This window comes from Clostridia bacterium (assembly GCA_026414765.1).
Lineage (GTDB): Bacteria > Bacillota > Clostridia > Acetivibrionales > DSM-27016 > SKW86.
On record JAOAIJ010000016.1, the window covers coordinates 57672 to 288357 of the forward strand.

The window sequence follows — 230686 nt, forward strand, 5'->3', positions numbered from 1 at the left end:
GATGTCTTAATATTTATGGGATAGAATATATTTACTAGGAAGCCTCCTATTTATATATCAAGCCGGACAGGAATGCTGTTCCGGCTTTTGTGATTTATTCCAAGTGTTTTTTTCGGCGTGCAGATACTTAATGCAGTATGTTAGACAAATTATATATAATCGATTATGACAAAACCGCATGAGGAGGGGAGTTTTTTTGTAGCAGGCTTCTGACTAAAGTTAACATAAGCTTTACCATTCTTATGTTTTTAGGTTATAATGTAGCTTAGGTACATTATTTTTGATATACAGGGTGGATTAAAGATTACCTGCATCAGGTATTATGAAAGGATAAATAATGAAGAATGAGATAATATCAATCGGTCCAATCACTGTTTATGGGTATGGGCTAATGATTGCGATCGGTATAATAGCAGCATATGTAGTAGCAGAGTACAGAGCTAGAAAAGCAAACCTGAACCATAAAAGGATTTTTGGATTAACCATTTGGTGCTTGGTCGGGGGACTTATCGGTGCAAAATTTCTGTATTTAATAACTCAGATTGAAGAGATTGTATCTAACCCCAAAATCATATTTGCATTATCAGACGGCTTTGTAGTATATGGAGGCATTATAGGAGGAATTTTAGCGGGATTTCTGTTTTGCAAAAAAGAAAAACTTAATTTTCTGCAATACTTTGACCTGGCTATGCCTTCTGTTGCATTAGCGCAAGGATTTGGCCGGATTGGCTGTTTTCTTGCAGGCTGCTGTTATGGAATGAGAACAACCGGCATTATGGGAATTGAATTTCACGAGTCCGCTTATGCTCCGAATGGAGTTCGATTGATTCCCACTCAGCTGATTTCAAGTGGATTGGACTTTCTTCATTTTTTCATATTGATTTTTTTTGCAAAAAGGATAAAAGCACATGGACAGGTGGCAGGCCTTTACTTGATTTTTTATAGTGTAGGGAGATTTATTCTTGAGTTTTTCAGGGGAGATTTGATTCGTGGAAGTGTTGGAAGCTTATCCACTTCGCAATTTATTTCCATTTTCTTGTTTGTTATCGGATGCAGCATAGTACTTGTGAGGGCATATGGTACAAAGAATGTAAGTGAATAAACATATTACTTTTAATACTACGGTATCCTTCCGTCAATGATTCCGAGATTCTTACCTAAGGCATATTTTTTACTATAGTCAATAACACTAATCAATAGAAACTAATTTCTCACCGGACACTTTTGCCATTTGCAATACTTCCGGCTTATTCCTGATGTCACCCTTTCCAGCTATGCCTCCCGCAGTTATAGTGCATTCAACTATAAAAATTCCAGAAAACTAAAGAGTATGTCCATAAGTTCGTAAAAAAACATATTTACTAAAATTTCTACAAAATGTTACAATATATGCATATACTGTATGAGAATATCAACTGATTTAGTTTAACGGAAAAAGGGAGGGGTGATCAAATGGATGAAAAGCAGTTCATTGAGCTAGTAAAGGATGGGGCAATAAAAGCTTTTAATAAATATAAGGTATTACCATCACTCACACTGGCACAGGCTATATTAGAGAGTAACTATGGACAATCTGGTCTCTCAAAAAGATGTTTCAATCTCTTCGGAATAAAGTGGAAGGAAGGATGCGGGTACGATTTTGAAGAGTTTGATACCAAAGAGTGTTACAGGGGTGAATGGACAACTGTAAAAGCAAGGTTCCGGAAGTATAAATCTTATGATGAAAGTATAGAAGATCATGCAGTTTTCTTAACAAAAACGAGGTACAAGCCAGTATTAATAGCAAAGGATTATAAGGAAGCAGCAATACAGGTGCAAAAATGTGGTTATGCTACAGACCCTAAATACTCTGACAAGCTAATAAGCTTAATCGAAAAATATAGCTTGAACCAGTATGATAAAGTAGGTCTTTCTCTTGAAGAAGCGATTGATATATGGTCTGGAAAAGAAATAGCTGCTGGAAGGAAGGTAATAGGAAATCCCGGTGATATGAAACATGAATTTGAGGTCAAGAAGCTTACTCCATCAAGGTTTGAGGCCTTACTTATGAAGTCGGCTACTTATGTCAAAGGCAATGTCACAGATTTGTCCAGTGCGGTTGATGCATGGAACACCTTGGGGGTCATAGGCAATCCTTCTGATATGAAGAAGGAATTTAGGGAAGGTGTATTATCAGTAAGCCGTATGAAGTCGTTTTTAGTAAAATCCGCAGCATATGTCAGTAAATGAGATGTATAAAGAGCGGGAGCAAATTCGGGAGTATAATGCGTAAGGCTTGTGGGTCTGGCGGTTTGTCATAACAATGGCAACCGCCATTTTTGCTTTACTAATATATTTTCTTGACACGAACGCGTGTTCGTAATATTATATTTGTATACCATAAATTGGAGTGATTTTATGATAAATCATATTCTGAAAGCTTCGCTGGATAGAAACCTTACAATATCCATCGTATATCAAAAAGGTAGTGAGCTTACACAAAGAGATATAAAAGTAATAGGGATAGATGAAAAGAGTATCAAAGCCTTTTGTTTCTTAAGAAACCAGCTAAGGGTATTTAGTAAGGAAAACATACTTTCAGCAAGTCTTAAAATCAGAAATATTGAGCGAGTAGCAAAATAGTAGCACATACTATTTTGTTCAGATCAAAATGGCTCCTGATAATAAGGCGGGGCAAAGACATTTTTGATTATTAATAAACTTTATAGTCTACCTTATTTGACCATATAGTGTTAGTAGAAATAACAATTTTTGAAATTGCAGTATATGTACCAGGCATGATTTGTTTGCTTAAAACAGCTTTCCCGGTACTGTCTACAGGTGCAGAACCGAGAAAAACTACTTGAGTAGGAGAAGTTGGGGTAGGACCTGGGACAATATTATAAAATTCAACCTTCAGAGCTGTACTCGGTGATGGTGGTATAAAGCTTAATTGAGCTGTATAAATCATTATAGGTGGATAGATATGAAGAAGTGATTGTTGTACTGAGAGTTTCAACGTCGGCAATTCAGTCTCTGAATCAGATGCAAAAGCGGCACTGTTCAAGCTCAGGATAAGTACTAATGAAAGAATAAAACATATTAACCTTTTCTTAGACATAAAAATACCTCCAACATTAAAAAATTTTGAAATATCTCACCCCGCCAAATATTAAAACTACTACATCTACCCAATTATAAGCATAAGTGTAAAATTAAGTAAATAGGCAAAGGAAATTTTCCATATTCCTATGAATACTTGTCACTGCAATCACGCTACTTACACATAATACATACCAGTATTTACTTGATGCTCCAAATTTTCATTGCGGACTTATTCCGGGAAATAAGTAATAACCTGACGGGTGCTAAATAACATAATATTAGTACAAGTCTTCCTGGGGGACAATATGCTTAAGAAAATACTTAAGATTGCTTATGGGGTCATAGTATTTGGATTATTGTTGATTACTTTTTCTGCATATATAGAACTGGAGTTTCCTAAAACTCAATATGACTTTGGGATTTTAGGAAATATCATAGTCCGGAGTATTTTGAAGGATTTTGGTATAGGCTTAGTTATGTCCGGGCTAGTAAATATAGTAATTGATAAAGGGGGGTTTTCTGAAGATTATGCAAAAAAAGTAGCAGAAGTAATGACCAAGGATGAGTTCATTAACCATTTAAGTCAGGACCGGATGGAAGAAATGCTTCATAAATTACAGACCAGAGTTATATTTAACGGTAAAATACAGGATAACAACAATTATTATTACCTGGTACAGAAAGAAATGATCAACCTTTTGAGAAGATACTATTATGATGAATGCTTTGTAAGGGTTGAGTGTTATATAGAAGGAAATACCATACGTAAAGTAATGAATAAAAGAATGGTAATAATGAACCCTCAGATAGGGGATAAAAATACAATGCACGTCAGTATCCCTTTTCATACAGATATGAGAGAAATAGAAGGTCGCAAAGACAAGGAGCTTTTTAAAATAAATTTTTTCAGAATAGATTCAGACGACTACACAAATGCTGCCAGGGCCAGGTTAAAACACAAAAGGATCAAGGAAAAAAATACAGAGGGTTATAATGTAAGGTTTTATGGAGTATATGACATAAACTGCGAAACAAGGCGCATAGTCGAAATGGAAACACAGACAATAGTACCATTGACTGATAATATTTTCAGCAATAGACTCTCTCAGCCATGCAGAAGCTATGATATAGCATTTCACCTTCATAGTGCCGAATACAAAATTGACGGAGTAAGCTTTTGCTTTATGGAAAGCCATAAAAATAAGGTTGTTGACTATCAATGTGAACAGTCAATAGAAATCCGGTTTACGGACTGGATGCTGCCGGGCAATGGAGTTGTATTTATAATTAATCCCAAAACAGATGATGATAATGGATTATTCAGGCAAGCATAGTATAGATGGAATACCAGAATTGGCACATATGTATAAAACATAGAAGACGAACAGAATTTTCAACTAATAAAAAGTAATTATTTGGTTATAATTTGTACGTAAGAAACATATGCAGCCAGGCACAGATGATGAATAAAAAATATATACTAAAGACAGGAGTTGATTTTTATGAGTAGCGAGAAAACTGTCTGCTGAAAACAATTATGTATTTGAAAGAGGGCTGACAAGCTCTCTTTCATGCTATTATGCATATATCCTCAAATATTGGTATCTAAATATCAAAGTAAACATGAGAGTTTCAAAAACTATTGAACCGCACTTCAGGAACCAGGGCGGTTTTTTTATTGCCTGGGAAAGTTTTATGCCAAGCATATTATTATGACTAAAAAGATGTTGACTCTCCAGTTACTGGACGGTTTACTCTGATTACACAACATAATACAAGCTGTATAAACAAATACAAATACTATCCGAGGATCTGTAAATTATCCAGGAAAAGTGAATAAAAAGGAGAGATTTTATGAAGCTGCTTAAATTACCTCATGGAACTAGTGACTATCTATGCCCGATAAATGGCATATGTGATATGCTTGAGTGGAAAACTTCAAAAAGAATACCTGACTCACTTTTGTTCTATATCAGTGAAATAGGATTTTCCTATGTAAAGCAGAAAAATGCACCGGTACCTCGCATGACATTTTGGACTATGGGATTGGGAAAACGCCAGTATGGCTTCTTAGAAGATATTATGGGATTTAAAATGCATTATTCCGAGGGGATTGGGTTTAAAAATACTTTAAAAAAGGTAAAGAGCTTTATAGAAGCTGAAACGCCTGTTATTCTTTTCGGTCTTGATATGTTTCACCTGCCATACTTGGAGAAGTATTATCAAAAGATTCATATCCCCGGACATATCATACTTATGGTAGGATACAGTGATGAAGAACAGGTTGCTTTTGTCTATGACAATTCAAGGCCTGAATTACAGTCAGTACCTTACAGTGATTTATCTGCGGCATGGGAAGAGGATAGTCCTGGACAGTATAAATGCAATACATTTTTTGCAATACAGTTTGGTGAACAGGTGCCTGACATCCGGGATATAATCAATAAAGGATGGGAAAAAAGGGCGAGGGCAGTATTAGAGCCTCCGGTAAGTTTTCTTGGGATACCGGGAATCAGGAAATTGTCGAATGAGTTGCTAAGCTGGGAAGAAGAGCTGCCAGAAGACAGGTATAAACAAGCATTAACGCATTTTGTAACTTTTTCCGGGAGTGTCGTACCGTCTTTACCGCGAAAACTATCATCATATGATACAGGTATTGCCGACAGGCATCAGGGGGCAAGAGACCGCCTGGCTGAAGTGCTATGTGAGTTTTGTGATGAATACGGCAATGGATCTTGGAAAAAAGCTGCGGCGTATTTCGAAAAGAGCGGAAATCTGATTGGGAAGGTAAGTGAAATAATTACTGACTGCATTATAGATAATAATAACAGTTTGAAGGGAGTTCCAGAATTGCTTAAGCAGGTGGCAGATTATGAAGAGGAAGCGTATAATATCCTTACTAAATAATTAATTCAGTTAAGCCTTGGGTATTGAGGGAGTTTGTATGCTATAATTATCCCATAATGTAACACTGGGGTGAGCTAATGCAATATCAGATAGGTGATTTCTCAAAAATATCAAGACTAAGCATAAAGACTCTCAGATATTACCACGAAATAGGACTGCTAAGCCCGACTCATATTGATCAGCATTCAGGTTACAGATACTATGACGAGGGCTGCCTTGAAAAAGCAAGAGTTATCAATATGCTCAAAAACCTTGAATTTTCTTTGGAAAGTATAAAAGAAATCCTGTCTTGCTGCTCCGAGGATTCAAATATTTTGCCTTATATGGAACAAAAGCTTTGTGAGATAAAACAGAAAATCATTCATTATACCGAAATGGAAGAGAAGATAAATTCTTTCATCAAGCTTGAAAGTAAGGTTCATACCTATACAAGCAGTAATATTGTAATCAAGGAAGTACCGGAGATATGCTTTACTTCTGTTAGGTATAAAGGCAGATATAATGATATAAATCAATACATTAATTACTTATTTAAGACTTATGGAAATATTACCGCCGGGAGCCCGTTTTCTCTATATTACGATAATGATTCAGTAGACAACGAGGCAGATATTGAGGTGTGTATGCCTGTATCCGCCGGATTCCCTGACTCAGGTATAGTCAGGAAAATTTTGGAGGGCGGTAAAGTTATTTCCGTAATCCATAAGGGTAGTTATGAAAGTATTTATAAAACATATAAGGAGGTTGTGGACTATGTAAATACCAATAGGTATAGGATAATCTATCCTATCCGGGAAATTTATCTGAAAGGGTCCGGAATAATCCTGAAAAGTGATCCAAGTAAATTCATTACTGAAATACAGTGTCTTTTCACTGAAAAATAGATAGCAAAGGAAGAACCTCTTCAGGAAACGCTTTAAATCATGTGCCGGTAGCGTCCTTATTACTACCGCCCGGCTGACGGCTTAAAAAGGACTTTAGCTCTTCAAAAGACACGGGCTTGCATATATGAAACCCTTGAGCAAAACGGCACTGCTGCTTTTGCGCCAATTCATACTGTTCCGAAGTCTCTATGCCTTCAGCGCAGCTATCGAGTCTTAAATCTGTGATCAGTCCCAGTATAGTGCTAAAAATTGCTGTACTTATTTCACTTTGGGGGGTATCTTTTATAAACATCCGGTCAATTTTTATAATGTCCAGCGGCAAAGTTTTAACCAGTGAAAGAGACGAATTACCAACACCGAAATCATCCAAAGCTATGCGTACACCTAAATCCATCAATTCACTCAGGTGTTGGATAGTCAGCTTCACTTCCTCAATCGCCGCACGCTCCGTAATCTCTACGCACAATAAATGTGGGGGCAGGCCTGTTTCTAACAGTGTAGATTTTATGTTTTCAACAAAACTGTTTTCGGCAAGATGTGATGCTGATATGTTTACGGATATAACAAGGGGTGGAAAACCTTCGTCAAGAAGATGTTTAGTATCCATACAAGCCTGACGGCATACCCATTCACTAATCGGAATGATAAGTCCCATTTCTTCAGCCAGCGGGATAAAATCGTTTGGAGAGACTTTGCCAAAAACCGGAGAAAACCAGCGTATTAACGCCTCCATACCAACAATAGCTCCTGTAGACAGATCGATTTGCGGCTGATAGTGGAGCTCAAATTCATTAGCTTTCAATGCACCGCGCAGACAGCCTTCCATAGTTAACTTCTGCAGAGAGTTAAAGCTCATATCATGGCGGTATATGTGAAAACGGTTTTTTCCGTTCTCCTTTGCCTGATACAGAGCAATATCGGCATGCTTCATGAGAACCCCGCGGTCCCTGCCATGCTCCGGGTAATAGCTGATACCTATACTTGCCGTTACATGTATAGTATGACCCTCGATGTCCAGAGGGACGTTGAAGGCGTCCAATATTTGCCGTGCAACCTTTTGGGCATAGGGAAGGCCTTCCAGATCTGTACACACAATGATGAATTCGTCTCCACCCAAACGGGCTACGATATCTTTAGGTCCCACTGATGATTGCAGTAGAAAGGACAGCTTACACAGAAGCTGGTCACCTATAGCATGACCCAGACTGTCATTAATCGTTTTAAACCGGTCGACATCCAGCATGATGACTGCGAAAGGCCTGTCAGCCTGTGCCACTTCCTCGGTAATCCGGTCATAAATATAACGCCTGTTTGGCAATCCTGTCAATGCATCATGGAAGGCAATAAAATGAACTTTTTCCTCGGACCTCTTCCGTTCGGTAATATCTACAATAGAACCAATCATCCGTACCGGCTCACCCTCCTGGTTACGGACTGCTTCACCTGCAGCACTTATCCAGATGAATTCGCCTTCCTTTTTCTGCATACGAAATTCTATTTGGAAAGGTGAACAGTTCTGGTAATGCCCGGCAAGTGCGGCTTGAAAACCGGATAAATCATCTGGGTGTATACGGAGGATGAAATCATCGATATGCATCATTAATCCTTCATTATCGAGAATGTGATTTATTTTACGGTTCCATTCCATCATATCAGTGGAAAGATCCCAGTCAAAAATGCCATCATTGGTCGTAGAAGATACAATTTCAAGGCGGTTTTCCCTTTGGCGGACTTCTTCATATAAGGCTTCCCGTTCCAGTGCATATTCCAGCAAATTCAGACTGTGAGCAATTGAGTCTATTAGCGAGCATCTTTTCTGAAATTTGTCGAACATGTTGCTTAATAGAAGAATAAAGCCCAGCTCCCGCGCTTCTGTCCTGATCGTGTGAACAGTCAGCGTCTCATCATTATCTATGTTTGCATGGAGAGAGGAAGGTGGAAAGGCTTCTTCAGTAAATTGCTGACCTACCTGCAGCATCGGACCGGATTTGGTACTGTAGATACTTTCAATTCTGAGATGCCTATCTTTGGTCCATAGTGCTAAGCAGCCCCAGGTATAGGTAGTGTAGGAGAGCCAGGACAAATCCTTGATTTTTTCTACGTTTGACTTGATTAGTTGCCCTCCCAGATGATGATTTCTCTTGATAACATTGGATAAATAGCTGACCAGATCCAACTCATTATTATACAAAACTTCAATGCTTTCTTGTGTGGGGTTGGGTTCACACCCACAGGAATGCCTATATACCAGTCCCATCCGGTTTTGTATAACCTGACCTGGTTCATAGGGGCCTTCCATTTGCTTTATGAGCATTTCACACATCTCTTTTCCCCTAGTCACCAGGGGCTGTTCTACGGAAGACAGTGCCAGGCACTTTGCTTCATCGATATTATCAAAGCTGAATAAAGCGATATTCTCAGGAACATGTATGCCAAGAGATTTTAAGGATTCGATAATACCTGTCGCAATCAAATCGGCACTGATTACAATACTTGTAAATCCAAAGCCTCGTTGCTGCATAACCCGTACGACTTCGATACCATGGTTTTTATCCTCTAAATCGGGAACATTGAAAACCAGGTCGGGGTCATATGAAATCCCATGATTTTGGAGAGCTCTCAAGTATCCTTTGTACCGCAGCATACTCTCCTCGTTGTTGAGACAGTGAATAAAGGCAATCTTCATATGACCATGCTGGATCATATGGCTAGTCGCGTCATAACCACCCTGTTCGTTATCTACTATGAATGTTGTGCAATTTTTGAAGTTGCCGGTATAAGGTGTGCAAATTACCGGTTTTCCCATTGCTTCCATACGCTCAATATATTCCGGGTCTTTGACTGCATTCAGAAGGACAATCCATCCATCAACATATTCAATTCCCAAATGCCGGTGATAAATAACATTAGTTTGAGAAGTATCCTGAGTCTGGAAATAAATCGTATTGATATTATTCTCGCAAGCAGCCTGATGAATTCCTTGGAGGATGCCGTTGAAGTAAAAACCATCCATATGAGGGGTCAATATACCTATTATTTTTTTTGCCATAGTATATACTCCTCCTGATAAATGTACTATGGAGTATTCGACATTGTTTACCGTAAATCCTGCTAGAATACGCTATGTAAAAGTTTACAAGCTGTTTTTATCTTCCCATATGCAGAATCAGGACTATGGGTGTAAAGACGGAGAAAAGATAACATTTCGTTGCATAAAAAAGGAATATAGTATAAAATTGGATATTATGTGGTATATATGAATGCTTTTCTTATCAGTACCAGGATTAAAAATATTCTCAAAATAGTTTGTGAATGTTAATTTCTAAAGCCCTTAATTTCTGTAGTAATTATTTTGCATAACTGACAAGTTGATAAAAAGGCTTTTACTTGAGTGAGGCATGTATCAGTATTTCTTTGTGTTGCTTTCAGTACTGCTAATGTATAAAAAGTAATAGACCGGCAGCTGAGGATCATCATTTTTATTAACGAAACGAGGAGGCAAATATGAACAAAAGAGTAATAAAGATTCTTATGCCAGCACTGCTTATCATTTCAGTCCTTGTGTTTTTTAGCCCATTAAAAGCCCAAACAACCGGCACGGAATTAACCGAAGGGTTTGAAACCGGCAATCTTGACTCCTGGAACCGCTGCTTTTCCACAGCAACCGGTTATAGTGCGCAAATCGTAAACAATATAAGGAATTCCGGCAACAATTCTTTAAGAATGGAACTGAGAAGGGATGATCCCATTATTCAAGGTTCAAAACGTTCAGAAGTATCATTGCCGGAGGAAACGCCGCTGGAGGAAAACTGGTATGTAGTGCACATATATTTGCCTGATGGTGCCGAAGACTATGAAAATGACCCGGACTCACCCGAAATAATTCTACAGTGGCATAACTATCCGGATACAAACGAACAGTGGACATCACCGCCTTTGGCATTGCTGACGAGAAATAATCACTACTATATTGAAAGGCTCTGGGATGAGGGGGTCTATTCAACTACTTCACTAATGAAAAATAAGGGCAATTACGATTTGGTTGACCTGGGCAGTTATGCAAATGATAAGGGCAGATGGGTAGAATGGGCATTTCATGTGAAATGGGGATGGCTGGACAGCCAGAATCCGTTTATAAAAATATATAAAGACAAAAAGCAGGTATTTTCCCGGGTAGGGCCAAACACAACAAATGACTCCAAAGGCAACTATATGAAAATGGGTATTTATAAATGGGAATGGAATAATCCCGCAAACAGGTCTGTAGTACAAAAAAGGGTAGTATACTATGATGATATATATATAGGAGACAACTACAGCATCAATTCAGGGGGCGTCTATGATGCAAGACTTGAAGATGCTAAAGGTATGGTGAATAATGGCAAATGCATACTGAGAATTGAGGAAGCACCAGTCAATCATAGGTATAAATACTTCAAGAATGCAGATGGGGGCAGGGTAGCTCTTCTGCCTGTAGGAATGGATTTGTCCGGTTGGACAGACATTGCAGAAAATCAAATGATACAAATAAATTCTTACCAGCATTTGGGTCTGGCGGAAGTGGATGAGAATAATAGACTCGTTGAGTTTAATGATATTACCGCAGTAATGATAGAAGAACGCGTGCAGCCGGGTCTTGTTCCGGAACTGGTTAATGGACTTTCCTTCTTGCTGCCTGTGGATCTAAACAATAACTACGGAAATACACAGGTTGTATTGGGCAGCCCTTCAGTTGCAGGAAATACCTTCAGATACAAAATAACAGAAAACGGCAATGGGGTTCCTCCTCCAAGAATCGGGGAAGATTTATCCGGATGGACGGCTGTGCCTGACAGCAGACTCATAACAGTTCCCAATAATATGTTTATTGGTGTGGCTGAGGTTAACGCAAGCAGTCAGGCAGTACAATTCAGCACTTCAAAAGCTGTATCCTACGAGCCTGGTATTTATACTGAGGATGATAGCGGATTGATAGATATCACTGCCGTACAGTATCATTACAAGGTTGATAAAAACAACCACAGCTGGATATACGCAAGTGATACTGCTGCAACTCCAACTAAATACTATATGCAGGCCTTGCCGGATAATGGGCTTTTTTGTGATACAGGATATATAAACGGCAGTCCAAGCGTTAACTATAAGATCAACTTTACTACTGCCGGAACCTACTATGTATACATAAAACTTAAAGGGTCAGGGCTTTCAAGTGATTCGCTCCATATAGGCCTGGACGGGAATGAAGTATATGATGGCTATAAAATTCCAGCCCCTTCGCAGGACAGCTTTAAGTGGCAGCAGCAAAACGGGTATGCGCAGAGGATAAAAGTGGATGTGGGCAGCACGGGGCAGCATACACTTAATGTATACCTAAGAGAGGACGGTACAAAACTTGAGAGGATAGTGCTTACAAAAAACATAAGTTATGTGCCGGCTAACTGATGCGGTAGCAATTTTGGCATATAGCGAAATTTTGTATGGATTAAAGCGTAATAAAGGGGTAAGTAAGATACCTGTCCCTCCTAAATACAAAAAAACACTTGAAAAACAAGTGTTTAAGGTATATAATTATGTATTATTTTGGACGAATAGGCATAAATACCTATAATAATTATACCAACATAAGCGTTATTTTGTCAAGGCTTTTTAAAAATTTTGATAGGAGTGTGGAAATATGAACAACTACCGTCAAAACCTTCAGGAGGAAACTGAATATCTGGAAAAAACTATAAGCTTTATAAAAACTGAAATCAGCAGACAGTCAGAATTGCTTTCCGGCAGAAAAGAATATCTCAGGGAAGCGGGCAGGGATATGTGGGAAAACAGTGTTCATTTTACCAAAGACTTTGAAAAGCTTACGGAAGTTATCCAGCGCCTTAACGAGGTGAGCAATCAGACGGCAACTTTCAGAAATACGGTAAAGCAGCTGGATAGGTACGGAAAAATGTTGAAAGAGCCTTACTTCGGCAGGTTTGATTTTGTTGAGGAGGGTTCAGGCGATGCAGAGAAAATATATATAGGCCTGCATAGCGCTATAGACTCCAGAACTCACGAAATACTGATTTATGACTGGCGTGCCCCCGTCTCCGGAGTATTCTACAGACATGAGCTGGGGAAGGCTCAATACAACGCCCCTTTCGGGATTGTCTCCGGTGAGGTACTCCTAAAAAGGCAATTTAAAATACAAAATTCCGGGCTAAAATACTTTTTTGATTGCAGTATAAAAATAGATGATGAAGTATTGCAAAATGTTCTGTCCCAAAATTCATCAGCAAAAATGAGGAATATAGTTGAGACCATTCAGAGAGAGCAGGATGCCGTCATAAGGGATACAGACAATGAATTGCTTATCGTGCAGGGGGTAGCGGGAAGCGGCAAGACATCAGTGGCTTTACACAGAATAGCCTATTTGCTGTATCATGGTATGAACTCCAAAATAAGCAATCAAAACATTATTATCATTTCACCCAATGCGGTTTTCAGCAGGTATGTCTCTGATGTATTACCCGAGCTGGGTGAAGAAAATGTAAACCAGGTTACTTTTGACGAGCTTGTACATGACAGCTTGGGCTCTAAATACAAGATAGAGACCAGAGCCGGGCAGCTTGAAGAGCTGATCACCACTTCATGTATAAATGAGGTAAACATAAAACAAAGATGTATTGAGTTTAAGGGTTCAATGGTATTTTTAGAAATACTCGAGAGGGTTATAAGGTGTTATGAGCGGCGTATATTAACCTTTGACGATGTTTTTTATGCAGGAAGGATAATAGAAACCCGTCAAAGATTAAAGAACATTTTTCTGGATAATAAGATAAACATGCCTATGGCTAAAAGATTGAAGAGAATGGAATCCGTTATATTGGATAAGATACACCCGCTGCAAAGGGAAAGGATAAAAAAGATTGAAGCCTTGGTCCAGAAGTCAGATGGACACGATTTTGATATAAAGCCGTACAGCAGACTGGTTTCTATAAAAGAAACAAAAATGTTGCTGAACAGAATGAGGAGGTTTACTGAAATAGATTATTATCACACTTACAGTATGCTCTTCAGCGATATGGAACTTTTTATGAAGCTTTCAACGGGTTTGGAATTACCCCAGGGGATGGATGAGGTAATTGAATATACGAGAAAGGCCCTGGAAAATGGTTTTATTACTTTTGAAGATAGCGCAGCCATGTTTTTATTAAAGCTGAAACTGGAGGGATCCGAATCTTTCTCTGGTATAAGACATGCAGTCATTGATGAGGCACAGGATTATACTCCGGTTCAATACGCAGTTTTTAAGATGCTGTTTAAAGATGCCCGTTTTACTGTCCTGGGAGATGTAAACCAATCGATAGAGAAGAAAGGGAGCATATCCTTATATGACATTATATCCGGATTGTTCAGTAAAAAACGCTGGGTAAAAATTTTTCTAAACAAATGCTACAGGTCTTCCTTTGAGATAAGCAGTTTTTCGCAAAGGCTGTTATGTACCATGCAGGATATAGTTCCCTTCGAAAGGCATGAAAATGAACCGCTGGTGAGTTGCAAAGAAACTATTGAAGATATTTGCAGGAGCATTATTGATGACACAAATACCCTTATATATGAAGGCTATGAGTCCATAGCAGTTATATGCAAGACTTCAGGAGAAGCAGAAATAGTTTATAAAAGTTTGAAGGATATAGTTGGCCTGAAGCTTATTACATCAAGTGATGACGAGATATCAAAAGGGGTAGTCGTCATTCCTGCATATATGGCTAAAGGATTGGAGTTTGATACTGTTATTGTATTTAATGCATCTCACGGTAACTATAATACGGAGTTGGACAGAAGACTTTTGTACATTGCATGTACCAGGGCGCTGCACAGGCTGATACTGTATTATGCGGAAGAGAAAAGCAAGTTTATCGGCACGGCCTGCAAGTAGCTTTTTATTGTGATCGGAATTGTTTGATTTTCGCAGCTTTTCCATAACTTCAAAATGAGTATATTGCCCACATTTGAGTATAAAGAAAGGACTTCGCCGGACTTTGGACAATGAAGTCCTTTTTTGCTGACCTGGTATTTTGTTGTAATTAGCCGCTTTAGGAGGATAAAGAGGCGGAAGTAAAGAATATATTGAATGACAAGTCTGCTTATGTTTTTCCATAAAATATACGAACCCCTTCTTTTTACTGTATATAGAAATCACATAAACTCGACCCGATACCGGCTGCTGAGGATGGACCTAAACCAAGATAATTAGAATTGAGGCAGCTGTATGAGAAAAATAATACACCTAAATTACGACTGGAAGTATCTTGCTGATTTCCGTGAAGAGTTTATCGATACGGGTTTTGATGATTCCGGATTTGAAACGGTGATGCTTCCCCATGCCAATATTGAAACCCCGTACAATAATTTTAGTGACAAACTGTTACAGTTTAAAAGCTGCTATCGCAGAAGACTGAAAATTGGTGAAAAGGATCAGGGGAAAAGGGTCATACTCCACTTCGAGGGGGTAATGGCCTATGCCCTAGTGTACCTTAACGGCCAGATTATATGTGAACACAAAGGAGGGTATACCCCCTTCAAATGTGATATTACCGGACAAATAAATTATGGCGGAGACAACCTGCTCGTTGTCATGGTTGATTCTACAGAGCGCCCTGATATACCTCCTTTCGGGCATGTAGTAGATTACCTGACCTATGGAGGTATGTACCGTGAAGTGTGGATAGAGCTTGTAAGTGAAATATATATTGAAAACATGTTTGTGAAGACACGGGACGTGCTGGCTGAAAGCAAAAAGCTGGATATAGGCTTGTATATGAAAAACCATACCGGACAGAGCCATAAGCTGAATTTGCAATTCAGTTTGCTTAAGGATGACAGGGAAGTTCTGGCTTTTGGCTGTGAGAAACAGCTCACTGAAGGGAATGTCGCAGTACTGGATGTCATGCAGGCTGTCAGGGAAGTTTTATTATGGGATAATATCTGTCCCAACCTGTATGACCTTATAGCAGAAATCAAAATGAACAATAGAATTGTTGATCGGTTTACAGTTAGATTTGGATTCAGAGAAGCACGGTTCAGAAGTGACGGTTTTTATCTTAATGGAAGAAGAATGAAGCTGAGAGGGCTAAACCGCCATCAGGCTTTTCCATATGTAGGCTATGCCATGCCTAAGAGTGCACAGTATAAAGATGCTGAGATTTTGAAAAATGAATTGGGAGTAAATGTAGTAAGGTTGTCACACTATCCGCAGTCAAAACACTTTCTGGACAGGTGTGATGAGCTTGGGCTGCTTGTTTTTGAAGAGATTCCCGGCTGGCAGCATATCGGGGATGCAGAGTGGCAGGACGTGGCAGTAAAAAATGTTGAAGAGATGATAAAAAGGGATTGGAACAGGCCCAGCATAATACTTTGGGGTGTACGTATAAACGAATCACAGGACAACGATGAATTCTATAAGAAAACAAATAATATTGCCAAAGCCCTGGATGACACCCGTCAAACCGGCGGTGTCAGGAACTTTGCAGGAAGCCACCTGTTTGAGGATGTCTATACCTATAATGATTTTATTCATCGTGGCGGCGACAAAGCATTGTGTGTACCCAGGGCTGTAACCAAGAAAAAGGTACCTTATCTGGTAACTGAGCATAACGGGCATATGTTTCCTACAAAGAAGTTTGATAACGAGGCAGGAAGAGTAGAGCATTGCCTCAGACATTTAAAAGTATTGGAAAGCATGTACAGTGCTCCGGATATATCCGGAGCTATAGGCTGGTGCATGTTTGACTATAATACTCATAAAGACTTCGGAAGCGGTGACGGTATATGCTATCATGGTGTTACGGACATGTTCAGGATTCCGAAGGAGGCTGCAGCAGTCTATGCTTCACAGCAGGATGGCAGGCCTGTACTGGAAGTAGCTTCTTCCATGGATATAGGGGAAAGGGAAGCCGGTAAACTGGATACTGTATATGTATTTACAAACTGCGACTATCTGAAGCTATACAAAAACGGTGTATATATAGGCACGTATTATCCAGCAAGGGAGGTTTTCGCCCATGTACCTCATCCCCCTGTCATAATAACTGACTTTATCGGTGATTTGATTGAGAAAAATGAAGCTATGACGCCAAAGGATGCGGGGCATGCTAAAAAAATCCTCTATGCGATCATGAAGTATGGCGATAAAGAACTGCCGTTAAGATATAAGATACGTATGTTAAGGCTTATGTTGAAGTATAGGATGTCCCTCCAGAAAGCGGTTTCAACTTTCGCACCTTATGTCACCAACTGGGGATGTGAATCGCTGGAATATGAATTTGAAGGATATATAGACCATAAGGCTGTAATAAAAGTGAAGAAAGGACCGTTCAGCTCCGGTGACTTGCTCGTAGTTCCGGATAAAGACGGACTTTTTGAAGATGAGACTTATGATGTATGCCGTGTAGTTATAAAGCATACGGATGAATCCGGTAACACATTGACTTATTCGAATGAGGCAGTTTCTTTGGAAATAGAAGGAGAGGGAGAAATTATCGGGCCGAAAAACATAGCTCTCATCGGTGGATCCAGAGCTTTTTGGGTGAAATCCACAGGCAAGAAGGGAAATGTGAAAGTTACTATACGCTCTGATAGGTTTGAGCCTAAAATAGTGGAGTTTAAAGTAGAGAAAAAATAAAAGACCGGCCAAGATAGTTTATGATTTTACAATAAACTGATATAATCCAGGTAAGAAGCAATAAAAATGGGGGGAAGTATATGCAGTATTTGCGTAAACAGATTGCTAAAGCGGCAAACATAAATGTAGAGACCTTGAGGTATTACGAAAGAAATGGTCTGATAACTGTACCTGAAAGAAATGAAAAGGGCTACAGGCTTTATGATGACAACACTCTGAAAAAGCTTGCGTTCATAAAAACTGCAAAATCCTGCGGACTAACCCTGGGGGAGATAAAGGATGTTTTCTCATACCTTGAGGCAAAAAGTATGGATTACAGCTATATAAAAGGGTTTGTTACCAATAAACTGGAAGAGATAGAACGGAAGATGGAAGAACTGGACGGTATGAGAAAAATATTAACCAGAATAAGAATCAATATAGACAATCAGGATGAGTGTCCGGTAAAGAGTATGTTTAAGGATTGCTGAGCAGATTTGTTCTCAGGGCTGAATACCTGCGATATGTTTCGTCCGTAAAATTTGGGGTATGAGTAGTAATGGAACGGTTGCTGTTACTGCCCCACATGCTAGGCAATTATGTTGTTATATATAGTAAATGAAAATGGATACTACGACAAATGAGCACCAATGTAATTACATAAAAAATATTCTATGGGAGGTATGAGTGATGAAATAAAAATTCTTATTACAACGCTGATGTGCCTGGTTAAGTAAATATAATTATCCTCTTGACTTTGTATTATACTACAAGATTTATAATGTATATATTAATTTCTGTGTCTTTAGGGGGATAATTATGAAAAAACTTATTGATTTTATTAGTAAACCGGCTGCTTATGCTGTTCTGGCAGCTCTTGTAATCTTTCTGGTGATAATCCCTGATTTTACTCAGGCTCCAATTGGTCCAAATGCTTTTAAAGAACATGCCGGCGGAAATCCTCTGATAGACATGCAGCTAAACTATTCAACGGAAGAGGTATACAAGCTGATAGAGGCTTATGGAGAAGACGGACGGAATTATTACATTAAAATGATCTTTGCTCTGGATTTTATTATTCCTTTGGGCTTTATGATGTTCATACTGGCTACAATGAATCTTATCTTAAGGAAGGCCAAGCTTGAGAATTACATGAACAGGCTTGCTGTTATTCCTTTTGCCGGGTGTATATCCGATTATATGGAAAATATCTGTACTACTGCTATGGTTATGAAATATCCGTTAAGATTAAACGGCATAGCGGCCGTATCCAATATTTTCTCCCTATCCAAGATGCTGTTCTGTACAGCAGGTGTTTTGGCAGTTTTTGCTGCAATGGTTTATTTATTCTTCAATAAATATAGAAAGAAAATAGCATAAGTAAAGGGGAACCGCATGGGCTCCCTTTACAATCATGTTTATTTGACTTAAACCAGTTCCAGTGCAATTTCCATCATCTGTGTGAAGGAGTTTTGGCGCTCCTCTGCGGTAGTAGCATCATGCGTAACAAGTGAATCTGATACTGTTAATATACATAAAGCGTTGGCTCCTGCTCTGGCTGCATTCATATATAAAGCGGCAGCTTCCATCTCTACTGCCATTACGCCCATCTTAGCCCACTTTTTCCAGGATTCCGGATCATCATTGTAAAATATATCGGAGGATAGGATATTGCCCACTTTGACAGGTATACCTTTTATATCTGCGGCATTAACGGCTTTTTTTAGCAGTTCCCAGGACGCAGATGGAGCATATGTCCCCGGCAGATTATACTGCGAAGCAAAGTTTGAGTTTGTAGATGCAGCCATTCCTATTACTATATCCCGTACATTTATATCCTCCTGGAGGGATCCGCAGGAGCCTATACGTATAAGATTTTTTACACCATAGAAATGAATGAGCTCGTATGAATAAATTCCTATTGAAGGCATGCCCATGCCGGTACCCTTCACGGAAATCTTTTTTCCTTTATATAAACCGGTATAGCCGTACATGTTTCTTACCGTATTAAACTGAACCGGGTTTTCAAGATAGTTTTCTGCAATGAACTTAGCGCGCAAAGGGTCTCCCGGTAATAAAACTGTTTCTGCAATTACCCCTTTTTCACTCACATTAATATGTGGGGTTGGAATCATATTATCACTCTCCCTATATAATTGAATACTATTTTTATTATAGCAGAAAAAGTCTTTTACTATAATATCACGAATATGAACCAAAAGGTATTAATGTACTTTAAGGCTTTCGGATGTCTTACAGTACATGCCTGTGGGTAGGCATGCTTTATTTATAAATTTACACTAGGTAATTTAAGAAAGCTTTATATTATAGACTAAAATTCATAGCATAACGAAATAAATTCTGGAAAGAAAAAAACCCTATTTTAGGGTTTTTTTCTTTCCAGAATTAAGTTAAGGGGCTGGGTCCTATCTGTGTCGTAAACTCATATCTATGCTTATGGTTGTCATCTACTGTTGTATGGCCTTGCACGTAGTGTATATGCTTTTCCGGAGTTACATCAATGTCTGGGCACGTAGATCCCAGTACCTCATGGAAATGATCATCGTAAAAATCCGTTCTTGTACAGAATTTGTGTATATGATGCCCATTACCAATAGGTATGGCTTCTCCCGTAATGCCTGCGATGCGGTGGTTATGCCGTTCATGTCCTGTTTCAGCCAGTTTTGTACTTGCAACAAATTCATGTACATGAGACTGGATATTGCTGCAATTTCCACTGTAATTAAGAGGGTATCTTTTTATTGTATTCAATGCGTCCTTATATTTCATTTATGATCTCCCCTTTGTTATTACTGATTTATTATAAATGGAGTATTTACACTGTTTATACTATAGAGTATGATGGCTGATGGAAATTGTTGCATTTATGTAAACATTTGGGGATAAAGAATACAGCAGGTTTACACTTAGGTATAACACCTGCCGTATCCAGCCTGCTATAGCCATTTAAGCTGGCCTCTTGTATTAATCCCCCCTATGCCTTTACTACCTGAGATTGTAAGCCTTACAACCTCTCTGGGAGTTACAATGCTTCTTGAGTCGGTAAGAGCTATTTTCTCTGACACTATAGCAGGATCCAGAGCATTTATCAGTATTCTTCCGGGAGAGCTGGCAAAATTTGCACCGGCTTTCATTATACCTTCAAAGTATGATTGGCAGGCGCCTGCAAAAATACTTAGTTTGTCGAAGTCAGGCTGGTATTTTCTTGCTTCGGCTACCGACTGAACAAAGTATTTTGAATTTCTATACCTTTCTACCGAATCACGGCTTTCTCCGCTTTTCTTAAAACCATCATGTCCTGTCACTACGAGAATATCCGGATGGTGTTGTTCAAGCATTCTCCTTACAATACCCGGTTGCTGGCTTTCGCTTGCCAGTATGCCTACAGGCTCCAGTCTTACCTCTTTGTAATGCTTTATGCACATATCCAGGAATTCACTGCTTGAATCGATATGAAGTATCTTTCCGGGTCTGGATCTGAGCCGGTTCAGGGATATAGCACTTCTTAAAGTACTTCTTCCGTGTCCCTGCCTCTTAACAATGTGCATATAGCGGTTCATATGGGAAAGTGCACTTTTACTGTCAGACTTTATCAGATCATCACTATATGCATCAGCTTCTATTCTGTAGTATAGCCCCTTAAGAAGAAAAACGGCTTTGCTGCGGTTAAGCGCATCAATGTCTGTTATTGTGAAATGAATATCACCCCCGTAGGATTTTCTCGCGACTAAATCTCCGATTTGAAATTCATACATTTTTATCACCCCCGAAAAATGAGACAAATCAATTTGCCCAATAAGTTCTTAGCTTGGCTGAAAGTGAATTAGAGACAGTATTTTGGGAGATAATCATATAAGCACCGTTAAAATGCACAGCATATTTTTATAACAGATACGGGTTACCAACTTTTAAATTCTAAAGCAAGCAAAGCCGGGTTCGTTCTGATATTACATAATATGCATAGGGGTGTATTTGGGGAAGCAATTGCAGGGAATGTAAAAACTTTTTTTATTATGGAAACCGATTCCACTTATTAAAAAGTTTTTTTAGTACAGGCTAATTATTGAAAAGAGATACTAAAATGGGTGTGTATGCCTGTCTTTATCATATACATTTAAAACGGGAGATGATTGGTTTAATGCAGCTATACTACAATACAGTAATTGGAATAGGCATCATTATCATTTTCATAATTCTGTTATTTCTGTTGGTATATAGGAGTAGGGAAAAAAGAATAGTAAAAATTCATGATGCATCACTTACCTGTGAGGAACTGGAACAGCATGCAAAAGAGATTGCTTTTGAGCATATTGTATCCCCAAAAGCAGGTATTGCTAACTGGCCCCTTCCAAGAATGAATGAAAATTACAGTTTCATTATGGAAGTATACAAGGAATTAAACGAGGGTGTTCAGAAAAAGCGTACTATTCCACCTGCAGCAGAATGGCTGCTTGATAATTTTTATATTATAGAGGAGCAGGTAAAGGGTATCCGGAGGGATTTGACAAGAGAGGACTATGCGCGTCTCCCGGCTCTGAAATGCGGAGCTTTCAGAGGATATGCCAGGATATATGCCGTAGCAATGGAGCTGGTTGCGCATACCAATGGTCAGATTGATGAAAGAATCCTGCTGAACTATATAAAGGCTTACCAGTCCCATAGCATTCTCACCGACAGGGAAATATGGGCGCTGCCTGCCATGATAAGGATTGCTCTTATCGAAAACATACGCTATATTTGTGAAAAGCTCAGGGATACACAGGAGCAATGGCAAAAAGCGGATGAGTTAATGGATATTCTGCTGGATGAATCCTCCGTTAAGGAGGAAAACTCACAACCCAATGGAGAGGGATTAATCAAAACTATAGGAAACAGATTTGAGAGTCTCCGGGAGGTTAATCCGTCATTTATAGAGCACCTCACATACCGGCTGCGAAGAGCAGGCCGAAGCTATGCCAGGGCTTTGAGATATATTGATGAAAACCTTGAAAGGCATGGAACAGGTATTGATACACTGACACAAAAAGAGCATAACTCACAAGCGGTAAGCACTGTTTCGATTGGAAACTGCATAATAAGCCTGAAATTCATATCAAACCTGGACTGGGTTGAAATATTTGAATCTACAAGTTTTGTTGACCAAATACTGAACAGGGATCCAGATGGTACCTATCCTTTAATGGATTTGCCGTCACGTAATATCTACAGGAAAAAAGTAGAGGAACTTGCCTTGCTTTATAATGTTTCTGAAATGCATGTAGCAAAGGAGGCTGTGGAGCTGGCAGGAAATATTTGTACTGTCGCACGAGAGGGTGAGGAAGATACTTATGGAGATGCGCTGCCGAGTGTGCGTTCCTGCCATGTAGGCTATTATCTCATCGGCAGAGGAATAACGGAACTGGAAAAGCGTATGGGATATAAGCCTGCAGCATCAAAAAAAGCCATAGATATACTAAAAAGAAGACCAAAGGCTCTTTATATGGGGTCTATAGTTTGTATTACAATACTGATTACCTTGATTCTTGCTTTATACATATATAGAGCAGCCGAGCCGAACAGTCTGCTGTTGGCTGTAATTGCAGGCATAGCTGCACTTGTGCCTTCCTCGGAAATAGCAGTGACTATGGTAAACTGGCTGGTATGCAGTATTATTAAGCCTGTAGCTTTTCCAAGACTTGAGCTTAAAGACGGTATACCCGGAGAATATGCAACAGTAATAGTAATACCGGCGTTATTGCCGGATGAGAAAAGAGTTGCGGAGCTTTTGGAAAACCTCGAGACTCACTATCTTGCAAATAAAGAGAAAAATCTATACTTCGCTCTGGCAGGTGATTTTAAGGATTCTTCCGTAAAAGAGATGCCTGGTGACGAGCAGATTATTAAAGCAGGTGTGGAAGGAGTAAAAGAGCTAAACCGGAAATACAGCAATGGCAGGGAGAATGTATTTTTCTTCTTCCACAGAGAGCGCAAACTGAACAAGAAAGAGAATAAATGGATGGGGTGGGAGCGAAAAAGGGGAGCATTGGTAGAACTCAACTCATTGCTGCTTGGTTCTGAAAAAACAAGTTATAGTTATGTCTCAAGTGCAGACCTTACGGGTAAACCCATAAAGTATATCATTACTCTGGATGCAGATACTATACTACCTATTGATGGAGCTAAAAAAATGATAGGTACTATGGCTCATCCCTTGAACAGGCCGGTCATACACAGGCAAAAAAACATTGTAGTAGACGGATATGGACTTATTCAACCGCGCATTGGTTTTGAGGTTGAAAGTGCTAACAAGTCCCTGTTTTCACGCATATATACGGGACAGGAAGGGATAGATCCTTATGCCTGTGCTATTTCTGACATATATCAGGATTTGTTTGGGGAAGGCATATTTACGGGTAAAGGGATATATGACTTGCGAGTTTTCCATAGGGTATTGGAAAATGCACTGCCTGACAATTCTGTATTAAGCCATGATCTCCTGGAAGGTTCCTATGTCAGGACAGGACTGGTGACAGATATAGAACTTATTGATTCTTATCCTTCGAGATACAATTCATATGCTGCAAGAATGCACAGGTGGGTGAGAGGAGACTGGCAGTTGATACCCTGGATTGGGAGCAGGATTATTGACAGGAATGGTAACAGGATTGCCAACCCGCTTTCTGCAGTTTCCCGGTGGAAAATTGCAGATAATCTCAGAAGGAGTCTTGTTGCACCGTCCATGATACTGGCTACTGTATTGGGATTCAGCATTATGCCGGGAACAGGGCTTTTTTGGCTGTTTTTTCTGGTGCTTACACTTATATTTCCTCTTGTAACATCAGTTATAGATACATTATTGTCTAAACCCTTCGGCACTTATAGGGTGAAAAGGCATGTACCGGTCATCTCAGGCTTAAAAGCCACGATTTTGCAAATAGCACTTGTGTTTGTTTTTCTGCCTTATCAGGCTTATCTTATGGTGAATGCCATATTCATTACTTTGGTAAGAGTTATATTTACAAGGAAAAATATGCTTGAGTGGGTAACTGCGGCTGATGTGGAAAGAGGACAGAAAAATTCGCTGTACAGCTACATTTATAAAATGCGCAGTGTATTGGTGATTGCATTGGCAACAGGGATTCTGAGCTTTTCGTTTAAGCCTGTTTCGCTTGTATTCAGCCTGCCTCTTGTTTTGATATGGATTGCTTCGCCTTATGTTGCGTATCTGGTAAGTAAGAATGAAGCAAAGAAGGCAGTAAATCTTTCCCAAGAGGATGTGCTTGAGCTGAGGAGGATAGCCAGAAAAACCTGGAGGTATTTTGAGGAGTTTATGAATTCAAGAAACCACTACCTTCCGCCTGACAACTATCAGGAGGATCCACCAAACGGAGTGGCGTATAGGACATCTCCTACAAATATAGGACTGGGCCTTCTGGCAGCACTTATAGCAAGGGATATGGGATATATAGGGACATATGAGATGACGGGGATAATTTCTAACACGGTAACTACCATGGAGAAGATGGAAAAGTGGAACGGGCATTTGTATAACTGGTATGACACCAGAACTCTGCATCCTTTAAGACCCAGATATATTTCTACCGTAGACAGCGGAAATATGGTATGCTACCTTATTACACTCGTGCAGGGGCTGGAAGGGTACCTTAAGACTCCCCTTATAGATCCCAGGTTTATTGACGGTATCAAAGATACTGTAAGCTTGTATAATTCTGAAAGCAGTAAGAATAAAATTGACGTTTCGTTTCTGGATAACCTGAAAAGTGGGGGAGGAATAGATTCCTCCATGTGGGGAGAAACACTTGAACAGCTATCGAAAGCGCTTGAACAGCCTGAGAGTAATGTAATACATATGCATGAAAGAGGACTCAGACGCTCAAAGTGGAAAACAAAAACCGACCACATGATAAATGCATTCAAGAGAGAATTATCTGAACTGATGCCTTGGTATGAGTTTTTAATTAATATGCCCCAGGATGAAAGATTATTGGAAGGTATTGTTAACCGGCTGCTATCGGATATTCCCCTGGGTGAACTTCCGGATGCATATGCGAATGTGGTTGAAAATGTTGAAAATGCTATAGTTGATATGAGGTCAGGAGGGGCAGGAAGCAGCGATAAAAGCATAGTCTGGCTTTATGGATTAAAAGATGCTGTGGTAAAAGCAAAAGTGAATACAGAAAAGTTCATACAAAGATACAGGGAACTAATAGGAAGAATAAAAGCGTTATCTGACGGAACAGAATTCTTGCCTCTATATGTAGAGAAGAAGCAGTTGTTTTCTATCGGATATAATATTGAAGAAAACAGGCTTACCAATTCCTTTTATGACTTACTGGCTTCAGAGGCAAGACAGACCAGCTATATAGCTATTGCAAGAGGGGAAGTATCCCCTAAACATTGGTTTAAGATGGGCAGGGCTCTGACTGTGGTAGATCATTATAAAGGTCTTGTGTCATGGACAGGGACAATGTTTGAATACCTTATGCCTCCACAGATAATGAAAACTTTTAAGAACACTCTTTTAGATGAGACATACTCATTTGTTATCAGAAGCCAGAAAAAATACGGTAAGCAGAAGAAAGTTCCGTGGGGAGTATCGGAGTCTGGCTTTTACTCACTGGATATAAATCTGGACTATCAGTATAAAGCTATAGGAGTGCCCTGGCTTGGTCTTAAAAGAGGACTTATAGAGGATACGGTTGTAGCCCCTTATGCTACATTTCTTGCGCTGCCTCTGGACCCTGCGGGCGCGATGGAAAATATAAAGAGGCTCAAAGCGGAGGGGTTGGATGGGCCATACGGATATTATGAAGCTGTAGATTATACGCCTGAGAGGCTTCCTTTTGGCGAAAAGCGTGCTATTGTAAAGAGCTTTATGGTACACCATGAAGGTATGAGCCTGCTTGGACTAAATAATTTCTTGAACGACGGCATCATGCAGAAGCGTTTTCATTCTGACCCTTTGATAAAAGCTGCACAACTGCTTTTACAGGAAAAAGTACCGACAAATATTGTCTTTACAAAGGAAAATAAGGAGAAGGTAATACTATATAAAGATGTGGTGTTCAAGGAAAAAGGTGCAGTCAGAAAATTCAATGCACCTGATAATGTGCTGCCGAGAGTGCATATCCTGTCCAACGGAAATTACTCTGTTGCAATCACGGACAAGGGTACGGGCTACAGCAGAAGTAAAACTGCATCTGTCACCAGATGGAGGGAAGACAGTACTCTCGATAACTATGGAACTTTCTTCTATATCCGTAACCTTGACACCGGCAGAGAATGGACAGCTGCTTACAGTCCCTATAATATACAGCCCGATAGCTACGAGGTAGTATTTACATCGGATAAGGTAAAATTCAAGAGAAAAGACGGGGATATCGAGACTCACACCGAGATAGTCGTTACCTCCGGAGACAATGCCGAAATAAGGAGAGTCTCACTGAAAAACTCAGGAGAAACTCCATGTATACTGGAGGTGACAAGTTATCTTGAATTAGTAATCGCTCCTCATAGTGCAGATGTAGCTCATCCTGCATTCAGCAACCTTTTTGTACGTACAGAGTTCCTGCATGACAGCAAAAGTATATTGGCTAACAGAAGACCAAGATCTGAAGCTGATAAAAGCTTATGGGCCTTGCATACTGCTGTTGTGGAGGGAGATACCGTAGGCGACGTCGAGTTTGAAACAGACAGGATGCAGTTTATTGGGAGAGGACATACCGTGGCAAATCCTGTATCCATGGAAAGAAACAGGCCTGTATCAAATAGCACAGGTCCTGTCCTCGACCCTGTTATGAGCTTAAGGTACAGGGTAAAGGTTGAGCCGGGGCAGGTGGCAAGGATATCCTATATCACAGCAATCAGTGAAAACCGTGATATCATTTTGGAATTGATAGAAAAGTATTCTATTCCCGAAGCTGTAGATGAAGCATTCCGCCTGGCGATGACCAGGAGTCAGGTAGAAACCAGATATCTCAATATAAAGGCTTCGGAAATCGAATTATACCAGGATATGATATCCCATATATTGTTTATCAGTCCTCAGAAAAGAAATATAGAGGAATACCTGATGCAAAGCATAAGGGGGCAATCTGCTCTTTGGCCTTATGGGATATCGGGCGATATACCAATAATGCTTGTTGTGCTGAAAGAAACAGATGAAATAGATATTATTTATGAAGCATTAAAAGCACATGAGTATTGGCGTTTGAAGGATTTAAGGGTAGATATGGTAATTCTGAATGAGGAGGAGAACAGCTATACGCACCCTCTGCACTCACTGCTTGCTGATGTCATATCTTCGAGCCATGCCCGGGATATAGTGAATAAACCCGGGGGTGTATTCATGTTGAATATCAATAATGTTCCGCAGGAAGACATTACCCTGCTTCATGCAGTTGCCAGAATTATTTTAAGAGGCAACTATGGCTCTCTTGCACAGCAGGTAAAAGTGAATACAGACAATCGGCTGCCTGAACTTAAAAACTTTTGCAAAATAGCGGCAAAGTATCCTGAACCGGTTCAGGAAGACTTTCATCTGCAATTCTTTAATGGCATCGGAGGCTTTAAGGAAGATGGGAAAGAGTATGTCATAAGGTTGGAAAAAGGGCAGAACACACCGCTTCCATGGATTAATGTAATTGCTAATCCACACTTCGGATTCATTGTATCTGAAGCAGGTTCCAGCTATACATGGAGCGAAAACAGCCGTGAAAACAAGCTTACTCCGTGGTCTAACGATCCTGTAAGCGATATACCAGGAGAAGTACTGTATATAGGAGACAGTGAAACAGGCGAGGTGTGGAATATTACTCCGCTGCCGGTAAGAGAGGCCGAACCTTATACAATAACTCATGGCTTTGGTTACTCTGTTTTCGAGCATACAAGCCATGGGATAGAACAAAAAATGACCCAATTTTTGCCGATAGATGGAATGACCAAAATAAACATGATAAATCTAAAAAATATTTCTGATGATCCGAGGGAGCTTACACTGACATATTACATCAGGCCTGTACTGGGTGTAAGCGATCAGGCAACAGCAATGCACATAAAAACAAGCTTAAGTGAGTCAGGGACACTATTGGTTGAAAATCCATATAATGAAGAATTTGCAGGGAGAGTTATTTTTATAGATACATCCGAAAAGGAGAGGTCGGTAACAGGAGACAGAAAGGAATTCTTTGGACTGGGCAAGCTGACTTATCCTGAAGCACTAAAGAGGCAGAAGCTTTCCGGCAGAGTGGGAAAAGGGTATGATCCTTGTGCTGCTATGCAAATCAGCATAACTTTGAGCAGGAGTGAAGAAAAAAAGATAATATTTTTACTGGGGGCAGCAAAAGACAAGCGGGAAATCGATATGACAGTCAATAAATACAAAGATATAAAGGAAGCCGGAAAGGCACTGGATGAGGCGAGAAAGTTCTGGCAGCATAAGCTGGAGGCGGTAAGCGTAAATACTCCTGACCAATCTATGAACTTTATGCTCAACGGATGGCTGATGTACCAGACAGTATGCTGCAGAATGTGGGCCAGATCCGCATTTTACCAGTCTGGTGGTGCATATGGATTCAGAGATCAGCTTCAGGATTCCTTGTCTGTTGCACACATATGGCCTGAATTGACACAGAACCAAATACTTCTGCATTCAAAACACCAGTTCATTGAAGGGGACGTCCAGCATTGGTGGCATGAGCCTGAGGGGAAAGGGACACGTACAAGGTTTTCCGATGACCTTTTATGGCTTCCGTATGTCACTGCTGAGTATGTAAGAATCAGTGAGGACTGGGATATACTTGATAAACGCGCCTCCTTTTTAGAGGATGAACAGCTAAAGGAGTTTGAAGATGAAAGGTATACTAAACCCCGCATATCCTCCGAAGAAGGCAACATATACGAGCATTGCATACGCTCCATAGAGAGATCTTTGAGGTTTGGCGGGCATGGCCTTCCACTGATGGGTTCAGGAGACTGGAACGACGGAATGAGTACTGTAGGCAACAAGGGGAAAGGGGAGAGTGTATGGCTGGGATGGTTCCTATACAGTACACTTGTCAAATTTGAGCCGATTTGCAGAAAGATGGGAGATGAGAAGAGAGCAGAGAGATATTCTGAAATATCTAAAACAATAATTGAGGCGATTGAGCGGAATGCATGGGATGGAAGCTGGTATAGAAGAGCTTATTTTGACAGCGGTATTCCCTTGGGATCAGTTCAGAACAGTGAGTGCAAAATTGATTCTATCTCCCAGTCCTGGGCGGTAATTTCCGGGGGAGCAAACAGCAGCAGGATGAAAGAGGCCATGGATTCTTTGGATAAATACCTCGTACAAAGGGATGACGGGCTGATAAAGCTTCTGACTCCACCTTTTGATGAAGGTGATCTTGAGCCGGGGTATATTAAAAGTTATGTCCCGGGTGTCAGGGAAAACGGAGGACAGTATACACATGCAGCTGCATGGGTTATCATTGCTCTCGCAAAGCTGGGGAACGGTGATAAGGCATGGGAGCTTTTCGACCTGATAAACCCTATCAACCATACACGTACTCATATGGAATACACGACATACAAGGTTGAGCCCTATGTAATGGCAGCCGATGTTTATGCAGTTCCGCCTCATGTAGGCAGAGGAGGCTGGACTTGGTATACCGGTTCTTCAGGATGGATGTACAGAGCCGGAATGGAATATATTCTCGGGTTCCATAAAAACGGAGACAAGCTCGTGATAGATCCGTGCATCCCTAAGAGATGGAGTGAATATTCCATCAAATTCAGATATATGGACACATTTTATGATATCAGTATACATAACCCTAATGGAGTAAACAGCGGTGTTGCAAATATCAGTCTGGACGGAACAGTGTCAGGGGATAAAGCAATCAGACTTGTTAATGACGGTAAAAATCATCAGGTGGAGGTAGTCTTGGGGTAGCAGCTGGCTGAATGCACGGAGATAAAAGTTTCCATAGAGCAAAATCACTGCAGGGATAAAATTCTATAAATAACCAGATTAACGGAATTATGAAAAATTAAGGAATTTCATAAGCGGGAAACACCCTGCAGATGAAATTGTCTCCCTTAAGATTTAGCTATGTGAGTATTTTTTGTTTTTTTATATAGATTAATGGTTATGGGGATATGTCCTGCTGCCAGAACGAGTGCAGCAATAAACAGCGGAAGAGAATCCAGCACTTTTGATGCAAAAACAAATGCTAATATCGGACTAATAGCAAGTGGGTCCGGTATTCCCCACAAAGGAGCAAACAAAACCGAAAATTCCCTTTTCACTATAAAGAAGCGGGCCCATCCTGTGTAATACACAAATAAGCATAATACCATCAAAACAAAGAAAATGGTATTTATTTTGCTGCTCAGATCAAACTTGTAGAATAAAGGAGTTAAGAACACTCCTATCTGGCCGAGCCTTTCCAAAATGACAAAAGGTTTACTTTCTTTTGGCAGATTTTTTGGAATGTTTACGGGAGGCAATACAAGCGATAGAAGATTAGGTATCGCAATAGCTATAGGCACCAGTATTCCCAGGTGTATCGGCATTACTCTGTCACCTCCCCTGTAAAACCTGTGCAGATTGCCTTTCTGGCCTTGAGGTTTTTGACTCTTTTAGCTGAAATCGCTTGTTTAGGACAGTTGGATATACATCTCATGCAGAATTCGCAATGTCTGAGATAAACGGGATTCTTTTCCTCTTTTATGTTATTAACCGGACAATGCTTGATACAAGTACCACAGTTAGTACATTTTTGGATATCTGCCCCAAAAGAATATGGAATCCGCATAAAGATCCACGGAATTGAGAAATTTCTAGTCAGCAGCGAGACAAATCCTGAGCCTGTATTGATTGGCAGCCATTTTGAGGTGCCGTTAACTATTGACTCGGCATAGTCTCTTATTTTTTTTCTTGCAGAGGATAAACGCTTATTGTCTTCAGTTCTATTAAAATCAGTTACAGTTGTATTGTTTGGCATACTGATTTCACAACAGCCTACCGGAATATAGCCTTTTCTTTTCAGTGTATAGTACAGGGGTTTTGCCATACCGGAAGAGTTATTAAAGGTGCCTAGCATGAAAGCTTGTGTTTTACTGGTTTTAGGCAGTGATTTTATGAACTTCCATATAAAAGGCAGTGTGGATTGGGAATTAATCGGAAATGCCAGTCCGAGCATACTGTCATTATCAAAAACAGGTATGGTAGAGCATGTCAAAGGTATCAACTTTACATCGAAGGAATGCTGTTCAAATACTTTTCGCATTTCATCAACAAGTAAGAGTGTATTGCCTGTACCCGAGAAATAATATATGACTATGGAATTACTCATGAAATCACGACCTTTCTTTATGATTATTCAGAAGTTTTACTGCTTCATCAGCCCAGCTTACATATGCCTTATATACATGCTTTCCGAACAATACGGTAAGAAGATAATAGAAATGATCTTCCTCTTGGGAAGGAGCATTGATTAAAGATGCTTCAAAATTATCCATATGTGCAAGATTCTTTTCATATTTTTTTCGGAATTCGTCTATTTTTCTTATACTTTCGTCTATTGGAAGAAGCTTTCCGAAAAAAAGCTTCAGTAGTATTTCATATTTGACATATTCCTTTTCAGCAGGTGCAGTCAGCCACTTTACAAGCTTATTTCTTCCATCCTGGGTTATTGAATAGATAATTCGCTCGTTTCCATGTATACCTGCTTCACTCTTTTTAGAAACAAAGCCTTCATTCACTAAAACCTTAAGGGTGGGATAAATTTGCCCGAAGCCCGCACTCCAGAAATACGATATGTTAGAGTCAATTCTCTTTTTGATATCATATCCGGTCATATCCTCATGCATTAAAAGTCCAAGAATTATGTAAGATATGGTATTATCCTTAGCCATTTCCATGTCCGCCTTTTGTTATTTTTCAATATAGTAATTTTTTAACATATATCAAGTTGATACATGTTATTATATCAACTTGATATAGCAATGTCAATATTTAAGTACCAGTATTTACATATGGAAATATAACGTTAGGTCTGGTAAGATGGTTGACATAAAATAGCCGAATCTAATAGACAAACTATTACTACCATATAAGGACTCTCTGGTACCAGGCAGCTAAGGGGTAATGCATCAGTGGTTCTTCCGGAGCGGGTATGGTATAGGTAAGGTTTGGTCTTAAGTACGGGGGATGCAGTAATTGGGGTGAATCGTAATAACGTAGGGTTCCTCGACCCGAATCCGTCAACTAACCTCGGAGGCACAAAGGAGGAAATAATATGTTAAATTTTAAAAGGGCAAGGACCTTTTCTAAGGGAAAGGTGGGAGCTTTTCTGGCTGCTGTGGTTATATCGCTGATGGTGCCTGCTTTTGTACATGCTGCCGATTATAGGGTAGCAAGTGGAGATTCACTTTACACCATAGGTAATCTCTTTAAAACAACTTCATCAAACATAATGCAGAGGAGCGGACTTTCAAGTGACAGGATATATCCCGGGCAGGTACTGAATGTACCTGCAGCCGAGTATACTGTTAAGACCGGAGACACCCTTTATCTTATAGCTCAGAAGTATGGCATCTCGCTATACTCATTGAAAAAGGCGAATAACGAGTGGGATGACTATATTTATCCGGGGCAAAAGCTTATCCTGCCGGGTATAGCTCCAAGTCAGAGTATTACAACAGTACCTCAGACAACTGCTAAAGCTGTTATACCATATACAGCAAGTGATCTGGATCTTTTGGCAAGGCTTGTAACGGCAGAAGCTGAAAGTGAGCCATACATTGCAAAAGTCGGAGTTGCTGCAGTAGTTATTAACAGGGTTGTGGGTGATGGGTTTGCCGATACTATCAGAGATGTAATTTACGAGAAAAGTGCAGGGTATTATCAGTTTACACCTGTTGTGAATGGATGGATAAACAAACCCGCATCGGAAAGTGCAAAAAAAGCGGCATATGAGGCATTGCACGGCAGTGATCCTACAAACGGAGCGATGTTTTATTTTGATGACAGCACCACAAACAGATGGCTGTGGTCAAAAACCATAGCTCTGAGGTCAGGAAAGATGGTTTTTGTATATTAATAATTTTATATATTAATAAATAATGTAAAAGAGGCTTCACGTTTTCGTGAAGCCTCTTTTACATTATTTGGCCTTATACTGCTGCAGGAAGCTCTATTATAAACCTGGTTCCGACACCTTCCTGGCTTTCTGCTTTTATTACACCATTATGCTTTTGAATTATGTTGTAAGATATTGAAAGGCCGAGTCCTGTACCTACGCCAACACCCTTGGTTGTAAAGCCTGGATCAAATATTTTTTTCAAATTCTTCTCAGATATCCCTATACCATTGTCTTCAAAGGTGATATAAGCCATGTTGTTCTTATGTTCGGTCTTTATCGTAATACGGCCGGGACGTCCTGCATCCTCAATAGCGTGGATAGCATTAACCAACAAATTAAGGAATACCTGGTTTAGCTGCCTTGGAAAGCATTTAAGCAGCGGTAGTGAACCATATTCCTTTACTAAATCTACCTTGTTCAGAAGTTGGTTGCGTACAAGTGCAAGGGTGCTTTCGATACCCTCATGGACATTGGCCTCCTTAAATTCCGCTTCATCAAGACGGGCGAAGTTTCTGAGGTTTTTTACAATATCAATGATTCTTTCAAGAGCATCATTGTTTATGGAACTCATAGGTGCAACACTTTCTTTAAAAACAACTATACTCTCCTTATCATCAGGGTTTATGGTTCCTAGAAGCATATTTTCCAGCTGAATGTTTGACTTTATAGTTGCCAGTGGAGTATTTATTTCATGAGCGACTCCTGCAACAAGGTTGCCCAATGAAGCCATTTTTTCCGACTGTATAAGCTGGAGCTGCGCCCTTTTTAATGCATTCATGGTCTCCGTGAGCTCCTCGTTCATGGCTGTAAGTTCTTCATTGGCATTTTCCAGCTGCTCTGTTCGGTCAAGTACTTTTCTTTCCAGTGTTACAGTCCAATCAGCGATTATATCCCTGGATTCTTTTATTTCTTCCCATGCAATCTGTAATTCCTTGTTTTTTGCTTCGATTTGATTATTGTATTGTCTGATCTGGGAGTTGAAGTTTTCTATACGCCTGTAAAGGATTACTATGAGCAGGAGTATGAAAATAAACATCGCCCATGGAGTAACGTGGATACTTGATGGAAACGGCAAGTCAACATAGTACATATTGGCCACATCAATAATTCCGCATAAGGAAAGTACGGAGAAAGCAATAAGGTAGATTTTTGCTTCAGTAGCACACCGGGAAGCTGCCTTGGTAACGGTAACAATTATGTAGATTATCGCCATTACAAGTAAAGCATGAAATATTCTGATTGTTATATAGGATGAAATGATATCTGTAATATCCAGCACAAAGGATAGAAAGGTGAGTATAGCCATAGATCTTCTTATTAATGCGTTAACCAATGATTTCTTTTCTGCAAATACTGCCTCGACAAAACCTAAAAAGCCTATAGGCATTAACTGTATTGTGACAGTTCCGGCAAGAAAAGTAAAATACTTGCTTTCAATAAAAACTGTAACAATGTTGTTTTCAAAAAATACCCAGGTACCTATCATAATGGATGAAAGACCCAGATAAATAAATGCTGATTCTCTCTCATTCTTTGTTATGAAAAATAATACGAGTATAAGGCCCATAAATACAAAGAGGCTTGCAAGAACTATATAGTGAGTTTCATTGTGTGTAACATTAATGATTTCATTTGCTATATAAGAGCTGATATCATTTCCTCTACCTACCCTCAAATCTGATATTAACTTACCATTGTGCATAAACACTGATTTGAAGTGAATACTAACTGTCCTGATCTGAGGGTTTTCCGGGACATTAATAACGTGGTATGCAAAGCCTGAGGGCTTTCCTGATCCGGCGCCGGTTCCGTCATAGCTATATAGCTTTATTGAACCCGAATAGACCTCAAAGGCGGAGGAAAAGGTTCTTAGAGCAATAGAGCGGTTAACTGCAGTGCTGTCCGGTAGTTTAGCAAAAGCGGCTATTTCCTTGTAAGTTGATCTGGCAGGAAAGGAGCTGCTTATGTTATATTCCTCAGGGAAATGTTTCTCATCACCGGAATTCAGATTGATAATAAGCTTATGTATTTCATCCGGGGTCTGTAATTGAAAATATCGGATATCGCCGGTTAGGTCTGTAGTTTCAGTTCCCCTTTGGGCGGAATATACAACCTGAGGGGAGAGAACTGCAATAGCAAGTATTAAAAGTATTGCTGAGAGAAATGCTTTGACTGCTTTCCTTTTTCTGATACAAACAAGCTGTACTAGCTTCATATATTCACCTGCCCGGTAATTATTGTTCTTATATGATTTATGGAACTTTAGCAATGTGTTGGAAAGCTCATATCACATGAAAAAGTTACCATAATATATGAATAATATTATACAACCTTTTTCGACATAATTCCACATTAATAATATCATTAGTTTTTATGGCACAGAAAAGGAGGGGCTGGTATAATTTTCTTAGGGATAAATTAACTGACTAAATATCCGTAGTATATTTTTCGAAAGTGAGGCAGGATAAAATGAATCCGGGAGATGTAGGACTGACCGTACTGTAAGAGAAAAAGCTTAACTATATACTATACTTTAATATCAAAATCAAAAGGGATGGCTTCTCCTATAAGTTCATTAAAGGTTCTGCAGACTTGTTTATCTGCTGAAAGTATTATTTGACTGGGAGTTATGCTAAATACGGTGGCATAGCCGATAAACCTGTCGTTCTTTGTTAATGCTATTAAATCGCTTTCCTTCAGACCGGTATAACCGGGATTGTTTGGGACGCTTATAAGCATAAGTATCTCCCCTTATATGCCTTATAATATATTTTATGTTATTATTTGATATTATGTTCAGAAATTCGAAAATTATACAGTTAAGTTTATTTTAAGAAAAAGACGGATTATTTTCTCTGGACAATTAACGCTTAATCCGGCATCAAAAAAGGCAAACATAAAGAAGAGCATCAGCACCAACACAACCGCTAAATAGCAGAATGAGGTGTTTAAAGCTTGATCTTGACTATTTAGTAATACCAATGGATTCTTCGAAAGACTCTCTTAATATAGAGCATTTATTTGACGAAGGGATGCTTCCCTGTGCGTTAAGATTACAGGTTTCAAATTCAGGTAATAATATTGAAGAGCTAAATAAAGTGCACTCCCAAATTTGAATACACCCGATATTTGGAAATGCACTTTTGTATTCTATAGTATATATCTGTTTCAAAACTCGGTTATGTCTGCTACTCCGCCCTGCTTGAAGTCTTTGCCGGATACAAGTCTGATTACCTTATCTGCTACGTAATCAGGAGACAGGAGTTTCCCTTCCTTTTTAAAATTGATAAATCTCTCCAGTTGTATAAAATCCTCTTCTTTTGTTGAGCGGATTTCTTTCTGCATTTCAGTATCAATAATACCTGGGGAGAAGGAAATAATTCTAACCGGATACTCCTTATCCTGCTGTTCCAAGCCCACACACTGAGTAAAAAGATCCAGGCCTGCCTTGGCACTGCAGTAGCAACCCCATCCGAAAAATGGTTTTTTTCCGGCTCCGGAGGATATGTTTATTACTCTTTTATCTATATTCATATTACGGGAAAAATCAATAAACAGAGAGGTCAATATCATAGGAGATAACAGATTGACACTCAGGTTGTTTGCTATTTCACCGCTTGAGATAGTACCGACAGGCTTTATGGGAGTGACGGTTCCGGCATTGTTAATAAGGCATAGTGATTCAGCGGCGGATTTATCTATTTTTTCAAATATGGCATTTGACAGCCAGTCCAGTTCACCGACATTTTTCAAATCATATTCGAAGTAATCAAGGGGTACTAGGCAAGCTTTTGCCTTTGACAGTAATTTTTCGTTCTTCTTTCTGGATATGCAAAAAATATGATTGTTATCTCTAAGCAGCTTTTCTGCCAGTGATTCGCCCAGTCCCCTTGAGGTTCCTGTAATAATGATATAGTTCATATTCCCTCCATATAAAAAGTCTATATTTATTGCTGACCTAATCCAGCTTTACCTAACTTAGTAACAAAGGCGGCGATAGCAAGCAGTATGACCGCGGAAGCTGATATAATAATGATTGCTGGCAGCGAAGTATTCAGACCCAATATAGCCGAAAGTTTTTTACAAGGCTCTCTAATACAGATTCTTTCATAGATTTATACTACCAAAAACAGGTTTATTTTACAAACCCAATCTCTGACTTGATAAAAAAGAAGTACCGGAGTAAATTCATGTGAAAAATCAACTTTGTAATAGAGAAGGTAGCCATTTGGCTACCTTCTGCTAGTGGACATAAAAACTATAGTTTCTGCCTGAATTATTATCCCAGTTATTTGCATTATCCTTGAAAGCGACATTTACCTGAGCGCCTTCCTCTACAGGGATAGACAATTCAAAAATCTGCTGGTTGGTACTATTCATTGGGTAAGTCCTTGTTTCTTTCCAATTATTATTATCACCAAAACCGACTACTGCATATAGATCCTGCGCGCCGCTTCTTGCAAGTAATCCATTGTATGTCAGCTTGACCTTATCGCCCAGTGTCAGGAAAGAGACGCCTTTTGTATAGTTGTCATACAGTATCTCATCAGCAAATTCTGTTGTAAACTCAATGTTTCCACACACGGCACCAGACTTTTCATTTTTTTTGGCTTTTAATAAATTTAGTTTACCCATAATATTACCTCCCAATAAACTATATTTTTTAAACCGATTATAGTTTGTACCAACTATAAAAAAATATCTTGAAATATTAATGATAAAAATGAAAAAACTGTAATGCTGATTACTTTATTGACAATTTTTGATATAATTCTTGTATTCATAGTTTGTCGATAAATGAAATATTTTGATATTTCATTTGATCATGGCTGGATAAGCTTTTATATTATTTGAAGAAAGTCTAGTGCAGTTTGATTTTTTTCAGGAAATGATAAATATTCAATATAAACTGACCTTTGTGATATCTAATACAACGCCTTAACTTAATCAGATAGGGGTGGTATATATGACATTCATTAATAGAATCAGGAACTTGTTCAGCAATACACTCGTTACTTTATTTATTTGTATTATGGTGATTGTTGCCATACACACCTACACTTCTGTAGTGCTGGTCGCTAATGTAGAAGATTCTTTGATTGAAATAGCAAAGCAGGGAGCGGTAACTATAGAAAAAGATTTGGAGCGGCAGTTAGACGTTCTTAAAACAACTGCAAGAATCGACTTAATAAAAGATACGGAAACTCCTATTGATAAAAAGCTGGACGCTCTGAATTCGTATATTAAGGATGGTGAACTGCTAAGGATAAGTATCGCTGACGTAGACGGCAACGCTAAAACAACTGATTATAAGGAGCTTTTTGTAGGGGACAGGGATTATTTCAGAAGATCCATTAATGGAGAAAGTGTGATATCTGCTCCTATAAGGAGCAGGGTGGATGGTAATCTGATCGTGGTTTTTTCCGTGCCTATACGTAATGGAGATACTGTTTCAGGAGTTCTGTATGCTACATACCGTATAGAAGAACTCAGCAAAATGACCGAAGACATCAATCTGGGAAGTGAGGGTTATTCTTTTATTATTAATGGAGAAGGGACTACTATTGCCCATAAGGACAGGGAACAGGTTTCTAGCATGGACAATAAAATAAAAAAGATAGATAGGGAGCCTGAACTGATAAATATTGTGGATGTTGAGAGAGAAATGATCCGTGGTAAAGAAGGTGCAGAAGAATACATCTATAAGGGCGTAAAGAGGTTAATTGGCTATGCTCCTATAAAAGGGACGGACTGGTCAATTGCTGTAACAGCTACAAAAAGCCAGATGTTCAGGAGGATAGATCAGGTGTTGGTCTTCCTTATCATATCTCTAATAATCATATCATCCAGTATAATTGTAATGAATCTACATAACAGACAGTTAAGCAAAAATCTTAAAAAAGAGAAAGCTATATTGATAAATGCGATAAAAACTGCCAACATAATAATTGTAAGATTTGACCGGAATGGAATTATTACAGATTTTAACAGATATGCAGAGGAAAAGACCGGCTATAAAAAAGATGATGTGATTAAGAAACTGAACATCTTTTCATTGCTATCTGAAAAAGACAAGAACAAAATAAAAAGTATGATTGAGAATTTTAGAATCAGAGGTAAGACTGATTATTTTGAGATGTCTGTTAAAGCCAATGCAGGAGGATTGGTTTATGTTTTGTGGAATTTCAGTGGTGTATTCGTAGGAAACGATGAAGTTGAAATCATGGGAATAGACATAACTGAACGTGTAATGATTGAAAGGAAGCTTATAGCAAGTAATGAAGAGATTTCTGCAACTAACGAGAAACTATCTGCTTCGCAGGAGGAACTGAAGGAGAAGTTTGATGAACTGAAAAAATACCAAAAAAACCTGCATCATCTTGCTTACTACGATTCACTTACTGATCTCCCGAACAGGACGCTGCTGAATGAAAAGCTGTCTGCTATCATCAGTGAAAAGAGAGATAGAAAATTTGCATTATTCTTTATAGATTCAGACAATTTTAAACTGGTCAATGATACATTAGGTCACGAGACAGGGGATCGGTTAATTGTGCAGATAGGCAGGAGACTGAGCCTTTTGGTTCACAGAGAGGATATGGTCTTCAGGCTGGGTGGAGATGAATTCATCTTCTTAATGTCTGATTTTGAGGATATAAATATGGTCGGAGAATATGCTGACAGAATAATGGAAATTTTCATTGAGGCTTTTGAGGTGAAAGGCAGTATTTTAAATATATCTGCGAGTATGGGAATTTCCATTTACCCGTACCATGGTACAACATCGGATGAGCTGCTAAAAAATGCAGATATAGCAATGTACAAAGCAAAAGAGTCGGGGAAGAGTAAATTTGTGATATTTGATAAATCAATGGATGATGAAATAGCAGAGAGAATGAATCTTGAAAAGCACTTGCATAAAGCACTTAAAAACAACGAGTTTATTCTTTATTATCAGCCTCAGGTAGATATCAAGACAGGGGAAATATCGGGTTTTGAAGCGCTTGTACGCTGGAACAGTCCAGATATCGGAATTGTGCCTCCTTTTAAGTTTATCACTATTGCAGAGGATAGCAGATTGATAATACCTTTAGGCGAAGTCATTCTCCGCAATGCCTGCTTATTTATAAGAAAAGTACAGGATTTTGGCTGGGGTGGATATACGATTTCTGTAAATATCTCTATAATCCAGCTGATGCAGGAAAACTTTGTAGATATAGTTTTGAAAACCATAGAAGAAACAGGGATAAATCCTGAAACTCTGGAACTGGAAATCACGGAATCTGTTCTTATGGAATCCTTTGAAATAATAAATAAAAAGCTGGAGGTCTTGAATCAGAAGGGAGTAAAAATAGCTCTGGACGACTTTGGCAAAGGGTACTCGTCTTTAAGCTATCTGGAGCAATTGTCAATCTCAACTCTTAAAATTGACAAGTCGTTTATTGACAGTATTTCCGGTTCAAAAAAAGGTGAAACCTTAGTAGGAGCCATAGTATCTATCGGACATAATATGGGATTGAATGTTGTTGCTGAAGGCGTAGAAACACAGGAACAGCTGGAGTATCTTATTGTTAATGGTTGTGACAGATTCCAGGGTTATCTTTTTAGTAAACCTTTACCCGAAAATGAAGTAATTAAAATTCTCAATATGGGAAGTACTATCATATAGGCAGCTTATAAGTAGTATTAGCCTGCGTACAGTTATGGAAAGGGGAGACTTGAGTATTGGGCATTGCAAAAAGGCTTTTTGGGAAAACCCCCGAAGGGGTCGAAGCGGATATTTTTACCCTTAATAATACAAAAGGCTTGATAGTAGAGATCACAAACTATGGGGGTATAATAGTATCACTTATTACACCTGACAGAAGCGGTAAAAAGGAAGATATTACTCTTGGCTATGACAGCTTGGAGGGTTATTTGAAAGATAGCTCTTATTTCGGAGCGATAATAGGAAGGAATGCAAACAGGGTTGAAAATGCGGAATTCAGTTTAAATGGTATACAGTACTATCTGGCAAAAAACGATGGAAATAATCATTTGCATGGTGGATTCAAGGGTTTTGATAAAGTGGTTTGGAATGCTGATATTGTCAGATATGAAGAAAGCGAATCCCTAAGGCTGGCTTATAAGAGTAAGGACATGGAGGAGAATTACCCCGGTAATCTTAATGTAGAAGTGATATATTCCCTGACAGAGGATAGCGCTCTAAAAATTGATTATTACGCTGTAGCAGACAAGGATACGGTGGTGAATCTTACAAACCATGCTTACTTTAATCTGGCGGGACATTCGGCGGGTGATGTTTCAAAGCATTTGCTGATGATTAAGGCAGACAGATTCACACCTGTAAACAGAGAAGGCATTCCTACCGGAGAAATAAGGGAAGTAAAAAACACCCCTATGGATTTCACTGCATTAACCCCGATAGGACCGGGACTTTCAAGTAAGTGTGAGCAGATAGTTAACGGTAAGGGATATGATCATAACTGGGTACTGAATGTAAGCAGCGGGCATCCTGAAAAAGCCTCGGAACTATATGAGCCTGAAAGCGGGAGGGTACTGGAGATATATACAACAAAACCCGGAATACAATTCTATTCCGGTAATTTTCTGGACGGTTCCATTGTCGGAAAGGGAGGAACCGTGTACAGCAGGAGGAGCGGGTTGTGTCTTGAAACCCAGTACTTTCCTAACGCTATGAAACATAAACATTTTCCTTCTCCAATACTAAAAGCAGGAGAAGAATATAGGCACACAACTATTTATAAGTTCCTGACCAGATAGAAGCAGCTACGAGCGGTAAGGAGCGATAAAAGGTATTACTTCAAAATCATATCTCCGGCAGATACCTCCGGATGATGGTATCTTTGCCTGCCAAGAGTATCTCTACCCATTTCTATTGCTTTTTCTGGACACCAGTGTAGACAAGCGAGGCAGTTTTCACATTCGTTTCCCCACCTTTGTTTTCCGTCATTGCTTGTTGTTATATTCTTTACCGGGCATATCCTGGCACATAAGCCGCATTTTGTGCAATTGCCCGTGACGCGGAATTTTTGCGGAGTTTTATATATCATCGTAACTACGGTGTTATGTATAAACCCCTTTATATGGCAGATAGCTTTATCAGTGCCCTCAATAGCAGTATTTTTGCAGCGGTTATTAATTAAGCCGGAAATATCAGACACTTTGATTTCCGAATTCTTAAGTCTTTCATTTTGTATCTCCGGTGGGTTTGTATTATCAACAATCATATATGCGTTTCCGGGCATATCTACTGTAAACCCTGCTGAGAGTACCTGTGATTTTTTGCTTAGCAACCTTTTTACAGTATACAGGCAGTGCCCGGGTTCTGCATTACAGGTAGCTACAGAAAAGATATAAGGTTGTTTCGTAAAATCAAGCTTATTTATAAAGCGTTTGACAATACCTGGGACTGATTGGAAATATGTAGGGAAAACAATTCCTAAAACATCCGTTTCGATTTTTACTGTTTGCTCGTTTTCATAGCCGGATATGGGAAGTATGCTTACAGTACCTTCAAGAGATTCCGCCAGTTGCCGCGAAATAGCAAGAGAATTTCCGGTTCCTGAAAAATAATAAATTTCTGTTTTCATATTAATACCATCCTTTCTGTAAATCTAAAAAATAGCATAGCTAAAATATGTGGTCAGGCCTACATTTTTATCTCTGCTATTCTTTCCCCCGGCGAAAGATTACAAGTGTACTATAACATATGTACCATAGTACAATGTCAAGAGGGGGTGAAATATTTTATTCTAAAAAAATCATTCTCAAATATATGATATCCGGTCGGAATACATGTAAATGGTTTTACTACGGACAATTTTGTGGTAAAATCAGTGTAATATATAGCCAAAAAGCAGGGAGGATTAATAATGACAGTTCAGAAGCCATTGGCAGAGGAGACTAATTTCGACACCAATCCACCGATAGAATTAAGTAAATATGATGAAGCAATAAGGCAGTTTTGCGCAGCATACGATCCGTTGTTTGATATGACGTATTCTTTCTTGAAATCAATGACAAAAGAGAATTCAGAACTGCTTATTGTTGGTTCCGGTACGGGTATGGAAATAGTCACATTTGGTTTGAAAAATCCTAAGTGGAAGTTTACCGGTGTAGACCCGTCAGCAGAAATGTTGTCTATAGCCGAGAAAAAAATAAGGGACTCAAAGCTTGAAAATTCTGTAGATCTTTTTAACGGCTATACCCATGAGCTGGCAGAGGGCGCAAAATATGATGCAGCAACCTGTATACTTGTTATGCATTTTTTAAATGATGATGGTGCAAAACTGGAGCTGCTTGAGAGCATCGGTTCACGTCTCAAGAGCGGTGCACCATTTATTCTGGTAGATGGATTCGGAGTCAAAGGGAGTGAGGAATTCAACCGGACCATAGCAGCCTGGAAGATGTTTGCCATTTCAGTAGGGGTAGACTCCGAGGCAGTGGAAGATGGATTTAAGAATCAAATTTTGAAACGTATACAATTTGTTTCAGAAGATAGAATAAAGGAGCTGCTCAGAGAAGCAGGTTTTCATAGTATATCAAGGTATTATACCAGCTTTCTTTATGGCGGATGGGTGGCGGAAAAAATATAAAAATATAATTTTAAAAAACTATAGACAAATATATTAGCATATGCTACTATAATATTACAACTTAAACGTTTAAGCTCCTAATCAAATCTATGTATGAAAGAATGTTTAAAATGAAAAAAGTTACAATGAAGGATATAGCCAGAGAGGCAGATGTGTCAATTACGACAGTCTCTTATGTGTTGAATGATGTAAAGGGACAGACTATACCTGAGGAAACTAAAAACAAAATCCTTGAAATTTCTAAGAAATTAAACTATATACCGAATCTGACAGCACGTTCACTTATTAAAAAAGAATCTAAACTTATTGGAATACTGGTAGCAACAGATTACTCCAGCAGCAGGCCGTGGAGAGATCAGTACTACGCACAGCTGATAAACTGTATTGAAAAAAGGCTGGCTAATGAGGGGTATCATGTTATAATTTCTAACCTGGACGTAGAAAGGCCTAAGCTCGACATAATATTGGAAAGACAGCTGGAAGGGGTATTCCTGCTTAATGTAAAGGAAGAAAGCTTTTTTAAGATATCTACGAGGTTTAATGTTCCGATAATAATTGTTGACAGCTATATAGAAGATTTGCTTTTCCATAAAGTAGTACCTGATTTTAGTAATGCTATCAAAAGAGCTGCAGAACTTATCGGAAATGAACAGAGGTATCTGATAACAGACAGTTTTAACGACACAAAAGTAATGAATGTTATCAAGCAGACAGCCGGTGTGAAAGAAGAGGATATATGCATAGCCGGCAAAGATAATCTTGATGAATTTTTGAAATCAAGAAAAGGTCACAAGGGTATTATAGTAAATGAATTGCAGTGTATGAATGTATACCGTCACATAAATCCTGAGGATGTAGCTGTTGTATGTACATGCGGGTTTTCGTGGCTGCTGCCTGAAAATGCAAAGCGCGTTGTGTTCGATATTGACGAGGAGTCAGAAATTGCCGTAGAAATAATGTTGGATTACCTTAACGGAAAATATTACAATGAAATAGATAAATACACAGTAATTAAAGCAGGCTAGTACTGCTTTAAAATATAGCAACTTAAACGATAAAGTGAAAGGGGATCAAAATGATGTTAAAGAAAACCATTGCATTAGTTGTAAGTGCAGCCCTGTTATTTTCCTTTGCAGGCTGCGGTAAAACAAATGACAATCCGGCGCAAAGCAGCAGCACACAAAACGCAAAAACAGAAAGTACAGCAGAAACTAAGAAAGAAGTGACATTGAAGGTATGGCACAACTATCTGCCTGAAGTACAGAAGGCACTGTCTGATACATATGCGGAGTTCCAGCAGGAAACAGGTATAAAGGTTGAGTTTGTAAAGCTTGAAGACTTTGATAATAAGGTAGAGAAAGCAGCGCAGACAGGTGAACTTCCAGACCTCATAATCAAAGCAAATGACTCAACTGGTAAATTATCTGTAATGGGAGCAATTACACCTATTGATGACATCGTTGACGCAACAGCTATGAGTGGATTGATGCCAAATGCAGTAGAGGGCTTTAAATATCAGGATAAACTTTATGGTGTACCAGCAGTAATGGAGTGCGTAACCCTTATATATAATAAAGACTTAATAAGCGAAGCACCTGCTACAACTGATGATTTGATAAATAAAGTAAAAGAGATTACAAAAGACGGAAAATACGGTTTTCTTATTCCTCCAAAAGATCCTTTCTTTAACTCAGCGTTTTTCTATGGAGCAGGAGGCGGATACCTTGATAAGGACGGTAACGCAGTACTTAACTCCCCAGAAAACCTTGAAGCTGCTAAGATTTTAGTAGAACTTTCTAAATACTATCCTAAGGATTTGGATCATCAGTTGGTTTCACAGCTGTTCAGAGATGGAAAAGCTGCTATGATGATAAGTGGACCATGGGATATTCCAAAAATCAAAGAAGCTAAAATCAACTATGGAATGGCAAAGATACCTGGCGTTACAAAAACCGGAAAATCAACACCTTTCATGGCTATACAGGGAATGTATATGACAACAAAGTGTAAAGATAAAGATGCGGCAGCAAAAGTATTGAATTTCTTTGCTGGAAGCAAGGTATCAAAAGCAATGGCAAAAGCAGGGGGCTACTTGCCGGCTAACACAGAAGCAAGATCAGATAGTGAAATAACTGGAAATACTGATGTAGCAGCATTTATGAGCCAGTCTGAAGTAGGAATATCAATGCCTAACGTTCCTGAAATGGGAGCTATGTGGACACCGCTAGATGGTACACTACAGGAAATCGTAGTTTTAAAACAGGATCCTGCAAAAGTACTTGAAAAATATCAGAAAAAAGCAGAAGAAGCTATCAAGAATATGAAATAAACTTTCTTATTGACACAGGAAGGGGGATGGTCCCCCTTTCCCCCTTCTTGTACATATAATTCGGTCTTTTAAATGTAGTTAATATTATAAGAATAAGCCTCTTTATTCTCATTAAAAGAGAGGGGAATAGTAATGAAAATAGCAAAAAAACATACACCTTTTATCCTTACCATACCTTCACTCACAATAGTACTTATGGTTGTAGTTTTCCCGATAGCCTATTGTGTGTATATTTCCTTTACAAATATGAATATGTATCATTGGAATAAGTTTAATGTTATTGGAATCGACAATTATATCAGGACACTAAAGGGTATTGATGTAGAATTCTACAGGGTACTGCTGAGAACAATAATATGGACGGTAAGCAATCTTGCATTGACAGTTGCTATAGGCCTTTCATTGGCTCTTCTCCTTAATATGAAGGAGATTAAGTATAAGGGCATAATAAGGACTATACTCATACTTCCATGGGCAGTCCCTTCATATATAACTTCACTGATGTGGAAAGGTATGTTTAACCATGATTTCGGTATAATAAACGCAGCTTTAGAAGGTATTGGGATTGGCAGGATTGAATGGTTAACCTCACCTACAAACGCTATGATTGCCTGCATAATCGTAAATATTTGGCTGTCTTTTCCGTTTATGATGGTTGTTTGCCTAGGTGCGCTTCAGAGTATCGACCCTACATACTATGAAGCTGCTGAAATGGATGGTGCAAGTGGAATACAAAAATTTACGACCATAACACTAAGACTAATACAGCCCGCCCTGATTCCGGCAATTATACTTACAACCTTTGTAACCTTCAAGCAATTCGACATTATTTACCTTATGACAAGAGGGCTAGCCGGGAAACTGGATGTAGTAATGACCTATGGTTATAATATTGCCTTTGATTCAAAGAATTATTCATTGAGTTCGGCATTTTCAGTAATTGTATTTTTCCTTCTCCTTGGCCTGACAATAGTAAACATGAAAGTAACAAAAGCAGATAGGGGGATGAATTAATGGATGAGATGCGTGCCAGCACGTTCAGAAAGCTCAACAGACGTACAGTTACCACACTAAAATGTACAATTGCGTATATATTATTGGGAGCGGCTATGGTTTTCTCACTGCTGCCGATAATATGGACTTTACTTACATCAGTAAACGGTTCAAATTCGCTGTTAGGAAGCTCCATATCCAATTTGCTCCCGAAGGTTTTTTCATTGAAAAATTATGAGGAAATTCTGTTTGGGGATGGAAGTAACTTTATCACATGGTTTAAAAACAGTATGCTCGTATCGGGAGGAACTGTATTTTTCAGTCTTACTATTGGAATAACTGCGGCTTATGCGTATTCCAGGTATGATTTCATATCCAAAAGATTTACGATGAAAATGTTCATATTGTTGAATGCATTTCCAAATATAATGGCGTTGGTCGCTTACTACAAAATATTGTCTGTTTTATCTCTGGCCAACAGTCTGATTGGATTGATTATAATATACTCCGGTGGACAGCTTGTATTTACTATCTGGAACCTGAAAAGTTATTTTGATACTATTCCATATGAAATTGAAGAATCCGCTTATATTGACGGGGCATCATTATTTACGATACTGACTAAAATAATTCTTCAGTTGGCAAAGCCGGCAATTGTTGTTACAGCACTATTCAGCTTTATAGCGGGCTGGAATGAGTATGTTATTGCGGTAACTTTCAATACAAGTACCGATAGCTTTACTTTACCTGTAGGGCTATATTCTCTGCAAAGTGCAGGTGACTACTCCCAGGATTGGCCTTTGTTTGCAGCAGGTTCCCTAGTTGTCGCTGCACCGGTTATGATTATTTTCCTTGCATTACAAAGATCACTTGTATCAGGACTTACTCTCGGTAGTTCTAAATGATACACTTTAGGAGGCATTAATGATTAAAGAAGCGATATATCATAAAAGTGACAGTACATATGCATATCCTTTGGACAGGCAAACGCTTGTATTAAGGATCAGAACTAAGAGGGATGACATCGATTCTGTAATATTATATTATGGCAACAGATATGATCCCAATGAAATTATTAATATTTATGATGTTGAAATGACAAAAAAATATAGCGATGAATTGTTTGATTACTACGAAACTATTATTACACCTGATTATAACAGAATATGTTACTACTTTAAGTTAATTAAGGGAGAAGAAGAGATTATACTGTCACAGGACAGGTTTATGAAAATACCGCCTGATTATAGAAACAAATATTACCTATTTCCTTGTATATGTAAAGGAGATCTGTATAAAAAAGGCGACTGGTGGAAGGATACCATACTCTATCAGATATTTGTAGACAGATTCTATAAAGATGGTATAGATAAAAACTGGTATAAGATACCTAAGAGTAAAGACGTATTCGGCGGCACACTGGAAGGCATAGTAAAAAAGCTTGATTATTTGACTGAATTAGGTATTAACTGTATATACCTGACACCAATTTTTGAATCTGATTCAAATCATAAATATGATACTGTAGATTACTATAAAATTGACAGAAACTTTGGGGACGAACAGGCGTTCAAAAGGTTTATTGATGAATGCCATGCAAAAAATATAAAAGTGATACTTGATGCTGTATTCAATCATACAAGCGATAATTTCTTTGCATTTAAGGATTATGTAAAAAATGGTTCTGATTCAAAGTATAAGGATTGGTATTGTATTAGGGAAGACGGGGACTATGAAACATTTGCAGATGTAAAGAAGATGCCTAAGCTGAACACTACAAATCCCGAAGTAATTAAGTATTTCTTGGCTGTGGCAAGATATTGGATTGAAGAGTATGGCATCGATGGCTGGAGACTGGATGTTGCTAATGAAATCGACCATAAATTCTGGAGACTGTTCAGAGAAGAAGTAAAAAGGGTAAAAGAAGATGCCATCATCATCGGGGAAGCATGGGATGGCGGTGAAAGCTTCGCTGAAGGAGACCAATTTGATTCTGTTATGAATTACCCGTTTTTGTATATTGCAGATGAGTATTTTGCAAAAGATAAGATAAGTACCTTTGAATTTGATGGGCTCGCAAACGGGTATCTGGCAAAATATAAGGGATATATAGCAAATAATCTTATAAACCTTTTAGACAGTCATGACACAAGCAGGTTCCTGCGCGAATGTGGTGATGATATAGAGAGACTGAAACTTGCTGTATTCTTCCAAATGACATATCCGGGGCTGCCAATGATTTTCTACGGAGATGAAGCAGGGGTAACGGGATGTAACGATCCTGACTGCAGACGTACAATTAACTTCGAAAAAATGGACTTTGAGTTGTTTAAATACTATAAAAAGCTTATTGAAGTAAGAAAAGAATACGAATTATTAAGAAGCGGCGACTACAAAACAGTATATGTTGATACGGATATATATGCTTACAGCAGATATGACGGGAATAGTGAGATAGTATGTCTTTTCAACAAAGGGAAGAAAAACAGCGATATAGCATTAAAAATTGTGGGAAAGAAAGCAATTGACATCTTTAATGATAAGGAATATGATATAGATTCTAAAGGGTTGAGAGTATCTCTTAAGCCATATGGAAAACATATATTCTTTATCAGGAAATAATCAGTAGTGTATATTACTCGGTTAATCAGCTAATAAAAGCTGATTAACCGAGATGATATAAAATAGCGTATTATGTGTATTGCCATATTTTATTGTGGCGGTACATATGATATATTAATTTACCGTACTTTTTTATATGTATCTGAACACCTGTTCAGTAACCGAAGGATTTATACCACATTCTTTTGCAAGCCTAAGGATAGTAGCACCTAATATCTCCCCTTCGGTTTTCTCCTTTTTTTTCTCCAAATCTCTTTGGAAAGAAGTTTTAGTATCAAAAGGAATATTAATAGCTAATTCAAGGGATTGTTCTATAACTGACTCCTTTATGACTATGCCTTTTGCTTTAGCAATCTGTACTATTTCTTCCATTATTCCCTTTACAAGACCTCTTAATTTCGTATCAGCCATAACCTCGCCAATTGTCTTTCCTGAGTATCCGGTTACAAGAGCAAAAGAAGCTATAAATACGTATTTGCTCCAAATTGCCGGGAAGACATCATCAAGCCAGGTATAGTCAATTCCAACCAGAGTAAAAAGATTTAGTATACTGGCCTGGTCATAATGTGCATTCTGAGGATCTCTTCCGAATACAATCAATGTCTTCTCACCTTTAAGAGAAATAACTCCCGGACCCTCAACAGCAGAACTTATATAAGTACATCCGGGAAGAACGATTCCTTTATGAAGAGAACTTCTAATTCTTTCATATATATCAACACCGTTTAACAACGGGATAACAACAGTATCCTCTTTAATCCTGACGGAAATATTTTTGATAGCCTCTTCAAGGTCATATCCTTTTACACATAAGATAATTATGTCCATATAGGGCAGTTCATCTAGCTTTTCCGCTGCTCGTGCCGGTTTGCAGATCAGGGTTCCATGAGGATAAAGATGCAGGGTTAAGCCTTTTTTGCTAATTTCCTGAAGGTGACTTCCTCTTGCGATAAAGTAGACCTCATGGTTAGTATCCCGCAATTCTTTAAGTCTGTATGCAATTATTCCACCGAAATAACCTCCTACGCCACCGACTCCGTATATACATATTCTTTTTAGTGCCGGATTGCCTATACTCATGTTGAATTCTCCTTATACTCAAAAACTAGCCGGGTTTGTCGGGCTTGGTAACTGCCTCAAGATATACCAGATATTCGTAAGCAGCTTCATCTGTTTCTTTGCAGAAATCTCTTGAGGGTTTTAGATTTCTGCATACATCCGGTCTTTCCGGCTTCCCGAATAGTTTACATTTATTATCCTGAGTAAGTTGTATACACCTTGTTCCTGCGGGTTTTCCACCCTGCATCCCGGGAATAGGGGATGATATGGATAGAGCAATACAACAGGCCCCACATCCAACTCTACATTCCATTGGCAACCTCCATGTTCTTAATTCAATATATATTTTATGTTATTTATCTTTAATAAAAAACCTTTACAACTAAAATCATATAACATTTATTTACATTTGTCCATTAGCTTGATGGTTATTAAGAAGTTTGATCTATACTCCAATATCCTGTGCTTGACGCTTGCATTGCAGTATATGGTATACTTGTATTACCACCTTTCTGAGGCTATACTGAGGGTTGTAATTAATAGATGAGGTTTGTATGGAGGGAATATGAGGACGAAAGCAGTTGTAGTTGTTTTAGTATTCATAATAATGTTTGCTGCCGGAATTTATATAAATAACAACTTTTTATTTAGCCCTTTGACGTTTAAAAGAGACAGTATTACATATTTACCATATAACTGGTATGCAAAGCCTATGGCATACTCATATATGAATTATGATAATGAAAAAATCAAGGGTGATAATATAAATAATGAAGAGGAAATTAAGCTAATATATAAGGAATTAAAGAAAAGCAGACTATTAGGCCCCATACAGCATATAGATATCTTTAAGTCTCAATTAGAGGGACGGATACAGGGCGGGTTATACATCAATTCATCATATTCGGATGGATGCACAGTTACGGACTTAAAGTGGTTTGGCTCAAATTCTGACATATGTGAAATTTCGGGCTCATTAAAGCTTAACGGAAATGATACGACAACAAATTTATACATAAAAATGACACCGGAACTTAAAGAATTCCTGAATAGCAAACTATCCGGGAAGTTATAAAAGGCTTCACCCATTATATGTATAGTGTTTTGATTATTGCTACCAGGTTTATGTTTTTATTTGAGTGTTATGACATTTATTTGAGGCCGTGCAAAAAACCTTACAGGATAATATCCGACATTTCCGATACCGTTTGATACCAGTACTTTAGTATATCCGGTTTCCACCAAACCGGTTCTGTATTTTTGACCATACTGTGACGGAGTAAAAGGACCCCATAGTCCAAATAAAGTAATCTGACCACCATGAGTATGTCCGCTTAATACCAGATCGACTTTTTTGCTCTTGATTTTTTCTGCATAATCAGGATTGTGTGAAAGCAGCAGGACAAAATCACTTTCCTTCACATCGTCTATAGTATTCCCGATTATCTGACGGTCTTCCCAGTAATCACCGACTCCACCTATTTTTATCCGTTTGCCGCCTCTGTATATCCACTCAGATGAGTTGTCCAGTGGCTTTATTCCCGTACTTTCCATACTTGTCCTTGTAAGCGCTGCACTTTCCCAATGGTCGTGATTACCCATAACTCCATATTTTCCAATCACTGCTTTAAGCTTTCCAAGTTCCTCAAAGCAAGGCTCAATATAGGAAGGGCTTTTATTCACATAGTCTCCGCCAAGAAGAATAATATCGGGGTTCAATCCGTTTATACGTTCTACAAGTGATCGGACTCTCTTTCTGGAATATACCTTGGAGTGATGAATATCCGATACAAAGACTATTTTAAGCCCTTTAAAAGAGGCGGGAATATCGGGATTTACAAGGTCCATCCTTTTTGTTTGTATTAAGTATGGCTCTACAAAGGCATATAAAAAAAACACAAATCCTGTAAGGATAAGAACTATCGATATTTTCTTCAAACGTATCCTGAGCATATGTCACCTTTTCCTATATTTAAAACGTGTTCCAGAATTGCAACGATTATTATGCTGATGATGACCAGCAGAAAAGAAAGGATAATAGGTATTGTATACTGTTTCCTGTCTATAGTCTATTTTTCGTACAGCTCAATAGGCAGGTTATCCGGGTCGCAGAAAAATGTAAACCTTTTTCCTGTCAGCCCGTCTAGTCTGACTGGCTCTACGGCTATATTCTTCTCATTCAATTCTTTTATAGCTTCTTCAATATCATCAACCTCAAAGGCAAGATGCCTCAAACCACATGCTTCAGGATAGCTCGGTCTTTGCGGCGGATTTTCGAATGAAAACAATTCGATCTGGTAATTATCATTCACTGCCAGATCCAGCTTGTATGAAGTGCGTTCCCTTCTATAGTCTTCTCTGACTATTTCAAGGCCAAGGATATTCACATAAAAATCTTTAGATTTCTTATAGTCCGAGCAGATAACAGCAATATGGTGTACTCTGTTCAGTTTCATTTGATTTCTCCTGGTAATCATAAGTTAAAATTTAACAATATATTTTCCTATCACGTGATCAATAGGGATAGGACCTATATGTCTGCTATCCTGACTGTGATTTCTATTATCGCCCATTACAAATATAGCCCCTTCAGGTACAACAATTTTTTCATCGGATGAGTATTCCATTGGCTCTTTTATATAAGGTTCATCGAGAACCTTTCCGTTTCTGACAACTTTTCCATTCTGGAACTCCAGAGTATCGCCCGCTTTTCCTATGACCCTCTTAACCCAATATATTTCGTCTCTTACATTAAAGAGCTTGTAGCTTATCAGGTTATACTTAAAGCTGTCTGTAAAATCATCCTTCAGAGAACGGGCCCGATCTACCCGGCTGTCAATGACAACAATATCTTCATAATCAGGTACGGACTTAAAAGTGTGGGACAGCTTATTTAAAAGCACTTTATCTCTTTCGTGGAGAGTTGATTCCATAGAACTGCCTTGTACCTGTGTAGGTTGAAATATAAAAATATTTATTATCAATGCAATAACGATTGCTGCTGCTATGTGGCATGTCCAGCTAATAATTTCCCGTAATATATTATGTATTTTAGTATTGGTATTTTCATTAGGTTTTGTAGTTTCATTACTCATAATACTACCTCCTGCCTTGTTTTTCAGTATAAACAGACGTCTTTACTATAACATCGGTTCCATTATGTATTTATTTTTATTCCTTTAATTCAATAAGAGTTATTTAGCCTAAAAAATCATTGTTCTTCTCTAATGGACATTCTTATATATCATTCCCCCAATACCAATAATTAATATATGAACTTACTTTGCCTTATTCTTCTAATAGTAATTTTATTCCAATTGTCTTTATTATACCATAGTCTGAAATAAGCTGCAATTAAAGTATAGAAATGCATAATACCGCTCCCGCATGGAATCGGAAGCTGCTGTAAAAATGCAGTTTTTGGATAATCACATCAAAAAGGAACAATGTATGACCGGACATTGTTCCCATGGTTTTTCGGTTCTATGATATTAGTGCTGAACTATACTATACTTTCAAGCCTATACCTTCATCAAGCCCCAGCATTATGTTCATATTTTGTATGGCTGCCCCTGATGCTCCCTTACCCAGGTTATCCAGCCTGGATACAAGCAGTATCTGGTTATTATGCCCGAATACGAAAATATCTATCATGTTAGTATCATTGCAAGCTTCTGTATTTAAAAATCCGTTTTCAAGGTATTGATCAGCTTCATACGGCAATACCCTTACAAAGCGCTCGGACGAATAATATTCAGCCAATAGATCCCTTACGTCCGCAGGGGACACTTTCTTGCTTAAAAGCCTTGGTACTAAAGGAACTGATACAGTCATACCCTTATAATAACTTGATACAATGGGTGTAAAAAGTGGGGGATATGCCAGCCCTGTATGCTTCTGCATTTCCGGCAGATGTTTGTGGTCAAGCTTTAATGCATAGTGTTTTGGGCTGTTTAAAGATTTATCCTCCGGGTCTGGATTCCCATACTTTTCTATAAGTTTCTTGCCCCCACCGCTATAGCCTGAGAGAGCTGCACATGATACAGGATAATCTTTTGGTAGGATACCCTGTTGTACCAGCGGATTAACGGCCATAATAAAACCTGTTGCATAGCAGCCTGGATTTGAAACTTTTTTAGATTTTCTTATTATATCTCTCTGTTTTTTATTTAGCTCAGGTAATCCATAAGTCCAGGCATCATCAGTTCTGAAAGCTGTACTTGCATCAATGAGCCTGGTATTTTTACTTGTGACCAGAGAAGCCGATTCTATAGAAGCTGAATTGGGCAGGCAAAGAAAGGCTATATCTGCTTCATTCAGGTATTTTCTACGTTCCTCGGGGTCTTTGCGCTTATCTGGGTCTATTTTAAGTATTTCCAGATCTTCTCTTTCAGACAAATAATCAAATATTTTCAGGCCTGTAGTACCTTCCTGGCCATCTACAAATATCTTGTATTTCATTAGCGCCACTCCTTGTGAATATAACTTATTGTATAATTATACATATCTAAGAATAATTATGCAATACTGGTTACTGGTTTTTTTTGAAATAATCATTTGATTACCAGAAAACACTGTGTTTTTTAGCTATATAGAGATTATATCATTGTTTGGGAAATATTCAATTTACCCGAAGAAAATACACCATATTACCGAAGATTAACTACTTTAAAGTTACTGCGCCGATGATTATAATTATTGTTGTACACTTAACTTTTTTTCATACTTTTACTTCTTCAATTTTTGAAGGTGCTGCGACCCGATACCAATGGTTGCAGTTTTTTTATAATCCGGCAAAGCTAGATTTAATCATAAATTCAGGTGATTTACCTAAGGCAGGATAAATATAATATGATTAGGGCGATACTGTTTATTAAGGCATGTATTTCGCTCTCTAAAATGTGGGGAATATATTATTTTCGGAGAGGTGAATTTTGTGGATGTCGACAGCTTTGCAAAAAGAATATGGGATTATCATCATATGAACCAAAGCCTGGAAAAAGCTGATTGTATAGTAGTGCTGGGAAGTCATGATACTAGGGTTGCTGAAAGAGGTGCGAGGTTGTATCTTGAGGGATGGGCACCATATATTTTGTTTTCCGGGTATCTGGGAACGTTAACTTCAGGCATATGGAAGCATGCGGAAGCAGAAGTATTCGCTGAGATTGCCATGAAAATGGGAGTACCGGGAGAAAAGATAATTATAGAGAATAAGTCTACAAATACAGGAGAAAATGTTGCTTTTTCAAAGAATGCTATTTCAAGCAGGGGGATTACGGCTAACAGAGTTATAGCTGTCCATAAGCCTTATATGGAACGAAGAACCTATGCAACATTCAAAAAAACATGGCCTGAGGTAAACTTGGTTGTGACATCACCTGTATTAAGCTTTGATGAATATATGGAGACAGGAATAATGGGAAAAGAAGATGTTATAAATATTATGGTAGGGGATTTACAGAGGATAATATTATACCCACAGAAAGGCTACCAGGCATATGAGGAAATACCGGCGGATGTCGTGGAGGCATATTACTGTCTGGTAAGGATGGGGTATACAAAAAGACTGATAAAAAACTAAAAAAGCATTCTTAAGGGGTACTATCTTTTTATGCTCTTCTGATAATTCATAAAACTGGCTATGCTCCTTGAGGATAAAAGAAAATATCCTGCCAGTCCATAAAGCATTACATAAAATATGGAATAGAATAACTCGGATACACTTGGATAAACAAAAAAGATACGGACTATGCAAAGTATTGAATTTAGCAGAAGCAGTATACCTGTAAACCACTTTGCCCAATTATGTCCTCTGTAAATAAAGAACATAAGAAGGATACTGAAGAAAAAACGTAACATTTTTGAGGCAGGAGTCAGTGTGTTATCGGTAACATAGTAAAACAATGTATCAATCAAAAGAATAAATATAATAAGAAGCAAGGTTTTTCGGCCCGCCTGGGTATAGCTGCTCATGTGAACACTCCTGTCTAATAGAGTCTGAAAGCAGTAATGATCCTCTGCCCTATTTATATCTACTAAACTTATTAGTTGAGTATTACTAACTATTGTAAAATAAATCTTGTTGCATATGCAAGTTTTCGGAAATATGACAAAGGTATAAAAAAGGGACTGTCCAAAAACAGTCCCGGGTAACGCGGTCTCAGATTATTGCTTTTGCTGCCCTGGGATATATATCGTTAAAAGAAAATTCGTTTATTCCCTTATTTAGCGGAAGTGTTTTTATATACCTTAATGCCGCCAGTGCTTCGAGCGAAATAAGATTATCAATACATTTAGGGCAGAAGTGCATAGGCGCACTGGTTAAGAGTATAATTTTTCCATTATGCCTTTCGCGTACAGGTTGATATTCTAGCCTTGTTTTGGTTCCGCAGTGCATGCATCGTATAGATTGTGTCATATATATTTCTCCCTCACTTGCTATTTATAGAGTACAAAAGTAGATAGAAAAATTTCTGCATTAAAATTGATTATACCACAAAAAAGCTACTGATTCTATATTTCCGCGCTAAAGAACTATTCTTTAGGCTTGTTTTACTCATGGTATATGAGTTGCTGAATTCTACCGCCTACGCTTATCCGCTTCAGCGGCATTTTAATGCGGCTCTTGCCTGGGTATGTTATACTTTATGTATAAAAGAGTTATTTGGAGTATTTATTATGGATAGAATCATATTTCTGGTAGATATGAATGCTTTTTTTATTGGCTGCGAAATGGCAAGGAACCCCAGCTTAAAGGGAAAACCTGCAGCTGTTGCAGGGGACCCTAAAAACAGGCACGGCATTATCCTTGCGGCAAATTATGAAGCCAGAAAATTCGGCATTAAAACCACTATGGTTATACATGAGGCTAAAAAGCTTTATCCGGAATTGATTCTAGTTGCTCCGGACAGACATCTTTATGAGAAGAATTCAAAAGCTGTAATGAGCATTTTGTCGAGATATTCACCTGTTATTCAACAAAACAGTATAGACGAAGCATGGATGGATCTTACCGGCTGCGAAGCTTTGTTTGGAAGGCCTGTGGAAATTGCAGAAAGGATTATGAAGGATATCGGAAGAGAACTGGATTTGTGGTGTTCTATAGGAATATCCGAGAATAAATTTTTAGCAAAAATGGCTTCGGAGATGAAAAAGCCCTTAGGCATTACAGAGCTGTGGAAAAGCGAAATTGAAATGAAATTGTGGCCTTTGCCTGTCAGGGAAATGTACGGTATAGGCGGGCAGACAGCAAGAAAGCTAAGTAGCATAGCTATTTTCACTATAGGCGATGTGGCAAAGACAGATATGAAGCTTCTGTCAAAAATGTTCGGCAAGTACGGAGAAGAGATTCACAGGCTTGCAAATGGTATTGATACAGCTCCGGTAGAGGAAAGCCCCGTACATGACAGTAAGACAATAAGCCGTTCAACTACCTTGCCACAGGATATCCTTGATATAGAATATGCAAAGACCGTATTGATGCGTTTGTCAGAGGAAGTGGGAATGGAGGCAAGAAGACACGGCAGCAAAGGAAAAACAGTCTCAATATCTATAAAGTATGGGGATTTTCAATCGATTTCCAGGCAAAAATCTATTACTCCGACCTATTTGACAAGGGATATTTACAATACAGGGGTGAAGCTTCTGGAAGAAAACTGGAATGCATACCGTGCAGTAAGGCTTTTAGGGATAGGGCTGGGGAATTTTAGCGATAATGATAATACACAATTATCATTTTTTGATTTTGATAAATCAGAGCTAAATAATGGCAAAGAGGAAAAGCTTGAAAAAGCTATGGACAGGATCAGGGAAAAGTATGGGATTGATAAGGTAAAGAGAGCAAAAGGCATCTGTCCTTAGGACTTAATTGGCTGTAGAGGAGATAGTGATGATATCACTATCTCTTTGTTTGTTAATATGAAGGAAGCTATGACCTGAATGCCGTATACATGGAGTATGCAGAGGGGATTTCCTTACCGGTTAATGTACTAAAAATTAAATTTATTTGCTTATGAAGGAATTTGTAACAAAAAAAGGAATTTGTTTAAATATATAGAATATATAGAGTTAGCTTGTTTGGATAAACCAGTCTTATTTTGTAGCGGATTTTTTATACTCTTTTCATCATATCTTTTTACACCTTTCTTAACTAAAAAACTTTAACATATTAAGTGTTTAGTATAAAAGTAATTGTTCGAACTTTTTTTATAAATTATTGTGGTTTACCGTCCAAGCACTTATATAGGTATAAACACCTACATTAGTCCACTTAATCGGGAGGAAACGCAATGCAGCATGAATATGTTCTATGGATGGTTTTTTCATTAATACTTATAATATTTTGTGTCTCACTTTTAGCAATACTTTGCATAAATATTTACAAAAGAGAAAAGAGACAATGCTTTCTATTGGGAGCGATCGGATCAGGTTTTTATGTTATAAGGAGTATAATTATACTCTTAATGGCTATTTACAAATACAACCTATATTTATTTATCTTTGAGAATATCTCATTTGTTATGGCAAGCATAATGATATTATGGGCTATGTATAAATTTATTAATATGAAACTGTCTTTGTACTGGCTTTTATTAATTTCAGGTGCACTAGTGCTTTTTTTCTATTTGGTCGGGCAAGGCAGCTATTCTTCACAAACAATTATTTTCCCGGTATATGTTTTTCAGGGTGTTGCATATCTTCGTATAGGTATGGGACTAAGAGAATCAGAAGAGTTGGAAGGTATAGGCAGGTATATTATAGTAAGCGCATCATTTTTATGGGCTTTATATCTTATATGTTTTCCGGTTACTTCAGTCATGTGGTCGGCACCCCTGCATTTCTTCCTGTATGTACTGATAAGCTTTTCGTTTGTATTGGGTGTATTTCTGATTTTTATTGATAAGATGAAAGAGAGTTTATATATAAGTGAAAAGAGAAGCCAACTTCTCATCGAAAGCTTTCCTTACGGGGTGTTTGTCACAAAGCTGGATGATACGATATGCTTTGTCAACAGTGCCGGTCTAACGCTTTTGGGGGTAAATACAGCGGGGCTGGTTTTGGGCAAAAGTGTAAAAAGTTTTTTGTTTCCTGACTACTTCAAGGATGGGATGCGGCTGATAGAAGACTTAAGAAAAAGCAGTAATTGCATACCGCTTCAAAAAACTTCTCTTACAAGAATAGATGGAAGTACAATTAATGTTGAGACTCTGTCCATTCCTTTTGTTTATGATAATGAAATATCTGTATTGACTGTAGCCAGGGATATAAATAAAGAAAAGCAGGTAGACCTGCTTCAAAAAAAATGTGATGAACAATACAAGATGCTGAACGAAACACTTGAGATAGACAAACTTAAAACTGATTTTTTTGCAAACCTCTCACATGAGTTAAGGACTCCTTTAAATATTATATTCAGCACCCTGCAATTATTTGAATTATATGAGAGGAATAGCAATAGGGCTGCTGTAGAAAAAAATCACAAAAAGATGATAGACGTAATAAAACAGAATTGTTACAGATTATTAAGACTTGTAAATAATCTGATCGATTCCACAAAAATCGACTCAGGCTTCCTTGAGATGCAGCTGCAGAGCTGTAATATAGTAGGTATCATAGAAGATATCACGCTATCTGCTGCTGAATATATAAAAGCAAAAGGGATTAAGCTGGTGTTTGATACGGATGTAGAAGAAAAGGTGATAGAATGTGACCCTGATAAGATAGAAAGAGTCATGCTAAATCTTTTATCTAATGCCATAAAGTATACAGGGCCTGGAGGGGCAATTACCGTTACCGTTCAGGACAATGAAAAAGCTGTTGTTGTTGCTGTTAAGGACACAGGAATAGGAATTCCTGAGGATAAGAGAGGAGTTATATTTGAAAGGTTCAGGCAGGCAGACAGCTCCCTTACAAGGGAGATACAGGGAAGCGGTATAGGCCTGTCCCTGGTAAAATCCATCGTTGAAATGCATAATGGTTCTGTATGGGTAGATAGCGAATTGGGAAAGGGAAGTACGTTTATAGTAGAGTTACCTGTGGGCAACGGATGTAGCAATGATAGCATGTTATCCCGCAAATACACTGAAGAAAACAGGTACAGTGAATATGTTGAAAGAATGAATATAGAATTTTCAGATATTTACTCAAGAGAGAAGGTTTATGATTGATTTTAGGCAGGTAATGACTTCTAAAAATTGCAAGAGTAATTTAGCCTCTTGTACAGATTAATTTACAATTTTTTTACAATGTGTATATCCCTGTGTTACAAGCTGCTGATATGATCTTAACATGATATATGGAATCAAACATTTTTATACAGGGTGATATTATGAAGAGGAGAATAACTCCAAGTGTAGTAATAATTCCTTTGCTGGCTTCAGTCATATTTCTGGGGTTTATTACTTTCTGTAATACGGTCTTTATTAAGGTAAATTTAGTTCCCAAGCCGGTAAAACGCATTATCAACTGGTTTGTGGAACCGCCTGTAACCATAGAGAGGTTAGTGTTGAATAGCGATAAGGACAGGGATGGAATAAATGACCTTGAGGATATCGTAAAGGGAGCCAGAAAGGAAGTTCAAAACAAACCGAAATACAAAAGTGTGTACTACAAAGGGGGTTATCCTCCACAGCATGAGGGTGTATGTACGGATGTGATTTGGAGGGCACTCGAGAATGCCGGATATGATCTGAAAAACCTGATTGATAAGGATATACGGGAAAATACAGGGGATTACCCCAGAGTCAATGGAAAGCCCGATCCTAATATTGATTTCAGAAGGGTAAAAAATCTTGAGGTATTCTTTGAAAAGTATGCATCAGGTCTAACTGTGGAAATCAGGCCCAGGGATATAGACAACCTGAAACAGTGGCAGGGTGGGGATATAGTAGTTTTCCGCAGCCCGGAGCATATCGGGATTGTTTCTGATAAGAGAAGGAGGGACGGAGTACCTTATGTTTTGCATAATGGGGGTCCGTATGCATCTGAGAGCGATATACTTTTATCGGCAGAGGATAAGATAACTGGACATTTCAGGTTTCCGGGAAAGTAAACCAGCTATTGAAATTGCCAAATCAAAGCTGAACTAAAATTTTGGCAGGAAGATTCTATTTACCGGGTGCAATATATATGGTATTTTATTGATGTAGGGAAAATTTGGACATAGGAGAGGTTTTATGAAAAAGATTATTATTTCGGTATTTTTAGTTATTTCCATGTTGTTCGCAAGTATTTGCGGCGTTTATGCAGCTCCCGCAGCAAGCACTCAGATAACTACAGTGCTAGTAGACGGTAATGTTACAATAATGAACCCAATGCCGCAAATCATCAGTAACGAAGTGTATTTCCCGGTGGGAAGCGCGTTGACTGTTATGGGTGTCAAAGCCGGCAGCAAGAGTGTAAAGATAGGGAAGGCAAATGCAGATATTACTGTTACTAAAGCGGATAAGAAGCTTTATGCAAAGCTCAACAGCAAGTCAGCAACAGTAAATGGTAAAACAGTTAAGCTGAAAGCACCTATGATAGTTCAAAAAAATGTTTTATATATACCGGGAGAGCTTATAGGAAAATTTATTGGGAAAAAGGTAATATTCTCAAATAAACTTAAAACTGTTTCTGTAGCAGGTGAAAACGAACTCAAAAAGGTTAAGGCACTATTGGATGAAGTAGAAGCAACAATGAACAAGGTTAATGATTATAAGTTTAAATTAACCATGACCATGGATATGTTTATGGATATGGGCACTGCAAAAACCAGCATGAGTGCCGATGGCAAAGTTGATGTCGCTAACAAGAACTCATATACGTCAACTAAAATAACAACAGAGGCTATGGGACAAAGCATGGATATGGACACAGAAGCATATACAATTAATGGTGTTACATATGCAAAGAACCCGTTAACTGAAGAATGGGAGAGTTCTACACAAGAAGATATGGGTTTGAGTTTTATGTCCGGGCTTTTTGGAGAATCCTCCGAAGCGGCAACTGATGCGGCATATGTGGATGTAATTAATTCCAGCTGTAAGATAACTACTGATAAAAGCGGTAAGATAACAAAAATCAGCAGTAGTTTTCTTGGGAAAATTATTTCAGAAGGATCTTTGAAAGATGTATTTGATGGTGGAAAACCAAGCAGTATAGACGCTACATTTGAAATTGACAATGCAACAAAAACTATTACGGGTATGACGATGAATTTTTCGGGTAGTATTAATACTCAAGGTGTAAAAATGAAGTTTAATGCTAAATTTACTATGAGCATATTTGATTACAATAAAGGCGTAACTATAGAGATTCCTGACGAACTAAAAGATTGATAATATTTAAAAAAGCCTGTCAAACCTATTAAGATTTGACAGGCTTTTTTATGTCTATAGGACAAAGTAAGTTCTACATAGAATTAAACTGCCTTCTGGGGATAATCATCCATGCAATCAGGTAAGCAAGTATTCCGGTACCTGCAAATAACACAAGAACAACCCATAGAAGTCTTAGAAATGTAGCATCTATATTGAAATACTCTCCAAGGCCGCCGCAGATGCCACCGATCTTTTTATTTGTATCAGAAAGATATAATTTTTTTTCCATATTACAAACACCTCTTTATTTTATTGTTTTCATAATATAGTACGGGCAATAAAAAGATTTGTCTGACTATAACCAATTATTTTCTTTTTTCTCAAGGAGGTTGCCGTTCTATATCCTGGGGCAACAAAAATTGCTAAATTTCCTCGATAAAAATAAAATTAACCCCAAAATATGCTGAACATCATACGAATAATATGATTAACTGACATAAATTCCAACCTGTATATCCGTTTCGAAACTTCTATTTTAGTACTTGCAAAATATGCTGAATTCAAAGGATGGTGTTTTATATGTCAGATTTGAAAAACTGCAGAAAATGCGGAAAGGTTTTCAGTTCAACCGATGGAAGCATACTTTGCAGAAGCTGCTCCAGGGAAGAAGATGAGGTGTTCAAGCCTCTGAGGGAATATATACACCACAATCCGGGAACTACTGTTTATGAGCTGTCAAACAAATTCAATGTAAGTATAAAAAGAATAGAAAACTATATACGGATGGGAAGGCTGGAGGTAGTATAACTTGCTATCATGGAGCTTCATATGCCATCCCCTATACCAACGTTGTTTTATGGAATTATTATATTTATCTTTACTTAATATTTCAACCATATACTCTTCATTTTGAACACCCTCCTCTACAATAACAGCTATGCACAAACTGCTAAAAATTTAGTGCTGAAATCAGATTTTATGATACAATACTATTAATAAGTCCTTTCTTTACAGTGTTCTGATTTTTCTGTTATTAAGCTTGACTGAGTGGTATATATCACTAGGCTGTTCTAACCAACAAACAGTAACTGCCGTTGCAATTAGCCGTAAAAATTTAAGGAGGAACGTATTATGTTCAGATGGAGAGATGAATTTAAAACAAATGTGGAAGAGATAGACAAACAGCATAAGAAATTGTTTGAAATAGGGGGAAGGTTGTATGATTTGGTCTCTTTGGGCAATCAGTACGACCACTATGATGAGATTATGTCAATCCTGGATGAACTGAGGAAATATACCGAGTATCACTTTTCATATGAAGAAAAGCTGATGCAGGATCAGGGTTATGATAAACTTGACATACACAAAATAGAGCATGACTTTTTCATAAAGAAAATAATGAAGCTTGAAAATCTTAATATTGATGAAAATCAGGAGGAATCCCTGATGAAGATAATTACTTTTGTAGCAGACTGGATATCCTCACATATAATAAAAACTGATATTCAGTACAAGGGATTCTTCAACTCAAAAGGTGTATTTTAAGCAAAGCAGCCATACTAAACCTCATAAGACTATCTAAAAAGCTTCTCAAACAGATAAATCAGAATAAACCGGCTTTGACAGGGCACACATTATCAGTGTGTCTTTCAATTTTGGTATGTTTTGCTTTTCATCGGCCAGATGTATCAGATTGTAACGGGCACTCCATTTTTATGGTAAATAAAACTATTCCCAAAAACATCAGGATAAATATATAATATTAATTACCTGTTTGTAGATATGCCATTGCGTGGGGTCGTAGCAACATGTAATCGGTAGTACAAAAAATTTGAGGCGGTATGAGAAAGTGGGAGGTTAAAATGTCTGAGGAAATAAATATTACTATTAAGAATCTTATAGTACATATTCTTGATAATAACTTGCACATGCCTGTAATATCGGATCAGGAACATCCTGAGGATGAGGAAATCGACGAGTTTGTCAAAAAACATATATTGAAAATTCTGAAGGATGAAAACCTGAAAACAGCCAGGTTTATCGGTGAGAATAATAAAATGAGGGAGCTTTCTGAAAGTATAGCGATGAACAATTCCCAATTCAAACCTGTGACTGATGAGATAGCCGTCGAACTGTTCGGAATAATGCAAAAACACGTAGACATACCTTCAGCAGATTTGCTGTGTACATTTTTCGAACTGGATGCAGCTCCACATCTGGCAGTGCTTAAGTTCAATTATAAGCCTTCATATATCCATTATGTTCAAACACTTCAGGCGGGAAGAGTAAACTCTATTGTCAAGCAAAAGACCTCCCTGCCTACTGAAGGACAAAAAGTAGAGGAGTGTGCAATAATCAATCTGTTTAGCCTGGATATAAAGCTGATTGAAAAGAAATATGAAATAAACGGAGAGAAGGAATTTTACTTTTCTACACTTTTTTTGAACTGTACAAGCGATCTGTCTTCAAAGGAAAAGGTAAAACTTTTCAAAAAAGCTACAGAAAGCTTTAATAAGCAGTACTTTGAAGAGGATTTCTCGAAAACCATAGAAATAAGGCAGGCAGTGACGGAAAGCCTTGATCAGAATGCTGTAGTGGATGTAGTGGAGGTTGCAGAAAATGTTTTCAGACAGAATCCGGAATTAAAACAAACCTATGTAGAATATGTAGAAAAAGCGGGTTTGAGGGATAAGACTTTTGAGGTCAGTGAATCCGTTGCAGACAAATCTTTCAGGAGACAAAGGATAAAGACAGATACGGGGATTGAGATAAACCTTCCTATAGAATATTATAAAGACAATGATAAACTGGAATTCATCAACAATGTAGATGGGACAATATCCATTGTAATAAAAAATGTAGCAAGAATTATGGACGCTTAGACTAAAGGGTTCATGGAGGCAATTCCGCTGCTTAACTCAATAAAGCGGAAGAAGTGTCTCCATGAGTCTGTTATGTTCTGAATCTATAGCCGGCACCCCATACGGTTTCAATGTACTGCGGGTTAGAGGGGGTGGATTCTATCTTTTCTCTTATCCTTGCTACGTGGACAGTAATAGTTGATGCATCTCCCAGAGCATCCAGACCCCATATTTTTTCAAACAGCTCCTCCCTGTCAAAAACCCTGTTGGGGTTTTGTACAAGGAAAAGCAGAAGTTCAAACTCTTTCTGTGCGAGGTTTACTTCCTTTCCATTTACAAAAACCCTTCTCGAATCCTTTTGTATTTCCAGACCTCTTACGGTAAGGCTGCTGCCCTTGATGTCATTACCGCCATATTTGCTTTTCAATCTCTCATACTTCTGGATATGCGCATTTACTCTGGCAACCAATTCGCCGGGAACAAAGGGTTTAGTAATATAGTCATCAGCTCCGAGTCCCAAGCCCTTTATTTTATCTATCTCATCCTTTTTTGCGGACACAAGCAGTATAGGGATGTCCTTGGAATCCCTGACCCTCTTTAATATCTCCAGACCATCAATCTCAGGAAGCATTATATCCAGTATTATCAGATCATATTCTTCATTTTCTATGCTTGCCAGGCCTGCAACACCATCACTGCATATGTTTACTGCAAAACCGTTGATTTCAAGGTAATCTCTCTGAAGTTCAGCTATTCCCTGATCATCCTCAACAATCAATACTTTTTTCATATAGGTGTCTGAGCCTCCCTTTACTTATGTTTTTAAGCGATATCATTATGCTCGTACCTTCTTTCTCCTGACTGGTAGCCCATATTCTACCATTGTGGCCTTCGATTATCTGCTTTGCAATAGCAAGCCCCAGCCCGCTTCCCTTTATTTTGCTCCTTGATGAATCTGTCCTGTAGAATCTGTCAAATATATGAATAAGGTGCTCTTTATTTATTCCCGGGCCATTGTCCCGTATCTCAATTATTATATTAGAGCTGGACTCCCGAAGGATAATCCGGATTTCTCCATCTGTCCTGTTCATATACTTCCTTGCGTTGTCAATTACATTGTCAATGACTCTTCTTACCTTTTCACGGTCGATAAGTACATATGCAGCGGGTGTAACTTTGCTTTCAAATATGAGGTTTATATTTGCTTTTTCCAGCTCCGGTCCGCATTCTAACACACAATCCCGAAAAAATCTGGAGATATCTGTTTCCTCAAAGTTAAAGGGTATTTGACTCAGATCAAGTCTGGAATACAGGAGCAGATCGTCTATCATTGAGTCTACCTGGGAAGCTTTGGAATATATGGTTTTTAGATATTTTTCAATCTTTTCGGGAGTGTTGGCAACCCCGTCAATTATACCATTCACATAACCTTTTATAGATGTTATGGGGGTTTTCAAATCATGGGAAATGCTTGAGACAAGCATTTTTCTGTTATCATCATATTTCATTTGAGTGTGTACCGATTCTTTGAGTTTTAGCCTCATCTGCTCAAATGATTTGCATAAATCCCTGATCTCTTCATCCCCATCTTCTATAATCTCATAGTTCAGGTTGCCGCAGCTTATTTCTCCGGCTGCTGTCTTTAATTTTTTCAGAGGCTTGGAAATACTTTTTGATAACATAAGTGACAATAATATATTTGTTATTACAAATGAAGTAAGAAAAACGATTACTGTGAACACTAACAGGTTATCAAACGCTATACCCTCTTTTTTAAGTTCAGCGAGAAAAATGGCACTGCCTTGATTGCCATCCTCGAAAGCAAGGGGTACGATTTTAATTATATAGGAAATACCGTTTAAGTCGATTGAATCACTGAACAAACCGCTTTTTACCAGGGAAAGACATTTTTCTATATCAATTTTGCTGAATTCCCTTGTAGAGAACACTATCTTACCTTCTTTTAGTGTGACAATATCTGCGCCTGCACCGGTAAGCCTTGAAGCAAGGAATTGCTGAAAATCCTTTTCTGTAAGCATATCACATTTCCGCTGGACCAGTAGGCTATCTGCCTTGAACAGCTCATATCTTCGCTCGGCAAGATGTTTTACACTGCCGTAACCGATTTTGATATCCAGCAAATTTGAGCTCACAAATATATAAACAGACGCTGCGGCTATTGTTATTAATACCGGAAGAATGAATACAGTGGCATTTGATATGACTAAACGGTTTTTTAATATCATATATTCACCTATTATAAGTCTCTCTTATCAAAAAGGTAAAATCCTGCTGTAAAAGACATTATAGCATATCCAAGCATTATAAGAAACAGTCTGAACACCTTAAAGACAGGGATGTCATTTGCTATCCAGAGGTTGTACCAGCCCAGCATCGAGGTGGCAAACAGGCTTGAGTACTGGGAGAATACATAACCTAAAGCTTTAAATACTATAAACATCAGTATGGACAGGAAAAAGACAGCAGAACCGCTTTTGAAAATATTTGCAAAAACTGTAATTGTCAAAGCCAGCGTCATAACAGGCAATGCAGTAACCGTATATGAGAGGATTATCCTTAAAATCCCTCCGGGTGTCAGTGAATTTGTATTAAAAAGCAATCCTGCAACAGTAGATAAAAGCATTACTACAAAGAGGTTTGCCAGGACGAAGAAAGTAATGGCAGCTATCTTGGATGAAAATACCTTGAACCTTGTAACGGGTCGTGTAATAATGACCTTCATGCTGTTTTGTGAAAACTCTCCGGTAAAAATATCTATTGTAACAAGAGCAGTAAAAAGAGGCAGTATTGTATTCACAAAGAGGGAAAGTACAAGGATGGGAAACTGAGTACTGCCTGCCGCCCTTAGCCCCAAACCGTTTCTTACTCCTATTACTGCAAGCTGTCCAAGGACAATTACTACAAGAGAGATTATGACTATTACTACGGCCTTTTTCTTTTTATACATTTTTTCTATTTCGTTGACAAATGATGCCTTAAATGCTTCCATTCCTTTCTACCTCGCTTATAAAATAGTTTTCCAAGGATGCATGATTCTTTAGAATATTCTCTGTGTAGTCCACACTCAGGATTTTTCCGTCTATTACTATTCCGATCCTGTTACAGGTAAGTTCTACATCATGTATCAAATGGCTGGAAATGAAGAAGGTTGTATTATTTTCCTCCGAAAGCTTCTTTATCAGCTTTCTCATTTCTATCATACCCTCCACATCAAGGCCGTTTAAAGGCTCATCAAGTATGACAAGCTCTGGTCTGGACAAGATTGCAGCAGCAATCCCCAGTCTTTGCTTCATACCGAGCGAAAAGTTTTTTGCTTTTTCCGACTTGTATTTTAAGAGACCTGTTATTTCCAGTACTTCATCAATCCTCTTGTTATCTACATTGCTATAATATCTTGAAAACTGCTTCAGGTTTTCATACGCGGTCAGGTAGCTGTAGGATTCTACGGTCTCAATTATGCATCCCACCTTCTGCATCGCTTTTTCAAAAGAATCATTTATGCTGTGTCCGAATATCTTTACATCTCCGCTGTCTGCCTCCATCAGTCCTGTCATTATCTTCATGGCTGTAGTTTTGCCTGCTCCGTTTGGACCAAGAAAACCAAAAACGTCTCCTCTATAAATCTCAAGGCTGACATTCCTTATTCCTCTATTATTTTTGTACACCTTGTTTAAATCAATTATTTCAAGAACCTTCTCCATATACCCTCCAAAATCAACATTTATGAATACAACCGTTACCCCTTTTCCCAATTGGTGAAAAGGGGTAACGGTACATCAGTACTGTACTATAGTCTGATTAATCAAATACCCTTGAGAAGCCATAATTGAAACGGTCAGGAGCACTGCCTCCAAGGTTTATTTGTGATCCGTTTGAATCAAAGTATATTTCTGAAAGGTTGTAGCCTTTTTCTTTATAAGTAAATTGCGCACTATAAGGATTTTGTATTTCGGCCGTAAAGTCGAAGGACACAGCTCTGCCGGCATATTGCTCCTTGTACTCGTCCTTGTAAACTTCATAGTATTTTCCTGTTATGCTTTTGCCATCTATACCGGATATTACTACAAATCTTTCGCCAAGCTTGACAAAGGCGTTTTCCTTTTCAACTACTATATCATTTTTGTATGTTCCGATGAATTTCTTTGATATAGTCTTTTCATCAAATGGTGTTTGAGTACTTTTTTCTACTTTCTTACCGTTTAAATCAGGTTTTTCCACTAAAGTTGAATTTATATCGGATAACTTGAGCAGGATTTCTACTGTCAAATCATGTGAGACTGCCTGCTCATCCTTACCTGATAAAGTTCCTGTTGCAAGTATACTTTCAATAACGCCCTCTTCACTCAGAGCTACTTTTGTATTAAGGTTTTTTATAAAAATGTCATCCTTCAACTGAGGAATAGGAGGTTCATTGTTGCGCATATTTCTACTTGATGCCTCTTGCTTAAAACCAAATGATATTACTGCGTTGATAAGAGCGGGAATCTGAGTTTCACTCAGAGAAGCTGAAAGTTCTTTGCTTCCATCCGTTTTGTCATTAATTATTATATAGTCTTTGAGGTTGCCTATAAGTGCATCAGCGATTTTTTCAATATCTTTTGCTCTGTCATTTTCAAATGGATTTTCGAATATAGGGTGTTCATTTTTCTTTGTAAATTCACTGATATAGTAAGTATCGCTTTCATTGTTATACCATAGTGAGCAGTACTGATCCCTGTAGAATAATGTATTAGCTTTTGAACCGCCTGCCATTTCAGTAGTTCCGGTATCCAGGGATCTTTTGTTTACATTATCATATTTTGATAAACTATTGACTGAGGCTAGGATTTTATCATTATCTTTTATAGTAGTATAACCTTCCAAAGTAAAGTTCTGATAGCTTTTACTGCAGTTCTGGAATGTATTCTTCACTGCATCTTTGAATTCGTCATACCCCGTTCTGGCAGCTATATCGGCAAACACGGTTGTGCCGAACAACGCAACACCGACACAGAAGCTTAAGGCCATAACCAGTTTTTTGTTCTTTTTCATTATAACTACTCTCCTTATAAATAAATTGGAAGTACTCCCTACAATATAATTTTAAAACATACATATTGAATTAATCTAACATAAATATTAACAATGTATTAACAAAAATAAAAGCCTCCATACAAAAGTTTGTATGAAAGCTTTTTTCCAAATCCTAATACATATATTTATTCTGAGACAGTATCCTTTACCGGTATTTTTACAAAGAAGGTTGTTCCTTTGTCTTCTTTTGTTTCAAACCACATATCACCCATGAAGCTTGATTTTATTACCGAGTAAGATATATAAAGGCCGAAACCTGTGCCATTTTTACCTTTATCGGTTATCATTTCCTTAAAGAGCTTTTGTTGGATTTTTTTTGATATTCCTTTTCCGTAGTCTTTTACACTGAAAATAACGCATTCTCCTTCTTGGACGGCTTTTAGTTCAATAGTGCCTCCGTTCCCGTTGTAAGCATGTATTGCGTTTACTATCAGATTATATATTACTTGCAGTAGTGAATTTAGCTGGCCGGTTATTTTTATATTGGTTGCGGCTTCTGTTTTCAGCCTGCAATTATTACGGTTTACCTCATGCTCTGAAAGAACCTTGATATTTTCAAACAGTTCAGGTACTGTAAAGGCTCCGCTAAAATCTGTATTGAGGACTACTGCCTGATTCTTTAAAGTATCTATTATTTTGTTTACATACTCCAGTGTCGGGGTTAATCCCTCTACGCAACTGCGCATTTCAGATGCCATTTCGCGATGGTCCTGGCTGGTATAGCTCTGGTCATCTATTGCTCGTGAATATTCGTGAACGAGTCCCAAAAGTTCATCTTTTACTAGTGACACTGTCATAACAGGTGTTTTTAGATTATGGGCAATTCCTCCTATCAAAACCCGCATTGCCGATAACTTCGTAGTTTCCATAAGGTGGGCGTTTATCATTTCCTTTTTCGCGGCTTGAGAAGATTTCATTGCTAATACAACAGATTGGGCAAACATCAGCGTCGCAAGCCCCACAGGCGACAGAACTATCGTATATATTATTTGGACGGAGCGCAGTACGTCATTCAGAATAAGCAGCAGGAAAATTGTTGTGCCCAGCAGAAGTATTGATGCGCCTTCACGCTTGTGGAGGTGTGCCAGAATGAGAATATATATTGTGTATACCCCTTGAGCAACACCAGCAAACAGGTAAAAATTGATGAAAGCTACAGGGGTTGCAGCTCCGATACAAAGCATTAGCAGAGCGGAAGCCAGGTTGAAAATTTGAAAAAGCCTAATAGCCTTTTTGGGAAATTCTTTTGGGAAAAGAGTATAGAAAAATGTCACAACAGCTGTAGCAGCCACCCCATAAAGCGTATAATTTATTTTGAATAAAACAATTTCGCTTATAATACCTGTTTGCAGCAGTACGGCTTCTCCTGTTGTAATTATCCTTATTTCCATTATTAAGCATGTTATTGCAAGCAATAATGCGGATATTTCCTTCCTATGAAAAATATAAACGATGAAGTGATAGAATCCCATTATGAAGATTAATCCTAATAGGAACATATCCAGAATTAATTGATTATCTTCTGCCTCTAGGATCTTTTTCTCATCTCCCAAATACATTGATGCAGTAAATCCGCCATTTTTATCTGAGAAGTTTGACACCTGCATAACTATCTCAAGTATGTTGCTGTCATTATAAAAGACAAAAGTTAACGGAGCAGACAGGTCCTTGCTGCCGGCAGAATCTTTTGATACTTCTCCACGTGAGGCAAGCATTTTTCCGTTAATCCATAGCTTATAAGCGCTTAAAACCCTTGGGAGTCTCATAGCCAATAGGCTATTCTCATTCTTTGTCTTAATAACAAGTTTATAGGTAGCACAACCAAAGGATGGATAATTGGATTTGTTCCAATATCCCGGAATATTCAGGAATTGTTTTTGACCGGAAAGTAGGGAATCAGAGTCAATATCGGCAGGCTCCAAAAGCTTGTTCCAGTAAAACTCCCATTCTCCGTCAAGCTTGACAGGGGCACTTTCTTTGAAGTCCAATCCGCTTAAGTCAATAAATCCTTTTGATATTTTTGGGGAGTCATAATAAGAATATGAACAAGATATACTGATGAAAACTAAGAAAACTAAAAAAATAACTATAAATGCATAATATTTTTTCATAAATAATCATGCTCCTTTTTCGTGTTGTAATATACTTAACAAGTTGTAGTTTTATGTATGATCCGGGATTTGCAAGTTGCATGCTATACGTAGTATTTCAGCCGGGTGGTCAGCTATAAAATCCGGATTTCCGCCAGATAAAAGCTCCCTTGAGTCATAACCCCATGTTACCGCTATTATTGGGACTCCTGATTTTTTGCAGGATATTATGTCCCTTATTTCATCTCCAACATAAAAAGTCTCTTCTTTTTCCAATCTGTATTTTTTCATAAAACTGTTTATTGCGTAATGTTTCCCAAAAACGTTTTTGGCAGAATAAATGTTTTCAAACATATCCATGTCATTTTTTTTAAGAAATTCTCTTATGGTACCTGCTGCATTTGATGAAATGATTCCAAGCCTGAAACCTTTTGCTTTGAGTGCATATAGTAAATCTACAATTCCATCGGCAGTATGAAGTGAGTGTATATGTTTTCTGTACTTATTCAATACTTCAAAAAGGAGGGAGGGTATTTTGTGAATAGGAATGTCAAGAAGCTTGATTCTTTCTGATATAGGAAGGTTAATTAAGTATTCGATATCCGATGATGACAGCTTTTTGTAATTATTCTCGTAGGCTAATTCATTGTATAAATGGATAACTAAATCTTTTGAGTTGACAATAGTACCATCAAAATCAAATATTAAGTTTTTTATCATTATATAAACTCCTGCGCGACACCTTAATCTGATAATAGAGAATCAAAAGATATATTAAAATATTTCACCAGCATTCTCAATTTTTCGAAATCAGGCCGGGCAGTTCCTGTTTCATATGCACCTATGGTACCTTTAGCCACACCCAGGTATTGGGCTACATCATCCCGCGTTTTCCCGTTAAGCTCTCTTAAATAACGCAGCCGCTCCTCAAAAGTTAAACCATTTTTTATATTATTTTTTATTATGCTTTTTGCACCGATTTCTATTTTCATCAGTAAATCCTTCAAATCGGCACTTTTTTCAGAATATGAATCAATATCATAATTGCCAAGAGCGATTTCGTAGGGCATATTGGTTACAAAGCCTGTCAGCAAAATAGTGTATACCTTTGAAAACTGCCTTATTTTATTTACTACATCTATTCCTGTACAACCAATTAAGAAATAATCCACAATAAATAAATCAATTTTCTGATTGCTGATTATGTTGACCGCTTCGCTAGGATTATCAGTAGTAATGCAGCTATATCCTACGGCCTCGATTTTTTTCTTTAAAGCATCGAGAATGGTACGGTCATCATCCAGCAGCAAAATATGTATACTATTCTTTGTTTTTATGTCTATATTTGTTTCTATAAAGTACTTTTTTCTCATTTTTGTATACCTATTATACCATATATTAGCATAAAATCTATAAATTAATAGTAACACGCATGTAAATGTAAAGTCAATACAGTAATGTAAATTGACACCAATGAGTTTAGGTGCTATTATATACATGTAAAAATTAACAAAAGTCTATTTAAAATAGATTAGTTGCTATATATAGTAGATGGTGGCACGATAAAGGTTAATAAAATGTATGTGGAAATATTTCAAACCTTTGGAAATAGGTTGTAGATTTATGGAGGATACCCCATGACTGACGAAACACTATTTGAGCTTCAACGTAAAGTCGGAAGGGCAGAAACAATAAAACGACAGATTAATGATTTAAAGATGATTCTGGAGAGGGGCGACCAAGTCAAGATCTGGGGTTTATGCCTTTATTATGATGAGGAATGTAATGACAGCCAATACATGGATCTTCCGAATGAGGGCATAAAAGAATTCGTTGATAAATTTGTAAAAAAGCAAATTGCAATTCTTGAAAAGGAATTCAAAACACTTTAAAATGAGCGTCAGGATAATTAAATCTATATACTTATTTATTTATAAATGTTTTTATGATATAATATGACCGTGGTCATAAAATGGACCGGGTCTAGAAAAGGGGGGTGTTGCATTGTCTCTGTTTGAACAGCAAAGAGTGCATATAGGCAAATTTATACTTGATACGGCAGTTAAGATGTTTAGAGAAAAAGGTTATGAAAATACAACTATTGATTCTATTACTAAAGAAGTTGGTATTGCAAAAGGAACTTTTTATAATTTTTATTCATCGAAACAGCAGATACTTATGAAATGGGCAAAAAAAAGATTTAGCCAGCTGGACATGAGTATTGCATTTCACAAGGATAGAAGTATGGAAGATAATCTGTTTGCTCTTGCTGAATTTTTGGCAAATGCCATAAAAGACGAAGAAAAGCTTTTTAGCTACTTTATAAAAGAAGTAGCCAAAGATTATGTATATTATGCTAATAGTAAGGATTTTGACTTTATAGGTATATTTTCAAATGTCGTAGGTAGTTCAAAGGATTATGATGAAATAGTGAAGACAAATGTAAAAGTAAAAATAGACGTCTTGAATAGTTCCATGTTCATGGGTATTGTAAACTGGTTTAACTCCAAAAGCCATATAGATGGATTGGAAGGATATTTAAAAGAGATTATACGGGTATGCCTGTATGGAATAAAGAATGGGGGAGTATGAGGCAAATGAAGCTTTTATCCATAATTACATTGATTCTGGTTATTATTACAATAGGCTGCGGTTTTGCAATCCATTTTGGAGGTCAATCCTTCAGGGATGGTATTAAGGGACATATGGTGCTCGGTATTTTGACTCTGATTTCAACGCTGGTTTTATGCATTTATGTATTGGTTTGCAAATAGTAGGATTTAGAGGTATGTTATGACAAAAAAAACTGGGATTACTTCAATAGTATGTCTTGTTTTTACAATTTTATGGATTATATTAATGATTGCATTTATTGCAGGAGCACGGGAATTGAAAACATTGGAGGATGCTGTGTACCTGGCTTCAAGCAGGGGTACCCTGTATTACCTATCCTTTATAAATGCAGTATGTGTTACTGTGGCGGCTACTGTTTTCTTTGCATACCTATACCAGGATATTAAGAAGCATTATAGCGGGGCTGCTCTTGCGGGCATGGCTTTTATACCTGTATACTGTGCAATAAATCTTTTTGTATACTCTTCTCAGATTACTATAGTGCCTATACTGGCATCACATGCGGATTCGCAATACTCTGATATTTATAAGGTTATTCTGGGACAGTTTGTGCAGGGTTGGCCCGGGTCGACTGTATGGGTGCTCAATCAGCTCGGATATGCAGTACTTGGAATTCCTTCAATAGTCTTTGGGGTTTTGCTTATAAAACATATTGCTGGAGCAAAACCGGGCGGAGTACTTCTTTCGCTTAATGGTGCTGCATGTATTGCCGGAGTGGCTGGTATAGTATTTAAGAATACGTTGCTTATGATGGGGTCGGTAGTTGGGGGAGTGCTTTTTCTTTTTGCTCTGATTGCGATCGCTGTAGCTGCATTTAGACAGAGAGTGACCGGGGAGGGGCTGTCTGTGGATTTTTCTACGAGGCTGGAATAAGAACGGGCGAGAGAAATGATAATTTTAAGAAAACTTTAAGAAATAATTAAGTCCTATTTAAACTAAGCTGGATATAATTACATAATGTATTAGACAATAGTTTGAAATAGGAGTTGATAGCCAAATGAAGCATGCAATAGAAGTTAAGGATCTTTCTAAAAGCTATAAAGGTATCAGAGCTGTTGATAATTTAAGCCTATGTGTGCCGGAGGGGAAAATATATGGTTTTCTGGGGAAAAACGGTGCAGGAAAAACGACAACCATAAGGATGATTATGGGGCTTATAAGACCTGATGGAGGAGAAATAACCGTTTTTGGCAGAAATGCCAGAGAAGACAGGATATGGGCCTCCAGAAACATCGGCGGCATTGTGGAAACACCGGGTTTTTATGAGAATCTCACAGCCAGAGACAATCTGGAGATAACAACTCAGCTGTACGGGGTTGATAAAAAGCGTATAGAAGAAGTTCTAAAAATCGTTGAACTGACGGATGTGGGCAATAAAAAGGCAAAAAATTTCTCATTGGGAATGAAGCAAAGGCTTGGTATAGCAAATGCTCTCATACATTCACCCAAAATACTCATACTTGATGAACCAACAAATGGTCTGGATCCGGCTGGAATAAAGGATACCAGAGATTTTTTGCGGAATCTGTCGGAAAAGAATGGAATAACAATATTGATATCCAGCCATATACTAAGTGAAATACAGCTTCTGGCTGATTATGTCGGTATTATCGATAAGGGAAGGCTGATAGAAGAATCCGATGTGCAGTCAATAAAATCTGCGGACCAAAGCTGCCTGATGGTAGAGGTTGATGATATGCGGGAAGCAGAGATAATTCTGAAAAATATGAAGATGAGCTACAAAATAGAGGCTGAGGGTTTCAAAGTATTCTGCAGTAAGGAACTGAATCACATGATTAATAAAAACCTTGTAGCAAGGGATATTAAGGTGTTCAACCTGTCATCAGTATCCCAGAGCTTGGAAGAAAGATTCCTGTCCATTACTTCGGAGATAGGTGCTTAAAGGAGGAATATAAATGTTTAGTCTTATAAGATGCGAGTTCAAGAAATTCAAAAATACTTATATAAATTCATTATCAATGCTGGGAATGCTGGCACCATTAGGCCTGGTAGTATTGATGTTTCTGATTAACAAGGAAAACTATGTTAAATCCGGAGCGTATACCTGGGATAATTTCAATGGATACTTCAGAGTGCTGTTTGCTTTCATGGTAGGGCCGATAATAACATCTTTTGTAGCAGTGTTTGCGGTGTTTTATGAATATCAGCAGAAAACAATGAAAAATGTTGTTGCTTCACCGCATAACCGTATAAAGATAATGCTTTCGAAAATTATATACGTATATGTTCTTATATTGATACAATATGCAATAGTTGCCGTTATTAATATCCTTTGCGGATATATCATGGGATTTGAAATGAAACCCGAAATGATGTGGAACAAGAGTATAGAAATAATGATGGCAGGATTGGCAACAGTATTGCTTGTTCCGTTTATGATGTTTATAACACTGCTTTTTAAGAGCTTTATACCTGCTATGGTTATGACTGTCTGCGGAACCATAGGTAATGTAATAACCTTGAACTGGGAGCACTCATACCTTTCACCATGGTCTATCCCCGCCGATATTGTGATGATACAGTCTTCGAAGGATTTTCCGATGAAAATCGAATATCCCCTTGCGAGCATGGGTATATACCTGACTCTGTTTATGGTTCTTACGATCGTTTATTTTCACAGAGCGGACCAGAATGGGTAAGTACGTTACGGCTTGAAATTAACCTCTTGTGCTAGTTGATTTTTTATATAAAGTTTCATCAATATGCTCTAAATCACTACACAAGCAATTCTAACCAACTGTCACAACAAGTTAGTTTAATATTTTGTGAGGTAAATTCAATGAAATATATAGGGAATAGTTCCTCGAATATTATCAGGGGAATAAAAGAAAGTACAGCATTGGTTCTGGTATTGATAGTTCTTTTTTCCCTATTTGTCTTGTTAATATTGCTTCTGCTTCCGGTGATGGTACTGGAATCGGTGCAGAGGAAGAAAAGGCGGCTGGGATGGTAGGATTCTCTTATCAAAAGGCTATGGATTTTTTGAAAGATTAAAAAGGTCAACGGATGATGGAGCATGCGGGAACATGAGCAGATTTGCAGGTGCTTAAGGAAGACGGAAAGGGGAAAGTTTCTTACATGGCACTTGCGAAAGAATAAGGCAGTATGACAGTTATATTAGCAAGGCTGATCTTTATCTGGCTCTATAGTTACTGGATTTTTTTAGGATTTAGGTATTGGGGATATAGATAGATTGTCTATATCCAGGAGGATTAAGATGGAATATAAAAACGAGATATATAAATATTTGGCATGTATCATGTTTCTGCTTTTATTACTCATAAGTTTGTTTCTTCCCCAAGGTGCTAAAGCACTTGAAAATGAAGCAGCTTTTCAGAGGATATTTTACAGTAGTCATGCTTAATTTTCGAAAATGGTGTATAATTTAAAGGTATCTTATCCAGGAGGACTGAATTCATGGCGGGAGAAAAAGTTTTGGTAGTGGATGACGAACAGGAAATCCGTGAGCTGATAGCAAAGTACCTTTCCAGAGAAGGTATGCAGATTCACCAGGCGGAGTGTGGACTAAAGGCTTTAGATGCAATATCCCAAAAAGATTTTGATCTTGTTGTTCTGGATATAATGATGGGTGATATGGATGGTTTTGAGGTGCTGAGGGAAATCCGGAAGCATAAGTCTTATCTGCCTGTTTTATTTCTGAGTGCAAGGCAGGAGGACCATGACAAAATACTTGGCTTCGGATTGGGAGCAGACGACTATGTCACTAAACCCTTCAGCCCTGCAGAGCTTACTGCCAGAATAAAGGCTCACATAAGGCGGAGCAGAGTTTTCAGGACTTCTGTTGAAGAAGAGGAAACCCTTGTAAAAGGTGAATTGACTCTTGATGTCAAATCATATTTACTATCAAAAAATGGACAGCATATAGACCTTTCTGCAAGAGAATTGAAACTGCTCAAATTCTTAATGGAAAATCCGGGCAGGGTTTTTACCAAGGCTCAAATATACAGAAATGTATGGGATGATGATTTTTATGATGACAACTCAGTAATGGTATACATAAGTCATCTAAGGGACAAGATCGAAGATGATCCCAAAGCTCCGTTGTATATTCAGACTGTACGGGGGATTGGCTATAAGTTCGGGGTGCAGTAGGGGGTTGCTTCTATGAAGCTGAGGTCAAAAATCATTGTTGTATTTATAATTTCCATTATCATATCTGTAATTGTCTTCATATTTGTTACTGCATACTTGCTAAGTCATGGCTTGTGGAGCGGTTTTACCCAATATGATATGAATAAGGCCGTCAGAGAGGTAGAAAAAGAGATCATTTCTGCAGACTCTATAGACAAGTCAAAGGTTAGTCCGATATTCAAACAAAAAGAAAAGAAGTATGAGGGAATGATATTTGAGCTTCTTTCCAAGGATATGGAAATAATATATTCTACCAATGGAATAGAGCGGAAGTTTACGACGGGAAGATTATTGGAAGCATTGTCCTATCATGGCTCCTGGGATCAAAAGGAATGGTTGGCTGCCAGGGAAGTGACGCTTATGGGAGGGCAAAAAGGGGTTATACTTGTTTTAGTGCCACAGGATGAGTTTATGACCATGATTCTGGCAGTAAACGGAGTAAGGGGTGCAGGCGTGATGGGAATTATATTCCTGGTGGGTCTGGGTATTACTCTGGTTGTATCAAGTGTTTTTGCAGTACTTTTTACTATACGGATTTCCAGAAGGTTTTCGCAGCTTTATAACGGTATTAACAGCTTTGAGTTGGGAAATCTGGACGTATCTATCCCTGATAACTCAAGGGATGAACTGGGGAAGCTTGCAAGGAATTTTAACAATATGTCCGGGAAACTGAAAAAACAATTTGATCAGGATAAAGCCTTTCAGGAGGAAAGAAGGAAGCTTGTCTCAAACATATCCCATGACCTCAGAACCCCTCTGACATCCATAATAGGTTATTCGGAGTCTCTGGAAAACGGTGTTTATGAGAATGAGGAGGAGCGCAATAAATATATAGGAATCATTCGTAGAAGGGCTTTATACATGGAAAAGCTTTTGGGAGAACTTTTAGAGTTCTCCAGAATGGAGTCGGGTAACTTTGAGCTTGACAGAAGTAAAAATGATCTGGCGGAGCTTTGCCGGGAGCTGCTGATAGAGTATATGCCCATACTGCAGGATAAAGATATAGAGCTTAATGCGGATATTCCCGATTATCCCGTACCGGCGGAATTTGACCGGGATAGGATTTCCAGGGTTTTGAGGAATCTAATGGACAATGCTGTAAAATACGGTTGTGAGGGCAGATATATAAGCTTATCGGTAAGAGATACTGAAAAGACTGTACAAGTTGAGATTGAAGACAGAGGAAACGGAATCGAAAGAGAGCATGTAGAAAGGATATTTGACCGTTTTTACAGGGCGGATAAAAGCCGGAATACCAGGGATGGAGGAATGGGTCTGGGACTTGCTATCGCTGATGAGATAGTCAGAAGGCACGAGGGCAGGATAGAGGTTAAAAGCGAAATCGGACAAGGGACAAAGTTTACTGTATTTTTACCTAAATGATTCTTGCATATAAAGAAGGCTGTGGGTGTTGTCACCCACAGCCTTTACAGTTATTTTGCTAGGCCCAAAAAAGACTCTGCGATCTTTATTGCATTTTCCTTTGTGAGTTCATATTTCTGGTATGCATAGGAATTTATCGAATAATGCAAGTCAATTGTGTTCCACGAAATAGCATGAAGCTTTATTACTCCTTTGGGCTTCTGTGTCAAATCGGCAGTTTTTATACCGTCAACAACCTTCGTAGGATAATCGGGGAATGCAAATTCCTGCCATATGCCTGTGTACTCTCCGATTTTTACGCTAGAGCCATTATTTGAAGAAGTATGGGTATCTGTGAGTTTGTCTATGCTTGTAAATATAGTATTACCAGTATCAGATACATAGGTAGCAAAAACACTGAGCCTGGGGTCATAGTCCTTAAGTTTCTCAAATTCGCTGCTGTCATTTATAGCTTTCAACATACTTGCCTGAAGACTTTGTGCAGTGATATAGTCCATCTCTTTGCCTAAAGACAGTGTAAGAGCTTTATCTTTTAGTGCAAATTCCCCATACAATTTTTGGGGGAAGCTTACTTTGTAGCCCAGCAACTTTGATAGTGCTTCATCACTCAGGCTTGTTGTGGATGAAACCGATGAAACCATTTCTGATTCGGAAGCATCTTTTTCAACTACCTTGTAGTCGTCTCCCGTTCCCTCTACTACAAATATTGTTTTTATGGCATCGATAGTATCCAGTGCTATTGCTCTTACAGTTGGAGAGAATATCGCTGAAACGCCTAGGATAACTGCAAGACTGAGAGAGAAGGCTAATACAGTTCTTGTTATGTTTTTTGCGTAGCCGGGTATCGGTCTACCCTTTTTACCCTTAATATTCTCTTCGATCCGCAGGTACATATCATCAGGTGCTTCAATCTTCACAAGCTCTGTTGAGAGTACCTGTTTTATATTATCATCCAGCTGATCATTATTAATCATTATTCATACACTCCTTTCCACTATGTGCAAAATCGAAAAGCTCTTCATGGGTTTGTTTTGTCAAACTCTTTTTTATCTGCAGCCTTGCCTGGAAGAGTCTGGATTTAACAGTTCCCTGAAAGCAGCCCATTATTTTTGAGATGTCTTTTATTGTCATATCATTGTAGTAGTAAAGGACAACCGCAGTTCTAACAGGAACGCTTAAGCTCCCTAGGGCATTCCTGATAATCAGGTTTCTTTCCCTAACTTCTACGGTTTCTTCTACGGATTCCTGAAAAGTGGGTATATCTGTATCTTCAAATATATTTTCGACAGGTAAGATTTTTTTAGATTTATTTACCATCCTCCAGCCTGTGCGCACCAATATGATGTAAAACCACCTGTAAAAGGTTTCTGGAGTACGTAGCGATTTCAGCTTCATATATGCTTCAGTAAAAGCTTCCTGCACTATATCCTCAGCAGTGGTTTTATTGCCTGAAATATAGTATGCTGTCCTCATTGCGCGACCAATATATAATCTGTACAGTTCATTAAAAGCTTCCATATCTCCCAGCTGGCATTTGCGTATTATGTTTATTTCCTCCACGTTTTCTTCCCCTTTCGTATTTGGAGCTCCCTTGTAATATATGTGGAAATAGTCTTCAATCCGGTTCACTTTTTATTAGACTTTTTTACTTCTTTACAAAATACATGGTTAAAGCATTCAATACTGTATATTTAATAGATTTGATCATTAAAATTTATTTTATAATACTACCTGTGTGTGCGAGGGTATCTATGTGGTTATTATACAATATTGTATTAATCCGTGTTTAAGTATTTCAACATAATTATAAGCTTTTTGATAGGAAGTAAACTTTCGGCCTCAAATATTTTATTTTTCTTGACAACCAAATATACCGAGTGGTATATTTGGTGCATGGATAAAGCGGAGAGAACTAAGAAATACATAATTGAAAAAGCATCGCCTATTTTTAACAGGAGGGGCTACCATGGAACTTCCCTGTCGGATTTAACGGAGGCGACAAAACTCACAAAAGGTAGTATTTACGGCAATTTTGACAATAAAGATGACCTGGCTATAAATTGCTTTTTATTTAATGTTGACAAAATTACTGATGAAATCAAGAGTAAAATTGCAGCAATAAAGAACCCTATTGAAAAGTTATATGTTTTTCCGAATGTATATAGGAGGATTTATAAATCCATTTTGGATAATGGTGGTTGTCCTATTGCAAACACTCTTATTGAGGCTGATGATACTCATCCGCTTCTAAATAATCTTGCAATTGATGTAATTCATGGACTGGAATGCAATATAGCTTCTATTATTGAGGAAGGTAAGGCTTCCGGGGAAATTATTGAAACTGTAAAATCTCAAAAGACTGCCCAAGTTATAATAACCCTATTTGAAGGGGGTATCATTTTGGCAAAGGCTACAGGTAAAGACAGCTTTATAATTGGGGCGATAGAACAGGTTGAGAGTATTATCGGGTCGTTAGAAAGATAGCTTTTTTTGGACAAAAATATACCGATCGGTATTTTTGTAAATATTAACTTGAAAGGAGAATAATGATGCCAATCGCGACAATCAAAACAATTAGAGGTGCTCTATCAGAAGAACAGAAACTGGAGCTGCATAAAAAATTCGCTGATTTAATGGTTGAAATTGAAGGAAAAGGGAATGAGGAGTTAAGAAAATACGTTATTTTGGCCATTGAGGAGGAGGAGCCTATTAATATGGGAATCGGGGGTTCTACGGCAACATTGGAGTTTGTAAAAAGACTGACTCAGTTTTAGGTAAGTGGGCATGTTCTATGTAAAAGCTATATCCGGTACCGGATATAGCTTTTACATTTATATAAGATATACAAGATGGATAGAGTATTTTTGCCTGCAATATCTATTTTTTATTTATACTTGACTATCTGTTTTACATAATATACCATTGTGTTATAGCTGTAGTATTCATTATCGGCTTTCAATAATAGAGGTGCAATATAAAAATGCCTACTAAAAAATCTTGATTCAAGTACAAAAGCTGCCGGTATCGGAAGGGCTGATGATGAAGGGAGAAGATATGAGTATTATGAATATCATCGGAGTATTAAATAAAGAACATGAATGTGTCAGTAAATCTTACTTGTCCTTACGACGTTGGATAGGTATATTGGGAATATTACTGCCTTTGATTAATATATTAGGGGGATGGTTTATTTCCCGCATACCTGTCCAAAGTACTATAAGTTCGTATTATTACACCAATATGAGAGATTTCTTTGTTGGTATATTATGTGTGGTATCTTTATTTTTAATTACTTATGACGGGTATAACAGGTTTGATCAACTTATCACCAGTGTTGCAGGGGTTTTTGGACTGGGGGTCGCTATAATTCCATGCAGGAGCGAACAGTTTCCAATGCCGGAAGTGGGATTATTGCGGCTAAGTATGCCTCTGTCCGATACACTGCACCTTATATGCGCTGTGGCGTTTTTTACCTTATTGGCAATAATCTCGATATTCCTTTTTACTATGACAGGCCAGGAAAAACAGATAACAAAACAAAAACGCTGGAGAAATATTATATATGTCATATGTGGTGTTACAATGTTACTCTCGCTGCTTGGTGCAGTGCTTTGTTTGCAGTTCATGCCCAAGGAAATGATAGACAAATATAGAGTGATATTAGTGTTTGAAACATTGGCTTTATTCTCGTTTGGGATATCATGGCTGATTAAAGGGGAAACCCTCATAAAAGATAGAGTATAGCAATATTCAGAAGTGAAGATCCGGATAGTATCTATATGTGAAAAAAATTACATAAACATGGAATACTTTAACACATAAAATAAGAACTGTCCGGAATGAACAGTTCTTATTTATTAGAAAAAAGTATCAAACACTGGAGGATAATTATTCTTTAATACTTGGAACATCTATATTTATGTCAACATCACCTTCGTAATCAATGCCCTTAAGCCCAAAACCGAACAGTTTGAAGAAATCCTCACGGTAACCCTTTATATCTGAAGTAGCTTCAAGGTTTTCTGTAGTCACTTCATTCCATGCCTTCATTACCAGGTTTTGGACATCGTCCCTCATTTCCCAGTCATCTATGCGGATACGGCCCTTTTCATCCAATCCCAGTTTGCCGGAGTAAAGGCTGTCTGCAAAAAGACGGTACATTTGCTCAATGCAGCCTTCATGGATATTCATATTTTTCATTACTTTAAAAAGAAGTGATATATATAGCGGTACAACAGGAATAGCGGAACTTGCCTGTGTCACCAAAGCCTTATTCACAGACACATAAGCTTTTCCCCCTATAGTCTTTAGCTGGTTGTCTATATTCTGTACTGAAAACTCAAGATGGTCTTTTGCTCTTCCTATAGTTCCATCCCTATATATGGAATGAGTAATCTCAGGTCCTATGTAGGAATATGCGACAGTAACAACATTATCTGCAAGGACATCTGCGCTTCTGAGAGCTTTTATCCACATCTCCCAGTCTTCTCCGCCCATTACCGCTACAGTTTGCCTGATTTCTTCTTCATTTGCCGGTCCTACCGTAATGTCAGTGACTTCACCGCTGTGGAAGTTTACAGTTTTGTTTGTATATGCTTTCCCTATGGGCTTAATAACGGAATTCAAAGTTTCTCCCGTATCAGGGTGAATGCGTCTCGGAGACGCAAGACTGTAAACGATAAGATCAACTTTCCCAAGATCTTTCTTAATTAATTCAATTGTTTTTTCTTTTATTTCATTTGAAAAAGCATCGCCATTTATACTCTTTGCGTATATTCCACTTTCCTGTGCAGCTTTTTCAAAGGCTGCCGAGTTATACCAGCCTGCGCTTGCTGTACGAGCCTCGGAAGCAGCTTTTTCAAAAAAGACACCTATGGTGGCAGCTCCTGAGCCAAATGCAGAAACAATACGTGATGCAAGGCCATAACCTGTTGATGCGCCGATTACCAGTACTTTCTTAGGACCGTTTATGCCGGGCTGTCCTTTTACGTATTTTATTTGTTCAAGCACATGGCTTGCACAGCCTGTGGGATGCGCAGTCGTACATATAAAACCTCTGACCTTTGGATTTACTATCATTCTAAACACTCCTCCAACTGATTAAGTATAGACTATTTATTTACATGTCAGGCTAAGTAAATTTTATTCCCAGAAGCAGACGTTGCGAGTATTAAGATGCTGTGTAATTCAGTTGGGATCAAATCAAACTCACTTCGTTCAGACTTTGATTTGACTTCTCCTCACCCGGATTAACAGGCTCTAAACTCTCTACGAACATGTCTAGCCAGAAAATTTACTAAGCTGGATTTACAGGTTAAGTTTATACGTTCTATTTTTATATTGTGAATTATATCATAAAATATTTATTATTACCAGCTCATAATACTTGTTGACAGATTTACTGAATATGGTAAAATTAAATAGTTCGAAAAAAATCGAACTGAGGAGTGGGAAAATGGGCAGAATTATAAATGACAAAGCTTTAGATGTTTTCGTTGCTCTGTCGGATAAAACCAGACTGAATATTGTGAGAGAGCTTTTAAACGGTGAAAAGCCTTGTTCTGAATTGATTCTTAAGTTCAATCTGAGTAAATCCACCTTTTCGCACCATGCAAAGATACTTTCCAGAAGCGGGCTGGTGAGTTTCAGACGGAAGGGCAAGTTTTTGTTTTTTTCGCTGGACGGCTGTTTCATAAACTACTCACTCCGGTTATTAATGCAGGGTGATGAGCTGAAGACAGGGGAAAATACACTCGATTGAGCGTTATCTATATCAAAATATGAAAGGAATGATTAAGATGGGTTTACTTTCAAACAGGAATATATTGATAATGGGTGTAAGAAACAAGTGGAGTATTGCCTGGGGAATTGCAAAAGCTGTATATGCGGAAGGCGCAAATCTGATTTTTACATATCTCGGCGAAAGAGAGAAGGAGAGTATGGAAGACCTGGTTTCCTCACTTGGAAATCCTGCTGTGCTAAAGTGTGATATTACCTCCGATGAGGAAATAGATAATCTCTTTAAGGAAATAGAGGCCAAGTATGGGATTTTGCACGGCCTTGTCCATTCTATTGCATATGCCAGAACCGAGGACATCCAGAATGGTTTGATAAACACTTCTAGGGACGGGTTTGCTCTTGCCAATGATATAAGTGCCTATTCCCTCACTGCAGTGAGCAGAAGAGCAAAGGACTTGATGGTTGAAGGGGGAAGTATTGTCACACTTACATACATGGGAGCAGAAAAAGTTTTCTCGGGATATAATGTAATGGGAGTGGCAAAGGCTGCACTTGAAGCCAGTGTAATGTATCTGGCCTCAGACGTAGGGCCTCACGGAATAAGAGTAAATGCCATATCTGCCGGACCGATAAAAACAATGTCGGCAAAAGGGGTTAAAGATTTCAGTAGTATACTTGATGCTTCAGATCAAAAGGCTCCTTTGAGAAGGAGAATAGATCATGATGATGTGGGCGGACCTGTGGTATTTCTCCTGAGTGATATGTCAAGAGGTATAACAGGAGAAGTGATACATGTGGATTGCGGACTAAACATAATGGGAATATAAAAAGTGTCATGCAAAATAAAGTGTTGTATAAAGACAAAATAATTGAATATACCATAATATTAAGTAATCGGAAGTCTGTAGGAATATCTGTCAGTGTAAAAAACGGCGTGAGGGTATCGGCTCCACACTGGGTTGGCAGAAAGCAGATTGAAGATATAGTAAACCAAAAAGCGGAGTGGATTGCAAGGAAGCTTGAAGAGCTTTCGGAAAGGCAACCTGCCAGCATCAGAAAAGAGCTGGCAGATGATACTGATCTGCTATACCTGGGAAGGATTCTTTATCTCAAACTCGTCGAAGATAGAAACATAAAAAAATCCTCCCTCAGAACTGCCGGGGATATGATTATAATTACGCTGCCCAACGGGCTGGGAAAAGAAGAATATGGGGAGCGGATAAGGAAGATTGTCGTAGAGTGGTACAGGGAACGTGCAATGGAAGTACTGAATGAACGTGTCCAGATTTTTTCTCCCGCAATGGGCGTAAGAGCTTCAGAGATAAAGATAAAACAGCAAAAGACAAGATGGGGCAGCTGCAGCAGCCGTGGGAATATAAATTTTAACTGGAAGCTCGTTATGTTTCCGCTGGATATAATTGACTATGTGGTGGTACATGAATTAGCGCACCTGAAGGTTTTAAACCATTCAAAGAAATTCTGGGAGGTTGTCGGTTCAGTAATGCCTGACTACAAAACCAGAGAAAAGCAGCTAAGGGAATATGCCCGAAAACTTGATTCGATTGAATAAAAAAATTGTATTTACCCATAATATGAGCATACAATTAGACTGTATATATATAAAGGAGGCGCCATTATGGGTGAAGAGCAGATACTTGTAAAAATAAACAGGTTGCTGCAGGAAGTAGGACATAATGAAGAAGTAAAAAGCTTATCCGGTCTCAAAGCGTTTTTAAATGATACAAGCAATAAAAGATTGCCGGTATATGACCAGGTAGAAGAACTGTACGATATACTTATGGTGGGACAGGGGATGTGGTAGAAGATTCATATATACATAGACAATAATGTACAAATTAAAAGGGCCTAAGGCTCTTTTTCTGTTTATGACAGATCGGATGACTTTTGTCATATGAGATTTGTGACGTTTAGTACTAAAATGAATCACCAGTAGAGCTTATAATAAAGCCATGATACAAAAACAAATAACAAATTTAAATATTCAGGAGGTAATATTATGAACGGAAATAACTATCATGGTTTGGTAATTCACTTTGTGAGCGGCGAGAAGATAAAGCTGGATAGGGGATATGATGTAGAAAAGATTATTAGCTGGTTTATGGAAGGTACTGAAGAGTTTATCGTGCTTGATAAATACGATTATGAAAAACTTAAGTCCAATGAATATCCGCAGAAATACTTCTTAAAGAAGTCGTCAATTACATTCATAGAACAGACATATTAAGAAAAAGAAAAGCTGAGTTAAGGGGCTTGTCAGGGATGCGTAAGCATTATAGGCAAGTCCCTTGTTGTATGTAAAAACCTTTTGATTTGTACTAATCTTGTAAAACACTGTTTATTTTTGGGCAGTTGGTTGGAATGCTAAAAGAACTACCAGAGCTAAAATCAAAAGAAGAAAATATACACTGCATAAAGCTATTGAAGTTATAGATAGCCATTTTTTTCTGTTTTTACGTGTCAGATCAATTATTGACAATACGAGAGAAGTAATGACTGACACTATGAGAAAAAGTGGAGCAACCGCTGCGAGTACCACTGCAGATTTGCGAAGAATAAGTGAAAGAAAAATTATAAAATAACCAGAAGCTATAATAATAAAAGAAGTCAGGGAAAGTTTTGAAACTCTAGGATTTTCTTTTGGTGTATTAGTATTTGTATTTTCCATATTGCCTCCCCAATATATTTAGTATGTTTTCAGTATTAGAGCAACACAAATTCTTTTATAGGTAGTCATAACTAAAACATTTGTTTATCAAATATTTTATGCGGATTGCTATGTAATGTCAATAATTGTAGCTGCAAAGAAGGTAGTGAATGTCCCAAACATGTTTATGACATGACAGTATAGAATAGTTAATATTATAGTATCAATAATCATAAAACCGCACGGGAAGCCTCAGTAGCTTTTTCAAGGGAAAAACTCTCCATTTGCCTTAAAAGTTTTTAGGTGAGGGTAAGCGGCTTTTTTGTTTTCTGGACAAGTCCGGGTTTCCCTAAGTGTATAGGAAGGATGCAAACGCTTGTGAAAGCAGCAGAATCACCTTTGCTATTTCATAATATACGACATAAATGGACATAATTTTACATATTATCTATAAATAATGTAAAAATTGACAAATTAAAAATTTGGTATTATAATGGACATATGTCCATACAGAATATAGAAATTATAAAAAATACTGACAGAGGAGTGCGAAAATGGCGGGGATTAATCTGGTAATAGCAGACAATGATGAAGCATACCTTGATAGCTTTGTAAGCTATATGATCAGGTATTATCCTCACAGGTTTACGGTAAATACCTTCTCAGGAATAAAAGATCTCAGGGGGTATCTTGAAGAAGTTTCAGATAAAGTGGACATATTGTTGATAAGTGAAGATTTGGAGCATGATTCTGTGGACAAAAGCAAAATCGGGTGTTTCATTATACTAACTAAAGGAAAAGCTGCCAGAGGCGAGGGAGAACAGTACTGCATCAATAAATATCAGTATGGAGACAGGCTCGCAGCTTGTATTCTGGGCGTTTATTCGGAAAAAACAGGTGGTAAGTTTAACGGAGAAAGCAAGAATAAAAATACACGGGTTGTTTCCGTGTTTTCACCCCAGGGGGGATCAGGGAAGACAAGTATTGCTTTAAGTGCTTGCATTCAATGCGCCAGAAAGGGAAGTATGGTATTCTACCTGAACCTGGAAGAATTCAATTCTACTTCAGCTTTTTTGAACTGCAAAAGTGATTTGAATTTTTCAAATGTTATCTATTACCTTAAGGAAAGAAGCAGAAATCTGGCACTGAAGATTGAGGCTTCAAAATGTGTGGACCCTGTGTGGGGATTTCACTATTTTGCACCCTCTGATAATGATGTGGAAATAAATGAGATTTCATTTGAAGATGTAAACGAATTGATTGACCAGATAAAATCTCTTGGGATATATGATTTCATATTCATTGACATGTCAAGCAGCTTTAATGCCAGAAATACAGGGCTGCTGGGCATCAGTGACAGAATACTTCTTGTGTTTGGCATGGAAATGTCCTCAGAGAGTAAAATTGCCAGGTTTGTGGACAGCCTGGATATATTTGTTCAAAAAGGACAGGAAGATATAAGGGGAAAGTGCGGTGTGATTTTAAACCGGTGCAGACAGTCCGTCCAGAGTTATTCAGACTATGAAAGTATATTTGATAATGCCAATCCGGTAAAAATACCTGAGATTAAAGATTTTAACTGGTCTGAAATACCATACCTTACAAATATGGATAACGGCAATGGAGAAAATATCGGCAGGCTGATACAAGGGTACGATCTGGCAGTGCAGAGCAAATGTATATAGGGAGGTTTTCGATGGATACGAATCAAAGGGAAGACTTTATAAGAGGAATAAAAAAGGCAGTAAGCAATAGCATTGACTTGAAAAAGGATATTACGGATGAGCAGATCAGGGATGCAATTACAACCTTTGTATTTGAGCGTTCTAAAAAATCATATCTTACGATCAGGGAAAAGCGGGAGCTGGTAGAAACTATTTTTAACTCGATGAGAAGGCTTGATATACTCCAGCCTCTTATAGAAGATAAATCAATAACTGAAATAATGATAAACGGTACAGCCCCTATTTTTATTGAAAGAGACGGAAAAAGCTCCAAACTGGATGTCTGTTTTGAGGATACGGAAAAGCTTGAGGATGTGATACAATCCGTTGTTTCAAAGGTGAATAGGGCTGTAAACGAATCTTCGCCTATTGTTGACGCCCGCCTGAAAGACGGTTCAAGAGTAAACATAGTACTCCCGCCTATAGCACTGAACGGGCCTATCATGACTATAAGAAAATTTCCTGAAAAGCCTCTGACTATAGAAAAGCTTGTCAGATACGAAGCACTTACGGAGGAAGCAGCAGAACTTCTCGGACATCTGGTGCGTGCGAGATATAATATCTTCATTTCCGGTGGAACAGGGTCTGGTAAAACTACTTTTCTAAATGCGTTATCCAACTACATACCGGCTGATGAGAGAATAGTTACAATAGAAGATTCGGCAGAGCTTCAGATAAAATGCGTAGAAAATATTGTTAGGCTGGAAACCCGTAACTCAAATACCGAAGGCAAAGGGGAAATCACCATCAGGGATCTTATCAAGACATCGTTAAGAATGAGACCTGATAGGATCATCGTTGGAGAGGTACGAGGCCCGGAAGCACTGGATATGCTCCAGGCCATGAACACGGGACATGACGGTTCACTTTCCACAGGCCATGCAAACTCGTCGTCAGATATGCTAAGCAGGCTGGAAACTATGGTCTTAAGCGGCAGTTCGATGCCTCTTGAGGCCATACGCAAGCAAATAGTTTCTGCCATAGACATTATCATACACCTGTCAAGGTTGAGGGATAAGTCCCGAAGGGTGATGGAAATATCAGAAGTCACCGGATACAAGGATGGAGAGATACAGCTTAACCCCCTTTATGTGTTTGAGGAGGAGGGCGACACCTGGGATGGCAAGGTTGTCGGGAAGCTTAAGAGGACAGGAAATGAGATGTTGAATAAGACTAAATTCAGGATGGCAGGGGTGCCGGATATAGTGTGAACAGATTAAGGGGGAGAATGGGTTTGGAGGGTGAAGTTCGGGAAGAATGGCAGAATGGCAGCGTAAAAAATGAGAAGCTTACAGATTATGATATATATATAATGCCTTTCAGAGATAAAGTTCTGTATACATTGCTTGCAGCAGTAGTAATATTTTTCATTACGCTTATCTTTTATCACAACATATCTCTTTCTATGCTCTTTTGTCCCATGTCTTTGATTTATCCCCGTTTAAGAACAAAAGAAATAATTTCTAAGAGAAAGTGTGAGCTTAATTTACAATTCAAAGATATGTTATATGCAATTTCATCCTCGCTGTCTGCGGGCAAATCTGTAGAATCGGCATTTAAAGATGCTTTGAGGGACTTAGAGATTATATATCCCGGCAGCGATACCAGCATAATAACAGAGGTAGACTGCATAGTAAAAAAAATCGGGATGAATGAAACTGTAGAATCGGCTTTGGGTGGTTTTGCCGCGAGGTCACATTTAGAGGATGTAAAGAACTTTGCAGATGTGTTTTACACCTGTAAAAGGACTGGTGGGAATATAATTGAAGTTATAAAAAACACTTCAAACCTAATAACCGACAAAATAGAGACAAAACAGGAAATAGACATAATGCTTGCACAGCGGAGGTTTGAGCATAAGGTACTTAATATTCTTCCTGTTTTCATGATACTTTTATTGTCAACAAGTGCTGCTGACTATATGAGACCGGTTTTTAGCGATATTGCAGGAAGAATAGCAATGACTTTTTCAATTATGCTTCTTGCTATGGCATATTTCATTTCTAAAAAAATAATGGATATAAGAGTTTAGCAGGAGGATAAAGATTTGCTTTTGGTATTTTTATTGCTTACCGGGGTGGTGTTTTCATTGTATTTTGTTACAAGAACTAAATATGAAGATATTATGAGAACTGTAGACGAGAAAGAGTATGCTATGAAACGTTTTTTCCCCATATCGTTGTATATACTTGAGCTGGTAGATTACAAATATTCCTTTAAATACGACCGGATTATTACGGGGAAGGTGTCAGAGCTATATGGGAACAGGTATTCTCATATCTTTCTGAAAATTCACTGGGCAAATAAAGTATCCTTTATGATTATAGCTTTACTATTTGCATTTTTGCTTGGAGCGTGTACGGAACCGGATTTATCAATGGCTGTTTTTGGAGTAATCATAATTTGTGCAGCTTTTATTATTCCTGACAGAGAGCTTAGTGAAAAGGTGAAAAAAAGGAGGATTTCAATCCAGCTTGATTTTCCTGATTTTATCAACAAGCTTATACTTCTGGTAAATGCAGGAATGACTGTTTCGAGAGCTTGGGAAAAAATAGTCGCTGATAATACAAAGGACGGACATATATACAAGGAACTGGAAACGGCATTATTTGATATTAGAGCGGGTAAATCTGAAATACAGGCCTATGAGGACTTTGCCAGAAGGTGCAGGGTCCCTCAGGTGACCAAATTTGTTTCTGTAGTCATACAGAATATCAGGAAAGGAAATTCAGAGCTGATTCCAATCCTGAGACTTCAGGCAAATGATTGCTGGGAGATGAGAAAAAACACTGCTAAGAAGTTGGGGGAGGAGGCATCTACAAAAATGCTGATACCCATGATGATAATGTTTATTGCCATTTTAATAATAGTAGCAGTACCGGCAATACTGGCAATGAGAGGAATATAAGGTAAAAAGGGAGGCAGCGATATGATGGGGTTGGTAAAAAAATTCTTAAAGGAAGAGGATGGTCTGGGTACGGTTGAAATTGTAGTTATAATTGCGGTTCTTATAGGATTGGCTCTTATATTCAGAAAAGCAATATTTTCATTTGTAAACCAGATACTGGCTAAGATTTTTGGCTCTGCAGGCGATGTTGTTAACACACCAGCTAGCACCGACATGCCCTCAATGACTATAAAATAGTTGGGTAAGAGGGTAGTAAATATGATTTGAAGGCAGACTTAAAGCTCAGATTTAGGGTAGGCTGCTTAAAAAGATAATGTCTAAAGCAGTCCAAATATTAGGGGAAAATATGCTTATACTTGACGGAAGCAAACATAATAATAAGGGCAGTTCTACAATTGAAACAGCTCTGGTCATATGGGTAATCATCATTGTCCTTGCATCGCTTATATATTCGTTTCTTATTATCAATCAAAAGATGCTGCTTACCAAAACTGCAGGGTACATTTCCCAGCAAGGGGCGGCTATATGGGATGACAGCAGGAAAGATATCTATACCGGAGCTATACATGGGAAAGGTAATGCACGGAATATGGCAGACCTCTACTATCACATTCTGGATGACTCCTTACTGACAGGGAGGAAAATCAGGAGAAAATTAGATATGCTGAAGAAAACTAAGCACACGGGCGGATATAGTAGAGGCAGTTCGCAGGATCAAAAGCTTTTCAGGATAGAGGAAGCATTAGTAAAGGAGCTATCTAAAGGGCTTCTTAGACCTTCAGCCACATATTATTCAATTGATTTCAGCAACATGGCCATACAGCGCAAGATAACTGTTAATCTCTCTCAAGAGGTAAGAATTCCATTCGGGAGACTAAAGGAAGTATTCAACGGTAAGGAATTTATAACGCTTACGGGTGAAGGGACAGCGGTCATAGCGGAGCCTGAAGAGTATATAAGAAATATTGATCTTATCATCGAATACACCGATAAGAGCGGTGTGTTGACAAATATCTCCGAAAAAATCGGTATGCTTAAAAGCAAGATTAAAAATAACAGTAGATAAGGGGTGGCTGATGAGTTGGAATAAAAGCCGGAAGGGAGGAATAGCTGTATTTCAGTGTATCATACTGACAGGGCTTTTACTATTTGCAGGTATCATGATTGATATTGCCAGAATAATGCTGGCTGAGAAGGAAGTCCAAAGTGCAGTCAATGCAGCAGCAAGGTCTGTATTGGCAAATTATGATGAAAATCTTGCCGGTGATTATGGCTTGTTTGCCCTGAATACAGTTTCAAAAGCAGACACTGCCAATGAAGAATTTTTTAGATATCTTTCTGCCAATCTTCAGGTTTCTGCAAAGGGCTTTAACCTCATAAGGTACAAATTAGATAAAGGCAAAACTTCAGCCTGTGGTTACAGGAGTATAATAAGCAACAGTGATAATGCTTTTAAAGAGCAGATATTGGAATATGTGAAGTACAGAGTACCCTTAATGGTAACAGAAAATATAATTGATAAAATTTCTGCTTCAGGGATATTCAGTAAAAAGGATTTTGCGGTAAAAGCGAAAAATGCCAGAGAGAAGAGTACGAATGTCAAAGCAAATATAGAAAGGCTTAATGACAGCATTAAAGAACTAAATGGCACTATATCTTATGTAATGAATAATTCTGTAAACAGCTCAAATGTAAAGGAGTATACTGACAGGCTTAATGCACTGAAGAAATACTGTACTGAGGCTGTGGGCGGCGCGGGCGTACTGGATGAAAGCATATTTGCATACAGGAAAGCTGCGGATGAGGCTTGCAAGTATGCTGAATCAGCAAATAATGATGAAGCGCTACAGGGGGAGGCTGCGATAAAAACATGTGACAAGGAGTTTGGAGATGCTGATGGAGCAATAAGTAAAACTTTAAAAGAGGCTTCAGTACTGCTTGCAGAAGTCAGTACATATCAGATGCTGGCAGAGCCTCTTCTTAAGAATATTAGTACACTGTCTTTGGAAATAAGTATATTAAATGAACGGAATGGGTTTTTAAATGCTTCAAAGGAAAAAGGTAAGAAGGGTAGAGGTGAAACTGAAGAAATTTATAAAGCTATTGAACAGAATAATGACAGGATTAGAATGCTTGAATCTGAGATGGAAACATACTTGCAGGATATAAATAAGCTGAAAGGCAGTCTTCCCCTTAGGGAGCTGAACGAAATAAAGGTGCGGGAGGCCTCAGACGTGCCGGAAGAAAGGCCTGAGCGTGATCATGAGAATGCCAGCGGCAAGTTATCTGCTTTGAGTGACAAGTTTAGTAAGCTTCTTGGATATAAAAGCATAAAGGATGAGTGGCTTATTACTGGTAGTGAATTTGAGCAGGCAAAGCAGAAGGAAATAATTGATCCTAAAACATTTGACAATAGGCAAATTCTTACGGATGAAAAGCACCTTAAGGAGGCTGAAACTGCTGGGGAAGATGCATTTGCTTTGATAGATAGAATCAGGACGGCAGTTGAAGCAGGGGTAGAAAAGCTATATATAGTCGAATATATTATGGACAAATTTACATACCATTCATCACTTACAGAAAGAGACCATTACTTCCGGAAGGGGGAGGTAGAATATATTTTGTGGGGAGGAAAAAGTCAGAATGCAAATATAGCACAAACAATAAGAGCAGTAGGCATAATGAGATATGCAATAAACTCTGTAGATTATTTTGCTACAAGCAAGGTACCCCACCCGGTCTTAAGATTGGTCTATGCTGCCGGAAGAGGACTGGTGCAATCCTTTATTGACTGCTATGAACTCTACGGAGGAAAAAGCATCAGTATATGCCCTACACTGAAAAAGTCTGAACTCAAGGTTGACTATGCAGAGCATTTAAGAATTTTTCTTCTACTGCAATCTGCTGTTAGTGAGAATACACAATTAAATAATATCCGCCAGCTTATACAGGTGAACAGCAAATGCCCCGATTATGAATCCAGGCTCCGGAACCCTGGTTTCATGCTTTCAGACTACAACACTGCTTTGAGAGCGAAGGTTTCAGTAGAAATCAATCTATGGTTTCTCCCCCTGCTCAAACCTGAAATGCTTGGATTTTCTGGTTTTAAAGGATCGAAGTATGTCATAAGCAAAGAGATACATGTGGATTACTAAAAGAAGGAGGATGTATGAAAGGCCGTACTAATAAAATAAATGGAGCAGTTACTGTTGAAGCGTGTCTGACATTTCCTTTTTTTCTGTTCTTTCTTCTCACCCTTATTTTTGTCATAAAGCTCGCTTGTATAGATATTGTGCTTAGTCATGCAGCTAATGAAACAGTAAAGCAAATTGCATGTGCAGCCTATCCTGTAAAGTTTTTAAACCAGCTCGAAGACGAAGCCTTTTTGGGAAACTCAGGATACGCTATTCCGGACTTCAGTGATGAGATACAAAGAGCAGGAAGGTATCTGGCGGAAGGTTCGGAGGAAGATACTCTGGCCATGGTGGTTTCAGGCGGAAACATCCGGGGAAGAACATTGGATTCAGTGTTGGACAAAGCTGTCGTCATGCTAAAAGACAGTGTTAAGGAATATGTTACCGGGAAAGCAGGAAGCAGTTATTATGAGATTAAGACCAAAGCGAAATATGCTGCAGCAAAGATACTGATTGATAAATTTGTAAAGGGGACATATGTCCATGGGGATAAAGTTGAATATGCCTTTGTGCAACTGCCGCAGAGTTTAGTGGAGTATAGCATGAGAAATAAGGATGTTTCATACTTGAAAGCCTGCAAGGACATGGGTTTTTTACCGGCCCAAGATGATGCCGTTATTGCACTCAGATATAAAGTAAGAGTTCCAGTTCCGTTTTTTGATGGCAGAGAGATAGTATTAAGTCATGTATGTGTAGAAAAAGCATGGGTAAAAGGGAGTAACGGGATATATTCCTCTGTTCGCCCCGATGGAAAGGAAGGCGGCAAGGAAGATCCAGAAGAAGGGTCTCTTGTAGAAGACAGTTATAGAAGGCTGGGAGATGAAACCGTGTATATTACGAGCACGGGAGAAAAGTATCATAAGGCTGACTGCCCATGTCTGAGATCAAGCAGGAGGCTCATAAAGCTTTCTGATGCGGAAAGAAAGGGGTATGGGAAGTGCAGGGTATGCAGTAATAAGGGGAAGTGGAATTTTTATTAACGGCGGGGGAGAGCAGAATGCCAGATGTGACTCAAAATAAATACAACTATACATATGAGAGGAATGCTACAGCCAGCTATCTTGTGGCAGAGATTGGTAAAAGTGAAGAGGTACAGGAATACCAGGTTGAAATGATTGCAAATAATCCAACCTCCGGTATTTTGCCTCTCTATATAAGAAGGAAGGATCAGAGGGTTAAACTTTACTATAATATTACATCTAAAGTACCTCTGACATGGATTCTTAAGAGAAAAAAGCTAAATAAGAATGAATTTATGGGAATCTTGTGTGGGGTTATTAAGCCTATTATGGAGGCCTGCAATTATTTCCTTAAGGAAAGCAGTTTTATTCTGGATGAAAACTATATATTTGTCAGTCCGGATTTGTCGGGAATTTCTCTGGTGTACCTTCCGATGCCTCTAGCAGGAGATTTCCAGAATAATTTTAAAGATTTTGTTTTAAGGTTTATAACGTCTTTGGCTGATGTAGAAGATAGCCCATCCGATAATTACCTGCAGTGCATACTGGTAGCAGTAAAACAGGAAAATTTCAATATAGCAGGGTTTGACAGGTTTTTAAAGGACATGTGCCTTACTCAATCTCCAAAGACTGAAGGGGATGTTGCAAAACAAGAATCCTGTGAGAAAAATAGCAGCGACTTCCTTATGCCCCCTGTAAATAATCCTAAAATGGATTTGAAGGAGAAGGGAAAAAAGAAGATGAGAAATACCATCAGAGCCTGGCGGGTTCTTGCCCTGATTTTATCACAAGTTGCTGTTGTAGCGGTGCTCATAGGCTTATTCACATCGGGAGTTTTGGAGTCTATCAGTAAGGAGGATGCTACTTCGATTATTTCAGGACTGGCTCTGATAGTAGGAGCGGCGGATTTCCTGATAATAAGAGCAATTTTATCAGGGGTGAATAGTGGACAAAAAGCAGGTGAAAGCAGCGGCGGAGAATATGACACAGCTGTAAAAAAACAATCAAACAGGTTGAAGGTAAACGATTTTGAAAGTAAAAATAAGAACAGTATAGAAAATGAAGTGCCTTTTTTACATAACAAGAAAGACTTGAATGGCAGGATAATAAACGAAAATAGGGATAACCCCGTATCTGATGGCAAGCTGACAATACCGAGAAAGAACAGCTATGAAACGGAGTTTCTTTCAAAGCACGAGGAGGTTTATCCTTACCTGCAGGGGACTGACAGCAGTACAGCAGAGAAGATACGCCTGACAAAGCAGCAGTTTATTATCGGAAGACTAGAAGGACAGGTGGATTACGTGTGCAGCAATAATGCAGTGGGGAAGATGCATGCCGAAATCCTTCAAAGGGATGGAAGCTGCTACATCAAAGACCTGAATTCAAAAAACGGAACCTTTGTAAATAATGAGAGGATTGAAAGCAATAAGGAATATGTGCTTGAAAATAATGACAAGGTTTCTCTAGCAAACTGCGATTTCATATTTATTATACCGTAGATGCTTGATTTATGATAACCATGGCTTTTCACAACGGGGTCTGTGTTAAGAAAATGTGCGTATAAGGCATGAGAAGCAGGAGGACTTTTATGAGGATAAAAATGTGTAAGGCGGCAGTAACTATATTGATTTTTGTTACAGTACTGTATACAGCTATAAGTACTTTTGCAGCAGCAGAAACAAGTACGGCAGCTTTGCGGATGAGGCCCCTCGCTGATAAGCTTTCGGCTGTTACGAAAAATGATATTGATGAGGGCTTAAAAAAGTATAGTGATATAGGCATGCATTGGGGCAGATTCTGCATCGGAAAGCTTACGGTGCTTGATATTATTGGCGGCGGGGGACGGGACAGGTTCAACCCGGATGGAGAAATGAGTACAGCAGCATTCCTAAAAACAGTGGTCCTTTCATTGGGATACAAGATTCCTGCAGTAACAGGCCTGAAGTGGGCAGATCCTTACATAGAACAGGCAAGGAAGGATAAGCTGATAGATGTCGGTGAGTTTAAGGACTACACTAAGGCAATAACAAGAGAGCAGGCTTCAAAGATAATATACAGGGCAGCAATGCTATTCCAGCCTGACGTCAGTGAGCCGGGATATATGGGAGTGATGCGGTGCAGAATAAAGGATTATGCAAAAATTGGGGATAAATACAAGGACTTTTTTGTGAAGTCATACGTACTCGGATATTTTGTATTGGGTTCTAAGTCTGTTTGCAATCCACAGGACACGCTTACCAGAGCCCAGGCTTGTACTATAGTGATAAGGCTTCTTGATACAAGGGCAAGAGCTGCTTTTGCTGTGAAAGAAAATGAATATTACATTGGTACCGACGGAAAGAAATATTATCCTATATGGTCACTTGACCCGGTAAATGCAATAAATGTGGTGGAAAAAAATCTGAAAAAGAGTACAGGGTTTGTACAGAAGGGTGCAAGCGGGTTGGATGGGGCTTCATGGATATTTTATGAGAGCGAGGATGAGGCAGAAGCAAACCCAGTACACGGAATGGATTTTGATATAGGTTTGCATAATGATGAATCAACAATAAACATGAATAGATTATGTGAAGTAACACTATTTGATAAGAAGGCTACTAAAGAAAAACATTTGGCGCTTATCTATGAATTATTAAAGTATTTCTTTGAGTATGAATTTCCGAAGGCAAAAACAGAGCTGGACAATATTTTTTCTAAAGACGGATGCCGTATTGATAGAGAAGTAAAGATAAATGAGAGATATTTGTGCATGCATGGCACTAAGAATATATCCATATCCATCACATGCAAAGGTGGATTGAACTCAGAGCAGTATCTCAAAAAATACCCTAACTAGCTGCAGCAGGGGGCAGATATTATGAGGAAAACAGGCAAACTGACTGCGGTTATTCAGGCAGCAGTTCTTCTTATGGTTGCAATACCGCTAAATGTGCAGGAGGTTCACGCTGCTTTATATACTACATATGAAGGGGGTGTTTCTATATCGGGTACTTTTAAAGATGCTAATGGAATGGCCAGCCCTATAGTATATAATGCAAAGGACCCCGGCTGTGACGGCAGTGATAAAGTATGGATCAGGCTGGTGCAAGCCAATGTGTTGCCCATATTTGTCACCAGCCCGGTTGTCATAAAGAATATTGGCGGTATAGATAAAAAATACGGTTTCAATTTTAAGCTTTGGAACGACAAGCATATAGCGGTATATGGGCAGGCAGCCGATGTAGGCATCAATCCCAGGATACCTGCTCAAAACGGCTACAAGGATTGGAAGACGGAGGAGGATGATGATACTTGCGGCACATACTACCTGTACGATGGCGAGCGAGGCGAATACAGGTACCACGGCTATGATCATGCAGGGAACAAATACAGTAATACCAGCTTTCCCTTAGACTCAGCCCAGTCAAATATGAATTCATATAAGTGGCTATATAAGTCTTGGGAATTTCCTCACAATAAAGGTGAAGTTAGTGATTGGAATAGATATGTACTAAAAAACTATGATGAATATTTGAGGAAGGGACAGCCTGGTACGGAAGCTGCAACAAAGGTAGCACAATGGATCAACAAAATGTATAAGGATGAGTATGATACAGAAAATAAGACGGCCGAGACCAAGCTTGATTTTGCAAAGGCTGAAGCTCCCAGAGACGTACGGGATACTGCTGCCTCATACAGCGGAGTACAGGCTTATAACTATGCAAATGTAATGTCTGCGCCGACACTGACCTACCCGGGAGAAGCGAAGCTGTGGGTTAAGAGTGCAAAGAGCGGAAAGTATTATTACAGGACTACCTTTATCGAAGAAATCAACAGCAAAATAAAACAAACACCCACAGTTGACATAAAGATTATTAAAGGAAGCTTCACAGGCTTGAAAATAGACAGGAATATATCTAAAAAATCAGTTGAAGAGCAGGCAGATTACACTAAATACCTGAACAGTTCAAGGGAAATAACTATAAGGCTTTCAGGCCGTTACCCGGATAAGGATTACTACAAATCTCCGGTATTAAGTACTGCCTACTACACAAGGAAGGACATGCTGGAGGGGCGTGAAGCCTGGCTGCTGCAGCTTAGCGATGATACAGGGATAACAACATCTACAGTAATAAATAAGTTGAAAAAGGCTAAAACTGCAAACTATGCCGGTCCTGACGGCAGCTCCAGTGCTGCGGCTGATATTACACTAACCGCAAAAGTGTCGGAAATAATAAATGCTGTTGAGGAGGGTAAATCTACAGTCCCGGTACACTATAAGGCCACAGCAAGGTTTCATAACAGGCTTGCCGGGCCGGATACAGGGGTTTCAGTGGAAGCACGGTCTGCAGAAGGAACCTTTAATATTCCCGTCGGTGCATCTGATACTAAAGACGGAAGCATAACTGTTGAGTACATATGTAACGGCATTTCCATAGCGGACCCTGAAATTCACTCAAATCTCTCTTTCAATACATATTCCTTCCCGGCAAAAAAAGTAGATGGTTATGACCTTGCTCCCGGTGAGCCGGTGGTAAAATCCGCTGTTATCACACAGGACGTTCCTAGCCGGGTTGTCAGGTTCAATTATGTTCAGAAGGCTTCCGTTGACAGTGAGGGAGACATTTTCTGGGAGGCTCCGCTGCCTGAATATATAGAACCGGATATAGGCCTCCCAGAGCCTGCATTTGATATTGTAGATTACCACCCGGCAGACAATACCAGGTTTATAGATGCGGCAGGCAATCCTGTGGATATAGTGAGCAAACAGGTTTTTGTCGATGACAAACCTGTAAGCTATGATACTTTTTTCGGCGGAACATATACCTTTGGTGAATCGGGCTATGACAGACTGGCAAACATTGTAATACGCTATACTGCCGCTGATGGCTCGGTATCTGCGGTATCCCGGTGGATACGCGTTTTGAATACGAAACCGAGGGTGCAATTTGTATTTAGCGGCAGTTACAAGCAAAACAGAAAAATGACTGCCACCAATACATCATCCTGTGCCAATACACCTGAAGCTGCTGCCGCCTATCCCATTACACAATACAAGTGGTTTGTAGAAGCAACAGGAACAGATGAAGGTGACGGAACTGCTGCAGATGTCAAATCAGGCAAGGCCACTGATATACTGCGGGAGCTCACCTTCAAAAAGCCCGGGATGTACAGGGTGACACTGACAGGGATCAATTCCCTTGGAAGGGTCTCTGACCCTTACGTATTTGATTTTGAGATTCAACCGGATATAAGGCCTTCAGTGATCTGCGAGCTGGATAATGTATCTGTTGCCAGGGGTGAAACTATCAGGGCCTATTACTTTGAAGCTGTCAGTACAGATGGTGATGCTATTGAGTCCACGGATGTATCTTTATACTATGATGCAGATGACGATGATGAGCCGGAGACATTGATAAATAACTGGAAAAATGTAAAAAACGGGGAGTTTCCGCAGTATACCCCTGATAAATTAGGTAAATACAGGTGGAAGATAATTTCAAGTGAAAAAATGCTGGGAGATATTGCACAAGAGCATATAACCAGCGATGATGCTGCTGCCGTTGAGAAAACGAGGGATTTCTGGGTAGACAATTATGTCCCTCAGACAGGGATTTATTCGGATATACCTGTTGTTCGCCCGGCTGTGGATGTGTTCATAATGACTGATGCCAGCCTGGCTCAGGAAAAGATTGATTTCGTAAAGAATAGCAGGATGGATCTTAATAACTATTTAAGAGCTCATAATATTCTGCCTGTTTTGGAGCAGTGGGATATGAAGACCTATACGTATTCACAACCTGCAGATACAGTAAGCAATACCGGCTGTACATACCCTGCGGAAACTTCATACTATACAAGTAACGGGTATTCGGGTATGCTGACGCGAACATCGGTAAGTGACAACGGCTCCAACCAGGATTTTGGCAGCTGGCAGAGCAGGGTCGAGTCTAAAACGGCAAGCGGAGAAAGATACAGAACCTGCACACTGACATGGAACTCGGACGGCTATAAGACAGAGTCAGGCACCGCTGACGTAGGCTCTACCCTGAGCTATTCCGATAGTGAAGGCTTTAGTGGTATCCTATCACGCACGACAACATCTAAAGTGACTTCTCCGACTTCTTCATGGACTACCACGGAAACAACATACAAAACAGTTTGGGTAACGGAACCATATACGGTGTATAAACAAGTCAGTGTGTGGGAGCCAAATCCACGCCCGGGCAGGTACGTAACTAAGCTCCAGCCTTTTACCGAGTATAGAACAGTACAAAAGACAGTGACTTCTACAAGAACTATTACATGGTGGAGCTATAGCAACTACTATACCGCATTTTTTTCTGGAAATGTATTAAGAACGGTAAATTACTGGGTTTCCGATTGGCGCTGGGTTTCTGATTTTAGAGGGTTTTACAGCGGGACTATTTATAAGGCTGTAAGGGAACCGTACGTAGATCCGTTCAGGCCAACTTCCGAAAAGTATGTTATTTACGTAAGTGATGGAAGCATATCACAGCTGAATGACTTAAGAATGGTATTGTATAAAACAGGTGCAAAATTGATTCTTTTGACCGCAGGCTCGGCAAAAACGCAGATCACCGCAGATAAATTCATATTGAATGACAGGCCGATATCCGAAGGTATATCAGGCGCTTTAGACTATATTATACAGAGCAGCCCGGCTATAGAAGAGAAGTATGTTCTGGCGGGGACTGAAAGGTTTGAGGTCAATACGGATGATTATGACGAAGAAGGAGATGTTATTATTTCCAGACAGTTTCAGTATGTGCACGATAAGGATTACTTTGATAATGGTCTGAGACAGGAGTCTGGCACAAATACACAGTTTCAGCGGGATGACGGCTGGACAGGCATAAAGGCGGACAGGTTCAGCTCTCCGGGGAAATACACTATATATCGCCGTATTCAGGATCAACCGTCAACCGATCCGGATTTTTCTGAATATAGCTATTACTCCGGAACTCCCATGATGGTCATATATGCTCATAGAAAGCCTATAGCAAATGCTGTTCTGGACTGGGATTTTGATTCTGTAAAAAATACTTATAAGACTACCTGGCTTGATCGCTCATTTGATCCGGATCACCAGTACAACAGACAGGACAAGGGTATAGTGGAAAGAAAGATCATGTTCAGAAGGGCAGGGGATGAGTGGTCTTATGTTATTCCTAAAGAGCTTTCTCCTGCTGAGTATGAATTGAAATATTATGTAAGAGATCCGGAGGGAGCATGGTCTGACCCATTCACTATTAATTTTACTTTGAATCCGGCTCCACCTATGCAGTTCGATGCTGCTTTAAGGGCATATGACAGGAAATTTACTCTCTCAAGTATCCCAGCTTCCGAGTATTTGGAACTATACAATATCTGGACAAGATTTCCTTATGGCGTATACCTTACGGTGGGACTATACAGAGGAACAGACCCTGTAGGCCCATTGCAGACTGTCGGTTATGATCCTGAAACGGGGACTAAGGATGGTAACGATATTAACTGGAAGAATATAAAATACAGAATACCGGCATCACTGGCAGACGGAGACTATACTTTCAAAGTTACGGCTGTAGGGGAATACAGCCAGACAGCCTCAAAAAACTTTAACATAACTGTATATACACCTGTGTGGGAGGATTACTCGCAAGGTTCGCTAAGGTATATAGAAAAATGCACGGATGGTATCCCTGGATCTATAATGTTAAGTGAAGACACAGAGCTTTCGGAAGACAACAATATTCAATTCACTACGAGCAAATATGTCCGGAAAGTAAAAATACAGATAGGCTCAAGCAGCTTCTTTATTTTCAGGGACAGCGGATTTGGTATAAGCTCTGATGAAACCAAAGCCGGGCCGGTTTTGGAGGTAAACAGCCGGTCAAATATATACAGGGTAAAGGATGCAATGCTGGTAGATAATGAGTACAATACGGCCTGGAGTTTCTGTTTTGCAACGATGAAAGGCTATTCATTTGTGCCGGACGAGAAAAGCAGTATGGTACTGACGGCATATGACACCTCGGATAACTGGAGCACTACAAGCAATAAGCATAATACCAACCCCCGTATGAAAGACTTTACTGCCATGAATATGAAGTTGGAAAACCTGAGGATAACGGGAATCGCGGATTATGCCTGGAAGGGTTATTTCCAGGATGCCGATGGGATCGATACTGCACTAAAGAGAAACGGTATAGGCATAGTGGATATGCCTGTATACCGTAATAAGGCTGATAAGGGAATAAAGCTGGGGTACAAGGTGAATTTTGAGCTGGACACGGTAGGTTTGAACAGCAGTGGAGATGTTATTAAGATAGATGTAAAGTACTATGTTCTGAGTAAGGACGGTACCAGGATTTATCCTGCAAGTATTTTTGTGGAAAAGCCATACGGTGGATACGAGAGCTTAGCTAAAAGCAGGTATAAAGATACTGCCCTGAATATTGTACTAAACTCCGGGAGCAGGCATGCATATAAAGCAGACCCTTTAAAAGCCGCATATAATACATGGAGCTTCAGCTTGTTTTTACCGCCTGATATTAAGGTAACGAGGCAGGGGCAGGAGCTTGATATATATGATGACAATTCTTTGAAAACAAAACTGCTCGTAGTGCTTGATATAAAAGCGTTGAAGGGAGGAGAAACCGGTACGGAGTACAGCTATACAAACAGGGAAGCAGCCTGGTGCACAGGAGATGGAAGCATATATGGTACAAACAGGCCCTTTACCCTTCCGGATACAGGCAGCAAAGCCGGAGAAGTATTCTGGTATGACTTGGGCAGTACAGCTCTGGATGATATAGAGCTGTACAGAAGGTGGTAGGGGAGCCCATAGGCAGGGCTTCGCCGGCAGAATACGCGGTAGATTAATCTTTTAGTTTTTTTAGTAGCCAAGCCATATTTTGCCCTAGTATTTTCATTGTTTTTATTCCTTCTTCATCTGTTTCTACTTCACCTATTTTATTTCCGACCCCCAAATTCCAATAATTTGATCCCGGAATTATCATTTCATTAACAAGGAAATACTCATTTAAAGAGTTAAAAACATTAATTGCTCCGCACCTGCGGGCAGATACTACAGCAGCACCCACTTTCCTTCTTAGCAAATCTCCATTCACCTTTGTAACCAGGCCGGTTCGTTCCATAAATGCCTTCATTCCCGATGATAGATTTGCAATATATGTCGGTGAGCCTAGGAGAATTCCATCTGCTTCTACCATTTTTTCAATACATTCATTAATAATGTCTTTATTATTCACACACTGTCTGTTTTTTGATTTTGCACAGCCCATACATCCTGTACAACCCAAAATACTTGTACCTCCAAGCTGAATTAGCTCACATTCAATTCCTTCATTTCTAAGTTCCCCAAATACTAAATCGATTAATATTGCCGTATTGCCATCTTTGCGTTGACTTCCATTTATAGCTACTACTTTCATAATGCAAACCTCCTATTTTTTATATTGTTCATTCAATAATTCTTTTTGCAACTTCCGCGGCAGTTTTTTTACTACTGTTAAGTAGGAATGGTCTATCATTCCTTTCAATTCATCATCAGGAACTACATTATTAAGATAAATCGTATTAAAATATGGCTGTTGTATCCGGGGACAATGATAACCTCTAACAACAGTATTCGGATATAAATTACGATAATCTTGCAAGCCCAATTGTGGCACCGCAGATTGCTGCAACAATAATATCGGTTTTTAAGCATTTTTCAGCTATTGATAAAACTGAATCATGGATGTGCTCTGTCCATGTGTCTCCTCATGGCATAACAAGAGCTGCTGCATCATCGATATTGAATTCTTCAATCGCGATATCCGGTATGACCCGCAATCCACCCATTGTAACAATTGTATCTTTTGTATTACCTATGCTTACGATTTTCAATGGCTCCTGCCACTTTTTAAAATACCTTCCGGATTGAACCTCTGCATTTAGATAGCCTACTTCCCAGTCAGCCATAGTATCAAAGACATAAAGATATACTCTGGTTTTCACTTGTTACCCTTCTTTCACGTGAGATAAGCATTGCGGAACTGATATGCACGTATAAACATATTCTACCATCAATATTTGTAAAATCAAAGCAAGTCGGATAATAATTTTATACGCACAAAAAAAGTACATTTGGCGGATTTATCCACCAAGTATACTTAGTAAGAAGTATGCAGACTAGGCTTAGTTTGTTTTATTTTACAAATGGCATGACTTACTTACCCTTATAAGTCATTTGTTTATTAGTGAATTAAAGAGCTCCGCCTGTTCAATCTGCAAGTTGTGCCCTGCTCTATCCAATATATTCAAAGCATCTTTCTAGCCGACGGAGGAATCCTGTTTTCCTACCAATATGAGACAGGCTTGTCGAATCTTTTACTTATATTATCTACATTAAAAGAAAATTCTTAGCCTTTGCCTTTAAATCTTTCTAAAAACTTAAACTGCATAAAAAATGATGCACTTTAAGTAATATGCATCACTTTTTACTTAGTATATGGTGTCAGCTTTTCAGTAAAGCTTTCAAGCCTTACCGGTCATGTTAGATTGAAACTCTTCCAAAGTGATAACATGCGCTATCTCATACACTTCAGAATACGGCTTTAATTTGTGTAAAATATCGTCAAGCTGGTCTTTGCTTTCGACATCAAAAATTGAATATCCCAATCCGGGGGTAGTACTTGAGCAATAAATGGTTGAATATTTTGCAGGGCTTGGTATTTCACCTTTCATAGACTTCTCAAGCATGTCGGACATCTTGTCCATAGCAAGTTGTATTTTTACATAAAACAGCATATTTCATCCTCCTTAGTAGATATTTTCATGTTTAGTATCATAGTGTATATGGTTTTAGGATGAATCCAGTCCGGCTTCAATAAACTCAATCAACAACATACTTTGCTCAGCATCTTTCTTTGCGGACATAAAAAAACCCCCTTCCTTGTATCTTTCTTATATTTAGATACAGGAACAGGGGATTTATTTCACTTTTTTATCATAAAAAATTTTATAAGTATGTTTGTGGAGCTCTTTCTGAATTGATTGCAGCATAGTATCTGAATATTGTTTATCTTCCAGGCTTCTGTAAAGTAGGGCTATTTTCTTCAGACTATTGATTTCACTCTCTATTGCCGGAATAACTTTATCTGACCCGGATATAAAACTTTTATCAGGCATTTTCTTAATCCAGCCCTGTTTTAGTGAAAACTCTATAAGGTTTTCACAATGACATGGATTACGGGTGTCATAAAGAGAACAGTTTTTGCACAGGAAACTCCTTATATTCTGCTTTGCGCGGTGAACCAGCAATCTTGTTGCCGGTTCTGTTTTGCTGATAATTACCGCAACATCCTTAACCTTTATTTCCAGCAATACATTTAGTATAAAAGCTATTCTCTGGTAAAATGACAAGCATCTCAACAAGCCAAGGAGGCAGCCCTCCTTGACCTGACTGATGTAATATTGCTTTTCAAAAATTGTGAAACTATCTGGATTTTCTATAGATTGTGCTACCTTGAGAAGTTCATCCAAAGAAGAAAATGAGCTTTTTTTTCTTTTCTCAAGCAGCCGGAGACAAAGGTTTTTTGTTATTGCATACAGCCAGGTGTAGATACTGCTTTCTCCATTAAACCCACTTATATTTGTATACGCCTGGACAAAAGTTTTTTGCATTATATCTTCTGCATCTTCCTTATTTCCACACATTCTGAAAGCAAGGTTGTATATCTTTTTATAATAATGTTCAAATAATAAAGTAAAGCCTTCATTATCCATGTTTTTAAGTTTATCAACCAGCTGCTTTTCAAAAGAATTCAATATTACATCCATCCTTTCAATAAAGCTTGGAATAAGGTCAAACTTATCAACAAATCTAACTACACAAATACTATATCAGCTAATGCCGGTTATTCTTTCATTTTCTTCCTGAAAATAATAACTGCAATAAAATACAGAACTATCGTATATCCTATCACCCACAAAAGATGTGGCAAAATAGAACCGTAATCCCCGGCTATGGCTGCTTTCACAGAATCTACGGCATGTGCAAAAGGGAGTGTATAGCAAACTGTTTTAAAAATACCGCCTATCATTTTCAAATCAAACCATGTTCCGCTCAACCACTGTGCAAGATTGATTATCACCGAGCTGATGCCGCCTACCTGCTTATAAGAAAGAAGGCTTCCCATTATTAATCCGAAGCTGATAAAAAGTGCACCAACAGGGATAAGCACGATGATAGCAAGTACTATATTTATGTTTACAGGCAACCCAAAGAAAAATGCTGTAATAAAGCATACTGCACTTTGGAATAAAGCTACGGGTAGAAGCGGAAGAGAATAACCGATGATATAGTCGGCTCCGGACAAGGGTGATGCAAATACCCTCATTAAAAATGAGCTGCTTCTATCGCTTGCGATGAGAACCCCAAGGAAGAGGGAAATAAAGGATAAGCCGAAGACTGCCATTCCCGGGGCAAAGCTCTGGATTGGAAACAACTCGGCAGGCATTCCCTGAATGCTCTTTTTAAGTAAAGCTATCAACAAAATCAGAATAACAGGAAACCCGATACCGAAAACCAGATTTAAAGGGTCTCTTAAAATCTCTTTGCGATTACGTGTGGCAAAAGCTAAAAAGCGCATCAGGATACCTCCTTTTCTGTAAGCATAAGAAATGCATCTTCAAGAGTATTACTGCCAGTTTTCGCTTTTAACTCTTCAACCGTACCGAGGGCTTGCAGCTTCCCGCCGTGCATTATGCCGATTCTGTCCGAAAGGGCTTCTGCTTCTTCAAGATAGTGAGTAGTCAACACGATGGTTATTTTCCCTTTAAGTTCTTTCAATACATTCCAAAGCTCCCGCCTTGCACGTACATCAAGTCCAAGAGTAGGTTCATCAAGGAAAATAATCTCGGGATCGGATATGAGAGCCATTGCAATGCTCAACCGGCGCTGCATCCCTCCAGACAAGGTTTTTGCCTTGTCTTTTGCCCGATCTGACAGACCAAATCTTGTTATCATATCGTCTGCTTTTACACGGGCTTGATGCTTGCTGCTTCCGTAAATTTCAGCTATCAGTTCAAGATTTTCCCTGACGGAAAGTTTTGGTGCAACTGCTGTTTCCTGTGGCGAAACATTCAACTTCTGTTTTACTGCCGCAGGATGCTTAGTAATGCTATCACCCAAAAGCACAGCATCACCGCTTGTTGGGGTAAGCAGGCAGCACAGCATCTTTATTGTTGTTGTTTTTCCGGCACCATTTTGCCCGAGCAGCGCAAAAAATTCGCCCTTTGCTATAGATAAATTAAGCGAATGTACAGCAATCCGATTTTTAAAAGTCTTTGTTAAGTTTGCAATTTCAATTGCGTTCATTATTCCTCCTCCTCGCTTTTGTTTTGTGCATTTAAAACATCGTTTACAAAATCCATAAATACATTATTTTTTACGATTGCAATTCCTTGTGATTCATCGCCAAAAACAAGAAGTGTATCACCGGGCTTTATATCAAATATATCCCGGGCCGCTTTAGGAATAACGATTTGGCCTTTTTCACCAACTTTTACAGTTCCGAAAATATGTTTTCCTTTAGGTGCTGACACAGAATAAGACCTCCTTAAAGTAAGAAAAGTATGACTTGTACAACTAATCATACCGCAAAATTTGGTAAACATCAATAGGATGCATAACAAAAAGAGAGAATACAAATTTGTAATCCCTCTCTAAGAGCAAAATATATACTTGTAAAATTTGCGGAATCCCGGATAACATTACATAATACTTTACATACAGGCTTTTGATAATAAAGATTCATGGACGCCTTATCTCTTTACTGAAGAAGCCATCCTTCTACTGTATTGTATTCCCTACGGTTTCTTGATACTTCTGTTAACCATTCGTCTATCTCGTTTTTATAAAAATACTTTTTATTGTTTATTGTAAAGTAAGGAAACATTTTTCCAACAAAGCTTCCTGACTTTTTCAGCATGCTATCTTCTGTTTTTATTATTCCTTGAATCTCTTCTTCTGTAATATTCATATACTCAGCTGCCTGTGACACGTTTAAAACCTTTCTGTCAGCTGAATTTACAACCGGGTTTTGTAACTTATCGGGTTTTTTAGCACCTGCAATAAAATAGCCGTTAATAATAATTGATACTCCGATAAATAAAACTGCTATTACTGCTACGATATTCTTTTTCAACATGATATTTTACTCCTTTTTAGTATGTTGATTATAAAACAAGTGTGTAGAAAACATTTATTCCAATGTTATATTATGTAAATTCATAAGTCAAGAGGGCAACAGGAGAGATATATTTCTGTATGACCTTTTACGATACCTTCTCACTTTGTACGCTCCGATTAAAAAGGATATACCTTGGAGTCTTAGCCTTATACCTTACATACTTATCACCAAAAGCTGATTTCAAATGTTTTTCTTCTTGCAGAATAAGCATGTGTATGGCTAACACATTTACTACTGTTACCGTTAAAACCAGAAAACTAGGGTAGGTTAGTGTTAATCCTAAAAACATTACATCAAAGCCTACAAAGGCGGGGTTTCTGCTGTATTTATATATTCCTGCGGTAACAAGTTTTGATTCTGTCTTCTTATCAATGCCTACCCGCCAAGATGTTTTCATTGAAACCATAGCTGTTATAAATATGGAAACTCCTATGAACAAAACAGTAATTCCGGCATATCTGACGGATTTCATCTCTATAGCTAAGCCGATAAAATTCTCGGCTTTTATAGTCATTATTGAAAGTGTAAACCAAAGCAATCCCCAGACGAAGGTTGTTATCTTCACAAAAAGCTCTACATTAGTGATAGTCTTACCTTTGACACCTTTGGCAAGCACATTTGCTTTTATGCCGTTTTTCTTATAAAGAATGAACAATTTCAGCAAAAATGAAACTAAAAAAACTAAAAATAATGATAGAGATAGAATACTTATTATTTTCATTATATTTCCCCTTATTACATATTAATATATGAGCAAGTATTCATATAATATATGTATTATATTACCTATGATACAGAAAGTCAAGACTTCCTTAAATAATATTATGATGTTGTATAATTAAGATATAGCAGTGATGAGAGAGTATACAAGTTATTTTGAATAGAGTATTTGCATTTTGAGAGGGATTCATAAATGTAGTGTGTCAATTCTCTAAACACGATACTGCATAAAAATGGAAGATATGATATAATGTGTAAAAATGTAATTGAGTGCATTTTTTAGTGTATTGGGGGAATGGTATATGCTCTTAGGCATAAAAATTGAATATTATGTAGTATGCTTTATTGGCACAATAGTTTTGTATTCAAAACTTCTTACTGAGAACCAGAAAGTTTTAAGGATACTGATACATTTCAATAGAGATTGGGAAGGTAACACGGTTGTGAATATAGCTGATGCAATATTGTTTTGTTTGCTGGGTGCGTTTGTCGGGACCTGGCTATGTCAGCCAACCAATCTGGCACAAAGTATATCTGCCGGATTAGGGTGGACTGGCGCAATTAATGTAACAACCAGTTCTTATAATAAAAATGGAAAGGGTGCGTAATTTATGGGGATTGGTATGGAGCTTGAAAATGATTTAAACAGACTAAAAAAACTACTGGATGATAATGAAATAGAAAAAAGCCCGGAAATACAAAAAGAAATAAAAGAGGTTATTGAGAGACTGAATAAAATAATCAGTGAAGAAAACAAAAGTAATAAAGCGATAAGTAAGATTGTTACAGCTTCCCTGGGGACAGCAATAGGGGCATCAGTAATACCCACAGCGGCAGCTGCATTTGCGCCTGTGCTCGCTCCTGTTGGTGTGGTAGTAGCCGGAATTGCAGGAGCAACTTCGTTGTTTGGGCTGAGTGCAAAGATTATAAATAGTAAAAAAATTGAAAATGAAAAAAAGCAAATCAATGATAAGACACAAAAAATAATTAATAATGTCTAATCTCCTTTGAATAAAGTCATACTAAAATCCCACGAAAAAATGATTAATATAATGCACGAAATAAATAAAGGTCTAGGAAATAATAACCAATGTATATTGTAGTTTTACTATACTATGAAACTTAGCTTTAACCGTTATTATGTACAACTTCCCAAAACCAATCCGGGAGAACATATCATTTTTGCCCGGATATATCACTTACTGATGCAAATGGATGAGGGTATCTTCCGTTTTTTTCAGTATAGGATTTCATATATATCTTGGATTTGATCTGAACCGCTTGCTTCGGACAATAATTCAGACATGTATAGCACAGGTAGCATTTAATATTCTTCCGCCAAAGAGGCTCACCAGCTCGCATTTCAATCTTTCCCGACAGGCAGACTTTTTCGCAAATACCGCAGCCCGTACATTTGGAGTCTGCATAGTAATATCTGTTTGTACGGGTTATATCGGCCCAGAAGATACCTAAAAGCACAATGCGCTCCAATAAGAAGTTAACGGGCTTAATAAAAGGAAAATCGATATAATCCGAGTCCTTCTTCAGATACTTTTCTCTGTTAGTAATGATTCCGGAGACAAAATCCAGCTTATTCCGGATTTCCGACTCCATCCTTGATATGCTTTCACTGTTTGGAACATCATAATCCTCAAATTTTGGGTCATTGCTGAGCATTGTAAGTGTAAAGCCTGAATCTAAGCATTTTCCTTTTCTCTTCAGTATTTTGTTTACTGAATTAAGAGCAAGGCACTTGGTGCCGGCACGTGTTACGAGTGAAAATACATAGCTGGCTGAATTTAGATCAAGCTTCTTTAAGAAAATCCTTACCGGTATGGGAATAGTCATACCGTGAAGAGGGAAAATAAAGCCTGCAGTTTCTCCATTTACTTTAATGGTATCCTGTTTTAGAAGGCTTACGATAGGAATAAGCTTTGCTTCCGGAAGCCTTTTTTGAAGCTCTTTTGCCACAAGCAGAGAATTGCCTGTTCCTGAAAAATAATAGATTTCTGTTTTGCTCATAACGAGTATTCTCCTATAATTTAGTTACCCTGACAATAGGTATATATTATGGGACGTAAATAGTCAGTTAATAAGTAAAGTATACTATATTTATCAAATAATGTAATCAAAAATCAGGTTACCGTTTCTGGCGTCTGTTCTTAAAGTCATTTTTCCTGATTGTCTTAAAGATTTTTACATCCGACAGCAGGTATAGAAATAACATAACCTGTGAAATAGGCGGGTAATCCGGGCAATAATTCATAATACCGTTATCAAGCTACCAATAATAGTCGATATATATTATAATTAATAAATAAAATTGTAAAAGGACATAGGTAAGTGCTATGGATGGCAATATACTGATCCTGGATTATTCTGAGTTTGAGAGGGAAAAAATAAAGTTTCTGTTAAAGCTTATAGGCAGCTTTAATATCATTGAAATACCTTCTATAAATCAATACTATACACTGATGGATAGTATTGACGACATATCCCTGATTATAATGGATTTAGCATTTCCCGACGAAGCACAGGGTTTTGAAATCCTTGGTTTGCTGAGAAAGTCATGTAAAGATATTCCTGTAATCATAGCTACCAGGTCCGAAAAGCTTGAATACAGGGATCAAGCCGCAAAAATAGGTGTTTATGACTATATTATAAAGCCATATAATTCAAGCCGCATGGAAAATTCTATACGCAGCGTGATAAAGGTAGAAAACAGATTTTATTATGACACTAAAGGGATTGATGAGATAATAATGTCCTTTGACTACTACATAGAAAAGCAATTCCATATGGCTGACGCGATAAAACAGCCTCTCTCAATAATTTTTATTAGTTCCCTTGAAGAAGGGACTGGCAGCTCCTCCAATGATAGTTCATTTCCTGAAAGAAAAGAGAGGGCCTGCTCGACTGCTGTAAACACTGTAAGGCCCATGCTCAGTGCTACAGATACAATGGTACTGAACAAAAATGGTGATATATTGGTAGTATTGCCTTTGACAGACTTGGCATATGCGAAGCTGTGTAAGGAGAAGGTAGTTGAGAATATCACTGCGGATTTGGAAAAGGTAGGGGAGAGGTATGCAGATTATTTCCGAACCATCCAGGTGACGTACCCTGATGAGGGTAAGGATTTTCAAACACTAATGAAATGCGCTTTTAGCAAAATTGCAGATAAGGAATTGTACAGCAAAGCCGCTATTATAACTCAGGGAACAAGGAGTTATGCAAACAAACTATACAGCAAATATTCAAGATGGTTTTAACTATACAAAAACCACTCTTAATGAAGTGGTTTTTGTATAGTTCAGCGTAGATATATTCATAAAAGGTAATTTTTCTAAAAATAAATCATATATGATCCATAGGCAGATCAAAACTCTGCTTGTCAGTACTTAAGACCATGCTTGTCTCAATTTTGTTGACACCCGGGAATGTCAGGAGAGTATCGATAAGGAAATCACGGCAGGAGGCAATATCCGGTGATATTATTTTTAGCAGGTAATCCCAGGAACCTGTAATGTTGTAACACTCCAAAATCTGCGGTGTCTCCTTAACCTTCTTAAGAAAAGCATTTGAGGTATTTCTATTATGCGGAGACAAATTCACATAAGTGAATGCCATAACTTCCAATCCAACTCTTTTCTCATCAAGAATAACGGCATATTGTTTTATCACACCCAATTCACGAAGACGTTTTGTACGGCTTAGGCATGCGGAAGGGGATAATCCGATTTTCTTTGATAAGTCTATGTTGGTTATTAAGGGATCACTCTGCAGGATTTTTATTATGTCCTTATCACAGCTATCAAATTCCATAGGCATGATTGTATGCTCCTTTGTGAAAAATGATATAAGATATCCGGATAACAGAGCCGGTATAGCTATTAATCATCTAAAGCCTGCCTGATATCCTCTATAATATCATCTACATGCTCAATACCAACAGAGAAACGTATCAAATCTGGCTCAATACCAGCTGAAATCAGCTGCTCATCCGACAACTGCCTGTGAGTTGAGCTGGCAGGGTGTAGGACTGCTGTCCTTGCATCTGCTACATGGACAACTATAGCAGCAAGCTTAAGCTTATCCATAAACCTTACAGCAGCTTCACGGCCTCCCTTTACTCTAAAGGACAGTACACCGCTGCACCCGTTTGGAAGATACTTTTTGGCCAGCTCATTATACTTGTCGCTTCTTAATGCCGGATAGCTTACGGAAAGCACTTTGCTGTTTTTTGAAAGGAATTCTGCAACTTTATTTGCGTTTTCGCAGTGTCTTTCCATTCTTAGGTGCAAGGTCTCAAGGCCTATATTTGTTAGAAAGGCATTCATGGGACTCATACAGTTTCCGAAGTCTCTCATGTATTGAAGCCTTGCTTTGGCTATGTAGGCAGCATTTCCAAAAGATGCCGTGTATACGATGCCGTGATAAGATGGGTCTGGCTGCGTAAGCGAAGGGTATTTTCCGTTATTCCAGTCAAAATTGCCGGAATCGACGACTACACCACCGACGCTTGTTGCATGGCCATCCATATATTTGGTAGTTGAGTGTGTAACTATATCTGCCCCATGTTCGATCGGCCTTAGCAAAATCGGTGTCGCAAAGGTGTTATCCACTATCAGCGGTACACCGTTTTTACGGGCAATTCGTGCAAACTTTTCTATGTCGAGAACACTGATTTTTGGGTTTGCTATGGTTTCTCCGAATAGCGTTTTTGTATTTGGCTTGAAAGCTTTCTGAATTTCATCTTCTGAGCTGTCCTGATCCACGAAAGTCACTTCAATACCCATTCTTTTCAGCGTCACCGCAAACAGGTTATATGTTCCTCCATATATAGTGCTGGAGGATATGATATGATCTCCGCTTTCACATATGTTCATAATGGCAACCAGGGAGGCAGACTGCCCTGATGATGTGCATAGAGCACCTACGCCGCCTTCGAGAGCGGCGATTTTATTCTCTACGCACTCGAGGGTCGGGTTGCTTATCCGGGTATACATATGCCCAGCAGCTTCCTGATCAAACAGCCTGGCAACATGCTCGGTAGAGTCGTACTTATACGTAGTACTCTGATATATAGGAAGGACGCGTGTATCACCGTTACCAGGTTTATAGCCTTCCTGCAGACATTTGGTTTCAATTCTCCATGAACTCATTCCATACACTCCTTTATATTATTGGTTTGACGTTAGAAAAAAATATTTGTTTGTATAGTTTTAATAACAAAAAATATAATTTGGGATATTATTAATAATACAATATAATATTCTGTGAAGTCAAGGAAAAAGTGAACATATGTCTAAAGAGGCATTTGGCCTTATAGATACTGGTGGACTTAACACTGAGTAGACAAATAAATATATTATATTGAAAAATTATTCCTATATTAGTCTACAGCAAAAAACCGAACGTCTGAAGTAAACGTCCGGTTTTGATATCTCTATTTTATTGGTCTTCCTACTTTCAGTCTTGCCAGAGCCCTCGCCAGTGCAGCTTGCGAACGTATATATTCAGCACGGCTCAGTTCCCTGCGAAGCCGTTCTTCTGCTCTTTCCTTTGCAGCCTTGGCTCTGGTTACGTCTATTTCATCAGGCCATTCAGCTGTATCAGTGAGGATAACGGTTTTATCCTGCTTTATTTCCATAAAACCTTCGGTTATAGCTGCATCAAGCCATTCGCCGTTTTGTTTTATCCTTAACGGACCTATTGCTACAGCAACTACCATAGGTGTGTGTCCAGCAAGAATACCTATTTCTCCGTCAGGAGTTTTCAGAACTACCATTTCTACCTGACCGGAAAAAAATTTTCTGTCAGGAGTTACTATTTCCAAGTCAAATGTGGATGCCATAAATACACCCCCTACATATCCTTGGCTGCTTCATATACTTCATCGATGGTACCTTTCATATAGAAAGCAACTTCAGGGATATCATCCATCTTACCATCAATAATTTCCTTGAATCCGCGGATAGTTTCTTTAATAGGAACATACTTTCCTGAGTAGCCAGTGAATTGCTCGGCTACGAAGAAAGGCTGCGACAGGTATCTTTCGATCTTCCTTGCTCTGAATACGGTAAGCTTGTCATCTTCCGACAGTTCATCCATACCAAGGATTGCGATGATATCCTGGAGTTCTTTATATCTCTGTAATACTTCCTGTACGCGTCTTGCTACATTATAATGATCTTCACCTACGATACGCGGGTCAAGAATTCTTGATGTAGAATCAAGAGGGTCAACAGCAGGGTAGATACCCTTTTCAACTATCTGCCTTGAAAGAACCGTAGTAGCATCAAGATGGGCAAAAGTCGTAGCCGGCGCTGGATCTGTAAGGTCATCGGCAGGAACATATACAGCTTGAACGGATGTAATTGAACCTTTTCTCGTAGATGTAATTCTTTCCTGCAATTCGCCAACATCTGTTGCGAGTGTAGGCTGGTAACCAACGGCTGACGGAACCCTGCCAAGCAAGGCTGAAACTTCGGAGCCTGCTTGTACAAATCTGAATATATTATCTATAAACAAAAGAACATCCTGTCCCAGTGTATCCCTGAAGTACTCCGCCATAGTCAACCCCGTAAGGCCGACTCTCATTCTTGATCCTGGTGGTTCGTTCATTTGGCCGAATACCATTGCAGTCTTCTCGATAACTCCTGATTCAGTCATTTCATGGAGCAGGTCATTACCTTCCCTAGTTCTTTCACCCACACCGGTGAAGACTGAATAACCGCCGTGCTCGGTTGCTATATTTCTTATAAGCTCCTGTATAAGAACAGTTTTTCCAACACCGGCTCCACCAAATAAACCGATTTTACCGCCTTTTGCATATGGGGCAAGGAGGTCTATTACCTTTATACCGGTTTCAAAGATTTCCGTTGCAGGCTTTTGATCCTCAAAGCCGGGTGCAGGTCTGTGTATCGGGAGAAATTCAGTTGCAGGTACATCACCCTTTTTATCGACTGGTTCACCCAGTACATTAAAAACTCTACCAAGAACTTCCTTACCAACAGGTACCTTGATAGCGTCTCCGGTGTCTATTGCTTCCATACCTCTTACCAGGCCGTCTGTTGATGACATGGCAACACATCTGACTGTATCATTGCCAAGGTGCTGCATGACTTCGGCAGTGATATTGGCACCGTTATTATTAATCCTTATAGCATTATAAATTTTTGGAAGTGAACCGCTTTCGAATTTAACGTCGATAACAGGTCCAATTATTGATACTATGCTTCCAGCTTTACCGGACATTATATCCACCTCATTCCGTATCTGATTGACTATGGGCAATTGACAAATGGAGTTTTAGTCAAATATCAATTCCAAAGTCGGTTTGTTAATGACTATAAACTAGCTTGTTACATATATTACAGTTGACCTTTATTTACTCTGATAACTTTTTGTTGCTCATTGCAAGTTGCTAAACGTTCGCCAATCTATTCAAGTGCGGCTGCTCCGCCTACTATTTCGGATATTTCCTGAGTTATTGCAGCCTGTCTTGCTCTATTGTAATAAAGATTAAGCCTCTGAAGCATTTCGTCTGCATTTGAAGTTGCATTGTCCATGGCAGACATTCTGGCACTCTGTTCACTGGTGAAAGCCTCAACAAGTGCACCATACACTATGCCTTTTACATACTTTGGTACGAGTACATCAAAAACTGCTTTCGGGGAAGGCTCATAACTTAAAATTTCATCAATTTTCACATCAGCTTCTGATTCTTCTATCCCAATATCCTTCCTTAAAGACTCCAGTTCCAGAGGAAGCAATTTCATAATAGTAGGCTCAAGCTTTATAGAGGAAACCATTTTAGTATATACCAGATATACTTCATCCACTTCTCCCTTGCTGAACATCTGGAGAAGGTTTTCGGATATTTCCCTCGATCTGTATACTGTAGGATCTTGAACTGAATAGTCGAAATCCGGGTCTACATTATAGTTATTCCTGGTGAAGTAGCCCCTGCCCATATGGCCTGCTACCAATAGCAATGATCCGGCATTTTCTTTGACTTGTTCTACAGTCAGCTTGATAATGTTATGATTATAGCCTCCGGCAAGACCTTTATCTCCTGTAATGACCAGATAGCCCTTCTTTTTACCTTCCTTCTCATTTCTCACATCAAAGAATATGTTGTTTATGTTTCCGCTGTGCTGAAGTATATCTGCCATGGTTGCTTTGACCTTGTCAAAGAAAGGCAGGGTTTGTTCAAGCTGTTGTCTCGCTTTCTTAAGCTTGGCAGCGGATATTAGCTTCATGGCCTTTGTAATTTGCCTTGTTTCTTTTATACTCTTTATCCTAAGCTTAATCTCACGCATGTTTGCCATGATATCACCAACTATCTTAAAAAGTCTTTTATGAACTCTTCTACAGCCTTCTTTAGAGCCTCTTCAGTTTCAGATTTCAGCTCTCCGGTTTCAACAATAGCTTTTGGTATCTCCGGATATCTGTCCCGGATAAATCTTACAAGGTCTGTATTAAACTTTCTTACTTCTTTTATGGGTATTTCCATAAGGTATTTGCTTGTTGCAGTATAAAGTACTATTACCTGGTCTTCTACCGGCATTGAACGGTATTGGGGCTGCTTTAATGTTTCTACAACCCTTTCACCCTGTGCAAGTTTGTCACGGGTAGCTTTGTCCAGATCGGAACCGAACTGTGCAAAAACAGCAAGCTCTCTGTATTGAGCAAGGTTCATTCTGAGTGGGCCTGCAACTTTTTTCATGGCCTTTATCTGTGCAGCTCCACCAACCCTGGAAACGGATAAACCAACGTTTACAGCTGGCCTCTGGCCTGCAAAGAATAATTCGGACTCAAGGTAAATCTGTCCATCAGTAATCGATATAACATTTGTCGGGATATATGCAGAAACATCACCGGCAAGTGTTTCGATTATCGGTAAAGCAGTGATTGAGCCGCCGCCCAGTTCGTCGCTTAATTTAGCAGCTCTTTCAAGGAGCCTTGAATGGAGGTAGAATACGTCACCCGGATAAGCTTCTCTTCCCGGTGGGCGCCTCAAGAGCAAGGACATTGCCCTGTAAGCAACAGCGTGTTTTGAAAGATCATCGTATATTATAAGAACGTCCTTGTGGTCTGTGTACATGAATTCTTCAGCCATTGCCACACCGGCGTAAGGAGCGATATACTGTACCGGAGCCATTTCACTGGCTGTTGATGATACTACTATTGTATATTCCATTGCGCCAAACTGTTCAAGAGTATTAACTATACCTGCAACAGTTGAAGCTTTTTGACCTATGGCAACATATATACATATTACATCCTTACCCTTTTGGTTGATGATTGTATCAATAGCTATGGCAGTTTTACCCGTCTGCCTGTCACCTATTATCAATTCCCTTTGACCTCTACCGATAGGGGTCATGGCATCTATAGCCATAATTCCTGTTTGAAGTGGTTTATTAACGGATTTTCTGTCAATAACACCGGGAGCTGTATAATCTATAGGTCTATATCTGTCTGTCTGTATTTCACCTTTACCGTCAAGGGGCAGTCCCAGCGGGTTTACAACCCTGCCTATAAGAGCTTTCCCAACAGGTACTTCGACAGTCTTACCTGTACGTTTTACAGAAGTGCCTTCTCTTATTTCCTCTGCATCACCCAGTATAACGCAACCGACATTGTCTTCCTCAAGGTTAAGCGCCATACCTTTTACGCCACCTTCAAATTCGAGCAACTCACCGTACATACAGCCTTCAAGGCCATAAATTCTGGCGATACCATCACCTGACATGAGAACATATCCTACATCTTCGGTTTTTGTCTTTACTCCATAATTTTCAATTTGCTGTTTTATTATTGAGCTTATTTCTTCAGGCTTCAAATTCATATTAACCTCCATTTCCCCAATGTGCCAAATGAATTGTCCCACTGGGCACACAAAAAGTGTTGAAACACTTTTTTATGGGGTTAAATTTAATTTAATGCGCTATCAGAGCATAGCTTTCCAGACTAAGGTCTTTCAAACTATCACGTCTGTAAACCAGTTGACAGTCGACAATGGACAAATCTACAGTAGAAATATACGATTAACTGTATGTGCCACAGTCGTTGTTGCCAGCTAATTAGTATTTATATTTATTAAACTTTATGTCTTCTACAATTTACTACCCAATTAATGAAGCAAACCTACGAATATTGCTTCTGTCAGCCTTCCACTATCAGTTGCTTCAGACCTTCAAGCCTTCCTTTAACAGAACCGTCTATTAGCTTATCTCCGATCTTGACCTTTATACCGCCTATTAACGATTTGTCAACGACCAGTTCTGCTTTTACGGCTGTAGAATTATGAAGCCTGCGGTATTTTTCCTTTATGGAACCGATTTGCACTTCTTCTAGCGGAACAGCTGAGACAATGGTCATATACAGAATATTCTTCATTTTGTCGGCAAGCTCTGAGTATTCTTTATTAATCCCATTTAGTAAGTTTATACGGCCTTTGTCCAGAAGCAGCAGAAGGAAATTCACCATTTCCGGTTTTAATTTGCCATCGAAAAGCTTCTTGACCGTGTCCTTTTTTATTTCGTTCTTTACTTCGGGATTCAGGAAAAAGCACTTAAAATCTGATTGGTTATTGAAAATATCTACAACATATTGAAGCTCTTTCTGAAACACATCTGAGTTTCCGCCTGTCAAAGCTACATCTATCAGAGCTTTTGCATACCTTTTTTCTACAATTGGCATTATGCAACACCTGCCTCATCAATAAACTTGTTGACGAGAACCTTGTTGCTTTCAGTATCCATATTGGCTTCTATAACCTTTGAGGCTGCTGCAAGCGCAAGGGAAGCCACTTCACTTCTTACATCCTTCAGCATCTGGATTCTTTCACGTTCTATCTCTTCTCTAGCTTTCAGCATAGTGCCCTCAGCATCTTTTTTTGCTGCCTGAAGAATTTCTTCATATTCCTTATTGGCTCTGGAACGGGCTTCGTTTAATATCTTATCCGCCTCGTCTTTAGCTGTCCTCAACTGATCTTCATACTTCTTCTTCAATTCTGCTGCATCTGCCTTGGCCTTTTCAGCATTATCAATGGAATCCCTGATCATTTTTGTCCTGTTTTCCATATGCTGAGTTACAGGCTTGAACAGTGTTCGTTTTAGAAGAAAGTAAAGAATCAGCAAATTTAAGGCAACTATCAAAAATTTTATTTTATCCAAGCTTTCAAACATCTATATTCATCCTTTCAAAAATGACATCAAACAGCCATTCAGGTAATTTTCCAGGAGATGTAATTAATTTTACTAAAATATGCATTTGCAACCAGGGGGAAGTATGCTTCCCCTGATTGCGGAAGACCTGTTAACCTATTTTTCCGATTAAGATCAAAGAGATAACAAAACCATATATTGCGGTTGCTTCTGCAAGTGCTGATGCTACAAGAGTAACTGTCATAATTTTTCCTGAAGCTTCGGGGTTTCTTGAAACTCCCTCAGCGGCCTTGGAAGCTGCAATACCTATTCCTATACCTGCTCCTAAACCCGTAAAAACCGCTAGACCGGCACCAATTGCTACTAATCCACCTATTGGCATTAAATTCACCTCCTTATTCGACTGCCTCAGTAATATAAATTGAAGTTAAGAAAACAAATATATAAGCTTGTAAAGCACCATCAAACAAATCAAAATACAGACTGAAAAGTGCTGGCACTACAGGGGATACAAACCCATAAAGAAGCTCCATGACGATATATGCTGCCAGAATGTTTCCAAAAAGCCTTAAAGACAAGGACAGTGTCCTTGTACCATAGTCCAGGACATTAAATGGTATCATTATAGGGGAAGGCTTTGCAAGTGACTTTATCCAACCCAAAAAACCCTTATACCTAATTGCTGAGAAAAATACCAGCAATATGGACATCATTCCCATGGCAGCAGTTACGTTCAGGTCTTTTGTTGGAGGGGCAATTACATAATGCGGAAGATGTTCAAAGAACTTTATTCCGGTGAGATGGTAAAGCTCTTCGCCGGTAGGAAGAACGCTGAATATCGATACAATATTTGATACTACAAGGAAAAGCAGGATGGTTCCCAGATAGGGGGCAAAGGGTCTCCAGAAGTGACCCATGTTATCTTTAAGGAAATTGTTAACAAATTCCACCAGTGATTCTATTGCATTCTGCTTTCCTTCAGGAATAGTTTTCAGCTTTCTAGTAAAAACATAAGCTAAAATGACAAGAACAGCCATTATTATCCACATTGTAATAATACTATCTGAAATCGGTATTTTTATTCCAAAAACATTGAAAGAAAAGATATCGTTTGACTCCATCACATGATTTAAATCTTCCATAATGAACACCTTCTTATTCGAAATTGTTATGTGTTATGCCAAAGCCCTCAGTCAGTGCGTTGATGAACAAAACAGAAGGAACAAGCAAAATACCCGCTGTAGTGCCTATAAAAAGGTAAAAGTTAAACAATATAGATACTACCAATAAAGCAACGGTAGCCAGTTGATTCAATATGTATTTCAAAATACTGCGCATTATTACGGTATTTTTATCGTGGTGTCCCAAAAAACGCATATACATAGTAGCGGTGGAACTGAATTTGAATACACTGAAGAGACTACCCAGTATCAACCCCAATAGTATAAACCATTTATGGTGTAAAAATACCAAGTCTACTATGACTAAAACAAAAAAAAGCACTAAAACCCGTCTTACTATAAATTTTTCAATCTTGCTGTTTAACAATTTGCTTTTCCTTTTATTGTTATTAAAAATGTTAAAGTATTTGTCGTTAGTTGCCGATAAATTGAATATGCAAAAAGGCTTTAAAATACTTTTTAATTAATATTAAAACACATTTAAAGCCCCAAACGACAAAATATTAAGCAGTGCGAAAATAAATTTTATAAAGATAATATCACAGTAAGGGGTTTAAATCAATACCCAGATTGACTTATTTTTAACAAATTCCAATTGAATTGTTTCATACCTTTGTGTTATTGTTATATACATATTCAAAGGTTTGAATTGCTTGATTTCTGATAAGTATGCATATTTATTGGTTTACTGATGAGTTGCATAATGGTATCGTCTGTACACTGAGGTAATCTTTATTTTTTTGTAGGGTAAAGTGATTAAAACAAAAGACTAAGAACTTGTTAGGAGTGGACCGTATGGATTTAGGTGCAATAATTGGGTTGGTAATGGCGTTTATGGGTCTAATACTTGGATTCTTGATTGAAGCCAAATTTCAGTTTGGAAACCTTGCAGGGCTTATTTCTACACCAGCAGCCGCAATAGTTTTTCTAGGTACTATAGGAGCTGTAATGCTGAGTTTTCCGATGTCGGAGTTAAAAAAAATACCCGGGGCAATGAAAACCATATTTACTATAAAAAATTATAACGAGATTGACATAATAAATCAGCTTGCAGAACTGTCAGAGAAAGCGAGAAAGGATGGACTCCTCAGTCTTGAGCAGGATGCCCAAAACAATGAAAATGAGCTCATAAAAAAAGGTTTGGCGCTGGTTGTTGACGGTATAGAAACTGAGGTAATCAAGGACATACTTGAGCGAGAAACCGAGCTCAGAGGGCACATACATGAATCTGCTGCAAAGATATTTGAAGCTGCGGGAGGCTTCTCACCTACCATGGGAGTTTTAGGGACAGTTGCAGGTATGGTTAATATACTTGGACACATGGGCGGGGACACTACAGAGCTTGGACACATGATAGCAACAGCATTCGTTGCAACTTTATACGGGGTTTTATTTGCCAACGCGGTATATTTGCCTTTTGCGTCAAGGATAAAATCAAAAGCTGAACGTGAAGCTATGATAAATGATCTGATCATAGAGGGGCTTTTATCCATACAGGCCGGAGAAAATCCAAGAATTATCAAAGAGAAGCTTAATCTTTCCCTTCTTGAAAAACTGCATGGACACGGGGGAACAAAGCAGGAAGCTCAAGCTGAAGCGGAGGGATAAATATTGGGTAAACCAAAAGAGAAAATTATTAAAGATAACGCTGAGCGTTGGCTGCTGACATATGCCGATCTTATGAATCTTTTGTTGATATTTTTTATCATATTGTATGCAATAAGCCAGGTAGACCAGCAGAAATATGAACAGCTGGCGCAATCTTTAAGTAACGCTTTCGGGACGAATACAGGCAGTACGGTCAGACCTGTAAATCCAGGTGGGGGAAACTCCTTTGTACCTATGCCTTCAAACAAGCCATCCTCTGTTATTTCCTCAAACATGGAGGAGGAGCAGATGGATGCTGTAAAGGAAAAGGTTACTAAGCTTGCTAAAGACGGAGGATTGGAAGGCAAGATAGATGTCAAGATGGAAGAGAGGGGAATAGTAATATCGATTACTGCCCAACTTCTGTTCAAACCTGGAAGTGCAGACATAGAAGCTGGGTCGAAGCCTACTATTCAGGAAATAGGTATAATCCTCAAGAATATCAGTGGAAACAATATTAGGGTAGAGGGGCATACAGACTCAGATCCCCTATCCAATAATTCCAAATACATAGACAATCTGGAGCTTTCAACAGCTCGTGCAAATAATGTATTGAGGCTTTTAGTTAAGAATGCAGGAATAAATGCGGGCAATATATCTTCAGCCGGTTATGGAGAGCAAAGGCCGGTGGTGCCGAATACAAATGCTGCAAACAAGGCTAAAAACAGAAGGGTAAATATAGTAATACTTAAAAATGTCTTTGACAAAACGGAGCCTGGAAAACTTGGGGAGCAGGATGCAAATAAAGAAGCCCAAAATGGCACAGAACAGTCCGAAGCCGGACATGAAGGCAATGAGGGACATGGGCAGGAAAGTGAAAGTGCTCATTAATAAAAGAGGTCTTCATAATAAAAAAACAAGGCTGGAAACTTCCAGCCTTGTTTTTTTATTATGAAGAAACCCTGTATAATTTTGTCTCGAACTTTATAATTATTACCGTGTATTGGCTATACCCTGAACTTCTGTGGCTTTTCACTGCTGTAACCGAACTCGTATAATAACGCTTTAACAATCCTTTCAGATGCATGGCCGTCCCCATACGGATTAACAGCCCTAGCCATTTTGTTATATTCTTCGGTACTTTCAAGCAATTCCTCGGCGAGTTGAATTATTTTACTTTCTTCAGTACCTGCAAGCTTTACCGTTCCTGCGTTTATGGCTTCAGGCCTTTCAGTTTCATTTCTCAAGACCAGAACAGGCTTTCCGAGGGATGGAGCCTCTTCCTGCAGGCCACCGGAATCTGTCATAATGATGTATGATCTGTCCATCAGGTTGTGCATATCCTGGACATCCAGCGGGTTAACCAGATGTACTCTGCTGTGCCCTCCCAAAATATCTCTTGCAACCTCCTGTACGGCAGGATTAAGATGTACGGGATAGACTACCTGTATGTCAGTGTATTTGTCTGCTATATACTTAAGAGCACGGCAAATATTTTTAAGAGGTTCGCCGAGATTTTCTCTTCTATGTGCAGTGACTGTTATTACTCTGCTGCAATTGTAATCAATTTTTTGCAGATTTTCATTTTCAAAAACATAATCTTTTTTTACTGTTGTTTTAAGAGCATCTATTACGGTATTTCCGGTTGTATAGATTTTATCATCCTGTACTCCTTCGTTTAGAAGGTTTGTCTTATTTGTTGCTGTTGGGGCAAAGTGTATATCTGATAGGGCAGCTGTAAGTTTCCTGTTCATTTCTTCAGGGAAAGGGAAATACTTATCAAATGTCCTTAGGCCCGCTTCCACATGTCCTACAGAAATATGGCTATAAAAGGCTGCCAGACTGCCTACAAACGTAGTGGTTGTATCTCCGTGTACCAGCACGATGTCAGGTTTGACCTGCTCAAATACCTGGCTTAACCCTTCCAGGGACCTTACTGTTATATCAATTAAGGTTTGTCTGTTTTGCATTATATTCAGATCATGATGAGGAGTTATTTCAAACATGTTTAAGACCTGGTCAAGCATTTGTCTGTGCTGGGCAGTAACACAGACAATGGATTCTATCTGATCGGATTTCTCCAGTTCCTTTACAAGAGGTGCCATTTTGACTGCTTCAGGCCTTGTGCCGAAAACTGTCATTACTTTCAGTTTGTTCATTATTATGCTCCTTAATCAAAGTAAGTTTTATAGCAGTTCGGAAGATATATCCTCTCTTTGCGGTTTGCTGTCTTTACCTTCATCTATATCCGGATTATCCGGATTTGAACTAGTATCCATTAAAGCCCTGCCATTAATTTCTTTATTAATTTCAGTTTCATCCTCGTTACTCAGCTCACTCATATATCTCGCTCCGCCTATAACAAAAATAGATACTGCTATGACTAATATAATTGCACTCAGAGCACCCTTGTCCGCAAGGACAATAGCACATAGACCCAGTGCGGCACTTACGGTATACATGACGACAACTGATTGTTTATGGGTAAGTCCCATATCTATCAGACGATGGTGCAAATGCCCCCTGTCAGCCTCCATAATGGGCTTTCCTTGTAATAATCTGCGTATGATCGCAAAGGCAGTATCAAATAGGGGAAGACCCAGAACCAATAGGGGTATAGCTATAGCAATGGCGGCATACTGCTTTAGAGTACCTTGTATGGATATGACTCCTAAAGTAAAACCAAGAAAGTTAGAGCCCGTATCACCCATGAATATTTTTGCCGGATTAAAGTTGTAAGGAAGGAATCCCATGGCCGACCCTGCTAGAGCAGCAGTGATCAATGCCATATCCCATCTCTCGGTTATTACTGACACAAAAAACAGCGAGAGTGACGCTATGGAAGATACTCCCGCAGCAAGTCCGTCCAGACCGTCTATGAGATTTACTGCATTAGTTATGCCTACAATCCACAGAATAGTTATGGCATAAGATACGATCGGATTTAGCTCAGACATACCTGATGCAGCAAATGGGTTTGTCAAACGTGGTATACTTGTACCGGTGAAAACTACAGTAAAAGCTGCTGCAAGCTGAAATATAAGCTTATACCTGGCCCTTATCTGCTTGATGTCATCTACTATTCCAATAGAGGTAATAATCAGAATTCCGGCCAGGAAGCCTATAAATTGAACGTTAGGCTTAAAAGCGCTGGCAGTATTTATGTATGAACTAAAGGAATTGTATAATACTGCTATAAGGAAACCTGATATGATAGCCAATCCACCAAGTCTGGCAATTGGTTTTTTATGCATCCTTCTATTATCTCTGGGTATATCTATAGCACCAGCTTTAAATGCTATCTTCCGTGCGATAGGAGTAGCTGAAAAAGCTACAATAAAGGACAATATAAAGGATATGATATATTCATAAAACACAAAAGCACACCTTCTTTAAGTGAAAATCATTACAGGGCATTTTACTTTATGGTGTTGTGGATTGACTTATTATGATTTTCACATGATAGTTATTTATTAACTCTTTTTATTGTTATAGCTTAACAACTCTTATGCCGGCTTCTTTCAAAAGCTCCATAGAAAGGTCATCAGGATAATCACCCCTGAAAACCACTTTCTTAATACCCGCATTTATGGCCATTTTTGCACAGAGGACGCATGGCTGGTGAGTTACGTATAAAGTTCCGTCCTTTACACTGGTCCCGGAGTACGCAGCCTGTACGATCGCATTCTGTTCGGCATGTATAGCTCTGCAAAGCTCATGTCTTTGACCTGAAGGGATTTTCAGCTCATCTCTCAGGCAACCGATCTCAGAGCAATGCTTACAGCTCATAGGAGCTCCATTATACCCAGTTGAAAGAATTCTTTTATCCTTGACTATCAATGCTCCAACTTGCCTTCTTATACAGGTTGATCTTGTCTTGATAAGATCAACTATATCCATAAAATATTCATCCCATGAAGGCCTCATATTTATAACCCCCTAATAAATCAATTGAGTACCGGCTTTTTACAATTAACAATTAGTAAGTCTTACAATTAGACTGTTTTTTGTACTATTTTGTTCCAAAAAGTCTGTCTCCAGCATCGCCTAAACCTGGAATTATATATCCATGATCGTTGAGCTTTTCATCAACGCAGGCACAGTAGACTTCTACATCAGGGTGGTCCTTGTTGACTCTTTGAATTCCTTCAGGTGCAGCTATGAGACACATTAACTTAATGTTGCTTACACCTTTGTCTTTTATAAATTTTATTGCAGCAGAAGCTGAACCTCCTGTTGCAAGCATTGGATCAAGAATTACTATATCCCTTTCTGTAGCATCTACAGGAAGTTTGCAGTAGTATTCCACCGGCTGTAAGCTTTCTGGATCTCTGTATAAACCAATATGTCCGACTTTTGCCATAGGCAGGAGTTTCAGCATACCGTCAACCATACCGAGACCGGCCCTTAATATAGGTACTATACCAAGCTTTTTGCCTGAAATCACCTTTGTTTTAGCTATACCAACGGGGGTTTCTATTTCGACTTCCTTTAACGGCATATTTCTAGTTACTTCGTATCCCATCAACATGGAAATTTCTGATACCAGCTCTCTGAATTCCTTAGTATCAGTATTTTTGTCCCTTAAAAGTGAAATTTTGTGTTGAATCAGTGGGTGATCAAATACAAAAACGTTATTCATGTTTATAAATACCTCACTTATCTTGAATATTTTTTTTCTATATCAGAAATTTTGTTTACTCTGGTAAGGTGCTTACCACCCTGGAAGTCTGTCTTCATCCAGATATCTACAATATCAAGGGCAAGACCCGCTCCGATAACACGGGCACCTAATGATAATACATTGGCATCATTATGCTCTCTGCTCATCCTAGCCATATAACTATCTGTGCAAACAGCTGCTCTTATTCCGGGAACCTTGTTTGCAGCCATGGAAATTCCGAGGCCTGTTCCGCAAATAATGATTCCTTTTTCACAATTTCCGCTTGCAATTGCTTCAGCTACAGCCAGTCCGAAATCAGGGTAATCAACAGAACTTTCGTCGCAAGTTCCGAAATCTTTTACTTCATATCCGCTGTCCTTAAGAAATTTTATTACTTCAGTTTTAAGTAAATATCCTGCGTGGTCACTTCCAACAGCTATCATTAAAGAATGTCCTCCTTATAGTTGCTAAACAATTATCCTTGGTATTTAAAGTTTTCCCTATCATAATTATTTTATAGTATAGGTATATCTATGTCAAAAAAACTTTAGATAAAAATATCTAAAAATAGGACTTCAAAGTTGTCTGGTATTGCTTATAAACCTTCTTTTTTTCTTATTATTTGAATGAGCTTGTCTATAGCAGATTTAATTTCATCAGCACAACGTTTATAAAGCTGTACGGGCATTCCAAACGGATCTGTTATGTCAAGCGAAAAGTTATATGGTTCAATGCCTTTATCCGGTATATCTGACGCTACAAATTCTTTTAGAGTGTATACCTTAGACTCTGCATCGGGATATTGGGATAATATAGCTTCCTTATGGCCTCTGGTCATAGTGAGAACAAGGAAAGCATCATTTACCTGTTTACTGTTAAGTTGTCTTGACCGGTGCCTGCTTATGTCTATATTCCATACATCCTTAAGAACACTTACTGCATTGGCGCTTGCGCAATCACCGTCATACGCATGAACTCCGGCAGAAGCTATTTCATATTTTTCTTTCAATACTTCATCCTTTTCAAGTGCAGCTTTCAAAATTCCTTCTGCCATGCTGCTTCTGCATGTGTTCCCAGTACAAACAAAGAGTATTGTTTTCACTTTAACCTCCATCCAAACCGAACTGTATTAATCGTTATCTGCATGAATTATTTTGTACCCTGCAGCTTTATTCAACCTGTTCATAATTGCCATACCTATTCCTGACTTGTCTACTGCCTCGGCCAGAATTACGTCCACGCCTTTTTCGTCAAATGTCCTAAGTGCCTTAAATAGGCTTGAGGCAATTGTTTCGGGGTTAGTCCTGTCTCCAACGGATATTATCTCAGATACAGGTTTTGCAAGTGCATAAAGATCTATTGTCTGATCAGTTGCAAGTATGCCGGCCTTTATGCCCTTTTCAGAATAATCTGCTAAAAGCTGTCTGATTTTAGCAACAATACCGGAAAGATTTCCATCTATTACTATTACATCAGCCTTTGGAGAGTAGTGGGTGTACTTCATACCGGGGGATTTTGGAATAATACTCTCACTAATGCTGGTTAATATTGCGGGATCAACATTTATAATACCCAAGATTCTTTCGAGATCCATGGATGTGACACCACCGGGTCTTAAAATCATAGCGGGACTGACAGTTATGTCAAGAACTGTGGATTCAAGCCCTACTTGAGCACTGCCTGCATCAATTATAATGTCAACTTTTCCCGACAGATCTTCAATAACATGTTTAGCAGTAGTAGGACTGGGTTTTCCTGAAGTATTTGCACTGGGTGCTGCTACAGGAACACCTGCTTCCTTTATCAAAGCCAGAGCTATGGGATGAAGAGGCATCCTTACTGCTACTGTTTCAAGCCCCGCGGTAATAACTGGCGGCACTATATTGGACTTTGGCATGACAAGTGTTAATGGCCCGGGCCAGAACTTGTCCATAAGCAGGGAAGCATTTGAAGGCATATGGCTCACTATACTACTTAAGGATTTCTTTTCTGCAATATGCACGATAAGAGGGTTGTCGTTTGGCCTGCCTTTTGCTTTAAATATATTTCTTACAGCAGTCTCATCAAGAGCATTAGCTCCGAGCCCGTAAACTGTTTCTGTCGGAAAGGCAACAAGACCACCGTTTTTAAGAATATTTGCAGCATACCTTAACCTGGCTGAGTCTATATTATTAAAATCTAGTCGGATGATTTCTGTTTTCAATACCATCAGGCTGCAGACCATTGGTAAAGGGTTGCCGGCATACTTCGCCTGGTGCCTGTTACCTGACAACTGCTGCCTATCACCTGCCTTTAATTATATATTGTTACTATTATACCACACAAAATACCTATTACATTTCCAACTGAAGGTAAACGTCCCGTATAAAGCCTTTTTGATTGGGGAACCAGCTCGCCGTACACTATATAGAGCATAGCGCCTCCTGCAAAACCAAGGCATACGGATATCAATTGCTGGGACATTCCTCCCAAAACAGCTCCGATAAAGGTACCGAAGCCCATTGGTATACCAGACAAGGCTGTAAGTAAAAATGCTCTTGTTTTGGAAAAACCCCCTGCCCTCATAGGAACAGCCATAGCTACACCTTCAGGTATGTCATGGATCAAAATTACTATAGTAAGAGTTAATCCCAGGCTTGTTGATGCCTCAAATCCTGAACCTACTGCGAAGCCCTCAGGGAAATTATGAAGTGCAATTCCTATTGCGGTCAGAATTCCCGTTTGCAGCAACCTAGAGTTTTTGTAACCCCGTTTTATGAACTTAGATTTACTAATATAATTTTCCAGAAATATTATCGTAATAACACCTGCAAAAATCCCGCAGAAAGTCAGGGTAATACCGCCCAATCCGAAGGCTTCAGGAATCAACTCAAAGCACACTACTGACGTCATTAGACCTGCTGAAAACTCAAGAATAAGGCTTAGGAACCGATTGCTGATGTTATTAACGAAAAAGGCCATTAATCCTCCGGTACTTGTTCCAACGACACCAGAAATAAGGCCAACTAAAGTTACTTTCAGCAAATAATCCATTATTACCCCCAGAAAGAAAGGTTTACTTCTAATTCTATTCACTGAAAGGAGTAAATATTAATTATCAATTTTTGATTTTCATGATCAACTGCAAGTACAGGAACCTGGTGTCTCAATCCTCATCATCCTGGTTGCCGCTGCCTAACTTGCCAGCCTGATCGGAGGTTATCAATGCATCTATTATTTCATCAAAATCCCCGTTAAGTATTGCCTCTATCTTATATAGAGTCAAGCCTATCCTATGATCGGTTACCCTGCCTTGAGGATAGTTGTATGTTCTTATCCTTTCACTTCTGTCTCCGGTTCCAACCTGACTTTTCCTGGCCTGGGCGACTTCTGAAGTCTGCTGCTCCTGAGCTATTTCATACAGCTTTGACCTAAGGATCTTCATAGCTTTATCTTTATTCTTGTGTTGAGACCTTTGATCCTGGCATGTTACAACAATACCTGAAGGTCTGTGAGTAATACGTATTGCAGAATCGGTTTTATTTATATGCTGCCCTCCTGCACCGGATGCACGGTAGGTATCTATTTCGAGATCAGCAGGATTTATATCCACATCCACATCTTCAACCTCAGGCAAAACCGCAACAGTAATGGTTGAAGTATGAATTCTGCCACTGGACTCGGTTGAGGGGACACGTTGAACCCTATGAACACCACTTTCAAACTTTAAGCGGCTGTATGCTCCTTTAGCTTCTATAGAAAATACAACTTCCTTAAAGCCTCCCAATTCTGTAGGATTTGCATCAAGAATTTCTATTTTCCAGCGTCTGCGTTCAGCGTACATGCTGTAGGCTCTAAAAAGGACACCTGCAAACAGTGCAGCTTCTTCTCCACCTGCACCACCACGGATTTCTACAATAACACTTCTGTCATCATTAGGATCTTTTGGGAGAAGGAGTATTTTCAGCTCTTCCTTGATTTTTTCCAGTTTTTCAAGGGACTCATCCAGCTCTGATTGGACCATTTCTCTGAAATCCTTATCAAGTGTGCCGTCCAATAACTCTCTTGCTTCTGAAATATCATTGTTGGCTTTTTTGTATTCACGGTATTTTGCAACGATATCCTCCAGCTCGGAGTACTCTTTCATGTATTTACGATACTCATCCTGGTTTGATATCACCGAGGGATCACTTAACTTGTGGCTTATTTCCTCGTACCTGTTTTCAGCTACTTCAAGCTTGTCAAACATTTTACACCTCTCGAGATAAATAATATTGCGGATCCAAAACCTGTTTTATATATAATGAAGACATTAAAATGCTATGAAAATAAATAAATCACGGTGATATATTATAGCATAGTCCGGCATGAGCCGCAAGCTTTTAGCGGCGAAATGCGGCACTAGGCATAACCTATGACGTTATTACCGCAGAAAAGTAGGGTTTTGACTTTTCGAGGATAATAACAACGTCCGGCATGAGCTTTTAAATCCAGCTCTGGCAAATCAAAACTCGCTATCGTTCAAACAAAGGATTTGCTATTTTTTGCTCGTATTAAGGGGCTCTATAGTCTTTCCACAATGCGATTTCCATAACTTGGATACAAAAAAATATTCACCGCAGCGTAATAAGTATTTTTGCTCCCGTAAAAAAATGCTCCCTCCATAATGACAGATTTATATTTACCTGTCTGCTGCAGAGAGAGCATATCACTTTTTGAACCGGCTTCCTATGTCAAAATTGAATATTATAATCTAAAAACGGACCTGTTATATGTATTTGATTTGTCCATGCCATAAAAAGGAGAATTATAAATATTACTAAAAAGATGCTGCTTACACTGACATCTATCTTCACATCTTCTCTTTTTGCATAAATAAGGTTGAGAGTGATGATTTCCAAACCAAACAATACGAGTGCGCCACCCCCGATATACCAGAGGTTTTTGACTATGCTAAAATCATATATATTATTTAGAATTATCAATAAGCCACATACTACCATTACCAGAGCAAGAGTGTACCTGCCCGCTTTTATCCGCATTTTTATTCCCCCTGCAAAAATTCAGCTTTATAAATATATACGGGAATACATGTGTAAAGTCTGAAAAGCATGGGGTTACCCATGCTTTCACTGCTGCTGACTACTTTACAACTTCTATATATCCGTTATTGGTTTCGGCATTGATGTTTACCTTTTGAGAGTAATTCATATATCCTATACTTTCCGCTTCTGCGGAGCTTCCGCCGATACCCTGCTTATTGACGTTATGGTAAGTCATCTCGGGAATCAAAATGTTAATTCCTCCGTTTGTTGTCTGGGCTTTGACTTTATATCCCCTGTTTTCCATGTCGTTCATATTCACCTTTATTCCGCCATTTGATGTTTTAAGGAAGATATTCATCTCTTCACAGTTTTCAAAGTTCTGTGCATTTTCTACCAATATCTTGCTGTTCATTGTAACGGCTTTTATATTCTGTGCCTTGATATGCTTGATATCAATAACTGAATTATTGGTGTTGATATCAATATCTTTTCCCATTACATAATTGACTTGTATTTTTGCATTTTTAGTACTTACATTTATCTTGTCGCTGTTAACTCCCATCAGTTCTATATGGCTGTTTTTGGTTATTGCTTCGAAGATCCCGGAGATGGAATCTTCTGCATATATTCTTCCATTAGTGCTTTCCAGCCTTATTTTGCTGAATTTTACTGCGGGAAGAAATACCTCATGGGAAACGGATATACTGAAATTCATCTGCTTTGCAGGCTTAACAGTAATAGTATTACCTTCGTCACTGAAAGTGAGTATGGATTCGGCATCCTTTGCGGGACTTTTAATCTTTGACTTTATAAGTATTTTGTTATCAGAGTGCTTCTTTACCACTATATAGTTATTAACACCTTCTACATTCAATTCCATGCCCTCAACGGCTACAACCTCAAAGCTTTTTTCTATTGTAGGGTAGTTTCCGAAGAAGTTGAACGCATTAGTATCGACAAAGCTGCCTACAAAATCTACTACCTTGTCTACTATTCCAAAAGTAGTATTGGCAACATTTTTCCCGAGTTTTTCTGCTTTTGTGCTGAAATCTTCAACCATACGATCAAAATCTTTTTGATTATAATTACTTTTAAAATCCTTTTTCCATTCATGTACTTTATCGCGGAGTTTTGTAACTTCTTCCTGAAATGAGGTCTGTCTTTGCTGTTGCTGCTGCTGTTGTTGCTGCTGTCTGGTTGTATTTTCGCCAGATGACTGCTTCTGACTGCCTCCCAAAGCATCTATAAGTCTGGCTGCTTCCTCACTGCTTATTTTTCCTTCTTCGAGCATTTTAAGTATAAGTAATCTTTCTTCACTAGTTGACATATGCTAATCAATACCTCCCTAAAGCCAATTGATAATTAGCTTTTACTCATAATTTTACCCTTTTATATTTAGTCCTTTAATAAACCTATGGCTTCCTCAACACTTATCTCTCCACTGTTAAGCTTATCCAGAACTTCCTTGCGTTTTAGACTGCTAACCGGCTCGGGCTCGGATTTGTAGCCTAAAGCTCCTGCTACATCTTCAAGTCTGTTTTTTACGGTAGGGTAGGAGACTCCCAATTCCCTTTCAACTTCCTTAATGTTACCTCTACACTTAATGAATACATCTATAAAAGATTTTTGATCTTCTGTAAGTCTGCAAAACTTACACAAATCGAAATTGCCTTCTATACTCGTACCGCATTCGTAGCAGCTAAGCTTTGTAACTTGCGTATTCGTGCCACATACAGGACATTTTCCCAATACTTCTTTTCCCATTTCTTCACCTCGTGTCTGTCAGTTGTTTATTTCTAATTTTAATAAAATAAATTTGTTGATTAATTATCTTAACAAAAGCTTTAACAATATTAATAATATTAAATTTCTTAATAAATGTCAATATTTATTATAAACATTATTAATTATATTATTAATATTTTTAATGCATTTTATAAAATAATATAAAAACAGACCATGGTATACTTGTGAAAGTTAATCACAAACCATGATCTGTCTTTTTAATGTAAGCTATAGCAATAATATGTTCCTTATGGGTTTATAGTTCCCGTCTACCTTCAAGAGCTTTTGCCAGAGTAACTTCATCAGCGTACTCAAGGTCGCCGCCTACAGGTATCCCGTGAGCTATTCTGGTTACTCTTATTCCTAGAGGCTTCAGTAATTTTGAAATATACATCGCGGTAGCTTCACCCTCTATATTTGGGTTAGTAGCCAATATGACTTCATTTATGTGGCCTTCCCTTATCCTGGTGAGAAGCTCCTTGATTTTTATATCTTCAGGCCCGATACCTTCCATTGGGGATATAGCACCATGCAGTACATGATACAGGCCCTTGAATTCACGTGTACGTTCCATAGCTATGACATCTCTGGGGTCCTCCACAACACATATTGATGAATTATCCCTTGTTGCACTGCTGCACACATTACATGGATCAATATCAGTTAAGTTGCTGCATATAGAACAGTATCTGGTTTTAAGTTTTGCTTCCTTTATGGCAGTTGCAAGGTTTTCAACCTTATCCTCGGTTAAGTTGAGAACATGAAAGGCAAGCCTTTGAGCAGTTTTATGCCCTACTCCGGGCAGTTTTTCAAACTCCTCAATAAGACGTGCAACTGGTGCTGCATAGAAACTCATAAGTAATCTCCTTTGATAAACTGACTCTGACAGTAATGACACATCAAGACTTTAATTCGAGTAAGGAACTGTACTCTGCCGGACTGCTGCTGAATATTTCAACTTTAACCGACTGCCTTTTGCCAGCTATTAAAATAGTCCAGGGAAACCGCCCAAACCACCCGTCACTTTGCCCATTTCACTGCTCACCATTTCATCGGCTTTTCTTAAAGCTTCATTTACTGCAGCAAGTATAAGATCCTGCAACATTTCCACATCATCCGGATCAACAACTTCAGCTTTTATATTAATTTCCTTTATTTCTTTTTTTCCTGTTGCAATAACAGTTATAGCACCACCACCGGCAGTAGCTTCTACAGTTTTTAGTTCAAGCTCTTCCTGTACCTTTGCCATATCCTTTTGCATTTTTTGAGCCTGCTTCATCAAGTTACCTATATTTCCGCCCCCAAATCCCGGGAATCCGCCTTTTGCCATTGTATTAATCCTCCTGCACGTATAATTATTTTATTTTGATAAAAGAAACAATATGTACATTAATTCACATATACCGAATATAAAACCGTACTTAGTTTTACACTCAGTTCAATCATTATCCAGAATTATTATAATTAATTATTGTGGTATATACAATAAATTTTTGTAAAGCTTAGCATTTGTGATAGAGGAGCTAATGAATAAAACGGGGCAGAGGAGGGGATGTAACGCAAAAGGGAAGCCCTCCTGTCACGAGGATTCCCTTTGTAAGGTTTATTCATCAATTATATTTAGTGGCACATTCAACCTTTCTGCCAGGTTCTTTGCTTTATCAACCAGCTCATCTGACTCTTCTGCTGCGGTTTCCTTTCTACTGCTTGTAAGATCCTCCTCATCTATACACTTGATCCTGATCTCTCTTCCAAGCTTTTGAGAGACTACTGCTTCTACAGTTTCCAAATTTTCTGCTTTTGATACTACCATTTTGCAGAAACGCCTGTCTGAGCTGAAAACTATTCCTACAAACTTGCTATCCAGTTCCAAAGCTTTTGTGCCTAGGAGGTTGGTAAAAAGGACCATTCTTCCTCCGGATTTCAGTTCATTCAGAACATCATTCCAGCATGACAAGCTGTCTATATTTTCAATATTGCCTTTTCTCTGAACTTCTTTTGGCGCAGGCTTGTCTGGAGATGCTGCCTGGCCTGGATTGGCGGATGGTGCATTGTTTTTTTGAGCAGGGGAGGATTTGATAGTTATATCGCCGCTGCTGATTTTTCTCTCAAGCTCTGCCAGCCTTTCCATAACATTCCCGCCATATTGTGCAGGATTTGATTCGCATAGCTTCATCAAAGACACTTCCAGAAGTATTCTTGGGTGGGTTGCCCATTTAAGGCTTGATTCCAGAAGTGAAAGCTCTTTTATGTCATGCATAAGTTCTTCGTCACTTAACCCCTTGCATTGCTGAATCATCTTTTCTATGGATTCTTTTGATGCTTCTATGATTTCATAGGGATCAGGCGTTAATTTGCATATCAGAAGGTTCCGGTAATAATAAACGAGATCGGCAATAAACCGGGTAATATCTTTTCCCTCCATAACCAACCTGTCTACCAGTTCCAATATACGGCTTATATCCTTAGCCGCTATAGCATCAAAAACCTCGGCAATGAAGGTATCATTTACTATTCCGACAACTGTAAGGACATCATCATAACCTATTTCCTTACTGCCCATGGAAATACACTGATCGAGAATGCTGATTGCATCCCTGAGTGCACCGTCAGCCATTTTTGCGATTAGCTTCGCGCCATCCTTCCGGAGAGTAACACCGCTTTCCTGAGATATCTGTGTAAGCCTGCTCATTATGCTCTCAATGGAAATTCTCCTGAAGTCAAACCTCTGACACCGTGATAGTATTGTGGCGGGCAGCTTATGCGGGTCTGTTGTTGCTAAAATAAAGACAACATGGGCCGGCGGCTCTTCCAGCGTTTTTAGTAAAGCGTTAAATGCCCCTGTTGAGAGCATGTGAACCTCGTCTATGATGTAGACTTTGTATTTGGCCTGAGACGGTGCATATATTACCTCATCCCGTATCTCTCTTACATTGTCCACACTGTTGTTTGAAGCAGCATCAATTTCTATTACATCAAGAATGTTTTCGTTCAGTATACCCCTACAGATATCGCATTCATTACAGGGATCACCGTTTTGGGGGGAGAGACAATTTATCGCTCTGGAGAAAATCTTAGCCATGGTTGTCTTACCTGTACCCCTGGTTCCGCAGAAAAGGTATGCATGCGCAATGCGGCCTGTACTGATGCTGTATCTTAATGTTTTTACAACATGTTCCTGTTCTACTACGTCTTCAAAGACAGTAGGTCTCCATTTTCTATATAAAGCTATATATGACATATTTCCCTGTCCATCCTCCTATTACGTTACCCATAACACTGCACTACGAAGCTTTGCTTAGTAACCAGTATAAGTATAACATACATTTGACCCCGCTTCAAAAACTTGTTTTGCCATAGTATAAGAGAGGCATGAAAAAAGGAATGCATCTTCATACATTCCCTGAGATTAACTGGTGCTAATACAACATGTGGCGATACCTTTTCGCAATATCAACAAACGTGTCCACAATGATAGGATTAAACTGAGTATTCCTGTTTGCTAAGAGCTCATTAAGGGCGTCCAACCTGCTCATGGGCTTACGGTAGGAACGGCTGGAAGTCATAGCATCATATGCATCCGCTACGGCAATGATTTGAGCCTCTATGGAAATATCGCTGCCTGACAGGCCATATGGATAACCTGTTCCGTCAAACCTTTCATGATGTAAAGCTATAGCTTTCATTGTGCGTTCTGAAAAGCCTACGGGATATAGTATTTTATTGCTTATCAGGGGGTGTTGCTTTATTACCTCATACTCTTCAGAGGTCAGTTTCTCAGGCTTTAAAAGTATTGAATCGCTTATGCCGACTTTGCCGATATCATGCAGTATTCCCGCAATTTTTATGTCTTGAATCTGATCTTTGGAAAGACCAAGCTTTTCCGCTATATCCACTGCATACTTCGATACCCTCTGCGAATGTCCCTCAGTATAATCATCTTTGGCTTCTACAGTCGCAATAAGGGCATCTACTGTTTTTATAAAATACTTTTTGGAAGTTTCATAAAGCAGAGCATTTTCGATGGCAACTGCTACATTGTTAGCGATTGAAGAAATAAGATTTATTTGATGTTCACCTATTGGTGAGTTAAAGCCGGTAATTAATATACCCAGCTGTTTATCTTTAACTGAAACTGGCATAAAAAGAAATTCCTTTATCTTTTCATCCTCCGGCAGACTGCTGTTTATAGTACTGGTAACCCAGCTGTCAGGTATTTCGTGTGCCTTAAGTATTCCTGACTTTTCTGCAAAATATTTTATTGCACTGTCGTGGATGTTTTTAGGAATAAACATTGTATCAATATTCTTATTTGCATAAAATGTTCCTGAAAGCGCCTTTACATATAGTGATGAGGTATCTTTCTCGATAAAACCCAGAGCACATGAGGGACAATCCAGAGCCTGTGTTATTTCATTTACTATTATATTTGACAGCTCATCCAAATCCAGTGTTGAAGTCAGTGCTTTGCTTGTGGAGTTAAGGATGGACAGTTCTTTATTACTCTGGAGTATTTCTTTTTCAAGCCTTCTTCTTTTTGTTATATCTCTTACTATTGCCTGCAAGCCCATACTTATGCCATTATACATATAGTTGGTAAACTTGACCTCTGTAATAATCGTGATGCCATCCTTCCGTACGAAAGATAACTCTGTAGCGTATATGTTTTCGTGCTTGAGATAGTTTAAAATATACTCTATGGAAAATGGCTTTGAGATGGCAGCGATAAGTTCGGAAATATTCTTGCCGACCAGGTCTGATTTCTCATATCCCAGCACATCATAGCAAACATGGTTTACAAAGGAAATAACGCCTGTATCCTCTATAACACATACTATTTCAGGGATGTTTCTGACAAGTGAATGGTATTTCTGTTCGGCTTCGTTCAGTTGTTCAATAATTGCCTGAAGCTGACCATAGGACGCTTCAAGTTCGGAATTTGCCTCCTGAAGTTCCCAGTTTTTATCATACAGTTCCTCAGATTGAACTTTCAGCTTATTTTTACTTTCCTGGAGGTATCCCGTAATATCGTTGATTGCACAGGCAATTTCACCTATTTCATTATTTGAAGTAATATCTAATTTGTAGTCTGAGTTTCCGTTTTTCACTTCTCCGATACCACTTTTTATCGTCGAAAGCGGGGAAAGGATAACCTTGCGGACATATGAGTAAATAAGGTAAACTAAAACAATAATCACTAGTATTAACAACAATTCAATAATACCAAAAATCATGCTATTTGAAAGAGGGGTATATTCACTATCTGTAGAAAGAAGAGCTCCTGCAAAAAATACAATATTAACTGCAAAAAGTGCTATTAAAAGGAATGATATTAAGCAGCACAAGACTAATAAAATCTTTTTGATACTGTTGTCCTTAAAATTGAACATATAGCATATACCTTTTTTCTACAAATTTCTACAAAATATTTAGTAATATAATGTTAACACATAACCTACCATTTTTAAACATCTAAAATGTATAAAAATGGACTATATTTTTATTTACTTTAACCTATAGATGGTAACCCCGAAAAAGACATAGAATTGTAAATAGGATAAACGATAAAGGAGGGATATTGCGTGCATATAAAAAAAGAACCATTACAGGTTCTTATATTTATTATGATTGGCCGTGCACCCATTCTCGACTTACCTCTACAAGCGTAACCCACGTAGTTAGCTCTAATCAGGCATCCCTACGGCACACGAAAGTGCCAGCTTACCGCTGCTTCCTTCCGGACCTGACGGGGTTCACAGGTTTTCGTTGCGTAAGACCCGATTTTCATTGCCACTTGCGAGGGGCAGACCCAACAGGGAATAAGCCTCCAAAGGGAATTCAACCCTGCTACAGCGGTTTGCAGGAAAAGGGCACCGCTACCTCCCCGCCTAGCACGACCAAAACTTTAACATAATTAACGTTACTTTTATTGCCTGAAAATATGTCATCAGGACAATAAATAACACAGCCTGTTAAGCTGTCTCTCTATTATACATAAAAGGGCATTTCATATCAAGTAATTTTATAAATTTTGTAAGAGGAAGTTTAAGGCAAAAAAATAAAGCACTGAATATAATAATAATGAATAATTGCAATAAAACTAGTGCTTTAAATTTTAAATAAAATCAATATTATATTAAAAGGAGGAACAAAATTGAAAAAATAGTATTACTAGTTGTGGTAATATGATTATACCATAATTTTCTTGGAAGTAATATTAAAATTGTGTAACAACTATTAATAAACTGTTAACATACTGGAATAATCTCAGTACTCCTTTCTTTCGTAATTGCTGTCGTCTAATATTTCTGTTTTCGCGGTATTGCTTTCTATAAAATTCGAATAGAATTTAGTATATTTGTCTAGTATTTTTCTATCATACTTATTCAGTGAGGTTACTGGAGTTTTATCCTTACTGTCAGGTGCCAAAGTATCACTTCCTTAATATAATTTTTACTAGCTTTATTTTTTTCTATTATACCAATAATATATTATGAAAAAACAAATCAAATATACAGGAATTATGATAATTTATTAAGCATTGAAGGGGATGAGAGTATTTTTAAAATCTTTCCGGAAAAACGCAGCAGAAATTGGTTATGGGTATTTATCCTTTATTCTGCAATTATCAGTTGCTCCTTTTTTATAGGAAGTATTTTTATACTAAGAAGAAACGTAAGTTTTGGAAATTTTATTTCCATAATGATAGTTGCAGTTGTATTTTCTACTATAATTACTCTGGCCGGATATCTAAATGCCGGGTTTGTTTTTGTTTCATCGAGTATAGGTCTTGTTCTGGGAGTTACTGCACTATTTACAGTTTTATTAAGGAAAAGAACCGGGTGGGAAGATCTTGCCGGACCAGTCATATTTCTTCAGATTGCTGTTCTGAGCCTGATAACAGGCATGATTTTAGAAGGAGCAGTAAAAATAATCCGGAGGCCGGATAAAAAGATTTCCAGAAAATAGGAATAGAGCATTGTAAAACCTATATACTTTTTGATAGAATAAACTTTGTTATTTTATGAATTAAGTAAAAGGGGTGCAGAAGAATTGAAAGTTCGCAAAGCTATAATACCTGCTGCAGGAATGGGAACCAGGTTTTTGCCTGCAACCAAGGCACAGCCTAAGGAAATGCTCCCGATAGTAGATAAACCGACTATTCAATATATAGTTGAAGAGGCAATTGCTTCAGGAATAGAAGATATAATGATTGTTACCGGAAGAGGGAAAAGAGCTATAGAAGACCATTTTGACAAGTCTTACGAGCTGGAGCACGTACTTATGAGCAAAGGTGAGGATGAATTATTAAATCTGGTTCAGGATATATCAAACCTGGTTAATATTCATTATATAAGGCAAAAGGAACCTAAAGGGCTGGGACATGCAATTTACTGTGCAAAAACATTTATTGGCGACGAACCTTTCGCAGTATTATTAGGTGATGATATAGTAGATTCTGAAACACCTTGTTTGAAGCAGCTTATAGACGTATTCGACAGGTATGGTTCTACAGTAGTCGGAGTCCAGCATGTGCCACGCAGCGATGTTTCGAAGTACGGGATAATAAATGGACAGAAAACCGGCGAAAGGGTATATAGTATAACAGATATGGTTGAAAAGCCTGATGTGGATTCTGCACCATCGGACATTGCTATATTAGGGAGATATATTATTACACCTGATATATTTAAATTTCTTGAAAGTGCTGAACCCGGGAAAGGTGGAGAAATCCAGCTTACTGATGCTTTAAAGAAGCTGATGGGGGTCGAGGCTATTTACGCTTATGATTTTATCGGCAACAGGTTTGATGTGGGAAACCGTATAGGCTTTGTTAAAGCAACAGTAGAATTTGCTTTAAAGAGAGAAGACATTAAGGAGGAATTTGCAGAATATTTAAAGGACTTGGCTAAAAATTTATAGAATTAACTGGAATAAATATGATTCTGATGTAAATAATACCTATAGACAAAAATCTGATTGTTTATAGGTATTTTTTATGCGTTGTTTATATATTATCGGGAAGGTGCTGCTAGTAGTATTTATATTGACTATAATAATCAACATTCTGTTGTATTTCAGCCCTTTTTCCATTAAAGAGAGCCGTGATGAAGTACATAGAGAGGACAGAGGGAGCACTGAATCAAGTAGGGGAAAGGTTTTGCCTGAAAAGGATGGTACAAGAATGCGTCCTATGGAAAGCCAGTCTGATGCGCTTGAAGAAACTATAGGAAAATCAGCACCTGAGGATGGAGATGCCGGGGACAGAAGCTGCCTTCAGAGTAAAGCAGGTAATGGGCTGGTAAAGTATTTTATGACATATGATGAGATTATGTCTTTAAAGCGGATTAGTCTTGAGGATAAACTTACCGGTCTAAATGTTGTAAGGAAGGTGAAACGGGTGGATTTAGAGAGAATTTTAAGAATTGCCGATGGCGGGATTACTATGGAGGAGTGGGCGAGTCTCAGCAAAATTCTGAGAAACTCGCTGGAAGAGAAGGATATCGAGAAACTTAAGAAAATAGCTTTCAAAAACAAAATAATGAATTAAAGAGGCAAGCTTGTGCTAGTTAGATTTAAAGTATTATAATAACATCATAATGATAAGTGGGGGTGGGTATAGTGGGAAGCTTTATAGCTTTTGTTGCTTTATTAATTATTGCAGTTGCTGCGGTGAGTCTGGTTAAGGGGACAGGGCGCAGTCAAACCGGAGGTAGTACGGGTAATATTCCTGTGAAGAACGATAATTCTGTCAATGATATGCTTCTATATAGCAGCATGTATAATAATGATTCTGTTTGTGAAAGCAGTACGGAAGGTGTAACCAGTGATAATGACTGTGGTTCAGGAGAAGATTGCAGTTGTGACTCGGGCTGTGACAGCAGTTGCGATTGTGGAGGGAGTTGCGGTACTGACTAATTTAACATGGTGTTTACATAAAGAAGAAAAGAGTTTACATAATAAAAATGTAAACTCTTTTCTTCTTTGGTTATTGTATTATATAGGTAAAACGGAGAGTTGTCAAGAAATTTCTTAAAACAGTTTAAAATAATGTGATTTATATACGGTATTGGGCTGGCAGGCTTATGAGAGTAGAATTCATAAAAATACCGGATTTCCCTTTTCGCTCTATTTCTAATAAGATATATTTCCAAACAGTCCGGACACAATTTTTAGGGAGGTGTACGCCATATGCCTGCAAAAGATCATCCTTCATACAAGGAAGAATACAACAAAAGCAAATATGTTCTTGATTATGTGAAAGTGGCTTTAGATGCTGCAATAAAAAGAAAGGATAAGATGGATAGTGAAATAGGGAGAATCAAAAAACAATTCAGTTGGGAAAGTAGTCAGGACTACGTAGAATTAGTAATGAATTCCATGCTGCAAGGGAGCCTTGAGCTAAAATTGCGGAATCTGAAAGCAGCGATGGAAAAGCCGTATTTCGGAAGAGTTGATTTTAAGGAAGACAATAAGAAAACAGTTGAAAAGCTCTATATCGGCAAAGTATCCCTTATGAGAGATGAGGATCAGTCGCTGCTGATAGTTGACTGGCGTGCCCCTATAGCCAACCTGTATTATGAGGAAAGGCTTGGAGAAGCAACTTATTCCTGTCCTGATGGTGATATAAGAGGTGAATTGATCTTAAAAAGACAGTTTTCCTTTGATAAGGGTGAGTTAAAAGAAGTATTCGATATAGATATTACGACAAACGATGAATTCCTCCAATCCTATTTAGGAGCCAGTGCGGATAACAGGCTCAAAGATATTGTATCTACTATACAAGCTGAGCAGAACCAGATAATCAGGGCGGATATGTGGACCCCCTTAATAGTGCAGGGGGCTGCAGGGAGCGGTAAAACGACGATAGCTCTTCATAGGATAGCATACCTTATTTATACTTATGAAAAAGAATTTAAGCCGGAAAATTTTATGATAATCGCACCGAATAAGCTCTTTCTGAATTATATATCGGAGGTACTGCCCGAACTCGGTGTTGAAAAGGTAAAACAAACTACCTTTGAGGATTTTGCTTTAGAGCTAATAGGAAAGAAACTGAAGCTTAGGGATGCAAATGAAAAACTGATTACATTTGTTGAACATAATGTTGGAAAAGAGCAAATTGAACATAACGGGCTTATAAAAAAAGTATCAGAATTCAAAGCTTCAATGCTGTTCAAGGAAATAATTGATGAGTATATTAAGTCCAAAGAGGCCACGCTTTTGCCAAAAGAAGATTTTTGTGTTGCTTCTAAGGTTTTGTTCAAATACGAGGAAATAAATAATCTGTTTTTAAAGGAATATAGCAACTGGCCTGTAATGCAGAGGTTGAACGAAATTAAAAAGCACTTGAATAACAGATTGAAAACAAAAAAGGAATCTATAATAAACCAATTATATGATCAGTGTGATGAGAAAATCAGTAAGCTTAAGATTGAGATGGAAGACTCGGAAGACAGGCAGAAATTAATAATAGATGCTATTAACCGTAGGGACGAGATCATAAAGAATCTTGAAACACATTCAAAGAAAGCAATTAATGACTATATGAAGAAGACTGCAAAAGTTAATCCCTATGAATACTATAAAGATATGCTAAGTGACAGTGAAGGCCTATTAAGATTTTCTGCCGGAAAAGTAGAGGAAAGAATTATCACATTTACCGGGGAATACTCCAGCCAGGTCTTAAAATCTGGCTATGCCGAGTTAGAAGATCTGGCGCCTATAATATATATCAAACTAAAGATGTATGGAATGGATGAAAAGATACCTGTTAAGCATATAGTGATCGATGAAGCCCAGGATTTCAGTGTTTTTCAGCTTTATGTCCTGAAAAACATAATTAAAGACAGTTCATTCACAATACTTGGAGACCTTGCTCAGGGTATACATTCATACAGGGGTACAAAAAGCTGGGAGGATGTGAGGGAGCAGGTGTTTTGCGGGAAAAAGAGTAAGCTGCTGCTGCTGGAGCAAAGCTACAGAACTACTGTTGAAATAATGGAAGCTGCAAATAAGGTGATAAAATGTATGAATGACAGCAGCATAATTGCGGCAAAGCCTGTTATAAGACATGGCAACGAGCCTGAATTGATCCGCATGCAGAGTATGGATGAAATAGCAAAGGGTATAGGGGAAAAAATAGACTCATTTGAGAAAAAAGGATATAAGACTATAGCTGTTATTTGCAAGACAATGGATGAATGTAATGCGGTTTGGTCAAGGCTAAGGTCTATAGGCAGCAAACCAGTAATTATAACTGGAAAAGAAAAGGAATATAAGGGCGGTATTGTTATTGTCCCGTCATATTTGGCTAAAGGGCTTGAATTTGATGCAGTCATAATAGCAAACGCGGCAAAGGAGATATATCCGGAAACTGATCTTGATATAAAGCTGTTGTATGTAGCGATGACCAGACCGCTTCATGAGCTGTGTATATATTACTGTGGGGAGTTGACATCTCTTCTTGCTTAGAGGACACTCCTACACCTATACAAATTAGTCGTTGAAGTAATTGGTGTGCGGGTATATAATAAAATATTGGACACATTCAGCTTAACCTCTTAATTCAATGATAAAGGAGAAGGTAATGTTTCAGATTTCAAGCGAATTAATTCTGAGCAGATCTACTCAGTTTGTATATGACCGGGGAAAAGAATACCACAAGCAGCAAAGGGTAAAATCAATAAGTTTCATACAGGAAAAGCTGATTTTTGATGCGAATGTACTAGGTACTAAACAGTATAATGTTCAAATACAGTTTGACAGGAATGGAGAACTTCAGCATTCAAGCTGTGCATGTCAGGCATATGAAAATTATTGGGGCATATGTAAACATGTAATAGCAGTATTACTGGTAATAAAAAACAAACAGGAATCCGGTTTTTTTGAAGGATTAAAGTCAAAAAGGGTATCAAAACAAATCTTTAATTATTTTCAGGGCAGGCAGAGCCTTGAAAAAGTTCCTGTTGATCTGGAAATAACTTACGGATTTCATAAGGGGAGCGGAAATACAGGCGCGTATTCAAGCTTGAGCCTTAGGATAGGGGAAGGAAAGCTTTATGTCGTAAAGGAAATAAAAAAACTCTTTGCCTGTATTGAAAAAAATGAGGAGCTGGAGTTTGGAAAAGGCTTTACCTTTGACCCCTCAAAACACGAATTCAAGGATTGTTACAAACCACTGATAAACATGCTTAAAGAACTCTATGAAGTGGAGAAAATAAGTGACAAGTTTTCAAGTGGATATGGCAAATCTAGTATATTTAAGGAAAATCATGTGCTGCTGGCACCTTCGATAGTTAAGAGATTTTTTGAAATGTATAAGGAAATGCCATTTAGAGCAGTAATAATTGATAGGTTGTACGAAAAAATGGAGGTTTTAGTTACCGATTTCCCGGTAGCCTTTCTAATTAAGAAAGAGGGATCAAACCTTATTTTAGAAATAGAATGCGAAGATCCTTTGATACCGCTTACAGATGAAGGGGAATACTTTCTTTGCGGAGATAGGATTTATAAGACTTCAGCAAAACAGCAGCAAAACTTTAAACCTTTCTATATTGCACTTTTGCAGCAGCAGGATAAAATAATCCGCTTTTATGAAGAAGATAAGGAGAGGTTTGTTTCGGAGGTACTTCCTTTTGCAGAAAAAGCGGGAGAGGTAATAATAGAAGAAAATGTCCAATCCCTTATAGAGAAGATAGACCTGGAGACCGAAATCTATCTGGATCGATTAGGAGAGACTATAACCGCTGATGTTAAGTTCATATATGGAGACAAAGTGATTAATCCCTTTTCTCCTATAGTAAAGACTTCTTTTCTGGAAGAAAAGATTTTTGTACGTGAAGTTGAAAAAGAGAGAACTATAATGGACATCCTTGGAGAGTCGGAGTTTAAGGTATTAAACAATCAGGTATATCTTGATGAAGAAGACAAGGTGTTTGATTTTGTTTTTAGTACAGTTCCCAAACTTCAGGAATACTCACAAGTATATTATTCCAGCAACTTTAAAAAGACAATCATTAAGGAAGCAGCAGCCTTTTCGGGGGGCATCAGACTGAATGAAAAAACTGATATGCTGGAGATAACCTTTAAATTTGAGGGTATTGAACGGGATGAGCTGGTAAATATTTTATACTCACTGAAAGACAATAAAAAGTACTATCGGCTAAAAGATGGAACATTCCTGCACCTCGGAGAAAAAGAGATACAGGAGTTTGCAGATATAGTGGAATACCTGGGGCTGGATAATGAGGATGTTGTTAAAGAATATATGGAAATACCCAAATCCAGGGCTTTTTATCTGGATCAATACCTTAAAAACTCAAGTTTGAAGTATATAGAAAGAAATCATGCTTTTAAGGAATTTGTTCAAAACGTATATGACCCTGAAGATACTGATCTGATTCTGCCTGAGGGGCTTAATGCGGGATTGAGGGAATATCAGAAGTTTGGCTTCAAATGGCTGAAAACCATGTCGATATACGGTCTGGGTGCTATACTTGCTGACGATATGGGCCTGGGAAAAACGCTTCAGGTCCTGACACTCCTTTTGTCCGATAAAAACCAGAAAGGTTCTTGCCCCTCAATTATTGTTGTTCCATCAACACTTGTATATAACTGGCAGGCGGAAGTGGATAAATTTGCACCAGGCCTGGATACGGTTATAATTGCCGGAAACAAGGAAAATAGGGCAGCGCTTATTGACAGTATAAAAGAACATGATATTGTTGTTACGTCTTATCCATTGATCAGAAGGGATATTGAACTATATAAAAATAAGGAATTCAGATATTGTATACTTGATGAGGCGCAGTATATAAAAAACCCTAATTCACATAATGCAAAGACAGTCAAAGAAATAAAGGCAAAAAACCGTATTGCATTAACCGGTACTCCTATGGAAAACTCCCTGGATGAATTATGGTCATTGTTTGATTTTATTCTTCCCGGCTACCTTTTTTCGTATCATCAGTTTTCTGAAAGGTATATAAAGCCAATAATAAAGGATGAAAACAGAAAGATACTGAGTGAGCTGGGGAGGCATATCAAGCCGTTTATACTCAGGAGGGTCAAGACTGAGGTTTTGAAGGAGCTGCCTGAAAAAATAGAGCACAAGCTGGCGGCAGAGCTGACTGCCGAACAGAAAAAAATATACTATGCCTATCTGTATCAGGTAAGGAAGGAAATTGAGAAAAATATTAAAGAAGAGGGATTTGAAAAGAGCCATATAAAAATACTTGCTGCTTTGACAAGACTCCGGCAATTATGCTGTCACCCTTCACTTTTTCTGGATAATTTTGAAGGGGAAAGCGGAAAGATGCTTCTTCTACAAGAACTTATAAACGATTCTGTTTCAGGAGGCCATAGGATTTTGTTATTCTCACAGTTTACTACGATGCTTCGTTTGATCGGAAAATGGCTGGAGAGCAAAGGCATCGAGCACTTATACCTTGATGGTACCACAAAAACCGAGGATAGGATTAAGCTTGTCAGGGCGTTTAATAACGGTCAGGGCAAAATTTTTCTCATATCCCTTAAAGCAGGTGGGACTGGGCTAAACCTTACAGGAGCAGATACCGTAATTCATTATGATCCGTGGTGGAATCCTGCTGTCGAAGATCAGGCTACGGACAGGGCTTACAGAATCGGACAAAAAAAATCGGTTCATGTAATGAAGCTGATTACCAGAGGTACTATCGAAGAGAAGATATACAACTTGCAGGAAAATAAGAAGAAGCTGATAGATGCAGTAATTCAGCCGGGAGAGACAATGCTCTCAAAGATGAGTGAGGAGGAAATCAGGGGACTTTTCATTGACTGAAAATAAGCATATAGGGTATAATAAAACTATTAATCATGAAAGGGTAAGGTATCGCTGAAATGAGGAACTAATCTATTTTGGAACAACTAAAATTATGGCATTGGCAACCTTTAAAAGAAGTTTATAAGGTTGTTGCGGAATTAATTTTGTTCTGGAGTGGATTGGGATACCCGATTTCATATATTCTTGCTCATTTTTATGCTGAAAACACGGCAGTCAGCCGGCATAATAAGCGATAGTATTATGCTGTTGCCTTCTATAGGTGCTGACATGAATTTGAGATTATGAAATAAAAGGTGTTTATAAATCCTCTCTGGAAAAGGGAGGTTTTTTTATGCTTATATTGGAAGCAGAAAATATTAAGAAATATTATGGGGAAAGGCTGATTACCGGACTGGAAAGATTTAAGCTATATGAGAGCGACAGGGTTGGTATAGTAGGACTAAATGGGTCGGGTAAAACTACCCTTATGAACATTCTTACAAAGCAAACCGAGCCTGATGAAGGAAGTGTTGTGATCCATACAAACTATACAATAATCCGTCAGCTGGAAGAAGATGAAGAACTTAAACAAATGGCAATGTCTGATAATAATGACCTTATTTTTAGAGAATTCGATATTGATGGCATAAATATAGCCTATGCAAGCGGGGGGGAGAAAACACGCCTTAAAATTGCCAGCGGATTGTCTGCCGTAAGCAGTGTAATTTTTGCAGATGAACCCACCTGCAACCTTGATATAAAGGGAGTACAGCTGCTTGAAGAAAAGCTGAAGGCCTTCCAGGGGGCTATTGTAATAATATCCCATGACAGGACGCTTATGGATAATATATGCAATAAGATCCTGGAGGTTGAGAACGGAAGAGTAAAACTATATGAGGGGAATTACACGGCTTATCGTACCCGTAAGGAAGCTGAGCGGGAAAGGCAGCTTTTTGAGTATGAGCAGTATACCAGGGAAAAGCGTAAGCTTGAAGATGCTATGGATGGATTGAGGAACAAGGTAAAAACAATGAGGAAGGCGCCTGCACGAATGGGAAATTCCGAAGCCAGGCTTCATAAGCGCAGAGTAAACGGCAAAAAGGCAAGACTCGATAAGTCAGTAAAGGCAATGGAGACCAGGATAAATCAGCTGGAAATAAAAGAAAGACCAAGAGATTTGCCGAAGGCAAGGATAGATATCCAGGAAGGCAGCATGCCTGTGAGTAAAACAGTTATCAGCGCTAAAGATTTGTGGAAAAGTTTTGGAAGCAGGAAGTTATTTGATGGAGTAAATTTCGATATTCCTAATGGGAGCAAAGTGGCTTTGGTAGGCGATAACGGGTCAGGTAAAACTACGCTCCTTAATATGATACTTGAAGGTACAGAAGGGATCAGGATAGCTAACGGTGTTAAAATCGGCTATTTCAGCCAGAATCATGATATTCTTGATGCCGATAGGACCATACTGGAGAATGTTTTAAAGGTAAGCATATTTCCTGAGTATTTTGTGAGGACTGTTCTTGCAAGGCTTCTGTTCAAAAAGGATGATGTGTACAAAAAGATAGAACAGCTAAGTGGAGGGGAAAGAGTGAAAGTTGCCTTTGCCAGGATATTTGTGCAGGACATCAACCTGCTGATAATGGACGAGCCTACGAATTATCTTGATATATACTCAATGGAAGCACTGGAAGGAGTTTTGAGGGAATTTGAGGGAACTATTCTTTTTGTATCTCATGACAGGAGATTTGTTGAGAAGGTAGCGGGGTATATCCTTGCTCTGCAAGACGGAAAAGTTGTAAAAATTGGACAGGGGATGGCACAATACTTTCAAGGAGACACAAAAAAAAATAAGAATATGAAGAATGTTAATTCTCAGAAACATGAGATGGAGAGAATAATGCTTCTGGAAAACAGATTGTCGTCTTTGAACGGCAGACTATGCATGCCTTCCAAAACAGACAATGTTGAGGCGTTGAATGCGGAATATATAAAGACAGCTAATGAGCTGAAGACAATAAAAGAGGGGATGAAGGCAGCCCGCTAGCGGCTGCCTCTATCCCCTAAATATTTCAAACGATAGGCTTAAATTCATAAGTTACCGTATTCCCTTTAACAGTAACAACCATGTATTTTACCACGCTTGTGTTTTTTTGTGTCAAACCTTTGACATTGTAGCCGGCAGTAGTGATATACTTGATACCGTTCTCCATGCTGCTTATGTTTTCATCACCTTCAGAAAACACCCATATGGTTTTTCCTGCCTTTTTCTTATAATCAGTAAGTACTTTCTGGAAAAGTTCAGCTTCCAGTTTGTCATCAAAGGATTGTGGGGAGTCTGCCATAAATATGAATATGTTATTTCCCTTGACAGAATCCAACTCTTTTAGCAGCCATCGCCATTGTTCGGGATCAGTTTTATGCAGACCGCCGTTGCTGGTATCCAATTGAATAAGTTTGCTGTTTGATATATCGAGGGATTTATATCCTTTATCAGTTGCCACAAGGGGCTTTTTCACCGCCTTTGCGCCTTCATGCCCGCTGTCTCCCACAAACGCAGCTGCATCATAAGCAGTATTGATCTTTTTTGTCAAATTCGTTACCAGCAGCTTTTCAAGGGCATTCTTAGGTTCCCTTGATTGCCCGAAGACTGCAAACCTGAATGAAGTGCTGCTCCTTTTAAATGACGTACTCTTGTTTGCTTCATCTACAGGTACTGTATCCTTAGGCACTTTCAGCTTATCGGCAGAGGGGTAGGATGATGAGGTTACGCTCAAATCATCTATAAATATACTTCCGCTATCGGCCACAGGGTTTGGCTGTACAAGATACACTCTTGTTACTTTTGCAGGAGAGTCAATATTCTCCAGGGATGCTTCAACATACTTCCAGCCCGTCCAGTCAATGTTTTTTGTAAAATAGACCTGGTGCTGCTTACCTTTTGAATCATTTACCCATGCAGCGAGCCAGCTGGGATTGTCGTGGTCATTATATACCCACATACCAAGCTTTTTAGAGTTTGCCGCTAGTGGTATACCATCATTTTCTAGAACAACGTACGCCGCTCTGTTACCTTCAATGTTTGAAAAATCATACGTAAGCTTTCCGGAGGTATTGCCTGAATGCTTCTGTTCTTTGGAAGTTTCATAACTACCGGCAACTGTAGCAGGGTATGATACAAATGTGTTGTTGTTATCTTCAAATTTATCAATTACAGTGGTCTTTTCAACTTCTACCGACACTACACAGTATGCGTGTGTATTGCCTACAGCGGCGTCCAGATAACCTACCCCTTCTTTAGTGGCAGTAAATTCATCTTTGCCGAATCTGCCAATACCACCCTTGACAGTCCACTTTATGTCTGTTGGGTAAATGTTGGCATAATACCCGTTCTTATTTTTACCCCTGACAGTGAAACTCCTGGATTTTCCTAGAGGTAGCTTAAGTGTACTCTGACTGAGTTTAAGCTGAACAGGAGAGCTCAAAGAACTGATTTCGATTTCCTTTGATATTTTCCCTACTGTGGCTTTTATTTTTCCTCTCCCTAATGATTTGGGATAAAAAACATTGTCTTTGAAATAGCCCTTTAAACCGGACACACTCCATTTCACGTCCTTAGGCTTAATGGGTATTGGGTTATAGTACTTATCATATCCCCTTACTGTAAAAGCTCTGGAGGTATTGATAAAAACATTATCATCATCTGTATCGATAAACAAACCGCTTAGTTCATTTGTAGGTTTTCCGGTAGAAAAAATTCCCACTGCGGCACTTACTTTTCTCATCGAACCGTCGGAAGGATCATTTATGAGAGTGATGTCATTTGTGCCGGGAGTCCTGGACACCATTGCAGATGAGCCCCCACCATCAAGGTTAATGGCATTGTATGCTCCAAGCTCAGCCATTATCTGTGCCAGCTCGGTCAGTGTCACACCCACACTGCGGGTTGGCTTCCCGTCAACGGTTACCATAAATATCCGTTTTCCATCCTTGCTGCTGCCTATAGCAGTTCTAGGTTTATTGGAGGAGTATGTTCCCTCCGGTATATGTGAAAAAGCATCAGGTATTTTTCCGTCCTTCAGTATAATAGCTCCACCGTTTATTATTGCTTTCTGGCTGCTAAAGTCCGGTGTGCCGGTAACGTTGTATTGTACAGGATCTCCTACTGCAAAGTTGTCCAGGATCAATTGATCTCCGCCTTTTCTGGTAATGACAACATACCCGTTTTCAGGTATTTCTACAGCAGGCTGTCCCTGGCGTATTTCCGTCACTATACCGTCTACTACCACCATCTCCAGAATATCGGAGCACCCTACTCTTGGGGTATCAGTACCGATGGATTTCTTGCTCCACTTACGGTCGTGGATTGTAAGATCCCTATGCCCTGAATATGGCGTATTATAGCGTCCTACTTCCAAAGTGTTTCCATTAGGAGCGGTAAGGGAGATATTTAGCTTAATATAGCTGCAAAGGACCTCATTCAGATTGCTTATTGATAAGGATGCGAACTTATCCGGATTTTTGTTTTTATTAAACTCGCTGTCTGCAGAGAGTACTTTATTATCTTTTAAAACAGGTCCGATAGGAGTAACCACTCCAGGTGTATCAGTCCATATGAAATAACTGCTGTTTACAGCTGCTACTGCCCCACTGCCTTGTGCGAAAGACTTCGTAGTCGATGTTGATCTTATAGAGTCTGTATTAACTATAGTATCAATTTTTACATCAGGATTTGAAATATCTACTCTTAAAACATTTATATCCAGCCATCCTTCATCCGTAAGACGTGTTATTTTCTCCAGAGTTGCTCCGGATGTAACAGGTGTCGTACCTTCACTATACTGGTATATGGCACCGGATTCTGCGTAGACTGTACAAAAGGTGGATACCAGGACTAATACTGATATTAAGATAATAGATATGCTTTTTCTTATGTATTTCATTATGACCTCCCAGAATTTCAGTTAACAAATGGTGATAAAAAATACAGGACAAAAAGCCTTTATCTGATAGGATCCAGATCAGGTTCTTGATCACCAGAAGTTTTGAGTATGTATTGCGGACTGCCTTTATTCGTGCCAGTCATCTATCTGAGACCGTTTAATAGCACCAAAGATGTTGTTTTTGACATTTTTATTTTCCTTACGCAGCTCATAAATGAGTTCCTTTATATATTGCCGTTTGGTTTTGCCGTCCACATGACAGGGACTGGGGACGGTTTTTACACCATATTCCTTTACAAAACTTCTCACTTCCTTTTCCTCTGTATAAATAAGCGGTCTTATTAAATACAGCTCCTTCCTTTCCAGATATGTAACCGGTGAAAAGGTATGAAAGCGCCCCTCGTAAAGCGTACTGAGTAAAAGAGTTTCTATTACATCATCCTTATGATGAGCAAGTGCTACTTTATTACAACCCAGTTTCTTTGCCGTATTGTGAAGTGCACCGCGCCTTAAGTTGGCACATAGCGAGCAGGGATTCTCTTCCTGACGGATATCAAAGACTATTTTGCCTATGTGGGTTTCTTCTATTGTATAATTCACTCCGATTTTGCTGCACAGCTCTTTTACAGGCGTGAGGTCAAACTCACCTATGCCCATGGTTAAAGTAACAGCTTCCAGTTCAAACCTCTTAGGGAAAAAATTCTGAAGCTGTCTAAGTGCCATAAGCAGTGTGAGGCTGTCCTTTCCGCCTGAAACACCTACTGCTACCCTGTCCCCTTCTTTTATCATGTCATAATCCTGAATGGCTCTTCTTATTTGCCCAAGTAATCTTTTGATATGTCAACACCCCACAAGTATGCTACAAGGCACGAGTTTACATAATATGAAAACTTCCCTTATTTTATTATAAAACATATGGTTAGACGTATCAAGTTAACGTTTTGTTACAATTTTTCCTGTGAAATTCCAGGTTTTTATTTATAGTAAAGAAAAAAATCCGGAAAATGATTAGATACATAAGACGGGATGAAGTTGAGTATGAATGAGTAATATAGACATAAACCCGTTTTAAGGGCTACTTAAGCGATTGAATATATGACGTATATGTAGTAAAATTCTTTTTGCGTTAAGAAAATATCGGGGTGTAGCGCAGTTGGTAGCGCACGTGGTTTGGGACCATGGGGCCGGGGGTTCAAGTCCTCTCACCCCGACCATTAACGCAGCAAGGGTTTGCAAATATGCAAATCCTTGTTTTTTATGTTTTTTAGTGAAAATGTACCAACGGTGAGAAAATATTATTTTATTTGGTAGTTCATGTTTTATAAATATCACGAACTAACTTAACATCTTTGAGGGTTATATATGGTTAACCCAGTTTCTTCATATATTTCCCTTTTAATACCTCGGACGAATGACTCTTCTTTTTCAATATGTCCACCTGGAAAGGTGATACCACACCAATCCTCTTTAACTCTGTTTTGTAGTAATATTTTATTATCATCATAAACCATACAAAGAGCTGTAACAATTGCCTTTTCGCTTCTTGTCATATCCCTCACGCCCCATAAATTATAATTAATCTTAAATCCATACTTTTAAACTATTATGCAATACATATTATATCAGATATTGATAATATGGTATTTAGTGTAATACAACTGATGTTATCAAAAAAACTTATTCAGCATATTATTAATTTAGCTCTATCAATATCATCTGGGTTAATTATGGAATGGCACAAATTATTATGAGAAGGTCAGAACTACTCCGAAAAAAAATGTTTCAAAGCTTGTCACCGGTATATACCTTCCTCATGCAGTATATTATAATATTGTATTTACATACTTATTTTGATAGAATTACACTGTAATATAAAAGTATAAAAAATCCAACACTATCTAGGGGGAATGTAATATGTATAAAGGTAAGACGAGGTCTGCCGGTGAAGTAATAGTTTTTAGTATTATTACTTGTGGGATTTATTTTCTGTATTGGATTTACAGTTTTGCAACCGAAATGAAGACTTATATGAATGATAATGCATCAAACCCTGGTGTTGAGTTGGCTTTGTGTATCTTCTGCTATCCTTACCAGTACTACTGGTTTTATAGGTATGGAAAAACTATCACTGAAGCACAAAAAAGAGCAGGCTTGCAGCCTGAAGACAACTCTGTGCTTTATCTGATACTTGCAATATTTGGACTGGGAATTGTGAATGCTGCCATTATGCAGTCAAGTGTAAACAAGATATGGGAGCAGCAGTAATAAGCATATTAGATAATTATGAGAATGAAACTAAAGAAGATTAGAGATAACTATATAGAAGGCATAAAAAACACAGCTGAAAAGGTATGGAATAGCCTAAGAAAATATGCTTTACCAATTTCCTTTGCGGCTGTGTTTTATTCGATTATGTACCTTTTTGGGAATCGCACTATTTGTGTTTCTAAAGCAACCTTTGGAGTTCCATGTCCGGGATGTGGTATGACCCGCTCATTTAAATCACTAATAAAAGGGGATATTCACAGTGCCTTTTATTATCATCCTCTGTTTATTCTTGTAATACTTGCAGCTTTTGTTATTTTGTTCAGAAATACAGGCTCCATATCGAAAATCTACAAAAGTGCTGTAACTTGGATATCTTTGCTTATAGTATTCATCAGTGTATGGGTTGTCAGAATGATTCAGATGTTTCCTGATAAACCTCCGATTGATTATAACATATACGGATTATTCCCGGTTATTTACCGATTCATTAGAAATATCATATGATTTAGAGAGGTCTTCATTTTGGAAGACCTCTTTTTTATGCTGGTAACGTGGTTTGCATACCAGCTTTTTCTCAGTGCTTCCAGAAGGAAAATGGAGAACAAAAGTGGTCAGAAACACCTTTGTTCTCCATTTTTGCCTTTAGCAGCATATTGATAATTATTTGTGGTGTCTATTTTAGTTACATAATGTTAAAAAATGGTAACCTTAATCAGTGATGATTCATACAATACACCATGGCTTTTTTCCAATAGCCACTTTCACTAAATACAGGGAGGGAAGCGCGTGAAGGATTATGACAGATCCCTTGTAGTAAGCTGCCAGAAATCTTCTATGGCATCTGAGGCATATAGGGCACTAAGGACAAATTTACTGTTTTATAGAACAAAAATCAAGGAGCAGCCCCTGACAATAGTGGTAACAAGTGCAAATCCGGGGGAAGGGAAGAGCGTAACAGCTGCGAATACTGCGTATGTCCTGGCTCAATCAAAACACAGAACCCTTCTGGTTGATGGCGATTTGAGGAAGCCCAAGATACATGAGATATTCGGGATGGATTGTAGAAAAGGTCTGGAGAGTATACTTGACGGCTCCATGAGTTTTGAGGAATGTGTTCGTCATACTGCCTTGCCCGAGCTGGATATTTTGGGTAGTGAGCCCGGTCATAAAGATTCAACAGAGCTTTTGTACTCAAAAAGACTGTATGACTTTATAAGTAATGCGCGAGCAAAGTATGACATAATCATTTTTGATTCACCCCCTATGGGAATTCTGACCGATTCTACACTTATTGCCACACATTCCGATGGAGTACTCTGGGTGGTTAGTGAGGGGGAAGTGACCGGAAAAGAATTAAGAAGAATAAGAAAACATCTGGACAATATGGGGATTTCATTGATAGGGGTTGTATACAATAAAGCAAGAATCTCTATGAGCAGCTACGGGAGCTATGTATATAGAGACAGAGGCTCACAGAATTCCTGTACAGAAAGAAAAACAGAAAAATATCCGAATAAAAGGCTAAGTCTTGTGCTTTCAAAACTATTCCGAAAGAAATAAAAACCTTATCGTCATAATTAGTATTTAACTGCTTACGGTGTCAATAAAATTTTTTCCTGGAACCTAGTGCTGCTGGTATTGAGAGCAAGCTGGCGCAACAGATTGACTGAAATATTGGAGCAGGTACAGAGGGTGGTGAGTTTATTTGAATAATTTTTATCATAAAAAGGTTGAAAATGAAAACAGCGGGAATGCAGGCTATGATTTGCGGTACCTGGTTTATGTATTACTAAAAAGATGGTGGATAATCCTTACTTTTGTGTCTGCCATTACTGTATCAGCAGTGATATACACCAATTATCTCGTAAAGCCGGTTTATGCCTCTTCCTCAATGTTGTTTGTCTATATGAATAATTCCGAAGCAAGCACACTATACAGTCAGGTTAATGCAGGAGCCCAACTTGTAAAGGATGTTGAGATTCTCCTGAAAAGCGGTCCGGTTATAGAACAGACTATTAGTTTACTGGGAAAGCAAAAAGACCTGACTGCACAAAAGCTGACCAAAAACATAAGTACCTCGATACAAAAAGACACACGTATTCTAAAGATAAATGTTAAGGATAATGACCCGGTCAGAGCTTCACTTTTGGCAAATACCTTAACTGATGTACTGGTAGAAAGATTTGAAGGCATAATGGATAGCAAAAACTCCAATAATGGCGAACTGCTGAGTATCGTTGAGAACGCAAAACCTGACTTGAACCCTGTAAGTCCGAATAAGCCACTGATTGTTATTGCGTCGGTATTACTGGGTATGGTATCAGGTATGGTTACGGTTATGCTGCTGGAGTTCTTGGATAATGCAGTAAAAACCTCAGATGAAGTGGAATTCTATACCGGTTGTACCGTTCTGGCTGTAATACCGGTGTTCCTGAAAGATTAGCGAAAATTACAGAAATGAAATCAACTTTTAGGAGGGGTATCAAATTGTCTGGTAAAAGGATATATTTATCCCCACCTCATATGGGTGGAGATGAAATGAACTATGTCAATGAAGCCTTCGCTCAAAACTGGATTGCCCCAATCGGGCCGAATGTAGACGGATTTGAAAAAGAACTGTCAGAATATGTTGGTTCCAGAGAGGCTGTAGCACTATCATCAGCGACTGCTGCAATACATCTTGCTCTTAAGTATCTCGGAGTCGGGCAAGGAGATTATGTATTCTGCTCTACACTTACATTTGCAGGCACATGCAACCCTATATTGTACGAGAAGGCTATACCTGTATTCATAGATTCGGAGCCGGAAACATGGAATATGTCGCCGTATGCCTTGGAAGAAGCCTTTAAAGCATATAGTATCAGGAAAGCAATGCCAAAAGCAGTAATCATTGTTGACTTATATGGACAAAGCGCTGATTATGATAAACTGCTCGGAATATGCAGAAATTACGGAGTACCTGTAATTGAAGATGCCGCTGAAGCACTTGGAGCTGAATATAAGGGAAAGCATTGCGGAACATTTGGAAGCATAGGCGTATTTTCATTCAACGGTAATAAAATCATAACCACATCCGGCGGTGGAGTTGCGGTTTCGGATGACCCTGAGGCTATAAAGAAGATCAGGTTCTGGTCCACACAATCAAGGGAGCCAAAAATATACTATGAGCACAAGGAAATCGGGTACAACTACCGTATGAGCAATGTAATCGCTGGTATAGGAAGAGGACAGCTGAAAGTACTGGGGCAGCATATTGAGAGGAAAAAAGAGATATTCACCACATATAAAAATGCATTCAAAGAGTTGAAAACCATTCGGATGATGCCCATTGCAGAGTATGGCGAGCCGAATTACTGGTTAAGTGTAGTTTTACTGGATAAATCCAATGAAACTACTGTTGATTTGATTATCAAAAAACTTGAGGAGAATAATATAGAATCACGCCCTTTGTGGAAACCGATGCATTTGCAGCCTGTATTCGAGAAGTCCGATTATTTTCAGCATGATAGTGATATAGCTGCCGATCTTTTCAGAAGAGGAGTTTGCCTTCCTTCAGGAAGCACTATGACCGGGGAGGAACAGCAAACGGTTATCGAAACTGTTAAGTCAGTACTGGCGCCTTGAACTGGCGGGACGGCACGCGGTTGATGCTGTTACACATGCAAGTCAGTGTATTGAAGGAGAGTATCAGAGTTTATGAAAAGCCTTGCTATTATTGGTGCAGGTGGCCATGGTATGGTGGCTGCCGAAATTGCACAATTAATGGGTAACTGGAGAGAAATTGTGTTTCTGGACAAAAAAGAAGATATAAAGGACAGAATTGGTTTTCCTGTGATAGGGGTATGTGAGGAATGGGAGAAGCTTGATCCGGAGAAATGGGACTTTTTTGTTGCATTTGGAGACAGCGGATTGAGGCTTCGATTGATAGAAAAGTTAAACCATAGAGGGGTGACACTCCCGATATTAATACATCCGTGCAGTACTATTAGCCGTTTTTGCAAATTGGGGCAAGGATCTATAGTTATGGCGGGATGTGTAGTCAACTGCCAGGTATATGTTGGAAAAGGATGTATTCTGAATACCGGGTGCAGCATCGATCACGAATGCATTTTGGAAGATGGTGTTCATATTTCACCGGGGGCGCATGTTGGTGGCGTAGTCAGGATAGGGAAGTATACATGGATATGCATAGGGGCTAGTATAAGCCATGACATCACAATCGGGGCTGGTGTGGTTATCGCAGCCGGAGCGGTTGTTATAGACAATATACCGGATAACGTTATGGCGGCAGGAGTGCCGGCATCAGTGAAAAAGAGGCTTGCTGATGCAGAGGACGGTGAGTCGGGGAAAGCAGTACAAATTGCAGATAAGACACTGAAAGAGAACAAGAGAAGTATACATGGAGCTAAGGACTTTCCGCGGAGTATTCAAATTTTATTGAAACGTATGTTTGATATAGTTTTTGCTGTTTTTGGGCTAATGATTTTATGGCCTGTTATGGCCTGTGCTGCCTTGTATGTAAGAATCAAATCCCCAGGCCCTGTTATTTTCAAACAGACACGGACCGGATACAAGGGGAAACCCTTTATTATATATAAATTCAGGACACTGACAAATGATAGGGATTTATATGGGAATCTTCTTCCTGCAGCCGAGAGGATCAAGCCATGGGGTTTGATATTAAGAAAGACGGACTTCGATGAGCTTCCGCAATTAATTAACGTATTAAAGGGGGAAATGTCACTAGTGGGGCCAAGACCATTATTTGACCATTATATGCGGCTTTATACACCTGCACAGATGAAACGGCATGATATGAAACCCGGCATTACCGGGCTGACACAGGTAGGCAGAAGCAGTTCCCTTACGTGGAAGCAAAGATTTGATAACGATCTGTATTATGTTGAAAACTGGTCATTATGGCTGGATTTTAAGATATTGTTCAGAACCTTCTTGAAAATGTTTAAAAAGAAAGAAGAAGGTATACATGAGTTCTTTACAGAGTATACAGGTACTTTGGGGGGAGAGAATGCAAAGGAGGGGTTGTATGAGAATACTGGTTGTAGCAGCTCACCCCGATGATGAGGTGTTGGGCCTGGGGGGGACTCTGGCACTGCTGTCGGGTGAACATGAAATATATACCCTGATTGTAACTGACGGTTCTTCAACACAATATGCCGGAGAGGACGTTAATAAAATTCTCGATAAAAAACGTGTTGAATGTAAAGAGTGTAACCGGGTTTTGGGGGTCAAGGATGTGATATTCGGTGATTTGCCTGATATGTGCCTTGATACTGTACCTCATGTAGACATAAATGCGTTGATCCATAGTCAGATAAAAAGTATAGAACCTGATTGGGTATTTACCCATCATTCCGGTGACCTGAATATGGATCATAAAAAGGTATATGAATCAACAATGGTAGCTGTACGTCCTGTAGGAAAACACAGGGTAAAACGGGTCTTTGCCTATGAAACTCCATCTTCTACAGAGTGGAACGGGTATGATCATGTGAATGCTTTTATTCCCAATTGGTTTTTTGATATCACACAAACACTTCCAACTAAAATTGATGCTATAAACTGCTACAGGACAGAGAAAAGAGAGTTTCCGCATCCTAGGAGTATTGAGGCCATAAAAGCCCAGGCAGGGATGAGGGGGTTGGCAGCAGGGGTTGCTGCAGCAGAGGCTTTTTCTGTTATTAAAGGAGTAGGAATATGATAATTTCAATGCATCAGCCTGATTATATACCCTGGCTGGGGTACTTTTACAAGATAAATAAAACAGACATTTTTGTATTCCTGGATGATGTACAGTATTCAAATACAGGGATGCACAACAGGAATCAAATAAAGACACCTCAGGGAAAGTGTTTTTTGACAGTGCCTGTAGCATATAGATTCGGCGACCTGATAAATCAGTGTATTACAAAAGATGAGCTGAATTGGAAGGAAAAACACCTGAAAACCATTGAAATGAACTATAAGCGGGCCCCACATTTCAAGAGTTTTTTTGATATGTTCACTGAAGTCATATCAGCCAGGTATGGGAACTTGGCTGATATGAATATCGAAATAAACAAGAAGATATGTGAGTATTTCGGAATAAAACCCCGGTTTGTAAGGTCTTCCGAACTCTGCATAAACACCACGGGAACACAAAGGATCATCGATATATGCAGACTATTTGATGCGGATGTATATTATTCAGGCAGAGGTGCAATGGCATATCAGAAACCGGAGATGTTCCGGGATAATGGTATATCCTTGGTGTATACTGATTACTCTCCTTTTGCCTACAGTCAGCTCTGGGAAGGATTTGCCGACAGCCTGTCTGTTGTTGACTATATTATGAACCATGGCTTTAAGTGGCCTGACAATAAAAATTGTGAGATTATGAAAGGGTATGGTTAAGATGAATATTCTTTTTGTCACAGCTGTATGGGTAAACAAGGGTGAAAGCAACATATACAGCGATCTGGTACAGGAATTTATAAAACACGGCCATAGTATGACAGTGGCGACAGCAAATGAAAAGCGGGGTGACCGTCAGACCTGCCTTTCCTGTGAGGAAGGCATTGAAATATTGAGGATCAGTACTGGCAGCATGCAGAAAACAAACAAGTTTAAGAAGACTATTTATTCCTTTGTTTATGGCATAAAACTATGGTATTCAACAAAAAAGCATATGAGAAAGAGGTATTTTGATCTTATCATTTGTTCAACTCCACCTGTAACTATTTCCGGGGCGATTAAGCTTATCAAGCGGAAGTACAATGCAAAGATGTATCTACTGCTAAAGGATATTTGGCCCCAGTCGGCAGTGGATCTGCATGCAATGAGAAAAGGCGGAGCTGTGTGGACGGTTTTCAGGTTTTTCGAGAAATTGATGTACAGAAACGCAGATTTTATAGGGTGTATGTCTCCCGCCAATATTAACTATTTAAAAAAGAACAATCCCTATTTGGACTCCGGAATAATCGAATTATGCCCGAATAGTATGAAATTGCGCAATAACAAGGAGATTTGCCGTGACAGGATACGCAAAAAGTATAACCTTCCGCTTGAGGCTGTCATATTTATATTTGGCGGAAACCTTGGAATACCTCAGGGGGTAGGATTTCTACTTGAACTTATTGGCATAATGAGGGATAGAAAAGATGTATTTTTCCTAATAGCTGGAGATGGTACTGAAACTCCAAAAATCAAAAAATATCTAGCGGAAAATAAGCCTGAATGTGCGGCTTTTATAAGCAGGCTCAGGAAGGATGACTACGACGAACTGGTGCTTTCATGTGATGTAGGGATGATTCTTCTGAATAAATTGTTTACCATGCCGAACTTCCCGTCAAGGCTCTTGTCTTATCTTCACGCGGGGCTGCCGGTAGTGGCAGCGGTTGATGAAGCGACTGATTTGGGGGATATCCTTTTGCAATACGGCTGTGGTGAAAAAGTACCGGCAGGAAATATAGAGGCTTTTGTCCGCGCAGTAGACAGATTGGCATCCAATGCTGCTTTGCGTACGGAAATGGGGAAAAGAGCAAGAAAGCTTCTTGAAACCGAATATTTGGTAGAGAAGACATATGAAACCATAATAAGGCATTTTAAGAGGGAGGTGTCGGAATGTGTTTAAAGATAAAGTACTCTTATTGACCGGTGGCACCGGTTCATTCGGCAATGCGGTATTGAAAAGGTTTTTGGATACTGATATTGGAGAAATCCGTATTTTTTCAAGAGATGAAAAAAAGCAGGATGATATGCGTAAAAAATTCAAAAATGGCAAAATATCCTTTTATATAGGTGATGTTAGGGAATATTCAAGTATTTTAAATGCAATGCGCGGTGTGGATTATATTTTTCATGCGGCAGCATTGAAACAGGTGCCTTCCTGTGAGTTTTTCCCTTTAGAGGCTGTCAAGACAAATGTTATCGGAACCTGTAATGTACTGGATGCTGCCATAGCAGAAGGTGTTAAAAAGGTCATATGCCTTTCCACAGATAAAGCTGTATATCCTGTAAATGCTATGGGTATTTCCAAAGCACTGATGGAGAAGGTGACGATAGCAAAGGCGAGGACAGTACCTGTCGGGAAGTGTACCATAGCCTGTACCCGTTATGGAAACGTAATGGCATCCAGAGGTTCTGTGATTCCGCTCTTCATGTATCAGATCAAGAATGGCCTGCCTATAACCATTACAGAACCATCAATGACGAGATACCTTATGTCACTTGACGAAGCTGTGGAATTGGTAATGTTTGCATTTGAGAATGCAAAGCCCGGTGATATTTTCGTCCAAAAAGCGGCAGCATGCACTATAGGCGACCTGGCAAAGGCCATGTTAGAACTGTTTAAAGCAGATAATGAAATAAAGATTATCGGAACGAGACATGGAGAAAAGTTGTATGAGACACTGCTTACCCGTGAAGAGATGCTGCACAGTGATGATATGGGCAATTACTTCAGGATTTCCGCTGATAATAGGGATCTGAACTATGACAAATATTTCGTAGAAGGAGAAGTTATGGCCTATGATCAGGAATATAACTCCTATAATACCAAACTGCTCACAGTTGAGGAAATCAAGGATTTGCTTCTAACACTTGATATTGTCAAAAAGGAGTTGAACTAAGTGAAAAATGTATTAGTCACGGGTGCATCAGGCTTTATTGGAAAAAACCTCACAACTGCGTTGAAACAGATGGACGGAATTGCTTTAATGCAGCATGACATCAGTGATTCTACAGAGGTTTTGGAAGAATATATAAAACAGGCAGATTTTGTTTTCCACCTGGCAGGAGTTCACCGCCCTCCGGATGAAAGGGAATTTCAGACCGGAAATACAGGCTTTACGGAACAACTGCTGGATATAATGGATAGATGTAATTACAAGGAAACAATAGTTTACTCGTCTTCGATTCAGGCAGTGCTGAATAATCCTTATGGACGAAGTAAAAAAGCAGCTGAAGAGGCAATTACAGCATGGGCTGAAAAGAATGGGTCAAAGGCCTATATATATAGATTGACAAATGTTTTCGGGAAATGGGCAAGGCCGGATTATAATTCGGTTGTGGCAACGTTTTGTCATAATATTGCATGCAATCTCCCGATAAAAATCTCTAATCCTGAACAGGAAATAAAATTTGTCTATATAGATGACGTCGTAGAAGAATTCATCAATGCACTTAAGGGGACTCCTAATATGGCCCAGGATGGATTTTGCCATATTCCCCGCGTATTTAAAATATCTCTTGCCCAACTCGCGGAGACTATACGGAGCTTCAAAAAAAGCAGGGAAACGGTTGTTTTGCCGGACTTTTCCAGTGATTTGATCAGATTTCTCTATGCAACTTATACGTCCTATCTGGATGCTGACAACTTAGAGTATGCCGTAGAAATAAAAGAAGACAATAGGGGGTGGCTGGCTGAGCTGCTAAAATCAAAATCTTTTGGTCAGATTTTTATTTCACGGACAAAACCCGGTATCAAAAGAGGAAACCATTGGCATCACACAAAAGCAGAGAAGTTTGTTGTACTGGAAGGTAAGGCTGTGATAAAGCTGATGAACCTCAATGGAGGGGATGTAATAGAGATACCGGTGGAAGGTGACAATCTGAAAATAGTTGATATTCCTGCAGGTTATGCACACTCCATCGAAAATACGGGACATTCTGATCTGGTTACCCTGTTTTATGCAAATGAGATATTTGATAAACAAAAGCCTGACACATACTTTGCGGAGGTGTGACCAATGCCGAAATTGAAGCTTATGACCATTGTCGGTACCAGACCGGAAATCATAAGGCTTTCGGAATGTATAAAGGCCTGTGACAACTATTTTGAACATATTCTTGTTCATACAGGCCAAAACTGGGATTATTCACTAAATAAGGTTTTTTTTGAGGATTTACAACTCCGGGAGCCGGATTTCTATCTGGATGCAGCAGGAGGAAATCTGGGAGAAAGCATTGGTAACATAATAAGCCGGTCATATGAGGTGATGAATAGGGAAAAGCCGGAGGCGCTGCTGGTACTTGGAGATACTAACAGCTGCCTGGCAGCCATAGCTGCAAAAAGGCTAAAAATTCCCATATTCCATATGGAAGCCGGAAACCGCTGCTTTGACCAGAATGTGCCTGAGGAGACAAATAGGAGGATTGTGGATCATATCAGCGATATAAACCTTCCTTATACCGAGCACAGCAGGAGGTATCTCATTGCCGAGGGAATACGGAAAGAACACATTTTTGTTACAGGTTCGCCAATGACAGAGGTTTTGAATAAGAACCTTGATAAGATAAACGGAAGTACGGTATTGAACGAGCTGGGTCTGGAGCCGGGCAAATATTTCGTTGTATCGGCGCATAGAGAGGAAAATATAGAACATGATGAAAGCTTTTTTTCACTTATGGACGCATTAAACCAACTGGCGGAGAAATACAAGTATCCGATAGTGTACTCGACACATCCCCGCGCATGGAAGAAGATAAGCGAAAGTGGGTTTGTATTTCACGAGCTGATTAAAAAACTAAGACCTTTTGGCTTTTTTGATTATAACAAGCTCCAGTTAAATGCATTTTGTGTACTTTCAGACAGTGGCACGTTATCTGAGGAGTCAGCAATATTGGGGTTTCCGGGAGTTTTGATAAGGACGTCCACGGAAAGACCTGAAGCTGTTGACAAGGGAACTGTTTTGCTGGGAGGTATAAAATTTGGGGATATTGACCAGGCTGTCGAGCTTTGTACAAATATGGATAAGAAAGAAAAGAGTGTACTGGCGTATGACTACAGGGATACAAACGTTTCAATGAAAATAGTCAGAATAATTCAGGGGTATACAAAGATTATCAACAGGTTTGTCTGGTTGAAAACGTAAAGGGTGATGATGCAAATGCGGATTGTGATCGTAAATGTGGCTGCGACTTGCGGAGGGGCCTTGTCTGTGCTTACGGATTTTTATAATGATATCTGTAGCAATCCATGCGGCCACCAGTGGATATTTATTGTCAGTACTCCTGTGCTTGAAGAAACAGCAGATGTAAAAGTCAGAAGGGTTCCCTGGGTTTTCAGAAGCTGGTGGCACCGGATTTATTGGGAGCTTTTTGTGGCAAGTAAAGTGATTGATGAATATAAGCCTGATGTTGTTCTTACATTGCAAAGCACCATGGTTTTACGGACCAAGATTCCTCAGGTGGTATATGTGCAGCAGGCAATTCCGTTCCAAAAGCTGCAAAGGTTTTCATTTCTGAAGAAAAAAGAGAGAGTGCTGGCTTTTTATCAATACTTCTACGGATATCTGATCAAAAGATCGATAGTGAATGCAGCTGCTGTCGTCATGCAGAGCCAATACTTAAAGGATGCTGCATCGGATATAGATCAAAAGCTTGCAGGGAAAATCCATGTAATTCCTCCTAAAGTGAAAATTCCTGAATATATCAGTACAGATTCCCACAAGCCCTGTACTTTGAACAGATTTTTCTATCCTGCTGCTTACCTGGTATATAAAAATCATAAGTGTATTTTTGAAGCTATGAAATATCTCCTGGAAACAGATAAACGGGATTTTAGCGTTAGCTTAACGGTTAGTGCCGGGGAAATAAGAAATGATATAGGCAAATTTAAGCCGGACTTATGGAGAAATCTGCAGCTGACCGGAAGGATCAAACGCGATGAAGTATTAAGAAAGTATGGTGAAACTGTATTGGTCTTTCCATCCTATATAGAATCCTTCGGTATGCCGCTATGCGAGGCGATGATGGCGGGAACACTAATCCTTGCTGCTGATTGCCCTTATGCACGTGAGGTTATTGGGGAATACAGGAATGCATATTTCTTTGATCCCTTTGACAGCAGAAAGCTTGCGGAATTGATGCTAAAAGCAATAAACGGAGAGATAGGCAGAATCAATGAAAAAACTAAAATTCGGAAAACAGAGAATAGAAGTATGGTAGAGGTTTTGGAAAATGTTGCAGGAAAACAGAGTTTGTGATCTTCGTAATCCGGCCTTTAAACCGGATAATTTGCTATATGGGGTTGTAGTCATCATTACATTTTTGTTTGCAGTAATCCAGTATGCTGCGATAATCACAGTATTCTATACTGCAATCCTTGTATATGTACTTTTTCGGAACAGGTTAATAATGCATTTAAATAGCTTCATGTATCTAATAACCCTAATGATGGGCATGATTTTATTTCAAATAGTTTTTTTGAATAATACCATGCTATTCAATTCCGGGTTTGCAGTCAAGGAACTATCGAGGCTGGTTATCTACCTGCTGATATTTCTTGTAATTATGAATATTAACGTAGACTTTGACTGTATGTACAAACTATGGGTAGCTCTGCTGTATTTGTCTCTGATAATTCAGGTGATTCAGTTTACTAAAGTCATAATGATTGATGACTGGTTAAGGCTTATTTACGGTGAATCTCAGGGAATAGATATGACGGTTGCGTACAGTACCATGGAGTATTTCCGCTCAGGGGCATTATTTTTGAACTGCAACCAATATATCAAATTTGCTTTGCTGGTATACTGCATTATTCTTCAAAAGATTGAAATAGATTATTTACAGGGACAAAGACTGGGGGTAATCAGGCACTTAACTCCGGTTGCTGCAGTTTTTGCTTCGATTGTATTTTCTGGTTCCAGGACAGGGTTTATTATCTTTGCCCTGATAAGCATTGCTTTTGCTGCATATTTCTTAAGTATGAGCTTTCCCCGCCTGAGTATGAAAGGCTTTATAGCTGTGGTAATAACATCAGCGGTCATGGTAATTATATGTTTGGGTATTATTATTGCCTTTAGCGGCAGGATTGCAGGACTGATGAAAGATTTCAGGATATTTCACATACTGCTGGGGCTTGACACATCTATGGCATACAAGTCCAATACTTTTCTCAATTTGATAGAGGATGCGGGCATAGGAAATCTTCTCCTGGGCTTTGGAGTTTTTGACACCTCCGGCTGGGAGTCCACACTGATAGATTTTGATCTCGGCTATATGATTTCCTTTTTCGGAGTATTCGGCTTATTTTTCTATTGTCTGCTGATTGTGAGCATTCTCAGCAAAAACAGGTGCGAAGGCAGTGTTTTTCACATTATTCATTATGGAGCCATCGCAGTTATTATTTTTAGTTCCCTTTCCAGCGGAGTTTTTCTCAATCTGAGGGTTTTTTCAGTTATGATTTGCGCATTATTTGTGAAAAAGCAGATAAGAAGTTGTATTAAAAGGAATGGTATTGACAGATATGAACGCAACACTTAGAAAATATGTTTTGAATCTGGTACCTTATGTAGGACGGTTTGCTGTGAACAAAAATATTCCTGTCATCTACTACCACGATATTGTAGAGGACGGAAAGGGAGAAAGCTATTCGAAGACAGATGTTTCAGTATTTAAAAGGCATATGGAGTTTTTACACCGGAGTGGGTACAAGACATATACTTTTGATGAATTGGAGGATGTATCGCTGATAAAGACACAAGAAAAGAAAGTTTTAATTACATTTGATGACGGGTATGTATCAAATTATTCCATAGTTTTTCCTGTCTTAAAGGATTTAGGCCTGAAGTTCAATATATTTGTCGCAGCAGGTGAAATAGAAAACAGCAACGAGAAGTATTTGAAGCCTGAAATGATCTATGAGATGGCCTGTTCCGGTATTGCTGGTTTTGGAGCACATACCTTTTCACATATTGATGCTACACAAATACATGAGAACAATTTTGAAAAAGAAGTAATATATACCAATAGGTATTTACGGGATATCACAGGGGCTGACGTTAAGGATTTTTGTTTCCCTTTCGGGCATTACAACTGGAAAACCCTATCATACCTTTCCCGGAAGAATATATACAAAAGACTGTATACTTCGGATCATATGCCAGTAAGATCAATATCTGAAACAACTGTCATAGGTAGGATAGGCATAGAAAACAATGACAATATGGATGTTTTTATTAAAAAACTTAAGGGGTGGTATGACATTCTTTACTACCTGCACAGCGGGAGGGTATGAAAATGTTTGAGGTTATAGATGGTATAGAATATTTTTGTGAATGGAGCAGCAAAATGGCTGCCAAAGAAATCGGGGATTTCATTTATGTACAGAACGAGGTTTTTGACACTCACATAGGGTATTCATACTTTAAGCATAAATTTATCGATAATATCTATGGAGATTCTCTCATAGTAATTGCCTATATAAACGGGGCACCGGCTGCGGCAAGGGCAATGTGGCGTAATGATTTGGATACCGGCAGACGGCAAGCGTATCAGCCTTGCGATACTGCAGTTTTATATAAATACCGTGGATGTGGAATATTCAAGGTTATGACGACATTGGCAAAAAGCAGATTACCCCATAAAAGCATTCTTTACAATTTCCCCAATAAAAACTCCTATCCAGGCTATAAAAAGCTGGGGTGGAGGGATATAGGAAGCTACTGCTATCGTATTTGGTTTGGCTTCAGACAATATGAAAAGGAGCACCCTTTTCTGATAGACAGTGAGTACGTAAAGTGGTGGTTTGGAAGTAGAAAAGATAGGGATTTTTGTGTAGTCAGCCGGAAGGGGCAGCATTATTTGATGAGGAGAAGGAAGTACAATATCTATATAGCAATCGGGAAAATATGTGAAAGTGATGCAGTAATGTTCAGGAAAACCAGATTTCCAATCATCTTGTTTTATTCTCAAAAAAAATCTTTTTTTCACAGGTTTTCAAGCCTGATAAGGGTTGTAGCTTCAGGGGATGCTCCAATAGATATAAAAATACCCTTATATAAAATTGATGCCATATAGTGTGAATACAGGGGGAGACTTTTTGTGAAACGGAGAATAACTGGGTGCTTAAGGGGGATCAATCAAAAAATCAATAGAAGTGAATTTGCGAAAAAGCTTATGGGCGGTGTTTTTTGGAGTCTGTCCGGGTCGGTATTATCAAGGGGAATGATGATGGCATCAAATATACTGGTCGCAAGAATACTGGGAAAAGTATCTTACGGAGGTCTGGCTATTATTCAAAGCACGGTTGTAATGGCAGGTATATTTGCAGGATTCGGAATTAAAGATACTTGCAGGAAGTTCATAGCTGCATTGAAAACATCGGATAAAGAAAAGACCGGAAGAGTTATGGGGTTATGTATAATGTTTGCTGTTTTTTCAGGAGGAGTCATAGCAGTAATTATGAATATAGCAGCTCCATTTCTGGCAGAAAAGCTATTCAATAGCAAGAGTCTTGTCACTCCCCTCAGGATTTCTTCTCTCCTAATATTCATAAATGGGATAGTAGGAGCTCAAATGGGGATTATTACTGGTTTTGAATGCTTTAGGCAGGATGCGGTAAGGGGTGTAATATCAAACATTATAACCGTTCCATTAGTTATGACCGGAGCATATTTCAGAGGAATAAACGGTGTATTCACAGGCCTGGCCGTAGGAGGCGCCATAAATATACTGTTGTATTATTTATTCATCAGAAACATTGCCAGAAAACAGGGTATAAGAATCAGCTACAGAAGTGCTTTGGGTGAAATGAATATATTGTTGGGATTTTCGCTGCCAGCAGCGCTTGTGAGTATGATGATGGCGCCTACTACCTGGATATGCAATTCAATCCTGGTCCGGGGTAATCATGGATTGACAGAAATGGGCATACTCGAGGCGGCGAACCAGGGCAGACTCATGGTATTGTTTGTGCCCGGCACTGTATCTCTGGTTTTTCTTCCGGCTTTATCCAGATTTTTTGCCTCAAAACAGCTGATAGAGTTTAAGAGGGTATTCCGGGTAAATATTCTTATAACTGTATCCAGCGCTGTAGTCGTAGCACTACCACTGATAGTATTCAGCAAATTTATAATGGGGCTTTATGGGAATGGGTTTGCAGAAAAAGGCATAATACTTGTGCTGGTTTCCTTGGCAGCAGTTTTGAAAGCTGTAAATGATGCCCTTATAGTAGTTTATTACAGCATAAACAGAGTCTGGACGGCATTTGTATTTAACTTTATCTGGTCAAATATCTGTATCTGGTCAACGTATGTCATGGTTCATACGGCTGCCATGGGTGCCAAAGGATATGCTGCTGCACTCATTCTTTCCTATATACCCCATATCTCATTTATGATACTTTATTTGCTATACTTTTTTAAGAAGCTGGATAGGAGCACCCAATCGGCTAAATCCGATTCAAATATTGATATAAACAGAGTCTGAAAAAAACTGGGTATAGGAGTGTAATAAATGTTTAGAGGTAAAGATATATATCTTTCATATCTGACAACGGACGACAGCAAGCTTATGCTGGAATGGATAAATACAAGGGAGGATGTTCTGTTTAATTCTGCGTACAAGCCTGTCCATGAAACACAGCATAAGCATTGGTTTGAAAAAACTACTTCAAGCAATGAAGCCTACATTTTTGCTATCAGGACTATAGAAAATGATGCTCTGATAGGAAACTGCCAGCTATGTTCCGTAAACAGCATATATAAAAGTGCGGAGCTAAAAATACGGATAGGGGAGGAAGCTCAGAGGGGAAAAGGATTTGGAACTCAGGCTGTAAAGCTGATTTTGAAATTTGCATTTGATGACCTAAATCTTAACAGGGTTTATCTGAATGTTTTTGAATCAAATATCAGGGCGTGTGATACCTATCTGAAATGCGGATTTGTAAAGGAGGGAGTCCTCAGAAAGGCAGCTTATATAGACGGAAAGTATGTTGATACGATAATTATGGGTATTTTGAAAGAAGAGTTTGCAAGTCCTACGTTTTCATAGGTGTATTTCAGGTATTAAGCTACTCTGGTGTGCCGGTTAATTAAGTACAAGTTTCATTCCGAAGGCGTATATGCTTGATTTGGGAGATTTCTAACCAGCTAGCGCAACACCTGATTATGTAGAAAGATGGATAAAACAAAATATCCATCTTTCTTGTGTTACTTACGCAACTTTAGCAACTTGCAGTAAATCATAAAGAGAATGTGGAAAAACACCAGCTCTGCGAGCAATACCAAAACGTAATGAAGCAGAAAAGCAGAGGACAGTGACCAGTCGATGAACTGCGTAAAACTTTTGACCATTGGAAAACCGTTAGCCAGCTTATACACCCATATGGTCAACCAGACTATACCTGTTGCGGGAACATTAAAAAAAAGGCTGCGTAAAAATCTGAAAAAGTAGTTAGGTTTAGAAAAGTCAGGATGTGAAGCATAGTAATAACTTAAATTGGCTTCATACAGGTACTCCAGTAAAAAACCCGGTAAAATGAGTAGCAGAATTGATATTACTAACACAAAAAACACTTCCTTTTTCGGTTTTTATATATATTATGTAAACTCGCATGGAAGTGTGATATCAAAATCACTTAATGTGAAATGACCCTTTCTTATCTACTCTTTCAAAGGTATGAGCTCCGAAATAGTCCCTTTGTGCCTGGAGCAGGTTTGCGGGAAGTCTGTCACACCGGTAGCTGTCGAAGTAGGATAGGGCACTGGTGAAAGCGGGGATAGGTATACCGGAGTGTATTGCGGCAGAAACAGTTTTTCTCCAGCAATCCTGGTATCTGTCAATTATATCTCTAAAGTAGGAACTCATAAGAAGATTGGATAAAACCGGTGATTTGTCATAGGCCTCCATTATTCTGTCAAGAAATTGTGCCCTTATAATGCAGCCTCCTCTAAAAATAGCGGCTATTTTTGATAGATCCAATTCCCAGCCATACCTTGCTGAAGCTGCTTTCATCAATTGGAACCCCTGGGCATAGCAGCAGATTTTACTTGCGTATAAGGCTTTTCTTACTGCTTCGATAAATTCCTTTTTACTGCAATCCAGCTTTACAGAAGTATCAGAACGGCTGAAAACCTTGTTTGCTACCATTCTTTCATCTTTAAGGGAAGAGAGATATCTTGCAAAAACAGCCTCTGTAATTGTAGGTGCAGGCACTCCAAGATCAAGAGAAACCTGAGAAGCCCACATGCCCGTCCCTTTTTGATCGGCTTTATCCAGTATAATGTCAATTAATGGGAGGCCGGCTTCCTGGTCATAATACTTGAAAATGTCTGCTGTGATTTCAATAAGATAGCTTTTAAGCTCGCCATTGTTCCATTCGGAAAAGACATTATGCAATTCCTCTGCATTGAGGCCGGTTAGGTTTTTGAGAATATGATAGGCTTCACAGATAAGCTGCATATCTCCATACTCAATGCCGTTATGAACCATTTTTACAAAGTGGCCGGCTCCGTCAGATCCTATATACTGACAGCATGGATGACCTCCAGCTTTGGCTGCAATGGAGGTAAGTATATTTTCAACCTTTTCATATGAGGTCTTACTTCCGCCAGGCATTATCGCAGGCCCGTTCAAAGCACCCTCCTCACCACCTGATATACCCACTCCTATAAACTCAAATGCGAGGTCTTTAAGCTTCAAGCTTCTCCGTATCGTATCCTGAAAGAAGGAATTTCCCCCATCAATCAATATATCACCTTTTGAAAGGAGCGGTAATAATGTATCTATGACTTCATCCACCGGATCTCCAGCTTTCACCATGATAAGGATTTTTCGTGGTGCTTCAAGCATATTGACAAAATCCTGAACTGTGGATGCTCCTGAAATATCTAACCCGGAAGCATCCTTATCAGCTGACAGAGCGGCAACTCTGTCCTGCCAGTAATCATACACAGCTACTTTAAACCCTTTTCCTGCCATATTAAGAGCAAGATTCCTTCCCATTACTCCCATACCTATTATGCCTATATTATGGTATTTTGACATATTGTATCAAACCTGCCTTTAAATATATTGTATCTTTGAACTATTTGTAATATAGATTACTGTATATCTCCATTGCCCTTTTATATGCATGGGTATAGAATTTATGAGTTTCCGCATCCGGTGTGATTATGGACCGGGGCTTCATAGAAGGCAGCATATTATCAAAACCGTTTGCTGCTCCTACTGCAACCATAGCCAGATATGCTGCTCCAAGCGCAGAAGCTTCAGTAACCGGAGCTACTAGTATTTCCTTATTGAATATATCTGCCTGCATCTGCAGCCAGACCTTCGATTTGGCATAACCGCCGCTTGCAATGATTTTTGAGGCAGTCCTATTCATATCTGACAGAATCTCATAAATGGAGAAAAGCCTGTAAAGAACTCCCTCCATAGCAGCCCTCACAATATGCTTTCTTCCGTGTATGAGGCTGAGGCCATACATGGTACCCCTCACTTCGGGATTCCAGTCAGGGCTCCTTTCACCCGCAAGATAGGGAAGGAAAAACAAACCATTACTTCCTGCAGCGATTTCCGAGGCATATCTGTCAAAAAGTTTATAAATGCTTACATTGGATCCATGGGCTTCATCTATGAACTGCTTCTCAAACTCATCCCTTATCCACTTAAGGACTATTCCACCGTTATTTATCGCCCCACCGGCTACCCAGGTGTTCTTTAGAAAAGGATAGCACCAGGTCTGTTGTTCAGCTGCCAAAAGAGGTTTGTTGACGGATGTCCTCAAAGCACCGCTTGTCCCGATAGTTGATGAAAAAGCACTATCATTAACAACTCCGCTTCCCAGATTTGCCATAATACCATCACCGGAACCTATTACAACAGGCGTATCGGCTGATAAGCCCATTGCCCGGGCGTATTCAGCATTCATTCCTTTCAGACAAAAGGTACATTCTGCAGGTTCACTCAACCTGTCTTTGCCTATTCCGAGGATATCTCCAAGAATAAAACCGTCCCATTCAAAGCTGTGTATGTTGAAATACCCCTGACATCCCGCCAGAGTATAATCAACAATGTATTCACCAAATAGGCGGAAGATGATGTATTCTTTTATTGTGATAAACTTATATGTTTTGCTGAAGACGTCAGGACAGTTGTTCTTAATCCATATTATTTTGCTTGCAGGATACATCGGGTGTTGAAGCCTGCAGCCTGTGATTCTGTATAGTTCAATGCTGTCAAAGTTTTCTTTTATAGAGGCTGCCTCTTTTACTGCTCTTGCATCAGCCCAGATCATAACAGCTGTTAGAGGCTCACCGCTTTTATCAACAGTTAGCAAGCTGTGCATCTGGCAGCTTAGCCCAATTCCATTGACCGATACATTATTTGCGCCGGCAAAGTCTGTGCAATCCTTTATTACTGTAATTGTCTGATAAAAAAGCACGGCTGCATCAAGCTCTGCAAGACCGTTTTCTTTTGATAGTACGGTGCACTCCCTACTCGATATATATTTCTGATAGCCGTCTATGTCGAATAAAGCTGCCCTTATGCTTGAGGTTCCGATATCAACACCTATATAGCCTTCACCCATGCTCTTCACCTTTTCAGACTAAAGTTTGTAAACTCCTTAAACCAATCGGCACTAGTTTCCCTTACTTTTTCCGGTTCTCTAAATCAATCGATAATATACAAATAATGTAATATATGGATATAGTTATAAAAACCCAAGAAAAGAATATCATAAGAAGAACTGCGTGTAAAGGGTAGTCAAAATCAAGGCACCCCGGCTTGCTAGCATGTTTGTAAATAAAATGCACATGAATCAGAGAAGGTTTGCAGTTATCAACCATTCCATGGTTTCCTTATTTGATGGTAAGGACTCAACCAATATACTGTCAGTACCAAGGTAGTTGGAAAACTGTTTGAAACAGCGTTGAACAGATGAGTACATTTTTTTTGACTTCTTAACCCCTGTTTCCCACCACCAGTTTTTTATTATCAGTGCACCGGTCTTCTTATCCCTTCCTGGTTCAAAGCGGGCAATAAAACGGTCACCATACAGGACAGGAAGAACGTAATAGCCATACCGTCGTTCTGCAACAGGCTTGTACACTTCCCACCTGTAGTCGAAATCAAACAGTTCTTTTATTAACTGTCTTTCCCATATGAAATTGTCCAAAGGCGCGATTATTGAAGTCTCCGGTATCTGTTCAGGACCTTTTGCAGCTTTATCAAGACATGGACTGTCTTCGGCTCTCATAAATAAAGGTTGCTTAAACCCTTCCACTGATACTTCAATAATTTTTCCCTTATCCAGCAGCCTTTGGAAAGCGCTGCTTCTTTCACTGCCTTTCATTCCTGAAATGCCCAGCCATGCATCACCTGGCTTGTTCCATAGCAGCCCTATGCTTCCGATGCGTCTTAGGACATACCATTCATGGTATTGTTCTTCCAGCAGGTTTGGATCAGTAGCATTCAACAGGGTTTCGGGAATATGACGGCTGGCCAGGTCATAGGTTTTACGGGTACGGGATTTATGATGTATGATTAGCTCGCCCCAGAAATACATGCTTTCCAGTACGGCCCTGGATAAACGTGTAGGCGCCCATGCCCAGTCGACAGCTTCATTGAAGTCAAGGTCGGCAGAGGATAGAGGGCCACGTTTTTCAAATTCTCTGCGGACTTCCGGCAAAATAGATACGACAGGCCTGCTGCTGTTTCCGTACAGCTGCCTTGCTTCCTGCCTGATACGGCTAAAATAAGGCCAATCTTCCGTACTGTAGATGGACATGTTCTTATCCCATCCGTCCAGGAGTTTGCGATCCTTGTAAAGCAATTCCTGTAAAAGAGAAGGTTTAAAATTTGAAACCCGGGATTGAAGAACCAATTCTTGATTATAGCCTACTATATTAAGAGGATCATATTGAATACAACCTACATGACGCACGTATTCCATAATCCCGGCTTTGCCCTTGAACCTGCGGGGTGGTAACAAGCCTTGGTGTGCAAGAATAAAATATCGGGCCTGACTCCTGGTCATGTTTATTTTTTTCATTGGTATCGGCATCTCCTATACAATTATTACCAACAGCATACCGAGCTTGTGTTCTGATGTCAATCCTGTTTACTTATCCCAGCTTTCCCAGGAATTCCGCGCTTTTCTCAACACAACCTACACATGAGAGTTTTCTGAGGCCTTTTATATCCCGACATTTTAAAGAGCCTGCATGCTCTATAAAAAATTTTTCCAATTCAATATAATCGTCCGATTTATTATTTTCCAGAATATACTTGGCGGCAAAAAATGCTCCACATAATCCATCTGGGGCATTACCTCCGCCATAGGCTCTGAATAATTCGATTAATTCATCCTTAAGGTTGAAATTTTCCTTAAATGCACATATTACAGCCTGAGCACAATTCATCCTATTGGAACCGTTTTGCCCAAGATAATAATTCTTTGCTCTGCTTATCGACATATTTACCCTCCAAGCTCAACTCGTAGACTGGACTCGAGTTGAAAATAAAATTTAGCCGGCTTTTCTATAAGCGTATACATACCAATATACACCGCCTATAATTAAGCCGCCCACTATGTTTCCCAATGAGACGACAGTAATATTATATGCAAAGCCTGTCCACGAAACAAGAGCAGAGTTTCCGTTTACAAATATGTTCATGCCGAGCAGCGACATGTTCGCTACACTGTGTTCAAAGCCTGCACCTACAAAACCGAAAAGACACCAGAATATAAGAAACAGCCTTGCTGTGTCTTCCTTTGCGATAGTTGACATCCAGATTGCCAGGCATACGAGCATATTGCACAATACTCCCCTGAAAAACAGCTCTGTAAAAGTTGCATTGATTTTTAGGGATGAAACATTAATAATTAAGTCTCTTAACGGGGATTTGGAAATAAGTCCTGATCCCAGCATTGCTGAAGCAAACAGCAGGGAACCGGCCAGATTGCCTAAAAAACTTATACTCCATACCTTAAGGCTGTCAGTCCATGATACGGTTTTTGACAGATTTCCAATAAACATTACCATATTATTCCCTGTAAAAAGTTCAGACCCTGCGAATATTACAAGGGTCAGGGCAATTGCAAAGGATGCGCCCATTAGTGCTTTTAGCCCTGGCGAACCTGCTGCCTTCAGAGGAGCACCGATAGAAAAAACCAGGGCTGTTCCGAAGCCTATATAAATGCCTGACATGACAGACAGAATAATATACTTTGCCATATTACTTTCGAGTAATTCAATTTTTTCTTTTGATGCCTGTATATACTTCAATATTGCTTCTTTGGCCAATCATATCATATCCCTTCAGCAGCAATCCGGCAATACTATGTTTTCATATTCAACATTTATAATATGCATTTCAAATTTTATTTATTTATTAATATTAGGGGTCTTTAGCAGGGCTGGACAGAATTCATAAGTGTGTATTGTCTATAGAAGCTCTTTATGTTTTAATAGTTATTATAAGTTTTAAGTTTACGTAAACTTATATATAAATCACTGGGGGTTGCTATGGTTATAGAAAATGAAGATTCATTTATCTATGAGCATAATGGAATAAATATTGAAAATGAAGGTTCACTGCACTCTGCTGTCAAGGAATGGTATAGCACATACGGTGACAGGCTTGAAGCCAGGGTCGAAAACAGCATAATAGATATAGTAAGAGGGGACCTTCTTATAGAAGTTCAGACAGCTAATTTTGCAGCTATCAGGAAAAAGCTTGCTAAACTGCTTAAAAATCATAAAATCCGTCTAGTATATCCTATAGCAAAGGAAAAAATAATAACCAGAGTAAGTGCTTCGGGAGAAGAAGTGCTAAGTTCCAGGAAATCTTCCAAAAAGGGTAAGGTGACAGATATTTTCAATGAGCTGGTAAGAATCCCTGCGTTAATAAATGAGGAGAACCTTACAATTGAAGTTCTGTTGATTAAAGAGGAAGAGATCAGATGTGAGGATGGAAAAGGAAGCTGGAGAAGAAGGGGACAAAGTATAATAGATAAAAAACTTGTAGAGGTTTTTGAAAAGGTGGAATTCAGCAGTAAAGATGATTTTCTTAAGCTTCTTCCTACCGATCTATGCCATCCTTTCACTACAAAAGATCTGGCCGGGGCTTGTGGATATAGGGTGACAGAGGCGCGAAAAATTGCCTATTGTCTGAAAAAGATGGGGGTAATCAACGAGGTTGGTAAAAAGGGCAATTCAATTCTATACCAAATAAACTAGACATATACAATTATTCTGCCAGCCAAATTGTTGTAAGCATTTCTGATTCAGCAGTAAAGCATTGAAGTTGTCCACAAGCAGGTTTTGTTATCATCAAAACAAAACAAATATGGGGGTTACGCATGAAAACAGTGTTTTTAAAATCCGGGAGAGTAAGAATAGGCTTGCGTATCAAAATTTTTACCGTGAACTTTATTTGTATTATTATTGTTTCAGGAATAATGGGCTTTTTAGTATATAATAAAGCTTTAGGGGATTTGCAGAAGGAATTGGGAATGAGGCTGATCTCCATAGCTACGACTGTTGCAGTATCAGTGGATGGAGATAAGCACAAGGAACTGAAGGAAGAGAAAGACGAAAAAACTGATACATATAAAGAAATAGGGAGTTTCCTGGCTAAAGTACGGGAGAACAACAAGCTCGCATATATCTATACGCTGGCTTTAAAAGGCGAAAAGACTCAATTTGTTGTTGATCCTACAGAAGGGGAGGACCATTCTACTCTGGGTATGGAGTATATTCTGAATGATGCCATGAAACAGGCTTTCGCCGGGAAAGCTTCAGTAAGTGAAATATATAGTGACCAGTGGGGAAGCTTTATGACCGGATATGCTCCTGTTTTGGATAGTGATGGGGCTGTGGCAGGTATTATCGGAGTGGATGCATCCGTAGAATCAATTCAAAATGCAGAGAAGGGCATAAAATATAGAATGCTTGAGGCACTAATCATAGGGCTTGTGATAGGGTTTGTACTCAGTGCTGTTTTTGCAAATTTACTTAGTAAACCGATTGCCAGGTTAACCGGAATTATTAATCAGATATCTAAAGGCGAAGGAGACCTGACAACTAAACTGGAGATTCACACTTCTGATGAGATAGGGGAGTTATCAGATGCGATCAACAGTATGATCAGCAATCTCAGGAGAATTATCAGCCAGGTGGTGACAACGGCTAATCAGGTTGTTTGTGTAGCTGAGGAAATGGGCAGGGCGACAGAACAAGCAGCAGGGGGAATAGGAGAAGTTGCGTCACAGGTTCAAAAAATTGCATCTACATCAAATAATCAGGCATTATTATCGGAAGATACTCTAAACACCGTCAGGCAAACACTTTCAGTTATGGATGGAATATTGTCAAAAGCAGATACAGCAAATCATTTTGCACAGAATACCTTGATGGAAGCGGGAAATGGGGAAAACGCCGTAAAAAATACAGTGGAAATGATAAGTGGCATTAAAGAGACAGTGGACATAGCCTCTGAGCAGGTTTCAAAACTAAATGCCTTTTCTGAACAGATAGGACAAATTGTAAATGTAATAGATGCTATAGCAAAACAAACAAACCTGCTTGCTTTAAACGCTGCAATAGAAGCTGCCAGAGCAGGAGAACAAGGTAAGGGCTTTGCTGTTGTCGCCGAGGAAGTAAGAAAGCTGGCAGAACAATCGGCGGTATCTACCAGAGAAATATCAGCTATAATATCAAAGATACAGCAAAGTATAAACGATACGATTATGGTAATGGAAACGAGCACCTCCAAGGTTTGTGAAGGCATCAGAGTCGTGGATGATACAGGCAATTCGCTGAGACAGATTATCAGAGCTGTATCTGAAACTGCAAAGATAATCGATGATATTTTCATCAATATAGAAAGACAGAATTCACATAATAAAAAGATCATTAGCCAGGTAGAGGATATTGCAGTCCTTGCAAAGCAGGCTGCTGCTAATACGGGACATGTTTCCGGAGTTACTCAAGAGCAGAATGCAATAATGGAAGAGATTTCTGCTTCTGTAGGATCGCAGGCGGGTATAGCTAAAGAATTGGGCAGCGTAGTAAAGAAATTTAAAATCTAAGTATTATAAATAATTGATATAAGCTTAGCTCCGGGGACGATCAGAAGCTGTCCCAGCAGAGTGCCTAGCAGCTTTGATGCTATTAGCATTATGACAAGAGCCTTGATATCCCCATATTTTCTTTTACCTCTATAGACTTCATCGGTGATGATTGCAGCTTTGGGATCAACAATCAAGGTAAGCAATATGCTTGCCAGACCGTTTATAATACCCGATGAGCCTACGGCTGTCAGCCTGTGTTCAGGAGATACAAATATAGCTGAATAATTTGCTGCCAGCACCCCTATGGTGTAAACTCCCGTTATCAAAATGCTGAAAAACATCAGTCTTTTTGGAATATCTCTATATCTTAAGCCTCTCAGCATTTGCTTTGAGGGCCTGCTGACATTTTTGGCTATCCGCTTGATGTTATCTACGCTGAGAGACTGAAGTACAATAGTGGGCATAGAGCCTGTGGAACCCAGCTTTAAAACTGCTTTGGAAAAAATGTTGATAAAAGTGGGTATAAGTATTATCCCGAAAATGGTACCAATTGTTGCGGCGAATATTACGTTTCTTATATCGCTGATAGGATCAGTTCCATTTAAGATGCTTTTATCAATCATACTTCCGATAAGTGGTCCCTGGAGCATGTTTGCTGTTCTCGACACCAAGACAATAATGTTGAAAAGTGAAAAGGATAGGGCAAACTGTCCGCTTTTTACTGCGTTCAGTCTAACCGAATAAGCAAGGGTATCTATCATGTGGATTATAATTGTAAGCACTATAAGCATGCCCAGAGATATGTAAGAAACTGAAAATAAATTATTAATGTATTTCATGATGTGATTGGCTCCTTAAGGTTTTCTTTGACCGATTACAGCTAAATAAATCCTAGCCCGGTAAAATCAGTATTTATACATGAATAATTAGTGGACCTATGCAATTGATTCCAAATATATTATATCAATATATGTAATAAATGTGGTATCATTTAGAGTATATTTCCAAACGGGCAATCTATATTAATACATTTTGAAATTTTTATATTTTCTTTTTTCATCTCCATAAAATCTTCACATCTCTTTTGTAAAATAATCACATAATACGGAGGGAATAGTGGAGGTGGAACATATGGAAAATATGATGACTCATTACATGGAATTATTGGCAACAAACCAACCATGGAATCTGATAATATTTATGGCAATACCGGTAATTCTTGCGGAAACAATAGCAGTAACCGAGCTTGGTATTCTTTTCAGCAGAAACCTGAATGGTGGATTAAGAGCTGTCAACAGGATAGCGAGTATAATTGTAGGACTCTATTTTACAGGTATTTTTGTTTATCTTTTTACAACTGCTGTAATTCCTCTTACCTCGACGGGTGGATGGAGAGGTCCGGCAGATGTTATAGCTGTGGGTTTTTACCTTTTGGGAATAGTTCCGCTGCTTGGGATGGCATTGCTTGATATGGGCATAATCGGTAGAAAAAGGAACGAAGTGAGTAAACTAAAGCTCCATGCCACATTTGTGGGAATATTTCTCGTAGTTGCACATATAGCCATGATATTCGGAATGCTCGATCCCGGATTGCTTATGATGGATATGGCAGGAATGTAGTTCTGTTCCTTATATTTATACAATCCGGTTTTAAAATAAGGTTTATCTGGCACTGCGCATAAATTGGGAGAACAATCTCAATAAAAATGGATCACACGTTAAGTGTGATCCATTTTTATTGAATTTTATGGCTTTCCTTATCTTCCTGCCGGAGCTGTAATAGTTTGAACTATCTTGTTGAATCTGTTGGCAAGGTCATTGGCAGGTCTGCTATTTGCAATATCACCTGCAAGTTTGTTTATGGTTGTATTCATATTTGACTTATCTGTAGCTACTACATTAACAATAGAGCTGTCTATCTGTTTTACTTTGCTGTTAAGTGTATTTCTTATTTTATTTGTATCCTTTGTGTTGTTGGAAGGAGTATAGCCTATCAGAGCTGTATTCCCTCGCACTACTACATTAGCATTTTTTATCTCTTTCATATTTTTCAACTGATTTTTAATTTTGTTTGCCCTCTGAGTATCAAAAGTTGCCTGATCAGTGTTCTGCTGTCCTTGCTGGTTTAGTCTGATACCCCCGGGGCTGGTGTTTGTGTTGGGAAGTATACCTTGCATACCGGTGTTATTCCTGTCTGGAACCACAGCATTATCCTGTCCCGGTATCAGGGTACCATTATCCTGCCCTATTTGTGGTGCTCCATTCTGGTTAGGAGGTTGGTTTGTCCTTCCTGCTGTATTACATCCGGTTGCCAAAGCTATAATCATAATAAAAGCGGATGATAAGGCAATTAGGGATCTAAACTTGAACTTCATGTTTATTACCTCCAAAGTATTTTTTACTTTCAGCAATATTCTTAGCAGTTTGTTCTTAATTTATAAGAGTAATATTTTTAACTTTTTAAAAGAAAAAAATAAAAAGTAAAATTTATCAAAGGAATACCAGCAAATAGTTTTTTAAAATATGGAAATAATAAATTCCGGTTAAGTTAAGTTCCCAATTTTATGTGAGAAATAATAGCACAAAAAGGAGAGATGATTATGGAAGAAATGCAGCCGGTGGGCAGAACACCGCAGGATGTAAGGACCGCCATGAATAATGCAGGAAACTTCAAAGGAACCTTTAACCTGGATAAATCAGGTTTTAACCCTGCTATGCCTGGTCACAGCACCAATCATGACATGATATTACGCCAGCAGCCCAGAACAGTAAAGCAGGAAGGTGCGGGAATAGGATTACCTTATGAAGTAAGAAAAGAAATGGCATTGATGCTTGACGATCACCAATGTGCACTCACAGTTGCACTCCATCAGTATAATAAACATCACTGGATGAGCGAAGGGGCTGAGGGCTTTATAAGTTTGCATGAACTCCTTAATGAGCACATAGAGCAAACAAAAAAACATATTGATGAAGTTGGTGAGCGTGTAACAAGGCTCGGTGGCGTTCCGACTGCACATCCTGTAGCTCAGCACGAGTTGTCATATATTAAGCATGAGGTGGAGGGACGGTACAGCATACGGGACTTCCTAAGGAATGATCTTGAGCACGAGCTGAAGCTTCAGGATATGCTCCGTAAAACTATAGCAAGGGCACATGAACTCGGAGACTTCGGTACTGTTCAAACTCTTGAAGAAGTATTGAAAGACCGTGAAGATTTAGGGTATCATCTCTTCAGTGTTTTGGAAGATGATACTTTGATGAGAGGTATGGGTCGGTTAATGAATGAGAGCGATAATATTGCCGGAGATGGCAGGATGAACTCAAACAATAAGCTGCAGTGAAATATCAAGCCTGGAGATGCTCCCAGGCTTGATATTTTACTGGGTTAATATTCAATACTTTAAGATTTTTTTTTGGACATACTAAAATCAGTAGACACAAAACTATTGATTAACTTTTCTCATGAGGAGGAATTGAAATGCGTTTGATAGCAAGATTGCCTGACCAGAGGCAGGCAAGCGGATTGATTGACTCACTTAAAAATATAGGCTTTGACAGGGGGGATATGGTAGTAAGCGACCTGGCCGACAGGGAGAAGTTTAATAGTGTCGAAGACGCTACTGATGCCGGGGTATCACTTATCAGCACCGAACGGCAGGGCCTGGGGGAACTGGAACCGTATGCGGATGGAATAAAGGGATTAAAGGGAGATGAAGGGATAATTGTAGCACTGAAGACCCCAAAGCATGAAGCGAGTAAGGTAAGGGAGATTATGGAGCAATCCGGGGCTGTAGAAATAGTGCAGGACTAAAAGGAGAAGACATGAAGGTAGAAGGGTATTTTGCAGGTATAAAGACGGCTAATGAAGCTGTATCAAAACTTAAAGGTGAAGGAATACAAAAAGCTGCTGTTGATATAAATGACCATTATAGGGATGACAGAAATGTAGAAACAAATGTACCGGGAACAGAAACGTCTGTTAGCCTGTCGGGACTGGTGCTTGAATCAGACGGGCATGGAATAGGGAAGGGGAAGTCCCCGTTAAACGCGGCGAGCCCTATGGTGAGTGGAATGGCGGGGTTTGAGGAAATTGCTGACGTGAATTGCAAAGTCATAGTTTATGTTGATGAAGAAAACTTGGAAAAAGTAAAGCAAATTATCCGCGAAACAGGTGGAGAGCTTGTGTATTAGCTAAAGCTGGGAAATGTGCGCTGGTAGGAAATAGAACTTTATTTTTAAAATTCCAGTTGACTTGTGTACAGAGTTGATGCTATAATAAATCCTGCAATTGAGATAATTCATAGGGGCGCTTAGCTCAGCTGGGGGAGCACCTGCCTTACAAGCAGGGGGTCATAGGTTCGAGCCCTATAGTGCCCACCAAAGAAAAGGGAATCGAAGTTAATATGCTTCGGTTCCCTTTTCTTGATGTATGGGGAATAATGGTTATAGCGTAAATAAAAAAGAAAACAGGACATTTTGTGCTATTTCTACTTTATATAGGAATGTAAATACTGATATAATTTTCCTTAACAAAAGGTATTTACAACATGTTTTTTTTGTGGTAACATAATTCATGCGTCAGGGATAATCGGCGATTGAAAATTAGTGCAGGGCGAGATCTTGAAGAATCAGCTTGAAGAATTGGCTAAAATTAACTATGCTGGTGTAGCTCAGCAGGTAGAGCAATTGACTTGTAATCAATAGGTCGGGGGTTCGATTCCGTCCACCAGCTCCAGAAGGCTTCGAATAATTTCGAAGTCTTTTTTGTTTTAGAGGTGGAATCGAACGGAGAGGGTGATGAAGTCAACCGGGGATACCTTTTATTAGCTCCAGGATTTGACAAAAGGTATTTATTGATATATAATAAAGATACCGTCGGTCGGTATCTTTATTATAATGGAGTTGATTTTATGGACTTAACATTTTCCAGGTTTAATCTGCAATCCGGTAATACAAGGAAGGCAGCGTGTCTCATTTACAACACAGATATTAAGCTTTTTAGACTAATGTTCGGTATGCCTCCAAAGGCAATAAACATAATTGAAAAAATGATTTGTTTGCAGGGTAATTCATTCAGTAGTAAAAACCTATATGCAGTAACTGATGGAAACGATATGAAAGCGATAGTGGTCAGCTATGATAGTTCTACGGAGAAGGATAAAAAACGTACGGAGAGTAAAGATATTTTTTTGGCAGCAGGTTTTTTCCGTTCTTTAAGACTGTTTTTTGTTACTCCCATTATAGATAGGATAATTACAAGAGATTTGCATAATAATGATTTCTATATAAGTAATATATGTGTTGATGAAAAATGCCGGGGTCAGGGTATTGGTACTTTTCTTCTTAATAAGACAATAGAGATGGCCCGGCAAAAAGGTTACTCAAGGGTGCTTCTTGACGTGAATGCAGAAAATATACAGGCAAAGAGGCTATATGAAAGAATGGAATTTCGCCCTTACGGCTTAAGAAAGAGCAGATATCCCGGCGGAGAGGCAGCTGTTTATTCAATGGGGCTTGAGTTATAGGGCAGAATTGATCAAATTGGAGATGAACATGAAATGTGGATTATCCTCTTAATGTTGGTTGCAGGAATCGCAGTAGGTTTTTTTGTAAGGTTAATTTCAAAGCACATAAGGGTAATCCAACGCTTGCAGCAGGTTGGTGTGATAGCGCTCCTGTTCTGCATGGGAGTGGGAATAGGCGGAAACAGGGTATTGATAAAAAACATCCGGACTCTCGGTTTGAGGGCGGTTACGTTTGCATTGCTGACGGCAGCATTCAGCATAATAACGGTTTATGTGATTACGAGGATATTCTGTAAGGAGAAGTGTGAAAAGTGACGCTGGTTATAATGATATCTTTACTGGCAGGTGGACTTGCAGGTTACTTTTTTATTCCTCAAGAAACTGCCGGAAGTATTGAAAATGCATCCATGTATGCACTGTATGCATTGATTTTTTTGATTGGTATAGAGATAGGGATAAATAAAAATGCATTCAGGAATATAAGGATCGTGGGTAAGAGAATCGTATTGGTGACAGTTTCTATTATTATAGGCACATGGGTAGGCGGAGTTATTGCCGGATTTATATATGGTATGCCAAAGAGTATAAGTTTGGCTATTGCTTCCGGGTTTGGATGGTATAGTCTTTCCGGCGTTTTGCTCAAAGAAATGGGTGGAGCTGAAATCGGCACTATTGCTTTTATTACAAATGTATCCCGGGAAATTATAGCTTTTCTGACAATTCCCTGGCTGGCAAAAAAACTTAGTTACAACAGTGCCATTGCTCCTGCAGGAGCTACATCCATGGATACGACACTGCCTGTTATTACCAGATATACTGATGATGAGACTGCATTGGTATCCTTCGGCAATGGACTGATACTGTCAATGCTGGTTCCTATACTGGTTCCTGTTATGTATGGGCTGCCAATAAAATAAAGTGACATCCCGGTTGCTGCTTTTTTTAAATCCGGATTATTGTAAAGGGACTTACATACTATGTATGTCTCTTTTATTATGCATTTTTCGGGAGCACCCTTTGGAAGACAGCTTAATATACTATTGTATAACCACTATAGTATCGCAGCATGATTAAGTTGCAGGTAATTCCCTTGTTACTGGGGGTGATATTATTGGGGAACATAGTGGAAGTACATAATCTGGGTATGAAATATCAATCAATAAATGGAGAGATTGATGCTCTTCAGGGAATCAGTTTCCAGGTTAAGAAAGGAGAATTCATAAGCATAGTCGGTCCAAGCGGATGCGGTAAATCTACACTTCTTTCCATAATATCCGGGCTTATTTTTCCGTCCACAGGTCATGTAAGTATAAATGGCAAAAAAATATCAGGTACTTCCTTTGAGGTTGGCTATATGCTTCAAAAAGACCAGCTTTTTGACTGGCGCACCATATTTGAGAATGTTTGTCTCGGATTGGAAATCAGAGGTTTATTAAATAATGAAAGCAGGGAATATGTACTGATGCTTTTGGATACATACGGGCTTTATGAGTTCAGAGATAAATATCCCAATCAGCTCTCAGGAGGGATGAGGCAGAGGGCTGCACTTATAAGGACTCTGGCAGTAAAGCCTCAGATACTTTTGCTCGATGAAGCCTTTTCCGCACTCGATTACCAAACCAGGCTGGCGGTCACGGATGATATATATTCAATTATCAAAAAGGAGAATAAGACGGCGATACTTGTTACCCATGATATAGCGGAAAGTATAAGCATGGCTGATAGAATTGTAGTGTTGACCAAAAGGCCGGCTACAGTTAAGAATGTACATGAAATTATATTGGGCTGCAATCCCAGAACTCCTTTGTATTCCAGAGAAGCCCCTGAATTCAGGCGATATTTCAACGAAATATGGAAGGAGCTAGATGTACATGTCTAAAAAAACAGACTTATCAAGCGGTTCACCTGAACATAAAGAATTTCTTAGAAAGGTCAAGCTCAGAAAGTTTTCCATCCTGATAACACAAAGTTTGATACTGGTGCTTTTTTTTGCATTATGGGAGGCAGCTGCCGTACTTAAAATCATAGATTCCTTTATAACCAGCCAACCGTCAAGAATAGTGAATACAATACTGAATTTGTATAATGAAGGTGTTCTGTTCAAACATATAGGCGTTACCTGCCTCGAAACAATGGTCGGGTTTGCACTGGGAACGGTATTTGGCACTTTGATTGCTGTAGTACTATGGTGGTCTGAATTCCTGGCCAGGGTTATGGAACCCTATCTTGTTGTTTTAAACAGCCTGCCTAAAATTGCATTAGGCCCCATATTTATTATCTGGATTGGTGCCGGACCTTCAGCAATAATAGCTATTGCACTGACCATCTCGCTGGTTGTTACAATACTTGAGGTTCTAAACGGTTTTTTAGCTGTCGATAATGATAAGATAAAGCTTGTAAAAACTTTTGGAGCAAATAGATTTAATATACTTACCAAGGTAGTTCTACCTTCTACATTCCCTGTCATTATAAATGCACTAAAGATAAATGTCGGCCTTTCTTGGGTTGGTGTAATAGTAGGAGAATTCCTTGTATCGAAAGCCGGATTGGGATACCTTATTGTGTACGGCGGACAGGTGTTTCAACTGGACCTTGTTATGACAAGTGTCCTCATACTGGCACTTGCTGCAACATTAATGTACCAAGGTGTAGTTTATCTTGAAAAACTGATTATAAAAAACAATGAGCATCATTAATTCCCTTTATTTTGGAGGAATGCAATATTCGCCAGAGTATTACAGTAAGGCAGATTAACGGAAAAGGAGTGATATATATGAAAAGAAGTGCTTTGCTTGCCGCTTTTATACTGGGGGTTATCTTTACTGTTACAGGATGTGGTGAAAGGGAACTTGTAAAAGTAAAGCTAAGCGAAGTAACACATTCGGTTTTTTATGCACCGCAGTATGTGGCTATAAACGAAGGCTTCTTCAAGGAGGAAGGGCTTGATATTGAGTTGGCTAACGGGCAGGGTGCCGACAAAGTAATGACCGCCGTACTGTCCGGACAGTCGGATATTGGTCTTGCAGGGCCGGAAGCATCCATATATGTGTATAATGAGGGTAAGGAAGACTATTCGGTAGTCTTTGCACAGTTGACAAAACGCGATGGTTCCTTTATGGTAGGAAGAAATCCAGAGCAGGGCTTCAAATGGAGTAACCTTAAGGGTAAAACTATAATTGGAGGGAGAAAAGGCGGAGTTCCTGAAATGACTCTTGAGTACGTTCTTAAAAAGAACGGGCTTACCCCCGGTAAGGATGTGGCTGTAGACACAAGCGTCCAGTTTGCCTTAATGGCAGGAGCATTTGTTGGCGGAAAAGGTGATTATGTAACGTTGTTTGAACCAACGGCTTCACTCCTGGAGAAGGAGGGGAAGGGGTACATACTTGCATCTGTGGGTAAAGATAGTGGAGAAATACCCTACACTGCATACTTTGCCAAAAAAAGTTACATAGAAGAGAACAGGGACATAATTCAGAAGTTCACCAATGCAATATACAAAGGACAGCTTTGGGTTGAAAAACACACTCCAGAGGAGATAGCGAGGCTTATAAAACCTTCATTCCCGGATGCGGATGAAACACTGCTTGTTACTGTAGCGAAGCGGTATAAGGATCAGGATGCCTGGTGCAAGGATCCTTTGTTGAAAAGAGGAGCATTGGATCTTTTACAGGAGGTTATTCAGACAGCAGGGGAGCTGAAAAAGAATGCGCCTTATGATAAAGTGGTGAATACTTCATTTGCTGAAAAGGCGATTAAGAATATAAATTAATCTGCTGTGCTAAATCAACTGCACAAGAGGCTAAATTTAAGATATTTGAGAGCCGGCCTTAAGCCAGCTCTCTTCTTCTGCTTTTTACAGTCAGCAAAATTAAAGCCACTATAGAAATTGCAAATGCAATAATCAATGATACCGGACTATTAAGGAACTCCGGGCTTTCCCCGGGAATTTTACTCAGGACTACACTTGTACTGTTGAAAAATATATGTACAAGTATGGAGCCCCATATAGAGCCTGTTTGAAGGAAAACCAAGCCCAGTATAAGCCCAAGCGGGAAGGCGTATATTGCCTGGGTCAGATTCAGATGGTATACTCCGAACAAAAGTGCCTGTATGAATAAGGCAGCAGCAATATTCATGTTTCTTTTCAACTCGTTTTGAATCAATCCCCTAAAAATGATTTCTTCAATAATTGGGCCGACTATTCCTATTCCAAGCAAAAGAACAAATACATTATTATTCTTAAAAAGCATATTGAACGCTTCTTCTGTCATCTTGGAAAGCTGGTCGATTTTTAGCACTTCGACAATAAAGCTTACTGGAAATACCATGGCAACTCCGAGAACACATACCAATCCAATGTTTTTCACGCTTATTTTATGAAATTTGCAAAATCTGAATATATTTTCCTTGCGGAGCCAGAACGTGAACCAATATATTAGGAATGACACCACAGCAGATATAGCTAGTATGAATATAGTCCCTTGGAGCAGGGGGGCAGTAATCTCTGAAGGTGTTATCATAGGATCCTGCATCAGTTTTATTATGGAGAAAAACAAGCCTGCTACTCCAGAAAGATAAATCTGAAGAATAAGGTATACCGATAAATAAAGAAAAATAAAACCTGTCATTTTTAAGTATCTCATTATATGCCACCTTTCAATGGTTTATCTGATAAATGTCGTTAAAGCCGATTTACTTAGTATAAATATTATTATACCAAATTAAGGGTTGATAGCAATGTAATACAATTGTAATATAAAAAGCTGTATTTATGCCCATTTTCAAGGAACTTTTAGACATTGGTCCAGTCTAATTTTATATAAGAATATATTGGACACTTAGGAAGAAATTATTCCAGAGGCCAATAACAAAATTATTAGAGAAGAGGTGTCGGAGTTTGAAAAGGAAAATAGCTTTCTTTTTAACAGTTGTTATGCTTTGTACAGCAATGCTGCCAGTGCAGGTGTTTGCAGCCAAGGATAAAGTATTGGAAGGCATAGTTGCCAAGGTGAAGAAAACGTTTAGTATTCCCGGTAACTATACTTTTTCGCCTGAAGCTTACTCGGAAAATGGAAAAAAGGTCTGGAACCTGAGATGGAGCAGTAAGGATGGGGATGAGGCAAGCATTTATGTAAGAGTGGATGAAAAGGGTACAATCCTTAGTTATGACAACTGGAAGCCTTATGACTATTCGACAAAGAAGAAGCTTCCCAAATTCAGCAGACAGGAAGCAAAGGCTAAAGCAGAGGGGTTTATTAAGAAAATTAATGCTGATGCTTTTTCTCAAGTCAGAGTTTCCGAAATCAATAACCAGCCGATGATGGAATCCAACTACTACTTTAATTTTGACAGGATGGTAAATGGTATTCCGTTTTACAATAACAACATAGGAGTATCGGTGAACAGTGAAACAGGTGAAGTTCAGAGTTATTATTACAATTGGAATGATGGTTTGGTATTCCCTGATAAGGCTAAAGCTATAAATTTAGATGCAGCAAAGAAAGCCTATATTGAGAAGCTTGGATTGAGGCTGGTATACAGATATAACTACGAGAATGAAAAACTAAGCTTATTTGCTGTCTATACGCCTAAGTACGGAAGTTCTTATGCCATAGATGCCCTCTCCGGTGATAAGGTACAATTTGACCCGTATTACGGAGACGGGTACGGTGGAGGAGGTATAGTATCTACAATTGTCAAAGATGAGATGGTACAAGGTGCTAACCTGACACCTGAAGAAATAGCAGCTATAGATGAACTATCCGATCTTATCAGCCAGGAAGCTGCAGAAAAAATAGCACGTGAATTCGATAAGCTTAAGCTTACAAGCGAATTTAAGCTTTCAGGTGCGAACCTTTCAAGAAATTGGCCTCTAAGGGATGAGTATACCTGGTCTCTGAATTTCCATAAAGAAGCTACTAAGCCGGACGGCAGTGGCTACGTATATATAAATGCCGGTATCAATGCAAAAACAGGAGAAATAACGAGTTTTAGCCGTAGTGTAAATAATGGTGAGAACGCTAAGGCCAAGTTTACAGAAGAGCAGGCAAAACAAGCGGTAGAAGAATTTCTTAAGAGCTTTAAGGCGGATAAATTGAAGGATGTTGAATTTGATGATAGTAACTCATTCTATTATCCATTAAGAAGCGGCAGTGAAGAACAGACATACTTTAATTTTAACTATACCAGAAAAGTTAATGGGGCATATTTCCCGGACAATAAGCTTACAATCGGCTTCGATGCCGTATCCGGCGAAGTGACCAGCTTCAATATGAACTGGTTTGATACTGAATTCCCGACTATAGATAAAAAACTTGATATAAGCAAGGTATATGAAAAACTGTTCAGTGTTATAGGGCTGGAACTGCAGTATAAGGCAAAATATCCATATGACTTCTACTATAAAGGTGTAATGCCTGAGAGCAGCAAGCTTGATGTGAAGCTTGTATACGCATTAAAGCCAGGCAAACCGGAATATTTTGATGTTAATACGGGGGTACTCCTGGATTACAATGGAAAGCCCTACAAGGAAAACAAGCCAGTAGTATACACCGATATAAAAGGTCACTCGGCAGAAAAGCAGATTACAGTATTAAGCGAGTATGGTGTTTCTCTGGAAGGACCGAAATTCAGGCCTAATGAAAATATTACCCAGTTGGATTTCCTGAACCTCCTTTCAAAAACAATGAACTATTATTATGGGCCTGTTGTTTCATCAAGCAGCAGTAAGGATGATATTGACAATCTTTACAAGTTCCTGATCAGGGAGGGTGTAGTTAAAGAGGCTGAAAAGAAAGCATCCGCTGCCGTGACCAGGGAAGAGGCAGTTAAGTTTATCATCAGAGCTATGAAATATGACAAGGTTGCAGATATTAAGGGTATTTACAAATGCAGCTTCAAGGATGCAAACAAGATTAACCCCGACCTCTTAGGATATGTTTCTATTGCACAGGGTCTTAAGATAGTAACTGGAAGCACTTTTAACCCTAAATCAAAACTTACAAGAGCACAAACAGCAGTGATGATTTATAATTACCTCCAGGGATAGAATAATTGTAGATCAGCACAAAAGGATAAAGCAAGTATAGGATAGCTGTATAACAAGCAGCTATCCTTTTTATTTATTACTAAAAGCGCTTTATGCAGGATTTTTTATTTTGTTGGCGAATAATTTATATACTGCATGTTTACTTACTAATCTGCAACCAGGAGTAACTCCTTGTTTTATTCCTTTATCATATGAAAAATTTCCCCACAGCAGATATAAATAAGTGTTATGTAAAAAAAACGGGCCATTTTGGGATCGGGTCTGTAAAATCAACTATTCTGGGGTGGAAAAATGCTAATAGATACAAGTGTGACTGTTGCTTATAAATGCTCTTCGTGTGGAGGCTACATATTTTTTGATGTTTCCTATTTTGATTTATTATCAAAAAAGAAATACCACGCAGCTTGCTGCTGCAACAATTCACGCATATTTATTTTCAAGGAAAATTTCAGGGATTACAAATTGCAGATTGACTGTATAGGATGCGGAAATAATCATACATATTCTATTAAGAGGAAAGATATTATAGGTAAGGATATCAGCGTGTTTTCATGTCCGGTTACAGGAATCCAGCAATGCTTTATCGGAAATGGTGATTTGGTAAGAAACAAGGTTGACAGCCTTGAAAAAGAAATGGATGCTTTGATAGATAAGCTGGGCTATGACAATTATTTTAAAAATACAAGGGTGATGTATGATTCCTTAAACAGGATTCATGATATTGCAGAGCAGGGAAGCCTGGTATGCGAATGCGGGAATGGTGATATAGAACTCAGTCTCTTGTCAGACAGAATATATATGAGATGCCGGAAGTGTTATGCAACTGCGGAGGTAAGAGCGGCTTCCAATGAAGATCTTAAAGAGTTGTTTGCCGTCAGGCATATATTTTTGACAGGTAATGAAAACTATAAAGGTTCAGACAGTAAAAGCTTTTTGCAGAAGACTGATGGGTAATAAATATTTTCTAAGAAAATTTTACTGAATAAACCATTTCGTTTTTGTCAATAATATCTACTGGGTGAGAGTGCTGTTATTGCAGGTTGACAAAGGTTGTCTTTAATGCTATAATTCTTCCAGTAGTATTCTCAAGTCCTTTCCAGATGTAACAGAACGTAGTTTTATAGAAAACGATACTTAGCTGCAATTTTTATTGATCAGACTTTACGTTGTATTTTCTTTACAAATTTCAAGCTATAAATTGCATTCTGTAAAAATGATTTGGACGTATGAGTTCAAGTTTAAACATTTCAGATTCTGAATGGATAAGAATCAATATGTCTTATCTATAAGGGCTTAATTGAAACGTCTGTTGAATGAATTCCCTATAAATTGGAAATAATATATTAGGTATAAATAAGGTGGTGGAGTATGGAGGACATCAATCTCGAGCGTAAGACGATGGAAGACTTACGTTATATAGCAAAAATGATGAATATCAAAGGCTTATCCAAGCTGAAGAGAGAAGAGTTGATAAGTAAGATATTGGAGGTCGGTAAGGATTCAAACGTATCAGAAAAAGATCAGGCTCAGGACAAAATAGAAAAAAAGCCTGGAAGAAGAAAAGTTAAAGCATCAGAGGAGCTAAAGGACGACAATACAGTAACAAATGAAGAACATCAGGTGGCTGACCCAAAAGTGGAGCCGCATCACATAGATGACACGCCAAAAAGTTCTGAAAAATTGCAATCGACTGAAACTTCAGATATTAAGAATGACGAAGGCAATAATGAAACCGTAGTTTTAAGAAAATCCAAGAGAGGAAGACCCTCAAAGATAGTAAAAGCAGGACAAGAACAAAATGCAGAGAATACAGCAGAGCAGCCCGATGATAAGGCTCCGGAGGTAGAAGAAAAGCCCCTGCTGAATAGTGAAGTGTCTGAATTGGAAAAAACGGAAAAGCCGGATAAAACTAAAATACAGACAGAGACGCAAGTAGAGACGCAAGTAGAGACGCAAGCAAAGAGCAAAATTAATGAAGATAAGGCAGAGGCCAGAGTGGAAGAAACAGTAAAGCCTAAGCTTGAAGGACCAAAAGATGACGCTGACAGGCAGGACAACAGAATGCCTCAAAAGCGATTTGATCAAAGGAAAGATAATGGAAATATACAAGCAAATAATAATTTTGAAAAAATTGAAAGTGATGACCCTGTAGAAGGGGTATTAGAGGTACTTCCTGATGGGTATGGCTTCTTGAGAAGTGATAACTATCTTTCAGGACCCAAAGACGTATATGTATCTCCTTCACAGATAAGAAGATTCGGACTTAAAACCGGAGACAAAATCAAAGGTAAAGGTAGAATACCCAAGGAGGGTGAAAAATTTCAGGCATTATTGTATGTCCAAAACGTAAATGGAGATTTGCCTGATGTTGCAGCCAAAAGGATACCTTTTGAGAATCTTACCCCGATATATCCTGATCAGAGAATAAATCTTGAGACATCTCCAAGGGAATTGTCTACAAGGATCATAGATTTAATAGCTCCAATAGGTAAAGGTCAGCGTGGTATGATCGTTTCACCTCCGAAAGCAGGTAAAACGATACTTCTGAAGAAAATAGCAAACAGTATCACTGCGAATCACCCTGATATTGAATTAATAGTATTGCTTATAGATGAAAGGCCGGAAGAAGTAACTGATATGCAGCGTTCCATAAGAGGAGAAGTAATATATTCTACTTTTGATGAAGTACCCGAACACCATATCAAAGTTGCCGAAATGGTTCTTGAAAGGGCGCAGAGACTTGTTGAGCAGAAAAAGGATGTTGTAATCCTGCTGGATAGCATCACAAGGCTGGCCAGAGCTTATAATCTTACAATACCTCCTACCGGAAGAACTTTGTCAGGTGGTCTTGACCCCGGTGCGCTTCATAAACCAAAAAGATTTTTTGGTGCAGCGAGGAATATTGAGTTTGGCGGAAGTCTTACAATAATGGCTACTGCTTTGATAGAAACCGGAAGCAGAATGGACGATGTCATATTTGAAGAATTCAAGGGAACAGGAAATATGGAACTTCATCTGGATAGAAAACTTTCTGAAAAGCGTATTTTCCCTGCTATAGACATTAACAAGTCCAGTACGAGGAGAGAAGAGCTTCTCTTAAATCAGAAGGAATTGGACAGTATTTGGGCTATTAGAAAAGCAATGAGCAATATGGGTACTGCTGAAGTGACAGAGATGATAATTAACAAGCTCGTTCAGACAAGAACCAATGATGATTTTATAAACAGCATAAATATTGCTTTCCTTGAAAAATAGTTCTTGCGTACTGGAAGCTTTTGTGCTAGAATATTTTTTGCTTCTAATTTTCGTAATTAAATTTTAAAATAAACAATTGTAGCAAAAACGGCAAGAAGCTAACTAGCTTATAATCGTTTTTGCAGTATCGAAAGAAGGTGAAATAGAATGCAAGAAGGAATCCATCCTAACTATAGTGAATCAGTTGTAAAGTGTGCTTGCGGTGAGACCTTTACTACAGGATCAACAAAGAAGAGTCTTCATGTTGAAATATGCTCAAAATGCCATCCTTTCTTTACTGGTAAGCAGAAGCTTATTGATACTGGGGGACGTGTTGAGAAATTCAAGAAGAAATTCGGTATTGTTGATAAAGAATAATCATTGGCAATATTTTATTACATTTGAAAAGTTAACACAAAAATGATAAACTAAAGACTGAGCGATTAACGCTTCAGTCTTTAATTTTATCAGAGGAGAAGTCAATGAAAAAAACTAGTATAGGGGGTCAGGCCTTAATTGAAGGACTTCTGATGATCGGGCCGGAAAATGCAGCAATTGCTGTGAGGAAGCCTGATGGTGAGATAGTTATTGATAGGAGGCCTTTACCTAAAAAAGATATTTTTACAAAACTTCCTGTCATGCGTGGGATAGTGGGCTTTTTCAGACAGATAGTTCTTGGCATGAAAGCACTGATGTACTCGGCAGAGTTTGTAGACATCGAAGAGGATACGGAAGCAAAGCCTTCAAAAGTAGATGCTTTTCTTGAGTGGGTTTTTAGAGATAAGTTTAAAGATGTTGCAATTTACCTGGCGGTTGTTATTTCGATTGCATTTAGCATAGGCCTGTTTATATTACTTCCAAACTTTCTGGCCACGATTGTTATAGGTGTAAAAAACTCTATAGCCTATAACTTGTTTGAAGGTATATTGAGAATATGTCTGTTTTTCGGGTATATTGTCCTTGCTTCCTTGATGAAGGATATAAAGCGAGTTTGGGAATACCACGGAGCAGAGCATAAGACTATTCACTGCTATGAAAATGAAGAGGAATTAACTGTTGAGAATGTAAGGAAATATACGACAAAACATCCGAGGTGTGGTACATCATTTATGTTCCTGGTAATGGTTGTGAGTATATTAATATTTTCCTTGCTTCCTTTAGGAACGATATGGTTCAACGCATTAATCAGACTTGCCTTGGTACCACTTGTGGCAGGACTCTCATATGAAGTTCTGAAATTTGCGGGCAAAAGTGAATGGAGAATAATGAAAATCATTAATGCTCCCGGCATGCTGTTTCAGATGTTTACTACAAGAGAACCCGATGACAGTCAGATAGAAGTTGCAATAGAGGCATTCAATAACGCTAGGCCGAAAGAAGCCGGTATTGATAACTGGTAAGTAAGGAGTTTATATGATAATAAAAGAAGCACTGCAAGAAGGAATTAAATCACTTAAAGGTGCAGATATAGAAACCCCGGTTGTTGAAGCCGGGGTTATACTTTGTCACGTATTGGATTGTGATAGGAGCTGGTTATATACCCATAATGATTATATGTTACAGTCAAAACAAGCAGAAGAATTTCTGCATAAGCTGAATTTAAGAGCAATAGGTACTCCTGTTCAGTATATTACCGGGAACCAGGAGTTTATGTCCCTGAATTTCCGGGTTACACCGGATGTGCTTATACCGAGGCATGATACAGAAGTGCTTGTAGAAGCGGTTATCGAAAATGTGTCACATATGCCAATGGTGCGTATACTTGATATTGGGACAGGTTCAGGGTGTGTTGCCATTAGTCTGGCTTATTATTTAAAAAACTGTGAGGTAGTTGCAGTTGATGTTTCTCACGGGGCTTTGGAACTGGCTAAACTAAATGCTGAGATAATAGGAGTTGGGCGTAAGATAAATTTTGTCTGTCTTAATGTTTTTGATAAGATGGATTTACTCATATCTGAAGATAATAAATTTGATGTTATAGTATCCAATCCTCCATATATTCCTACATGCGAGATAAGCAGGCTTCAGAGAGAGGTAAAGGACTATGAGCCTGTCAGAGCTTTAGACGGCGGGAGTGACGGTCTGGAATTTTACAGAAGAATAGTGGATATTTCGCGGACATATCTCAAGACTGAAGGATTATTGGCTTTTGAAGTAGGCTATAATCAAGCTGAATCAGTTCGTGGCATAATGAGCAGGGATTTTGAAAAAATAAGCTTCATCAAAGATGTTGCTTCAATAGACAGGGTTGTCACAGGAAAACTTAAATAGAGAGGACAATGTCTGATTTTTAGTCCTTCCATAGTCTTAGCAAACCTGATGTCTGAAGGTTCTTAACTATGATTACACTTACTGGACCTATAAACAGCCCTAAAACCCCAAACACATTGAGCCCTATATACATGGCTATAAGAGTAATCAAAGGATGCAAACCGATCTGATCTCCCACGATTTTCGGTTCAAGCACCTGTCTCACAATGACTCCTGCCAGATATATTACTGTAAGCCCTAGAGCCATCTGCGTGTTACCTGTAATCAGATTCCATGTTATCCAGGGTACCATAACTATACCTGTGCCAAGTACGGGTATAGCGTCGGACAGAGCGACTATAAGGCCCATTAACAGCACATAATCCGCTTTTATTATGAATAAGCCTAGGCTTACTTCAATAAAGGTTATTGACATCAGTATCAATAAAGCTTTGAAGTATGCAAAAACCGCTGTGAATGTGTCACTTTTTATTCCGGAGAAATTTCTTGACCAGTTATCCGGGAATTGTCTGCTGAAGAAGTTGCTTATCTTGTTTCTGTCGCTGCTGATAAAGTATGATGCAAGAAGGGTGACTATTATAAATACAGCTACTTTGGGGATCGATGTTATAGTATTGATTAAATATGTTACAAGTGATTTAATTACCCCTTCAAGCTTAGGAGCTAAACTGGTCAGATTTTCATTAACTGCTTTGCTTACCGACTCGGGAAGGTTTTCATAATAGTTTGCAACACGGTCCATAAGATGGTTCAGTTCACTTGAGGTATTGTCTATATAGCCGGAAAGGTTTTCCTGCAACACTACAAGCTCGTTGTATATCTTTATGATGCCTAATGTTATCAAAAAACCGAGTATGCTTATGGTAAAGAGCAGTGACAGGATTGCCGCGATGTTTCTTGGAAGCCTTGCACGTTTTATTAAAATCCGGATAACAGGTTCATTGATCAGAGCAATCAGGATTGCAATAACAAAAGGAGCAAAAAACGGCAAAAGGTATTTAGTGACTATATAGATAAGCAGGAATACAACTATGATCAGAATCAAGTTAACAGCTGTCCTGTAATATTTTTCGTAATTAATATTCATATGTGTTAAAGCCTTTCCGAAAACAAAAAGTTAACGCACATAATTCTTCAAAAATAACAAATACTTTCCTATTTGCGATGAAGCGTATCCGCAATAAATGAAGCATCTATACTATATTTCCATTTTTATTATAGAATAAAACAGTGCAATACGCAACAAAGTTGCTTTTTGTATACAAAGTCCACCTTTATAAAACAAAGTCCTTGATTTCAGCGACTTTAAGATTGCATATACAAATGAAACATATGCAAAACTACATAACTATAAAATAAAATGAGATTGAGTTAGTTAAACTCGATATTAGGTTAAATTTATGCTACTTGTTCAATTGACTTGTAACCTGGTACTAACTATAATTGATATGGGGTTATTAAGGATTATTTTGTGTGTCGTACAGGTACTTTCTGTTCTAGACAATATCCCTTTATAACTGTAAAACGGTACAAAACAGCTCTTGTTTAACAGACTTGCACTTGTTTTTGAGCAATGGAGTTCAAAAAGGGCGGTTTTTTTTTGGTTTTTTAGATTATGGTTAACTATGCATACACAGTATTCAAATAAATTTTCAACTATACATCATGAAAGGAGTAGATGCTGTGAATAAGGAACTATTACTGGCTGTAGCAATTCTTTTGCCTGCACTGAGCTCTATACTTTGCTACATCTTAAGAAAAGCTGCGGTACGAAATTTCATTGTAGTTGTAACTACGCTGGTGTTGTTTGCAGTAGCCGGAGGATTTGTTTACCTCATGGCGCAATCTGATGGGAAACTGGTATATCACCTGGAGTCTTTGCACTTGGACTGGGTGATAAAGGGATTGGATATTCTTCTCTTGACCTATGTAGCGTATATAGGTATTAAGTTAAGAAAGCCTGTTATATTTGCACTGGCAGTTCTACAGTTCATACCATTCTTCTTGTTTGAGATTTTCCATGTTTTTGGAACTGTAAAAGAGCCTGAGAGTGCATTTGTTATTGACTACCTGTCATTGGTAATGATACTTCTGGTTTCAGTTATCGGACCTATAATTACTGTATTTGCAATAGGTTACATGAAGGATCATGAGCACCATTCAGGACTAAAGAAGTCAAGACAGCCAAGATTTTTCTTTATATTGTTTATATTCCTGGCTGCGATGAATGCGCTTGTTATGACGAATAATCTGGCTTGGATGTATTTGTTCTGGGAGATAACAACACTTTGTTCCTTCCTGCTTATTTCACACGATGGAAATACACAGTCGGTAAATAATGCAGCAAGGGCATTATGGATAAACTCTCTTGGCGGATTGGCCTTTATATGCGGTATTATAGCTATATACATGGCTACAGGTACTTTGGCTATAGACCAGATAGTTGCAAACAAAACTGTTACGGAATTTGCTTACTTGCTGCCATTTGGTTTGAGTTTGCTATGCTTTGCAGGCTTTACAAAATCAGCACAGTTTCCGTTTCAGAGCTGGCTTCTGGGTGCTATGGTTGCTCCGACACCGGTATCGGCTTTGCTACACTCGAGTACAATGGTTAAAGCAGGTGTGTATCTTGTAGTTAGAATGGCGCCGGCTTTCAGTGGTACTCTTCTCGGCAAAATCGTTGCAGTAGTGGGTGGGTTTACATTCCTTGCTGGATCAGCTATAGCTATAAGTCAGAGGAACGGAAAGAGGGTTCTGGCTTATTCTACTATTGCAAACCTAGGTTTGATAGTATGCTGTGCGGGAATAGGCACATATGTTGCTTTAGGAGCTGCTGTACTCCTTATAATCTTCCATGCGGTTTCAAAAGGTTTGTTGTTCCTGTGCGTCGGTACGATTGAACATGGCATAGGCAGCAGAGACATTGAAGATATGCAGGGGCTTATGAAAAAAATGCCGTTTACAACTGTTATTACAGTTATTGGTATGATCTCAATGCTGTTGCCACCTTTCGGTGTATTGATTACAAAGTGGCTTGCTATTGAATCTGCGGTGAATTCACCGATTGTTTTAATGTCGATTATATTAGGTAGTGCTTTTACTGTTGTATTCTGGTCAAAGTGGATAGGAATCATACTAACCATGTCATATAAACCTAAATACAACGTCGAAAAACTGACCTTCTCGGTAAAGAGCTCACTTATATTCCTTATAGCAGGAGTTCTTGCGGCAAGTATCCTGATAGTGCCTATGTTCAACGGTTTGATAAAACCTTATCTTTCTGGTTTGACAATAGCTAATGAGCCATTACTAGGAGGCGACAGTCTCGGTGTTGTTCTTCAGGGTGCAAACAGTGCTGTTGTTGGTGGATTTGCATCAATACTGTTCTTTGCGATAGTATTTGTGCTGATAATTACAATACCATACTTCCTGAGGAGGACAAAGCCAGAAAAGGTTAAGCCGCCGTACCTGTGTGGAGAGAATATAAACAACGATTTGCGTGGAATAGAATTTATCAGCCCGGGAGATAAGGTTGATAATGTTATAGTTCAAAATTATTATTTATCCGGAATTTTTGGAGAAGATAAATTGACACTCTGGACAAATCTTGTCGCAGGGGCGATTATTATAATAATGTTCGGGGTGGTGATAGGATGATTACTCTAAATAATATAGTGATTGCATTAATCGCGATAGTAGCAGCACCAATTATTGGCGGATTTTTGACAGGGTTAGACAGAAAGATTTCTGCGAGAATGCAAAATAGGTATGGACCACCTGTATTACAACCGTTTTATGACTTTTTTAAGTTGATGGGCAAAGAGAGAATTACTGTAAATCAGACGCAGATGGTTTATGTGCTTGGTCACTTGTTTTTTGCCATAGCTGCAGTTGTAATGTTTGTATTAAAGAGCGACCTGCTGATGCTTATTTTTATACTGGCTTTTTCAGGTATAGCACTTATCATGGGGGCGATGAGTGTACGTTCGCCATACAGTAAGATAGGTGCTCAGAGAGAAATTATCCAGATGATGGCATATGAGCCTGTTTTACTATTGATGGTAGTAGGAATATATTTGGCAACTAAGAGCTTTATGATAGAAAGCATATTCAAGCATGAAACGCCGCTGCTATACAGCTTGCCGTTGGTATTTCTTGCGTTCCTGTATGTACTGACAATAAAGCTCAGAAAATCACCCTTTGATTTCTCAACTTCACATCATGGACATCAGGAACTAATCAAAGGTTTGACTACAGAATTTTCCGGACCACAGTTGGCTATAATAGAGTTGGCACACTGGTACGACCTGGTGCTGTTGCTCGGATTGATATCACTGTTTTTTGCGCAGCCGATATGGGTTGGGATATTGATAGCTCTTGGAAGTTACTTCCTTGAACTTGTTATAGATAACATAAGTGCCAGAGTAACATGGAAATGGATGCTGAAGGCTACGTGGTTGATAGGTATAGGAGCCGCTGTTACTAATATTGTGTGGCTCTACCTTAAGAAATAGGATGGTGAATTGAATGGGTATTATAGATAAATCAAGGAAAAAGTCACCTTGGGTGATACACTATGACGGTACAAGCTGTAACGGATGTGATATCGAAACCCTCGCCTGTCTTACCCCATTATACGATGTAGAGCGATTCGGCATAGTAAATGTTGGAAATCCAAAACATGCAGATGTGCTTGTTGTTACAGGGTCAGTCAATAAAAGGGCAGAAAGGGTTCTGAAGAATATATACAGTCAGATGCCGGATCCGAAAGCAGTTGTTGCAGTAGGAGCTTGTGCATGTACAGGCGGGATATTCAAAGAATGCTATAATGTTTTGGGCGGTATCGATAAAGTTCTCCCTGTTGATGTGTATGTTCCAGGCTGTTGCGCTAAGCCTGAAGCTATCATAGATGGAATTGTATTAGCTATGGATAAGCTTGAGGAGAAAGCTAAAAATATGAAAAAGGGTAGCAGTGCACCTAAGGCGGAAGAATAAAAAAATCCGCCGAGGCTAAGGCTATGACTAGATATAAGGCAATTACTGTTTTAGTGATAAATCACCTTTAGGTATGGTACGGATAACTGGGGTTGACGCGTATTCAACCTCAAGTCCGACCCTGGCCTAGGTTTGGAGGTAAAGATGATAGAAAATTTAGTTGATATTTCCAAGGACCAGCTCCTCGGAGAAGTCCAGAATATGTTGTTTGATGACTACAGGTTTGTAACTGCAACAAGTGTAGATAATGGTGATGGTACACTGGATATAATTTACCATTTTGACAAGGACCTTGTAATGAAGCATTTCAAGATAAAGGTCAGGAAAGATGAGGAAGTGCCCAGTATTTCTAAAATATACTTTTGTGCGATACTTGTAGAGAATGAAATAAAAGAGCTTTTTGGAGCTAACATAACAAATATTGCTATAGATTATGGCGGACATATGCTGCTTTCAGATGATGAACTGGATTCTCCCATGGGCAGGCAGCAAATAATTATAGAAGAAAGAAAGGGGGACAAATAAATGTCAAGGACTGTTATACCTTTTGGACCCCAGCATCCGGTTTTACCGGAACCTCTTCATCTGAAGCTGGTTATGCAGGATGAAAAGATAGTTGAAGCTATTCCGGCTATAGGATATGTACACAGGGGCTTGGAAAAGCTTACTGAAACAAAAGAGTTTACACAAAATGTTTTTGTCGTGGAAAGAGTCTGCGGTATTTGTAGCTTTCAGCATGCTTTGGCATATTGCCAGGGTATGGAATCACTTATGAATGTAGAAGTTCCTGGAAGAGCAAAATATTTGAGGGTTATATGGGCAGAGCTACACAGGATACATAGCCATTTGCTGTGGTTAGGCCTGCTTGCAGACGCTTTCGGCTTTGAAAGTGTGTTCATGCAGTGCTGGAGAAACAGAGAAAAAGTTATGGATATAATGGAAGAGACATGCGGAAGCAGAGTAATCATTTCTGGTAATGTCATAGGCGGTGTAAGAAGGGATATATCCAAGGAAATGCTTCTCAAGGTTTCTATTATAGCTGATGAAATAAAGGAAGATATGAAGCAGCTTGAACCTGTATTTTTTAATGACTATACTGTTAAGCACAGGCTGGTGGGAGTAGGCGTATTGACTAAGGAAGATGCGTTTACACTCGGTGCACTGGGGCCGATGGCTAGAGGAAGTGGTATAAAACAGGATTTAAGGTCAACTGGATATGCAGCTTATGGAGAACTGGACTTTGAACCTGTTGTTGAAACTGATGGAGATTGCTATGCAAGAACTATGGTAAGATTAAAGGAAATATATCAGTCGGTCAAACTCATAAAACAGGCTATAGTGAGTATTCCGGACGGAGAGATAAATGTTGCGGTAAAAGGAAATCCTAATGGAGAAGTTGTATCAAGAGTTGAGCAGCCAAGAGGGGAAGTCCTTTATTACATGAGGGGTAACGGCACAAAGAATCTCGACAGATTAAGACTTCGTACTCCTACCTTTGCAAATATTCCGACATTGTTAAAGATGCTTCCGGGAAGTCAGCTTGCTGATGTGCCTGTGTTGATACTGACTATAGATCCTTGCATAAGCTGTACCGAGCGTTAAAGTAAGAATCGTGAAAAGCTTCGTATTACTGTGTCAGCCATCACCTTCAAAATGCTCATTTATCATGTATAAACTCCGCTTTTGAAGGCTTGGCTTCCTTGTACTACTTGATTCTGACGATTCATAAAAAGGTGATTATATAAATAAAACCGTTACTACTATACGTACTGACACTGGTTTGTGAGTGGGTATAAGGGCAGGGGTGGAAAAGTGGAGGTGGAAATTCATGTTTGATATGATTGGCAATATATTCAAGAATTTGGCATCCAAACCCGCAACAAGAAAGTATCCCTATGAAAAGAGGGAGCCTTTCAAGGAAAGCAGGGGAAGGGTCAAGGGTGTAGATATAGATGTTTGCATTTTCTGCGGTATCTGCGGAAGAAAATGCCCTGCTGATGCAATCAAGGTAAATAAAAATGAAAAGTCATGGGAGATTGATCCCTTCAAGTGTGTAGTATGCGGCGTCTGTTCTGAAGTATGCCCTAAGAAGTGTCTGTATATGGGTGAAGAGTATACCGCTTCATCGTATAAAAAGGAAAACGTAAAGCTGGTACAACAGCCTAAGCCGGCGGAGACACCTGCACAGGCGAATACACAGGATCAGCAATAAGCAGCAAGTGACGCGAGGGTTAAACCCCTCGCTGTTTTTTATTGTCCAGGAGAGTTCATTTATTGTGCATATTAGTAGTTCTAGAAATGCTTGCAAAGGAAGCTTCTGTGGGGTAGTGCATAATACTCCTGGGATAATAGGAGTTTGAGTTGTAAACAAAAGTGGCGTTGGCAACTTCTGTTATTAAGTATAGTTTTAGGCGGGGTGGTAAGTAATATGCATGAATACGCAGTTACAAAAAGTCTTGTGAATATTGTTGAAGAAGAGGCCAAAAAGGCCGGTGCCGGCAAGGTTACAGAGATTAAACTCGTGATAGGCGATCTCTCAACTATTATTGATGAGTCCGTTCAGATGTATTTTGATATAATAAGTGAAGGTACTGTTGCTCAAGGTGCCAGACTGATTTTTAGAAGAGTGCCGGCAGAATTTCAATGTAAATCCTGTGGCTGTGTATATAATAAACCTGAGAAAGGCTTTGAGTGTCCCGGATGTGGCAGTGTGGGCATTCCAACAGGAAAAGGAAAAGAATTTTACATTGAGAGTCTGGAGGTTGAGTAGCAAAAAATACGGGTAATAATAAATTGTTATTAAAGGATTAATGGCAAGTATCGGACAGTCAGGTGAGGAGGGTGAAACCATGATTTTTATTGATTTGATGGGAATAATCGGTACAGCAGCTTTTTCTGTATCCGGTGTTCTGGTTGGAATAAAAAACCGTCTGGATCTGTTTGGGTTATTTGTACTTGCGATTATTACGGCTTCGGGAGGCGGGCTGATACGTGATGTCATTATAAGTGATGATATGCCGGTATTTTTTACTGAGTCTCAATATCTCATTACTATAATAATATCAATGATTGCCACCTTTTTCAGCATAAAGTATATAAAAAGACTGATGTACATAATAAAGGTTTTCGATGCTATAGGCTTAGGGGTATTCACTGTAATAGCAGCGTATAGGTGCATGCTTCTGGGCATGCCTGTAATAGGAGTGGTGTTCATAGCCGCATTGACGGGAATAGGCGGAGGTATCATAAGGGATATTCTTGTAAATGAAGTCCCCCTTGTCTTTAGAAGCGAAATATATGCTTTAGCATCGATCCTTGGAGCATTAATGTTTTACGGACTTTATCATATAATAGAAGTTAATTTGAATGTATATATTTGTATATTCACAATTTTTACAATAAGAATGGCAGCGGTGCATTATAATCTGAATCTGCCTGTTATAAAGCCAAAAGATGAGGATTAGACAGCAATATAGTCCGGGAGAAAGAATTAGTGACATTTACAGAGCAATAACGTTCAGGAGGTACATATGGAAATAAAAATTATGAAGAATATACTTGATGCAAATGACAAGCTTGCAGGTGATAACAGGTCCCTGTTTAATCAAAGGGGAATAATTGCTGTAAATGTGATGGCATCACCGGGAGCAGGAAAAACCAGTATCATTTTAAGAGTGATCGAAGGGCTGAAAGGCGAAGTTGGTGTCAGTGTCATTGAAGGAGATATTGCTTCAAGTATTGATGCAGAAAAGATTGATAAGCTTGGTATACCGGTAGTCCAGATAAATACAGGCGGGGGCTGTCACCTGGATGCAAATATGATAAGATCTGTCGTTGAAGACCTTAAGCCACAGGATAATTCTATCATATTCATTGAGAATGTAGGCAATCTGGTCTGTCCTTCAGCGTTTGACCTTGGAGAAGGGATAAGGCTGGTCATAGCAAGTGTCCCAGAGGGGCATGATAAACCTTTTAAATACACATCTATGTTTGAGGCAGCAGATGTAATCATCCTTAACAAGATGGACTTAATGCCTTATATAGATTTTGACAGGGACAGCTTTTACAAAGGAATCAGAGCATTGAATGAAAAGGCGCCGGTTTTTGAGATATCCTGCAGGACCGGTGAAGGTGTCGGAGAGTTTGTAAGTTGGCTGAAGGGCCTACAGAAATAGAGCAGTGAAAATGGTCACTGCTCCTTTTTTCTGACAGTTTATTGTATTATTAATATCATTCTGGTAAAATCAAATGTTACAGAGTACCTGCGGAAAAACTGGTGAGAGACTATTCCGTCAATGCGGAATCCGACAGTGTCCCCTATGTAAGGATTTTTTCTCATGACCATTCCGGGAACATTTTTTTCTGAAATAGTGTTTTCTCCTGTTCCCAGCGTCAAGCAATCAACTGTTATATCCACTCCTTCTACTTTACCGCCACCACCCATGCTTTCAACGGCTTTGGACCAGTCTGCCCTGATCCCTGTTTTTTTAATTGTTGCTTCCGTTGCCAGAAAGCCACCCCCTGCCATGCCGGTATCAACAAAGAAGTTCATTGGGCCTAAGTTGTTTACGGTTCCCTGGGTAATAATAACATGCATATCTATCAAGTTAATGGGAAACACTTTCGCTTTTCCTTCTAAGACCAGGGTATCCAAGCTTTTGGAGTTTTCGGTCCTGTTACGTGCCAGTATCAAAGATCCGTTGGAATAATCAAAGGTACTGATGAACTGTGATAAAATGCGTGTACCCAAGATGCCGTCTATCTTTAATCCATCAAAAATTGATGAGAATTCATCGGTTTTCATGGTATTTATAGGAATATTCCTGATTTTAAAATCTCCTATTGATACTGAATTAATCTTACCCAAGCCGGTTTTTGCTTTTGCCCCTCCGACATATTCACTTTCTATTGTACCGGATATCGTGGCCCCGATCCTTTCAGCCAGCTGCGTATTCAAGATAAGTTCAGCACCCCCTGTATCCAAAATAAAATAAAGGGGCTCATTGTCATTGACCGAAACCTGAATTACCGGTAACGGATCTGTTCTGATGAAGTCAATTCTGGATTCCTCCGGACCCTCAATTATGTACGCTTCATCATCCTCAAAAAGTTTAGCCTGACTTTCCAGCGCTTTTAGTTGTTTGAATGAGCCGAGCGCTATAGGGCCTGCTGCCTTTTTAAATTGCTCGGCAGCCTTTTTAAAATCATTTTTCCGATAATAGGTCATAGCTAACTTAAAGTCCAGTTCGGCAGTAAATGGCCAGAAACTCTGATACCAGGGAATATTATGTAAGGCACTTTTTAACATTTTCTCTGCTTCTTCGGTCTTATTATTCCAAAGTGCTAATATCCCAAGGCGCCCTAACAGGATAACGTTGTCCGGTGTCATCTCTCTTATCTCCTTATAAGCTGCCTCTGCCTCTGTGAGTCTTCCGTGGCGGAATAATTCATCAGCGGCATTCAGTTTTGCCTTTACTTCAGGAGATGATTTCTGTCCTCTAAGTAAAACTATGACTATGAGCAAGAAAATGATCGCTATAAATAAAAATATCATAAACTCCCTATACTTCCTTTCCCGGACTTTTTATATTCTTTGTCAGCCTGATAGTGGGTTCATCCCCTGAAGGGCATGAATCAACTTCATTAGGGTAAAGACTAAGATTGATACTATAAAGAGTACCTTCAGCTGAGCTGCACTCTCTGAATTCCTCCACTAGCCGCTCCAGTTTTTGTATGAATTTTGCTGCAGTATCATGGCTTATTCTTACAGACTCCAGTAAAGCAATCATCTCCAACTCTGGGCGTTTTTTTATAGTACTTATGGCAGTAGCCAGGTCGCTTTTCAAAATTGAAAGTGCTAAAGCCTTTTTATCCAAATTTCCTTCTTGCTCTGTATTGACAATAAAATTGTACGCAATAGACCTATAGTACTTTTCTATATTTCTGCCTGTATCTTTCTTTTCTACAAGGCAAATCAACCCGGCCCTTTCCAATAGCTTAAAATGGTGGGTTATATTCGCAGGATGTACACCCAACTCTTTCGCAATGCTTGATATTGTACGGCTTTCTTTGGACAGCAACTGCAACAGTATTATTCTTGTAGGGTGGACATAAGCTTTTATCTGGTTGTTATCTCTCAATATATGAGTTTGCTTAATTATAAGATTATTTTTATACATATTTCTAATGTTAGAATAATTTCTAATGAAAGTCAATACGGATTAGGGAGTTTTTTTCGATATATATTTCTCGCAAAAGTAGGTGACGGAATTGGACTGAATAAAGAATCCAGCTATAAATAAGCTGGATAAGCCGGCAGTGTCCTGCAATTATTCAGCAAAAAATCAGTGAAATGTCAGTAATCTTTCATAAATAATTCACTCCATTGGGTGGAGAATTATGTAAGATTACATGTGTGAGATGCATTCTATTTCTACTACATTATTTGCTAGGGACAAGTTAGTTTTTTATACGTATGACAGGAGTGCTATTTGTAATATGAAATACTCCGATTGTATTTGAAAAGGGTGGTCAAAATGAATGAAAAAACCTTGGAGATTAGTGATTTTTTATTATTCAAAAGTGTAATTCAGTATGCTAAATTCTATAAAGTAAGATTTTCATTAGCCATCTTCTGTTTGTTGGCATCAGTGGGTCTAGGCTTAATTCAGCCATTGATATGGGGGAAGTTGGTAACAAACCTGTTTACCAACAACTATTATTCAGCACTACTTAACATAATAAAAATCACAGCAATTTATATATCGCTGTCTGTAATCACATTTTATCAGTCGTACCTGATAACCTACTTGACTAATAATATTGTATTTAAAATGAAATGTGACATTTATAAAAGAATACTTAGTCTTGAAATGCAGTTATTCGATGAAATGCGCGTGGGTGACTTCATTTCGCGCTTGAACGGAGATATTGCAGTTATCGCCAATTTTATCACTAATCAGTGTCTGAATACCTTAATTGACATATTGAAAGTTGCAACCATAGGGTTTATTGTCTTCCGGATTAATGCACTTTTATCTGTTGTAATAGTAGTCTTTCTTCCTTTATCATACTTAATATTTTTTAAATTCAGCAAACTGTTAAGAAAAAAGAGCAGAGACATTTCATCTTCAAACGATAACTATTTCAGCTATTTACAGCAATCTATTTCCGGTATAAGGGAAGTAAAAAGTCTTGGGATAAAAAATAAAAATTTCTCAATATTCGCGTTGCTTTCTGAAAGCATTAAAAATAAGAATATTGAGTTTTCAATGGTTAATAATTTATCTCAAACTTTATCCAGGGGAATAAACTTCCTGTCGGAAATCGCAATTATGGCACTGGGAGGGTTTCTGATATTTAAGAATTTGTTACCGATTGAATACTTTATTGCTTTTTTATCATATTTTAATCAGCTTTCCGGTTCATTAGCAAATTTATTCGGATTGAATGCAAGTATACAGCAAGCGTTAACATCCCTTGAAAGGATATTACACTTGAAAGAAAACACGTACTATTCCTCTGAAAGGTTTGGAATAAAGAATATCGGACACATTAAGGGTAATATAAAGTTTGAAAATGTGACTTTCCAATACAAGAATGGTATCCCTGTTCTTGATTCAGTATCTTTTGAAATACCTTCAGGAAGGAAAACTGCAATAGTTGGATCCAGTGGTTCCGGCAAAACTACGATTTTTAACCTGCTTCTAAGATTTTATGAACCCACAGCCGGGGATATTTTCGTAGATAACATAAAAATCGAAGAGTTTAGTGAGGAATCTTTAAGAGAACATATAGCAATTGTCAGGCAGGAACCTTTTTTGTTTAATCTTACTATAAAGGAAAACCTTTTGCTGGCAAATCCCTTGTCAACGGAAGAAGATATTGAGGAGGCATGCAAAGCCTCATGTATACATGAATATATATCTGGGTTGCCTGAAAAATATGAGACCATGATAGGTGAAAACGGAATAAACCTGTCTGTGGGTCAAAAGCAAAGGCTCGCAATAGCAAGAGTTTTGCTTAAAAAATCAAGTATAATACTCTTTGATGAAGCAACATCTTCTCTGGATAACGAATCACAACATTACATCAAGCAGATTATTGACAAGTTATCGAAAACCCATTCTGTAATTATTATTGCACATAGGTTAATCACAATTTCTGAGGCAGATGAAATTATTATTATTGAGGACAGAAAGATAGCTGGACGTGGTACTCATCCCGAGCTTATTAATGGAAACCCGGTTTATAGGAAGTTGTACGAAAAAGAGCTAAAGATCGAAAATGAAAAGAAGAAAGAGGCGGTATCGTATTAATAATAGTATAGAAAGACGTGTAAGGGTTGTAATAATTGATAGCGGTATAGATGCCGGCATATTAGGTTTATATGTAAATGATAAGGCATCAACTGCCTTCAGAATTAATGAAGAAGGATATATCACGGAAGTTAAGGATTTGAAAGCATGCCATATTCACGGCACGGTTATTGCGCTATTAATCAGGCATATATGTAAAAATGTTGAGTTTATCAGTATCAATATACTAAATGAAAGGCTGGTTTCAGATGCCAGAGTGCTTTTATGTGCATTTAAAAGAGCGGTGGAAATTAAGCCGGATATTGTCCACTTGAGCCTTGGGACAACAAAGTGGAAATATAGGTTTGCCCTAAATACAATCGTCAGGCATGCAAGGAAAAATAACATAATCGTTGTCGCTGCAGCAAATAACGAAGGGAAAAAATCCTATCCTGCATATTTGAGGGGGGTGATAGGAGTAAAAGCACGTGTGATGAAAGATAATAATCCTTTTGATTATCAAGATGGCTTTTTTTATGCACCATTAGATACCAAGGGAATAGAAGAGTTTGAGACGCTGGGTGTCAGTGATTATGCAACAGGTTCAAGCGTAGCAGCTGCATATATGACAGGATATATTGCTTCATTAATCTCTTCACGAAAAAAAATAGTATATTGCTCTGAAATAATTGGATTATTAAAGTCAAGTGACTTTAAAGATAGGGGGATATAGATGAATGGTAATAATAATATTAAAATGGGACAGTTGCAAAAATCATGGAAGGAGGGTGTAGCAAAAACAATTACATTTTGTGTAACTGAAGACTGTAATCTGGCTTGCAAGTATTGTTACATGACCGGTAAGAATTCTAAAAGGAAAATGACGTTTGAGATAGCTAAGAAAGCTGTAGATTATATACTTTCAAATAGAGATGTTTTTGATGAGGAAGCTGTCATATGGGATTTTATTGGAGGAGAGCCCTTTTTGGAAATTGATTTGATTGATAAGGTAAGTGACTATATAAAGCTTAAAATGTACGAGTTGAGTCACCCTTGGTTCGATAATTACATTTTCGGCTTTTCCACAAACGGCTTACTATACGACAACCCTAAGGTCCAGAAATATATTCTGAAAAATAGAGGCCATATTTCAATTGGCATAAGTATAGACGGTAATAAAATTAAACATGACCTGCAACGTATCAGGCTTGATGGCAGCGGATCATACGATGAAGTCATTCAGAAGGTTCCTCTTTGGCAGGAGCAGTTTCCCGGCTTTATGACCAAAGCTACATTTTCTCATGATGATTTGCCCTATCTTAAAGAAAGCATTATTAGCCTTTGGGAGAATGGAATCAAAACAATTGCTGCAAATGTAATTTATGAAGACGTTTGGCATGAAGGAGACGACGCGGTCTTTGAGGGACAGCTCCGGGAGCTTGCTGACCATATTTTGGAAAATGATCTGTGGAAGGAATATTCAGTAAGATTCTTTGATCCGAAAATTGGATTTCCGCTAACTGATGACCAATTAAAAAAGAATTGGTGTGGAGCCGGTAAAATGCTTGCAATCGATTGCGATGGAAAATTTTATCCTTGTATAAGATTTCTGGATTTTTCCTTGAATAACCGGGCTGGGGTATCTTTAGGAGATATTGAAAACGGAATAAATACTGATAAAATAAGGCCGTTTCTTGCATTGAATACAGTTTCTCAAAGCAGTGAGGAGTGCATAAAGTGTGATGTTGCAAAAGGCTGTGCATGGTGTACGGGAAACAATTATGATATGGCTGGCACCGATACGATATATGAAAGATCTACTTTTACTTGTAAAATGCATAAGGCGAATGTACGTGCGAATGAATATTTCTGGGACAAGTTCACGGAAGTTACAGGGGTGATATCGCCAAGAGAAGAATATAAACGGGAACTAGAGGCTGAAAAGTTTGAAGAGTCTGAAAACACAAGATTTTTGGTGTTTTTAACATCGGATGATGTCACGCCGCATTGCGCATACAGAAATTGGAACAGGACTAACAACAGAATGAGCCGAGGTTTGTTGGAAGAAGGTTTGAAGTTTGCTGAAGATAATGGATTTACCGCAATATTTCTGGGCGAAACCAACTGTCCTGGTGCTCCTGAATTCAATATAGTAAATTACAAGTCTCACCAGTTAAGTGAATATTCAATAATAACCTGCGATAATGAATCTTTTGTCCATGAAAGGACTTTTGAGAACTGTATTCTTCTAGTATCAAGAATGAATGTTGGAAGGTTGAGCAGCTTTGTAAAAGAATTACGTCCTTCAGTTGGCAGAATAAACGTTATACTTGAGGATATCGCAGATTGGAGTAAATTGGATATATCTGAGTATGAAGCCCAGTTGGATGTTTTAGTAGACTTCATATCTGAAACTTATAAAGATTCAAATCCTTTAGAGTTAAACATACTGACAGACAGCATGAATCTAAAATCAATGAGTAATTGTGATGCCGGCAATAATACCTACACACTCGCACCTAATGGGAAAATATACATGTGCCCGGCCTTTTACTTTGATAACCCGGATACTCATATTGGAGATCTTAAAAGCGGCATCAGTATAAAAAACAGCCAGCTTTTAAAAATAGAAAATGCGCCGATCTGTTCTGCTTGCGATGCTTACCACTGTACACGGTGTAAATTCCTAAACAAAAAATTAACAAACGAAATCAATACCCCATCAAAAATACAATGTGTTTTAAGCCACATTGAGAGAAATAAAGCAAGAGAATTGCAACAGAAACTAATAAAACAAAAAGTGGGTAGTTACGAAAGGTTGATAGAAGCAATTGAGTACCTTGACCCGCTTGAAAAAAATATATAAGTATAGGAGGCGTTATAGAGATGCTTAGAGAGAAAGTAGGATTTGTAACAGAAAATGAAAAAAGCTTGATTATGCAGCTTTATACTAAGAAAAAGGCTTTGGAGGAACTGTTTTTGACTTTGTGCAATCCCTCGTTAACTGAACTTAATAAAGATTCACTATATACAAAAATAGTGGATGATATGGGCAAAACAAAAACTGAATTTGATAAATGGTGGTCGGATATGTCGAGGAAGTATCAATGGAAATCATGTGAAAACAAACAATGGACAATCGACTTTGAAACATCCGAAATTTTTTTGATAGAAAAGCCAGGTATATGAAAACAGTAAGTTTTATAGCACAATAATGCCGGTAAAATAAATAAAAAAGGATTGGTGATTTTCATATGAAACATTTATATTCAAAAAAAATAAAAAAGCAAAATGATGACGTAATGGGGTATTTCTGTTGGTTTAGTTGTTCGGGCGGGTGCTATGGCTGTACTTCGTCCTGTGGAGGGTGTAATGGCTCATGTTCAGTAAGTTGTCAGCCAACCTGTGGTTCTGTTGATCAAGCAGTCCACTATCCGGGGTAACTATAAATAAATTATTTGTAAAGGGAAATTAGTTTTTTTAGGTAACTATTACTACATATTGCTGGCATTTATTGTGCTATATTTTTTTGTAATATATCTCAAACCATTGTTTACTTTCTTAGGGCATCCAATGGTTTGAGGGCAGTCACCCCTTCACAAAAATGATGTGTAGAAGCCTATCTGTTTCTATTTTACACACCTGTGGGATGTTTGTGAAGGGAGAATTCTGAAAGAGGGGCAGGGATTATTTCTATTATCCCAAAAACAAATATATTTTAGGAGGTCGAACAATGAAGAAACTATCTTTATTTTTGATTTTTGTATTTATGTTATCTATTTTTAGCGGTACTCAGATGTTTGCAGCACAAAATACTGAAAACCCACAGGTTACCTATAGTAAGGAAGAACTTGAAAAAAAGAAGAGAACTACTCTGCCTGACAAGAGTAGAGATAAGAAGAATAATGAAGTAAGCCGTGAAGTTACAGTACTGCTTGCTGACAGTTATGAGCCGAATAATTCAATATCTGCAGCAAAGCCAATAAGCAACAATAATACTATTTATCCTACTATTGATACTTCTTCAGACGTGGATTATTTTACATTTACAATCTCTTCTACAGCAAATGCGGTAATTTCAATGACTCCTCCGTCTGACAAGGATTATGATTTGAAGCTGTATAATTCATCCGGTACGGAAGTTGGAAGCTCGACTAACGGTACCGGTACAACAGACAGTATAACCAACACAAGTCTTCCCTCCGGTACCTACTATATATATGTTTACGGTTATAGCGGAGCATACTCTGAAACGTCGTATAGCCTTAGATTAAGCTATACAGGCGGTGGTGGTTCAGGAGATGATTATGGGAATGATTTCAGTTCGGCATACAGCTTATCTGTTTCTGCCGGAACTACTACCTCCCGTTCAGGCAGTATAGAAAGTACCGGTGATGCTGATTTCTTTAAGTTTACAGCTCCAAGCTCCGGAACATATACAATTTACTCCACAGGCAGTACTGACACCTATGGACATTTATACAACAGCAGCCAGTCTGAACTCGCTTCAAATGATGATAATAGTGCGTCAAACTTTTTAATTTCATACTCGCTTACCGCAGGACAGCTATATTATGTGAAGGTCAGGCACTACAGCAGTTCAGGAACAGGTGAATATACCCTTAATATTACTGCCCCGATCCCTGTAGCTAACGCATACAGTAATATAGCGAAGCTCCTTTATGTAGGATATGCAAATACACGTAATGGTACCAGCAAATATGCAAGTTATACTGACTCTGATCTGGACAGCATTTTGAACTCTCCTACATTGGGTACAAATGAATTTGTAATAACTGGCGGTGATTGTGGATATGGATTCAAACAGTGTGTAGCAATGACTGATATCAATTCTCTGACAACATCAGGTACTACAGCGTACAACTACTGTGGAACAACGGACTCAGCTTCACTTAATACAATAAAAAATGAGGCTGTCAATGTATATAATAGTATCGACAGTTATAGGACACTAGAAAGCTTTGCAGATGATCAGATTACTTTGGCTAATAGGATCTGGGCAAAGAACCCGAATGCAAAAGTATGGTTTTCTTTCCCGGTTATTCCGCATACAACCTTTGCATACCTGTATACTTCACAATGTAGGACAAAAATTGTAGATCGCATAAAGGACAGTATAAGCAGCACCAACTGGTCAAATAATGTCCTTGGATTTTACTATGGTACAGAATCTCCAACACAATGGTATACAAAATTTAATACATCGAATACTACTGATTTCAATAACCCGGTAGTAAACAATATGAATGGTCTTTCCTCATATGTACATGGATTTAGTAAGAAAATGTTATGGATACCTTATTACAGGGATGGGTCAAGTACAAGTACTTCCGATCTTCCAAGGCGTCTAGCATATATTTCATGCAGAACAAATATATTTGATTATGTAGATTTGCAGCCAAGCTATTACTTTAATTCTGCTCTAACAAATAACCTTAACCTTGTAAAAATCTGTGTCCAAAATAACACTATTGTTAACTCAAGTGGTAATGCTATAGTTTCAAAAACATCCAGCACACAAATAGGCTGCGAAATGGAAATCGATACGGATATTAACTCTGATTCATCGGCTCTATCCAGGTACAATCAATATGTTTCAGCTTTCTCTAGCTATAGAGGCAGCAAACATATCTCTTTTTACTGTTCAGAAAGGAACTCATTAATAAATACAAATGTGTTTAATACTGTAAGATCATTTGTAACATACTAATAAAATACTTGAATGGATACGGCAAATTATTATATTCATTCCCAATTATATAAGGAGGTACGAATAATATTTAAGGTTCCAGGATAGTTAATGCGTATTATGCAGTTACAAATAAGAGTTTCTAAATTTTTAGTATATTTGTGGCAGGAGTCAATGAATGACAACTGTCATTTTTTTGTTTTTTATTATACTCCTTATTGACTAGGTGGTCAATAAGGGGTATAATAAAAATAGTTGTTGACCACCTAGTCAATAATTGTAAAGACTAAACAGATAATGTACTTGCAAGGAGGTTGAAATTATGAATATCATAGAAATTAAGAACTTGAACAAGTCCTATGGTAAAGCCAGAGGTATAATAGATGTCAGCTTTGAGATACCTCAGGGTGAAATCTTCGGATTCATTGGCCCTAACGGGGCAGGAAAGTCAACGACTATAAGAACTTTGCTGGCGCTGATTTATCCCAACAGCGGAAGTGCTAAAATATTCGGTATGGACTGTATAAAGGATTCAGCCAAAATAAAAAGGGAAATCGGGTATCTGCCGTCTGAGGTAAATTATTATGATGATATGAAGATAAAAGACCTCCTCTATTATTCGGCAAAATTCTATAAAAAGGATTGCAGCAAAAGAATTAAGGAATTAAGTGATACATTTGAGCTGGACATGAACAAAAAGGTGGATGAGTTATCCTTCGGAAACAAGAAAAAGGTTGCAATAATCCAGGCATTGCTGCATGAGCCGAAGCTGCTGATTCTTGATGAGCCTACGGGAGGGCTTGACCCACTGATGCAAAACAAGTTCTTTGATGTACTTAAGGAAGAGAACCAAAAAGGGGTGACAATCTTTTTTTCCTCACATATCCTGAGTGAAGTACAGAGGATGTGTGACAGGGTAGCCATAATAAAAGAGGGTAAAATCCTTAAAGTAGAAACTATAGACAAACTAACCGGAGATAAATTCAAGAAAATTAGGATAGATTTTAAGAACGGAGACAGAATCGAACTTCCCGGAATGATAAATGTTGAAACTAAGGGTAAGAGCATGGAGTTTGTATTTGGCGGAAAGATTGATGAGCTGGTTAAGAAACTTGCCGGGGTGCATGTAGAGAATCTTTGGATAGAAGAACCTTCACTTGAAGAGATTTTTATGCATTATTATGAATCAGGAAATAGCAAGTAGTATTGAGGAGGGATGAAAAATGACTATATTTTTTAGGGAAATAGCAAGAAACAGAAAACAATTTCTGGTATGGACAATTATACTTGTTTTGTCGAGCATAGGAATGATGGCTATGTATCCTACATTTGCCGATCAGGCAGGGGAATATAACGAGCTGATGAAAAAATTCCCCAAGGAGATGCTGGAAGCCCTTGGATTGGATCAGCTTAACATGGGATTGATACTTGATTATTTCGCGTATGTTTTTCTATATATAATACTTTTTGGTGGAGTATATGCCATGCTCCTAGGCTCAAGCATAATTTCCAAGGAAGAGAGTGAAAAGACTGTTGAGTTTCTTATGGCAAAGCCTGTAACAAGAAAGATGATAATAACATCCAAGGCAGCCTGTGTACTGTTTTATCTTGTCCTTTTCAATTTGATATTTGCCGTCGCAGATTATTTCATGTTTGAAGCTGTTAAAAAGGATGCCTATAGTATGAACATATTTCTACTGCTTCATTTCGGATTCTTTATGCTTCAACTGACATTTGCTGCTGTAGGTTTATTGATATCGGTGTTTGTAGTAAAGGCTAAATCATTATACCCTATCGTGTTTGGTGTTGTACTTGGAGCGTTTTTTCTTAACATTATATCAGCTATGTCAGATAAACTGGAAAACTTCAAGTATTTGTCACCGTTTAAATATGTCAGCCCCGCAGATATGGTTAAGAATGGTAAAATAGAAACAACATACCTTGTTATTATGGCTGTGGTAGTAATAATATCCGTAGCTTTAACCTATTTGTTCTACAACAGAAAAAATATTAGTGTGTAATGGGAGTGTATCGGATTGTACCGAAATTTTGAGAATCTGCCGGAGGACAAGAGGAATAAAATAATCAGCGTAAGCATAGAAGAATTCGCCCAAAATGGCTATGAGAAAGCTTCAACGAATTCTATCGTAAAAAAAGCTGGTATTTCCAAGGGAATCCTCTTCCACTACTTTGGTAACAAAAAAAGCCTATACCTGTATATACTTGATTATGTAATTGATTATTATATCAAGAAATTCAACAGCCAGTATGCTTTTTCTACCAGTGACGTATTTGAACGGCTTGTTGAACGTGCTAAAGAGAAAATGAAACTGGCATATGAAGATCCTGATATGTATAAGCTTGTGTTTGAAGCTTTTGCAAATACCCCGGATGATATTAAGCCGGAGGTACAGGGCAGATATGCTAAAATTATTGCCGAGCAAACCCCACTGGCTTTCAAGGATTTAGACTTTTCCAAGTTCCGCAAGGGTGTAGATCCCAAGAAAGCTATAGAATTAATTGTGCTTTCACTGGAGGCACTGGGGAATAAATATCTGAGTATGTATAAAAACAGGGGAATATGGACTTCGGAAGAAATGGAAAAGATGATGCAGGAATCTCTGGAGTATGTGGAGATGCTCAAATACGGAATATATGAAAGCGAGAAATGATATTATGCAAATAAAAGCTGTGTGAATCTTGATTCACACAGCTTTTATTTGCATGGACACAGTTGTCGGCAGGTCTGCTTCAGCTTGCTTAGTCCAAACAGAATCCGCCGTATCCAAAGTTTCACAGATATGCTCCAAGTCACTACACAAGCAAACCCTTTAACTAGCACAGTGTATTACCTTAAAGTCCTTATCAAATTGTTAGAATAAAGCTGTTGATGGTCACATAGGTTTTTATGTGGTCACTAGTATGGGAAGGCCGACTCTTTAGTGATATGGGGGGTATTTATGGGGAAATATATAGTAGGGGTATTAGCTATTTTATTGACATGTATTTACTCAGCGTGTTATATGTTATTTCTGAATATCCCTTGCATGTCCGCAATTAGCGAAAAGACAATCATAGGGGAAAGAACTGTAGAAGCAAATCTAGGTGAGAATGAAACAAATAGGCTTTACTCGGATAGGGAAACTGCCTTGCTGAACTTTATCAAGAAGAGAATGATGGGAAATGAGGGGCAGATATATACTAAAATAAAGCAGGGAGAAGCTTGCGGAGAAGTCCTTTCGGAATCTGTAGGGCTTTTGATGGAATATTGCATAGAAAAAAATAACAGAGTATTATTTGATAAAGAATTTGACTTTTTAAGGGAAAAATTGCTGGATGATAAAAACCTTATCAGATGGAAAGCTGCGAATAAGGAGGTAAATTGTAACGCAGCTATTGATGATTTCAGAATAGTAAGAGCTTTGCTGGATGCATACGATATATGGGGGGATAAGGTTTATCTGGATACGGCGGGATTTATTCAGGAGAGTATTTTTAAAAAGCAGGTAGAGGGTGAATGGCTTTTTGAGTTTTATGATTGGAAGTTGGGTAAAAGCAATAAAACCATACCATTGTGTTATCTGGATCTGTATACTCTGGGCAGGTTGAGGGAGTTTAATAAAGACTGGTCAAGGGTTGCGGATTTTGGAGAACGGATCATCAGCGAAGGCAAGCCTGATTCTGAAATACCTATATACTACAAATATTATGATTACGAAACAAAGAGGTACTTCCTTGATGAGGAATATGTAAAAAGCAAGGCTGTTTGCCTTACTTATACTTTATACACTGTCATGCATATGTCGGAAATTAACGGGGATACGGAAATGTTTACAAACTGGCTGAAAAAGGAAATGGGAACCGGGAGGCTATATGCCTGGTATGACCCACAAACCGGAACCCCTGCAAACGATATCGAAAGTACGGCAGTCTATGCCTTGGCGGCAGTATATGCAAAAAAAACGGGTGAGGGTGAACTTTATCATAGGTTGATTGATCGTATGATGGCCTTCAGGGTAAATGATAAAAAATCACCGGATTATGGAGGCTTCGGAAATGAGGATACCGGGGAATGCTATTCCTTCGACAACCTCACCGCCTTATGGGCTTTGGCATTGGAGTGAATAAATAACTGGAGCCGCCCGGCACTTCTCTTCAATACCTGATCAGTTTTCTCCCCAGCAGGAATGAAGGCTTGAGTAAAGCAATCAACAATATGCCGGTAATTAGTGTAGATATTACTACCACAGTAAGATCAATAAGTCCTTTGCTGATAGAATAAGTTATTATCAAGCTGTTTACGGGGATGTTAAGAAAAACACCTGTTACTGTTCCCGGTGCATATCTCTTTAATACAATACTTGCTGCAAGGTGGGGCATTACTGCATTCAATATCATAGCCCCTGCATACCCGAAATATGCATACTTTATTATTTCCGATTGTGGGAAGAACAGGAATAAAGCTGTTATCAGGTATGCAGCTATTGTGTACAGAAGGACTGCAAAGTGAAATTCATCTTTTGTGACGGGTTTATGAAATTTTTTTGCGTACTTTGACCATTGGGGCAGCCAAAGTGCCTCTTCAATATTATGTAGTGTTATTGCTAAAGCAAAGAGTATAAAAATACTTGGTGAATCCATAGTGTGCCTCCTAACTATTCGATTGTTACTCCCTTAAGGGCATTGCCGCTGGGTATATTTTCTGGTGCTTGATTGCCGGCATATTGACTTGTAGCATTATTTACTGCTTTAATGATGCACTGATGGGCTGATTTTATCTTTTGTCCGGCATTTCCGGGCAATAAACCAATTATCAATCCTGACATTCTTAACTTACATGAAATCAGTTCTTTAACCAGTTTTTCATTCATTGTGAGCACCTCCAAAACGTATTTTCAACATCTCATTTTCAAATTTTGCCCCTTGTATAGCTAAGTTGAGCAGAGTGCGGGGCAGTACTATATTTCTTTTCACGTTTCCGACTTTTATTATCAACTCATCACCTTTTTGGTTTAGAGATATTTCCTTTTTATCGGTAAATGGCATATAGATGGTGAGTATGTATTCCTCACCGTCTCTTGTAACCTGCTGGGTTCTGCTGGTGTAGCTGATTGCAGTAGGGTCAGTTTCGTTAAAGACTTCCTTGCCCATTTTTTCCAGCATTTCGAGTCCAACTATCTCCCTTTCAAAGAGAGGAGCATAATAAATAGGTAGTGGAGAAAAGCTGTTAATAATGGTTTCTTTGTATTTTTTCTGTATATCCTTCCACACTTTGAAATAATTATCGGATACATTATCGGGGATTACTCTGTTTACTACTACTGCATCGATATTGTAATCGTAAAGATTCAGATAAGCGAAGCTTCGCTGAGCCTCCTTCACTACCATTTTTTCCGGGTTTACTACTATACGTACGCTTGTTATTTCCCTGTTTGAAAGTATTTCTCTCATTTCACTGAGTTGATGGAACAGGTTCTCTATTTCGTTGACCACGCTGTCTGATGGCATCGGGACACCCAGTAAGGATCCGGCTATAGGCCTGACGATCTTCAGCGCTTTTTTCTGAATGGGGAATAGTTTCTCCATCCACCATCTGAGTAAATCCGGATAACTTAGGAAAGCCAGTGTCTCACCGGTGGGAGCACAGTCAATTATGATTACATCGAAGGATTTTTCTTTATGATAACGTAATATTCTCAATAAACTAAGCAGGTCTTCGATGCCTGGAAATATTGACAGTTCTTCAGCTGTTATATCATTTACAGCCTTGGAAGTGAAAACGGTAGAAATAAACTCTTGTATTTTTCTCCAACCCTGCTCTGCTTCGTGAACGGAATCAATCTCCTGTGCCCAGAGATTCTCGCTGATCTGTAATGGCTCCGGTGAAAGCTTGATATCGAATGAATCGCCTAGACTGTGTGCCGGATCCGTGCTTACTACCAATGTTTTCAGACCTCTGCCTGCACTTTTTACTGCTGTAGCTGCGGCCACACTCGTTTTTCCTACGCCGCCCTTTCCTGTATATAGTATGATTCTCATATTTGTTACCTCCTTAGCTTAACTTATTTTGGTAGTTCAAAGAATACATTGCTTCGGATTTTGAATACTTCGGAACCCGAAATACTTGTCTGTTTAAAAGCCCATAAATGGGCCGGTAATATTTTACTCAATTTCGATCTTCTTAATTTTCTTTTCCTTTATTTCACCGGAAAGAATTGCTGCGTTCTTGCTTTCCAGCACTTTTACGAATTTGGCAAATACCTTTAGCAGAAGCTGCTTCTCTTCTCCTGTCAGAGAGGAATTTATCTCATTTATGTACTGCATGACGGTATCTTTAAACCGTGTAATCAGTTCTTCGCCTTTTGGTGTAAGCTTTATAG

215 protein-coding genes, 3 tRNA genes, 1 other RNA gene and 1 riboswitch (1 of these 220 running past the window's edge) are annotated in these 230686 nt (G+C 38.8%); of the genes, 128 read left to right on the forward strand and 91 right to left on the reverse strand.

Features of this window, described 5'->3' with window-relative positions:
• Window positions 1–337 precede the first annotated feature (337 nt).
• The 3 genes from N3I35_05020 (at window position 338) to N3I35_05030 (ending at window position 2622) form a co-directional block, all read left to right on the forward strand.
• Window positions 338–1102 carry a prolipoprotein diacylglyceryl transferase gene (locus N3I35_05020; protein ID MCX8129446.1) on the forward strand — a complete coding sequence of 255 codons (765 nt, stop codon included), beginning with the start codon at window positions 338–340 and terminating at the stop codon, window positions 1100–1102.
• Between the two features lie 350 nt (window positions 1103–1452).
• Entirely contained in the window at window positions 1453–2229 is a 777-nt protein-coding gene (locus N3I35_05025) for a glycoside hydrolase family 73 protein (GenBank protein MCX8129447.1), read from the forward strand.
• Between the two features lie 168 nt (window positions 2230–2397).
• Window positions 2398–2622, forward strand: a complete 225-nt coding sequence (locus N3I35_05030; GenBank protein MCX8129448.1) for a hypothetical protein — start codon at window positions 2398–2400, stop codon at window positions 2620–2622.
• Window positions 2623–2692: 70 nt separating this feature from the next.
• On the opposite strand, the gene N3I35_05035 is transcribed toward N3I35_05030, so the two are convergent.
• The gene (locus tag N3I35_05035) at window positions 2693–3100 is read right to left on the reverse strand and encodes a hypothetical protein (protein MCX8129449.1); all 408 of its coding nucleotides are present in this window, start codon (window positions 3098–3100) and stop codon (window positions 2693–2695) included.
• Window positions 3101–3389: 289 nt separating this feature from the next.
• Between N3I35_05035 and N3I35_05040 the strand changes: the two genes are divergently transcribed.
• From N3I35_05040 to N3I35_05050, 3 genes are all read left to right on the forward strand, one after another.
• Window positions 3390–4418, forward strand: coding sequence for a hypothetical protein (locus N3I35_05040; GenBank protein MCX8129450.1), 1029 nt, complete (start codon window positions 3390–3392; stop codon window positions 4416–4418).
• A gap of 520 nt (window positions 4419–4938) precedes the next feature.
• On the forward strand, window positions 4939–5991 hold the full coding sequence (locus N3I35_05045) for a BtrH N-terminal domain-containing protein (protein MCX8129451.1): 1053 nt from the start codon (window positions 4939–4941) through the stop codon (window positions 5989–5991).
• Window positions 5992–6068: 77 nt separating this feature from the next.
• Window positions 6069–6875: a MerR family transcriptional regulator gene (locus tag N3I35_05050; protein ID MCX8129452.1), complete on the forward strand. Its 807-nt coding sequence runs from the start codon at window positions 6069–6071 to the stop codon at window positions 6873–6875.
• A 37-nt stretch (window positions 6876–6912) separates the two neighbouring features.
• Here the strand turns inward: N3I35_05050 and N3I35_05055 are convergent, their stop codons facing one another.
• Entirely contained in the window at window positions 6913–9924 is a 3012-nt protein-coding gene (locus N3I35_05055; protein ID MCX8129453.1) for an EAL domain-containing protein, read from the reverse strand.
• 455 nt (window positions 9925–10379) lie between these two features.
• Here N3I35_05055 and N3I35_05060 point away from each other — a divergent pair, with 455 nt between their 5' ends.
• The 5 genes from N3I35_05060 (at window position 10380) to N3I35_05080 (ending at window position 18897) form a co-directional block, all read left to right on the forward strand.
• Entirely contained in the window at window positions 10380–12317 is a 1938-nt protein-coding gene (locus N3I35_05060; GenBank protein ID MCX8129454.1) for a heparin lyase I family protein, read from the forward strand.
• A 232-nt stretch (window positions 12318–12549) separates the two neighbouring features.
• Complete coding sequence (locus N3I35_05065) at window positions 12550–14793, forward strand: UvrD-helicase domain-containing protein (GenBank protein MCX8129455.1); 2244 nt, start codon at window positions 12550–12552, stop codon at window positions 14791–14793.
• 333 nt (window positions 14794–15126) lie between these two features.
• Window positions 15127–17538: a glycoside hydrolase family 2 protein gene (locus N3I35_05070; GenBank protein ID MCX8129456.1), complete on the forward strand. Its 2412-nt coding sequence runs from the start codon at window positions 15127–15129 to the stop codon at window positions 17536–17538.
• Between the two features lie 80 nt (window positions 17539–17618).
• Window positions 17619–18008, forward strand: coding sequence for a MerR family transcriptional regulator (locus N3I35_05075; protein MCX8129457.1), 390 nt, complete (start codon window positions 17619–17621; stop codon window positions 18006–18008).
• Window positions 18009–18336: 328 nt separating this feature from the next.
• A complete protein-coding gene (locus N3I35_05080; protein ID MCX8129458.1) occupies window positions 18337–18897 on the forward strand; it encodes a hypothetical protein in 561 nt (186 codons plus the stop codon).
• A gap of 47 nt (window positions 18898–18944) precedes the next feature.
• Here the strand turns inward: N3I35_05080 and deoD are convergent, their stop codons facing one another.
• From deoD to yabG, 3 genes are all read right to left on the reverse strand, one after another.
• Window positions 18945–19652, reverse strand: a complete 708-nt coding sequence (gene deoD / locus N3I35_05085; GenBank protein MCX8129459.1) for a purine-nucleoside phosphorylase — start codon at window positions 19650–19652, stop codon at window positions 18945–18947.
• Between the two features lie 271 nt (window positions 19653–19923).
• Entirely contained in the window at window positions 19924–20307 is a 384-nt protein-coding gene (locus N3I35_05090; protein ID MCX8129460.1) for a YmaF family protein, read from the reverse strand.
• 167 nt (window positions 20308–20474) lie between these two features.
• On the reverse strand, window positions 20475–21293 hold the full coding sequence (yabG, locus tag N3I35_05095) for a sporulation peptidase YabG (protein MCX8129461.1): 819 nt from the start codon (window positions 21291–21293) through the stop codon (window positions 20475–20477).
• A 383-nt stretch (window positions 21294–21676) separates the two neighbouring features.
• On the opposite strand from yabG, the gene N3I35_05100 reads away from it, so the two are divergent.
• Window positions 21677–30472, forward strand: coding sequence for a glycosyl transferase (locus N3I35_05100; protein ID MCX8129462.1), 8796 nt, complete (start codon window positions 21677–21679; stop codon window positions 30470–30472).
• A 146-nt stretch (window positions 30473–30618) separates the two neighbouring features.
• Here the strand turns inward: N3I35_05100 and N3I35_05105 are convergent, their stop codons facing one another.
• From N3I35_05105 to N3I35_05115, 3 genes are read right to left on the reverse strand one after another with little or no spacing between them, the layout of a single operon-like run.
• A complete protein-coding gene (locus N3I35_05105) occupies window positions 30619–31095 on the reverse strand; it encodes a hypothetical protein (protein ID MCX8129463.1) in 477 nt (158 codons plus the stop codon).
• Window positions 31095–31877, reverse strand: coding sequence for an EFR1 family ferrodoxin (locus N3I35_05110; protein ID MCX8129464.1), 783 nt, complete (start codon window positions 31875–31877; stop codon window positions 31095–31097). The genes N3I35_05105 and N3I35_05110 overlap by 1 nt, the downstream gene beginning before the upstream one ends.
• Window positions 31878–31881: 4 nt before the next feature.
• Window positions 31882–32439 (reverse strand): PadR family transcriptional regulator, encoded by a 558-nt coding sequence (locus N3I35_05115; protein ID MCX8129465.1) that lies wholly within the window; start codon window positions 32437–32439, stop codon window positions 31882–31884.
• Window positions 32440–32702: 263 nt separating this feature from the next.
• Window positions 32703–32821, forward strand: a riboswitch (cyclic di-AMP (ydaO/yuaA leader).
• A gap of 79 nt (window positions 32822–32900) precedes the next feature.
• Here N3I35_05115 and N3I35_05120 point away from each other — a divergent pair.
• Window positions 32901–33626 carry a LysM peptidoglycan-binding domain-containing protein gene (locus N3I35_05120; GenBank protein ID MCX8129466.1) on the forward strand — a complete coding sequence of 242 codons (726 nt, stop codon included), beginning with the start codon at window positions 32901–32903 and terminating at the stop codon, window positions 33624–33626.
• A gap of 73 nt (window positions 33627–33699) precedes the next feature.
• On the opposite strand, the gene N3I35_05125 is transcribed toward N3I35_05120, so the two are convergent.
• The 4 genes from N3I35_05125 to N3I35_05140 all read right to left on the reverse strand — a co-directional run bounded on the left by N3I35_05125 (window position 33700) and on the right by N3I35_05140 (window position 38303).
• The gene (locus N3I35_05125; protein MCX8129467.1) at window positions 33700–35883 is read right to left on the reverse strand and encodes an ATP-binding protein; all 2184 of its coding nucleotides are present in this window, start codon (window positions 35881–35883) and stop codon (window positions 33700–33702) included.
• A 311-nt stretch (window positions 35884–36194) separates the two neighbouring features.
• Window positions 36195–36407 (reverse strand): hypothetical protein, encoded by a 213-nt coding sequence (locus tag N3I35_05130; GenBank protein MCX8129468.1) that lies wholly within the window; start codon window positions 36405–36407, stop codon window positions 36195–36197.
• A gap of 429 nt (window positions 36408–36836) precedes the next feature.
• Complete coding sequence (locus N3I35_05135) at window positions 36837–37589, reverse strand: (S)-benzoin forming benzil reductase (protein ID MCX8129469.1); 753 nt, start codon at window positions 37587–37589, stop codon at window positions 36837–36839.
• 321 nt (window positions 37590–37910) lie between these two features.
• Window positions 37911–38303, reverse strand: coding sequence for a carbohydrate-binding protein (locus tag N3I35_05140; protein ID MCX8129470.1), 393 nt, complete (start codon window positions 38301–38303; stop codon window positions 37911–37913).
• Window positions 38304–38634: 331 nt separating this feature from the next.
• Here N3I35_05140 and N3I35_05145 point away from each other — a divergent pair, with 331 nt between their 5' ends.
• Both N3I35_05145 and N3I35_05150 read left to right on the forward strand, forming a co-directional pair.
• Window positions 38635–41337 (forward strand): EAL domain-containing protein, encoded by a 2703-nt coding sequence (locus tag N3I35_05145; protein ID MCX8129471.1) that lies wholly within the window; start codon window positions 38635–38637, stop codon window positions 41335–41337.
• Between the two features lie 56 nt (window positions 41338–41393).
• Window positions 41394–42452 carry a galactose mutarotase gene (locus tag N3I35_05150; GenBank protein ID MCX8129472.1) on the forward strand — a complete coding sequence of 353 codons (1059 nt, stop codon included), beginning with the start codon at window positions 41394–41396 and terminating at the stop codon, window positions 42450–42452.
• A 35-nt stretch (window positions 42453–42487) separates the two neighbouring features.
• Here the strand turns inward: N3I35_05150 and N3I35_05155 are convergent, their stop codons facing one another.
• Entirely contained in the window at window positions 42488–43282 is a 795-nt protein-coding gene (locus N3I35_05155; protein MCX8129473.1) for a 4Fe-4S dicluster domain-containing protein, read from the reverse strand.
• 282 nt (window positions 43283–43564) lie between these two features.
• On the opposite strand from N3I35_05155, the gene N3I35_05160 reads away from it, so the two are divergent.
• The 6 genes from N3I35_05160 to N3I35_05185 all read left to right on the forward strand — a co-directional run bounded on the left by N3I35_05160 (window position 43565) and on the right by N3I35_05185 (window position 50231).
• Window positions 43565–44287, forward strand: a complete 723-nt coding sequence (locus tag N3I35_05160) for a class I SAM-dependent methyltransferase (GenBank protein MCX8129474.1) — start codon at window positions 43565–43567, stop codon at window positions 44285–44287.
• Between the two features lie 110 nt (window positions 44288–44397).
• On the forward strand, window positions 44398–45312 hold the full coding sequence (locus N3I35_05165; GenBank protein MCX8129475.1) for a LacI family transcriptional regulator: 915 nt from the start codon (window positions 44398–44400) through the stop codon (window positions 45310–45312).
• Between the two features lie 50 nt (window positions 45313–45362).
• Window positions 45363–46616, forward strand: coding sequence for an extracellular solute-binding protein (locus N3I35_05170; protein ID MCX8129476.1), 1254 nt, complete (start codon window positions 45363–45365; stop codon window positions 46614–46616).
• A gap of 132 nt (window positions 46617–46748) precedes the next feature.
• Window positions 46749–47630, forward strand: coding sequence for a sugar ABC transporter permease (locus N3I35_05175; GenBank protein MCX8129477.1), 882 nt, complete (start codon window positions 46749–46751; stop codon window positions 47628–47630).
• Window positions 47630–48514: an ABC transporter permease subunit gene (locus N3I35_05180; protein MCX8129478.1), complete on the forward strand. Its 885-nt coding sequence runs from the start codon at window positions 47630–47632 to the stop codon at window positions 48512–48514. The genes N3I35_05175 and N3I35_05180 overlap by 1 nt, the downstream gene beginning before the upstream one ends.
• A 19-nt stretch (window positions 48515–48533) precedes the next feature.
• Entirely contained in the window at window positions 48534–50231 is a 1698-nt protein-coding gene (locus N3I35_05185) for an alpha-glycosidase (protein MCX8129479.1), read from the forward strand.
• A gap of 132 nt (window positions 50232–50363) precedes the next feature.
• Here the strand turns inward: N3I35_05185 and N3I35_05190 are convergent, their stop codons facing one another.
• Window positions 50364–51311: a 2-dehydropantoate 2-reductase gene (locus N3I35_05190; protein MCX8129480.1), complete on the reverse strand. Its 948-nt coding sequence runs from the start codon at window positions 51309–51311 to the stop codon at window positions 50364–50366.
• A gap of 25 nt (window positions 51312–51336) precedes the next feature.
• On the reverse strand, window positions 51337–51603 hold the full coding sequence (locus tag N3I35_05195) for a YkgJ family cysteine cluster protein (protein MCX8129481.1): 267 nt from the start codon (window positions 51601–51603) through the stop codon (window positions 51337–51339).
• Between the two features lie 252 nt (window positions 51604–51855).
• Here N3I35_05195 and N3I35_05200 point away from each other — a divergent pair, with 252 nt between their 5' ends.
• Window positions 51856–52365 (forward strand): hypothetical protein, encoded by a 510-nt coding sequence (locus N3I35_05200; protein ID MCX8129482.1) that lies wholly within the window; start codon window positions 51856–51858, stop codon window positions 52363–52365.
• 56 nt (window positions 52366–52421) lie between these two features.
• Here the strand turns inward: N3I35_05200 and N3I35_05205 are convergent, their stop codons facing one another.
• The 4 genes from N3I35_05205 to argC form a co-directional block, all read right to left on the reverse strand.
• The gene (locus tag N3I35_05205; GenBank protein ID MCX8129483.1) at window positions 52422–53243 is read right to left on the reverse strand and encodes a metallophosphoesterase; all 822 of its coding nucleotides are present in this window, start codon (window positions 53241–53243) and stop codon (window positions 52422–52424) included.
• Between the two features lie 116 nt (window positions 53244–53359).
• Window positions 53360–53746: a VOC family protein gene (locus tag N3I35_05210; GenBank protein MCX8129484.1), complete on the reverse strand. Its 387-nt coding sequence runs from the start codon at window positions 53744–53746 to the stop codon at window positions 53360–53362.
• Window positions 53747–53770: 24 nt separating this feature from the next.
• Complete coding sequence (gene lepB, locus N3I35_05215; GenBank protein ID MCX8129485.1) at window positions 53771–54385, reverse strand: signal peptidase I; 615 nt, start codon at window positions 54383–54385, stop codon at window positions 53771–53773.
• Between the two features lie 412 nt (window positions 54386–54797).
• Entirely contained in the window at window positions 54798–55751 is a 954-nt protein-coding gene (gene argC / locus N3I35_05220) for an N-acetyl-gamma-glutamyl-phosphate reductase (GenBank protein MCX8129486.1), read from the reverse strand.
• A gap of 520 nt (window positions 55752–56271) precedes the next feature.
• Between argC and N3I35_05225 the strand changes: the two genes are divergently transcribed.
• A complete protein-coding gene (locus N3I35_05225) occupies window positions 56272–56871 on the forward strand; it encodes a YdcF family protein (protein MCX8129487.1) in 600 nt (199 codons plus the stop codon).
• 20 nt (window positions 56872–56891) lie between these two features.
• Here the strand turns inward: N3I35_05225 and N3I35_05230 are convergent, their stop codons facing one another.
• Window positions 56892–57263, reverse strand: coding sequence for a hypothetical protein (locus N3I35_05230; protein ID MCX8129488.1), 372 nt, complete (start codon window positions 57261–57263; stop codon window positions 56892–56894).
• A gap of 187 nt (window positions 57264–57450) precedes the next feature.
• The gene (locus N3I35_05235; GenBank protein MCX8129489.1) at window positions 57451–57708 is read right to left on the reverse strand and encodes a hypothetical protein; all 258 of its coding nucleotides are present in this window, start codon (window positions 57706–57708) and stop codon (window positions 57451–57453) included.
• A gap of 260 nt (window positions 57709–57968) precedes the next feature.
• Between N3I35_05235 and N3I35_05240 the strand changes: the two genes are divergently transcribed.
• From N3I35_05240 to N3I35_05255, 4 genes are all read left to right on the forward strand, one after another.
• A complete protein-coding gene (locus N3I35_05240) occupies window positions 57969–59150 on the forward strand; it encodes a DNA polymerase IV (GenBank protein MCX8129490.1) in 1182 nt (393 codons plus the stop codon).
• 428 nt (window positions 59151–59578) lie between these two features.
• A complete protein-coding gene (locus N3I35_05245; GenBank protein MCX8129491.1) occupies window positions 59579–61456 on the forward strand; it encodes a PAS domain-containing sensor histidine kinase in 1878 nt (625 codons plus the stop codon).
• A 161-nt stretch (window positions 61457–61617) separates the two neighbouring features.
• Window positions 61618–62340 carry a DUF1287 domain-containing protein gene (locus tag N3I35_05250; protein ID MCX8129492.1) on the forward strand — a complete coding sequence of 241 codons (723 nt, stop codon included), beginning with the start codon at window positions 61618–61620 and terminating at the stop codon, window positions 62338–62340.
• A 124-nt stretch (window positions 62341–62464) separates the two neighbouring features.
• Window positions 62465–63607 carry a copper amine oxidase N-terminal domain-containing protein gene (locus N3I35_05255; GenBank protein MCX8129493.1) on the forward strand — a complete coding sequence of 381 codons (1143 nt, stop codon included), beginning with the start codon at window positions 62465–62467 and terminating at the stop codon, window positions 63605–63607.
• A gap of 73 nt (window positions 63608–63680) precedes the next feature.
• Here the strand turns inward: N3I35_05255 and N3I35_05260 are convergent, their stop codons facing one another.
• Window positions 63681–63878 (reverse strand): PspC domain-containing protein, encoded by a 198-nt coding sequence (locus N3I35_05260; GenBank protein MCX8129494.1) that lies wholly within the window; start codon window positions 63876–63878, stop codon window positions 63681–63683.
• A gap of 290 nt (window positions 63879–64168) precedes the next feature.
• On the opposite strand from N3I35_05260, the gene N3I35_05265 reads away from it, so the two are divergent.
• The 3 genes from N3I35_05265 (at window position 64169) to N3I35_05275 (ending at window position 66471) form a co-directional block, all read left to right on the forward strand.
• Complete coding sequence (locus N3I35_05265) at window positions 64169–64396, forward strand: hypothetical protein (protein MCX8129495.1); 228 nt, start codon at window positions 64169–64171, stop codon at window positions 64394–64396.
• Between the two features lie 324 nt (window positions 64397–64720).
• Complete coding sequence (locus tag N3I35_05270) at window positions 64721–65134, forward strand: bacteriohemerythrin (GenBank protein MCX8129496.1); 414 nt, start codon at window positions 64721–64723, stop codon at window positions 65132–65134.
• A 317-nt stretch (window positions 65135–65451) separates the two neighbouring features.
• Window positions 65452–66471 (forward strand): nucleoid-associated protein, encoded by a 1020-nt coding sequence (locus N3I35_05275; protein MCX8129497.1) that lies wholly within the window; start codon window positions 65452–65454, stop codon window positions 66469–66471.
• A gap of 70 nt (window positions 66472–66541) precedes the next feature.
• Here the strand turns inward: N3I35_05275 and N3I35_05280 are convergent, their stop codons facing one another.
• The 8 genes from N3I35_05280 to N3I35_05315 form a co-directional block, all read right to left on the reverse strand.
• Entirely contained in the window at window positions 66542–67240 is a 699-nt protein-coding gene (locus N3I35_05280; protein MCX8129498.1) for a response regulator transcription factor, read from the reverse strand.
• Window positions 67218–68696, reverse strand: a complete 1479-nt coding sequence (locus tag N3I35_05285) for a HAMP domain-containing histidine kinase (GenBank protein ID MCX8129499.1) — start codon at window positions 68694–68696, stop codon at window positions 67218–67220. Before N3I35_05285 ends, N3I35_05280 begins: the two co-directional genes overlap by 23 nt.
• A gap of 11 nt (window positions 68697–68707) precedes the next feature.
• The gene (locus tag N3I35_05290) at window positions 68708–69460 is read right to left on the reverse strand and encodes an ABC transporter permease (GenBank protein ID MCX8129500.1); all 753 of its coding nucleotides are present in this window, start codon (window positions 69458–69460) and stop codon (window positions 68708–68710) included.
• A complete protein-coding gene (locus N3I35_05295; protein MCX8129501.1) occupies window positions 69447–70172 on the reverse strand; it encodes an ABC transporter ATP-binding protein in 726 nt (241 codons plus the stop codon). The genes N3I35_05290 and N3I35_05295 overlap by 14 nt, the downstream gene beginning before the upstream one ends.
• Before the next feature lie 97 nt (window positions 70173–70269).
• A complete protein-coding gene (locus N3I35_05300; GenBank protein ID MCX8129502.1) occupies window positions 70270–71502 on the reverse strand; it encodes a hypothetical protein in 1233 nt (410 codons plus the stop codon).
• 167 nt (window positions 71503–71669) lie between these two features.
• On the reverse strand, window positions 71670–73655 hold the full coding sequence (locus tag N3I35_05305) for an ATP-binding protein (protein ID MCX8129503.1): 1986 nt from the start codon (window positions 73653–73655) through the stop codon (window positions 71670–71672).
• A 51-nt stretch (window positions 73656–73706) separates the two neighbouring features.
• Window positions 73707–74354 (reverse strand): HAD-IA family hydrolase, encoded by a 648-nt coding sequence (locus tag N3I35_05310; protein ID MCX8129504.1) that lies wholly within the window; start codon window positions 74352–74354, stop codon window positions 73707–73709.
• A gap of 23 nt (window positions 74355–74377) precedes the next feature.
• Complete coding sequence (locus tag N3I35_05315; GenBank protein ID MCX8129505.1) at window positions 74378–75007, reverse strand: response regulator; 630 nt, start codon at window positions 75005–75007, stop codon at window positions 74378–74380.
• A 264-nt stretch (window positions 75008–75271) separates the two neighbouring features.
• On the opposite strand from N3I35_05315, the gene N3I35_05320 reads away from it, so the two are divergent.
• The 10 genes from N3I35_05320 (at window position 75272) to N3I35_05365 (ending at window position 81824) form a co-directional block, all read left to right on the forward strand.
• Window positions 75272–75526 carry a hypothetical protein gene (locus tag N3I35_05320; GenBank protein MCX8129506.1) on the forward strand — a complete coding sequence of 85 codons (255 nt, stop codon included), beginning with the start codon at window positions 75272–75274 and terminating at the stop codon, window positions 75524–75526.
• Between the two features lie 112 nt (window positions 75527–75638).
• Window positions 75639–76226: a TetR/AcrR family transcriptional regulator gene (locus N3I35_05325; GenBank protein ID MCX8129507.1), complete on the forward strand. Its 588-nt coding sequence runs from the start codon at window positions 75639–75641 to the stop codon at window positions 76224–76226.
• A 5-nt stretch (window positions 76227–76231) separates the two neighbouring features.
• Window positions 76232–76408 carry a hypothetical protein gene (locus tag N3I35_05330; protein MCX8129508.1) on the forward strand — a complete coding sequence of 59 codons (177 nt, stop codon included), beginning with the start codon at window positions 76232–76234 and terminating at the stop codon, window positions 76406–76408.
• A gap of 19 nt (window positions 76409–76427) precedes the next feature.
• Complete coding sequence (locus tag N3I35_05335; GenBank protein ID MCX8129509.1) at window positions 76428–77141, forward strand: hypothetical protein; 714 nt, start codon at window positions 76428–76430, stop codon at window positions 77139–77141.
• A 124-nt stretch (window positions 77142–77265) separates the two neighbouring features.
• Window positions 77266–78171: an ABC transporter ATP-binding protein gene (locus tag N3I35_05340; protein MCX8129510.1), complete on the forward strand. Its 906-nt coding sequence runs from the start codon at window positions 77266–77268 to the stop codon at window positions 78169–78171.
• A 13-nt stretch (window positions 78172–78184) separates the two neighbouring features.
• Window positions 78185–78928, forward strand: coding sequence for an ABC transporter permease (locus N3I35_05345; protein ID MCX8129511.1), 744 nt, complete (start codon window positions 78185–78187; stop codon window positions 78926–78928).
• A gap of 140 nt (window positions 78929–79068) precedes the next feature.
• Window positions 79069–79242, forward strand: coding sequence for a hypothetical protein (locus N3I35_05350; GenBank protein ID MCX8129512.1), 174 nt, complete (start codon window positions 79069–79071; stop codon window positions 79240–79242).
• A 264-nt stretch (window positions 79243–79506) separates the two neighbouring features.
• Complete coding sequence (locus N3I35_05355) at window positions 79507–79653, forward strand: hypothetical protein (GenBank protein ID MCX8129513.1); 147 nt, start codon at window positions 79507–79509, stop codon at window positions 79651–79653.
• A 53-nt stretch (window positions 79654–79706) separates the two neighbouring features.
• Complete coding sequence (locus tag N3I35_05360) at window positions 79707–80402, forward strand: response regulator transcription factor (GenBank protein ID MCX8129514.1); 696 nt, start codon at window positions 79707–79709, stop codon at window positions 80400–80402.
• A 12-nt stretch (window positions 80403–80414) separates the two neighbouring features.
• Window positions 80415–81824 carry a HAMP domain-containing histidine kinase gene (locus N3I35_05365; protein ID MCX8129515.1) on the forward strand — a complete coding sequence of 470 codons (1410 nt, stop codon included), beginning with the start codon at window positions 80415–80417 and terminating at the stop codon, window positions 81822–81824.
• Window positions 81825–81874: 50 nt separating this feature from the next.
• Here N3I35_05365 and N3I35_05370 read toward each other — a convergent pair whose 3' ends face one another.
• Entirely contained in the window at window positions 81875–82798 is a 924-nt protein-coding gene (locus N3I35_05370; protein MCX8129516.1) for a hypothetical protein, read from the reverse strand.
• Complete coding sequence (locus N3I35_05375; protein ID MCX8129517.1) at window positions 82791–83384, reverse strand: RNA polymerase sigma factor; 594 nt, start codon at window positions 83382–83384, stop codon at window positions 82791–82793. The genes N3I35_05370 and N3I35_05375 overlap by 8 nt, the downstream gene beginning before the upstream one ends.
• A gap of 333 nt (window positions 83385–83717) precedes the next feature.
• On the opposite strand from N3I35_05375, the gene N3I35_05380 reads away from it, so the two are divergent.
• From N3I35_05380 to N3I35_05390, 3 genes are all read left to right on the forward strand, one after another.
• A complete protein-coding gene (locus tag N3I35_05380; protein MCX8129518.1) occupies window positions 83718–84308 on the forward strand; it encodes a TetR/AcrR family transcriptional regulator in 591 nt (196 codons plus the stop codon).
• A gap of 62 nt (window positions 84309–84370) precedes the next feature.
• The gene (locus N3I35_05385; GenBank protein MCX8129519.1) at window positions 84371–84598 is read left to right on the forward strand and encodes a tautomerase family protein; all 228 of its coding nucleotides are present in this window, start codon (window positions 84371–84373) and stop codon (window positions 84596–84598) included.
• A 262-nt stretch (window positions 84599–84860) separates the two neighbouring features.
• Entirely contained in the window at window positions 84861–85568 is a 708-nt protein-coding gene (locus N3I35_05390; GenBank protein ID MCX8129520.1) for a DUF998 domain-containing protein, read from the forward strand.
• A gap of 144 nt (window positions 85569–85712) precedes the next feature.
• Here the strand turns inward: N3I35_05390 and N3I35_05395 are convergent, their stop codons facing one another.
• Window positions 85713–86903, reverse strand: a complete 1191-nt coding sequence (locus tag N3I35_05395; GenBank protein MCX8129521.1) for a trans-2-enoyl-CoA reductase family protein — start codon at window positions 86901–86903, stop codon at window positions 85713–85715.
• 376 nt (window positions 86904–87279) lie between these two features.
• Here N3I35_05395 and N3I35_05400 point away from each other — a divergent pair, with 376 nt between their 5' ends.
• The 5 genes from N3I35_05400 to N3I35_05420 all read left to right on the forward strand — a co-directional run bounded on the left by N3I35_05400 (window position 87280) and on the right by N3I35_05420 (window position 89808).
• A complete protein-coding gene (locus tag N3I35_05400; protein MCX8129522.1) occupies window positions 87280–87585 on the forward strand; it encodes a metalloregulator ArsR/SmtB family transcription factor in 306 nt (101 codons plus the stop codon).
• Window positions 87586–87622: 37 nt separating this feature from the next.
• Window positions 87623–88390, forward strand: a complete 768-nt coding sequence (locus N3I35_05405; protein MCX8129523.1) for an SDR family oxidoreductase — start codon at window positions 87623–87625, stop codon at window positions 88388–88390.
• 8 nt (window positions 88391–88398) lie between these two features.
• Complete coding sequence (locus N3I35_05410; protein MCX8129524.1) at window positions 88399–89133, forward strand: M48 family metallopeptidase; 735 nt, start codon at window positions 88399–88401, stop codon at window positions 89131–89133.
• A gap of 66 nt (window positions 89134–89199) precedes the next feature.
• Entirely contained in the window at window positions 89200–89385 is a 186-nt protein-coding gene (locus tag N3I35_05415; protein MCX8129525.1) for a hypothetical protein, read from the forward strand.
• Window positions 89386–89580: 195 nt separating this feature from the next.
• Window positions 89581–89808, forward strand: coding sequence for a hypothetical protein (locus tag N3I35_05420; GenBank protein ID MCX8129526.1), 228 nt, complete (start codon window positions 89581–89583; stop codon window positions 89806–89808).
• A 111-nt stretch (window positions 89809–89919) separates the two neighbouring features.
• On the opposite strand, the gene N3I35_05425 is transcribed toward N3I35_05420, so the two are convergent.
• Entirely contained in the window at window positions 89920–90249 is a 330-nt protein-coding gene (locus N3I35_05425; GenBank protein ID MCX8129527.1) for a hypothetical protein, read from the reverse strand.
• Window positions 90250–90782: 533 nt separating this feature from the next.
• Here N3I35_05425 and N3I35_05430 point away from each other — a divergent pair.
• The 11 genes from N3I35_05430 to N3I35_05480 all read left to right on the forward strand — a co-directional run bounded on the left by N3I35_05430 (window position 90783) and on the right by N3I35_05480 (window position 107837).
• Entirely contained in the window at window positions 90783–91913 is a 1131-nt protein-coding gene (locus tag N3I35_05430; protein ID MCX8129528.1) for an AAA family ATPase, read from the forward strand.
• 11 nt (window positions 91914–91924) lie between these two features.
• Window positions 91925–93163, forward strand: coding sequence for a CpaF family protein (locus N3I35_05435; GenBank protein ID MCX8129529.1), 1239 nt, complete (start codon window positions 91925–91927; stop codon window positions 93161–93163).
• Window positions 93164–93180: 17 nt separating this feature from the next.
• Window positions 93181–93984, forward strand: a complete 804-nt coding sequence (locus N3I35_05440; GenBank protein ID MCX8129530.1) for a pilus assembly protein TadB — start codon at window positions 93181–93183, stop codon at window positions 93982–93984.
• A 15-nt stretch (window positions 93985–93999) separates the two neighbouring features.
• Entirely contained in the window at window positions 94000–94860 is an 861-nt protein-coding gene (locus tag N3I35_05445) for a type II secretion system F family protein (protein ID MCX8129531.1), read from the forward strand.
• 21 nt (window positions 94861–94881) lie between these two features.
• Window positions 94882–95097, forward strand: a complete 216-nt coding sequence (locus N3I35_05450) for a hypothetical protein (protein MCX8129532.1) — start codon at window positions 94882–94884, stop codon at window positions 95095–95097.
• Between the two features lie 109 nt (window positions 95098–95206).
• Window positions 95207–95926: a hypothetical protein gene (locus tag N3I35_05455; GenBank protein MCX8129533.1), complete on the forward strand. Its 720-nt coding sequence runs from the start codon at window positions 95207–95209 to the stop codon at window positions 95924–95926.
• 10 nt (window positions 95927–95936) lie between these two features.
• Complete coding sequence (locus N3I35_05460) at window positions 95937–98015, forward strand: DUF5702 domain-containing protein (GenBank protein ID MCX8129534.1); 2079 nt, start codon at window positions 95937–95939, stop codon at window positions 98013–98015.
• A 14-nt stretch (window positions 98016–98029) separates the two neighbouring features.
• Entirely contained in the window at window positions 98030–99034 is a 1005-nt protein-coding gene (locus N3I35_05465) for a hypothetical protein (GenBank protein ID MCX8129535.1), read from the forward strand.
• 17 nt (window positions 99035–99051) lie between these two features.
• Window positions 99052–100515 carry a DUF6382 domain-containing protein gene (locus N3I35_05470; GenBank protein MCX8129536.1) on the forward strand — a complete coding sequence of 488 codons (1464 nt, stop codon included), beginning with the start codon at window positions 99052–99054 and terminating at the stop codon, window positions 100513–100515.
• An 89-nt stretch (window positions 100516–100604) separates the two neighbouring features.
• Window positions 100605–101852 (forward strand): hypothetical protein, encoded by a 1248-nt coding sequence (locus N3I35_05475; GenBank protein ID MCX8129537.1) that lies wholly within the window; start codon window positions 100605–100607, stop codon window positions 101850–101852.
• Between the two features lie 21 nt (window positions 101853–101873).
• On the forward strand, window positions 101874–107837 hold the full coding sequence (locus N3I35_05480; GenBank protein MCX8129538.1) for a hypothetical protein: 5964 nt from the start codon (window positions 101874–101876) through the stop codon (window positions 107835–107837).
• 43 nt (window positions 107838–107880) lie between these two features.
• Here N3I35_05480 and N3I35_05485 read toward each other — a convergent pair whose 3' ends face one another.
• From N3I35_05485 to N3I35_05525, 9 genes are all read right to left on the reverse strand, one after another.
• Window positions 107881–108456, reverse strand: coding sequence for a flavodoxin family protein (locus N3I35_05485; GenBank protein ID MCX8129539.1), 576 nt, complete (start codon window positions 108454–108456; stop codon window positions 107881–107883).
• 331 nt (window positions 108457–108787) lie between these two features.
• Window positions 108788–109024, reverse strand: coding sequence for a DJ-1/PfpI family protein (locus tag N3I35_05490; GenBank protein MCX8129540.1), 237 nt, complete (start codon window positions 109022–109024; stop codon window positions 108788–108790).
• Window positions 109025–109543: 519 nt separating this feature from the next.
• Window positions 109544–109816, reverse strand: a complete 273-nt coding sequence (locus N3I35_05495) for a hypothetical protein (GenBank protein ID MCX8129541.1) — start codon at window positions 109814–109816, stop codon at window positions 109544–109546.
• A gap of 183 nt (window positions 109817–109999) precedes the next feature.
• Window positions 110000–110836: an RNA polymerase sigma factor gene (locus N3I35_05500; protein MCX8129542.1), complete on the reverse strand. Its 837-nt coding sequence runs from the start codon at window positions 110834–110836 to the stop codon at window positions 110000–110002.
• An 89-nt stretch (window positions 110837–110925) separates the two neighbouring features.
• A complete protein-coding gene (locus N3I35_05505) occupies window positions 110926–111660 on the reverse strand; it encodes an ABC transporter permease (GenBank protein ID MCX8129543.1) in 735 nt (244 codons plus the stop codon).
• Window positions 111660–112388, reverse strand: coding sequence for an ABC transporter ATP-binding protein (locus N3I35_05510; GenBank protein MCX8129544.1), 729 nt, complete (start codon window positions 112386–112388; stop codon window positions 111660–111662). The genes N3I35_05505 and N3I35_05510 overlap by 1 nt, the downstream gene beginning before the upstream one ends.
• Window positions 112388–112615, reverse strand: coding sequence for an AbrB/MazE/SpoVT family DNA-binding domain-containing protein (locus N3I35_05515; protein ID MCX8129545.1), 228 nt, complete (start codon window positions 112613–112615; stop codon window positions 112388–112390). Before N3I35_05515 ends, N3I35_05510 begins: the two co-directional genes overlap by 1 nt.
• A 227-nt stretch (window positions 112616–112842) precedes the next feature.
• Window positions 112843–113220, reverse strand: a complete 378-nt coding sequence (locus tag N3I35_05520; GenBank protein MCX8129546.1) for a hypothetical protein — start codon at window positions 113218–113220, stop codon at window positions 112843–112845.
• A 127-nt stretch (window positions 113221–113347) separates the two neighbouring features.
• Entirely contained in the window at window positions 113348–113983 is a 636-nt protein-coding gene (locus N3I35_05525; protein ID MCX8129547.1) for an isoprenylcysteine carboxylmethyltransferase family protein, read from the reverse strand.
• A gap of 301 nt (window positions 113984–114284) precedes the next feature.
• Between N3I35_05525 and N3I35_05530 the strand changes: the two genes are divergently transcribed.
• Together N3I35_05530 and N3I35_05535 are read left to right on the forward strand one after the other, a co-directional pair.
• Window positions 114285–114590 carry a hypothetical protein gene (locus tag N3I35_05530; protein MCX8129548.1) on the forward strand — a complete coding sequence of 102 codons (306 nt, stop codon included), beginning with the start codon at window positions 114285–114287 and terminating at the stop codon, window positions 114588–114590.
• Window positions 114591–114593: 3 nt separating this feature from the next.
• Entirely contained in the window at window positions 114594–114983 is a 390-nt protein-coding gene (locus N3I35_05535; protein MCX8129549.1) for a hypothetical protein, read from the forward strand.
• 175 nt (window positions 114984–115158) lie between these two features.
• Here N3I35_05535 and N3I35_05540 read toward each other — a convergent pair whose 3' ends face one another.
• Complete coding sequence (locus tag N3I35_05540) at window positions 115159–116004, reverse strand: EFR1 family ferrodoxin (protein ID MCX8129550.1); 846 nt, start codon at window positions 116002–116004, stop codon at window positions 115159–115161.
• Between the two features lie 326 nt (window positions 116005–116330).
• Between N3I35_05540 and N3I35_05545 the strand changes: the two genes are divergently transcribed.
• Window positions 116331–117254: a response regulator gene (locus N3I35_05545; protein ID MCX8129551.1), complete on the forward strand. Its 924-nt coding sequence runs from the start codon at window positions 116331–116333 to the stop codon at window positions 117252–117254.
• A gap of 85 nt (window positions 117255–117339) precedes the next feature.
• On the opposite strand, the gene N3I35_05550 is transcribed toward N3I35_05545, so the two are convergent.
• The 11 genes from N3I35_05550 to N3I35_05600 all read right to left on the reverse strand — a co-directional run bounded on the left by N3I35_05550 (window position 117340) and on the right by N3I35_05600 (window position 126710).
• The gene (locus N3I35_05550) at window positions 117340–117813 is read right to left on the reverse strand and encodes an Lrp/AsnC family transcriptional regulator (GenBank protein ID MCX8129552.1); all 474 of its coding nucleotides are present in this window, start codon (window positions 117811–117813) and stop codon (window positions 117340–117342) included.
• A 62-nt stretch (window positions 117814–117875) separates the two neighbouring features.
• On the reverse strand, window positions 117876–119147 hold the full coding sequence (locus N3I35_05555; protein MCX8129553.1) for an O-acetylhomoserine aminocarboxypropyltransferase/cysteine synthase: 1272 nt from the start codon (window positions 119145–119147) through the stop codon (window positions 117876–117878).
• Window positions 119148–119431: 284 nt separating this feature from the next.
• On the reverse strand, window positions 119432–119839 hold the full coding sequence (locus tag N3I35_05560) for a F0F1 ATP synthase subunit epsilon (protein MCX8129554.1): 408 nt from the start codon (window positions 119837–119839) through the stop codon (window positions 119432–119434).
• A gap of 11 nt (window positions 119840–119850) precedes the next feature.
• Window positions 119851–121242 carry a F0F1 ATP synthase subunit beta gene (gene atpD / locus N3I35_05565; GenBank protein MCX8129555.1) on the reverse strand — a complete coding sequence of 464 codons (1392 nt, stop codon included), beginning with the start codon at window positions 121240–121242 and terminating at the stop codon, window positions 119851–119853.
• A gap of 185 nt (window positions 121243–121427) precedes the next feature.
• Window positions 121428–122318 (reverse strand): ATP synthase F1 subunit gamma, encoded by an 891-nt coding sequence (atpG, locus tag N3I35_05570; GenBank protein ID MCX8129556.1) that lies wholly within the window; start codon window positions 122316–122318, stop codon window positions 121428–121430.
• An 11-nt stretch (window positions 122319–122329) separates the two neighbouring features.
• Entirely contained in the window at window positions 122330–123841 is a 1512-nt protein-coding gene (atpA, locus tag N3I35_05575) for a F0F1 ATP synthase subunit alpha (GenBank protein ID MCX8129557.1), read from the reverse strand.
• Window positions 123842–124158: 317 nt separating this feature from the next.
• On the reverse strand, window positions 124159–124695 hold the full coding sequence (locus tag N3I35_05580; GenBank protein ID MCX8129558.1) for a F0F1 ATP synthase subunit delta: 537 nt from the start codon (window positions 124693–124695) through the stop codon (window positions 124159–124161).
• Window positions 124695–125183 carry a F0F1 ATP synthase subunit B gene (gene atpF / locus N3I35_05585; GenBank protein MCX8129559.1) on the reverse strand — a complete coding sequence of 163 codons (489 nt, stop codon included), beginning with the start codon at window positions 125181–125183 and terminating at the stop codon, window positions 124695–124697. The genes N3I35_05580 and atpF overlap by 1 nt, the downstream gene beginning before the upstream one ends.
• A gap of 130 nt (window positions 125184–125313) precedes the next feature.
• Window positions 125314–125538 (reverse strand): ATP synthase F0 subunit C, encoded by a 225-nt coding sequence (gene atpE / locus N3I35_05590; protein MCX8129560.1) that lies wholly within the window; start codon window positions 125536–125538, stop codon window positions 125314–125316.
• A gap of 19 nt (window positions 125539–125557) precedes the next feature.
• Complete coding sequence (locus N3I35_05595; GenBank protein MCX8129561.1) at window positions 125558–126304, reverse strand: F0F1 ATP synthase subunit A; 747 nt, start codon at window positions 126302–126304, stop codon at window positions 125558–125560.
• A 13-nt stretch (window positions 126305–126317) separates the two neighbouring features.
• Window positions 126318–126710 carry a hypothetical protein gene (locus tag N3I35_05600; protein ID MCX8129562.1) on the reverse strand — a complete coding sequence of 131 codons (393 nt, stop codon included), beginning with the start codon at window positions 126708–126710 and terminating at the stop codon, window positions 126318–126320.
• Between the two features lie 428 nt (window positions 126711–127138).
• On the opposite strand from N3I35_05600, the gene N3I35_05605 reads away from it, so the two are divergent.
• Both N3I35_05605 and N3I35_05610 read left to right on the forward strand, forming a co-directional pair.
• Window positions 127139–127951: a MotA/TolQ/ExbB proton channel family protein gene (locus N3I35_05605; GenBank protein MCX8129563.1), complete on the forward strand. Its 813-nt coding sequence runs from the start codon at window positions 127139–127141 to the stop codon at window positions 127949–127951.
• Window positions 127952–127954: 3 nt separating this feature from the next.
• Window positions 127955–128821 carry a flagellar motor protein MotB gene (locus N3I35_05610; protein ID MCX8129564.1) on the forward strand — a complete coding sequence of 289 codons (867 nt, stop codon included), beginning with the start codon at window positions 127955–127957 and terminating at the stop codon, window positions 128819–128821.
• Between the two features lie 116 nt (window positions 128822–128937).
• Here the strand turns inward: N3I35_05610 and wecB (N3I35_05615) are convergent, their stop codons facing one another.
• From wecB (N3I35_05615) to N3I35_05700, 18 genes are all read right to left on the reverse strand, one after another.
• The gene (wecB, locus tag N3I35_05615) at window positions 128938–130089 is read right to left on the reverse strand and encodes a UDP-N-acetylglucosamine 2-epimerase (non-hydrolyzing) (GenBank protein MCX8129565.1); all 1152 of its coding nucleotides are present in this window, start codon (window positions 130087–130089) and stop codon (window positions 128938–128940) included.
• Window positions 130090–130116: 27 nt separating this feature from the next.
• A complete protein-coding gene (locus N3I35_05620) occupies window positions 130117–131307 on the reverse strand; it encodes an undecaprenyl/decaprenyl-phosphate alpha-N-acetylglucosaminyl 1-phosphate transferase (GenBank protein MCX8129566.1) in 1191 nt (396 codons plus the stop codon).
• A 112-nt stretch (window positions 131308–131419) separates the two neighbouring features.
• A complete protein-coding gene (locus N3I35_05625) occupies window positions 131420–131857 on the reverse strand; it encodes a cytidine/deoxycytidylate deaminase family protein (GenBank protein ID MCX8129567.1) in 438 nt (145 codons plus the stop codon).
• Between the two features lie 85 nt (window positions 131858–131942).
• Entirely contained in the window at window positions 131943–132572 is a 630-nt protein-coding gene (gene upp, locus N3I35_05630) for a uracil phosphoribosyltransferase (protein MCX8129568.1), read from the reverse strand.
• 17 nt (window positions 132573–132589) lie between these two features.
• Complete coding sequence (rpiB, locus tag N3I35_05635; GenBank protein ID MCX8129569.1) at window positions 132590–133036, reverse strand: ribose 5-phosphate isomerase B; 447 nt, start codon at window positions 133034–133036, stop codon at window positions 132590–132592.
• Between the two features lie 152 nt (window positions 133037–133188).
• Window positions 133189–133695: a low molecular weight protein arginine phosphatase gene (locus N3I35_05640; GenBank protein MCX8129570.1), complete on the reverse strand. Its 507-nt coding sequence runs from the start codon at window positions 133693–133695 to the stop codon at window positions 133189–133191.
• Window positions 133696–133722: 27 nt separating this feature from the next.
• Complete coding sequence (locus tag N3I35_05645) at window positions 133723–134796, reverse strand: L-threonylcarbamoyladenylate synthase (protein ID MCX8129571.1); 1074 nt, start codon at window positions 134794–134796, stop codon at window positions 133723–133725.
• Between the two features lie 89 nt (window positions 134797–134885).
• Window positions 134886–135626, reverse strand: coding sequence for a ZIP family metal transporter (locus tag N3I35_05650; GenBank protein ID MCX8129572.1), 741 nt, complete (start codon window positions 135624–135626; stop codon window positions 134886–134888).
• Window positions 135627–135738: 112 nt separating this feature from the next.
• Entirely contained in the window at window positions 135739–136821 is a 1083-nt protein-coding gene (gene prfA / locus N3I35_05655; GenBank protein ID MCX8129573.1) for a peptide chain release factor 1, read from the reverse strand.
• A 484-nt stretch (window positions 136822–137305) separates the two neighbouring features.
• Window positions 137306–137614: a hypothetical protein gene (locus N3I35_05660; GenBank protein MCX8129574.1), complete on the reverse strand. Its 309-nt coding sequence runs from the start codon at window positions 137612–137614 to the stop codon at window positions 137306–137308.
• 100 nt (window positions 137615–137714) lie between these two features.
• Window positions 137715–138944, reverse strand: a complete 1230-nt coding sequence (locus N3I35_05665; protein MCX8129575.1) for a DUF4097 domain-containing protein — start codon at window positions 138942–138944, stop codon at window positions 137715–137717.
• A 68-nt stretch (window positions 138945–139012) separates the two neighbouring features.
• Window positions 139013–139381: a DUF2089 domain-containing protein gene (locus N3I35_05670; GenBank protein MCX8129576.1), complete on the reverse strand. Its 369-nt coding sequence runs from the start codon at window positions 139379–139381 to the stop codon at window positions 139013–139015.
• A gap of 277 nt (window positions 139382–139658) precedes the next feature.
• Entirely contained in the window at window positions 139659–140258 is a 600-nt protein-coding gene (gene recR / locus N3I35_05675; GenBank protein ID MCX8129577.1) for a recombination mediator RecR, read from the reverse strand.
• Between the two features lie 129 nt (window positions 140259–140387).
• Window positions 140388–140732: a YbaB/EbfC family nucleoid-associated protein gene (locus N3I35_05680; GenBank protein ID MCX8129578.1), complete on the reverse strand. Its 345-nt coding sequence runs from the start codon at window positions 140730–140732 to the stop codon at window positions 140388–140390.
• 273 nt (window positions 140733–141005) lie between these two features.
• A complete protein-coding gene (gene dnaX, locus N3I35_05685) occupies window positions 141006–142643 on the reverse strand; it encodes a DNA polymerase III subunit gamma/tau (protein MCX8129579.1) in 1638 nt (545 codons plus the stop codon).
• 178 nt (window positions 142644–142821) lie between these two features.
• The gene (locus tag N3I35_05690; protein MCX8129580.1) at window positions 142822–144792 is read right to left on the reverse strand and encodes an HD domain-containing protein; all 1971 of its coding nucleotides are present in this window, start codon (window positions 144790–144792) and stop codon (window positions 142822–142824) included.
• 242 nt (window positions 144793–145034) lie between these two features.
• Window positions 145035–145299: signal recognition particle sRNA large type (gene ffs / locus N3I35_05695), an RNA gene on the reverse strand.
• A gap of 370 nt (window positions 145300–145669) precedes the next feature.
• Window positions 145670–145831: a hypothetical protein gene (locus tag N3I35_05700; protein MCX8129581.1), complete on the reverse strand. Its 162-nt coding sequence runs from the start codon at window positions 145829–145831 to the stop codon at window positions 145670–145672.
• A 273-nt stretch (window positions 145832–146104) separates the two neighbouring features.
• Here N3I35_05700 and N3I35_05705 point away from each other — a divergent pair, with 273 nt between their 5' ends.
• The 7 genes from N3I35_05705 (at window position 146105) to abc-f (ending at window position 156249) form a co-directional block, all read left to right on the forward strand.
• Window positions 146105–146371, forward strand: coding sequence for a hypothetical protein (locus N3I35_05705; protein ID MCX8129582.1), 267 nt, complete (start codon window positions 146105–146107; stop codon window positions 146369–146371).
• Between the two features lie 84 nt (window positions 146372–146455).
• Complete coding sequence (gene galU, locus N3I35_05710; GenBank protein MCX8129583.1) at window positions 146456–147325, forward strand: UTP--glucose-1-phosphate uridylyltransferase GalU; 870 nt, start codon at window positions 146456–146458, stop codon at window positions 147323–147325.
• Window positions 147326–147401: 76 nt separating this feature from the next.
• Window positions 147402–147953: a hypothetical protein gene (locus tag N3I35_05715; GenBank protein ID MCX8129584.1), complete on the forward strand. Its 552-nt coding sequence runs from the start codon at window positions 147402–147404 to the stop codon at window positions 147951–147953.
• A 71-nt stretch (window positions 147954–148024) separates the two neighbouring features.
• A complete protein-coding gene (locus N3I35_05720; GenBank protein ID MCX8129585.1) occupies window positions 148025–148321 on the forward strand; it encodes a hypothetical protein in 297 nt (98 codons plus the stop codon).
• 273 nt (window positions 148322–148594) lie between these two features.
• Window positions 148595–150877 (forward strand): AAA family ATPase, encoded by a 2283-nt coding sequence (locus N3I35_05725; protein MCX8129586.1) that lies wholly within the window; start codon window positions 148595–148597, stop codon window positions 150875–150877.
• A 115-nt stretch (window positions 150878–150992) separates the two neighbouring features.
• Window positions 150993–154223 carry an SNF2 helicase associated domain-containing protein gene (locus N3I35_05730; GenBank protein ID MCX8129587.1) on the forward strand — a complete coding sequence of 1077 codons (3231 nt, stop codon included), beginning with the start codon at window positions 150993–150995 and terminating at the stop codon, window positions 154221–154223.
• 334 nt (window positions 154224–154557) lie between these two features.
• Window positions 154558–156249 carry an ABC-F type ribosomal protection protein gene (gene abc-f, locus N3I35_05735; GenBank protein MCX8129588.1) on the forward strand — a complete coding sequence of 564 codons (1692 nt, stop codon included), beginning with the start codon at window positions 154558–154560 and terminating at the stop codon, window positions 156247–156249.
• 25 nt (window positions 156250–156274) lie between these two features.
• Here abc-f and N3I35_05740 read toward each other — a convergent pair whose 3' ends face one another.
• Window positions 156275–159145 (reverse strand): phosphodiester glycosidase family protein, encoded by a 2871-nt coding sequence (locus tag N3I35_05740; protein ID MCX8129589.1) that lies wholly within the window; start codon window positions 159143–159145, stop codon window positions 156275–156277.
• 126 nt (window positions 159146–159271) lie between these two features.
• Window positions 159272–159934, reverse strand: a complete 663-nt coding sequence (locus N3I35_05745) for a tRNA 2-thiocytidine biosynthesis TtcA family protein (protein ID MCX8129590.1) — start codon at window positions 159932–159934, stop codon at window positions 159272–159274.
• A gap of 349 nt (window positions 159935–160283) precedes the next feature.
• Here N3I35_05745 and N3I35_05750 point away from each other — a divergent pair.
• Window positions 160284–160359 (forward strand) — tRNA-Pro (locus N3I35_05750).
• Between the two features lie 126 nt (window positions 160360–160485).
• Here N3I35_05750 and N3I35_05755 read toward each other — a convergent pair.
• Entirely contained in the window at window positions 160486–160695 is a 210-nt protein-coding gene (locus tag N3I35_05755) for an NUDIX domain-containing protein (protein ID MCX8129591.1), read from the reverse strand.
• A 364-nt stretch (window positions 160696–161059) separates the two neighbouring features.
• Between N3I35_05755 and N3I35_05760 the strand changes: the two genes are divergently transcribed.
• From N3I35_05760 to N3I35_05845, 18 genes are all read left to right on the forward strand, one after another.
• On the forward strand, window positions 161060–161410 hold the full coding sequence (locus N3I35_05760; protein ID MCX8129592.1) for a DUF4234 domain-containing protein: 351 nt from the start codon (window positions 161060–161062) through the stop codon (window positions 161408–161410).
• Window positions 161411–161434: 24 nt separating this feature from the next.
• The gene (locus N3I35_05765; GenBank protein ID MCX8129593.1) at window positions 161435–161917 is read left to right on the forward strand and encodes a DUF2752 domain-containing protein; all 483 of its coding nucleotides are present in this window, start codon (window positions 161435–161437) and stop codon (window positions 161915–161917) included.
• A gap of 282 nt (window positions 161918–162199) precedes the next feature.
• Window positions 162200–162973 carry a CpsD/CapB family tyrosine-protein kinase gene (locus N3I35_05770; GenBank protein MCX8129594.1) on the forward strand — a complete coding sequence of 258 codons (774 nt, stop codon included), beginning with the start codon at window positions 162200–162202 and terminating at the stop codon, window positions 162971–162973.
• Between the two features lie 145 nt (window positions 162974–163118).
• A complete protein-coding gene (locus tag N3I35_05775; GenBank protein MCX8129595.1) occupies window positions 163119–163856 on the forward strand; it encodes a Wzz/FepE/Etk N-terminal domain-containing protein in 738 nt (245 codons plus the stop codon).
• Window positions 163857–163936: 80 nt separating this feature from the next.
• Entirely contained in the window at window positions 163937–165037 is a 1101-nt protein-coding gene (locus N3I35_05780; GenBank protein ID MCX8129596.1) for a DegT/DnrJ/EryC1/StrS family aminotransferase, read from the forward strand.
• 72 nt (window positions 165038–165109) lie between these two features.
• Complete coding sequence (locus N3I35_05785) at window positions 165110–166495, forward strand: NeuD/PglB/VioB family sugar acetyltransferase (protein ID MCX8129597.1); 1386 nt, start codon at window positions 165110–165112, stop codon at window positions 166493–166495.
• Window positions 166461–167135: a PIG-L family deacetylase gene (locus N3I35_05790; protein ID MCX8129598.1), complete on the forward strand. Its 675-nt coding sequence runs from the start codon at window positions 166461–166463 to the stop codon at window positions 167133–167135. The genes N3I35_05785 and N3I35_05790 overlap by 35 nt, the downstream gene beginning before the upstream one ends.
• Window positions 167132–167827 carry a WbqC family protein gene (locus N3I35_05795; GenBank protein ID MCX8129599.1) on the forward strand — a complete coding sequence of 232 codons (696 nt, stop codon included), beginning with the start codon at window positions 167132–167134 and terminating at the stop codon, window positions 167825–167827. Before N3I35_05790 ends, N3I35_05795 begins: the two co-directional genes overlap by 4 nt.
• Window position 167828: 1 nt before the next feature.
• A complete protein-coding gene (locus N3I35_05800; protein ID MCX8129600.1) occupies window positions 167829–169046 on the forward strand; it encodes a glycosyltransferase family 4 protein in 1218 nt (405 codons plus the stop codon).
• Window positions 169039–170043, forward strand: coding sequence for a polysaccharide biosynthesis protein (locus N3I35_05805; GenBank protein MCX8129601.1), 1005 nt, complete (start codon window positions 169039–169041; stop codon window positions 170041–170043). Before N3I35_05800 ends, N3I35_05805 begins: the two co-directional genes overlap by 8 nt.
• The gene (locus tag N3I35_05810; protein MCX8129602.1) at window positions 170044–171159 is read left to right on the forward strand and encodes an NAD-dependent epimerase/dehydratase family protein; all 1116 of its coding nucleotides are present in this window, start codon (window positions 170044–170046) and stop codon (window positions 171157–171159) included.
• 3 nt (window positions 171160–171162) lie between these two features.
• On the forward strand, window positions 171163–172287 hold the full coding sequence (wecB, locus tag N3I35_05815) for a UDP-N-acetylglucosamine 2-epimerase (non-hydrolyzing) (protein MCX8129603.1): 1125 nt from the start codon (window positions 171163–171165) through the stop codon (window positions 172285–172287).
• A gap of 15 nt (window positions 172288–172302) precedes the next feature.
• Window positions 172303–173400, forward strand: coding sequence for a glycosyltransferase (locus N3I35_05820; protein MCX8129604.1), 1098 nt, complete (start codon window positions 172303–172305; stop codon window positions 173398–173400).
• On the forward strand, window positions 173375–174682 hold the full coding sequence (locus N3I35_05825) for a hypothetical protein (GenBank protein MCX8129605.1): 1308 nt from the start codon (window positions 173375–173377) through the stop codon (window positions 174680–174682). The genes N3I35_05820 and N3I35_05825 overlap by 26 nt, the downstream gene beginning before the upstream one ends.
• Entirely contained in the window at window positions 174666–175436 is a 771-nt protein-coding gene (locus N3I35_05830) for a polysaccharide deacetylase family protein (GenBank protein MCX8129606.1), read from the forward strand. Before N3I35_05825 ends, N3I35_05830 begins: the two co-directional genes overlap by 17 nt.
• A 2-nt stretch (window positions 175437–175438) precedes the next feature.
• Window positions 175439–176218: a hypothetical protein gene (locus tag N3I35_05835; GenBank protein MCX8129607.1), complete on the forward strand. Its 780-nt coding sequence runs from the start codon at window positions 175439–175441 to the stop codon at window positions 176216–176218.
• A 24-nt stretch (window positions 176219–176242) separates the two neighbouring features.
• Window positions 176243–177628 (forward strand): oligosaccharide flippase family protein, encoded by a 1386-nt coding sequence (locus N3I35_05840; protein ID MCX8129608.1) that lies wholly within the window; start codon window positions 176243–176245, stop codon window positions 177626–177628.
• A 27-nt stretch (window positions 177629–177655) separates the two neighbouring features.
• On the forward strand, window positions 177656–178192 hold the full coding sequence (locus N3I35_05845) for a GNAT family N-acetyltransferase (protein MCX8129609.1): 537 nt from the start codon (window positions 177656–177658) through the stop codon (window positions 178190–178192).
• 582 nt (window positions 178193–178774) lie between these two features.
• On the opposite strand, the gene gndA is transcribed toward N3I35_05845, so the two are convergent.
• The 5 genes from gndA to N3I35_05870 all read right to left on the reverse strand — a co-directional run bounded on the left by gndA (window position 178775) and on the right by N3I35_05870 (window position 184452).
• On the reverse strand, window positions 178775–180187 hold the full coding sequence (gene gndA / locus N3I35_05850) for an NADP-dependent phosphogluconate dehydrogenase (protein ID MCX8129610.1): 1413 nt from the start codon (window positions 180185–180187) through the stop codon (window positions 178775–178777).
• 40 nt (window positions 180188–180227) lie between these two features.
• Window positions 180228–181733 carry a gluconokinase gene (locus N3I35_05855; protein MCX8129611.1) on the reverse strand — a complete coding sequence of 502 codons (1506 nt, stop codon included), beginning with the start codon at window positions 181731–181733 and terminating at the stop codon, window positions 180228–180230.
• Between the two features lie 231 nt (window positions 181734–181964).
• Window positions 181965–183197 (reverse strand): winged helix DNA-binding domain-containing protein, encoded by a 1233-nt coding sequence (locus tag N3I35_05860; protein MCX8129612.1) that lies wholly within the window; start codon window positions 183195–183197, stop codon window positions 181965–181967.
• A gap of 73 nt (window positions 183198–183270) precedes the next feature.
• Window positions 183271–183621, reverse strand: coding sequence for a C-GCAxxG-C-C family protein (locus N3I35_05865; GenBank protein ID MCX8129613.1), 351 nt, complete (start codon window positions 183619–183621; stop codon window positions 183271–183273).
• Between the two features lie 51 nt (window positions 183622–183672).
• Window positions 183673–184452 carry a formate/nitrite transporter family protein gene (locus N3I35_05870; GenBank protein ID MCX8129614.1) on the reverse strand — a complete coding sequence of 260 codons (780 nt, stop codon included), beginning with the start codon at window positions 184450–184452 and terminating at the stop codon, window positions 183673–183675.
• A 222-nt stretch (window positions 184453–184674) separates the two neighbouring features.
• On the opposite strand from N3I35_05870, the gene N3I35_05875 reads away from it, so the two are divergent.
• Together N3I35_05875 and N3I35_05880 are read left to right on the forward strand one after the other, a co-directional pair.
• Window positions 184675–185388, forward strand: coding sequence for a hypothetical protein (locus N3I35_05875; protein ID MCX8129615.1), 714 nt, complete (start codon window positions 184675–184677; stop codon window positions 185386–185388).
• A 122-nt stretch (window positions 185389–185510) separates the two neighbouring features.
• The gene (locus N3I35_05880) at window positions 185511–187241 is read left to right on the forward strand and encodes a methyl-accepting chemotaxis protein (GenBank protein ID MCX8129616.1); all 1731 of its coding nucleotides are present in this window, start codon (window positions 185511–185513) and stop codon (window positions 187239–187241) included.
• Here N3I35_05880 and N3I35_05885 read toward each other — a convergent pair.
• Window positions 187238–188062 carry a lipid II flippase Amj family protein gene (locus N3I35_05885; GenBank protein ID MCX8129617.1) on the reverse strand — a complete coding sequence of 275 codons (825 nt, stop codon included), beginning with the start codon at window positions 188060–188062 and terminating at the stop codon, window positions 187238–187240. The two genes, N3I35_05880 and N3I35_05885, sit on opposite strands and share 4 nt — an antisense overlap.
• A gap of 292 nt (window positions 188063–188354) precedes the next feature.
• Here N3I35_05885 and N3I35_05890 point away from each other — a divergent pair, with 292 nt between their 5' ends.
• The gene (locus tag N3I35_05890) at window positions 188355–188843 is read left to right on the forward strand and encodes a permease (GenBank protein ID MCX8129618.1); all 489 of its coding nucleotides are present in this window, start codon (window positions 188355–188357) and stop codon (window positions 188841–188843) included.
• A 137-nt stretch (window positions 188844–188980) separates the two neighbouring features.
• On the opposite strand, the gene N3I35_05895 is transcribed toward N3I35_05890, so the two are convergent.
• Entirely contained in the window at window positions 188981–189598 is a 618-nt protein-coding gene (locus N3I35_05895) for a YhcN/YlaJ family sporulation lipoprotein (protein MCX8129619.1), read from the reverse strand.
• A gap of 225 nt (window positions 189599–189823) precedes the next feature.
• On the opposite strand from N3I35_05895, the gene N3I35_05900 reads away from it, so the two are divergent.
• The 11 genes from N3I35_05900 to N3I35_05950 all read left to right on the forward strand — a co-directional run bounded on the left by N3I35_05900 (window position 189824) and on the right by N3I35_05950 (window position 196520).
• Complete coding sequence (locus tag N3I35_05900) at window positions 189824–190567, forward strand: ferritin-like domain-containing protein (protein ID MCX8129620.1); 744 nt, start codon at window positions 189824–189826, stop codon at window positions 190565–190567.
• Window positions 190568–190704: 137 nt separating this feature from the next.
• On the forward strand, window positions 190705–191037 hold the full coding sequence (locus N3I35_05905) for a hypothetical protein (GenBank protein MCX8129621.1): 333 nt from the start codon (window positions 190705–190707) through the stop codon (window positions 191035–191037).
• 11 nt (window positions 191038–191048) lie between these two features.
• Window positions 191049–191417, forward strand: a complete 369-nt coding sequence (locus tag N3I35_05910) for a hypothetical protein (GenBank protein MCX8129622.1) — start codon at window positions 191049–191051, stop codon at window positions 191415–191417.
• A gap of 113 nt (window positions 191418–191530) precedes the next feature.
• Window positions 191531–191606 (forward strand) — tRNA-Val (locus tag N3I35_05915).
• Window positions 191607–191885: 279 nt separating this feature from the next.
• Window positions 191886–191961: transfer RNA gene (locus N3I35_05920), tRNA-Thr, on the forward strand.
• Window positions 191962–192136: 175 nt separating this feature from the next.
• Window positions 192137–192751, forward strand: a complete 615-nt coding sequence (locus N3I35_05925) for a GNAT family N-acetyltransferase (protein MCX8129623.1) — start codon at window positions 192137–192139, stop codon at window positions 192749–192751.
• Between the two features lie 33 nt (window positions 192752–192784).
• Window positions 192785–193066 carry a lysine exporter LysO family protein gene (locus tag N3I35_05930; protein MCX8129624.1) on the forward strand — a complete coding sequence of 94 codons (282 nt, stop codon included), beginning with the start codon at window positions 192785–192787 and terminating at the stop codon, window positions 193064–193066.
• Entirely contained in the window at window positions 193063–193668 is a 606-nt protein-coding gene (locus tag N3I35_05935) for a lysine exporter LysO family protein (protein ID MCX8129625.1), read from the forward strand. The genes N3I35_05930 and N3I35_05935 overlap by 4 nt, the downstream gene beginning before the upstream one ends.
• Window positions 193669–193862: 194 nt before the next feature.
• Window positions 193863–194630: an ABC transporter ATP-binding protein gene (locus N3I35_05940; GenBank protein ID MCX8129626.1), complete on the forward strand. Its 768-nt coding sequence runs from the start codon at window positions 193863–193865 to the stop codon at window positions 194628–194630.
• Window positions 194623–195447, forward strand: coding sequence for an ABC transporter permease (locus N3I35_05945; GenBank protein ID MCX8129627.1), 825 nt, complete (start codon window positions 194623–194625; stop codon window positions 195445–195447). The genes N3I35_05940 and N3I35_05945 overlap by 8 nt, the downstream gene beginning before the upstream one ends.
• Window positions 195448–195524: 77 nt before the next feature.
• Window positions 195525–196520: an ABC transporter substrate-binding protein gene (locus N3I35_05950; protein ID MCX8129628.1), complete on the forward strand. Its 996-nt coding sequence runs from the start codon at window positions 195525–195527 to the stop codon at window positions 196518–196520.
• Between the two features lie 58 nt (window positions 196521–196578).
• Here the strand turns inward: N3I35_05950 and N3I35_05955 are convergent, their stop codons facing one another.
• Window positions 196579–197394: a CPBP family intramembrane metalloprotease gene (locus tag N3I35_05955; GenBank protein ID MCX8129629.1), complete on the reverse strand. Its 816-nt coding sequence runs from the start codon at window positions 197392–197394 to the stop codon at window positions 196579–196581.
• 254 nt (window positions 197395–197648) lie between these two features.
• Here N3I35_05955 and N3I35_05960 point away from each other — a divergent pair, with 254 nt between their 5' ends.
• The 6 genes from N3I35_05960 (at window position 197649) to prmC (ending at window position 205304) form a co-directional block, all read left to right on the forward strand.
• Window positions 197649–199799, forward strand: a complete 2151-nt coding sequence (locus N3I35_05960) for an S-layer homology domain-containing protein (protein MCX8129630.1) — start codon at window positions 197649–197651, stop codon at window positions 199797–199799.
• A 291-nt stretch (window positions 199800–200090) separates the two neighbouring features.
• A complete protein-coding gene (locus N3I35_05965; GenBank protein ID MCX8129631.1) occupies window positions 200091–200753 on the forward strand; it encodes a hypothetical protein in 663 nt (220 codons plus the stop codon).
• 414 nt (window positions 200754–201167) lie between these two features.
• On the forward strand, window positions 201168–203054 hold the full coding sequence (rho, locus tag N3I35_05970; protein ID MCX8129632.1) for a transcription termination factor Rho: 1887 nt from the start codon (window positions 201168–201170) through the stop codon (window positions 203052–203054).
• A gap of 147 nt (window positions 203055–203201) precedes the next feature.
• The gene (gene rpmE, locus N3I35_05975; GenBank protein ID MCX8129633.1) at window positions 203202–203411 is read left to right on the forward strand and encodes a 50S ribosomal protein L31; all 210 of its coding nucleotides are present in this window, start codon (window positions 203202–203204) and stop codon (window positions 203409–203411) included.
• 104 nt (window positions 203412–203515) lie between these two features.
• Window positions 203516–204433: a DUF1385 domain-containing protein gene (locus N3I35_05980; GenBank protein ID MCX8129634.1), complete on the forward strand. Its 918-nt coding sequence runs from the start codon at window positions 203516–203518 to the stop codon at window positions 204431–204433.
• Between the two features lie 13 nt (window positions 204434–204446).
• A complete protein-coding gene (gene prmC / locus N3I35_05985; protein MCX8129635.1) occupies window positions 204447–205304 on the forward strand; it encodes a peptide chain release factor N(5)-glutamine methyltransferase in 858 nt (285 codons plus the stop codon).
• A gap of 19 nt (window positions 205305–205323) precedes the next feature.
• On the opposite strand, the gene ytvI is transcribed toward prmC, so the two are convergent.
• Window positions 205324–206391 (reverse strand): sporulation integral membrane protein YtvI, encoded by a 1068-nt coding sequence (gene ytvI, locus N3I35_05990; GenBank protein ID MCX8129636.1) that lies wholly within the window; start codon window positions 206389–206391, stop codon window positions 205324–205326.
• Between the two features lie 596 nt (window positions 206392–206987).
• Here ytvI and N3I35_05995 point away from each other — a divergent pair.
• The 9 genes from N3I35_05995 (at window position 206988) to hypB (ending at window position 214474) form a co-directional block, all read left to right on the forward strand.
• On the forward strand, window positions 206988–208961 hold the full coding sequence (locus N3I35_05995; protein ID MCX8129637.1) for an NADH-quinone oxidoreductase subunit L: 1974 nt from the start codon (window positions 206988–206990) through the stop codon (window positions 208959–208961).
• Window positions 208958–209818, forward strand: coding sequence for an NADH-quinone oxidoreductase subunit H (locus N3I35_06000; protein MCX8129638.1), 861 nt, complete (start codon window positions 208958–208960; stop codon window positions 209816–209818). The genes N3I35_05995 and N3I35_06000 overlap by 4 nt, the downstream gene beginning before the upstream one ends.
• A 13-nt stretch (window positions 209819–209831) precedes the next feature.
• Entirely contained in the window at window positions 209832–210299 is a 468-nt protein-coding gene (locus N3I35_06005; GenBank protein MCX8129639.1) for an NADH-quinone oxidoreductase subunit B family protein, read from the forward strand.
• Between the two features lie 144 nt (window positions 210300–210443).
• On the forward strand, window positions 210444–210824 hold the full coding sequence (locus N3I35_06010) for an NADH-quinone oxidoreductase subunit C (GenBank protein ID MCX8129640.1): 381 nt from the start codon (window positions 210444–210446) through the stop codon (window positions 210822–210824).
• Entirely contained in the window at window positions 210825–211901 is a 1077-nt protein-coding gene (locus N3I35_06015; protein MCX8129641.1) for a nickel-dependent hydrogenase large subunit, read from the forward strand.
• Between the two features lie 226 nt (window positions 211902–212127).
• Window positions 212128–212511, forward strand: a complete 384-nt coding sequence (locus N3I35_06020) for a 4Fe-4S binding protein (protein MCX8129642.1) — start codon at window positions 212128–212130, stop codon at window positions 212509–212511.
• Between the two features lie 216 nt (window positions 212512–212727).
• A complete protein-coding gene (gene hypA / locus N3I35_06025; protein MCX8129643.1) occupies window positions 212728–213069 on the forward strand; it encodes a hydrogenase maturation nickel metallochaperone HypA in 342 nt (113 codons plus the stop codon).
• A gap of 79 nt (window positions 213070–213148) precedes the next feature.
• A complete protein-coding gene (locus N3I35_06030; protein MCX8129644.1) occupies window positions 213149–213763 on the forward strand; it encodes a trimeric intracellular cation channel family protein in 615 nt (204 codons plus the stop codon).
• Between the two features lie 66 nt (window positions 213764–213829).
• Window positions 213830–214474, forward strand: a complete 645-nt coding sequence (gene hypB, locus N3I35_06035) for a hydrogenase nickel incorporation protein HypB (GenBank protein MCX8129645.1) — start codon at window positions 213830–213832, stop codon at window positions 214472–214474.
• A 38-nt stretch (window positions 214475–214512) separates the two neighbouring features.
• On the opposite strand, the gene N3I35_06040 is transcribed toward hypB, so the two are convergent.
• Both N3I35_06040 and N3I35_06045 read right to left on the reverse strand, forming a co-directional pair.
• The gene (locus N3I35_06040; GenBank protein ID MCX8129646.1) at window positions 214513–215853 is read right to left on the reverse strand and encodes an aspartyl protease family protein; all 1341 of its coding nucleotides are present in this window, start codon (window positions 215851–215853) and stop codon (window positions 214513–214515) included.
• 7 nt (window positions 215854–215860) lie between these two features.
• On the reverse strand, window positions 215861–216439 hold the full coding sequence (locus N3I35_06045) for a helix-turn-helix domain-containing protein (protein MCX8129647.1): 579 nt from the start codon (window positions 216437–216439) through the stop codon (window positions 215861–215863).
• Window positions 216440–216835: 396 nt separating this feature from the next.
• Between N3I35_06045 and N3I35_06050 the strand changes: the two genes are divergently transcribed.
• From N3I35_06050 to N3I35_06090, 9 genes are all read left to right on the forward strand, one after another.
• Entirely contained in the window at window positions 216836–218617 is a 1782-nt protein-coding gene (locus tag N3I35_06050; GenBank protein MCX8129648.1) for an ABC transporter ATP-binding protein/permease, read from the forward strand.
• Window positions 218586–219329: a S8 family serine peptidase gene (locus N3I35_06055; protein MCX8129649.1), complete on the forward strand. Its 744-nt coding sequence runs from the start codon at window positions 218586–218588 to the stop codon at window positions 219327–219329. The genes N3I35_06050 and N3I35_06055 overlap by 32 nt, the downstream gene beginning before the upstream one ends.
• Window positions 219330–221462 carry a radical SAM peptide maturase, CXXX-repeat target family gene (locus N3I35_06060; GenBank protein MCX8129650.1) on the forward strand — a complete coding sequence of 711 codons (2133 nt, stop codon included), beginning with the start codon at window positions 219330–219332 and terminating at the stop codon, window positions 221460–221462.
• Between the two features lie 20 nt (window positions 221463–221482).
• Window positions 221483–221785, forward strand: a complete 303-nt coding sequence (locus N3I35_06065) for a CXXX repeat peptide modification system protein (GenBank protein ID MCX8129651.1) — start codon at window positions 221483–221485, stop codon at window positions 221783–221785.
• A gap of 544 nt (window positions 221786–222329) precedes the next feature.
• A complete protein-coding gene (locus N3I35_06070) occupies window positions 222330–224327 on the forward strand; it encodes a DUF4855 domain-containing protein (protein MCX8129652.1) in 1998 nt (665 codons plus the stop codon).
• 301 nt (window positions 224328–224628) lie between these two features.
• Window positions 224629–225510 (forward strand): ABC transporter ATP-binding protein, encoded by an 882-nt coding sequence (locus tag N3I35_06075; GenBank protein ID MCX8129653.1) that lies wholly within the window; start codon window positions 224629–224631, stop codon window positions 225508–225510.
• A gap of 19 nt (window positions 225511–225529) precedes the next feature.
• Window positions 225530–226327 (forward strand): ABC transporter permease, encoded by a 798-nt coding sequence (locus N3I35_06080; protein MCX8129654.1) that lies wholly within the window; start codon window positions 225530–225532, stop codon window positions 226325–226327.
• Window positions 226328–226342: 15 nt separating this feature from the next.
• Window positions 226343–226978, forward strand: a complete 636-nt coding sequence (locus N3I35_06085; protein MCX8129655.1) for a TetR/AcrR family transcriptional regulator — start codon at window positions 226343–226345, stop codon at window positions 226976–226978.
• Window positions 226979–227266: 288 nt separating this feature from the next.
• Window positions 227267–228430: a glycoside hydrolase gene (locus N3I35_06090; protein MCX8129656.1), complete on the forward strand. Its 1164-nt coding sequence runs from the start codon at window positions 227267–227269 to the stop codon at window positions 228428–228430.
• 31 nt (window positions 228431–228461) lie between these two features.
• Here the strand turns inward: N3I35_06090 and N3I35_06095 are convergent, their stop codons facing one another.
• The 4 genes from N3I35_06095 to N3I35_06110 all read right to left on the reverse strand — a co-directional run.
• Complete coding sequence (locus tag N3I35_06095; protein MCX8129657.1) at window positions 228462–228947, reverse strand: HXXEE domain-containing protein; 486 nt, start codon at window positions 228945–228947, stop codon at window positions 228462–228464.
• A 14-nt stretch (window positions 228948–228961) separates the two neighbouring features.
• Window positions 228962–229177: a hypothetical protein gene (locus N3I35_06100; GenBank protein ID MCX8129658.1), complete on the reverse strand. Its 216-nt coding sequence runs from the start codon at window positions 229175–229177 to the stop codon at window positions 228962–228964.
• A complete protein-coding gene (locus N3I35_06105) occupies window positions 229170–230345 on the reverse strand; it encodes an ArsA family ATPase (protein MCX8129659.1) in 1176 nt (391 codons plus the stop codon). Before N3I35_06105 ends, N3I35_06100 begins: the two co-directional genes overlap by 8 nt.
• Window positions 230346–230468: 123 nt before the next feature.
• Window positions 230469–230686, reverse strand: partial view of a MarR family transcriptional regulator gene (locus N3I35_06110; GenBank protein ID MCX8129660.1) — the end only. Its footprint extends 268 nt past the window's final position; only the last 218 of its 486 coding nucleotides appear in the window; the start codon falls outside the window, past its right edge; its stop codon occupies window positions 230469–230471.

Bases quoted from the DNA above. Each gene is read 5' to 3' on its own strand.
- ytvI (MCX8129636.1), bottom strand. From the start codon at position 206,391: ATGAATATTAATTACGAAAAATATTACAGGACAGCTGTTAACTTGATT.
- N3I35_05875 (MCX8129615.1), top strand. From the start codon at position 184,675: ATGGTTATAGAAAATGAAGATTCATTTATCTATGAGCATAATGGAATA.
- N3I35_05475 (MCX8129537.1), top strand. From the start codon at position 100,605: ATGAGGATAAAAATGTGTAAGGCGGCAGTAACTATATTGATTTTTGTT.
- N3I35_05265 (MCX8129495.1), top strand. From the start codon at position 64,169: ATGTCAGATTTGAAAAACTGCAGAAAATGCGGAAAGGTTTTCAGTTCA.
- N3I35_05415 (MCX8129525.1), top strand. From the start codon at position 89,200: ATGGGTGAAGAGCAGATACTTGTAAAAATAAACAGGTTGCTGCAGGAA.
- N3I35_05625 (MCX8129567.1), bottom strand. From the start codon at position 131,857: ATGAGGCCTTCATGGGATGAATATTTTATGGATATAGTTGATCTTATC.
- N3I35_05370 (MCX8129516.1), bottom strand. From the start codon at position 82,798: ATGATTAATAATGATCAGCTGGATGATAATATAAAACAGGTACTCTCA.
- N3I35_05665 (MCX8129575.1), bottom strand. From the start codon at position 138,944: ATGTCAACTAGTGAAGAAAGATTACTTATACTTAAAATGCTCGAAGAA.
- N3I35_05785 (MCX8129597.1), top strand. From the start codon at position 165,110: ATGAAAAGCCTTGCTATTATTGGTGCAGGTGGCCATGGTATGGTGGCT.
- N3I35_06060 (MCX8129650.1), top strand. From the start codon at position 219,330: ATGAATGGTAATAATAATATTAAAATGGGACAGTTGCAAAAATCATGG.
- N3I35_05080 (MCX8129458.1), top strand. From the start codon at position 18,337: ATGAAAAAACTTATTGATTTTATTAGTAAACCGGCTGCTTATGCTGTT.
- N3I35_05910 (MCX8129622.1), top strand. From the start codon at position 191,049: ATGAAGGTAGAAGGGTATTTTGCAGGTATAAAGACGGCTAATGAAGCT.
- N3I35_05855 (MCX8129611.1), bottom strand. From the start codon at position 181,733: ATGGGTGAAGGCTATATAGGTGTTGATATCGGAACCTCAAGCATAAGG.
- N3I35_06105 (MCX8129659.1), bottom strand. From the start codon at position 230,345: ATGAGAATCATACTATATACAGGAAAGGGCGGCGTAGGAAAAACGAGT.
- N3I35_05730 (MCX8129587.1), top strand. From the start codon at position 150,993: ATGTTTCAGATTTCAAGCGAATTAATTCTGAGCAGATCTACTCAGTTT.
- N3I35_05465 (MCX8129535.1), top strand. From the start codon at position 98,030: ATGAAAGGCCGTACTAATAAAATAAATGGAGCAGTTACTGTTGAAGCG.
- N3I35_05950 (MCX8129628.1), top strand. From the start codon at position 195,525: ATGAAAAGAAGTGCTTTGCTTGCCGCTTTTATACTGGGGGTTATCTTT.
- N3I35_05280 (MCX8129498.1), bottom strand. From the start codon at position 67,240: ATGAAAAAAGTATTGATTGTTGAGGATGATCAGGGAATAGCTGAACTT.
- N3I35_05365 (MCX8129515.1), top strand. From the start codon at position 80,415: ATGAAGCTGAGGTCAAAAATCATTGTTGTATTTATAATTTCCATTATC.
- N3I35_05745 (MCX8129590.1), bottom strand. From the start codon at position 159,934: ATGATAAAAGAAGGGGACAGGGTAGCAGTAGGTGTTTCAGGCGGAAAG.
- N3I35_05290 (MCX8129500.1), bottom strand. From the start codon at position 69,460: ATGGAAGCATTTAAGGCATCATTTGTCAACGAAATAGAAAAAATGTAT.
- recR (MCX8129577.1), bottom strand. From the start codon at position 140,258: ATGAGTTTCTATGCAGCACCAGTTGCACGTCTTATTGAGGAGTTTGAA.
- N3I35_05260 (MCX8129494.1), bottom strand. From the start codon at position 63,878: ATGGAAAAAAAATTATATCTTTCTGATACAAATAAAAAGATCGGTGGC.
- N3I35_05955 (MCX8129629.1), bottom strand. From the start codon at position 197,394: ATGAGATACTTAAAAATGACAGGTTTTATTTTTCTTTATTTATCGGTA.
- N3I35_05130 (MCX8129468.1), bottom strand. From the start codon at position 36,407: ATGCTTATAAGCGTCCCAAACAATCCCGGTTATACCGGTCTGAAGGAA.
- N3I35_05595 (MCX8129561.1), bottom strand. From the start codon at position 126,304: ATGGAAGATTTAAATCATGTGATGGAGTCAAACGATATCTTTTCTTTC.
- rpmE (MCX8129633.1), top strand. From the start codon at position 203,202: ATGCAAGAAGGAATCCATCCTAACTATAGTGAATCAGTTGTAAAGTGT.
- N3I35_05230 (MCX8129488.1), bottom strand. From the start codon at position 57,263: ATGAGCAGCTATACCCAGGCGGGCCGAAAAACCTTGCTTCTTATTATA.
- N3I35_05315 (MCX8129505.1), bottom strand. From the start codon at position 75,007: ATGAGAAAAAAGTACTTTATAGAAACAAATATAGACATAAAAACAAAG.
- N3I35_05930 (MCX8129624.1), top strand. From the start codon at position 192,785: ATGTGGATTATCCTCTTAATGTTGGTTGCAGGAATCGCAGTAGGTTTT.
- N3I35_05155 (MCX8129473.1), bottom strand. From the start codon at position 43,282: ATGAAAACAGAAATTTATTATTTTTCAGGAACCGGAAATTCTCTTGCT.
- N3I35_05980 (MCX8129634.1), top strand. From the start codon at position 203,516: ATGAAAAAAACTAGTATAGGGGGTCAGGCCTTAATTGAAGGACTTCTG.
- N3I35_05390 (MCX8129520.1), top strand. From the start codon at position 84,861: ATGATGAAGGGAGAAGATATGAGTATTATGAATATCATCGGAGTATTA.
- N3I35_06005 (MCX8129639.1), top strand. From the start codon at position 209,832: ATGGGTATTATAGATAAATCAAGGAAAAAGTCACCTTGGGTGATACAC.
- N3I35_05925 (MCX8129623.1), top strand. From the start codon at position 192,137: ATGGACTTAACATTTTCCAGGTTTAATCTGCAATCCGGTAATACAAGG.
- N3I35_05205 (MCX8129483.1), bottom strand. From the start codon at position 53,243: ATGCTCAGGATACGTTTGAAGAAAATATCGATAGTTCTTATCCTTACA.
- N3I35_06075 (MCX8129653.1), top strand. From the start codon at position 224,629: ATGAATATCATAGAAATTAAGAACTTGAACAAGTCCTATGGTAAAGCC.
- N3I35_05845 (MCX8129609.1), top strand. From the start codon at position 177,656: ATGTTTAGAGGTAAAGATATATATCTTTCATATCTGACAACGGACGAC.
- N3I35_05100 (MCX8129462.1), top strand. From the start codon at position 21,677: ATGCAGCTATACTACAATACAGTAATTGGAATAGGCATCATTATCATT.
- N3I35_05350 (MCX8129512.1), top strand. From the start codon at position 79,069: ATGAAATATATAGGGAATAGTTCCTCGAATATTATCAGGGGAATAAAA.
- N3I35_05510 (MCX8129544.1), bottom strand. From the start codon at position 112,388: ATGAACGCAATTGAAATTGCAAACTTAACAAAGACTTTTAAAAATCGG.
- N3I35_05035 (MCX8129449.1), bottom strand. From the start codon at position 3,100: ATGTCTAAGAAAAGGTTAATATGTTTTATTCTTTCATTAGTACTTATC.
- wecB (MCX8129565.1), bottom strand. From the start codon at position 130,089: ATGAACAAACTGAAAGTAATGACAGTTTTCGGCACAAGGCCTGAAGCA.
- N3I35_05425 (MCX8129527.1), bottom strand. From the start codon at position 90,249: ATGGAAAATACAAATACTAATACACCAAAAGAAAATCCTAGAGTTTCA.
- N3I35_05320 (MCX8129506.1), top strand. From the start codon at position 75,272: ATGACTGACGAAACACTATTTGAGCTTCAACGTAAAGTCGGAAGGGCA.
- upp (MCX8129568.1), bottom strand. From the start codon at position 132,572: ATGAATAACGTTTTTGTATTTGATCACCCACTGATTCAACACAAAATT.
- N3I35_06055 (MCX8129649.1), top strand. From the start codon at position 218,586: ATGAAAAGAAGAAAGAGGCGGTATCGTATTAATAATAGTATAGAAAGA.
- N3I35_05125 (MCX8129467.1), bottom strand. From the start codon at position 35,883: ATGAAGCTAGTACAGCTTGTTTGTATCAGAAAAAGGAAAGCAGTCAAA.
- N3I35_05200 (MCX8129482.1), top strand. From the start codon at position 51,856: ATGAGGACGAAAGCAGTTGTAGTTGTTTTAGTATTCATAATAATGTTT.
- N3I35_05070 (MCX8129456.1), top strand. From the start codon at position 15,127: ATGAGAAAAATAATACACCTAAATTACGACTGGAAGTATCTTGCTGAT.
- N3I35_05715 (MCX8129584.1), top strand. From the start codon at position 147,402: ATGCGTTGTTTATATATTATCGGGAAGGTGCTGCTAGTAGTATTTATA.
- N3I35_05660 (MCX8129574.1), bottom strand. From the start codon at position 137,614: ATGCGGATAAAAGCGGGCAGGTACACTCTTGCTCTGGTAATGGTAGTA.
- N3I35_05190 (MCX8129480.1), bottom strand. From the start codon at position 51,311: ATGAGTATAGGCAATCCGGCACTAAAAAGAATATGTATATACGGAGTC.
- N3I35_05780 (MCX8129596.1), top strand. From the start codon at position 163,937: ATGGGTGGAGATGAAATGAACTATGTCAATGAAGCCTTCGCTCAAAAC.
- N3I35_05175 (MCX8129477.1), top strand. From the start codon at position 46,749: ATGAAAATAGCAAAAAAACATACACCTTTTATCCTTACCATACCTTCA.
- N3I35_05420 (MCX8129526.1), top strand. From the start codon at position 89,581: ATGAACGGAAATAACTATCATGGTTTGGTAATTCACTTTGTGAGCGGC.
- N3I35_05170 (MCX8129476.1), top strand. From the start codon at position 45,363: ATGATGTTAAAGAAAACCATTGCATTAGTTGTAAGTGCAGCCCTGTTA.
- N3I35_05030 (MCX8129448.1), top strand. From the start codon at position 2,398: ATGATAAATCATATTCTGAAAGCTTCGCTGGATAGAAACCTTACAATA.
- N3I35_05450 (MCX8129532.1), top strand. From the start codon at position 94,882: ATGATGGGGTTGGTAAAAAAATTCTTAAAGGAAGAGGATGGTCTGGGT.
- N3I35_05145 (MCX8129471.1), top strand. From the start codon at position 38,635: ATGACATTCATTAATAGAATCAGGAACTTGTTCAGCAATACACTCGTT.
- N3I35_05965 (MCX8129631.1), top strand. From the start codon at position 200,091: ATGCTAATAGATACAAGTGTGACTGTTGCTTATAAATGCTCTTCGTGT.
- N3I35_05345 (MCX8129511.1), top strand. From the start codon at position 78,185: ATGTTTAGTCTTATAAGATGCGAGTTCAAGAAATTCAAAAATACTTAT.
- rho (MCX8129632.1), top strand. From the start codon at position 201,168: ATGGAGGACATCAATCTCGAGCGTAAGACGATGGAAGACTTACGTTAT.
- N3I35_05380 (MCX8129518.1), top strand. From the start codon at position 83,718: ATGGATAAAGCGGAGAGAACTAAGAAATACATAATTGAAAAAGCATCG.
- N3I35_05690 (MCX8129580.1), bottom strand. From the start codon at position 144,792: ATGTTCAATTTTAAGGACAACAGTATCAAAAAGATTTTATTAGTCTTG.
- N3I35_05605 (MCX8129563.1), top strand. From the start codon at position 127,139: ATGGATTTAGGTGCAATAATTGGGTTGGTAATGGCGTTTATGGGTCTA.
- N3I35_05020 (MCX8129446.1), top strand. From the start codon at position 338: ATGAAGAATGAGATAATATCAATCGGTCCAATCACTGTTTATGGGTAT.
- N3I35_06000 (MCX8129638.1), top strand. From the start codon at position 208,958: ATGATTACTCTAAATAATATAGTGATTGCATTAATCGCGATAGTAGCA.
- N3I35_05270 (MCX8129496.1), top strand. From the start codon at position 64,721: ATGTTCAGATGGAGAGATGAATTTAAAACAAATGTGGAAGAGATAGAC.
- prfA (MCX8129573.1), bottom strand. From the start codon at position 136,821: ATGTTTGACAAGCTTGAAGTAGCTGAAAACAGGTACGAGGAAATAAGC.
- N3I35_05255 (MCX8129493.1), top strand. From the start codon at position 62,465: ATGAAAAAGATTATTATTTCGGTATTTTTAGTTATTTCCATGTTGTTC.
- N3I35_05555 (MCX8129553.1), bottom strand. From the start codon at position 119,147: ATGAGTTCATGGAGAATTGAAACCAAATGTCTGCAGGAAGGCTATAAA.
- N3I35_05040 (MCX8129450.1), top strand. From the start codon at position 3,390: ATGCTTAAGAAAATACTTAAGATTGCTTATGGGGTCATAGTATTTGGA.
- abc-f (MCX8129588.1), top strand. From the start codon at position 154,558: ATGCTTATATTGGAAGCAGAAAATATTAAGAAATATTATGGGGAAAGG.
- N3I35_05065 (MCX8129455.1), top strand. From the start codon at position 12,550: ATGAACAACTACCGTCAAAACCTTCAGGAGGAAACTGAATATCTGGAA.
- N3I35_05395 (MCX8129521.1), bottom strand. From the start codon at position 86,903: ATGATAGTAAATCCAAAGGTCAGAGGTTTTATATGTACGACTGCGCAT.
- hypA (MCX8129643.1), top strand. From the start codon at position 212,728: ATGCATGAATACGCAGTTACAAAAAGTCTTGTGAATATTGTTGAAGAA.
- N3I35_05385 (MCX8129519.1), top strand. From the start codon at position 84,371: ATGATGCCAATCGCGACAATCAAAACAATTAGAGGTGCTCTATCAGAA.
- N3I35_05335 (MCX8129509.1), top strand. From the start codon at position 76,428: ATGACAAAAAAAACTGGGATTACTTCAATAGTATGTCTTGTTTTTACA.
- N3I35_05440 (MCX8129530.1), top strand. From the start codon at position 93,181: ATGGGTTTGGAGGGTGAAGTTCGGGAAGAATGGCAGAATGGCAGCGTA.
- N3I35_05545 (MCX8129551.1), top strand. From the start codon at position 116,331: ATGGATGGCAATATACTGATCCTGGATTATTCTGAGTTTGAGAGGGAA.
- N3I35_05760 (MCX8129592.1), top strand. From the start codon at position 161,060: ATGTATAAAGGTAAGACGAGGTCTGCCGGTGAAGTAATAGTTTTTAGT.
- N3I35_05650 (MCX8129572.1), bottom strand. From the start codon at position 135,626: ATGGATTATTTGCTGAAAGTAACTTTAGTTGGCCTTATTTCTGGTGTC.
- N3I35_05680 (MCX8129578.1), bottom strand. From the start codon at position 140,732: ATGGCAAAAGGCGGATTCCCGGGATTTGGGGGCGGAAATATAGGTAAC.
- N3I35_06015 (MCX8129641.1), top strand. From the start codon at position 210,825: ATGTCAAGGACTGTTATACCTTTTGGACCCCAGCATCCGGTTTTACCG.
- atpG (MCX8129556.1), bottom strand. From the start codon at position 122,318: ATGGCAAACATGCGTGAGATTAAGCTTAGGATAAAGAGTATAAAAGAA.
- N3I35_05520 (MCX8129546.1), bottom strand. From the start codon at position 113,220: ATGTTGAAAAAGAATATCGTAGCAGTAATAGCAGTTTTATTTATCGGA.
- N3I35_05120 (MCX8129466.1), top strand. From the start codon at position 32,901: ATGGTGCCTGCTTTTGTACATGCTGCCGATTATAGGGTAGCAAGTGGA.
- N3I35_05225 (MCX8129487.1), top strand. From the start codon at position 56,272: ATGAACCAAAGCCTGGAAAAAGCTGATTGTATAGTAGTGCTGGGAAGT.
- N3I35_06080 (MCX8129654.1), top strand. From the start codon at position 225,530: ATGACTATATTTTTTAGGGAAATAGCAAGAAACAGAAAACAATTTCTG.
- N3I35_05400 (MCX8129522.1), top strand. From the start codon at position 87,280: ATGGGCAGAATTATAAATGACAAAGCTTTAGATGTTTTCGTTGCTCTG.
- N3I35_05060 (MCX8129454.1), top strand. From the start codon at position 10,380: ATGAACAAAAGAGTAATAAAGATTCTTATGCCAGCACTGCTTATCATT.
- N3I35_05765 (MCX8129593.1), top strand. From the start codon at position 161,435: ATGAAACTAAAGAAGATTAGAGATAACTATATAGAAGGCATAAAAAAC.
- N3I35_05795 (MCX8129599.1), top strand. From the start codon at position 167,132: ATGATAATTTCAATGCATCAGCCTGATTATATACCCTGGCTGGGGTAC.
- N3I35_05505 (MCX8129543.1), bottom strand. From the start codon at position 111,660: ATGCGCTTTTTAGCTTTTGCCACACGTAATCGCAAAGAGATTTTAAGA.
- dnaX (MCX8129579.1), bottom strand. From the start codon at position 142,643: ATGTCATATATAGCTTTATATAGAAAATGGAGACCTACTGTCTTTGAA.
- N3I35_05900 (MCX8129620.1), top strand. From the start codon at position 189,824: ATGGAAGAAATGCAGCCGGTGGGCAGAACACCGCAGGATGTAAGGACC.
- N3I35_05025 (MCX8129447.1), top strand. From the start codon at position 1,453: ATGGATGAAAAGCAGTTCATTGAGCTAGTAAAGGATGGGGCAATAAAA.
- atpA (MCX8129557.1), bottom strand. From the start codon at position 123,841: ATGAATTTGAAGCCTGAAGAAATAAGCTCAATAATAAAACAGCAAATT.
- N3I35_06020 (MCX8129642.1), top strand. From the start codon at position 212,128: ATGTTTGATATGATTGGCAATATATTCAAGAATTTGGCATCCAAACCC.
- N3I35_05740 (MCX8129589.1), bottom strand. From the start codon at position 159,145: ATGAAATACATAAGAAAAAGCATATCTATTATCTTAATATCAGTATTA.
- N3I35_05755 (MCX8129591.1), bottom strand. From the start codon at position 160,695: ATGACAAGAAGCGAAAAGGCAATTGTTACAGCTCTTTGTATGGTTTAT.
- N3I35_05330 (MCX8129508.1), top strand. From the start codon at position 76,232: ATGAAGCTTTTATCCATAATTACATTGATTCTGGTTATTATTACAATA.
- N3I35_05525 (MCX8129547.1), bottom strand. From the start codon at position 113,983: ATGAAAATAATAAGTATTCTATCTCTATCATTATTTTTAGTTTTTTTA.
- N3I35_05340 (MCX8129510.1), top strand. From the start codon at position 77,266: ATGAAGCATGCAATAGAAGTTAAGGATCTTTCTAAAAGCTATAAAGGT.
- N3I35_05905 (MCX8129621.1), top strand. From the start codon at position 190,705: ATGCGTTTGATAGCAAGATTGCCTGACCAGAGGCAGGCAAGCGGATTG.
- N3I35_05470 (MCX8129536.1), top strand. From the start codon at position 99,052: ATGCCAGATGTGACTCAAAATAAATACAACTATACATATGAGAGGAAT.
- N3I35_05535 (MCX8129549.1), top strand. From the start codon at position 114,594: ATGGGGATTGGTATGGAGCTTGAAAATGATTTAAACAGACTAAAAAAA.
- N3I35_05045 (MCX8129451.1), top strand. From the start codon at position 4,939: ATGAAGCTGCTTAAATTACCTCATGGAACTAGTGACTATCTATGCCCG.
- N3I35_06040 (MCX8129646.1), bottom strand. From the start codon at position 215,853: ATGATATTTTTATTTATAGCGATCATTTTCTTGCTCATAGTCATAGTT.
- rpiB (MCX8129569.1), bottom strand. From the start codon at position 133,036: ATGATAGCTGTTGGAAGTGACCACGCAGGATATTTACTTAAAACTGAA.
- N3I35_05495 (MCX8129541.1), bottom strand. From the start codon at position 109,816: ATGCTGTTTTATGTAAAAATACAACTTGCTATGGACAAGATGTCCGAC.
- N3I35_05820 (MCX8129604.1), top strand. From the start codon at position 172,303: ATGCGGATTGTGATCGTAAATGTGGCTGCGACTTGCGGAGGGGCCTTG.
- N3I35_05240 (MCX8129490.1), top strand. From the start codon at position 57,969: ATGGATAGAATCATATTTCTGGTAGATATGAATGCTTTTTTTATTGGC.
- N3I35_05435 (MCX8129529.1), top strand. From the start codon at position 91,925: ATGGATACGAATCAAAGGGAAGACTTTATAAGAGGAATAAAAAAGGCA.
- N3I35_05180 (MCX8129478.1), top strand. From the start codon at position 47,630: ATGGATGAGATGCGTGCCAGCACGTTCAGAAAGCTCAACAGACGTACA.
- N3I35_06065 (MCX8129651.1), top strand. From the start codon at position 221,483: ATGCTTAGAGAGAAAGTAGGATTTGTAACAGAAAATGAAAAAAGCTTG.
- N3I35_05210 (MCX8129484.1), bottom strand. From the start codon at position 53,746: ATGAAACTGAACAGAGTACACCATATTGCTGTTATCTGCTCGGACTAT.
- N3I35_05105 (MCX8129463.1), bottom strand. From the start codon at position 31,095: ATGCCGATACACCTGGGAATACTGGTGCCTATAGCTATTGCGATACCT.
- N3I35_05160 (MCX8129474.1), top strand. From the start codon at position 43,565: ATGACAGTTCAGAAGCCATTGGCAGAGGAGACTAATTTCGACACCAAT.
- N3I35_05480 (MCX8129538.1), top strand. From the start codon at position 101,874: ATGAGGAAAACAGGCAAACTGACTGCGGTTATTCAGGCAGCAGTTCTT.
- N3I35_05550 (MCX8129552.1), bottom strand. From the start codon at position 117,813: ATGCCTATGGAATTTGATAGCTGTGATAAGGACATAATAAAAATCCTG.
- N3I35_05945 (MCX8129627.1), top strand. From the start codon at position 194,623: ATGTCTAAAAAAACAGACTTATCAAGCGGTTCACCTGAACATAAAGAA.
- N3I35_05245 (MCX8129491.1), top strand. From the start codon at position 59,579: ATGCAGCATGAATATGTTCTATGGATGGTTTTTTCATTAATACTTATA.
- N3I35_05140 (MCX8129470.1), bottom strand. From the start codon at position 38,303: ATGGGTAAACTAAATTTATTAAAAGCCAAAAAAAATGAAAAGTCTGGT.
- hypB (MCX8129645.1), top strand. From the start codon at position 213,830: ATGGAAATAAAAATTATGAAGAATATACTTGATGCAAATGACAAGCTT.
- N3I35_05235 (MCX8129489.1), bottom strand. From the start codon at position 57,708: ATGACACAATCTATACGATGCATGCACTGCGGAACCAAAACAAGGCTA.
- N3I35_05485 (MCX8129539.1), bottom strand. From the start codon at position 108,456: ATGAAAGTAGTAGCTATAAATGGAAGTCAACGCAAAGATGGCAATACG.
- N3I35_05410 (MCX8129524.1), top strand. From the start codon at position 88,399: ATGCAAAATAAAGTGTTGTATAAAGACAAAATAATTGAATATACCATA.
- N3I35_05355 (MCX8129513.1), top strand. From the start codon at position 79,507: ATGGAATATAAAAACGAGATATATAAATATTTGGCATGTATCATGTTT.
- N3I35_05580 (MCX8129558.1), bottom strand. From the start codon at position 124,695: ATGCCAATTGTAGAAAAAAGGTATGCAAAAGCTCTGATAGATGTAGCT.
- N3I35_06010 (MCX8129640.1), top strand. From the start codon at position 210,444: ATGATAGAAAATTTAGTTGATATTTCCAAGGACCAGCTCCTCGGAGAA.
- N3I35_05705 (MCX8129582.1), top strand. From the start codon at position 146,105: ATGATAGTTGCAGTTGTATTTTCTACTATAATTACTCTGGCCGGATAT.
- N3I35_06030 (MCX8129644.1), top strand. From the start codon at position 213,149: ATGATTTTTATTGATTTGATGGGAATAATCGGTACAGCAGCTTTTTCT.
- N3I35_05295 (MCX8129501.1), bottom strand. From the start codon at position 70,172: ATGGAGAAGGTTCTTGAAATAATTGATTTAAACAAGGTGTACAAAAAT.
- N3I35_05890 (MCX8129618.1), top strand. From the start codon at position 188,355: ATGGAAAATATGATGACTCATTACATGGAATTATTGGCAACAAACCAA.
- N3I35_05460 (MCX8129534.1), top strand. From the start codon at position 95,937: ATGAGTTGGAATAAAAGCCGGAAGGGAGGAATAGCTGTATTTCAGTGT.
- N3I35_06095 (MCX8129657.1), bottom strand. From the start codon at position 228,947: ATGGATTCACCAAGTATTTTTATACTCTTTGCTTTAGCAATAACACTA.
- N3I35_05360 (MCX8129514.1), top strand. From the start codon at position 79,707: ATGGCGGGAGAAAAAGTTTTGGTAGTGGATGACGAACAGGAAATCCGT.
- N3I35_05885 (MCX8129617.1), bottom strand. From the start codon at position 188,062: ATGAAATACATTAATAATTTATTTTCAGTTTCTTACATATCTCTGGGC.
- N3I35_05050 (MCX8129452.1), top strand. From the start codon at position 6,069: ATGCAATATCAGATAGGTGATTTCTCAAAAATATCAAGACTAAGCATA.
- N3I35_05405 (MCX8129523.1), top strand. From the start codon at position 87,623: ATGGGTTTACTTTCAAACAGGAATATATTGATAATGGGTGTAAGAAAC.
- argC (MCX8129486.1), bottom strand. From the start codon at position 55,751: ATGAAATACAAGATATTTGTAGATGGCCAGGAAGGTACTACAGGCCTG.
- N3I35_05540 (MCX8129550.1), bottom strand. From the start codon at position 116,004: ATGAGCAAAACAGAAATCTATTATTTTTCAGGAACAGGCAATTCTCTG.
- N3I35_05825 (MCX8129605.1), top strand. From the start codon at position 173,375: ATGTTGCAGGAAAACAGAGTTTGTGATCTTCGTAATCCGGCCTTTAAA.
- N3I35_05110 (MCX8129464.1), bottom strand. From the start codon at position 31,877: ATGAGTAATTCCATAGTCATATATTATTTCTCGGGTACAGGCAATACA.
- N3I35_05725 (MCX8129586.1), top strand. From the start codon at position 148,595: ATGCCTGCAAAAGATCATCCTTCATACAAGGAAGAATACAACAAAAGC.
- N3I35_05195 (MCX8129481.1), bottom strand. From the start codon at position 51,603: ATGGAATGTAGAGTTGGATGTGGGGCCTGTTGTATTGCTCTATCCATA.
- deoD (MCX8129459.1), bottom strand. From the start codon at position 19,652: ATGATTCCAACCCCACATATTAATGTGAGTGAAAAAGGGGTAATTGCA.
- N3I35_05430 (MCX8129528.1), top strand. From the start codon at position 90,783: ATGGCGGGGATTAATCTGGTAATAGCAGACAATGATGAAGCATACCTT.
- N3I35_05185 (MCX8129479.1), top strand. From the start codon at position 48,534: ATGATTAAAGAAGCGATATATCATAAAAGTGACAGTACATATGCATAT.
- N3I35_05860 (MCX8129612.1), bottom strand. From the start codon at position 183,197: ATGAAAAAAATAAACATGACCAGGAGTCAGGCCCGATATTTTATTCTT.
- N3I35_05835 (MCX8129607.1), top strand. From the start codon at position 175,439: ATGTTTGAGGTTATAGATGGTATAGAATATTTTTGTGAATGGAGCAGC.
- N3I35_06050 (MCX8129648.1), top strand. From the start codon at position 216,836: ATGAATGAAAAAACCTTGGAGATTAGTGATTTTTTATTATTCAAAAGT.
- N3I35_05300 (MCX8129502.1), bottom strand. From the start codon at position 71,502: ATGAAAAAGAACAAAAAACTGGTTATGGCCTTAAGCTTCTGTGTCGGT.
- N3I35_05670 (MCX8129576.1), bottom strand. From the start codon at position 139,381: ATGGGAAAAGAAGTATTGGGAAAATGTCCTGTATGTGGCACGAATACG.
- N3I35_05530 (MCX8129548.1), top strand. From the start codon at position 114,285: ATGCTCTTAGGCATAAAAATTGAATATTATGTAGTATGCTTTATTGGC.
- N3I35_05275 (MCX8129497.1), top strand. From the start codon at position 65,452: ATGTCTGAGGAAATAAATATTACTATTAAGAATCTTATAGTACATATT.
- N3I35_05285 (MCX8129499.1), bottom strand. From the start codon at position 68,696: ATGATATTAAAAAACCGTTTAGTCATATCAAATGCCACTGTATTCATT.
- N3I35_06100 (MCX8129658.1), bottom strand. From the start codon at position 229,177: ATGAATGAAAAACTGGTTAAAGAACTGATTTCATGTAAGTTAAGAATG.
- N3I35_05135 (MCX8129469.1), bottom strand. From the start codon at position 37,589: ATGAACTATATCATTATTACAGGAACCTCAAGGGGACTGGGCGAATCA.
- N3I35_06070 (MCX8129652.1), top strand. From the start codon at position 222,330: ATGAAGAAACTATCTTTATTTTTGATTTTTGTATTTATGTTATCTATT.
- N3I35_05880 (MCX8129616.1), top strand. From the start codon at position 185,511: ATGAAAACAGTGTTTTTAAAATCCGGGAGAGTAAGAATAGGCTTGCGT.
- N3I35_05455 (MCX8129533.1), top strand. From the start codon at position 95,207: ATGCTTATACTTGACGGAAGCAAACATAATAATAAGGGCAGTTCTACA.
- yabG (MCX8129461.1), bottom strand. From the start codon at position 21,293: ATGTATGAATTTCAAATCGGAGATTTAGTCGCGAGAAAATCCTACGGG.
- N3I35_05865 (MCX8129613.1), bottom strand. From the start codon at position 183,621: ATGTCGATAAGCAGAGCAAAGAATTATTATCTTGGGCAAAACGGTTCC.
- N3I35_05075 (MCX8129457.1), top strand. From the start codon at position 17,619: ATGCAGTATTTGCGTAAACAGATTGCTAAAGCGGCAAACATAAATGTA.
- N3I35_05055 (MCX8129453.1), bottom strand. From the start codon at position 9,924: ATGGCAAAAAAAATAATAGGTATATTGACCCCTCATATGGATGGTTTT.
- N3I35_05115 (MCX8129465.1), bottom strand. From the start codon at position 32,439: ATGGCTAAGGATAATACCATATCTTACATAATTCTTGGACTTTTAATG.
- N3I35_05790 (MCX8129598.1), top strand. From the start codon at position 166,461: ATGAGAATACTGGTTGTAGCAGCTCACCCCGATGATGAGGTGTTGGGC.
- N3I35_05800 (MCX8129600.1), top strand. From the start codon at position 167,829: ATGAATATTCTTTTTGTCACAGCTGTATGGGTAAACAAGGGTGAAAGC.
- wecB (MCX8129603.1), top strand. From the start codon at position 171,163: ATGCCGAAATTGAAGCTTATGACCATTGTCGGTACCAGACCGGAAATC.
- atpD (MCX8129555.1), bottom strand. From the start codon at position 121,242: ATGTCCGGTAAAGCTGGAAGCATAGTATCAATAATTGGACCTGTTATC.
- N3I35_05895 (MCX8129619.1), bottom strand. From the start codon at position 189,598: ATGAAGTTCAAGTTTAGATCCCTAATTGCCTTATCATCCGCTTTTATT.
- N3I35_05305 (MCX8129503.1), bottom strand. From the start codon at position 73,655: ATGAAAAAATATTATGCATTTATAGTTATTTTTTTAGTTTTCTTAGTT.
- N3I35_05165 (MCX8129475.1), top strand. From the start codon at position 44,398: ATGAAAAAAGTTACAATGAAGGATATAGCCAGAGAGGCAGATGTGTCA.
- N3I35_05250 (MCX8129492.1), top strand. From the start codon at position 61,618: ATGAAGAGGAGAATAACTCCAAGTGTAGTAATAATTCCTTTGCTGGCT.
- N3I35_05560 (MCX8129554.1), bottom strand. From the start codon at position 119,839: ATGGCATCCACATTTGACTTGGAAATAGTAACTCCTGACAGAAAATTT.
- prmC (MCX8129635.1), top strand. From the start codon at position 204,447: ATGATAATAAAAGAAGCACTGCAAGAAGGAATTAAATCACTTAAAGGT.
- gndA (MCX8129610.1), bottom strand. From the start codon at position 180,187: ATGTCAAAATACCATAATATAGGCATAATAGGTATGGGAGTAATGGGA.
- atpF (MCX8129559.1), bottom strand. From the start codon at position 125,183: ATGTTTGAAAGCTTGGATAAAATAAAATTTTTGATAGTTGCCTTAAAT.
- N3I35_05830 (MCX8129606.1), top strand. From the start codon at position 174,666: ATGAACGCAACACTTAGAAAATATGTTTTGAATCTGGTACCTTATGTA.
- N3I35_05310 (MCX8129504.1), bottom strand. From the start codon at position 74,354: ATGATAAAAAACTTAATATTTGATTTTGATGGTACTATTGTCAACTCA.
- N3I35_06090 (MCX8129656.1), top strand. From the start codon at position 227,267: ATGGGGAAATATATAGTAGGGGTATTAGCTATTTTATTGACATGTATT.
- lepB (MCX8129485.1), bottom strand. From the start codon at position 54,385: ATGAGTAATGAAACTACAAAACCTAATGAAAATACCAATACTAAAATA.
- N3I35_05090 (MCX8129460.1), bottom strand. From the start codon at position 20,307: ATGAAATATAAGGACGCATTGAATACAATAAAAAGATACCCTCTTAAT.